The organism is Pseudomonas sp. JL23 (genome assembly GCF_056933585.1).
In genome coordinates this window covers 1,937,859-2,163,639 of sequence record NZ_CM167795.1, presented here as the reverse complement: position 1 = coordinate 2,163,639, position 225,781 = coordinate 1,937,859, and the positions used below count along the sequence as shown (strand labels likewise).

214 protein-coding genes and 4 pseudogenes (2 of these 218 only partly in view) are annotated in these 225,781 nt (G+C 60.1%); 50 read left to right on the top strand and 168 right to left on the bottom strand.

What is annotated here, in order from left to right; translation table 11 throughout:
- The 3 genes from AC1Z24_RS10175 to AC1Z24_RS10165 all read right to left on the bottom strand — a co-directional run.
- Positions 1-693, bottom strand: partial view of an SdiA-regulated domain-containing protein gene (locus AC1Z24_RS10175; RefSeq protein ID WP_483745527.1) — the 5' portion only. Its footprint begins 249 nt before the window's first position; the window shows 693 of its 942 coding nt (coding positions 1-693); the start codon lies at positions 691-693; its stop codon lies off the left edge, out of view.
- Positions 694-756: 63 nt separating this feature from the next.
- On the bottom strand, positions 757-2,211 hold the full coding sequence (locus tag AC1Z24_RS10170) for an MFS transporter (protein WP_483745526.1): 1,455 nt from the start codon (positions 2,209-2,211) through the stop codon (positions 757-759).
- 129 nt (positions 2,212-2,340) lie between these two features.
- A complete protein-coding gene (locus AC1Z24_RS10165) occupies positions 2,341-3,141 on the bottom strand; it encodes a DUF6630 family protein (protein WP_483745525.1) in 801 nt (266 codons plus the stop codon).
- Positions 3,142-3,292: 151 nt separating this feature from the next.
- On the opposite strand from AC1Z24_RS10165, the gene AC1Z24_RS10160 reads away from it, so the two are divergent.
- The gene (locus AC1Z24_RS10160; RefSeq protein ID WP_483745524.1) at positions 3,293-3,919 is read left to right on the top strand and encodes a dimethylsulfonioproprionate lyase family protein; all 627 of its coding nucleotides are present in this window, start codon (positions 3,293-3,295) and stop codon (positions 3,917-3,919) included.
- Positions 3,920-4,197: 278 nt separating this feature from the next.
- Complete coding sequence (locus tag AC1Z24_RS10155; RefSeq protein ID WP_483745523.1) at positions 4,198-4,899, top strand: DUF3053 domain-containing protein; 702 nt, start codon at positions 4,198-4,200, stop codon at positions 4,897-4,899.
- Positions 4,900-5,089: 190 nt separating this feature from the next.
- On the opposite strand, the gene AC1Z24_RS10150 is transcribed toward AC1Z24_RS10155, so the two are convergent.
- On the bottom strand, positions 5,090-6,016 hold the full coding sequence (locus AC1Z24_RS10150) for a Gfo/Idh/MocA family protein (RefSeq protein ID WP_483745522.1): 927 nt from the start codon (positions 6,014-6,016) through the stop codon (positions 5,090-5,092).
- A gap of 287 nt (positions 6,017-6,303) precedes the next feature.
- On the opposite strand from AC1Z24_RS10150, the gene AC1Z24_RS10145 reads away from it, so the two are divergent.
- Positions 6,304-7,695 (top strand): ATPase domain-containing protein, encoded by a 1,392-nt coding sequence (locus AC1Z24_RS10145; RefSeq protein WP_483746587.1) that lies wholly within the window; start codon positions 6,304-6,306, stop codon positions 7,693-7,695.
- 82 nt (positions 7,696-7,777) lie between these two features.
- On the top strand, positions 7,778-8,140 hold the full coding sequence (locus AC1Z24_RS10140) for a response regulator (protein ID WP_483745521.1): 363 nt from the start codon (positions 7,778-7,780) through the stop codon (positions 8,138-8,140).
- Between the two features lie 71 nt (positions 8,141-8,211).
- Here AC1Z24_RS10140 and AC1Z24_RS10135 read toward each other — a convergent pair whose 3' ends face one another.
- The 18 genes from AC1Z24_RS10135 to AC1Z24_RS10050 form a co-directional block, all read right to left on the bottom strand.
- Positions 8,212-9,312: an XAC2610-related protein gene (locus AC1Z24_RS10135; protein WP_483745520.1), complete on the bottom strand. Its 1,101-nt coding sequence runs from the start codon at positions 9,310-9,312 to the stop codon at positions 8,212-8,214.
- Positions 9,313-9,751: 439 nt separating this feature from the next.
- Entirely contained in the window at positions 9,752-9,997 is a 246-nt protein-coding gene (locus AC1Z24_RS10130; RefSeq protein ID WP_483745519.1) for a DUF2274 domain-containing protein, read from the bottom strand.
- Positions 9,994-11,274: a TraB/TrbI/VirB10 family type IV secretion system protein gene (locus AC1Z24_RS10125; RefSeq protein ID WP_483745518.1), complete on the bottom strand. Its 1,281-nt coding sequence runs from the start codon at positions 11,272-11,274 to the stop codon at positions 9,994-9,996. Before AC1Z24_RS10125 ends, AC1Z24_RS10130 begins: the two co-directional genes overlap by 4 nt.
- Before the next feature lie 2 nt (positions 11,275-11,276).
- Positions 11,277-12,266, bottom strand: a complete 990-nt coding sequence (trbG, locus tag AC1Z24_RS10120) for a P-type conjugative transfer protein TrbG (protein WP_483745517.1) — start codon at positions 12,264-12,266, stop codon at positions 11,277-11,279.
- The gene (trbF, locus tag AC1Z24_RS10115; protein ID WP_483745516.1) at positions 12,263-12,967 is read right to left on the bottom strand and encodes a conjugal transfer protein TrbF; all 705 of its coding nucleotides are present in this window, start codon (positions 12,965-12,967) and stop codon (positions 12,263-12,265) included. The genes trbG and trbF overlap by 4 nt, the downstream gene beginning before the upstream one ends.
- Positions 12,968-12,979: 12 nt before the next feature.
- Positions 12,980-14,368, bottom strand: coding sequence for a P-type conjugative transfer protein TrbL (trbL, locus tag AC1Z24_RS10110; RefSeq protein ID WP_483745515.1), 1,389 nt, complete (start codon positions 14,366-14,368; stop codon positions 12,980-12,982).
- On the bottom strand, positions 14,365-14,658 hold the full coding sequence (locus AC1Z24_RS10105; protein WP_483745514.1) for an EexN family lipoprotein: 294 nt from the start codon (positions 14,656-14,658) through the stop codon (positions 14,365-14,367). The genes trbL and AC1Z24_RS10105 overlap by 4 nt, the downstream gene beginning before the upstream one ends.
- Before the next feature lie 11 nt (positions 14,659-14,669).
- Positions 14,670-15,398 (bottom strand): P-type conjugative transfer protein TrbJ, encoded by a 729-nt coding sequence (gene trbJ, locus AC1Z24_RS10100; protein WP_483745513.1) that lies wholly within the window; start codon positions 15,396-15,398, stop codon positions 14,670-14,672.
- On the bottom strand, positions 15,395-17,845 hold the full coding sequence (gene trbE, locus AC1Z24_RS10095; protein WP_483745512.1) for a conjugal transfer protein TrbE: 2,451 nt from the start codon (positions 17,843-17,845) through the stop codon (positions 15,395-15,397). Before trbE ends, trbJ begins: the two co-directional genes overlap by 4 nt.
- A 15-nt stretch (positions 17,846-17,860) precedes the next feature.
- Positions 17,861-18,130 carry a VirB3 family type IV secretion system protein gene (locus AC1Z24_RS10090; protein WP_483745511.1) on the bottom strand — a complete coding sequence of 90 codons (270 nt, stop codon included), beginning with the start codon at positions 18,128-18,130 and terminating at the stop codon, positions 17,861-17,863.
- Positions 18,127-18,510, bottom strand: coding sequence for a TrbC/VirB2 family type IV secretion system protein (locus tag AC1Z24_RS10085; protein WP_483745510.1), 384 nt, complete (start codon positions 18,508-18,510; stop codon positions 18,127-18,129). Before AC1Z24_RS10085 ends, AC1Z24_RS10090 begins: the two co-directional genes overlap by 4 nt.
- Positions 18,507-19,544 carry a P-type conjugative transfer ATPase TrbB gene (gene trbB / locus AC1Z24_RS10080; RefSeq protein WP_483745509.1) on the bottom strand — a complete coding sequence of 346 codons (1,038 nt, stop codon included), beginning with the start codon at positions 19,542-19,544 and terminating at the stop codon, positions 18,507-18,509. The genes AC1Z24_RS10085 and trbB overlap by 4 nt, the downstream gene beginning before the upstream one ends.
- A complete protein-coding gene (locus AC1Z24_RS10075; RefSeq protein ID WP_483745508.1) occupies positions 19,541-20,005 on the bottom strand; it encodes a CopG family transcriptional regulator in 465 nt (154 codons plus the stop codon). Before AC1Z24_RS10075 ends, trbB begins: the two co-directional genes overlap by 4 nt.
- Positions 20,002-22,011, bottom strand: a complete 2,010-nt coding sequence (locus AC1Z24_RS10070) for a conjugal transfer protein TraG (RefSeq protein ID WP_483745507.1) — start codon at positions 22,009-22,011, stop codon at positions 20,002-20,004. The genes AC1Z24_RS10075 and AC1Z24_RS10070 overlap by 4 nt, the downstream gene beginning before the upstream one ends.
- 218 nt (positions 22,012-22,229) lie before the next feature.
- Positions 22,230-22,478, bottom strand: coding sequence for an EexN family lipoprotein (locus tag AC1Z24_RS10065; protein ID WP_483745506.1), 249 nt, complete (start codon positions 22,476-22,478; stop codon positions 22,230-22,232).
- Positions 22,475-23,419: a LysR family transcriptional regulator gene (locus tag AC1Z24_RS10060; protein WP_483745505.1), complete on the bottom strand. Its 945-nt coding sequence runs from the start codon at positions 23,417-23,419 to the stop codon at positions 22,475-22,477. The genes AC1Z24_RS10065 and AC1Z24_RS10060 overlap by 4 nt, the downstream gene beginning before the upstream one ends.
- Positions 23,420-23,562: 143 nt before the next feature.
- Positions 23,563-24,186: a DsbA family oxidoreductase gene (locus AC1Z24_RS10055; RefSeq protein ID WP_483745504.1), complete on the bottom strand. Its 624-nt coding sequence runs from the start codon at positions 24,184-24,186 to the stop codon at positions 23,563-23,565.
- A gap of 154 nt (positions 24,187-24,340) precedes the next feature.
- Positions 24,341-24,958, bottom strand: coding sequence for an FMN-dependent NADH-azoreductase (locus tag AC1Z24_RS10050; RefSeq protein WP_483745503.1), 618 nt, complete (start codon positions 24,956-24,958; stop codon positions 24,341-24,343).
- A 110-nt stretch (positions 24,959-25,068) separates the two neighbouring features.
- On the opposite strand from AC1Z24_RS10050, the gene AC1Z24_RS10045 reads away from it, so the two are divergent.
- Positions 25,069-25,461 (top strand): winged helix-turn-helix transcriptional regulator, encoded by a 393-nt coding sequence (locus tag AC1Z24_RS10045; protein ID WP_483745502.1) that lies wholly within the window; start codon positions 25,069-25,071, stop codon positions 25,459-25,461.
- A 50-nt stretch (positions 25,462-25,511) separates the two neighbouring features.
- Here the strand turns inward: AC1Z24_RS10045 and AC1Z24_RS10040 are convergent, their stop codons facing one another.
- Together AC1Z24_RS10040 and AC1Z24_RS10035 are read right to left on the bottom strand one after the other, a co-directional pair.
- Positions 25,512-26,147, bottom strand: a complete 636-nt coding sequence (locus AC1Z24_RS10040) for an NAD(P)-dependent oxidoreductase (protein WP_483745501.1) — start codon at positions 26,145-26,147, stop codon at positions 25,512-25,514.
- On the bottom strand, positions 26,144-26,485 hold the full coding sequence (locus tag AC1Z24_RS10035; protein ID WP_483745500.1) for an NAD(P)H-dependent oxidoreductase: 342 nt from the start codon (positions 26,483-26,485) through the stop codon (positions 26,144-26,146). The genes AC1Z24_RS10040 and AC1Z24_RS10035 overlap by 4 nt, the downstream gene beginning before the upstream one ends.
- A 110-nt stretch (positions 26,486-26,595) precedes the next feature.
- Between AC1Z24_RS10035 and AC1Z24_RS10030 the strand changes: the two genes are divergently transcribed.
- A complete protein-coding gene (locus tag AC1Z24_RS10030) occupies positions 26,596-26,988 on the top strand; it encodes a winged helix-turn-helix transcriptional regulator (RefSeq protein WP_483745499.1) in 393 nt (130 codons plus the stop codon).
- 147 nt (positions 26,989-27,135) lie between these two features.
- Positions 27,136-28,688, top strand: a protein-coding gene (locus AC1Z24_RS10025) for an IS3 family transposase (protein ID WP_483742055.1) whose coding sequence is annotated in 2 segments (ribosomal slippage) — positions 27,136-27,598 and positions 27,598-28,688 — 1,554 coding nt in all. Because the reading frame shifts where the segments join, the coding sequence is not laid out codon by codon here.
- Positions 28,689-28,770: 82 nt separating this feature from the next.
- Here AC1Z24_RS10025 and AC1Z24_RS10020 read toward each other — a convergent pair.
- Positions 28,771-29,934 carry an alpha/beta hydrolase gene (locus tag AC1Z24_RS10020; RefSeq protein WP_483745498.1) on the bottom strand — a complete coding sequence of 388 codons (1,164 nt, stop codon included), beginning with the start codon at positions 29,932-29,934 and terminating at the stop codon, positions 28,771-28,773.
- A 281-nt stretch (positions 29,935-30,215) separates the two neighbouring features.
- On the opposite strand from AC1Z24_RS10020, the gene AC1Z24_RS10015 reads away from it, so the two are divergent.
- Entirely contained in the window at positions 30,216-31,166 is a 951-nt protein-coding gene (locus AC1Z24_RS10015) for an AraC family transcriptional regulator (protein ID WP_483746586.1), read from the top strand.
- A 310-nt stretch (positions 31,167-31,476) separates the two neighbouring features.
- Here AC1Z24_RS10015 and AC1Z24_RS10010 read toward each other — a convergent pair whose 3' ends face one another.
- From AC1Z24_RS10010 to AC1Z24_RS10000, 3 genes are all read right to left on the bottom strand, one after another.
- Entirely contained in the window at positions 31,477-32,697 is a 1,221-nt protein-coding gene (locus AC1Z24_RS10010) for an MFS transporter (protein ID WP_483745497.1), read from the bottom strand.
- Entirely contained in the window at positions 32,694-33,662 is a 969-nt protein-coding gene (locus AC1Z24_RS10005; protein WP_483745496.1) for an NADP-dependent oxidoreductase, read from the bottom strand. The genes AC1Z24_RS10010 and AC1Z24_RS10005 overlap by 4 nt, the downstream gene beginning before the upstream one ends.
- Positions 33,663-33,878: 216 nt before the next feature.
- A complete protein-coding gene (locus AC1Z24_RS10000) occupies positions 33,879-34,913 on the bottom strand; it encodes an alpha/beta hydrolase (protein ID WP_483746585.1) in 1,035 nt (344 codons plus the stop codon).
- 344 nt (positions 34,914-35,257) lie between these two features.
- On the opposite strand from AC1Z24_RS10000, the gene AC1Z24_RS09995 reads away from it, so the two are divergent.
- Positions 35,258-36,226: a LysR family transcriptional regulator gene (locus tag AC1Z24_RS09995; protein WP_483745495.1), complete on the top strand. Its 969-nt coding sequence runs from the start codon at positions 35,258-35,260 to the stop codon at positions 36,224-36,226.
- Here AC1Z24_RS09995 and AC1Z24_RS09990 read toward each other — a convergent pair.
- From AC1Z24_RS09990 to AC1Z24_RS09950, 9 genes are all read right to left on the bottom strand, one after another.
- The gene (locus AC1Z24_RS09990) at positions 36,202-38,193 is read right to left on the bottom strand and encodes a relaxase/mobilization nuclease domain-containing protein (protein WP_483745494.1); all 1,992 of its coding nucleotides are present in this window, start codon (positions 38,191-38,193) and stop codon (positions 36,202-36,204) included. The genes AC1Z24_RS09995 and AC1Z24_RS09990 overlap by 25 nt on opposite strands.
- A gap of 448 nt (positions 38,194-38,641) precedes the next feature.
- A complete protein-coding gene (locus AC1Z24_RS09985; RefSeq protein WP_483745493.1) occupies positions 38,642-39,229 on the bottom strand; it encodes a S26 family signal peptidase in 588 nt (195 codons plus the stop codon).
- Positions 39,226-39,708: a DUF2840 domain-containing protein gene (locus AC1Z24_RS09980; RefSeq protein WP_483746584.1), complete on the bottom strand. Its 483-nt coding sequence runs from the start codon at positions 39,706-39,708 to the stop codon at positions 39,226-39,228. Before AC1Z24_RS09980 ends, AC1Z24_RS09985 begins: the two co-directional genes overlap by 4 nt.
- A 59-nt stretch (positions 39,709-39,767) precedes the next feature.
- Positions 39,768-40,019 (bottom strand): chromosome partitioning protein ParB, encoded by a 252-nt coding sequence (locus AC1Z24_RS09975; RefSeq protein WP_186711912.1) that lies wholly within the window; start codon positions 40,017-40,019, stop codon positions 39,768-39,770.
- Positions 40,016-40,654: a ParA family partition ATPase gene (parA, locus tag AC1Z24_RS09970; RefSeq protein ID WP_431588163.1), complete on the bottom strand. Its 639-nt coding sequence runs from the start codon at positions 40,652-40,654 to the stop codon at positions 40,016-40,018. Before parA ends, AC1Z24_RS09975 begins: the two co-directional genes overlap by 4 nt.
- Positions 40,655-40,943: 289 nt before the next feature.
- Positions 40,944-41,717: a replication initiator protein A gene (locus tag AC1Z24_RS09965; RefSeq protein WP_483746583.1), complete on the bottom strand. Its 774-nt coding sequence runs from the start codon at positions 41,715-41,717 to the stop codon at positions 40,944-40,946.
- A gap of 86 nt (positions 41,718-41,803) precedes the next feature.
- Positions 41,804-42,079 carry a helix-turn-helix transcriptional regulator gene (locus AC1Z24_RS09960; protein ID WP_483745492.1) on the bottom strand — a complete coding sequence of 92 codons (276 nt, stop codon included), beginning with the start codon at positions 42,077-42,079 and terminating at the stop codon, positions 41,804-41,806.
- Positions 42,080-42,204: 125 nt separating this feature from the next.
- Positions 42,205-42,960, bottom strand: coding sequence for a DUF2285 domain-containing protein (locus tag AC1Z24_RS09955; RefSeq protein WP_483745491.1), 756 nt, complete (start codon positions 42,958-42,960; stop codon positions 42,205-42,207).
- A gap of 364 nt (positions 42,961-43,324) precedes the next feature.
- Complete coding sequence (locus AC1Z24_RS09950; protein WP_483745490.1) at positions 43,325-43,675, bottom strand: DUF2958 domain-containing protein; 351 nt, start codon at positions 43,673-43,675, stop codon at positions 43,325-43,327.
- A 318-nt stretch (positions 43,676-43,993) separates the two neighbouring features.
- Here AC1Z24_RS09950 and AC1Z24_RS09945 point away from each other — a divergent pair, with 318 nt between their 5' ends.
- On the top strand, positions 43,994-44,287 hold the full coding sequence (locus tag AC1Z24_RS09945; protein ID WP_483745489.1) for a helix-turn-helix domain-containing protein: 294 nt from the start codon (positions 43,994-43,996) through the stop codon (positions 44,285-44,287).
- Between the two features lie 67 nt (positions 44,288-44,354).
- On the opposite strand, the gene AC1Z24_RS09940 is transcribed toward AC1Z24_RS09945, so the two are convergent.
- From AC1Z24_RS09940 to AC1Z24_RS09930, 3 genes are all read right to left on the bottom strand, one after another.
- Positions 44,355-44,669: a DUF736 domain-containing protein gene (locus AC1Z24_RS09940; RefSeq protein WP_483745488.1), complete on the bottom strand. Its 315-nt coding sequence runs from the start codon at positions 44,667-44,669 to the stop codon at positions 44,355-44,357.
- A 758-nt stretch (positions 44,670-45,427) separates the two neighbouring features.
- Positions 45,428-47,470, bottom strand: a complete 2,043-nt coding sequence (locus AC1Z24_RS09935) for a ParB/RepB/Spo0J family partition protein (RefSeq protein WP_483745487.1) — start codon at positions 47,468-47,470, stop codon at positions 45,428-45,430.
- 80 nt (positions 47,471-47,550) lie between these two features.
- On the bottom strand, positions 47,551-48,378 hold the full coding sequence (locus AC1Z24_RS09930; RefSeq protein WP_483745486.1) for a DUF932 domain-containing protein: 828 nt from the start codon (positions 48,376-48,378) through the stop codon (positions 47,551-47,553).
- 756 nt (positions 48,379-49,134) lie between these two features.
- On the opposite strand from AC1Z24_RS09930, the gene AC1Z24_RS09925 reads away from it, so the two are divergent.
- From AC1Z24_RS09925 to AC1Z24_RS09905, 5 genes are all read left to right on the top strand, one after another.
- Entirely contained in the window at positions 49,135-50,355 is a 1,221-nt protein-coding gene (locus AC1Z24_RS09925; protein ID WP_483745485.1) for an ABC-three component system protein, read from the top strand.
- Positions 50,352-50,840, top strand: coding sequence for a three component ABC system middle component (locus AC1Z24_RS09920; protein ID WP_483745484.1), 489 nt, complete (start codon positions 50,352-50,354; stop codon positions 50,838-50,840). Before AC1Z24_RS09925 ends, AC1Z24_RS09920 begins: the two co-directional genes overlap by 4 nt.
- Positions 50,837-52,798: a DUF3732 domain-containing protein gene (locus AC1Z24_RS09915; RefSeq protein ID WP_483745483.1), complete on the top strand. Its 1,962-nt coding sequence runs from the start codon at positions 50,837-50,839 to the stop codon at positions 52,796-52,798. The genes AC1Z24_RS09920 and AC1Z24_RS09915 overlap by 4 nt, the downstream gene beginning before the upstream one ends.
- Before the next feature lie 19 nt (positions 52,799-52,817).
- Positions 52,818-53,627, top strand: a complete 810-nt coding sequence (locus tag AC1Z24_RS09910) for an abortive infection family protein (protein WP_483745482.1) — start codon at positions 52,818-52,820, stop codon at positions 53,625-53,627.
- A gap of 254 nt (positions 53,628-53,881) precedes the next feature.
- On the top strand, positions 53,882-54,454 hold the full coding sequence (locus AC1Z24_RS09905) for a hypothetical protein (RefSeq protein ID WP_483745481.1): 573 nt from the start codon (positions 53,882-53,884) through the stop codon (positions 54,452-54,454).
- A 4-nt stretch (positions 54,455-54,458) separates the two neighbouring features.
- Here the strand turns inward: AC1Z24_RS09905 and AC1Z24_RS09900 are convergent, their stop codons facing one another.
- From AC1Z24_RS09900 to urtA, 13 genes are all read right to left on the bottom strand, one after another.
- Positions 54,459-56,330 (bottom strand): UvrD-helicase domain-containing protein, encoded by a 1,872-nt coding sequence (locus tag AC1Z24_RS09900; RefSeq protein ID WP_483745480.1) that lies wholly within the window; start codon positions 56,328-56,330, stop codon positions 54,459-54,461.
- Positions 56,327-58,693: an AAA family ATPase gene (locus tag AC1Z24_RS09895; RefSeq protein ID WP_483745479.1), complete on the bottom strand. Its 2,367-nt coding sequence runs from the start codon at positions 58,691-58,693 to the stop codon at positions 56,327-56,329. Before AC1Z24_RS09895 ends, AC1Z24_RS09900 begins: the two co-directional genes overlap by 4 nt.
- Positions 58,694-58,819: 126 nt before the next feature.
- A complete protein-coding gene (locus tag AC1Z24_RS09890; RefSeq protein WP_483745478.1) occupies positions 58,820-59,161 on the bottom strand; it encodes an addiction module antidote protein in 342 nt (113 codons plus the stop codon).
- Positions 59,158-59,481 carry a type II toxin-antitoxin system RelE/ParE family toxin gene (locus AC1Z24_RS09885; protein WP_483745477.1) on the bottom strand — a complete coding sequence of 108 codons (324 nt, stop codon included), beginning with the start codon at positions 59,479-59,481 and terminating at the stop codon, positions 59,158-59,160. The genes AC1Z24_RS09890 and AC1Z24_RS09885 overlap by 4 nt, the downstream gene beginning before the upstream one ends.
- Positions 59,482-59,532: 51 nt before the next feature.
- Positions 59,533-60,780: a tyrosine-type recombinase/integrase gene (locus AC1Z24_RS09880; protein ID WP_483745476.1), complete on the bottom strand. Its 1,248-nt coding sequence runs from the start codon at positions 60,778-60,780 to the stop codon at positions 59,533-59,535.
- A 221-nt stretch (positions 60,781-61,001) separates the two neighbouring features.
- A complete protein-coding gene (gvpU, locus tag AC1Z24_RS09875) occupies positions 61,002-61,472 on the bottom strand; it encodes a gas vesicle accessory protein GvpU (RefSeq protein WP_259100769.1) in 471 nt (156 codons plus the stop codon).
- Positions 61,473-61,576: 104 nt separating this feature from the next.
- Complete coding sequence (locus AC1Z24_RS09870; protein WP_483745475.1) at positions 61,577-61,924, bottom strand: FmdB family zinc ribbon protein; 348 nt, start codon at positions 61,922-61,924, stop codon at positions 61,577-61,579.
- 125 nt (positions 61,925-62,049) lie between these two features.
- The gene (fmdA, locus tag AC1Z24_RS09865; RefSeq protein ID WP_483745474.1) at positions 62,050-63,279 is read right to left on the bottom strand and encodes a formamidase; all 1,230 of its coding nucleotides are present in this window, start codon (positions 63,277-63,279) and stop codon (positions 62,050-62,052) included.
- Positions 63,280-63,428: 149 nt separating this feature from the next.
- Positions 63,429-64,118, bottom strand: a complete 690-nt coding sequence (urtE, locus tag AC1Z24_RS09860) for an urea ABC transporter ATP-binding subunit UrtE (RefSeq protein WP_483745473.1) — start codon at positions 64,116-64,118, stop codon at positions 63,429-63,431.
- Positions 64,119-64,136: 18 nt separating this feature from the next.
- Entirely contained in the window at positions 64,137-64,895 is a 759-nt protein-coding gene (gene urtD, locus AC1Z24_RS09855) for an urea ABC transporter ATP-binding protein UrtD (RefSeq protein ID WP_259100775.1), read from the bottom strand.
- Positions 64,892-66,058: an urea ABC transporter permease subunit UrtC gene (gene urtC / locus AC1Z24_RS09850; protein WP_483745472.1), complete on the bottom strand. Its 1,167-nt coding sequence runs from the start codon at positions 66,056-66,058 to the stop codon at positions 64,892-64,894. Before urtC ends, urtD begins: the two co-directional genes overlap by 4 nt.
- A gap of 10 nt (positions 66,059-66,068) precedes the next feature.
- Positions 66,069-66,986, bottom strand: a complete 918-nt coding sequence (gene urtB, locus AC1Z24_RS09845; protein ID WP_259100777.1) for an urea ABC transporter permease subunit UrtB — start codon at positions 66,984-66,986, stop codon at positions 66,069-66,071.
- Between the two features lie 156 nt (positions 66,987-67,142).
- Positions 67,143-68,387 carry an urea ABC transporter substrate-binding protein gene (gene urtA / locus AC1Z24_RS09840; RefSeq protein ID WP_259100778.1) on the bottom strand — a complete coding sequence of 415 codons (1,245 nt, stop codon included), beginning with the start codon at positions 68,385-68,387 and terminating at the stop codon, positions 67,143-67,145.
- Positions 68,388-68,741: 354 nt separating this feature from the next.
- Here urtA and AC1Z24_RS09835 point away from each other — a divergent pair, with 354 nt between their 5' ends.
- Complete coding sequence (locus AC1Z24_RS09835; RefSeq protein WP_483745471.1) at positions 68,742-72,131, top strand: hybrid sensor histidine kinase/response regulator; 3,390 nt, start codon at positions 68,742-68,744, stop codon at positions 72,129-72,131.
- Positions 72,106-72,792 carry a response regulator gene (locus AC1Z24_RS09830; RefSeq protein ID WP_483745470.1) on the top strand — a complete coding sequence of 229 codons (687 nt, stop codon included), beginning with the start codon at positions 72,106-72,108 and terminating at the stop codon, positions 72,790-72,792. The genes AC1Z24_RS09835 and AC1Z24_RS09830 overlap by 26 nt, the downstream gene beginning before the upstream one ends.
- Positions 72,793-72,868: 76 nt before the next feature.
- On the opposite strand, the gene AC1Z24_RS09825 is transcribed toward AC1Z24_RS09830, so the two are convergent.
- The 7 genes from AC1Z24_RS09825 to AC1Z24_RS09795 form a co-directional block, all read right to left on the bottom strand.
- The gene (locus tag AC1Z24_RS09825) at positions 72,869-73,810 is read right to left on the bottom strand and encodes a LysR family transcriptional regulator (protein ID WP_483745469.1); all 942 of its coding nucleotides are present in this window, start codon (positions 73,808-73,810) and stop codon (positions 72,869-72,871) included.
- A gap of 69 nt (positions 73,811-73,879) precedes the next feature.
- The gene (locus AC1Z24_RS09820) at positions 73,880-74,755 is read right to left on the bottom strand and encodes an aldose 1-epimerase (protein ID WP_483745468.1); all 876 of its coding nucleotides are present in this window, start codon (positions 74,753-74,755) and stop codon (positions 73,880-73,882) included.
- A gap of 148 nt (positions 74,756-74,903) precedes the next feature.
- Complete coding sequence (locus AC1Z24_RS09815) at positions 74,904-76,184, bottom strand: TRAP transporter large permease (RefSeq protein WP_483745467.1); 1,281 nt, start codon at positions 76,182-76,184, stop codon at positions 74,904-74,906.
- A complete protein-coding gene (locus AC1Z24_RS09810; protein WP_483745466.1) occupies positions 76,185-76,712 on the bottom strand; it encodes a TRAP transporter small permease in 528 nt (175 codons plus the stop codon).
- Between the two features lie 67 nt (positions 76,713-76,779).
- Complete coding sequence (locus tag AC1Z24_RS09805; protein ID WP_483745465.1) at positions 76,780-77,754, bottom strand: TRAP transporter substrate-binding protein; 975 nt, start codon at positions 77,752-77,754, stop codon at positions 76,780-76,782.
- A 355-nt stretch (positions 77,755-78,109) separates the two neighbouring features.
- A complete protein-coding gene (locus AC1Z24_RS09800; RefSeq protein ID WP_483745464.1) occupies positions 78,110-79,378 on the bottom strand; it encodes an OprD family porin in 1,269 nt (422 codons plus the stop codon).
- Positions 79,379-79,904: 526 nt separating this feature from the next.
- Entirely contained in the window at positions 79,905-81,023 is a 1,119-nt protein-coding gene (locus AC1Z24_RS09795) for an MBL fold metallo-hydrolase (RefSeq protein WP_483745463.1), read from the bottom strand.
- Positions 81,024-81,206: 183 nt separating this feature from the next.
- Here AC1Z24_RS09795 and AC1Z24_RS09790 point away from each other — a divergent pair, with 183 nt between their 5' ends.
- Entirely contained in the window at positions 81,207-81,821 is a 615-nt protein-coding gene (locus AC1Z24_RS09790) for a TetR/AcrR family transcriptional regulator (RefSeq protein ID WP_483745462.1), read from the top strand.
- A gap of 6 nt (positions 81,822-81,827) precedes the next feature.
- Here the strand turns inward: AC1Z24_RS09790 and AC1Z24_RS09785 are convergent, their stop codons facing one another.
- Entirely contained in the window at positions 81,828-82,508 is a 681-nt protein-coding gene (locus tag AC1Z24_RS09785; RefSeq protein ID WP_483745461.1) for a DJ-1/PfpI family protein, read from the bottom strand.
- A gap of 173 nt (positions 82,509-82,681) precedes the next feature.
- On the opposite strand from AC1Z24_RS09785, the gene AC1Z24_RS09780 reads away from it, so the two are divergent.
- The 4 genes from AC1Z24_RS09780 to AC1Z24_RS09765 all read left to right on the top strand — a co-directional run bounded on the left by AC1Z24_RS09780 (position 82,682) and on the right by AC1Z24_RS09765 (position 87,682).
- A complete protein-coding gene (locus AC1Z24_RS09780) occupies positions 82,682-83,653 on the top strand; it encodes a GlxA family transcriptional regulator (protein WP_483745460.1) in 972 nt (323 codons plus the stop codon).
- 357 nt (positions 83,654-84,010) lie between these two features.
- Positions 84,011-85,360 carry a GntT/GntP/DsdX family permease gene (locus tag AC1Z24_RS09775; RefSeq protein WP_483745459.1) on the top strand — a complete coding sequence of 450 codons (1,350 nt, stop codon included), beginning with the start codon at positions 84,011-84,013 and terminating at the stop codon, positions 85,358-85,360.
- Complete coding sequence (locus tag AC1Z24_RS09770) at positions 85,361-86,221, top strand: MurR/RpiR family transcriptional regulator (RefSeq protein ID WP_483745458.1); 861 nt, start codon at positions 85,361-85,363, stop codon at positions 86,219-86,221. It begins immediately after the preceding gene.
- A gap of 3 nt (positions 86,222-86,224) precedes the next feature.
- A complete protein-coding gene (locus AC1Z24_RS09765) occupies positions 86,225-87,682 on the top strand; it encodes an N-acyl-D-amino-acid deacylase family protein (RefSeq protein WP_483745457.1) in 1,458 nt (485 codons plus the stop codon).
- A 142-nt stretch (positions 87,683-87,824) separates the two neighbouring features.
- Here AC1Z24_RS09765 and fahA read toward each other — a convergent pair whose 3' ends face one another.
- Both fahA and hmgA read right to left on the bottom strand, forming a co-directional pair.
- Positions 87,825-89,120: a fumarylacetoacetase gene (fahA, locus tag AC1Z24_RS09760; RefSeq protein ID WP_483745456.1), complete on the bottom strand. Its 1,296-nt coding sequence runs from the start codon at positions 89,118-89,120 to the stop codon at positions 87,825-87,827.
- The gene (hmgA, locus tag AC1Z24_RS09755) at positions 89,117-90,433 is read right to left on the bottom strand and encodes a homogentisate 1,2-dioxygenase (RefSeq protein ID WP_483745455.1); all 1,317 of its coding nucleotides are present in this window, start codon (positions 90,431-90,433) and stop codon (positions 89,117-89,119) included. The genes fahA and hmgA overlap by 4 nt, the downstream gene beginning before the upstream one ends.
- Positions 90,434-90,558: 125 nt before the next feature.
- On the opposite strand from hmgA, the gene AC1Z24_RS09750 reads away from it, so the two are divergent.
- Complete coding sequence (locus AC1Z24_RS09750) at positions 90,559-91,341, top strand: IclR family transcriptional regulator (protein ID WP_483745454.1); 783 nt, start codon at positions 90,559-90,561, stop codon at positions 91,339-91,341.
- A 152-nt stretch (positions 91,342-91,493) separates the two neighbouring features.
- On the opposite strand, the gene hppD is transcribed toward AC1Z24_RS09750, so the two are convergent.
- Together hppD and maiA are read right to left on the bottom strand one after the other, a co-directional pair.
- Positions 91,494-92,570: a 4-hydroxyphenylpyruvate dioxygenase gene (gene hppD, locus AC1Z24_RS09745; protein ID WP_483745453.1), complete on the bottom strand. Its 1,077-nt coding sequence runs from the start codon at positions 92,568-92,570 to the stop codon at positions 91,494-91,496.
- Between the two features lie 144 nt (positions 92,571-92,714).
- Positions 92,715-93,350, bottom strand: coding sequence for a maleylacetoacetate isomerase (gene maiA, locus AC1Z24_RS09740; protein ID WP_483745452.1), 636 nt, complete (start codon positions 93,348-93,350; stop codon positions 92,715-92,717).
- Between the two features lie 227 nt (positions 93,351-93,577).
- Between maiA and glcD the strand changes: the two genes are divergently transcribed.
- From glcD to glcF, 3 genes are read left to right on the top strand one after another with little or no spacing between them, the layout of a single operon-like run.
- Positions 93,578-95,077 carry a glycolate oxidase subunit GlcD gene (glcD, locus tag AC1Z24_RS09735; protein WP_483745451.1) on the top strand — a complete coding sequence of 500 codons (1,500 nt, stop codon included), beginning with the start codon at positions 93,578-93,580 and terminating at the stop codon, positions 95,075-95,077.
- On the top strand, positions 95,077-96,129 hold the full coding sequence (gene glcE / locus AC1Z24_RS09730) for a glycolate oxidase subunit GlcE (protein ID WP_483745450.1): 1,053 nt from the start codon (positions 95,077-95,079) through the stop codon (positions 96,127-96,129). The genes glcD and glcE overlap by 1 nt, the downstream gene beginning before the upstream one ends.
- Positions 96,130-96,132: 3 nt before the next feature.
- Entirely contained in the window at positions 96,133-97,350 is a 1,218-nt protein-coding gene (glcF, locus tag AC1Z24_RS09725; protein WP_483745449.1) for a glycolate oxidase subunit GlcF, read from the top strand.
- 132 nt (positions 97,351-97,482) lie between these two features.
- On the opposite strand, the gene gntR is transcribed toward glcF, so the two are convergent.
- The gene (gntR, locus tag AC1Z24_RS09720; protein WP_483745448.1) at positions 97,483-98,499 is read right to left on the bottom strand and encodes an HTH-type transcriptional regulator GntR; all 1,017 of its coding nucleotides are present in this window, start codon (positions 98,497-98,499) and stop codon (positions 97,483-97,485) included.
- A gap of 261 nt (positions 98,500-98,760) precedes the next feature.
- Here gntR and AC1Z24_RS09715 point away from each other — a divergent pair, with 261 nt between their 5' ends.
- The 3 genes from AC1Z24_RS09715 (at position 98,761) to csrA (ending at position 101,544) form a co-directional block, all read left to right on the top strand.
- Positions 98,761-99,267, top strand: coding sequence for a gluconokinase (locus AC1Z24_RS09715; RefSeq protein ID WP_483746582.1), 507 nt, complete (start codon positions 98,761-98,763; stop codon positions 99,265-99,267).
- Positions 99,268-99,372: 105 nt separating this feature from the next.
- The gene (locus tag AC1Z24_RS09710; RefSeq protein WP_483745447.1) at positions 99,373-100,725 is read left to right on the top strand and encodes a GntP family permease; all 1,353 of its coding nucleotides are present in this window, start codon (positions 99,373-99,375) and stop codon (positions 100,723-100,725) included.
- 630 nt (positions 100,726-101,355) lie between these two features.
- Positions 101,356-101,544: a carbon storage regulator CsrA gene (csrA, locus tag AC1Z24_RS09705; protein ID WP_259105756.1), complete on the top strand. Its 189-nt coding sequence runs from the start codon at positions 101,356-101,358 to the stop codon at positions 101,542-101,544.
- A gap of 108 nt (positions 101,545-101,652) precedes the next feature.
- Here csrA and AC1Z24_RS09700 read toward each other — a convergent pair whose 3' ends face one another.
- The 3 genes from AC1Z24_RS09700 to AC1Z24_RS09690 form a co-directional block, all read right to left on the bottom strand.
- Complete coding sequence (locus tag AC1Z24_RS09700) at positions 101,653-101,892, bottom strand: DUF465 domain-containing protein (RefSeq protein ID WP_483745446.1); 240 nt, start codon at positions 101,890-101,892, stop codon at positions 101,653-101,655.
- 76 nt (positions 101,893-101,968) lie between these two features.
- Positions 101,969-102,907 (bottom strand): ketopantoate reductase family protein, encoded by a 939-nt coding sequence (locus AC1Z24_RS09695; protein WP_483745445.1) that lies wholly within the window; start codon positions 102,905-102,907, stop codon positions 101,969-101,971.
- A gap of 178 nt (positions 102,908-103,085) precedes the next feature.
- Entirely contained in the window at positions 103,086-104,501 is a 1,416-nt protein-coding gene (locus AC1Z24_RS09690; RefSeq protein ID WP_483745444.1) for a pyridine nucleotide-disulfide oxidoreductase, read from the bottom strand.
- An 87-nt stretch (positions 104,502-104,588) separates the two neighbouring features.
- Here AC1Z24_RS09690 and AC1Z24_RS09685 point away from each other — a divergent pair, with 87 nt between their 5' ends.
- On the top strand, positions 104,589-104,843 hold the full coding sequence (locus AC1Z24_RS09685) for a hypothetical protein (protein WP_483745443.1): 255 nt from the start codon (positions 104,589-104,591) through the stop codon (positions 104,841-104,843).
- A 216-nt stretch (positions 104,844-105,059) separates the two neighbouring features.
- Here AC1Z24_RS09685 and AC1Z24_RS09680 read toward each other — a convergent pair whose 3' ends face one another.
- Positions 105,060-106,586 carry an HAL/PAL/TAL family ammonia-lyase gene (locus AC1Z24_RS09680; RefSeq protein ID WP_483745442.1) on the bottom strand — a complete coding sequence of 509 codons (1,527 nt, stop codon included), beginning with the start codon at positions 106,584-106,586 and terminating at the stop codon, positions 105,060-105,062.
- 120 nt (positions 106,587-106,706) lie between these two features.
- Between AC1Z24_RS09680 and AC1Z24_RS09675 the strand changes: the two genes are divergently transcribed.
- Together AC1Z24_RS09675 and AC1Z24_RS09670 are read left to right on the top strand one after the other, a co-directional pair.
- Complete coding sequence (locus AC1Z24_RS09675; RefSeq protein WP_483745441.1) at positions 106,707-107,636, top strand: LysR substrate-binding domain-containing protein; 930 nt, start codon at positions 106,707-106,709, stop codon at positions 107,634-107,636.
- Positions 107,637-107,705: 69 nt separating this feature from the next.
- Positions 107,706-108,020, top strand: coding sequence for a hypothetical protein (locus AC1Z24_RS09670; protein ID WP_483745440.1), 315 nt, complete (start codon positions 107,706-107,708; stop codon positions 108,018-108,020).
- A gap of 176 nt (positions 108,021-108,196) precedes the next feature.
- On the opposite strand, the gene AC1Z24_RS09665 is transcribed toward AC1Z24_RS09670, so the two are convergent.
- The 3 genes from AC1Z24_RS09665 to AC1Z24_RS09655 form a co-directional block, all read right to left on the bottom strand.
- Entirely contained in the window at positions 108,197-108,466 is a 270-nt protein-coding gene (locus tag AC1Z24_RS09665; protein WP_483745439.1) for a DUF1652 domain-containing protein, read from the bottom strand.
- A gap of 387 nt (positions 108,467-108,853) precedes the next feature.
- Positions 108,854-109,339, bottom strand: coding sequence for a GNAT family N-acetyltransferase (locus tag AC1Z24_RS09660; protein ID WP_259105345.1), 486 nt, complete (start codon positions 109,337-109,339; stop codon positions 108,854-108,856).
- 234 nt (positions 109,340-109,573) lie between these two features.
- Positions 109,574-110,437, bottom strand: a complete 864-nt coding sequence (locus AC1Z24_RS09655) for a LysR family transcriptional regulator (protein ID WP_483745438.1) — start codon at positions 110,435-110,437, stop codon at positions 109,574-109,576.
- 98 nt (positions 110,438-110,535) lie between these two features.
- On the opposite strand from AC1Z24_RS09655, the gene AC1Z24_RS09650 reads away from it, so the two are divergent.
- Together AC1Z24_RS09650 and AC1Z24_RS09645 are read left to right on the top strand one after the other, a co-directional pair.
- Positions 110,536-111,264: an HAD family hydrolase gene (locus AC1Z24_RS09650; protein ID WP_483745437.1), complete on the top strand. Its 729-nt coding sequence runs from the start codon at positions 110,536-110,538 to the stop codon at positions 111,262-111,264.
- Positions 111,254-112,039, top strand: coding sequence for an aldolase (locus AC1Z24_RS09645; protein WP_483745436.1), 786 nt, complete (start codon positions 111,254-111,256; stop codon positions 112,037-112,039). The genes AC1Z24_RS09650 and AC1Z24_RS09645 overlap by 11 nt, the downstream gene beginning before the upstream one ends.
- Before the next feature lie 169 nt (positions 112,040-112,208).
- Here the strand turns inward: AC1Z24_RS09645 and dctM are convergent, their stop codons facing one another.
- From dctM to AC1Z24_RS09605, 8 genes are all read right to left on the bottom strand, one after another.
- Entirely contained in the window at positions 112,209-113,492 is a 1,284-nt protein-coding gene (dctM, locus tag AC1Z24_RS09640; protein WP_483745435.1) for a C4-dicarboxylate TRAP transporter large permease protein DctM, read from the bottom strand.
- Positions 113,492-114,124 carry a TRAP transporter small permease gene (locus AC1Z24_RS09635; protein ID WP_483745434.1) on the bottom strand — a complete coding sequence of 211 codons (633 nt, stop codon included), beginning with the start codon at positions 114,122-114,124 and terminating at the stop codon, positions 113,492-113,494. Before AC1Z24_RS09635 ends, dctM begins: the two co-directional genes overlap by 1 nt.
- An 88-nt stretch (positions 114,125-114,212) precedes the next feature.
- Positions 114,213-115,211 carry a TRAP transporter substrate-binding protein gene (locus AC1Z24_RS09630; RefSeq protein WP_483745433.1) on the bottom strand — a complete coding sequence of 333 codons (999 nt, stop codon included), beginning with the start codon at positions 115,209-115,211 and terminating at the stop codon, positions 114,213-114,215.
- A gap of 168 nt (positions 115,212-115,379) precedes the next feature.
- Entirely contained in the window at positions 115,380-116,204 is an 825-nt protein-coding gene (locus AC1Z24_RS09625) for an HpcH/HpaI aldolase/citrate lyase family protein (protein ID WP_483745432.1), read from the bottom strand.
- Between the two features lie 108 nt (positions 116,205-116,312).
- The gene (locus AC1Z24_RS09620) at positions 116,313-117,512 is read right to left on the bottom strand and encodes a CaiB/BaiF CoA transferase family protein (protein WP_483745431.1); all 1,200 of its coding nucleotides are present in this window, start codon (positions 117,510-117,512) and stop codon (positions 116,313-116,315) included.
- Between the two features lie 144 nt (positions 117,513-117,656).
- Complete coding sequence (locus AC1Z24_RS09615; protein ID WP_483745430.1) at positions 117,657-119,006, bottom strand: MmgE/PrpD family protein; 1,350 nt, start codon at positions 119,004-119,006, stop codon at positions 117,657-117,659.
- A 10-nt stretch (positions 119,007-119,016) separates the two neighbouring features.
- Positions 119,017-120,180, bottom strand: a complete 1,164-nt coding sequence (locus AC1Z24_RS09610; protein WP_483745429.1) for an acyl-CoA dehydrogenase family protein — start codon at positions 120,178-120,180, stop codon at positions 119,017-119,019.
- A 184-nt stretch (positions 120,181-120,364) separates the two neighbouring features.
- Positions 120,365-121,204: an HTD2 family dehydratase gene (locus AC1Z24_RS09605; RefSeq protein WP_483745428.1), complete on the bottom strand. Its 840-nt coding sequence runs from the start codon at positions 121,202-121,204 to the stop codon at positions 120,365-120,367.
- 144 nt (positions 121,205-121,348) lie between these two features.
- Between AC1Z24_RS09605 and AC1Z24_RS09600 the strand changes: the two genes are divergently transcribed.
- The gene (locus AC1Z24_RS09600) at positions 121,349-122,257 is read left to right on the top strand and encodes a LysR family transcriptional regulator (protein WP_483745427.1); all 909 of its coding nucleotides are present in this window, start codon (positions 121,349-121,351) and stop codon (positions 122,255-122,257) included.
- 103 nt (positions 122,258-122,360) lie between these two features.
- Complete coding sequence (locus tag AC1Z24_RS09595) at positions 122,361-123,305, top strand: alpha/beta hydrolase (RefSeq protein ID WP_483745426.1); 945 nt, start codon at positions 122,361-122,363, stop codon at positions 123,303-123,305.
- A gap of 3 nt (positions 123,306-123,308) precedes the next feature.
- On the opposite strand, the gene AC1Z24_RS09590 is transcribed toward AC1Z24_RS09595, so the two are convergent.
- Positions 123,309-124,040 carry a CatB-related O-acetyltransferase gene (locus tag AC1Z24_RS09590; protein WP_483745425.1) on the bottom strand — a complete coding sequence of 244 codons (732 nt, stop codon included), beginning with the start codon at positions 124,038-124,040 and terminating at the stop codon, positions 123,309-123,311.
- 567 nt (positions 124,041-124,607) lie between these two features.
- Between AC1Z24_RS09590 and AC1Z24_RS09585 the strand changes: the two genes are divergently transcribed.
- Positions 124,608-124,835: a hypothetical protein gene (locus AC1Z24_RS09585; protein WP_483745424.1), complete on the top strand. Its 228-nt coding sequence runs from the start codon at positions 124,608-124,610 to the stop codon at positions 124,833-124,835.
- Positions 124,836-124,921: 86 nt separating this feature from the next.
- On the opposite strand, the gene AC1Z24_RS09580 is transcribed toward AC1Z24_RS09585, so the two are convergent.
- From AC1Z24_RS09580 to AC1Z24_RS09570, 3 genes are all read right to left on the bottom strand, one after another.
- A complete protein-coding gene (locus tag AC1Z24_RS09580; RefSeq protein ID WP_259105365.1) occupies positions 124,922-125,872 on the bottom strand; it encodes a DUF979 domain-containing protein in 951 nt (316 codons plus the stop codon).
- Complete coding sequence (locus AC1Z24_RS09575; RefSeq protein WP_483745423.1) at positions 125,869-126,606, bottom strand: DUF969 domain-containing protein; 738 nt, start codon at positions 126,604-126,606, stop codon at positions 125,869-125,871. Before AC1Z24_RS09575 ends, AC1Z24_RS09580 begins: the two co-directional genes overlap by 4 nt.
- A gap of 222 nt (positions 126,607-126,828) precedes the next feature.
- Positions 126,829-128,064: an OprD family porin gene (locus tag AC1Z24_RS09570; protein WP_483745422.1), complete on the bottom strand. Its 1,236-nt coding sequence runs from the start codon at positions 128,062-128,064 to the stop codon at positions 126,829-126,831.
- 286 nt (positions 128,065-128,350) lie between these two features.
- Here AC1Z24_RS09570 and AC1Z24_RS09565 point away from each other — a divergent pair, with 286 nt between their 5' ends.
- The 3 genes and pseudogenes from AC1Z24_RS09565 (at position 128,351) to AC1Z24_RS09555 (ending at position 131,462) form a co-directional block, all read left to right on the top strand.
- Positions 128,351-129,280: a LysR family transcriptional regulator gene (locus tag AC1Z24_RS09565; protein WP_483745421.1), complete on the top strand. Its 930-nt coding sequence runs from the start codon at positions 128,351-128,353 to the stop codon at positions 129,278-129,280.
- Between the two features lie 292 nt (positions 129,281-129,572).
- Positions 129,573-130,559: pseudogene (locus tag AC1Z24_RS09560) on the top strand (cache domain-containing protein); the annotation flags it as partial.
- Between the two features lie 72 nt (positions 130,560-130,631).
- Positions 130,632-131,462 carry a methyl-accepting chemotaxis protein gene (locus AC1Z24_RS09555; protein ID WP_483746581.1) on the top strand — a complete coding sequence of 277 codons (831 nt, stop codon included), beginning with the start codon at positions 130,632-130,634 and terminating at the stop codon, positions 131,460-131,462.
- A 154-nt stretch (positions 131,463-131,616) separates the two neighbouring features.
- Here AC1Z24_RS09555 and AC1Z24_RS09550 read toward each other — a convergent pair whose 3' ends face one another.
- Complete coding sequence (locus tag AC1Z24_RS09550) at positions 131,617-132,501, bottom strand: LysR family transcriptional regulator (protein ID WP_483745420.1); 885 nt, start codon at positions 132,499-132,501, stop codon at positions 131,617-131,619.
- An 89-nt stretch (positions 132,502-132,590) separates the two neighbouring features.
- Between AC1Z24_RS09550 and AC1Z24_RS09545 the strand changes: the two genes are divergently transcribed.
- Complete coding sequence (locus AC1Z24_RS09545; protein ID WP_483745419.1) at positions 132,591-133,040, top strand: multidrug/biocide efflux PACE transporter; 450 nt, start codon at positions 132,591-132,593, stop codon at positions 133,038-133,040.
- Here the strand turns inward: AC1Z24_RS09545 and AC1Z24_RS09540 are convergent.
- On the bottom strand, positions 133,037-133,744 hold the full coding sequence (locus AC1Z24_RS09540; RefSeq protein WP_483745418.1) for an SDR family oxidoreductase: 708 nt from the start codon (positions 133,742-133,744) through the stop codon (positions 133,037-133,039). The genes AC1Z24_RS09545 and AC1Z24_RS09540 overlap by 4 nt on opposite strands.
- Before the next feature lie 126 nt (positions 133,745-133,870).
- Positions 133,871-134,092 (bottom strand): hypothetical protein, encoded by a 222-nt coding sequence (locus AC1Z24_RS09535; RefSeq protein WP_483745417.1) that lies wholly within the window; start codon positions 134,090-134,092, stop codon positions 133,871-133,873.
- Positions 134,093-134,231: 139 nt separating this feature from the next.
- Between AC1Z24_RS09535 and AC1Z24_RS09530 the strand changes: the two genes are divergently transcribed.
- The 4 genes from AC1Z24_RS09530 to AC1Z24_RS09515 all read left to right on the top strand — a co-directional run bounded on the left by AC1Z24_RS09530 (position 134,232) and on the right by AC1Z24_RS09515 (position 139,023).
- Positions 134,232-134,843 carry a TetR/AcrR family transcriptional regulator gene (locus tag AC1Z24_RS09530; protein ID WP_483745416.1) on the top strand — a complete coding sequence of 204 codons (612 nt, stop codon included), beginning with the start codon at positions 134,232-134,234 and terminating at the stop codon, positions 134,841-134,843.
- Between the two features lie 420 nt (positions 134,844-135,263).
- On the top strand, positions 135,264-136,895 hold the full coding sequence (locus tag AC1Z24_RS09525; protein ID WP_483745415.1) for a methyl-accepting chemotaxis protein: 1,632 nt from the start codon (positions 135,264-135,266) through the stop codon (positions 136,893-136,895).
- Positions 136,896-136,982: 87 nt separating this feature from the next.
- A complete protein-coding gene (locus AC1Z24_RS09520) occupies positions 136,983-137,816 on the top strand; it encodes an ion transporter (protein WP_483745414.1) in 834 nt (277 codons plus the stop codon).
- A 208-nt stretch (positions 137,817-138,024) separates the two neighbouring features.
- The gene (locus AC1Z24_RS09515; RefSeq protein WP_483745413.1) at positions 138,025-139,023 is read left to right on the top strand and encodes a sulfate ABC transporter substrate-binding protein; all 999 of its coding nucleotides are present in this window, start codon (positions 138,025-138,027) and stop codon (positions 139,021-139,023) included.
- 113 nt (positions 139,024-139,136) lie between these two features.
- Here AC1Z24_RS09515 and AC1Z24_RS09510 read toward each other — a convergent pair whose 3' ends face one another.
- A complete protein-coding gene (locus tag AC1Z24_RS09510) occupies positions 139,137-140,480 on the bottom strand; it encodes a delta-60 repeat domain-containing protein (protein ID WP_483745412.1) in 1,344 nt (447 codons plus the stop codon).
- A 334-nt stretch (positions 140,481-140,814) separates the two neighbouring features.
- Between AC1Z24_RS09510 and AC1Z24_RS09505 the strand changes: the two are divergent.
- Positions 140,815-141,102, top strand: a pseudogene (locus AC1Z24_RS09505) (sulfate ABC transporter substrate-binding protein); the annotation flags it as partial.
- Between the two features lie 102 nt (positions 141,103-141,204).
- On the opposite strand, the gene AC1Z24_RS09500 reads toward AC1Z24_RS09505, so the two are convergent.
- Together AC1Z24_RS09500 and AC1Z24_RS09495 are read right to left on the bottom strand one after the other, a co-directional pair.
- Complete coding sequence (locus tag AC1Z24_RS09500) at positions 141,205-142,011, bottom strand: NHL repeat-containing protein (protein ID WP_483745411.1); 807 nt, start codon at positions 142,009-142,011, stop codon at positions 141,205-141,207.
- A complete protein-coding gene (locus AC1Z24_RS09495; RefSeq protein WP_483745410.1) occupies positions 141,981-142,517 on the bottom strand; it encodes an NHL repeat-containing protein in 537 nt (178 codons plus the stop codon). Before AC1Z24_RS09495 ends, AC1Z24_RS09500 begins: the two co-directional genes overlap by 31 nt.
- Before the next feature lie 271 nt (positions 142,518-142,788).
- Here AC1Z24_RS09495 and AC1Z24_RS09490 point away from each other — a divergent pair.
- Positions 142,789-142,920, top strand: a pseudogene (locus tag AC1Z24_RS09490) (sulfate ABC transporter substrate-binding protein); the annotation flags it as partial.
- Between the two features lie 99 nt (positions 142,921-143,019).
- On the opposite strand, the gene AC1Z24_RS09485 reads toward AC1Z24_RS09490, so the two are convergent.
- The 11 genes from AC1Z24_RS09485 to ccmA form a co-directional block, all read right to left on the bottom strand.
- Complete coding sequence (locus AC1Z24_RS09485; protein ID WP_483745409.1) at positions 143,020-144,339, bottom strand: NHL repeat-containing protein; 1,320 nt, start codon at positions 144,337-144,339, stop codon at positions 143,020-143,022.
- Positions 144,340-144,648: 309 nt separating this feature from the next.
- Positions 144,649-145,035: a hypothetical protein gene (locus AC1Z24_RS09480; RefSeq protein ID WP_483745408.1), complete on the bottom strand. Its 387-nt coding sequence runs from the start codon at positions 145,033-145,035 to the stop codon at positions 144,649-144,651.
- A 119-nt stretch (positions 145,036-145,154) separates the two neighbouring features.
- Entirely contained in the window at positions 145,155-146,354 is a 1,200-nt protein-coding gene (gene ccmI, locus AC1Z24_RS09475; protein ID WP_483745407.1) for a c-type cytochrome biogenesis protein CcmI, read from the bottom strand.
- Positions 146,351-146,824 carry a cytochrome c-type biogenesis protein gene (locus tag AC1Z24_RS09470; RefSeq protein WP_409033958.1) on the bottom strand — a complete coding sequence of 158 codons (474 nt, stop codon included), beginning with the start codon at positions 146,822-146,824 and terminating at the stop codon, positions 146,351-146,353. The genes ccmI and AC1Z24_RS09470 overlap by 4 nt, the downstream gene beginning before the upstream one ends.
- Entirely contained in the window at positions 146,821-147,354 is a 534-nt protein-coding gene (locus AC1Z24_RS09465) for a DsbE family thiol:disulfide interchange protein (RefSeq protein WP_259105390.1), read from the bottom strand. Before AC1Z24_RS09465 ends, AC1Z24_RS09470 begins: the two co-directional genes overlap by 4 nt.
- Positions 147,351-149,324 (bottom strand): heme lyase CcmF/NrfE family subunit, encoded by a 1,974-nt coding sequence (locus AC1Z24_RS09460; protein WP_483745406.1) that lies wholly within the window; start codon positions 149,322-149,324, stop codon positions 147,351-147,353. Before AC1Z24_RS09460 ends, AC1Z24_RS09465 begins: the two co-directional genes overlap by 4 nt.
- A gap of 6 nt (positions 149,325-149,330) precedes the next feature.
- Positions 149,331-149,795 (bottom strand): cytochrome c maturation protein CcmE, encoded by a 465-nt coding sequence (ccmE, locus tag AC1Z24_RS09455; RefSeq protein WP_483745405.1) that lies wholly within the window; start codon positions 149,793-149,795, stop codon positions 149,331-149,333.
- On the bottom strand, positions 149,792-149,968 hold the full coding sequence (gene ccmD / locus AC1Z24_RS09450; protein ID WP_259105395.1) for a heme exporter protein CcmD: 177 nt from the start codon (positions 149,966-149,968) through the stop codon (positions 149,792-149,794). The genes ccmE and ccmD overlap by 4 nt, the downstream gene beginning before the upstream one ends.
- Entirely contained in the window at positions 149,965-150,774 is an 810-nt protein-coding gene (locus AC1Z24_RS09445; RefSeq protein ID WP_483745404.1) for a heme ABC transporter permease, read from the bottom strand. The genes ccmD and AC1Z24_RS09445 overlap by 4 nt, the downstream gene beginning before the upstream one ends.
- A 73-nt stretch (positions 150,775-150,847) precedes the next feature.
- Positions 150,848-151,519: a heme exporter protein CcmB gene (ccmB, locus tag AC1Z24_RS09440; protein WP_413303249.1), complete on the bottom strand. Its 672-nt coding sequence runs from the start codon at positions 151,517-151,519 to the stop codon at positions 150,848-150,850.
- Positions 151,516-152,157 carry a cytochrome c biogenesis heme-transporting ATPase CcmA gene (gene ccmA, locus AC1Z24_RS09435; protein WP_483745403.1) on the bottom strand — a complete coding sequence of 214 codons (642 nt, stop codon included), beginning with the start codon at positions 152,155-152,157 and terminating at the stop codon, positions 151,516-151,518. The genes ccmB and ccmA overlap by 4 nt, the downstream gene beginning before the upstream one ends.
- Positions 152,158-152,426: 269 nt before the next feature.
- On the opposite strand from ccmA, the gene fliK reads away from it, so the two are divergent.
- Both fliK and AC1Z24_RS09425 read left to right on the top strand, forming a co-directional pair.
- A complete protein-coding gene (gene fliK / locus AC1Z24_RS09430) occupies positions 152,427-154,106 on the top strand; it encodes a flagellar hook-length control protein FliK (protein ID WP_483745402.1) in 1,680 nt (559 codons plus the stop codon).
- Positions 154,106-154,429, top strand: a complete 324-nt coding sequence (locus tag AC1Z24_RS09425) for an EscU/YscU/HrcU family type III secretion system export apparatus switch protein (protein WP_483745401.1) — start codon at positions 154,106-154,108, stop codon at positions 154,427-154,429. Before fliK ends, AC1Z24_RS09425 begins: the two co-directional genes overlap by 1 nt.
- A gap of 106 nt (positions 154,430-154,535) precedes the next feature.
- Here the strand turns inward: AC1Z24_RS09425 and AC1Z24_RS09420 are convergent, their stop codons facing one another.
- The 65 genes and pseudogenes from AC1Z24_RS09420 to AC1Z24_RS09100 form a co-directional block, all read right to left on the bottom strand.
- Positions 154,536-154,937: a DUF2802 domain-containing protein gene (locus AC1Z24_RS09420; protein ID WP_483745400.1), complete on the bottom strand. Its 402-nt coding sequence runs from the start codon at positions 154,935-154,937 to the stop codon at positions 154,536-154,538.
- Entirely contained in the window at positions 154,938-155,417 is a 480-nt protein-coding gene (locus AC1Z24_RS09415; RefSeq protein ID WP_413303235.1) for a chemotaxis protein CheW, read from the bottom strand.
- Between the two features lie 57 nt (positions 155,418-155,474).
- Complete coding sequence (locus tag AC1Z24_RS09410) at positions 155,475-156,395, bottom strand: CheW domain-containing protein (protein ID WP_483746580.1); 921 nt, start codon at positions 156,393-156,395, stop codon at positions 155,475-155,477.
- 108 nt (positions 156,396-156,503) lie between these two features.
- Positions 156,504-157,295, bottom strand: coding sequence for a ParA family protein (locus tag AC1Z24_RS09405; RefSeq protein ID WP_483745399.1), 792 nt, complete (start codon positions 157,293-157,295; stop codon positions 156,504-156,506).
- 46 nt (positions 157,296-157,341) lie between these two features.
- Entirely contained in the window at positions 157,342-158,229 is an 888-nt protein-coding gene (gene motD, locus AC1Z24_RS09400) for a flagellar motor protein MotD (protein ID WP_483745398.1), read from the bottom strand.
- A gap of 5 nt (positions 158,230-158,234) precedes the next feature.
- Positions 158,235-158,975: a flagellar motor protein gene (locus tag AC1Z24_RS09395; RefSeq protein WP_259105409.1), complete on the bottom strand. Its 741-nt coding sequence runs from the start codon at positions 158,973-158,975 to the stop codon at positions 158,235-158,237.
- Entirely contained in the window at positions 158,975-160,144 is a 1,170-nt protein-coding gene (locus tag AC1Z24_RS09390) for a protein-glutamate methylesterase/protein-glutamine glutaminase (protein WP_483745397.1), read from the bottom strand. Before AC1Z24_RS09390 ends, AC1Z24_RS09395 begins: the two co-directional genes overlap by 1 nt.
- Before the next feature lie 53 nt (positions 160,145-160,197).
- Positions 160,198-162,495 carry a chemotaxis protein CheA gene (locus AC1Z24_RS09385; protein WP_483745396.1) on the bottom strand — a complete coding sequence of 766 codons (2,298 nt, stop codon included), beginning with the start codon at positions 162,493-162,495 and terminating at the stop codon, positions 160,198-160,200.
- Between the two features lie 33 nt (positions 162,496-162,528).
- On the bottom strand, positions 162,529-163,317 hold the full coding sequence (locus tag AC1Z24_RS09380; protein ID WP_483745395.1) for a protein phosphatase CheZ: 789 nt from the start codon (positions 163,315-163,317) through the stop codon (positions 162,529-162,531).
- Between the two features lie 19 nt (positions 163,318-163,336).
- On the bottom strand, positions 163,337-163,711 hold the full coding sequence (locus AC1Z24_RS09375; protein ID WP_259105415.1) for a chemotaxis response regulator CheY: 375 nt from the start codon (positions 163,709-163,711) through the stop codon (positions 163,337-163,339).
- Between the two features lie 256 nt (positions 163,712-163,967).
- Entirely contained in the window at positions 163,968-164,711 is a 744-nt protein-coding gene (gene fliA / locus AC1Z24_RS09370) for an RNA polymerase sigma factor FliA (protein ID WP_259105417.1), read from the bottom strand.
- The gene (gene fleN / locus AC1Z24_RS09365; protein ID WP_259105418.1) at positions 164,708-165,541 is read right to left on the bottom strand and encodes a flagellar synthesis regulator FleN; all 834 of its coding nucleotides are present in this window, start codon (positions 165,539-165,541) and stop codon (positions 164,708-164,710) included. Before fleN ends, fliA begins: the two co-directional genes overlap by 4 nt.
- A gap of 115 nt (positions 165,542-165,656) precedes the next feature.
- Positions 165,657-166,985 (bottom strand): flagellar biosynthesis GTPase FlhF, encoded by a 1,329-nt coding sequence (gene flhF / locus AC1Z24_RS09360; protein WP_483745394.1) that lies wholly within the window; start codon positions 166,983-166,985, stop codon positions 165,657-165,659.
- A gap of 11 nt (positions 166,986-166,996) precedes the next feature.
- Positions 166,997-169,126, bottom strand: a complete 2,130-nt coding sequence (gene flhA / locus AC1Z24_RS09355; RefSeq protein ID WP_483745393.1) for a flagellar biosynthesis protein FlhA — start codon at positions 169,124-169,126, stop codon at positions 166,997-166,999.
- 195 nt (positions 169,127-169,321) lie between these two features.
- Positions 169,322-170,458, bottom strand: coding sequence for a flagellar biosynthesis protein FlhB (gene flhB / locus AC1Z24_RS09350; RefSeq protein ID WP_483745392.1), 1,137 nt, complete (start codon positions 170,456-170,458; stop codon positions 169,322-169,324).
- A 1-nt stretch (position 170,459) separates the two neighbouring features.
- Positions 170,460-171,245, bottom strand: coding sequence for a flagellar biosynthetic protein FliR (gene fliR, locus AC1Z24_RS09345; RefSeq protein ID WP_483745391.1), 786 nt, complete (start codon positions 171,243-171,245; stop codon positions 170,460-170,462).
- A gap of 6 nt (positions 171,246-171,251) precedes the next feature.
- On the bottom strand, positions 171,252-171,521 hold the full coding sequence (fliQ, locus tag AC1Z24_RS09340) for a flagellar biosynthesis protein FliQ (RefSeq protein WP_259105430.1): 270 nt from the start codon (positions 171,519-171,521) through the stop codon (positions 171,252-171,254).
- Positions 171,522-171,693: 172 nt separating this feature from the next.
- Positions 171,694-172,452 carry a flagellar type III secretion system pore protein FliP gene (gene fliP / locus AC1Z24_RS09335; RefSeq protein WP_259105433.1) on the bottom strand — a complete coding sequence of 253 codons (759 nt, stop codon included), beginning with the start codon at positions 172,450-172,452 and terminating at the stop codon, positions 171,694-171,696.
- Positions 172,452-172,946, bottom strand: coding sequence for a flagellar biosynthetic protein FliO (fliO, locus tag AC1Z24_RS09330; RefSeq protein WP_483745390.1), 495 nt, complete (start codon positions 172,944-172,946; stop codon positions 172,452-172,454). Before fliO ends, fliP begins: the two co-directional genes overlap by 1 nt.
- Entirely contained in the window at positions 172,947-173,411 is a 465-nt protein-coding gene (fliN, locus tag AC1Z24_RS09325; RefSeq protein WP_483745389.1) for a flagellar motor switch protein FliN, read from the bottom strand. It lies immediately after the preceding gene.
- A 62-nt stretch (positions 173,412-173,473) separates the two neighbouring features.
- Entirely contained in the window at positions 173,474-174,442 is a 969-nt protein-coding gene (gene fliM, locus AC1Z24_RS09320) for a flagellar motor switch protein FliM (RefSeq protein ID WP_483745388.1), read from the bottom strand.
- Positions 174,443-174,451: 9 nt separating this feature from the next.
- Entirely contained in the window at positions 174,452-174,958 is a 507-nt protein-coding gene (gene fliL / locus AC1Z24_RS09315; RefSeq protein WP_259105441.1) for a flagellar basal body-associated protein FliL, read from the bottom strand.
- Between the two features lie 255 nt (positions 174,959-175,213).
- Entirely contained in the window at positions 175,214-176,701 is a 1,488-nt protein-coding gene (locus AC1Z24_RS09310; RefSeq protein ID WP_483745387.1) for a flagellar hook-length control protein FliK, read from the bottom strand.
- Positions 176,702-176,792: 91 nt separating this feature from the next.
- The gene (locus AC1Z24_RS09305; protein ID WP_483746579.1) at positions 176,793-177,107 is read right to left on the bottom strand and encodes an Hpt domain-containing protein; all 315 of its coding nucleotides are present in this window, start codon (positions 177,105-177,107) and stop codon (positions 176,793-176,795) included.
- Between the two features lie 81 nt (positions 177,108-177,188).
- Positions 177,189-178,895, bottom strand: a complete 1,707-nt coding sequence (locus AC1Z24_RS09300; RefSeq protein WP_483745386.1) for an ATP-binding SpoIIE family protein phosphatase — start codon at positions 178,893-178,895, stop codon at positions 177,189-177,191.
- Between the two features lie 3 nt (positions 178,896-178,898).
- The gene (locus tag AC1Z24_RS09295; RefSeq protein WP_483745385.1) at positions 178,899-179,201 is read right to left on the bottom strand and encodes an STAS domain-containing protein; all 303 of its coding nucleotides are present in this window, start codon (positions 179,199-179,201) and stop codon (positions 178,899-178,901) included.
- A gap of 213 nt (positions 179,202-179,414) precedes the next feature.
- On the bottom strand, positions 179,415-179,864 hold the full coding sequence (gene fliJ, locus AC1Z24_RS09290; protein WP_259105450.1) for a flagellar export protein FliJ: 450 nt from the start codon (positions 179,862-179,864) through the stop codon (positions 179,415-179,417).
- 6 nt (positions 179,865-179,870) lie between these two features.
- Positions 179,871-181,229, bottom strand: coding sequence for a flagellar protein export ATPase FliI (fliI, locus tag AC1Z24_RS09285; RefSeq protein WP_483745384.1), 1,359 nt, complete (start codon positions 181,227-181,229; stop codon positions 179,871-179,873).
- Positions 181,219-182,025 carry a flagellar assembly protein FliH gene (gene fliH / locus AC1Z24_RS09280; RefSeq protein ID WP_483745383.1) on the bottom strand — a complete coding sequence of 269 codons (807 nt, stop codon included), beginning with the start codon at positions 182,023-182,025 and terminating at the stop codon, positions 181,219-181,221. The genes fliI and fliH overlap by 11 nt, the downstream gene beginning before the upstream one ends.
- Positions 182,026-182,034: 9 nt before the next feature.
- A complete protein-coding gene (fliG, locus tag AC1Z24_RS09275) occupies positions 182,035-183,051 on the bottom strand; it encodes a flagellar motor switch protein FliG (protein WP_259105455.1) in 1,017 nt (338 codons plus the stop codon).
- Positions 183,044-184,837: a flagellar basal-body MS-ring/collar protein FliF gene (gene fliF / locus AC1Z24_RS09270; protein WP_483745382.1), complete on the bottom strand. Its 1,794-nt coding sequence runs from the start codon at positions 184,835-184,837 to the stop codon at positions 183,044-183,046. The genes fliG and fliF overlap by 8 nt, the downstream gene beginning before the upstream one ends.
- Positions 184,838-184,851: 14 nt before the next feature.
- A complete protein-coding gene (fliE, locus tag AC1Z24_RS09265; RefSeq protein WP_483745381.1) occupies positions 184,852-185,178 on the bottom strand; it encodes a flagellar hook-basal body complex protein FliE in 327 nt (108 codons plus the stop codon).
- 263 nt (positions 185,179-185,441) lie between these two features.
- Positions 185,442-186,854 (bottom strand): sigma-54-dependent transcriptional regulator, encoded by a 1,413-nt coding sequence (locus tag AC1Z24_RS09260; protein ID WP_483745380.1) that lies wholly within the window; start codon positions 186,852-186,854, stop codon positions 185,442-185,444.
- Complete coding sequence (locus tag AC1Z24_RS09255) at positions 186,854-188,065, bottom strand: sensor histidine kinase (protein ID WP_483745379.1); 1,212 nt, start codon at positions 188,063-188,065, stop codon at positions 186,854-186,856. Before AC1Z24_RS09255 ends, AC1Z24_RS09260 begins: the two co-directional genes overlap by 1 nt.
- A gap of 124 nt (positions 188,066-188,189) precedes the next feature.
- Complete coding sequence (gene fleQ, locus AC1Z24_RS09250) at positions 188,190-189,665, bottom strand: transcriptional regulator FleQ (RefSeq protein ID WP_259105462.1); 1,476 nt, start codon at positions 189,663-189,665, stop codon at positions 188,190-188,192.
- Between the two features lie 165 nt (positions 189,666-189,830).
- Positions 189,831-190,127 carry a flagellar protein FliT gene (gene fliT, locus AC1Z24_RS09245; RefSeq protein WP_259105463.1) on the bottom strand — a complete coding sequence of 99 codons (297 nt, stop codon included), beginning with the start codon at positions 190,125-190,127 and terminating at the stop codon, positions 189,831-189,833.
- Between the two features lie 10 nt (positions 190,128-190,137).
- Complete coding sequence (fliS, locus tag AC1Z24_RS09240) at positions 190,138-190,536, bottom strand: flagellar export chaperone FliS (RefSeq protein WP_259105465.1); 399 nt, start codon at positions 190,534-190,536, stop codon at positions 190,138-190,140.
- 157 nt (positions 190,537-190,693) lie between these two features.
- Positions 190,694-192,172, bottom strand: coding sequence for a flagellar filament capping protein FliD (gene fliD / locus AC1Z24_RS09235; protein ID WP_483745378.1), 1,479 nt, complete (start codon positions 192,170-192,172; stop codon positions 190,694-190,696).
- An 80-nt stretch (positions 192,173-192,252) separates the two neighbouring features.
- Positions 192,253-192,657 carry a flagellar protein FlaG gene (locus AC1Z24_RS09230; protein WP_483745377.1) on the bottom strand — a complete coding sequence of 135 codons (405 nt, stop codon included), beginning with the start codon at positions 192,655-192,657 and terminating at the stop codon, positions 192,253-192,255.
- 72 nt (positions 192,658-192,729) lie between these two features.
- The gene (locus tag AC1Z24_RS09225) at positions 192,730-193,578 is read right to left on the bottom strand and encodes a flagellin domain-containing protein (protein WP_259105470.1); all 849 of its coding nucleotides are present in this window, start codon (positions 193,576-193,578) and stop codon (positions 192,730-192,732) included.
- Positions 193,579-193,948: 370 nt separating this feature from the next.
- The gene (locus AC1Z24_RS09220; RefSeq protein ID WP_483745376.1) at positions 193,949-194,800 is read right to left on the bottom strand and encodes a flagellin domain-containing protein; all 852 of its coding nucleotides are present in this window, start codon (positions 194,798-194,800) and stop codon (positions 193,949-193,951) included.
- Positions 194,801-195,119: 319 nt separating this feature from the next.
- Positions 195,120-195,377 carry a hypothetical protein gene (locus AC1Z24_RS09215; protein WP_483745375.1) on the bottom strand — a complete coding sequence of 86 codons (258 nt, stop codon included), beginning with the start codon at positions 195,375-195,377 and terminating at the stop codon, positions 195,120-195,122.
- Entirely contained in the window at positions 195,374-196,669 is a 1,296-nt protein-coding gene (locus AC1Z24_RS09210; RefSeq protein WP_483745374.1) for a motility associated factor glycosyltransferase family protein, read from the bottom strand. The genes AC1Z24_RS09215 and AC1Z24_RS09210 overlap by 4 nt, the downstream gene beginning before the upstream one ends.
- Before the next feature lie 56 nt (positions 196,670-196,725).
- Entirely contained in the window at positions 196,726-197,652 is a 927-nt protein-coding gene (locus AC1Z24_RS09205) for a ketoacyl-ACP synthase III (RefSeq protein ID WP_483745373.1), read from the bottom strand.
- Positions 197,653-198,071: 419 nt separating this feature from the next.
- On the bottom strand, positions 198,072-199,124 hold the full coding sequence (pseI, locus tag AC1Z24_RS09200; protein WP_483745372.1) for a pseudaminic acid synthase: 1,053 nt from the start codon (positions 199,122-199,124) through the stop codon (positions 198,072-198,074).
- 36 nt (positions 199,125-199,160) lie between these two features.
- Positions 199,161-200,204: pseudogene (gene pseG / locus AC1Z24_RS09195) on the bottom strand (UDP-2,4-diacetamido-2,4,6-trideoxy-beta-L-altropyranose hydrolase); the annotation flags it as partial.
- Positions 200,201-200,911, bottom strand: coding sequence for a pseudaminic acid cytidylyltransferase (gene pseF, locus AC1Z24_RS09190; protein WP_483745371.1), 711 nt, complete (start codon positions 200,909-200,911; stop codon positions 200,201-200,203). The gene pseF and the pseudogene pseG, both read right to left, overlap by 4 nt.
- Before the next feature lie 2 nt (positions 200,912-200,913).
- On the bottom strand, positions 200,914-202,071 hold the full coding sequence (gene pseC / locus AC1Z24_RS09185; protein ID WP_483745370.1) for a UDP-4-amino-4,6-dideoxy-N-acetyl-beta-L-altrosamine transaminase: 1,158 nt from the start codon (positions 202,069-202,071) through the stop codon (positions 200,914-200,916).
- Positions 202,068-203,069, bottom strand: a complete 1,002-nt coding sequence (gene pseB / locus AC1Z24_RS09180; protein ID WP_483745369.1) for a UDP-N-acetylglucosamine 4,6-dehydratase (inverting) — start codon at positions 203,067-203,069, stop codon at positions 202,068-202,070. The genes pseC and pseB overlap by 4 nt, the downstream gene beginning before the upstream one ends.
- A gap of 28 nt (positions 203,070-203,097) precedes the next feature.
- Positions 203,098-206,025, bottom strand: coding sequence for a TIGR00180 family glycosyltransferase (locus tag AC1Z24_RS09175; RefSeq protein ID WP_483745368.1), 2,928 nt, complete (start codon positions 206,023-206,025; stop codon positions 203,098-203,100).
- Between the two features lie 68 nt (positions 206,026-206,093).
- Positions 206,094-206,828, bottom strand: coding sequence for a cephalosporin hydroxylase family protein (locus tag AC1Z24_RS09170; protein ID WP_259105489.1), 735 nt, complete (start codon positions 206,826-206,828; stop codon positions 206,094-206,096).
- An 18-nt stretch (positions 206,829-206,846) separates the two neighbouring features.
- Complete coding sequence (locus AC1Z24_RS09165; RefSeq protein ID WP_483745367.1) at positions 206,847-207,914, bottom strand: class I SAM-dependent methyltransferase; 1,068 nt, start codon at positions 207,912-207,914, stop codon at positions 206,847-206,849.
- A complete protein-coding gene (locus tag AC1Z24_RS09160; RefSeq protein WP_483745366.1) occupies positions 207,904-208,761 on the bottom strand; it encodes an NAD-dependent epimerase/dehydratase family protein in 858 nt (285 codons plus the stop codon). Before AC1Z24_RS09160 ends, AC1Z24_RS09165 begins: the two co-directional genes overlap by 11 nt.
- A gap of 127 nt (positions 208,762-208,888) precedes the next feature.
- Entirely contained in the window at positions 208,889-210,145 is a 1,257-nt protein-coding gene (locus AC1Z24_RS09155; RefSeq protein ID WP_483745365.1) for a methyltransferase domain-containing protein, read from the bottom strand.
- Positions 210,142-210,702, bottom strand: a complete 561-nt coding sequence (locus AC1Z24_RS09150) for a dTDP-4-dehydrorhamnose 3,5-epimerase family protein (protein WP_483745364.1) — start codon at positions 210,700-210,702, stop codon at positions 210,142-210,144. The genes AC1Z24_RS09155 and AC1Z24_RS09150 overlap by 4 nt, the downstream gene beginning before the upstream one ends.
- Positions 210,699-211,781: a CDP-glucose 4,6-dehydratase gene (gene rfbG / locus AC1Z24_RS09145; protein ID WP_483745363.1), complete on the bottom strand. Its 1,083-nt coding sequence runs from the start codon at positions 211,779-211,781 to the stop codon at positions 210,699-210,701. The genes AC1Z24_RS09150 and rfbG overlap by 4 nt, the downstream gene beginning before the upstream one ends.
- On the bottom strand, positions 211,763-212,536 hold the full coding sequence (gene rfbF / locus AC1Z24_RS09140) for a glucose-1-phosphate cytidylyltransferase (RefSeq protein ID WP_259105499.1): 774 nt from the start codon (positions 212,534-212,536) through the stop codon (positions 211,763-211,765). Before rfbF ends, rfbG begins: the two co-directional genes overlap by 19 nt.
- Before the next feature lie 288 nt (positions 212,537-212,824).
- Positions 212,825-216,403, bottom strand: coding sequence for a glycosyltransferase (locus AC1Z24_RS09135; protein WP_483745362.1), 3,579 nt, complete (start codon positions 216,401-216,403; stop codon positions 212,825-212,827).
- 102 nt (positions 216,404-216,505) lie between these two features.
- Positions 216,506-218,155, bottom strand: a complete 1,650-nt coding sequence (locus AC1Z24_RS09130; protein ID WP_483745361.1) for a flagellar hook-associated protein 3 — start codon at positions 218,153-218,155, stop codon at positions 216,506-216,508.
- Between the two features lie 12 nt (positions 218,156-218,167).
- Complete coding sequence (flgK, locus tag AC1Z24_RS09125) at positions 218,168-220,237, bottom strand: flagellar hook-associated protein FlgK (RefSeq protein ID WP_483745360.1); 2,070 nt, start codon at positions 220,235-220,237, stop codon at positions 218,168-218,170.
- A gap of 10 nt (positions 220,238-220,247) precedes the next feature.
- Positions 220,248-221,489, bottom strand: coding sequence for a flagellar assembly peptidoglycan hydrolase FlgJ (gene flgJ, locus AC1Z24_RS09120; RefSeq protein WP_483745359.1), 1,242 nt, complete (start codon positions 221,487-221,489; stop codon positions 220,248-220,250).
- A gap of 10 nt (positions 221,490-221,499) precedes the next feature.
- On the bottom strand, positions 221,500-222,609 hold the full coding sequence (locus AC1Z24_RS09115) for a flagellar basal body P-ring protein FlgI (RefSeq protein ID WP_259105509.1): 1,110 nt from the start codon (positions 222,607-222,609) through the stop codon (positions 221,500-221,502).
- A 13-nt stretch (positions 222,610-222,622) separates the two neighbouring features.
- On the bottom strand, positions 222,623-223,336 hold the full coding sequence (gene flgH, locus AC1Z24_RS09110; RefSeq protein WP_413303115.1) for a flagellar basal body L-ring protein FlgH: 714 nt from the start codon (positions 223,334-223,336) through the stop codon (positions 222,623-222,625).
- Positions 223,337-223,439: 103 nt separating this feature from the next.
- A complete protein-coding gene (flgG, locus tag AC1Z24_RS09105) occupies positions 223,440-224,228 on the bottom strand; it encodes a flagellar basal-body rod protein FlgG (RefSeq protein ID WP_259105512.1) in 789 nt (262 codons plus the stop codon).
- 47 nt (positions 224,229-224,275) lie between these two features.
- The gene (locus tag AC1Z24_RS09100; RefSeq protein WP_483745358.1) at positions 224,276-225,013 is read right to left on the bottom strand and encodes a flagellar basal body rod protein FlgF; all 738 of its coding nucleotides are present in this window, start codon (positions 225,011-225,013) and stop codon (positions 224,276-224,278) included.
- A 241-nt stretch (positions 225,014-225,254) separates the two neighbouring features.
- Between AC1Z24_RS09100 and AC1Z24_RS09095 the strand changes: the two genes are divergently transcribed.
- Positions 225,255-225,431: a hypothetical protein gene (locus AC1Z24_RS09095; RefSeq protein ID WP_483745357.1), complete on the top strand. Its 177-nt coding sequence runs from the start codon at positions 225,255-225,257 to the stop codon at positions 225,429-225,431.
- Between the two features lie 147 nt (positions 225,432-225,578).
- Here the strand turns inward: AC1Z24_RS09095 and AC1Z24_RS09090 are convergent, their stop codons facing one another.
- On the bottom strand, positions 225,579-225,781 hold the 3' end of the coding sequence (locus AC1Z24_RS09090; RefSeq protein WP_483745356.1) for a flagellar hook-basal body complex protein. 2,020 nt of this gene lie beyond the right edge of the window; 203 of the gene's 2,223 nt are visible here — the last part of the coding sequence; the start codon falls outside the window, past its right edge — the gene reads right to left on this strand; the stop codon is at positions 225,579-225,581.

Below are 225,781 nucleotides of genomic sequence, written 5' to 3'. Positions count from 1 at the left end.
ACGTTGATCGAAATCCAGGCTCGACAGGTCGGTCATGAACAGGTCTGCGTCACGACCGGGGTTCTGCACGATATGAATCTCGGGCGGCGCATCCCCCGTGGCGGGAAAGCCGCTGATTTCATAGATGGACATCGGCGACTGCTCGTTGGCGACGTACAGACGATTGCGCGCACGATCAAAGGCCAGCCCCTCGAAGCCACGGTTTCTACGGCCACCCAGGTCCAGCACCATCTGCCCTGCCGTTGCGCCATCCAGGGATGTCGTATGGTCGTCGATCTGCACTGACATCAAACGCTGATGGCGCTCGTCGCTGATCACGAAGGTGCCGGGCCGAATATATTCCACACCTTCAGGGTCGCCAAAGCCGACCAGGGCGATGCGCCGCAGAATCGTGCCGTCCAGTGACAGCTCTACCAGTTCGGAATGCTTGTTGGTTACGGTAAACAGGGTCTGGCGTTGCGGGTCGAAGGTAAGCGCCGACACGTCCGTCAGCCCTTCGATAGGCTTGCCCTGAATGACCGCACGATAGTCCGCCAGCCCCAGGGAATGTTCAGGCCCGCCGGTAAACGTCTGGTTCAGGTAGAACCAGGCCAGCTCGAAGAAACGCTGGGACTGGCCGATGAACGCCAATGTGATAACGAGTGCCGTGAATAACCCGATCAACAGGTAACGACCTTGGGACTTGAAGCGCATGAGGGTGGCTCGCGGGGATATCGAGCCAGTGTACAAGACCGTCGGTCGGCGACCCAGGCTGTGTCAGGCCTGTGACAACGGTCGCGCCACCTGCTCCAGTGACTGGCGCTCCGCCGCCACGCCCCAGATCGCCTGCACCACCGCCGCCAACATCATCAGAAATGCGCCGATCAGGTAGCCGACAAACAGGCTGCTGCGCTGCTGGCTCTGAATCAGTTCGCCAAACAACAGCGGCCCGATGATGCCGCCCAGGCCAGTGCCGAAGGCGTAGAACACAGCAATCGCCAGAGCGCGGATTTCCAGGGGGAAGGTCTCGGCCACGGTCAGGTAGGCCGAGCTGGCGGCGGCCGATGCGAAGAAAAAAATCACCATCCAGGCGATGGCCTGTTGCGTCACATCGAACCAGCCCTGCTCGAAGCAATAGCCGCTGATGCTCAGCAGCACGGCGGAGATCGCGTAGGTCAGGCTGATCATGATGCGTCGCCCGATCAGGTCGAACAAACGACCGAGCAGCAACGGCCCGCAGAAGTTACCCAATGCCAACGGCAACACGTACCAACCGACATGCTCGGCGGGTACCTGATAGAAATCAGTAAGGACCAGGGCGTAGGTGAAGAAGATGGCGTTATAGAAAAACGCCTGAGCGGTGAGCAATGTCATGCCGACCAACGCGCGGCGTCGGAAACTGACGAACAGGGTGTGGAAGACCTCGCCCAGTGGCGTATGGCTGCGCGCGTGCAGGCGCAGAGGCTCGCCAGTCACCGCAGGGACATCATGGCCCTGTTCGCGCAAACGTGTCTCGATGTCTTCGACAATGCGCCGCGCCTCGTCGGGTTGGCCGTGGATCAACAGCCAGCGCGGGCTCTCCGGCAGCCACAGACGCATGATCAGGATCACCAGGCCAAGCGCCGCACCGATACCGAAACACAGGCGCCAACCCAGGTCGCCGCCAACGGTCTGCGGGTCGAGCAGTATAATCGCCCCGCCCGCACCCAGGGCGGCGCCGAGCCAGAAGGTGCCGTTGATGGTCAGGTCGACCCAGCCGCGAAAACGCGCCGGGGTAAATTCCTGGATGGTCGAATTGATTGCTGTGTACTCACCGCCGATGCCCATGCCGGTGAGGAAACGAAACAACAGAAAGCTTTCCAGATTGAAGGAAAACGCCGTCGCCGCCGTAGCACCGACGTATAGCCAGAGGGTGATGAAGAACAACTTGCGCCGCCCGAGGCGGTCGGTCAACCAGCCGAAAAACAACGCGCCGAGTACCGCGCCAGCGATATACACGCCACCGGCAAGACCGATATCGAAGTTGCTCATCTGCAGGCCGGGGCTGCTTTTAAGCGCCCCGGACACGGAACCTGCCAGCGTTACCTCAAGACCATCGAGCAGCCAGGTAATGCCGAGGGCGAACACCAGCAAGCTATGAAACCGCCCCCAGGGCAGGCGGTCCAGGCGTGCCGGAAGATCGGTTTCGTACAACGTGCCGCGTTGCTGGCCGATATCTGTTTGCGCTTTCATCGTCGCCACCCCGTCATTGCCTGAGATACAGAGTGAGCGTGGGGTGAGGAGTTCAACCTGACTACCGCAGGGTCTTAGAGAAACCGGAACGACAAGGATGCATCGAGCGTGTCTCGCGGCGTACAAGGCTCAATATTTGTAGACGATCCCCAACTTGCCCATGAGTTCCAGCGCATTGGCCAGCCCCAGACCGTTCATGGGCAGGCAGGCAAAGGTCTGGTATTCATCGAAATGCGCGCCCAAGGCCAACAGCTTCAAATCATGAGCCTCCAGTTGCGCGTTGAAGTAGCGCAGCAGTGCCCGCTCCCAATCGCTGGCGCGGTTGACGGCGGCGATGGTCTTGTCGTCAGGTACAGGGATTTCGATACCCGACTGCCGCAGCGGTGCCAGGGCATTCACAGCCTCGACTCCATAGGACGGCCACTCCTTCCATTCGAATTGAGCCAACTGATGGGTCTCGGCCAGCGCTGCCGTGACCTGGGTCCAGGCCCAGTCCCTCTGTCCGGTAGCCGCCGGGATATTCTGAATCAGGGTCTGCGCCTGCGCTTCGTCGAACAGGCCATAGAACAGGTCGCTCAGGGTCTCGGCCAGATCGGGCTGCGGCCCCTGCTGCTGGGTGTCCAGGTCCCTGGAGAGACGCTGCCAAAGCCCCTCCAGCTCCGCCCAGTCCTCGTCATCCATTTCGTCATCGATCATCTGCGCCTTGTGGCCGCGGTTGTAGTTATCCAGCCGCATCTTGCGCACCTGAATTCCACCCTCGGCGATATCGACCGCGTAGGTGCAGTTGTCCATATAGTTGGTCTGGAACACGATGCGCTCGCAAAACACGTCATGCACGATGCTTTCTTCTTCATCGAAATACGCCGCGCCCTCGGGTTTGCCGTGAGCGTTGATGATGCGTTGAAACGACAACAGATCGATCGGGTTCATATGAGCGGCATCATGAGGATGAGAATACGCCTCTTACAGTAGCATCAGCCTTCGCTTTGACTCATATTCAGGCGTCTGCTCGAGTTCACAAATCCACAATCTCATTCCACGTTAATCTGCCGCACTGGCCAGGCTTTACTGGAGCTACTGCATGACTCAAGCAATCGATGATGAGCCTCTTCTGAGCAGTGCTTATGGCTTGCTCGCAGCGATTGGCTCGCAACTTTCACAGCATGGGCAGGCCAGTGGCATAGCGGCGCAAGACCTCGACTTGTGCCAACGGGCGCTATCTGAGGCGGTGCTTTCGATCGCCGGCGAAGCAGCACCCGGGGAGTCGTTGCCGATGGACTTTCACGGTGATCTGGCATCAGCGATCGATACCCTGGCGACCCACAGCCCGCAGAGTGCGACATTGATCGAGCACTTCCGCGCGCTACTGCCGGCCCTGCGCTGGCGTTCGCGGCAGGCCCAGCGCGATCAGGACAATCACTTCGTATCCCGGCACCGCAATTGCTGGCTGGTCGGCCCCGGCGCGCCCATCGACTGCACGACCATGACCCTGGGGCTTTCGCTGCTGCAGCCCCATGTGGCCTATCCCTTTCATCAACATCCGCCGACCGAGTTCTATTTGGTGCTGTCCCCGGGAGAATGGTTTCGGGAGGGCGCAGGATGGTGGACGCCGGGCATCAATGGCGTGGTATTCAACCCGGCAAACTGTCGGCATGCCATGAAGTCATTGGACAGGCCGCTTTGGGCGTTGTGGGGGTTGATCGGATAACCCCAGCAGGAGCTGCCGAAGGCTGCGAAAGCGATATAGCTGCAAGCACCGGTTCGCTGCCTTCGGCAGCTCCTACACAAAAGCTCATTGCAATTCATAGAGTTGCGATTTTTTGATTAAATCGATGGTTTGGCAAACAATCCGTTACAAAGCAGCCCGGCAGTGAACTGAAAAGCCATCACAGGGTCTGCTTATCTCAGCTCACGCTTTAAGCCTGCGCACCCTGGGCAGGGGCGATCTGTGCCTGTCGTTATCGTCGTACTCTGGAGATTACTTACATGAAGTTCATGATTCGCCCTCACCTGCTGCTGGTCTTGGCTCTTCCATTAGTACTGGCCGCATGCGGTAACAAGGAGCCGGAACAGCGCGCTGCCTTCTCGCAGTTTCTGCAGACCCGCATCATCGACAAACCTGGCGTACGGGTGCCCAAACTGACGCCGGAAGAAGCCAAGTCGTTCGGTGATTACGCCACTCAATACGCGGTCATTACTGACTTCAATACCGGTATGGATAACTCGGTGAAGCCCCTCAACGGCCTTATTCAAAAAGGTGCCGTGCGCTCGCTCAATGACGTGATCGCCCATCGCGACGACTTCAAGCAGATCCAGGCCGGCCTCAATGATATGGGCACGCAGCTCACCACAGAGCAGGCCAAGGCCGACGCCGCCCATGCCCAGCTCAAGCAGCCGGATGACCTGAAAGTGGTGTACGACAAGGCCTATGAGAAGACCGTGAGCCTGCCGGCCAACACCTTCAAGGAGATCCTGCCGCAGATCAACAGCACCTTCGATAGCAGCCTGAAAATTGCTGACTATGTGACTGCGCATAAAGACAAGATCGAGATCAATGGCGCAATCGTCAAAGTCAGCGATCCGAAAGTGCAAACCGAGTTGAACACGCTGCTGCAGGACCTCACCGTCCAGGCCAAGAATGTGCAGCAGGCACAAACGCGCCTGCAGACGGTCATGCTCGGTCGCTGATCGACGCTCATGAAAACGCCGGAACCCGTTTCCGGCGTTTTTTTTGAGTGCAGGTGGTGAATGCCCGGTGTTGCGGTGACCAGCATGTGTCAGGCGGTTTGCGCTCGAGATGCAATTGCGCAGGAGCAACTTCAGCCGCGAGATTGCCCTTCCGGCTTAAGCCAGTCCTGCAAAAGATGTGTTGCCACAATCAATCGTAAAACGCCTCAACCAACGTCCGGCTGCCGACAAAAAAACTGTCTGCCACCAGCCGCAGTGGTTGCAGGTCCAGGTCGCTGGCCTTGTCGCCAATCAACTGCTGAAAATGCCGGTACACCGCCGCGTATTCGCCCTCCTCCGACACCGCCTGAGCCACGCCGTCGATACTTAGCAGCGCACCGCCGTTGTCCAGACGCAGGACGCCTTCGGTACACCGAATCTCGATGCTCCAAAGCTCGTCATGGCCGTGGTCAAAATCGAACTCCGCACGCACATCGAGTTGCTGCGCGTCCGACATCTTGATGCTGGCGGCGATGGGCGACTGGCAGTTGTCCGGCACGCGCAGCTCGGCGGATTCGACGAATAGCGGCAGCGCCAACAGATGGGTGACGATGGACAAGGCATTGATGCCCGGATCGAAGACGCCCAGGCCACCGGGCTGCCAGATCCAGGTCTGGCCGGGGTGCCATTTGCGCACATCTTCCTTCCAGTCGATCTGCACGCTTTGCAGGGTGCGAGTGGCCAGCCAGCTTCGAGCGACTTCGATACCCGGTGCATAACGCGAATGCCAGGCAAACAGGCCGCTGACACCCTGCGCCTCAACCTGGCTGACCAAGGCCATCGCCTCGCCCAGGGTGGCGCACGGCGGTTTCTCTACCAATACGTGCTTACCGGCGGCCAGGGCCTGCTGTACCAGGGCGAAACGGCCTTGCGGCGGCGTGCAGAAGGCAATCGCATCAACCGCAGGGCCATTTGCCAGCAGCTCACCCAGGGACGTGAAGTTCTCCACCCCGGCGCAGGGCTGCCCCTGAGTGGCAACGGCTACCAGCTGGAACGCGGGGTTGGCGCGGATAGCGGGAACGTGTTGGTCCTGGGCGATCTTGCCGTAGCCCACCAGACCGAGACGAATCGGTTGCATCAATGTCTCCTGAGTTTTTTGTATTTATGTCGGGACATCAAACTAGACGTAAATCACTGGAAAGAGAAATAGCGCTTCCTGATTTTTTAAAATCCATCTGACGATAAAGGCGCAGATGGGTCGATAGTGCGGAACTTACTTGCCGTTAAACGCTCTGGTCTGGTGCATGCCTCAATCCTTGACGCCGCTTGGAAAACGCCGGTAAACCGGCAACAATACAAGGCCGTACCTTTTTGCGAAGAAGCTCGCACCTTTACACGCGCCGGTCAGCACCGGCAGAGGGCTTAATTTTGGATCAGCTCAAGCGCCTTCATAGTGGCATCGAAGGACTGGATACACTACTCAAAGGCGGACTCGTTGCTGGCGCCTCTTACATCATTCAAGGTCGTCCGGGATCAGGCAAAACCATTCTGGCGAATCAACTCGGTTTCAACCATGTAAAGAATGGTGGCCACGTTCTGTTCGCCACGCTGCTGGCCGAACCCCATGATCGTTTATTCGAATTCATGTCGACACTGAGCTTTTTCGACAAAAACGAAATTGGCGCAAAGATCCAGTTTGTCAGTGCCTTCGACACCCTGGAAAACGAAGGGCTGGACGAAGTCGTAAAGTTGCTGCGCCGAGAGATCAGCCGGCATAAATCCACGGTGATGATTCTTGACGGGTTGCTGAATGCGCGCTCGAAGGCAGAGTCACCGCTGGATACCAAGAAGTTCATCTCTGAGCTACAAGGCCACGCCGCTTTTGCCGGTTGTACCGTGCTTCTCTTGACCAGCTCGCAGCTTGATGACGGCAGCCCCGAGCACACCATGGTCGATGGCGTTATCGAGCTGGGTGAGGAGTCCATTGGCCCGCGCACGGTGCGCCGTATCAAACTGCGCAAGACCCGTGGCAGCGGTGCGATTTCCGGCATCCACGAGTTCGAGATCACCTCCAATGGCATCACCGTCTATCCCCGGATAGAAAGCGTGCACGTCCAGCCATCCCACGAAGATAACGAAGACATCACCCGCCTGAGCAGCGGTATCAAGACCCTGGATGGCTTGATCGGCGGTGGCTTGGCGGACTCGTCCATTACGCTGGTGTATGGGCCGTCGGGCGTGGGAAAAACCTGTTTTGGCCTGCAGTTCCTCAGCGCCTCCACCGTTGAAGAACCAGGTCTGCATTTCGGCTTTTATGAGTCGCCCCAAAGGCTGAGACTCAAAGCCAGTTTCATGGGCCATGATTTCAAGGCACTGGAGTCCAGCGGGGCGCTGCATCTGTCCTGGCACCCTTCTACCGCAGGGCTTATCGACAAGCTGGCATACGAACTGCTGGCGACGGTCGACCGCTATCAGATCAAGCGGGTGTTCATCGACAGCCTGGGTGGCATGACCCGCGTGGCGGCGGATAAAACCCGGGTACTGGATATGTTTACCGCGTTGATGGGTGAACTGCGCTCGCGTGGCGTTACCGTTATCGCGTCCTGGGAGATGGAAACCATTTTCGGCGGCAATATCGATGCCCCGGCACCGGATCTGTCCAGCCTTGTCGATAACCTGCTGCTGGTCCGGTTTGCCCGTGAAGGATCTGAACTTAAGCGACAGCTCTCCATTCTCAAGATACGAGACAGCGCATACGACCCTTCCCTTCTGGAGGTTGTCATTGGCGAATCCGGGCTAGACGTGAAAAAGGTCTGAAGATGTCATCGGTACCCAGGTCCACACCACCGTTACCGTGGTCATCGCCGGTTGTGAAAGTGCTCCCTCGAGCGAGCGCTTTATGACGACCGTATTGATAGTTGATGACGAGTATCTGATCGCCGATATTTTGAGCTTTGCGCTTGAAGAGGAGGGCTATCTCACTGTGACCGCCGGTAACCCGCTCAAGGCGCTGGAGATCATTGATCGTGAACGCCCCGACCTGATCATTACCGACTTCATGATGCCGAGCATGACCGGCGTAGAGTTCGCCGAAGCCGTCAGGCTGCGCCCCGGCCACAGCCGGACGGCCATGGTGCTGATGAGCGGTGCCCAGGCGCATATGGGCGTGGAACGCAGTGACCTGTTTATCGATGTGCTGCAAAAGCCTTTCGATATCGACGAGGTGATCCGCAAGGTGCGAGGCATCGTCAGCCCTGATTGATCCCAGTCTCGTAAATCTCATTTCAACTCAGATGCTTGCGCCATGCTTGATTAAGGCCAGCACGCTGACGCTTACTGCGCAATAGCTTTAAGTGCCGCAGCTACATCATTGAGCGAGCCCTGGGCTGGTTCCGGCAGCAATTTCAGCTCGGTCACCTTGCCACGTATCACCACCTGCATGCTTTTCGGCGCCCCCTTACTGTCGCCCAGGATGCGATAGGTGGTGTCGCCACGGACAAAACTCAGGGTGTGCCCGGCGCTGTCATAGTCGAACTGTTCGACATCGGACTCGGGGTAGACCAGGCTCACTTCGCTCTTGCCATCGACTGCGGCGTAATAGACCGAGTCGCTGGTTGCGGGAGTAAAAAGGACAATCTTCTTGCCCGACGGCGCCAGTTTGAACGCCAGCAGTATCTTGCGCTGCTCATCGTCCTCCCAGAGGGTGCGATTGGTTTCTACCATTTTGCCGTTTTTGTTCTGCGAGCGAGATTCCTCGATCAAACCTGAAGGTGAGGTCTGGTCGATCACGGTATGGGTTTCTTCATAGGGCTCACCGTTGCGGATACTGTAGGTGGCCATTTCATGCAGGCAGCAGCCATCCTTGGTCATGACGCTCAATTGCCGGGTCTTGGTGTCGATGCCGAACATCCCGCAATAGTTCTGGGCCAGATCGGTAAAGGAATCACTGTGGGTGAAGCCGTCTTTGCTGCCAATGAACACCTGAAAGGATGGGCCGTGATAGCAGCTGTTCTGGCCGTCCATCAGGGCCAGATCCTTGATGCCGTCGAAGTTGAAGTCCTCGTAGATCAGCACGCTTTGCTCGCCGTAGGGCAGCTCATGGACATTGGCCTTGACCTCATCGGTCTTGGGGTTGGTATCGAGCACCATTTCGTCAGACTGCACCTGGATCAACACCGCGCCGCTTTTCTGGTCGTAGACTTTGATGATGCCGGGGCGAAATACATCGTCGTCACTGGAGACTTCCAGGGTTGCCCGGTACTTGTCGGAAAACGTCTGCAGGCTGTAAGTAGTTTTGGCGGCCGCTTCGAACTTTGCCGAGTCCATTTCCCCGTAGGTATCAGGCTGCGGCGCGGCCGAGGCCAGCAACGGGAATATCACGCCGAACAGCACTGCGGTATGGCTCAATAGCCGTTTAATGATCGAACCTGGCACGACATAACTCCTGATTTTTTTTGCCCAGTATATTGATTTCTGATGTTCCCTTGTGGGACCGGCTTTAGCCGGGAAGGCGTCGGTATGATCGGTGCATTTTTATAGCCTGCGACATTGTCTTCCCGGCTAACGCCGGTCCCACATAGGTTGTGCGATCCAGCCCAATAAAAAATTGCCTGTGTCAAGCGTTTTAACTGAATGCAGGTCGCATCAGAAGGCTATACAGGACAACGAGTTAGACCGGATTGATGTTGCTTTCAGGGCTTCCGGCTTTACGGGCTAGGAGCCACATAGGAGCATCGCGGTAGAAAGCCTCATCGCGTCATGGCGGGCAGTAAAGCAACCGTCGAGGCATTATCTCATTCCCTCTTCGCCGCTGAAAGCGAACGCGCAGCCCTTGGGCTGCGCGTCGGTCACGCGGCCGATGGTCGATGTGTCGTCAGCCAGGTTTCGGGGGCGGGGCCTTGGCCCCGCCGCTTTTCCTGAATCCCCGATCTCCCGCCATGAACGCCTCAAGCATGTGAGGGATCAGTGTGGTTGTATCGACCACCTCGCCGTAGGTCTGCGCGTGCAGCGCGGCGTAGCGGTCGAGATCGGTCTTGAGGCTGGCCGGGCAAGCGAAGGTCAGCTTGACGCTCTCGGTTTTGGGTAACGGGCCCAGTCGCAGCTTGCGCGTCGTGCTCATCGTGAAGTCCCCCGGTTGAAGAACAACGGTTGGTAGGGCCGCAACACAAGGTCGCGGTTGACGATGATGCGCACCGGCAGGCCTGGCCGCTCTGTCAGTGTCGGCTGGATGTTGAGATTGCGCCGGGTCATCTCCTGTCCAGCCTGGTTCACGCTGTCCTGTAGGCTGTCGCGGCCGGCGATGATGACGCGATCGCCGCCTTGCCGATTCTCCGGCGCGGCTAGCTCGGCACCGACTCCCAGTAGCGTCGTCAGTGCCGCGCCAGCGAAGATGCGATCCCAATGCCAATCGACGCCGTCCTCCAGTCCTGCATAGCCGGCCGGGTCGGCGCCGGCCAGATTGTCCAGCGTCAGCGAGGACGTGTCCGGCAGAATGACCCTGTTCCACACCACCTGCACGCGGCTCTGCCCGTAAGCGACCTGACTGTTGTATTTGCCGAAGATTCGCGACCCCTGCGGTATCAGCAGATAACGGCCGGTCGCCGTGTCATAGACAGGCTCCGTCACTGTGCCGATCACGTCGCCCGGCAGGTCGGACTTGATGCCCGTTACGAGCGCTGCCGCGATCACCGTGCCAGCCATCACCTGGTACGGCGAAGTCGGCATTTGCAGATTGCCGGAATTACGTGTTTCCGTAGTTCCGGCTTTCTGGAACGCTTCCTTCTGTTCTTGCCGGTTCTGCACGGCGGTCGGGTCTGCGGGCTGGGCGGCCGTCGAGGCCGGGCCAGCGGCCTGCGGATCGAAGCCGGTCAAGCCCGATTTCGGGCCGGCAGCGGCCACCGGCGCACTAGCGGCGGCGCGTTGATTACTGGAGCGGAAGAATACCGATGATCCCGCTGCCGCTTCGGCTTCCTTGCGCCGTGCGTCACGCTCGGCGGCGCCCGGGTCTTGGCCGGGCGGCGAGTATTGGGCCACGGCCGGCTGCTGAGACTTTACGATGGCCGGCCCGAGGTCGCCGGGCAACGGCGGCCCCAGCTCTGGCACCTTGGGCGGCAGCTTGGAGTAATCGGCGGGAAGCTGGTCCAGTCCATCGGAGCGCGAGACGCGATCGACGTTGTAAAGCTCGGCAGGCTCATTGCCGCCGCGCCGATGCGTCGGCTGCAACGACCACATCGTGGCGCCCAGTACGGCTACGCCGAGGCCGCCGGTCAGCAGCGCCAGCGTTCGCCGATTCAAGCGCGTCACCGGGCGCGGCTGCGCCCGCAGCGCTACGTTCTCGGGCGCGACCTTCGGCGCAGCGTCGGGAATCGGTACATCCGGGGTTTCGTCCTGGCTCATGGTCATTTCCCCCGCGTGCCATCCGTGCGCTCGATGCGCACCACGTCGCCCTTGTCACCGCCCAGGCGCAGTTCGGCCGCGCCGAACAGCCGATCCACGATGTAGTACGGCGAACGGAAGCGGTAGTTCACGAGTTGCCCATCGCCCTGAGCGCCGATTACGAACAAGGGAGGTAGCTCGCCCTGGGCGATGCCCGGTGGAAACTGGATATAGACTTTCTCACCGTCGTCGAAAGCGCGTAGCGGTTTCCATGAAGGATTGCTGCCGCTGACCGCGTAGCGGAAGCGGATCTTCTCCAACGCCAGGCCGGTATCGACCGGCGCGGTCGCCTGCGCGGCCTGCGACTGGCGCTGCAAGGCCAACATTCGGTCTTTCGGGTAGTCCCAGGACACCGATGCCATCCACGCTTTTTCCGTCGAAGTCAGTTCCAGCAGGTATGTCCTGCGGTTCGTGGTGACGACCAGATTAGTCTTGAGGCCCGACCGGGTGGGCTTCACCAGCACGTTGACTCGCAGCTCGGCGCCGGCGCCGCTAGACGTATCGCCGACAATCCAGCGCACGGTATCTCCGGCGGCGACCGTCACCAGCTCCTCGCCCGGCTGGAGCGATACGACGGTGACGCGTCCCGGCGCGGCATAGACCTGGTACAGCGCGCCATCGGTGAAAGGCCACACCTGAATCGCGTTGACATAGCCCTCGCGGGTCGGGGCCATGCGCGCCTCGGCGTTGGCACGCGAGACGCGCACGGCCTCGTCAGCCGGCTCGGGCGTGGACTTGGCTTCGTCCACGTCAGGCAGAGGCTTCATCTGGGCCGGCATCGGCAGCACCTTCGGCACCTCAACCACTTCCACCGGCTTCGGCGGTTCTGGCAACGGTTGCGCCTGCACCGGCTCATCGAGCGAAATATGCGGCGGCGGCTTGCCCTGCGAGGCGCAGCCCGAGAGGGCTATCAAGGTCAGCACGAAAGCGTAAAAGCGGAAAGACTGGTTCATGGCTTGGCTCCTTCGGACGCATCGAGTTCGCGGCTCCACGACAAGCCATTGACGTAGATGCCCAGCGGGTTTTTGCGCAGGCGTTGCTCGGTGCGCGGGGTTTGCAGGACGATGGAAATTACGGCGTTCCAGCGTTGGGTGCCCGCCGGTGCGCCGTTGACGAAACGCTGCTCAGTCCAGCGCACGTTGAAAGACGAATCGCTGGCGCGAACGACGCTGGTGATTTGCACCGTCACCGACTCCTTGCCGACTCGTGCGAACGGGTCGTTCGTGTGCGCGTAGTCGTTGAGTACCGCTGCGCCGCGGTCAGTGGTGTAGTCGTAAGCATCCAGCCAGTTCTGCCGTACCACGATGGGATCAATCGACAGTGAACGAACCAGCGTGATGAAGTGCGCCAAGTGGTAGGCGACCTGAGCATCTGCTGGCCGGTACGGCGTGGCGACCTCGCCGATCGCGCGTACCTGTCCGGTCTTGTCTACTTCCACCACGTAGGGCGTGACGATGGACTGCGCCGAGCGCCAAACTAGGCCGCCCGCCATCAAGAGCGCCAGCGCGAGGCAACCGAAGGCCATCAGCCGCCAGTTCTGCGCCTGCACGCGGGTCGAGCCGATGCGCTCGTCCCATACCTGCGCGGCGGCTTGATACGGAGTGGCAGGTTGCGGCGTATCGGCGTAGCGCACCTGCGGTCGTTTGAATCGCATGGCTGGTTCTCCTCAAGAATCGGAATCGGTAAGGCTTGGCCCGCTACCCGAGCCGCCGCCGTCCCCGCCGCGCAGCGTGTGTGCGGCAGAGGTCGCAGCATGGGATATCTGCTGGCGGCGATGCAGCCGCTTGGCCCAGGCGGGTTGTTGTGTGTTAGCGCTATTCGCGGTGGCTTCGCCTGCGGCGGTCGGGCCTGACGCAGTAGCACTGGCCGCTGCGCTGCCACCACCGGACGCCGTGCCTGCGCTGTCCGAGCCGAAGGCGGCGGCTGCGCGCTGCCCGATCGAGCGCGCGCCAGCGGCGGCCTTCTGGCCGACCGCCTGCGCGCCGGTCTTGGCAACGTTGCCCAGGCCCGCCATCGCGCCTTTCGCGCCACCGCCGGCAGCGGCGGAACCGGCCTGAAACGCCGACCGTGCGCTGCCCGCGGTCGAGGCAGCGGCACGGGCGCCGCTGCCGATGGCGCTGGCGGCAGCTGGGACCATACGCGCTCCAGCCACTACAGCACTACCGACGCCGGTAGCGGCAGCGCCGACCGCGACGGCGGTTCCTGCGGCGCCCAAGGCGGCGCCAGCCATCGCGCCAGCACCGAGCTGCGGGCCGCCTGAAACGAGCCCGGTGGCGATGCCTGGCCCGAAGATGCCCAGCGCGAGCATTGCCAACGACGCCAGCATCACCACCAGCGCATGGTCTATGGAAGGCTCGCCCGGCGTGGTCGGGAACTCTGCGAACAACCCCGTACCGATGCCGACGATGACGGCCAGCACCAATACCTTGATACCCGACGACACGACGTTACCGAGCACTTTTTCAGCGAGGAACGCGGTCTTGTTCCAAAGCGCGAACGGCACCAACACGAAGCCGGCGAGCGTGGTCAGCTTGAACTCGATCAGCGTGACGAAGAGCTGCACCGCCAGCACGAAGAAGCAGAGGATGACGATGAACCAGGCGAGGAACATCACGACGATGGGTGCGATGTTGACGAACACTTCGGGAAAGCCTGCCATCTCGCTTATCTGTTGAAGGATCGGCGCCGCCGCGTCAATGCCGGACTTAGCGAGGTGTCCCGGTTGCAGGAACGTTGCCATGCTCACGGTCGAGCCGGACGCTGTCAGACCCAAGCCGGCGAACGAGCGGAACACGATGCTGGCCAGCATGTTGAAATTGCCGATGATGTAGGCGAAGGCACCGACGTAGAGCACCTTGCGAATGAGCTTCGCCATCACGTCGTCGCCCTGGCCGGTCGCATGGCCAAGCGCCCAATACAACCCGGCAAGCGTCATGTCGATCGCCACCAGCGTCGCGGTCAGGAACGCGACTTCACCGCGCAGCAGGCCGAAGCCAGAGTCGATGTAGGTAGAAAAAACGTTGAGGAAGTGGTCAATGATGGAAACGTCGTTCATGGCCGTTCCTCCGTCGGTGTGCTGGGGCCGTCGAAGCTGGCCGGGATCGGCGGCAGGTCAGCCAGCGTTTGGTATTCACCCGGCCCGGTCTGACCGGAGAGGAAACGGCGCAGATCGGCTTGGTCCACTCGCGCGCAGAAAACGTCGTCGTGTTCGCCACGGTGGCACTGCGCACGCAGCGCGTGCAGCCGCGCCGGATCAGCGGCCAGCGCATCGACCGACAATGCCTGTGGCCGGTTGCAGCCGGCCAGCAGGCACGCGAAGGCGAACAGGATGGGCGCGCGTTTCATGGCTATGCCCGTCAGTTGCCGTAGAAGCTGACCGACTGCGGCGTGTACGCCGTGCCGGTGCCGAGGAAGCGTCGCGTCACCTCACGGCCACGTTCGACAGCGGCGGCCTGACGTGCCAGTTCCAACGCCGCTGCGCGTCCCTGTGTGAGTTGGAGCTGCTGGCCCTGAATAGATTGCTTTGCCTGCAACGCCAGGAGCTGGTTGGTCGCTTGCATTGCTTGCAATGCGCCCGTCGCAGACTGGCTTTGACCGACAAGGTCTGTCAGTACGCTTTGGTCGTCGGTCACGTTCTGCGACACCTGCGCCTGCATCTGCATCGCGGTCTGCAAGCCGTTGAGCGTGTTCTGCCAACGCTGGTGCGCGTCCTGGTACATCTGATTGCCGCTCACGGTCGCGGCGTACTGCTGCGGGTACAACTGCGCGAACTGCTGATCCATGCTCTGCACCTGGAACGCCAGCCCCTGGGCTTGCGTGATGAGTTGCTGGGTGCTCGCCAGCGTCGAGCGCAGCCGGTTGACCACGTTGAACGGCAGGCTCGCCAGGTTGCGCCCCTGATTTATCAGCGACTGCGCCTGGTTTTGGAGTTGTTGAATCTGGTTGTTGATCTGCTCCAGCGTGCGAACCGCAGTCAGCGTGTTCTGCACGAGGTTGGTCGGATCGACGACGACCCACTGCGCGTGCGCAACTGGCATGACACCGATCAACGCGGCAACAGCGAGTGTGAGAAGGCGAATCTTCATGGCGAAACCTCCAGAGGTTGACGAGCAAGGAAAGACGCGGCGGATGGTGCGGACGGCAGCAGGTCGGCCGCCCAATCAAGGCCGCGATGACGCAGCCAGGCGCCGGCAAAGCCCGGTGCGCCGGCATCGGTAAGCACGCGATCGATGGCGCGCTGGTCCTGGGGCGTCGAGGCGCCCGCGAACGCGAGCGTGACCGCCCCCAAGTCGAGGTCGAACAGGCGATTTCCTACACGGGATTGGTAGTAGTAATCGCGCTTGGGCTGCGCGGTGGCGACGATCTCGATCTGGCGGCTGTTGAGGCCGAAGCCTTCGTAGATGGTGCGAATCTGCGGCTCGGTGGCTTGCGGGTTCGGCAGGAAAATGCGGCTCGCGCAACTCTCGATGATCGCGGGCGCGATGCTCGAATCCTTGATGTCCGCGAGCGACTGCGTGGCGAAGATGACGCTGACGTTCTTCTTGCGCAGCGTCTTGAGCCACTGGCGGATGCGGGCGGCGAATACCGGGTCGTCAAGGAACAGCCAGGATTCATCGAGGATCAGTAGGGTCGGGGCACCGTCGAACCGCTCATCGAAGCGCGCGAACAGGTAGCCCAGCACGGCCAGCACCGCAGCCTTGCTGTGCATCAGCTCCTCCATCTCGAAGCACTGCACGTCGGCCGTGCCGAGCCGGTCGTGATCGGCATCGAGCAGCTTGCCGTGCGCGCCGCCGAGCACATAGGGCGCGAGCGCCTGGCGCAGTGCGTTCGACTGCAACAGCACCGACAACCCCGTGAGCGTGCGCTGTTCGATCGGCGCGCCGGCGAGACTCCCGAGCGCCGACCAGATGGCCGCCTTCTCGTCGGGGCCGACAGCGACGCCTTCGTGCGTCAGGCGACCTTCGACCCACTCGGCGGCCCAGGTGCGATAGCCCTCCCGGTCGATACGCGCGAGCGGCTGGAAGGCGATCGCGCCATCAGCACCGAGGTCGTAGTATTCGCCGCCCAAGCCCAGCGCCGTCGCTCGCATGGAGCGACCCATGTCGAACGCGAAGATGCGCGAGCCGGGATAGCGGCGGAACTGCATAGCCAGCGTGGCGAGCAACACGGATTTGCCCATGCCCGTCGGACCGGCGATCAGCGTGTGGCCTACGTCGCCGATGTGCGTCACCAGCCGGAACGGCGTGGCGCCTTCGGTGCGGGTGACGATCAGTGGCGGGCCGTCGAGATGCTCGTTCTTCTCCGGGCCGGCCCACACCGCCGACAGCGGCATCAGGTGCGCGAGGTTCAGCGTTGAGACGATGGGCTGGCGCACATTGGCGTAAGCGTTGCCTGGCACCGACGACAGCCACGCCTCCACAGAGTTGAGAGTTTCTGGAATGGTCACGAACCCCCGGCCCTGGATGACACGCTCGACCCTGCGCAGCTTTTCGTCGGCTGTGTCGGCATCGCTATCGAGCACCGTCACGGTTGCGGTGACGAAGCCGAAGGCAACTTGATCGCTTCCCAGCTCCTGCATGGCGGCATCTGCATCGGCCGACTTGTTGCTGGCGTCGGTATCGACCAGCGGCGATTCCTGCTGGAAGATCGTTTCGCGCAGCAAAGCCAGAACATTCTTACGCTTGGCGAACCACTGCCTGCGCAAGCGGCCCAGCTCCTTCTCGGCCTCGACTTTGTCAAGGCAGAGAAAGCGCGTGCTCCAGCGGTAGGCGAAGCCCAGCCGATTGAGGTCGTCCAAAATCCCAGGCCAGGTCGAGGTCGGAAAACCGCGTACCGCGACGACGCGCAAGTGCTGGTCCCCCAGCATCGGCGCGAGGCCACCGATCAGCGGCATGTCGGCCAGCAGTGCATCAAGATGGAACGGCACATCCGGCACGCCGATGCGGTAGCGCCGCGTCGAGACGGTCGCGTGTAGGTAGGTCAGCGTTTCAGCGTCATCGAGCCATTCGATCTCCGGCATCACGCCATCGAGCAGGTCGAAGACGCGGCCCGTTTCCGCGACGAACGCGGTCATGCGTTCGCGCCAGTCCACGCCGGCGGTCGGCGTGTTCTCGTACAGCAGCTTGGCTGCGCGGGCGCGCGATTCCTCCGGCGGCAGGTATTGCAGCGTGAGGTGGTAGCCACTCTCGAAGTGGTGGCCGAATTCCTCGAACGTCGCGCGCCGCTCCTCGTCAACCAGCCACGACAACGGTTCAGGGAAATCGGAGTGCGGATAGTCCGCTGCCGGCCGGCGCTCGGCTTCGACGAACAGCGCCCAGCCGGCACCGAGCCGGCGCAGCGCGTTGTTCAGGCGTGCGGTCGTGGCGATCAGCTCGCCTTGCGTCGCACTATCGAGATCAGGGCCACGGAATCGCAGCGTGCGCTGGAAACTGCCGTCCTTGTTCAAGACGACACCCGGCGCGATTAGGCCGGCCCACGGCAGCCAGTCCGCGAGCAGCGCGGGACGACGGCGGTATTCAGCGAGGTTGAGCATCTTGGCGTCCTCCCGTCACACGTCCAACAGTGGCTTGTGCCGGAGGTGCCTGGCGAACACCTGCATGAACTGGGCATCCACGCGCGCGCCCCACACGGCAAGCGAATGACCAACGATCCAGAGTGCGACCCCGGGAATCCAGAGTTGCAGGCCCAGCCCGACAGCACCGGCCAGCGTGCCGATAGCAATGGCCACGGTGCGCGGCGCACCGCCCATCAAGATCGGCTCGGTCAGTGAGCGATGCAGCGGCACCTCGAAGCCTGGAAGATCATTGGCCGTGCTCATACAACCGCCCCGCCGGAGAAACTAAAGAACGACAGGAAGAAGCTCGATGCGGCGAACGCGATGGACAAGCCGAAAACGATCTGGATGAGCTTGCGAAAGCCTCCGCTGGTATCGCCGAAGGCTAGTGCCAGGCCGGTAGAAATGATGATGATGACGGCAATGATCTTTGAGACTGGCCCCTGGATGGAGTCGAGGATGGATTGCAGCGGCGTTTCCCAAGGCATCGACGAACCTGATGCCTTTGCCGTGCCGGCCATCATCAGCATGACGGCGGCGAGCAGCAGGCCGTGATGCGCGGGGCCTGCCAGGCGCCGCAGGCGCGCCAGGATTGAGGCCGGATTTACGGAAATACGGAAGGCTTGGGCGTGCATCTGTGTCATGGCAGTTCTCCAGGGTGGTTAGGGGACAGGGAAGAAAGCGGCAGCTCTGGAAGCGGTGGCTCCAGCGCATCCGCGAGGCGATAGCCGACGCCGTCGAAGCCAAGGACGCGGGCGATGCTTTCGATGCGGCGGTGCCGGCCACGGCCGGCGATGTGGATGACAACGTTGACGGCCTCGGCGACGAGCGCACGCGGCGGATTCACGGCCACTTCGAGAATCAGTTGCTCCACGCGCAGCAGCGCGCCCAGCGCAGAGCCGGCGTGGATGGTGGCGATGCCGCCTGGATGGCCGGTGCCCCACACCTTGATGAGATCCAGCGCCTCGCCGCCGCGCACCTCACCGACGATCACGCGGTCGGGGCGCAGCCGCATCGTGGCGCGCACCAGCTCGGTCATCGACACGACGCCGGCACGCGTGCGCAGCGGCACGTGGTCGCGTGCCGTGCATTGCAGTTCGATCGTGTCTTCGAGCACCAACACGCGGTCGCCCGTGGCGGCGATTTCCGCGAGCAAGGCATTGGCGAGCGTGGTCTTGCCGGTGCTTGTGCCGCCAGCGATCAAAATGTTCTGCCGCTCGCGCACTGCCCCGCGCAAGAACTCGGCTTGTTCGACCGTCATCATCCCGTCGGAGACATAGCGCTCCAGCGGGATGACGCCCACGGCGCGCTTGCGTAGCGCGAAGGCTGGCCCCGGCGCCGCTGGCGGCAGAATGCCCTCGAAGCGTTCGCCAGTTTCCGGTAACTCGGCGCTCAAAAGCGGCTGGCCGCGATGGACTTCTGCGCCGACATGCGCGGCGACCAAACGAATGATGCGTTCGCCGTCTTCCTCGGACAGATCCGCCCCCATCGGCGCGCGGCCAGAAGACAGGCGATCGACCCAGAGTGTGCGGTCGGGGTTGAGCATGATTTCCACCACATCCGGGTCTTCGAGCGCGGCGGCGATCAGCGGCCCCATCGCCGTGCGCAGCATGCGAATGCGCCGGTCGAGCGAGGTGGCGGCGGAGGACTGCCCGACAGTCGAGGGGATGGCGCTCATGAGGCACGCTCCTGGGCCTCGGCCACTGCCGCCGCCGCGTCCAAGTGAGCGGTGTCGGGATGCAGCTCCTCCACCACGTCGCGCACCAGACTGCGTCCGCGCATCAGGTGACGACCGAGTTGTTCGACGAACTGCTCGAAGCGCGCTTTGCCTTGCGCGCGCGCTGCGTCTTGATGGGCTTCAGGAACCGGTGTGCTGACCGTCAGGAAGTAGCGGACAAACAGCGCCAGCGTTTCGATCTCGATGTTCTGGTCGCGCTCCAGCCTCTCGAACTGGCGCGACAGTCGATCAAGGCGCTTGGCGATGGCCGCCTCACGCTGGTCGCCCGCGTCCGGCGACAGCCAGGACGCCAGCGCCGCCGCGACGACGGACGACTTGGACACGCCTTTCTTGGCGGCGAGCTCGTCGAGTCGCTTGGCGTGCTCGTGCGGAATGAACAGGTTGAGGCGGTATTGGCTCATAGCTCGATTCCGTCGTGTTGGTCGAGGGACGCCAACCGGGCCGTGCGCTGCATGGCCGGGTCGAGCTGGCGAGGAAGGGGTAGCGGCAAGTCGTCGTCGTCGAGCAGCGCCAGATCGTTGGTCGCTGGCTCCTGTTCGGGGAGGTATTCGGTGACCTCGGATAGCTCCGGCTGTCGGCGCGGCCCGCCGTCGTCGGCAGCGGCTGCGGCTGCGCTGTCGGTCAAGTCCACCGATGCGGTAGAAGCGGCAGGTACGACAGGGATAGCCAAGCCGCTCCAGTCGTCAGGACGGAGCGGCGGCGCATCGGAGTAGCGCCCGGCTGCGAGCGTGGGCGGCGGTAACACGCGCTGCTTGAAATTGGCGTCGGCGTAGTAGCGCAACTTCTTAGCCTTGATCGGCGCAAGGCTGGACACCATCACCACGGCGTCGTCCGGCGGGAGTTGCATCACTTCGCCGGGCGTGAGCAGCGGACGTGCTGTCTCCTGCCGCGACACCATCAAGTGGCCCAGCCAAGGTGCGAGCCGGTGGCCAGCATAGTTGCGTTGAGCACGCAGTTCGGTGGCCGTGCCGAGCGTTTCGGAGATGCGCTTGGCGGTGCGTTCGTCGTTTGTAGCGAACGTCACGCGCACATGGCAGTTATCGAGGATGGAATGGTTCTGCCCGTAGGCTTTGTCGATCTGGTTGAGCGACTGCGCGATGAGGAAGCTGCGGATGCCATAGCCGGCCATGAACGCCAGCGCCGTCTCGAAGAAGTCGAGCCGGCCCAGCGCTGGAAACTCGTCGAGCATCAACAGCAGCTTGTGGCGACGGGCGATGCCGTCGCTGCCATCAAGTGATTCGGTCAGGCGGCGGCCTATCTGGTTGAGGATCAGGCGCACTAGCGGCTTGGTGCGGCTGATGTCTGACGGGGGCACGACCAGATACAACGAGACGGGATGCTCGGATGCGATTAGATCGGCGATGCGCCAGTCGCAACGCGACGTGACCTCGGCAACCGTCGGATCGCGGTACAAGCCGAGGAACGACATGGCCGTGGACAGCACACCTGAACGCTCGTTGTCGCTCTTGTTGAGCACTTCGCGCGCGGCCGATGCGACAACGGGATGCGGCGTATCGCCGAGATGCCGGGTCGTCATCATCCGATGCAGCGTCAGCTCGAACGGGCACGCCGGATCGGACAGGAAGTTCGCGACGCCGCGCAGTGTCTTGTCGGTTCCTGCATAGAGCACATGCAGGATGGCGCCGACTAGGAGCGCGTGCGAAGTCTTCTCCCAATGGTTGCGGCGCTCCAGAGCACCTTCGGGATCAACAAGGATGTCGGCGATGTTTTGTACATCGCGCACCTCATGTGCGCCGCGCCGGACTTCCAGCAGCGGGTTGTAGGCCGCAGACTTCGGATCGGTGGGATTGAACAGCAAGCAGTGCGAGAAGCGAGAGCGCCATCCGGCGGTGATCTGCCAGTTCTCACCCTTGATGTCGTGAATGACGGCGGAGTCTGGCCAGCTCAACAGCGTGGGAACCACGAGGCCGACGCCCTTGCCGGATCGCGTCGGTGCGAAGGTCAGGACGTGCTCCGGGCCTTCGTGCCGCAGGTATTGGTCGTCATGCCGACCAAGGAAGACGCCTGCAGGCTGGGTTAGTCCCGCTTTTCGAATATCAGCGGCGTCGGCCCAGCGCGCCGAACCGTAGGTCGTCACCAGTTTCGATTGCCGCGAGCGCCACACGGACATAGCGATGGCGACCACGACAGCCACCAAGCCGCTGCCGCCCGCAATCGCGCCGCCGGTGTCGAAGACCCGGGGCGCATAGGCATCGAAGAAGAACCACCACTCGAACAACCGCCACGGGTGATAGACCGGCGTGCCAAAGAAATCGAACCAGGGCGAGCCTAGGCGTAGCTGATAACCCAAGGCTGCGGCCGTCCATTGTGTGGCGATCCACACACCGGCGATAACGATGCCGAAGACGACACTGACCTGCCCGAACAACACGCCTTGACCTTGCATCCTGGCCGCCTCTCTCCTGTGCAACAGGCGGCACAAAGGCGTGCCGCACACACGAGGATCGGGGGCAGATCAAGGACGGTCAAAGACCGTTATCAGGACAAAGGTCGACGAAAAAACATGATTGCGCGTAGGAGCGAATGGAAGGCGAACGCCGCAAGAGCGGGCGCATTGCAGCGTATCGAGCGAGAAATTAGAAATTCATGGTCATACACACATGATCAGAACTTAGGCTGCTCCTTCGGCGGCGTGTATGGCGTCTTGCCATCGCCGAAGAAGCGCCGATTTGTTGCCTCGGCCACTCGATTGCAAAGCTCATCACCCAGCTTCGCGCGATCTGTCTTGCATTGTTGGCGCAATTCCTTCAGTCGTTCGGGGTTGGCCGTAAGCGACTCCACCGTTTCGGGTGGCTGGGATTTTCCGCAGGCGGTCAGCGCCACGGCAATTATTAGCAACATGCTTTTGTTCATGACTCTGCGTCCTCCGAAAGATCTGACTGAGGCGGTGCGGAAGGTTTGTGTTCGCTAGGCGGTTCGACAGCACTGACTCTCTCAATGAAACGCGCCAGCGGCTGAGATGTCTCGCCGTCCAGACGCAGCAGATAGGTTGTTAGAATAGGTGCACGGCCGGCCAGCGGACGAGGCACCACGCCCGGTTCGCGGCTGGCAGCTATCTGCGAGGCGCCAGCTAGCCCTAAGGCGAAACCCGCCGATACCAAAGCCATCATTAGGTCGATAGTCGTGACTCGTTCGACAATTAGTGGCTCTTTTTCTACCCGTCGCAGCGCACGATCTATCTGGCGAGCATGCCCCTCAAAGGCCAGAGTATCCCCAAGTACCAACGGATAGTGCAGCACTTCCTCCAAGGGAATACGTTTGTATTTCAAGAGTGGATGGCGAGCAGGCACCGCTACCATTAGCGGATCATCCCAAACGGGTTCCGCGATAATTCCATCGCCAACCTCGTCCGATTGCGCAAACCCTACGTCGTACAAATCGTCATGCAATCCCTTGATTTGCAGCGCAAGCGGAATTTCAGTCAAACGAATTTCGATATCCGGGTCTTGCTCGCGGCACAACGCCAAAAAAGAAGAAAAGCGAGACGGTGTGACCCCATCCGATAAAGCCACCCGCAACTGTCCGTGAAATCCGTTAGCTGCAGACTGCACGCTATCGCGTGCTTGCTGCAACACCGTAAAGACACGCAGGACATGTTCCATGAAAAGCGTTCCCGCCCGCGTCAATCGTGTGCTGCGTGTGGTCCGCACAAAAAGCTGCACGCCCAGCTCTTCTTCAAGCTCTTTAATGGCACGCGATAACGGCGACTGTTCAATATGCAGTTTTTCAGCCGCACGAGCAAAATGCAGCTCGTTGGCGACAGCGAGAAAACAGCGGAGGTGACGTAAGTCCATTCATGTCTGTCCTTATGATCCACTCCATATGCATTGCAGCATAGAGTGGGTTAACAAATATCCCGAATCAATAGCCGAATTTGAAAAAGAAGGAGTTTGCGACTCGTCAGATTATTAATTCACAAAAGAGTGTCATTAACGCTCTAGATCGACTTACTTATGGCTTCAGCGATTTCCTCCTCATCACGACCACCATTTATCGAGATCACATTGCCGAAGACGAAGTGAGGAACCGACCTGATGCCCGCGCCGGAAGCCTTGGCTACTTCCTGCTGTACCGCTATACGCATTTCCGGGTCAGATGCAATTGCAATAGCTTTATCACGAGTGAAGCCGAATACGACGGCGATGTCTGCAAGCACGCTAACATCTGCAATATTGCTCGCAGCGAGGAAGTAAGCCTCGGTAATGGCTACAGCGAGCTCATGTTGCGTACCGAGATCACGCGCGGCAAGTATTAACGCGTGTGCCGCCTGCGTGGGATATGTATAAAGCTGACGGCTCAGGTCTAGAGCCAATCCGGACTTACGTGCCTCGGCTTCGGGGCGTGCAAATGCTTGGCTGACGTCAGCAATCCCATATCGCTTGAATAGCAAATCCGGCAGATACAACCCGTCGGCGGGCATATCCGGTACTAAAAGAACCGGATGGTGACGAATTTTAACTTTGAGGTCTGAAAATCGTTCTTTCAGGACCTTGTCGAGACGATATTGGCCCACTATGCACCAAGGGCAAGTAATCTCTGTGTACAGATCTATATTCAACATCTCGCTTCTCCTATTCTTGATCCGAAGACAGATTCGAAAGGATCGACAATCCGAGATCTCGCTTTTTCCACCCGCCAAACCACTTGGCCAGGGATGCCCTTAAGCCACTACCAGCACCGAGTAGTGCGACCGTCTTCTTGTGCGTTGTCATGATTTAAGCCACCTTCTTCAGGATTGAACGCACAGTCAATTCCGCGCCGGCGATCGCGGCATTCGCCACTTCCGAGTCGAGCACAACCCCTTCGACACGAACCAACTCAACATCACTCAACCCGATGAACCCAAGCAGGTGCAAAAGATAAGGCGTCTGGAAATCAAGCGGCGCGGCGGGGCCCTCGGAAAATATGCCTCCGGCTGTGGTCACGAGGTAGATCTTCTTCCCGGATACCAACCCCTTTGGCCCGGCGCCACCATAGCTAAACGTAATTCCGGGCCAAGTGACATGATCGACCCAAGCTTTCAGCTGTGAAGACAGGCCAAAGTTGATCATTCCAGATCCGATAACTATCACCTCGGAAGCAAGCAACTCGTCTACGAGAGTTTGGGCGATCGCCACCGCCTCGGCTTGTTCAGGAGTACGCGCCGTTGGCGGCACCATACGTCCCTGGATGTAGTCGGAAGAGATGTGCGGCAGTGGATCGGCCGCGAGGTCGCGCACCGTTAGAGCGCCGCCGAGCCGGTCATGAAGTCCCTGCGCAATTTCAGTTGCAAGGCGGGTCGATAGGCTTTCTGCCCCTCGTGGGCTGGAGGTAATCAGCAGGATATGGTTCATCAATACTCCTTGGTGTATTTTAGAAACAAAGGACTGGATTGCGCTTTTAGTTCCTAAAACATACTCAGGATGGTATGGTTACTGTCTAAATTCCACAAGAAGGCACATGAATGTCATCCAGTCACACAAATGTTCCCGATGCACCACCGGAGGCCAACGATGGTGGCTGTCGCGCTACGCGTGAAATCTTGAGTCGCATCGGCGACAAGTGGAGCTTGTATGTGCTGGCGATGTTGTCCTCTGGCACAAAACGCTTCAGTGAATTGAAGCGCGGCGTGGATGGCATTTCTCAACGAATGCTGACCCTGACGCTAAGAGGCTTAGAGCGCGATGGCATAGTTACCAGGACGGTTTTTCCTACCATTCCTCCCCGCGTGGATTACGAGCTCACTCCATTGGGAACGACTCTGCTAGGGCCGGTGATGGGCCTAATGCACTGGGCAAATGACAATCAGCTCGCTATCAGCCGTGCGCAAATACTCTTTGATGCAAGAGTATCTTGAAGAAGCAAAGCAACTTCCGTGTCGCGCACGAGACGACGACACGGGTGAGTTCAGTTTGATATGACCGGAGCGCGGCGCCTCCATTGATCATCTCTGAGTTGGTCGATCAGGAACTCCGCCAGCACTTCGCGTGACAGAGAAAAAAGCCGTAGTCCAGGTGTCCCCAGCGGCCCCGCAACAGGCGGCCCGACGTACGGCTTGTCAGAGAGCATCGGTAGCCGCACGATGGTCCAGTCCAGACGGCTGAAGCTGATCGTCTCGGCAAAGCCGACGATATCCCTATAGGCGGGTGCCACCAGCAATCGGATCATCGATACGGCCAGCCAGAATGACAGAACGAATTTGTCGTCTTTCTGCTGGAACGCAGGTGTCGCCGTTGCCACCAGGCGACGGACGCCATGTCGCTCCATGGCGCTGACGATCATTTTAAATCCATCCGTCAGTGGCGTTCCGCTCGCGCCCTTGGTGGGGCCTAGCACGCTCAAGACCGCGTCCTGCCCCGCGATGGCAGTGTCGATTGCTGTGGCGTCATTGAGTTCGCCTTGGACGATCTTAAGGCGTGCATCAATGATGCCGAGCTTGGCCGGATTCCGAGCGTAGACAGTTACGTCATGCCCGTGCTTGAGCGCTGAACGGACCGTTAGCAGTCCGGCGGCGCCTGTCGCGCCAAAGATCAGAACCTTCATGCCGCGATCCTTGCTTCGCTCATCGTCGCCTGTTCGATGGCCATTGCAAGGCCATCTTCGCCGCGTCCGACACTCATGAGCACCGACTCATTGAATATGACCGGCGTTGGGGCCATCGCCACCGCCTTGGCTTGTTCAGGAGTGCCGGCCGTGGGCGGCGCCATACGTCCCTGGATGTAGTCGGAAGAGATGTGCGGCAGTGGATCGGCCGCGAGGTCACGCACCGTTAGAGCGCCGCCGAGCCGGTCATGAAGTCCCTGCGCAATTTCAGTTGCAAGGCGGGTCGATAGGCTTTCTGCCCCTCGTGGGCTGGAGGTAATCAGCAGGATATGGTTCATCAATACTCCTTGGTGTATTTTAGAAACAAAGGACTGGATTGCGCTTTTAGTTCCTAAAACATACTCAGGATGGTATGGTTACTGTCTAAATTCCACAAGAAGGCACATGAATGTCATCCAGTCACACAAATGTTCCCGATGCACCACCGGAGGCCAACGATGGTGGCTGTCGCGCTACGCGTGAAATCTTGAGTCGCATCGGCGACAAGTGGAGCTTGTATGTGCTGGCGATGTTGTCCTCTGGCACAAAACGCTTCAGTGAATTGAAGCGCGGCGTGGATGGCATTTCTCAACGAATGCTGACCCTGACGCTAAGAGGCTTAGAGCGCGATGGCATAGTTACCAGGACGGTTTTTCCTACCATTCCTCCCCGCGTGGATTACGAGCTCACTCCATTGGGAACGACTCTGCTAGGGCCGGTGATGGGCCTAATGCACTGGGCAAATGACAATCAGCTCGCTATCAGCCGTGCGCAAATACTCTTTGATGCAAGAGCATCTTGAAGAAGCAAAGCGACTTCGCGTGATGAGTCCGCTGCGAAGCCAAACAACGTTGCGCCGCTTCGGCGGCGCAGGCGGGCCCCCGGTGTCAGGATAGTTGTCGCCTCTGCGAATTCTTAAACGCATTCCGGGGGCGGCAAGAGTATGGTCATGTCTTTCTACTCACCCGAACGAAAAGCATCACTGCTGAGAATGATGCTCCCGCCCCTGAGTCTCTCTGTAAAAGAGGTCTCACGGCGTGAGGGGTGCAGCGATGTTTCTCTCTATCAATGGCGCAAACAAGCTGCGGCGCAAGGAACTCAATTGTCCGAAACCAAGCAACCGTCGGAGAATTGGTCAGCCGAATCCAAACTGACGGTGATCATCGAAACATCGCCCCTGTCTGAGCTGGAGCTGGGCGAGTACTGCCGTCGCAAGGGAATTTTTCCCGAGCAAATTGCGGCCTGGCGTAACGCGTTTATCACCAACAGCTCTAATCAGCCGACCGCTAAAAAAGCAGAGGTTGGACAAGCGCGCGAGGATAAAAATCGTATCCGTGTTCTGGAGCGTGAGTTGCGACGTAAAGACGCGGCGCTGGCTGAAACAGCAGCCTTGTTGGTACTGCGAAAAAAGCTCAATGCCTACTGGGGGAACGACGACGAGGACAGCTGACCTTGTTGCCAGAACGGTATTTACTCGTGAGTTGGCTCAATGAAGCCATTACCGCGGGCGCCCGAAGGGCGCCTGCTTGTCAGGAAGTCGGCATTTCCCTGAGAACTTTGCAGCGCTGGAGCTTGCCGCTGGAAGTCCTTGCCGATGGGCGCACCACGACGCTCAGGCCAACACCCCGTAATGCACTCAGCGAGCTGGAGCGCCAAGGTATCGTGACGCTGTGCAGCAGCAAGGCTTATGCGCATCTGCCACCGAGCCAGATCGTGCCGCAGCTGGCTGATGAGGGACGCTATCTGGCCTCGGAAGCTACTTTTTACCGGGTGTTGCACACAGCAGGTCAGCAACAGCATCGCTCGCGCGCCAAACGTCCACAGCACCGTGCAACCCCCACGACGTATGCAGCAACATCGGCCAATCAGGTGTGGTCATGGGACATCACCTACTTACCCTCGCCGGTTCGCGGGCAGTTTTACTACCTCTACCTGATTGAGGATATTTACAGCCGCAAAGCCGTGGGCTGGGAGGTCTACGAAGCAGAAAGCGGGGAAAAGGCAGCAGCGTTACTGCAACGAAGCGTGACCCAGGAGCAGTGCTGGCGCCAACCGTTGGTGCTGCACTCGGATAATGGAGCGCCCATGAAGTCGGTGACGCTTCTGTCCAAAATGCACGATTTGGGAATAACACCTTCGCGGGGACGGCCACGCGTCAGCAACGACAACCCCTATTCGGAGTCGCTGTTCAGGACGTTGAAATATTGTCCGCAATGGCCCGTGAATGGGTTTGGAGGCCTGGACGAGGCGCGTACCTGGGTCAGAGACTTCATGACTTGGTACAACACAGTGCATCGCCATAGCCGAATCCGCTTCGTCACACCGACCCAACGGCATGACGGCAAGGACAAGGAAATACTTGCCCGCCGTCATGATGTTTACCGACTCGCCCGAGAGAAAAAGCCTGAACGATGGTCCGCTGAAACACGCAATTGGAGTCCGATCGGAACGGTCTATCTAAATCCTGAAAGGGAGCTCAGCGTGATCGTGAAAGTGGCATAGCAACACCGCCGACGCGACAACTACCTTGAAAAACGCCGCGGGCGAGGCCGCCATCCCCTCGTATTTTCTGACGGGTAAATCCTCAGACGGCAAGATGCCTATCGAAGAACGCAGTCAGTTTGTCCCACGGGATCAAGTCCACTCTATGGTACAAATCCACGTGCCCAGCACCAGGAACGAGGAAAAACTCCTTGGGTTCGGCCGCATTGGCAAAGGCTTCCTCGCTGAAATATCGCGAATGGGCCTGCTCGCCCACGACGATTAGCACTGGTCGTGGTGAAATCCAGTTGACATGCTCCGAAGGTCGGAAATGCATGAGAGGAGCGTTGCTCGTCAGCGAAATGTAGGCCTGGCGAGGATGGTGGCCGAGCGGCGTCGAATAGTATTCGTAAAATTCGCGCAGGATCGGGTGCGCATCAGCGGGGAGCACCTTGGGCAATACATTGAACGGCTCGATGGAGTCACCAGCAAACTCCTTCCAGCGCTGCTCTGCTACTCGTTCGAGCATTGCTCGTCGACCGACTTCGTCCATTGAGTGCAGTAGGCCATCACGACGCTCGCCGCCAACGTCGTACATCGTGACAGCGGCGATCGCCCTGATCCGGGGGTCGATTTGCGCGGCCGCCAGCGAGAACCCGCCACTTGCGCAGACGCCAATCACGCCAATACGCTGTCGATCCACAAATGCTTGGCTGCCAAGAAAATCGACACCGGCACTGAAGTCCTCTACGAATGCCTCCGGCGAGCAAATTGCACGGGGATGTCCACCGCTTTCGCCGTTATAGGAAGCGTCGTGCGCCAACGTCACAAAGCCACGCTCGGCGAGAGTTTGAGCATATAGGCCAGACGCCTGCTCCTTGACCGCGCTGAGTGGGTGTCCGACGATCAGTGCCGGGTGCTTGCGACTCGGGTCCATTCCCTTGGGCGTGTACAAGTCAGCAACCAGTTTAATGCCAAGTCTGTTGATGTAAGAGACCTTGCGTTGATCGACTTTGTCACTCTTCGGGAAAATTTTGTCCCAACCAGAGTCAGCCGGTGAAGCGGAATTATTGCTCATAGATTTTTCCTTTGAAGTTTGTGCGAACGCGTTAGAGCCAATCATTGAAACGGTGCCAAAGGCAGCCATGGCACCGCCAGTCAAACGCAGAAAAGTTCTGCGCGAAGCCCCGGCAACTGCACTGCCGTCCAACTCGGCCTCGCTGGAGGTCCCTTCTTTTTTTGGCTCTGACGTGGTGAAAGGATTCATCTGCATCTCCATAGAACGGATAAGTGGGCCTTGTGTACGAGAACCTGTCCCAATACCCCAAGTCGTCAGCGACAAGACAGCCAAGCCAGTTCTCTGAGGCATCCCTGTGGGTTCAGCAATCTGCGTCACTGGTTTGTGTAGAGTATTATTTCTCAACTAGCTTACTTCCAGGTATGCTGATTCGACCGATTTATTGCCTGATCCTCCAGAATCTTGGAATTTCTCGCATTTCCTGTCTCGGCGTGGGCTATCCTGAAGAGATTGAAAACAAGGACATCGGTATGCTTGCACTAGATGGATATGAATACCCCCGTCATGAACATATCCGTGCACTACGCGCAAGGATCATCGACGCCATCGGACGGTGGACTGAGGGAAAAGAACATTGCCCAACGGCAGTTGAAAACCTTGTTTTATTCCGGCGCGAATCAGTGACTCCACCTTGCTCCTGCGAGGTTGAACCCAGTGTTGTGCTTGTCGTTCAGGGCGCCAAGCAACTACTAGTTGGTGAACATGCTTATGCCTACAATCCCGAGTCGTTCCTTATTAACTCACTCGACATACCCGCTAACTCGCAGGTTCTCGAAGCGAGTACAGACAAGCCTTGTCTTGGCCTTGGTCTCAAGCTCGACCTGAGGGTGATGGGGGAGCTGATCGCCCAAGGCAATCTACAGCCACCCCGTCAGCGCACCTCGGCGGGTAGTTCCGCGCTTGGCGACTTGACTCCGGTTTTACTGGAACCATTTACTCGCCTTATCGCGTTGCTGGACGATCCCAAAGCGATACCGGTGATGGCGCCGCTCATTGAGCGAGAGATTCATTACCGCTTGCTCACAAGCGACCACACGGGACGCATATGGCAAATTGCGTCGGTAGGAAGCCAGAGCCAGCGGATCGCAAAGGCGATTGAATGGCTGAGGTCAAACTATGCTAGGCCACTGCGCGTCGAGGATCTTGCGGCGAAGGTGCAAATGAGCACTTCGAACTTACATCACCATTTTCGCCTGCTAACTTCAATGAGCCCACTGCAGTATCTGAAGTGGTTGCGCTTGCACCAAGCCAGGCACTTGATGATGAATCAGCACATGAATGCCGCAGGTGCCGCTTTTGAAGTGGGCTACGAAAGCACCTCGCAGTTCAGCCGGGAGTACAGTCGCCTTTTCGGCGTATCGCCTAAGCGGGACGTCGTTGCGTTGCGCCTCGAAGCTAATCGTGCTGGCGTTCGGCAGTAGATTTGAGTCATCGCCGTCGTTGCGGTCGCAACGTGCCAATGCTTGTGTCTCAGTGTCTCATGGGTACGATCCAATATCGCCGGAACGAATCTCAGCGATCAGTTCGCCTTCGGACTAAGTGCAACCGCAGCTAGCTATTACGCTCAGGTTCTGGCCTAACTGGTGGTTATGCTATGCGAAGCTGAACTGACACCCGGCTGGAAGGTGGTTTTGCCGAGCGAGGCTGAGGTCGGAGCCGACGGTTGTTGAGTGTGTCGATGCGCGCAGTGCCAGTGAGGATTCAGCGGGGCTCTTGGTGGAAGTCTGACTGCTAGGGCGGATAAACAGCCCCTACATCGGAGCTAGTCGAATGTTTTCCTGCAGCGTGCGCCGTCAGCAGTGCGAAAATCGCTGCGACGACAAGCAGGGCAGCGCTCACAGCAAAAGTGGCCTGATAACCGCTCAAATCAAACAACACGCCACCAATAGTCGCTCCAAGCGTGATAGCCAGTTGGATTGTCGCCACCATCAAGCCGCCGCCGGCTTCCGCATCCTGCGGCAACGTTCTTGCCAACCATGTCCACCAGCCTACGGGCGCCGCAGTTGCTACCAGCCCCCAAATGCCCAGTAGCAGGGTGGTCACGGTCACCGATTCTCCGAATGAAATGAGTGCTACAGCTAATCCTGCCATTAGCAGTGGAGTGAAAGTCAGCGTCCGGTAAAGGCCGTGCTTTAAGACGCCCCCGATTAAGGTTGTTCCAATGAAACCGGCTACGCCGATGACGAGCAGAACCAGCGAAAGCTTAGAGATGCTCACATGCGTCACGGTTTCGAGGAATGGGCGTAAATAGGTGAACAGCGCAAACTGCCCCATAAAAAAGAGGCTAACTGCCGCTATGCCCAACGCGACAAGGGATTGCTTCATCAGCTTAAAAGGATTGCCGGAACCCGACCTGCACCTAGTCTTCATTTCCGGAAGGCTCATCAGCATCCAGACAAATGCGACTGCAGCGACAGGAACAGTGATAAAGAACGCGCCTCTCCAACCGATGATTGCGCCAAGAAAACTTCCCAAGGGTGCCGCCACAACAGTCGCTAATGCATTTCCACCATTTACGATTGCCAGCGCGCGCGGAACGTAATGATCCTGCACGAGCCGCATGGCCGTCGCTGCTGACATCGACCAGAAACCACCGATGGCAACTCCGATCAACGCCCGTCCGATCATGAACACCATATAGTTGGGTGCAACCGCCACGACGGCTCCGGAAGCGATCATCAGCAGCGTCAATCCCAAGAGCAGCACTTTTCGGTCGAGCCGTCCGGCCAGTGACGAAATGAAGAGGCTAGTAAGCAATGCAAACGCACCGGAAACCGAAATTGCCTGCCCGGCTTGACCTTCGCTGATGTGTAGGTCGGTTGCGATCGGCGTGAGTAGGCTGACAGGCATGAACTCCGACGCCACCAGGGCAAAGGCTGCGAGCGACATCGCAAAGACTGCCCCCCATGCCTGCCGGGTCGCTCGTGGATCAGGCTGAGTGGCGTTGGTCATCGACGGTCCTCCAGGCCTTCGAAGTCCAAAACGACGCGGCCACGCAGGCCGCCCTCGGCGAAACGCCGGTGGGCGGCCGCGGCCTCGGTTGCCGGGAACGTCGCGGCCACCCGCATGGGCAAAAGGCCGCTGGATACCTGCTGGCCGATTTGGGCGAGTGCGGAGTGGTCAGTGATGCGTTCGCGTACGTTCACGAACACCGTCTGAATGCCGTTCGCGATGGCGGCATCGTTTCGAGGTCGCAGTGTGATGATCGTTCCGTTGTTGCGAATGGCGGGAATGATCTGGTCATATAAGCCTGCGGCATCGACGACGGCATCTACTCCCTCCGGAAAGGCTGACCGAACCAGTGCAGCAACATCGTCTCCGCGCGCGACGACAACAATGGCGCCCGCAGAGCGCAGGAAGACATCATCCTCCGGCCCGGCGATAGCCACTACGCGCAGATCTCCGGCCGCAGCCAACGCAACCGTGTAGGCGCCGACCGCACCTGCAGCTCCTGTCACCACTAGTGTTGAACCCGATGGCAAGTCCAAGGTATCCAGAGCATTACGGGCAGTGAGCGCGTTCATCAGGAACGACGCGGCGGTAGTAAAGGTCGTGCCCACTGGAATTGGAATGACAGATGCCGCAGGCAGGCAAACGTATTGGCTGTAACCGCCGTAGCTGCCAAAGTTATCCACCACGCCCACCACATCCTGACCGACGGCGATGGCAAGCTGCGGCTCGATGCCTTCGCCAACTTCGTCGATGGTGCCGGCGATGTCCATGCCAGGAACGAATGGCGGCTGCGCACCCGCGAACCAACCCTGAAGGGAACCATCGCGCACCATGACATCGACGGGATTGATCCCGGCCGCACGCACTTTCACACGGACTTGGCCTTGGGCCGGATGCGGTTCGGGAAGCTCCACCAAATGCAGAACTTCGGGGCCGCCGTAGTTGTTCAATCCCACTGCAAACATGCCTGTGTTACTCCATTTTAAGTAGCGAAGCGAGATCGCTACGAGCAATTGGTTCCTGCGATGCACCCCTTCTAAGCCAAGAACAGTTTCACTCTTGGGACAGGAATTTTCGGCCACACCTGATGCAGTACGTATTACCATCGGATGGTCAGAAATACACATATGATGAATTTTCGCACCGTCCACGTCGTGGCGAAGAACGGTACCAAGTCGAAGCTACGTGAGGTGGGCCTGGAAGAACGTGGTGATGTTATCGAACGGAATTTTGTTCATCTGGTCGTATAGATCGACGTGATCCGCATTCGACACAATCAGCAATTCCTTTGGCTCAGAAGCTGCCTTGTAGACGTCTTCTGAGTAATAGCGAGAGTGGGCATTTTCTCCTGCCACTAGCATGATCGGACGAGGAGAAATCATCTCTATGCGAGCGTACATCGGAAAGCTGAAGAACGACGCTGGGGTCGTCGCAGTCCACGCCGTGGTGGAGTTAATGCTTCGAGAGTGGAAGCCACGAGGCGTTCGGTAGTAGTCAAAAAAGGCGGCCAGAACCGGGTTCGGATCGGCAGGAAGGTTTTCTGGAAGGATACGCTGCCCCTTTACGACGTTGCCGTTTTCGTCAAAGGGAACCTCGTGATAGCCCAGCGCGTATTGGCCGCTCGCTGCATCCACCCAACGCTGCTGGCTTATGTAGTCGATGACCTTATGGCGCTGCTCCAGGGTATAGCCGTCTTTGTAGCTGCGGCTGATGCTACGTGACATGTCGTACATGGACGCAGTAACCACTGCTTTGATGCGAGAGTCGCTGGTAGCAGCGGTCAACGCCATGCCGGCAAGTCCACAGATGCCGATGGCACCAATACGTGTCCGGTCAACACGGGGTTGGAGGCCAATGAAATCCACTGCGGCGCTGAAATCTTCGGTATTGATGTCTGGCGACCCTACATTGCGAGGTTCGCCGCCGCTCTCGCCGGTATAAGAGGGATCGAAAGCAAGGGTGACAAATCCGCGTTGCGCCATTGTTTGCGCATAGAGGCCCGACGACTGTTCCTTCACTGCGCCAAAAGGGCCGCTAACGATGATCGCTGGCAATTTTCCACTGGTTTTTTTGGGTAGGTAGAGATCGGCAACCAAGGTAATACCATAACGATTTTTGAACCTGACTTTTTGGTGCTCTACCTTCTCGCTTAGGGCGAAGGTCTTATCCCACGTACCACTGATTGATGTCTGAGACTGCGCGAAGGCTTTATCCATCGAAAGCGCTCCGATACTTATAGCTGCGAGGCCAGTACCCGTGAATTTGAGAACTTCGCGGCGGCCAAAATCAGGGGGATCTTGTCGAGCTACGGCGTCGCTCATTTCGTTGTCGATGTTCATCGTGACTTCTCCATTTGAACTGTGTTGAGGCGAGTTAGATGCGACTTGCATCGCGTCGGCGACATGCCGACGATCGACTCAAGGACTCACGACGGAAAGGCCAAATTCCTGCATACCGACCTCACTGTTAAGCATTATGTTGGAATCTGCTAGAATTTATTAGCTACTTAATTCTTAACGAGTCTATTAGTATCACTAATCAATTACCAAGCGGACGTGTCATGCCAAGACTCACCCCGAGATACAATCTCAACGACCTTATGGCCTTCGTAACCGTTGCTCGTGAGGGCAGCTTCACTCGGGCCGCCGCCAAATTGGGGGTGACTCAGTCAGCACTGAGCCAAGCCGTTTCTGGGCTGGAAGCTCGTCTCAAGATTAGGCTGCTTACACGTACCACTCGCAGCGTGTCGCCTACCGGCGCAGGGGAGCGCCTGATGAAGACGATCGGCCATCGTTTCGACGATATTGAAGACGAACTAGATGCTCTGACTGAGGCGCTCGACAAGCCTGCGGGGACCGTGCGTATCACCTGTGGCGATCACATTCTCCGTACAACACTGCTGCCAAAGCTCACGCCATTGCTGCATCAGTATCCCGACATCACAATAGAATTCGACATCAATTATGGGTTCAGCGATATCGTGGCAAACCGCTTCGATGCCGGCGTGCGTTTTAGCGAAACTGTCGATAAAGACATGATCGCAATCCCCATTAGCCCTGATATAAGGATGGCAGCGGTTGCCTCACCCAAATATTTCTCCCAGAACCCTAAACCAAAAACACCGAGGGACTTGGTCAACCACCGTTGCATCAATATCCGGTTCCCAACTCACAGCAGTCTGGATATTTGGGAGTTTGAGCGCCGTGGCCGGAAGTTGAAAATCCGCGTCGTCGGCCCGACCATCTTCAATACAACATCGCATATCCCCGACGCTGCTGTTGCCGGATTAGGCATTGCCTACCTGCCCGAAGAGGAGTTCTCACCACACCTCGAAGATGGGCGCTTGATACGTGTACTCGAAGATTGGTGCCCTTCGTTCTCTGGATATCACCTTTATTACCCAAGCCGTCGGCAACCATCGCCGGCGTTCTCATTGGTTGTAGGAGCATTACGCATGGGTAGTCCTCAGGGTTTTTACGCTAGTAAGGGCTCGCCAAAAGTAAGTCAGGTGGGCGAGATTCCTCTCTGACGTCCTATTTCCCAGGACACACTTCCCCCTCGCAGCGTTGCGGCGAGCGGCTGCCCCAACCGCTGCTCGATCACCGGCCTCCACGGCACCAGGCTGAATCCCATGCCGTCATCGAGCATCGCATATCGTCCGCTGGCAAGCATGACCGAGCGCCGGTAGATGCCAGCTACGCGCTGTCCATCCGTCGTGGGCCGATGCTCCAGGCCGGTGTCGGCGGCAATATCTTTCGCGGCCTTCGCCAGTTCCCGGGTGCGTAGCTTGTCCAGCAGGTTGCGGGCGAGGACCACGCGTTGCCCGCGTCGTTCGGCCAGCCCATGCTCGGCCAGGAAGTCGGCACGCTGCTGTATCGCCTGCTTCGCGTCGCCACCAAACCCCAGATCGCCCAATCCGCGGCCACCGCCGATCAGTTGCTGGTCAAGCCAGGTGGCCCCAATAACGCGTGCCTGCCGCTCAATCGGCAGATGCGATTTCAGTTCCACCGCCACGCCTCCCAAACGTTGCGCATCGTACTGGCGGCCACGCTCGGCCAGGTCGTCCGGCACCTTCCATAGACCTTCGGCCACGCGCTCTACGATGCCGGCGCGGCGCAGGGCTTCAAGCCGGCGAACGTGGGTATCAACGACTTCCTGCGGGGCGCGTCCGGACTTGGCCCGGCCTTGCTCGATCGCCAAGTGATGATCGATGCGGTACAAGCCATCGCTTGCCAGCACGGCGATGTTCTTGTCGGCCGCCCGTACCTCGGCGGAACCGCGTATCTCCACCACCGAGCCTGCGGGATAGTTCGCCGGCTCGTCGCGGGCGTTGAGTGCGACGTAATGGGCCTTGCCATCCACGCCGTCGATGACCAGATAGCTACGGTCGCGCAGCTCGTCGGCCAGCCCCTTCGCGGCGACGCGGCCGATGATGGTGCGTCCGTCGTCGCCCGGCTCGAATACCGCCAGCTCACGCTGCTGGCCCCGCATGGCGCGCTGCATGGTGCGAATGATGTCGCCACGCTCGCCCAGGGCGCGCAAGGTCTTTTCTGCATCGACATGAACGACCCAGGTGCCGGGCTGCATCTCGTCGGCCAAGCCCAGACGCTGCAAGCGCTGCAGGCGACCGATCAGCAGCAGGCGCTGGCGTTGCAGTCGGGGTTCGTTGAAGCGTTCGATCCGCACCCGGCCGTCTTCGCTGGCCTCGCGTTGCAGCGTGCGGTCGAGACTCGTCCACCGCTCTTGCTCCACCTCGCGCCGCAAGGTCTGCTGGATCTCCAGTTCCGTACGCGGCCCCAGCCACTCCGTCGCCAATTCGGCGGCGCGATGGCGGAAGCCGTGGGCGATGTAGTCGCCCGCGATGATGAGGTCTTTGCCCAGGTCGTCGCGCCCGCGCACGATCAGGTGGGTGTGCGGGTTATCGGTGTTCCAGTGATCGACCGCCACCCAGTCCAGCCGTGTACCCAGGTCGGCTTCCATGCGGCCCATCAAGTGCCGGGTGTAGGTGCGCAGGTCATCCAGTTCGGCCCCGTCCTCCGGGGAAACGATGAAGCGGAAATGGTGTCGATCGTCCTGGCAACGTTCCTTGAAGGTATCCAGGTCGGCTTCGTTGGCCTGCGCCCCATAGGCACGGCCCGGTTCACCATCGCGGCCGGCGCCGTCACGTTCGATGTAGCGCAGGTGCTTGGCGAGGGACTGCGGGCTGGCGTTGCGCTGATTGACAAGCAGGGTCTTGATGGTCACGCGCCGCGACAAGGGTGTCAGCTTCTCTCCCGCGAAGCGCGCCGCCGTGTGGCCGCGACCAAGTCGCGAGCCGGGCCGCTGGCCTGCGCGTGCGCCGCCACTGCCTGCGGAATGGCGCATTGAGGACTTGCCGCCGCTAGCCTTGCCCGCCTGCTTGAGCACCTTGGAAACGAAGCTCTGTCCCTTGCCCTTGCCCCGGTTCTTCGGCGCGCTTGGGCGCACGCGGAAGTCGTCGTCGCGGCGGTCGGTCATGGCTGCGATCTCTGCAAGCTATGGCGTGTTCTGTCGTGCGAAGCACGCGGATATGTCTGCATTGGCGCGGGCCTCGCGCCGCACGCGGCACGGCGGCGAAACCGCTCCGTGCCGCGCCACCCCCACGTGCAGACTGGCTTTCGACGCGGCCCGGTGCCGCGTCCTTTTGTCTTGCCTTCCGCCTTTGCCCTTCGCTTTCGCTCCGGGCCTCGGCGTCCCGGCTGTGCTGCGCTGCCCGCAGCCAGCCCGGCGGCGAACGCGGTCACGGCCACAGGCCGGGCGCGTTCGAGGCAAGACGCCTGCACATGGGATGGCGGCTCCTTATGTTGGGCGAAGTGCGGCGCAGATGCGCTCGCACCACACGCGCGACCGCACGGTGACGACCAGCGGAACAACATGCGCGATGGCACGATGAAATGCAGCGGAACGTGCAGCGAATCGGCGGCCATCATGGACGTGTCTCCAGCCAGACCGGATGTGCAACACCGATCACGGTGGATACAGCAATCGGCCCGAAGTAGCGGCTGTCGAATGACGCCGGGTTGGTCACGCTCAACAGGAACAGTTCGCCAGGTTCTAGGCGGCGGCATTGCTGCCAGGATGGCAGCGAGCGGCCCAGACGGTCGGCTGGCAGCACGGCAGCCGCAGGCACGCCGTCGATGCGAACGATACCTGACGCGACGCACACCTCCTGCGGTGACACGGCGCCCACTCGCTTGAGCAACGGCACGCGCACCGGCAGGTAGCCGCGCTGCGCAGCGAGTGCGGCCGCTTCGGCCGGCAGTGGGACAAGCACGATGCTATCCACGGACAACGGACGTGGCAGCGAGGCGGCCCGACGGCCGAACGGTTCGATGCGATACCAGCCGACCGCCACACTGTCGGACGGGTTGTAGGTCAGACGCGGTAGCGGCGACACGAACGCGGCCCAGGCCAGCGCAGCGAGGCCGGCAGCGGCGAAGCCCGTCAGCACGATGCGAGCGCGCAGGCGCGAACGAGGATGCGGTGCGATGTTGGATGTGGAAAGCGTCGTCATGGCAATGCCCTCCCGGCCAGCCAGGCCGCATGTCGCTCGGCGGTGTATTCGGGTAGCGGCAAGCGCGCAGCGAGCCGGTTGCCGAGCGTGCGCCAGTACGCGGGTGACACGTCGGCTGGCGCAATGCCCAGCGCCTCGATGGCGTCGAGCTGCGCAAACACAGCGCGGACGGCGGGTTCGCCTTCGGCGTGCAGCAGCAACCGCGCGCCGGGCAGCACGCCGGGGATGCGCTGCGCCGCATCTAGCGACGTGCAAGCCTGCATCACCATGAGTTCCCAACGGATCGTGCCGTAGTCATTGGCCTGCCACCGGATGCGACAAAACACGGCCCCCGACAAGAACACCGCGACACGGCGCCACTGGTCAAGCCGGACGATGCGTGACGGTTCTCCGAAGCGCAGATAGAGGTCAATGCGCCGCTCGACGTAGGCGAGCGATACGCGGGTCAACGGTACGGTGCCGGCCCGTCTGGCGAGCATCGCGAGCGAAGGCGGATTTGTGTTGGTTGTGGCAGCCGTGGCCGCCGAAGGTTGTACGTTCATTGGGAGTTCTCCGGAAACTCGCGTTCCAGCAGTGCGCGCAGTAGTTCGGCCACCGTCACGCCACGCGTGAAGGCAGACACCTTGATGCGCGCGCGCATGGCGGGCGTGATGTCGAGGGTCAGGCGCGCGGTGTAGAGGTCGCCCTTTTGCAAAGCATCGGCGTCACCCTGGCGAATCCACGCCTCGGCGTGGGGATTCGCCGGCGGACGTGCGCCGATGCCGATGCGTTTGCCGCGCGTATTCGTCATGTCGGCCACCGCAGCAGTTCATCGGTGAGCGCGGCGATCTCGCGCGCGGCGGCGCTGTCAGGTGCCGTCTCGCGTGCGAGCCGGCCGGCGGCCACGCTGTCGGCAAACACGATGCGCTGATGCACTTCCGAACGCAGCGCCGGCAGCGGCTGTTCGGCCAGCGACTGCCGCGCCTCCCGGCCGATGATGGTGGTGCTGACGCGCCGGTTGATGACGAAGGCCGCGCGCAGCGCAGGTCGGAACACTTGCGCTTCGCGGATCAACGCCACCATCTCGGCACTGGCCCACAGGTCGTAAGGACTGGGCTGCACCGGGATCAGCACACGCTCGGCCGCCAGCAGCGCGGAGCGCGCCAAGGCGGCGATACGAGGCGGCCCGTCGATGATGACGTGATCGGCCCGCCTGGCGAGTTCTGGGGCCTCCTGGTGCAGCGTCTCGCGTGCCAGGCCGACGGCACTGAATAGCCTGGGCAGACCTTGCTGACTTCTGCGCTGTGTCCAATCCAGCGATGAACCCTGCGGATCGGCATCCAGCAGGATGACCGTTTGTCCGCGCATCGCCAGCTCACCGGCAATGTGCGTGGCGAGCGTGGTCTTGCCTACGCCACCTTTCTGATTGAGCAAGGCAACGATCATGGCGCGGCCCTCCGATCAGGAAAGCCAGCCTGCTTTTGCCCTGAAAACCGGGGTTGTTTTTGCTTTCGGGGTTGCTGTGTTTTTTTCCTTTCGGCAGTTGTCCACCGAAACGGCGCGCTTCTACTAAAAGTTAGAGAATTTAAGTTAGGTAAGTTAAGGGGCGTCGAAACCCGCGCCGTTATTGGCTTTGCAGGCGATTCGTACTCCTGATAGCACGATAGGCGTACTCCCGATAGCACGATACCCGTTACTCCTGATAGCACGAGCCCGTCCACAGGTTGTCCCGCAGTTATCCCCGTGCCGTGAACGGCACGGGCCGGAAGGTCAATAGCTCCGTCCGATCGCCCGGCATCCGTTCGATGCCCAGGACGTAGCCCGGCAGCGATTGCCGCGCCACCAAAGCGCGCAAGTCGTAAGCGAAGTCCGAAAACCGCGTGCTGCTGCCAGACTTGCGATACAGGTGTCGGAAGTCGAACTGCCAGCCAGCCTCCTGTCGGCCGCCATGCTTGCGCACCAGTCGGTACAGCCATCGCTCGATGCCACCCGTGAGCCGGAAGTACGCCGGGTCGATGGTGAGCACCAGCGCCGCGTCGAGTACGCCCGCGTAAAACCAGTCCGGCAGAATTAGTTCGATGCCCAGCGGCGTGCCGCGGGCGTCCGCCAACTCTTTCCACTCGTTGATCCAAGAGAAGCGATGCAGCCGCCGCCCCGTCGTTTCGCGAATGGACGTGGCCACCGTGGTCGATTGCAAGCGATCCAGCGCAGCCTTGAGGCGCTGGTAGTCGCGCAGCGACGTTCCGCGCCCGATGAAGCGCAGGATCTCGTAGGGCGTTGCGTGCATCAGGCGCGATGGGCGAATGCCCGCATCGCGCGCTTCCACGATTTGCGATGCCGCCCAGATCAGGATGTCCGCATCCCAGATCGTGGCGATGCCGTGCTCCTGGGTGCCCTCCACGCGTATCGTGACGTTGCCGCTGCGGAAGTCGATCGGCGCCGTGCGCCGCGATTTCGCCAGCGAGAAAAACGGGAACGCCATCAGGTCCTGGCTGTCGCGCGGCGCCATGTCGCCCGGCAAGGCGCGGAACAGATCGAGCTGTTCCCGCTCCCGCGGTGCGTTGGACAGGGCGATGGCCACCGGCGAGCCACCGATCAGCGCGCACGGCTGTCGGCCGAGTGGTGCTCGGCGTATTCCGGGGCGGACGTGGTTTCGTAGCTGCGCTGGTCGGCCCAGGCATCGAGGTCGGCCACCGCGTACATGACGCGCCGGCCGAACTTGCGGAACTTCGGCCCGTTGCCGATCACGCGCTGTTTTTCCAGCGTGCGCGGCGAGAGGCGCAGGTAGTCGGCGGCCTCGTCGTTGGTGAGATAGCGTTGGGGCTGCGCGGGCGTGGCAGCGGAGGCAGGTCGCAAGGGAGCGGGTCGCATGGTGAGAACCTCCATCGGTCAGGAACGCCCGGCCACACAACGCGACCGGATGGAGGCAGTCTCAAGAAAGAGGTGCGGAGCGCAGAGGGTCGTTTTGCCGTGAAGGCAAAGCGACCCTCCCGAAGTCATTCGAGCTGTGCCAGACGGCGGTAGCCGCCGCGCATCAGCGATTGACCACGCTGCACGAGGCGGCGCACGCGCGAACGCAGGCCACCGTCGGCGTACCAGCCGCCGGCTACGGCTTCGTCGCCGAACAGCCCAGCGGCTGTTTCGCGCAAGGACGCGCCCGCCAAGATCGCGTCGAGTGCCTGGAGCGTGTGCAGCTCCAGCAGCGCGGCGGGCGTGGGCCGGGAGCGGGCTGCTGCCGCAAGCGCGGTTTCCGCGACTGCGGCCAGGGTGTTCAGTTCGGCCACCATCGTGCGGTAGCGCCCGCAGGGCGCAGCACATGCACGGACGGCATGGAGATAGGCCATGCCATCGGCCAGGCCCGGTGCCAGTGCGAGTCGCACGCAGCAGCCGGGCCAGCGTGCCACCAGCACCAAGCGCTTGCCGTCGTGGATCAGATGCTTGTGGCCCGGGATGCGCCAGAATTCGAATGCGTCGGCATCGGGTGGCGGGTCGGCGTCCGGGTAGAGCTGAAGCACGGCGTCATGGTCGGGGAACCAGGCTGGATGCGCGTCGCGCGCATCCAGAGACGGGTCTTCCAGCAGGCGCAGGCCCCAGGCGTGTGCCGCTTCCGGCCGATGGCGACGGCGCAGCCAGTCGCGCCGGTAGTCGGGATGGCGGCGTAGATACTCCCAAGCCAGCGCGAGGCCGTCGAGGTGCAGCACGTAAAGATACGCGGCAGTTGGATACCAGAAATCGGCGCTTCGATCAGCCATGACGCGACCTCCTGTTAGACAGGAACGTCGCCAGACCTCGGGCGCGAATAGCTACGGCATCAAGACATCAAAGCGCCATCAGGAATGGCGTAACTTAAGCTGTAGAGAGAGTGTCAAGACCGATTAGCTCCGAAACCTTGCTCGGGTCGTCCGAGTGCGACGGCCGCGCATCCCGGAAATGGGGCGCGGCACTGACACCGTGCCGCAGCCCGCGACACACATCATGTCTTTCTAGGTCAGGTCGCACCCTCTTGGTGCAAGAGTGCCGATTCAGACCCCAGCCGTCTTGAGTCAGACTGAGAAAGACACAATGCGCTGCAACGGCCTGTGTCTGGATGGCCCGCCGCAGGGAGCCGGTGGTTCGTCAGTCGGGGATCGAACCATCGCGCTGCGCCAGCCAGGCATATTCCGATGACGGCCGCGTGGCGCGAAAATACAGGTCCCGCAGGACGGGTCGCTGCTGCGGCCCGACGATGCCCGCCAGGTCGGACAGCTTGACCGTCCCGAGTGACGGCATACCGATGCCGAGGTCGATCAGCCCCCACGCGGTATCGCCATCGGCTGGGTCGAGTGCGGCCAGCAGCCAGGTCGCATGCGCATCCGGCGTGAACAGTCGCACTACCGGCAACGGGTCGATGCTCTGGCCGGCGGCGCGCGCCGCGCCGTTGGCCATCAGCCGGGCGCGTTCGTCGGTGGTGGTGAACGGCTGGGTCATGGGCGGGAATCCCACGTATCTGCGAACGCACAAACACGCTTTTCCGGCGAAGCACGGAACCGCCAAGCCGGATATGCGCTTTCGTGCGCAAGCACGGATGCGCAAGCTCTCGAATCCGTACATGCACAGAAACGCAGACGCGGAATTGTGGATGACAGGAAAGGCACGAATGCGGCTCCTCGGTTCTGGCGAAATCCTCAGATGCGGATTTCCTTAAAGGCACAAATACGGAAAACAACAACACCAATTGAACACTATAGATTGTAGCCCTATAGGGCGCAATGGGTTGTCATCTTGGTTTTATAGGGAAAACCATTGGTGGCGGCTAAAAACTCATTGGCAACGGCAATACGGACGATCAGAAAAGCGCGCGGTTTAAGCCAAGAAGCGTTTTCTGACGTGTCGAGCCGCACCTATATGAGTTCACTGGAACGCGACCTGAAAAGCCCGACCCTGCACAAATTGACCGAGCTGTGCGAGGTCATGGAAGTGCATCCGCTCACGCTGCTGACGCTGGCCTATGCCGGCGACAGCCCGCAAAAGGCCGATCAGCTTCTGGCGCAGGTGCGCCAAGAGCTGGAGGCAATCTTGAAGAAGCGCGACGCGCCGTAGGCGCGCGCGGTTGCTGCGACTAGCAGCACTGCGCCCCGCCGCAATGGGCGGGGCGCAGTGGCGGCCGTCAGGCCGCTTGAGGCTTGCTGCGCGACCAGATCAGGTCGTGCGTGCCGTCCTCGCCTTCGATCAGGCGGGCATAGACCGTTGCCGGGAACGAAGGGTCGTCGAGGGTCACGGACAGGTAATCCCGCCCGGCTTCGCTGGTCTTCTTCCACGCCGCGCCGATGTCGTGGCTTGATGCCTGCAGGCGGAAGTCGGGGGCGTTCTCGTTGTTGCCCTTGTCGTTGGGAACCAGCTTGACCTTGACGCTGAGCGTCAGGGTGCGGAGCGTGCCGGTGAAGCCGTCTTTGTCTGCGGTGAAGGTGCCGATGTTAGCCATGATGATTTTCCTTTCGGGTTGAACAAGATCGCGCCAGTGCGTCCTTGTTGTGATCCGGTCGGCGGGGGATGGGCGCGTCGCACCGCGCAGCGGTCGCAACATCGTGGAGAACCTGGAAGCGCAAAGAATTTGTCCCGCGAGGAAGCCGCGCAGCGGCGGGGAAATTGTTTGCGCTGGAAGGTTGCGGCCATGAAGCCCAAGGCGCAGCCGTGCCCTCGCCAGGATTCACAACAAACCAAGGACGTACAGGCCGACCGCTCCCGAAAGGAGACATGGCCGACTCGACATCCCCGCGTGATGGCTTCACCGGCTTGTGCCCTGATGCGGCAAGCCCAACATCCCAGCGACAAGGCGGGAGCGCCCCTGCCGCAGCTTGCGGCCCCGTGCTTGAGGCGTGGTGTGGAAGTTCCATAAGCAAGGCCGGGCGCGTGTGTCGGTGAACCGTCCTTCGCGACGTACAGGCGACGAACCGCCAGCGTCGTGGACGGCACGCTTTTGCGCAACCTGCCGCAGCAAGTCGGGGCGTAGCCCCACATGCTCCGCTCATTGTGGCGGGGCGTCATCGGAACCTTGCCCGCGTCAGCGGGCACCGATCGCCGTACCGCGCGCGAGGCACTTGTGCGCCCGCCACGTCGCCGCCTGGTCGAAGGCGGCGACGTGGCGGTTTTGCTTTGGATATTGAAACCGGGTGCGGCAGACATGCCGCGCCCGGATCGAGTGAAAGCCCCGGCGCAGTGCGCCGGGGTGATGCGGCTACCTCATGCGGCCAGCGCGTGCGCTTCCACCTCGTCGTCGGCATCTTCCGGCGCATCCCCGTCCTGCGCGCCTTCATGCGGCTCCGTGTCGTGTCCGCTCTTGAACACGGCGGGCATCCAGCCCGTACCATCGGCCAGCCGTTCCGCTTCGCTGGCAATGTCGGCCTTCTTCAACTTCGCCAGCCGGGTAGCGTGCGACGGCGCGAACTCGCCCACGGCTTCCAGAATCGCGACCTTCGGCAGATGCTGGAAATAACCGTCTGCGGTGGGCTTCCACCATGCGGCCATATCCAGCCCCACGGCCTGCGCCAGTTCCGCGCCCGGCTGGTGCGCCGTGGCGCGGGGCGTCACCACGTCCACGGTCGCCGCCACGCATACCGCCAGCAACCGCACCAGTTCGCCTTGCTCCATCGCCAGCAGCGCGGCGAACAGTTCGGCGCTGTCCTGCGGCAACGCTTCGCCCGCGACTTGCTGCAACTCGCGTAGGGCCACGGCGGCGGGCGAATCGGGCCAGTCCGGGGCCATGCCTTCCAGCCGGTCTTGCACTTTCAGGCTCACGCCTAGCGGCAGGTCGTGGCCGTAGTGGCTGTCCTGCAAGACGGTCTGCACCAGCCCATGCACCAGCGCGGCCAGGGTGACTTGCGGATGCCGGGCGACTTCGATTTGCAGTGCCGCCGTGCGATGGGCGCTCAACCGCTGCGCCAGCCGGTCGGACAGGCTCGCGGCCTTGGGCTGCTCGGCGTCCTCGCGGTCGTCGTCGCTCCCGGCTTCGCCTTCCGCGCTGCCGAAACCCTGCCGCAAGCGTTCCAGCGTGCGCAGCGCCTTGGCCTCTGCTTCGCGCAGCAGTCCGCGATGAATCACGGCTTCGCCGCTGCGGTCGAGGGTGACGATGGCACCGGCCACGGCGCGCACGTCCGGGGCGTAGCCTTGCAAGGCATCCTCCACGGCTTGCAGTTCCCCGGCCACCTGTTCGCGGCGCGGTTCCAGCGCCTCGGTCTTGTCCTCGTCCTCGGCGTCGTAGGCTTCTTCCAGTTCGGCGTCGATCTTGTCGATGCGGGTTTGCAGCGAGGCAATGCGGCGGGCTTCGCGGGCACTCGGTTCGCGGCGCTGGCGCGGTGCGTTCTGGAACGCCTGCCGCTCGGCGTAGCTCATGTGCGGCACGGCTTCCACCCACGCCCAACCCTCGGCGCGCACGTCCCCGGCCACCGCATCCAGCTTGCCGCGCACCAGCGTTTCCAGCAGCGCGGCGTCTGTCAGGTAGGTTCCGGCATCGCCTTCCGCGAACAGGTCGCGGCGGATGCCGCCGCCTGCCGTGGTGTAGGCGTCCATCCCGATGAAATGCACCAGCGGATGCGTAGCTTCGATTTCGCGCTCGGTCAGGCGTTCGCGCAGCGCGGACGCGCCACGCTGCCATTCGGGCGCACCGTAGAACGCGGCTTCCTGCGCGGCGTGGTCGTCGGTGATGGTCAGGGCCATCAACTGTTCCAGCGTCACGCCACCGGCCCGATAGTCGGCCATCAGGCGCGGCGAGACGTTGGCCAACTTCAAGCGGCGTTGCACCACCAGCGGGGACACGCCGAAGTCTGCGGCAATGTCTTCGATAGGACGGCCTTCCTTGACCAGCGCGGCGAACGCCTCGAACTGATCGGCGGGGTGCATCTGCTCGCGCAGCAGGTTTTCGGCAAGGCTCACGGTGCGCGCTGAGGCATCGGGCACCAGCAGGCACGGCACTTCGTAGTCGGCCGCGATGCGCCTCTTCTTCGCCAGCAACTTCAAGGCGGTAAGACGGCGATCACCGGCCACCACTTCGTACCGCTCGCCATCGGCGGCAAGGATAACGACGAGGTTTTGCAGCAGGCCGATGCGGGAAACGCTCGCGGCCAGTTCGGGGATGGACAGGCGCGGGGTCGTGCGCGCGTTGCGCTTGGAGCGGCGCGACAGCAACTGCGAGAGCGGAACCAGAATCAGGTTCTTGGTCGGGTCGGCCACTTCCAGCGGCGCGGCGGCTTCGATGGCGTGGGTTTCGGTTTGAGTAACGGCGTTCATGGTGAAAACTCCTATCGATGAAGGGATGCAGCAATGAAAGAAGCGGCAAGGGCTGCTGCCTGCCCCTGCCGCGTGGGGATTCAGGCTTTCAACTGGCGCATGCCATCGGCCAGCAGCCAAAGCGCGCGGTTCAGTCGGATGTTTTGGTCGATGCCCTGCACCGGACGGGTCTGCTGGCGGCGTCCGTTGGTGCTGCGCCCGCGCAGGCCGCCCTGGGTCAGGTTTTCTTGTGTACGGTTGAACACGCTCCACAAGTCCGGGCGGCGGTCGTCGAAGCGGCGCGGCATCAGGATTTGCGATTCCGTGATGGGTGCGGGTTTGTCGGGGTCGTCGTACTTGAGGGCCAGCGCGGCACGGGCGAACACTTCGGATTCACCATCGTTCAAGGTGATGGCGTGCATGGCATCGCGGGATTCCTTCACCCGGTCAAAGCCGCTCAACACTTCGTAAGCGCCTTCGATGACGTGTCCGGCGACGTCGCCTTTATGGGGCACGCGCACATCGGCTACGGTGTCACCGAATACCAATCCGTTCTGGCAGACAAAGCGCAGCAGGCCAGCCAGTAATTGATAGCTGCTGGTGCCGTCGTGTGAGTTCAGTAGGACGATTTCATTGGCTTCCGCATCGTTGATCTGGTTGGCATGGCGCAGCCGGATCATGTGCTTGGTGAAGTCGCGGCGGTCTTCGTTGCGCACGCGGGTCTGCGCCACCATGAAAGGCTGGAAGCCCTCTTTGCGAAGCTCCGTCAGCACGGCGGCGGTGGGGATATAGCTGTAGCGGTCGGAACGGCTTTCGTGCGGGGCATCCGCGAAGATGGACGGAGCCACACGGCGGATTTGGTCGTCGGACAGCGGGTAGTCGCTGCGCAGCGTCGGGGAATGGGAAGCGAAACGGGATGCGAGTTGCATGATTGGTTCTCCTGACAAAGAAGGGTTGGCTGTTCAAACCGCACACCGGATTCCAAGATTCGGAGCCCAGCCTTTCGGCTGTTCGGTGCGGTCGGCACGAAGAACCCGGTTGGCCTCGTTGCCACCGTCTTTCCTGAGTTCATCGCCCGCGACGGTCAGGAGCGCGCGGACGGGGGCCGTCAAGGAGACAAGCGCAGGGTTGGTGCGGCCCGCAGGCGTAGCCGAGGACACGGCCCTGCGCGCCTTGACGGCACACGGCCGCGGGCTACAGTCGCGAGCAAGGTGATGAGGTCAGGAAAGATGGCTGGACAGGCAACGGCCGTTCCTTTGTGCCGACCGCACGCAAGCGAAGCGCGCAGGCCCGCAGCTGGAAGCCGGGCCGTAGGCGTCAGCGATGGAAGCCCGAAGGGGCAAGACTCGCGCAGCGAGGCTCGATGCGAAGCACGACAGCGCGCCCGGCCATGTTTTTGCGGGCCGGGGACGCCCACCCCCAGAATGAACTAGCTTATAAGACACACCCGTCTTCGGGCTTACCCGATAAAAGGGGCGGCGAACCGATTTCGTTCAAATTGTTTGAAGCGATTTGTTACTATTCTGGGATAATTAGTCACTAAAACGGCGGTTCGCAGCCAAAACTCCGGGGGGACAAATGGAAATCTCGTTAGCCGATATTGAATCGCTGTTGCGGGCGCCGTTTCTATTCGGTGCAAGAAACGCGGCATTCTGGTTGCAGAAAATCGATGCAAGGACTTGAGCATGGAAGAGCCTTCCACCGATCAGTATTCAGCTGGCGAGCAAGGTCTCGGATATATCTATCAGCCACGCTTCGCCTTACTCAAACTCTTGCAGCTCCCCGAAAGCACGTCCGTCTTGATTGAGAAGGACGACGATCTTGATTTCATCGACAAGGACGGTGTCAAAACGCTGGCCTCCCTCAAGCACAAGGGAGTCGGTGATCGCTTGACAGACCTGTCCACAGACTTCTGGAAGTCTGTGCGAATCTGGCTGGCTCGCTATAACCGTGATGGCCGAAGCGAGGCCAATCTTCGCTTCTTTCTATTTTCGACGGGCACTGTTTCAGATACCTCGTTCTTACGACGCTTTCTGCTTGAACCACCGGCGGAAGACGACGCGGCGTCATTGTCTCAGACTGCAGCCGATGTTCTCGCCAAATCCGAGTCGAAACTCATCGGTGAAATAGCGGCCGAGTTCCATAAACTCAGTGATGATGAGAAGGATGATTTTCTCTCACGCATCGTGATATTTGATGGCGGGCCGCGCATCCAGGATGTGCCTTCACTTATCAAAGATCAGCATATGCGCAGCATTCGGCGTGACAACCGGGACGCTATCTTCGAGCGCCTAGAAGGATGGTGGAATGACACCATCGTCAACCTGTTGGTCGGAAAGCGCACTGATGCAATCTTTGGCTATGAGATCTCGGACAAACTTTCCGCGTTTGCCGAGGAGTACAAATCAGACAACCTCCCGATCACATTCAGAGGCAAGGTACCCACTGGAGAAATCGATGCGGACAACGATCCACGCCTTTTCGTTGTGCAACTGCGAGAAATCGGTATCGCCTCCAACCGTATCCGCAATGCCATTTTGGACTATTACAGGGCGTTCGAGCAGCGGTCCTCCTGGGCTCGCGAAAGCCTCCTGATTTCAGGAGAAATGGAAGAGTATGAAGACCGCCTCGTTGATGAGTGGAGCCGCTACCGAGACGTTGTCTTCGAAGAACTCGATGAGGAAAGTGCCGACGCGGTTCTCCTGGATGCGGGAAAAGCGCTGTATCGATGGGTTGACTTAGAGAGTGGCGACAGCAGTGCGCTTCGCATTCGGGAACGTGTGACGGAGCCCTATGTTGTTCGGGGAGGATTTCATATTCTTGCGAACAACCGACCACTTCCGAGGGTTTATTGGCATCCTCGTTTCCTCAATCGTGTCGGCCAGTTATTGGGGGCCGCGGAATGAAACGATGGGATCAACGGCCATTCGAAGTCAGAAATCTTTTCAATCCCGCTTTCTGCGGCCTGGTGTTGTTCAGAGCGCTGCAAGGCTATGAAGAGGAGAACCCGGATGGCATGCCGTTCTCTCTTGCGCTGTTGGTCCTGCCGTTGTGTTTGCAAAAAGACTCTCGTGAAGTGATTGCGGGCAGTTCCCGTAGCTATCTTCTGAAGACCGTCGAAAAAAACCCTCAGTTGCTGGTTGGTTTCGCTGAACGCGTCAGTGACCTGCTGCCATTTGCCCTCGAAGCTTTTGGCGTACTGATGGAACGGGGATGCTTTGTCGTATCGCAGGATGGTCGGTTGAAAACCGTGGCGAAACGTGTTCGAAAATCCGTAACAGGAACCGACGAATCCGTCTCCTGCCAGCGCGTCGCACGCATCGTTGGAAAAGAATTTGCCCGCATCGCAGACCGCGTGACGGTGTACACGACCTTTGGGATACGTCCATGAAAATCAAGTCGATCCATATCTACAGTCACGACGGCCAGCGCCGAGATGTGCAGTTCAAGGTGGACGGCTTGAACGTGATCACCGGTCGCTCCTCCACCGGCAAATCGGCGCTCTCCGAGATCATCGAATACTGTATGGGGCGCTCGACCTTCAATGTTCCGGAGGGCATCATTCGCGATAAGGTTGCATGGTTCGCTGTGATCTATCAGTTCCCTCAAGAACAAATATTGATCGCAAAGCCCACGCCAACCGCCGGCGGTACAAGCTGTAGCACCGCAATGCAGCGAAGGGGAAGTCAACTGATAGCCCCTGACTTCCAGGACCTGGTGGTTAACACTGATGACGATGCGGTGGTAGCCCTGCTATCGCGGTTGCTTGGCATCCCGGAGAACCGCACGGATGTCGCGATGGAACATAGCCGAGAGAGCTATGACGCCAACGTCAAGCACACGTACTACTACCTGTTTCAGAAGCAAGGCATTGTCGCCAACAAGGATCAACTTTTCTATCGCCAGAATGAAGGGTTTCAGCCACAAGCGATCCGCGACACGCTGCCGATTCTCCTTGGTATCTCATCCAACGATCGGTACGAGCTGGAAGCCAAGCTGCGCGCGGCACAACGAGGGCTAAAGCTAAACGCGAAGCTCCTCGAACAGGCACGTGATGCCATTGATACATCCCAGCAGAAGGGTATCGGTCTTTTCTCGGAGGCCAAGGCGGTTGGCATCATTGCGCCGGAGAGTCAACAAGCTGGGGCGGATGGCGTGATTGATGCCTTGCGCACTGCCCTGCAATGGAAGCCGGCCTCGGTACCAGAGGATGATGGTTACAGAATATCCCGGCTTGAGGAGGAGATTGGCCAGCTACGAAAGGATCGGCGCGAGGTCCAATCCAAGATCGATGCTGCCCGTCAGTTTTCTAAGCAGGCCGGCGGTTTTGAAAGTGAAGCGCTGGAGCAAAAAGACCGGCTCGCGTCCATCAAGGCGCTTCCTAAGAATCCGGAGACGGGTGAATGGCAGTGGCCATTCTGCGAAGCGAATCTGGCTCTGGAGTCTCCTGTCGCGAAAATGCTCCTCAACGAGTTGGCGACACTCGACGAGGAAATGAGCATCGTCGCTGGTCAACGCCCAAAATTGGAGGCATATCTGGCGGAACAGGATGAAAAGGTGCGAGAGGTTGTAGACGCGATAAAGAGCAAGGAAGCGGAGCTTTCCGCAGCGATCGCCGCGAATGAAGTTATTGCACAAATGGGGACGCGCAATAATGCGGCGGCGCGGGTTGTTGGTCGCATCAGCCTGTTCCTGGAGAATCTAGTGCCCAATGCGGAATTGGCCGCGCGCGCGGCAGAGCACCGCCGCCTGAAGTTCAAGGTTGAGGAACTGGAGAAGAAGGTCGGTGCCGACGACAGCCACGACCGGCTGACTTCGATTTTAAATAACATCTCGGCGCAGGTGTCACGATACATACAGACCTTCGAGGCAGAGTTCAGCGCCTTCCCCGCACGACTCGACCTAAATCATCTCACCATCGTTTTCGACCGTCCGGATCGTCCCGTTCCCATGAGCCGAACGGGTGGCGGTGAGAACCATCTGGCCTACCACCTCTCAGCATTGTTGGCGCTGCACCTTTTCGCCTCGCAAAATAACTGCCCGATGCCTCAGTTCCTTCTCATCGATCAACCGACCCAAGTCTATTTCCCATCGGAAAAGGTCTATCAAGAAGCGGATGGAACCGTCCAGAAGACAGAAGCAGACGCCGACCTGGCAGCTGTCCGTCGATTGTTCGAACTGCTGCTGAATTTCACGAAGAAGGATGTCCCGGGCTTCCAACTCATCGTGACTGAACACGCTAATCTTCGAGATCAATGGTTCCAAGATGCTTTGGTTGAGCAGCCATGGACTAAGCCGCCAGCACTAGTGCCGGAAGACTGGCCGTTGATGTCTCGGTCATCGTCGTGATCAGAAAGACGGAAGAACCATGACCAGCAAGATTCCGAACTCCGTGATTGGTGCCGTATCTTCTGTTCTTGCCGAGTATTACTTCAGCCATTCAACACTGAATTCTTTGTTCATGGAGAGTGGGGCTCCGGGGGACGTGCCCGAAGGAAACTGCGAAATGAAGTGCAGTCGTTGGCTTAGTCGCTGCAACGATGATTCCACCGTCGATCCCATGCAAGTGCTCGGCCAGGTCATCCAGAAGTTCATGGACCTGGAGCCCGACGACTGGAACCAGAAGATTGGCCCTGGGCAAGAGCGCATCCGGGCCAGTTTGGCTAAGAACCAGTTGACCTATCAGATGAACGGGTTCATCACTCTAGCAGGAGCGAGCCCGGCCGCAAAGTCACTCGCAGATTTTTTCAAGGCTGGCGACTTTTCGTCTATCGAGGCAGAGTTCGAGCGTGCCATCTCGCAAGTTGATCGCGATCCACATGCCGCGATCACTGCGGCGAGCGCCATTATCGAAGCATTGTGCAAGACGTATATCGAGACGCATGGGCTAGAGATGCCTTCGAAGCAGACGATCGGCCCCCTTTGGAAGGTCGTGCAACTGCATCTTGGCCTCAATATCGATCCTACGTTGCAGGACGATCAGAAGCGGATATTGCAAGGCCTCGCGTCGATTGTGGATGGCGTCGGCGCCTACCGAACACATATCGGTTCGGCACATGGCCGCGGCATCGAGCCGCCCAGAATCGTGGTCTCTGACGCACGGTTGGCCGTCCATGCATCGCACACTATTGTGATTTTTGTGATGGAGCGCTGGCTCGGCGCGATTCGGAGTGCTTGAATCGCGTGCGGCTATGTCTACTGGGCTGGGAATTCGGTGGTTCAGAAGTGCAATACACCGGGCCCGGCGGGTGCCTCTGGCAGCCGCATACGGCTCGCATGCAATGCCGCCAACAAGATCTTGAGGTCGAGTTGGCCGTGGCTCGGAACGAGACGTGGCGCTTGACCGCGAAACAGACGGGGACGTGCGAATTTCAACAATATTGAACGGACTATCACTACGCTTCGTTGCCATCGACGCGGTAAGAAGATGCCATGACCGACAAAGCAGAACTCAGAATTGCCTGTATCGGCTGGGGCTCCTTGATTGGAAGCCCTGGATGCCTGATGACCCTTGGATCGTGGATCAACGACGGACCGCTGTTGCCTGTCGAGTTCGCACGCGAATCCGGCGACGGACACATTACGCTCGTCATTTGTCCAACAGCAGCGCGGGTTCCGAGTCGGTGGATACTCTTGAACCAACCTGACGTGCAGTCGGCAATGAGAAACCTTGGATATCGCGAATACCCAAAGGCAACACCGAAGTGGATCAGCGAGTCGATCGGTTTTTGGGACCGAGAGAGCGATACTCAATATGGCATGGAATCGGAAGCCATCGCTGCGTGGGGTTTGGCTCAGGGGCTTGATGGAGTGGTCTGGACCAATTTGCCGTGTGGCTTCAAAGCCGGCCGCGGTGTGCTGCCGTCCATCGACGATGTGCTTGCACATTTGCGCAGACTCGACGAGACGGCTCTAAGAAAAGCCGAGAACTACGTTCGGAACGCGCCTGCCGAAGTTGATACGATCTATCGGCGGCAACTGGTAGAGCATTTCGGCTGGGGATGATTCTTCAGTTCGGAACGCCGACCACGACCTCTTCCGGCTCGAACCACTTTTCTCTCAGAACGAATTGACGAACTCGATCCGGCTGCGTCGAATAGGCCACTAACGCCAAGCTGCCTTCAGTTCGGCTGCACGTGACATAGAACAACCGCCGTGTGGATTCAACCGAGGTATCACCCGCGTCCTTCCCACCAAAGAGCTTCTCATAGCTAAACAGGAAGCCTCGGGCTTCGGCGTCGTCCATGATGACCATGACCCTCGGAAATTCCAGCCCCTTGACGCCTTGGTGCGTGTCGAAATGCGCCTTGCCGGAAACATAGGCGGCATAGGGCTCGATCTGTGAAAAAGGCGCCGCGAGAAATTTTTCAATCGCTGCTGCTCTTTCGGTCTGCCGATCGACGGCCTCATCTTCGCCGTCTTCCTGTATGGCATCCAGCGATACGTCGCGGTCAACATTTGGTCGGAGGGCGTCAGGCACGGCGAACAATCCACTGGACGCCACGTTGCGCAACACCTCGCCAAAATTCGGCTCGGCGCCGGCATGCCATAGTGACATCAGGCTGTTGATCGCTTCTTGCGCGTGCCGCAATTGCGTCGGTTGGTCCTCGGTGGCCCGAAGCTTGTCACCACTGAGGAGTGGAGACAGCGTTCGGACGATACGTGCGACAGCGAATCGATCATTGCGCCGCTGTGCGACCACCAGTGGTAGAAGTTGCTCGGAGAAGAAGCGCACAAGAGATAAGCTGCCGTCCAGAAGGCCCGTTCGGAAGCCCTCCACATCGTGGAGGGGAACGAACATCTCCAGGAATCCCATTCGCCGCGCTGCCATCCGATGCTCAAGGGTCAGGCTCTTGTAGGTCTCGGCGCTTTTCCATCCATCGTCCGCCGTAAGCATCGCCATGTGCGCTGCTACCGCCCGCTCGGCGGCGGGCTTGTCGGCAGTGTCACTGGGCACGACAAAGAGCCGGAGCAAGCCTTCGACACTGTCGGTACGGTGAACTTGCTCCTGGCCGTCAACAGACTTCCGAATCTGGTTGATCAGGCGGATTACGCGCTTAGGGCAGCGATGATTTAAGCGCTTCCCAGGCTTGGCCCAGTCACTCGGCAAGCTTTGCCCCAGTCCTTCTTTGCCATCACTGTAGATCCTCTGCATCATGTCCCCGAGCAGGCCGAGCGCGAAACTAGCCTTATGGTTGGACTGAACTGTGAACAAGGCATCGATCAGAAGTTTGTTGGTGTCTTGGCTCTCGTCGATCAGCAGGATTGGATAGCGCCCGACCAGGATGCTCTGCATCGCCGGCTTGGTCTGCAAGAAGGCGGCCGATATCTTGATGACTTCGCTATGGTTGAGCGCATCCCGACCCCGGTTGTCCCCTGAGGGGCTGTAGACGAAGCGGCGAACGGTATCCAAATTAGCGAGCCGGTTGCCCTTGGATACCATCTTGCTGATGCGCTCTGCCGACGCCTTGGTCCCGCTACGGCCTTTAGCCTCGAGTGCGTTTAGTTCTGCGATTTCCACGGCAAGATTTGTCCGCAGCCACACGCGGATATCGTGGTTCAAACCACTGATAAGAGACCAGGCAAAGCTGTGGATCGTCGAGACCGCAATGGTTTGGTCGAATTCCAAGCGGCGATTGATCTCGTCACACGCGGCATTGGTGTACGTAATGACCCCGACCCGCTGGCCACGGAACCGAAGCGTCTCCCCGTACGCCCGTCGTACATGATCGAGCGCCCTGACCAGTGAGCGTGTCTTGCCGGAACCCGCGCCAGCGAATAGGAAGAAACTTCGAGGCGCTGCAAGATCAAGGCACGCCGCAATCTCCTCATCGGCAGGATTGTCCAAATCGTTGTCTGTCGCATCCATGGCCGCTGTCATGCAGCCACCTTAGTCTTGCCAATGACATCCTGTTCCTTGCGCTTCAACTGAGCTGTGAGCCACGCAAGACCTTCATGAATATAGGCGGGTACTTTTAGCGTTTCGATCTTGTCGCTGTACAAAAGGTCGAGTGCGAATTCAGCTTTATTCCCCGACTTCAAGGCTGAGTGAACGGCCCCTGCTAAAGCATCCAGGTCTGCGCTATTCGCCAGGGCATCCCGAAATTTCGCAATGAGCCCATGGCCGGCCAGGTCGGCGAACAGGGCCGAATTCTCGTAGAGGAGTGCATCCTCGAAGGTATTTGCCAGTGCCTCGGCCGGAGGCTTCGATTTGAAGCCCAGCTTGATCGGTTGCTGATAGGCCACTCGTATCGCGTATCCGCTCGGATCTTCCTTGACAAGGTCAGCGTCGGTTTTGTCGAGCAGGCCATCCAGCGAGTCCTCGGCGGGAATCCACGACTTCAGTGTTTCATTCCGCGCCTTTTGGCCGCTGTTGCGCTTTGGCGGCAAGGCTGCACCCGACGTGCCATCTTTCGCATCGATGTCGGTCACGATCAACGTGGTGAGTCCAAGATGCTCAAGCAGCGGCTTGAGTCGGTGCGCATGGCTTCCGCCGATCTCCAGCCAGGTTATGTAGCAACGCCGCAGATACTCATAGTCGGGACGTTCGCGAACGAGATGCGGCACCAGGATTCGTTCTGCCGGCCCTTCGACCAGCACCGCGCCGTCCGCGAAGAACAGATCACAGTGTGTGGCTTTGAGATAGCGAGTGACGAACTGCTCGGTTGGGAGGGTCCCGCCAAAAACTTCCGAAAGGTTGACTACAGACGCAACCGGCACTGCACCCGCTTCGGCAGGCGCAGGTAGCCTGCGGAAGTACCGCAGGGAAGCGAATTCACATTCATGCGCGAGATGGCTGGAATGGGTGCTGACAACCAGTTGGGTTTTCAGAGCAGGAGCGTCGCCTAGTTGGGGATGTTTTCGGAGTACGGCATACGCCTGCTTGATGAACACTTGCTGCACCTGGGCATGCAAGTGTGCTTCCGGCTCTTCGACGAGCACAAGGTGAAGAGGAGGGACAAAACCGTCTTCAGCGGTGACGGAACTGCCGGCCTTGCCGACGCGCATCCACCTATCACGGAAGCTCATCAACCCGAACACCATCGAAACAAGGTTCTGGTATCCCAGGCCATTCGAGTCCTCCGGCAAGCGATGCCCCTTCGTCGGCTCGGCCAAATGCGTTGGCACTTCGTACTGAACAGCTGAGCCGTGGTTCAGGCTATCCGTTGGCTTGATCCGGGTAGTAATCGTCAGCTTCGGGTCTGTGACGCCTGGATAGCCAATGTGCTCTAGTTCCTTCAATGCAGCGGCAAAGCCCTCGGTGAGACGTGCTTCGAAGGCGGCTTCGGCCTCGTGGAGCGCCTGTAGTGCTTGCAGGTCACTGGGTTCCGGCTTGTCGTATGGGTCTAGGTGCTGCTGGTAGTACGAGCGCAGTTGCGCGGAGAGTTTTTTTCCGCCGCGCGACTCCTGCGGATCGAACTTGGAATCGTCCTCACCGGAAGTTCGCGTGGTACTGGCATGCCCGAAACCCCGTTGCGCACTGATCTCATCCACGCAGATCAGTGCCTTGAATGGATCTCCGTCGATCGGGTCGCTGTCGGGGGATAGCACCTGGGGCGTTGCCAAGCCTCCTTGTGGAGCTTTGAGTTCCGCCGGGTCCAGAAGGTAGGCGCGTACCATGAACAAGCCGCGCAATCGGCGGCCGAGGAAGTCCATCATGGATTGCGGCCAAAGCGAGAAGGTAAAGGTGGACACGGCTGGCGACACCGATGCCGTTTCGACGACCACGCCGGCACCATCTTCCGATTCCACGACAGCGGGGGCGGCGATGACGGCAAGCGGCTGTGCAAGCAGTTCGGCGATTGCCATTCTGGCCTTCAGGTACTCTCGTTGCAACGCTTCGCCATCCTTCGGTTCAAGGCGAAGGCGGACGCCGAGATGTCCTCCTGCCCAGTCCAACGTAGGAAGCAATTTCTGGACATAGTGCAGTTCGTTGTTCTGGACGTTCAGCCACACATCCAGGAACGGGAGAAGATCGCTCCAGTTGAGCGCAAGGGGCGGTTCACCGTTCTTGACGGCGGTTTCCCACTCTGCTGCCGATGCATTGATCTTCGTCCAATGCGAAAGGGTCAGGTCATTAACGTTGAACTCGGACGGTTCCACGAGGAATCGTCGAAGCGCGACCATTGCGGAAGTTTTCCCGCTGTTGTTGGCGCCGACGAAAACGGTCTTCTGTTCCGAGAAGTCTATGCGTACTGCCTTGAGTTTCCGGAAGTTGCCTACCTCAACGTGCTGGATGTGCATCTTCTCGTCCCCTTTTCTTAGTTATTAGTGGCGCGGTAGGAAGGACAAATCTGGCACCACCGCTGTCTGAATTATTTTGGCATTGGCAATGAACTACTCGTGGGCCGTTCGGACTTCTGAGTCAGATCAGTTGTATGCGGATACCGGCTCAGCCGGCGCAACAGACAACCGCATGCCAACGGCATGCAAAACCGCCAGTAAGGTTTTGAGCGTCGGGTTGCCTGTCGGTGACAGCGCCCGATAGAGCGCTTCACGGGTGATACCCGCCTCTTGGGCGACGGTTGCCAGTCCGCCGTAAGCCTCGGCCACGTCGCGCAGAGCGAGCAAGCCGACCGCGCGATGTTCCGCACTGTCCAGTTCTTCCAATGCGGATTTCAGGTACTCCACCGCAAAGCCTCGATCAGCACGCAACTCGGCAATGGTGGCTTCGTTATGGGAGACCGAGGCGGCATGTTTGCGATTGCTCATTTATTTCTCCGTTTCCAATCCAACCAGTATTCTTTGGCCCGTTGGATGTCCGCATCCTGCGAGCGCTTGTCGCCGCCACATAGCAGGATGACCAGCGTCGCGCCGTGCCGGCCGATGTACACGCGGTAGCCGGGGCCGATGTCCTCGCGTAGTTCCAGGACACCTTCGCCGACCGGCTTGATGTCGCCAAAGATGCCCAAGGACACCCGCCGGAAACGGATTTCCAGCTTTGCCCGGGCCCGCGCATCCCGCAGATCGACCAACCAGTCGGACAGCGGCACGGCACCATCCACGCGTTGATATCGCCGGACTTCAACCATGGCTCATGGCCTCATTGTAACTTATAAATTACAAACATAAAAACGAACTCCTCATGATGCAAGCCTGGTCGATATTGCCGGGCTGGTGGCTTGCGACGAGTCATACGGAGACTTCTTGCCGCGCTGCGCCTCCACCACGTTCTTGCGCCGATTCGCCACCAATTCGGCTGCTTGCCGCACCGGGCCATCCTCGATATGAACGTAGCGCATGAACATCACCACGGTCTTGTGCGCCGTCAGCGCCATGCCGACCTTGACTGGGATGCCCGAATTGGCAATGTCGGTCGCCGAGCGGTGGCGGATGCCATGCGTGCCCACATGCGCCGCATCCGCCGCCTTGAGGGCGCGGCTCCAACCGCCGTAATACTCGCCCGTGGTCAGGTGCTTTCCCGGGTGGCGCGGCGACGGCAGCACGTAGGGATTGCCTTCCAGCCGAGGTGCCGTCGAAAGCAATCGATAGGCTTCCTCGCTCATGGGCTTGGACATGCCGCCGGTCTTGCTGTCGGGCCAGACGACGCGCCGGTTCGCCAGATCGACCCAGTCCCATTCAAGCGTGACGATTTCGGAGCGGCGACCGGCGAACTCGAATTGCAGCCGGATCGCCAGAGGGATGACGTAGTTTTCCAAGGCCTCGGCTTCGATGTGGTCGAGCCGCCGGAACAGCTTGCCCATGTCCTCGTCGCTGATGAGGTGGGTGGACTTGCCGGCAGGGAACATCGGGACATGGCGGCAAGGATTGGTGCCGTCAGGCCGATAGCCCCACACCTCGGCCATATTGAACATCTTGCGCAAGACGCTGAAGACCTTGTTCGCCTCGGTCTGCTTGTACGAGAGTTTTTCCATCAGCCCCGCGATGTCGGGCCGCTTCAAGTCATGGACTTTCTTGCGGCCCAGCAGCGGGATGATGTTGCGGTCAATGACGCCTTGGTAGCCGACCTGCGTGCTGGGCTTGTTGCGCTTCTTGGAGTAGTCCTCCATGAACTTCTTGCACAGCTCCGCGACGGTGGGGGCCTGACGCGCCTCGGCCTTCTCTGTGGCAGGATCACCGCCCCGGCGAACCTGGGCCAACCACTCCTGCGCCAGAGACCGCGCTTGTTCGACGGTCAGTTCCCCGTACAGCCCCAGCGAAGGCTTGCGGCGCTCGCCAGCGTTCGTGCGGTACTGAAGCATGAACACCTTGCGGCCCGCTGGGGTAATCTTGCATAGGAAGCCGGGCACCAGCGTATCCCGGAGTTCGACGGCCTGCGCCTGGGGTTGTGCCGCATCGACAGCGGACTTAGTGAGTTTGATCTTAGCCATGATGACTCCTCGGAAAGACCTGGATTCCAAGAGCCGGATAGGAGCCGGGCGGTCGGAAGTCAGGTCAGGTTTCGGAAAGCACCGGCATATGTTGAACTCGCCTAAGCCATTGATAAACCTGCTGTATCGGGCTGCGGCGTAGTCCAGCGAATTTCGGTGCTGGAGTCATCGTGAAATAAAAAAGCCCCGGCAATGGCCAGGGCTTCGCGTTTTTCAACTCATCACTGCCTGACGATACGGCCAATGGTAAAGCCGTCCACCGCCGCAATCCGCCCGCGCCACAGGGTGCCGGCTTCGCAGATCGGGTCCTGGTTGGTCGAGTAGGTCTTGCAGTCTTTCAAGTGGATAAAGTGGAACGCCGGGGTATCTTCCGCCGACTCGCCGGGCCTGAAGGACAGGATCATTTCCTTCATCGAGGCATCGGTGCCGTTATGGAACTTGCCGAACGGCGCGGAAATATCCTCGGCCAGTTGTTCGAAGTAAGCATCGTGGGAAATCAGATGACCGGACACCAGGTTGCCACCCACCGACAGGGTGATACCCATTTCAACCTTGGTGTTGGCGACAAATTTCACAAGCCACTGCAACAACCAGTCAATCTGCTTGCCTTGCCATTTGAACTGGGCGATCACGTCATCGTGATTCTGGCCGGGCAACGGTTGTGATTGTTGTACTTGATCTTCATCTGCCATTTTCAAAGCTCCTTGCCATGCAAAGTAATGAGCCCAAGCCAAACATCGGACCGGACGAATACCAACCATAGCCGCTGCTCATGACTATCGCGAGTCGATCTGTCTCAGTGGCTTATCATCCAGGGTCTTCCGGCCGTCTTGCCTTTGAGGGCATGGGGGTTGGTTTTGCTGGGCGCCACGGCCTTGCTCGGCCCGCAACAGCTGCACCCGCCGGGGTGGCGTTTGCTGTCCTGATATTCGGCGACGGTCTTGGGCGCGTTGGCGCTGCGCTCATTGGTTTCGATGGCCCGGCGTTTATTCCCTGAGACAGTGCTCAGGCCCGGCGCCGAGAGGATCACGCGCATGCTCGAAGCACCACATTCGGGGCAGGCACAGGCCAGACCGCTTTCGGCCATGGGACGCAGGGCGGTGAAATCGCCGCAGCTGGGGCAGTCGTATTCGTACATGGGCATGGAAAGGCTCCTGACTGTAAGCGCTTGGATGTTGCTTTTGTAGGACCGGCCGGGCGGCGCTCCGCTTTAGCCGGGAGATCGCCCTCCCGGCTAAAGCCGGTCCTACAGGATGGCGCGGTGGTGCGTTACAAATCGTAGGCAATCGGCAGATCAACCAACCCGTCAATGAACCTGGTCGGGCCATTGGCGTTGGGGTTGATGTCAAACTGGAAGATCTCGGTAGGCAGCCACAGGGTCGCGCAGGCGTTGGGGATGTCCACCACGCCGCTGATATGCCCCTGCACTGGTGCCGAGCCGAGCAGCGCGTAGCCCTGGGCCGGTGAGTAGCCGAACTTGGTCAGGTAGTTGATCGCGTTCAGGCAGGCCTGGCGATAGGCGATGTTGACGTCCAGGTAGTGCTGCTTGCCCTGCTCGTCCACCGAGATACCTTCGAAGATCAGGTATTTGTTGTAGTTGGGCACGATGGGGCTGGGCTTGAACACCGGGTTCTTGATGCCGTACTTGGCCATGCCGCCCTTGATCAATTCGACGCGCATATGCACCCAGCCGGCCATTTCGATGGCGCCGCAGAAGGTGATTTCACCGTCGCCCTGGCTGAAGTGCAGGTCACCCACCGAGAGCCCGGCGCCGTCGACATAGACCGGGAAGAACACCTTGGAGCCCCGTGACAAATCCTTGATATCGCAGTTGCCGCCATGCTCGCGCGGCGGCACGGTGCGTGCACCCGTGGCTGCGGCCATGTCCCGGGCAGGGCCCTTGAGCTTACCCAGGTGCGCGGTCTTGGCATGGGGCGGATTGGCCAGAGGCGGCACGCGGGTCGGGTCGGTGTCGATCAGTTCCTGTTCGCGCTTGTTCCACTCGGCGAGCATCTTGTGATCCGGCAGGCAGCCGATCAGCCCAGGGTGAATCAACCCGGCGAATTCGACGCCGGGAATGTGCCGGGAACTGGTCATCATGCCCTTGAAGTCCCAGATGGCTTTCTGTGCCGACGGGAAATGATCGGTCAGGAAGCCGCCACCGTTCTGTTTAGAGAAGAAACCGTTGAAGCCCCACTGGGAGTCGGCACGGGCGCCGATATCCAGCAGGTCCACCACCAGCAGGTCACCCGGCTCGGCGCCATGCACGCCGACCGGGCCGGACAGGTAATGCACGGTGGACAGATCGACGTCACGCACATCGCTGGCGTCGTCATTATTCTTGATGGCGCCGGCGGTCCAGTCGTAGGTTTCCAGAATGAAGTCGTCCCCCGGTTTGACCCAGCAAGCCATGGGGATATCCGGGTGCCAGCGGTTGTGGATCTGCTCGTTTTCAGTGACCGGCTGGTTGAGGTCGACTTTGATCAGGGTTTCGGTCATGGCGTTGCTCCTTGAGGTTGAGGTTCAAACCGACGGGTTTTGGGTGACCCCTTCGCGGGCAAGCCTCGCTCCCACAGACCCCATACTTTGTGGGAGCGAGGCTTGCCCGCGAAGAGGCCAGCACAGACAACAAAGTTTCAACTTGCTCGTTAAACCGAGAGATACCGACTGATCGTCGCTTCATCGACATTGGCCCGGGTCTCTTCGACGACGAAGCGGCCCTTCTCGATGACCAGGAAGCGGTCGGCGATGTCCAGGGTGAAAGACAGCACCTGCTCCGAGACGACGATGGTCAGGTTGCGCAGGTTGCGGATCTCTTTGAGGGTGCGGGCGATGTCCTTGATGATCGACGGCTGGATGCCTTCAGTGGGCTCGTCCAGCAGCAGCACCTTGGGGTTGGTCGCCAGGGCGCGGGCAATCGCCAGTTGTTGCTGCTGGCCGCCGGAGAGGTTGCCGCCACGGCGACCGCGCATGTCGTAGAGCACCGGGAACAACGCGTAAAGGTCTTCAGGCACAATGCCCCGGGCCGATGCCGGCAGGCCGGTCTGGATATTTTCCAGCACGCTCATGGCCGGGAAAATCATTCGCCCTTGAGGTACATAGGCCATGCCGTGCTCGACCCGGGAGTGGGTCTCCATAGCCGAGACGTCCACGCCTTCGACCTTCACCTGCCCGGCCCACTGCGGCAAGATGCCCATCAGGCTCTTGAACAGAGTGGTCTTGCCCATGCCGTTGCGGCCCATGACCGCGACTATCTCGCGTTTCTCGACGCTCAGGTCCAGGCCATGGAGGATCTGGCTCTGGCCGTAGCCGCAGGCCAGTTGACTGATAGTGAACATGCCGTGCTCCTTGATGGCTCAGTGGCCCAGATAGACTTCGATGACTTTCGGGTTTTTCTGCACCGACTCCATGCTGCCTTCGGCCAGGACCTTGCCTTGATGCAGCACGGTGACCTTGTGGGCGATGCTCTTGACGAATTCCATGTCGTGTTCGATGACCAGCACCGAGCGGCCCTGGCTGATACGATTGAGCAGGTCGGCGGTCTGCGCCCGCTCGCTGACGCTCATGCCCGCCACCGGTTCGTCGAGCATCAGCAGTTCCGGGTCCTGCATGAGCAGCATGCCGATCTCCAGCCACTGCTTCTGGCCGTGGGAAAGCAGCCCGGCCTGCTGTTGCAACAGCTCGCCGAGAAAGATATCCGCCGCCACTTCCTCGACCCTGGCCACCACTTGCGCGGTGCGCTGAAAGAACAGCGCGCCGAATACGGTGCGGCCCTTGGGGAAGGACATTTCCAGGTTCTCGAACACCGTGAGGTTGTCGTAGATGGACGGGGTCTGGAACTTGCGCCCTACCCCGGCGCGGACGATGTCGTACTCGCGCATGCCGGTCAGCTCGCGACCGTCGAACTGAATGCTGCCGCTGGTGGCGCGGGTCTTGCCGCAGATCAGGTCAAGTACCGTGGTCTTGCCTGCGCCGTTGGGGCCGATCACTACCCGCACTTCGTTGCGGTCGATATACAGGTTGAGGGAGTCGACCGCCTTGAAGCCGTCGAACGACACGGTCAGGCCCTCGATGGCCAATACCGGTTTGTTCATCTGGAAGCCGACGGCGCTCATGGTTGAGTCTCCAGGGCAGGTGCCACTGGCTTGGCAGCCTCGGCAGATTTAGTCGGCAGCGGCGCCGGGGGCGTCCTGGATTTGCTGATCTGCGCCAGCCATTTACGCCCGTGGCTTTCCCACAGACCGGCCAGGCCGTTGGGGAAGTACATGACCACGGCGATGAACAGCCCGCCCATCAGGTACAGCCATAGTTCCGGGAAGGATTCGGAGAAGTAGGTCTTGCCGTAGTTGACCAGCAGCGAGCCCCACACCGCACCGAGCAGCGACATGCGCCCGCCTACGGCGGCAAAGATCACCATCTCGATGGACGGCACGATGCCGACGAAGGACGGCGACATGAAACCCACCTGCAAGGCGAACATCGCCCCGCCAATGGCCGAGAAACCGGCGGCCACGCAATAGACAAAGATCTTGAAACTGGCCACGTCATAGCCGGAGAAGCGCACCCGCTCTTCCTTGTCGCGCATGGCCATCAGCAGGCGACCGAGCTTGGAAGCGAGGATGAATTTGCCGATGAGGATGCAGCCGAACAGCAGGACCGCATTGATGAAATACAGCACCAGCTTGGCGCTATCAGTGCGGATGTCCCAGCCGAGCAGGGTCTTGAGGTCGGTGATGCCGTTGACCCCGCCAGTCAGGCCTTGCTGGCCGATGATCAGCACGGTGAGGATCAGCGCGATAGCCTGGGTGACGATGGAGAAATACACATCACCCACCCGGCGCTTGAACATCGCCACGCCAATTACCAGGGCCATGATCACCGGCACCGCGACCACCGCAAACACGGTGAAGGTGAAGCTGTGAAAGGGAATCCACAGGCCGGGCAGCTCGGTGATCTGGTTCCAGTCCATGAAGTCCGGGATGCCGGGGGTCGACTGGATCTTGGTGCTTTGCGGGTCCGAGGCTTCGAGTTTGAGAAACATCGCCATGCAGTAACCGCCCAGGCCGAAGAACACGCCCTGGCCAAGGCTGAGAATGCCGCCATAGCCCCAGCACAGCACCAGGCCCACAGCGACGAAGGCGTAGGTCAGGTATTTGCCAACCATGTTCAGGCGAAAGGCGTCGAGCAACAGCGGGAACACCACAAAGATCAGCGCCGCGAGCACCGCAAGGCCAATCACGCCCTGCCGACCGCCGAGGAGTTTGTTTAACGCATTCATCTGCCTGCTCCTATTTACGAACTTTGCTTGCGAACAACCCTTGCGGGCGCATCAGCAGGATCAGGACCACGGTGGACAGGGTCAGCACCTTGGCCATGGAGCCACTCATGAAGAACTCCGAGATCGACTGGGTCTGGGCGATGGCAAAGGCCGAGGCAATGGTGCCGAGCAGGCTTTGCGCGCCACCGAAGACCACCACCAGGAAGGTGTCGACGATGTACAGGGAGCCGGCGGTCGGGCCGGTGGAGCCGATGGTGGTGAAGGCCGCACCGGCGACACCGGCGACACCGCAGCCGAGGGCGAAGGTCATGCGGTCGACCTTGCGGGTATTGATCCCCACGGCGCGACTCATCACCCGGTTCTGCACCGTGGCGCGCACATGCAAGCCCCAGCGAGTGCGGTAGAGCATCAGGAAAATGGTCGCGGTGAGCAGCACCGTCAGGCCCATGACGAACAGGCCGTTGCGCGGGATCTCGATGGTGTCGCTGACATTCACCGCGCCCATCAGCCATTCCGGCGGCGTGGCACTGACCTCACGGGCACCGAAGATCGAGCGGAAGGCCTGCTGCATGAACAGCGACAGGCCCCAGGTTGCCAACAGGGTGTCCAGGGGGCGGTGATACAGGCGACTGATCATCGCCCACTCCACCACCCAGCCGATGGCACCGGCCACCACGAACGACAGCGCGATGGCGAAGAAAAAGTAGTAGGGCTGCATCGACGGCATGAAGTGCAGGGTCAGGCTGGACAGGATGTAGGTGGTGTAGGCGCCGATGGTGAGGAACTCACCGTGGGCCATATTGATCACACCCATCTGCCCGAAAATAATCGCCAGTCCCAGGGCCATCAACAGCAGCACGCAGAACACGGAAAGCCCGTTGAACCCCTGCATGGCCGCGATGGCGCCAAATTCCGATAGCCATTGCATGGTGGGCCCCCTTCGAGAACGATATGAATTTGAAAATGGTGGTTGGGGGCTTAGCTGCAAGCTGCAAGCTTCGAGCTTCGAGCAGAAGCGGACTTACGTTGCTCTTGCTTCTGCTTGCAGCTCGCAGCTCATAGCTCGCAGCTGCCGCACAGCGGCCTATTGATAACCTTTGGGAAACGGATTCGGCTCAATCAGATCCGACTCGTAAACCACCTTGAACTGGCCGTTGGGCAGGACTTCGCCGATGCGGGTCTTGCTCCACAGGTGATGGTTTTCGTGGATCTTCACGTAGCCTTCCGGCGCGGTCTTCAGTTCGATGCCTGGGGATGCAGCGACCACTTTGTCGACGTCGAAGCTGCCGGCTTTCTCGACGGCGGCTTTCCACAGCCATGGCCCGAGGTAGGCGGCCTGGGTCACGTCGCCCATCACCGAATCCTTGCCGTACTTGGCCTTGAAGGCTTCGACGAAGGCTTTGTTGTTGGGGTTGTCCAGGCTCTGGAAGTACTTCATGGAGGCGTAGAAGCCGGCCATGTTTTCGCCGCCGATGCCCAACAGTTCATCCTCGGTTACCGACAGCGTCAGCAGGTTCTGCTTCTCGGCAGTAACGCCGGCGGCTTTCAGCTGTTTGTAGAAGGCGACGTTGGAGCCACCGACCACGGCGGCGAAGACCACGTCAGGCTTTTTCAGCTTGACCTTGTTGATCAGCGAACCGAATTGCGTGTTGCCCAGCGGGTAGTAGTCCTCCCCGACCACAGTGCCGTGCAGGACATTTTCGATGTGCTTGCGGGCGATCTTCATCGAGGTGCGCGGCCAGATGTAGTCCGAGCCGATCAGGTAGAAGGACTTGGCACCCTTGGTCTTGGCGATCCAGTCGAGGCTGGCGAGGATCTGCTGGGTAGCTTCCTGGCCGGTATAAATCACGTTTTTCGACTGCTCCAGGCCTTCATAGAAGGTCGGGTAGTAGAGCAGGCCGTTTTCCTTCTCGAACACTGGCAGCACCGCTTTGCGCGAGGCCGAGGTCCAGCAGCCGAACACGGTGGCAACCTTGTCGCCGACCAGCAGCTTCTTGGCTTTCTCCGCGAAGGTCGGCCAGTCCGAAGCGCCGTCTTCCTGGATCACCTTGATCTGCCGGCCGAGGATACCGCCCGAGGCGTTGATCTGATCGATGGCCAGGCGTTCGGCCTGAATCGAACCGGTCTCGGAAATCGCCATGGTGCCGGTGGCCGAGTGCAACTGGCCGACCGTCACTTCGGTGGGGGTTACTGCCAGCCCGGTGGTGTTGGCGTCATCGGCCATGGTCACCTGGCTGAACACTCCGGCAGCAATCAGCGAGAGCGCAGCCGCGCCCAACGCCAGCCGCCGAGGGAACAAACGTTTCGCGCCCGTCAGTCGTAAATCCATGTTGCCGCTCCTGTGCTTGTGGTTCGCCGCAACCAAGCCGGTCAAGGCCCGGTTGCGAGGTTGGAGCAAGCATGGGGGCGACCCGCAAAAGCGGGTATACGCACCATGACGTAGCGGCGTACGTCATTTGACGTAGGGTCGGGAACTTTCGGCTTTGGCATCATCGCGCAGGCATTGCTATGTGGGAGCGTGGCTTGCCCGCGAAAGCAATGTGTCAGGCAATAGAGATTGATCGGATGTACCGGCCTCTCGCGGGCAAGCCACGCCCAACACCCAACACCCAACACCCAACACCCAATAAATCATCGGGCACGAACCTTGCTGCTCGATCCCACTCCATCAGGAATCACCCACGTGCGACCTTCCGGCTCTCAACGCATCGTCAAGGTGCGCCGTGATTACAACAGCCTGGTCGCCGACGAGACCATGGAGGACTACGCCCTGCGGTTTACCCCCAAGTCGTTTCGCAAATGGTCGGAATTCCGTATCGCCAATACCGCCGTGGGCGCGGTGTCGTTTCTGGCGCTGGAGGCCATCGGCGGCGCGCTGGTGATGAGTTACGGTTTCACCAATACGCTGTGGGCGATCATTGCCATGATGGCGGTGATCTTCCTCACCGGTCTGCCGATCAGCTACTACGCCGCGCGCTATGGCGTGGACATGGACCTGCTGACCCGTGGCGCGGGCTTCGGCTATATCGGCTCGACCATCACCTCGCTGATCTACGCCAGCTTCACCTTCCTGTTCTTCGCCCTGGAAGCGGCAATCATGGCCCTGGCCCTGGAGCTGTATTTCCATATCCCCCTGGCCCTGGCCTATGTCATCTGCTCGATCATCGTCATCCCGCTGGTGGCCTACGGCATCACCCTGATCAGCCGCCTGCAGATGTGGTCGCAACCGCTGTGGCTGACCCTGTTGATCGTGCCGTACGTGTTCGTGATCTGGAAAAATCCCAGTGCCTTCGGTGATTTCCCCAGTTTTTCCGGGCGCGAAGGCGAAGGCGGCACTTTTAACCTGCTGTTCTTTGGTGCGGCGTTCAGCGTCGCCCTGTCCCTGGTCACGCAGATCGGCGAACAGGTCGACTACCTGCGCTTCCTCCCCGAAAAGACCCGGCGCAACCGCCGCCGCTGGTGGACCGCCCTGCTCATGGCCGGGCCCGGCTGGGTCATACCCGGTGGCCTGAAGATCATGGCCGGGGCCTTCCTGGCCTTTCTCGCCCTGCAACATGAAGTGCCCATCGAGCGCGCTGCCGAGCCGACCCAGATGTACCTGGTGGCCTTCCGTTATGTGTTCGCCTCGCCGGAGTGGGCGCTGGCAGCCATGGTCCTGTTCGTGATCATTTCCCAGATCAAGATCAACCTGACCAACGCCTACGCCGGGTCCCTGGCCTGGTCGAACTTCTTTGCCCGGGTCACCCACAGCCATCCGGGACGCGTCGTGTGGCTGGTGTTCAACGTCGCCATCGCCCTGATTCTCATGGAGCTGGGGGTGTTCGACGCCATCGAGCAAGTGCTGGGCCTGTACGCCAACGTTGCCATTGCCTGGATCGGCACTCTGGTCGCCGATCTGGTGATCAACAAGCCTCTGGGCCTGTCGCCAAAACATATCGAGTTCAAGCGCGCGCACCTGTACGACATCAACCCGGTGGGCGTCGGCGCCATGGCGGTGGCCTCATTGCTGTCCATCTGTGCCCACTTCGGTGCATTCGGCGCCCTCGCCCAGGCCGCACCGCCACTGATTTCCCTGTGCACCGCGCTGGTGGTGGCGCCGTTGATCGCCTGGCTGACCAAAGGCCGCTACTACATTGCCCGCACCAGTGCGCCGGAGTTGCTGTACCCCACCGGGCCGCATAGCACTTTGCACTGCGGCCTGTGCAGCAACGCCTTCGAGACCCCGGACATGGCGTGGTGCCCGGCCTATGGCTCGCCGATCTGTTCGTTGTGCTGCTCCCTGGATGCCCGTTGCGCCGACCAGTGCAAAAGCCGCGCGCGGCTGTCCATGCAGTTCGAGGACCTGGTCAGCCGCCTGTTACCGCACCTGCCGCGCAAGTACCTGCATACCCGCCTGGCGCAATATCTGGGCTTGATGAGCATGCTGGTGCTGATGCTTTCCGGGGCCTTGGCGCTGATTTACAGCCAGGTTGCCCATGGCCTGATCGACCAGTCGCCGCAGGTTCATCACACCCTGCAACTGGCCTTTCTCAAGGCGTTTTTCACCCTCTGCGTGTTCGCCGGGATCCTCGCCTGGTGGGTCATCCTGACCCGTGAAAGCCGCCGCGTGGCCCTGGAGGAATCCGAGCGCCAGACGGTGCTGCTGATGCAGGAAATCGACGCCCACTTCAAGACCGACCAGGCTCTGCAACAGGCCAAGGAAGCCTCGGAGGCGGCCAATGCTGCCAAGAGCCGCTATGTCACCGGGCTGTCCCACGAACTGCGCACGCCGCTCAATAGCATTCTCGGCTTTACCCAGATCCTGCAACGCGACGCCGCCACCCCGGCGCGGCATCAGGATTCCCTGGCCACCATCATGCGCAGCAGCTCGCACTTGCTGTCCTTGATCGATGGTCTGCTCGACGTCGCCAAGATCGAAGCCGGCAAGCTGCGTCTGGAGCCTTCGGAAATTCTCTTTCAGGAATTCCTCCACGACCTGGAGCAGATGTTCGCCCCCACTGCGCGGGAGAAAGGCCTGGGCTTTCGCCTGGATCTGCTCGGGCGCATGCCGGCGGTGGTGCGCGGCGACGAAAAGCGGGTGCGGCAGATCCTCATCAATCTGCTGGGCAACGCGGTGAATTTCACCGACAGCGGCGAGGTTTGCCTGCGGGTCAGCTATCGCCGGGAAACGGCGATATTCGACATTATCGACACCGGTATCGGCATCGCCCCGGAGCAGATCGAACGGATCTTTCAGCCGTTCGAACGGGGGGGCCTGGTGCGCCAGGACAACGGCGTCGGCCTGGGCCTGACCATCACCCGCATGCTCACTTCGCTGATGGGCGGCGCACTGTCGGTGACCAGTCAACCCGACGAAGGCACACGCTTTCAGGTGCGGCTGTTTCTCTCGGAAGTCCGGGTGCCCAAGGCGGTGATCCATGTCGAGCATGACGTGATCGGCTACGACGGCCGCAAGCGCCTGATTCTGGTGGTGGATGACCATATCGAGCATCGGCGGATCATCAGCGGCATGCTCGCCCCCCTGGGCTTTGATATTGCAGAAGCGGCCAATGGTCAGGAGGCCATCCGCCAAGTCTCGCTGCTGCATCCGGACCTGATTCTCATGGACCTGTCGATGCCGGACATGGACGGTTGGGAAACCAGTCGCCTGATCCGCCGCAATGCCCTGTCCCTGGCGCCGATCATCATTCTCTCGGCCAATGCCAACCCGTTCAGCGACGGCCTGCCCCCGGTCTGCAACGACTACCTGGCCAAGCCCGTGCATGTGCCGCAGCTGCTCGAACGTATCCAGCAGCACCTGCATCTGAGCTGGCGCCATCAACTGCGCCCTGCCCCGCAGGTCAAGGCGCCCTGGCACCTGCCGCCGCGCCAGGATCTGGAAGACCTCTACGAACTCTGCGGCCTGGGCTATGTGCGCGGGATCCAGCACAAACTCGACGCCATCGAACGCGACAGCAGCGCCAGCGCCGGTTTCGTCGCCGACCTGCGCCAACTTGCCAAGGGCTTTCGCCTGGATGAACTCAGCCTGCAACTCAAGGAGGCCCTCAATGGACACCCAGACTCAACCTGCTGATAACGGCGTGATCCTGATCGTCGACGACACCCCGGATAACCTGGCGCTGCTTTCCGATGCCCTCGACGAAGCGGGCTACATGGTGCTGGTGGCATTGGACGGCAACAGTGCGCTGAACCGCATTCAGCGCCGCCGCCCCGACCTGATCCTGCTTGACGCGCTGATGCCGGGGCTGGACGGTTTCGAGACCTGCCGACGGATCAAGGCCCAACCCGAGACGGCGAATATACCGGTGCTGTTCATGACCGCGCTAACCGACAGCGAGCATGTGGTCAAAGGCTTCGAAGCCGGGGCCATCGACTACGTGACCAAGCCCATCCAGTGCAATGAAGTGCTGGCCCGGGTCGCCTCACACCTGCGCACCGCGCGTATCCTGCAGGCCGCGCGTCAGGCCTCGCAGTCCGTGAGCCTGGGCTTCGACGACAAACCCGCCTACGGCAAGCTGTCGAGCCGCTTCCAACTCACCGAACGGGAAATCGAAGTGCTGCGCTGGGTGTCCTGCGGCAAGACCAACAAGGACATCGGCGACATCCTGCAGTTGAGCCCGCGCACGGTGAACAAGCATCTGGAGCATATCTACATCAAGCTGGGCGTTGAAACGCGCACTGCGGCTACGTCAGTGGCATTGGCAGCGATGACGGAACGGGTACAGAGCTGCTGACACACCCATATCCCACAGAAAATCGCACTATTTCAGATAGTCAGGATGTTTTTGATAAGCTGCCATCCACCTAACTCTAAATAAGCCCCTGCTCGGCACACACCTTGATCACCTGCTCACGAAACCAGCCATTGGCATCGTCGCTGTCGGCATGTTCACTCCAGACCATGTCCAGAGTGAAACCCGGCAGGTCCACCGGCAGCTCGCACACCGCCAGCCACGGTTCGTTACCGAGCAGTGTCTGAATGCGTCGTGGCAGGGTCAGGATCAGGTCGGTATCAGGGAGCATCTGCAGGGCCGCTGCATAGCTGTTGGCCCGGGCCACCACCTGGCGTTCCTGACCGTGTTTCTGCAGCCAGGTGTCGACCAGATTGGTATCGGAGGTCCAGGGCACTGGGTAGACATGAGGTCGGGAGACAAAGGTAGCGACATCGATGGCCGGTTTGTGCGACGCCGTCTTGCGATCCATCACGCAGACCAGATCGTCCTCCAGCAGCACCTGGCTCGACAGCCCCGTAGGGATATCCTGGAAGTCTGGGCCAAAACACAGGGCCAGGTCCAGGTAGTCATCGCGCAGGCCACCTACCGGAAGCTGCTTCTCCAGGGTGCGCACTTCCACGGTCACATCGAAGCCTGAACCAATGAAATTGCGCATCAGGTGCGGCAGAACCAGCAGCTCGAAGTATTCCGGGGCGTAGACGGTGAACATGGTCTGGCGCTGCACCGGGTCGAACATGCGCAGGCCGGACTCACAGGATTCGATATGGTGCAGGATCGACTGCACATGACTGCGCATGGCCGTGGCCTTGCGCGTCGGGCGCATGCCGTTGCGCGTGCAGATGAATAGCTCATCCTGAAAATGCATGCGCAGTTTCTTCAGGCAGTGGTTGGCCACTGAAGGGTTCAGATGCAGGGCATCACAAGCCAGGGTCAGGTTGCGTTGCTCGAAGACCGCAGCAAACACAAGGAAGTCCTGCACATCCAGCTTTCTCAAAGCATTCGCATTATTGTTTTGCATGAGAGTCGCCTCATGGACACGGCAGCCGAAAACCGGCAAGTCCGCTCCCACGATAACATCAAAATGCAATCACGCCAGTCTCAGATAAGTCAGGCTCCACTCCAGGCTGGCCTGCTGCCCCTGCGCCAACAAGCGCAGGCCCGGCCGGCCCGACAAATGGTGGGCATTGACCGGATGACTGACCGGTTCGAAACAGAAGAAGTCCTTGCCCTGCGGGCAGAACAGCATGAAGCAGTCGCTGCCACGGGCTTGGCCGTGTAGCTGATAACCGGCGTCGGTCTGGGTGATCAGGCACTCACCATCCCACTCGGTAAAGGCGTTATCCACGCTGTCCGGTAGCGGGTTGCTGTGCTGCAAGTCCCACTCGGACGGTATTTCGCTCAGGCGCTCCGACAGCCCGTCACCGTCACACAACCACACGCCCCCGGCCCGTACCTGCAGGCGGGTCTGTTGGGTGCGCGGCAGATAAGGGTGCAGACCCAGACCGTACCAGGCAGAGCCTTCACCCAGATGGGTGACCTGCAAACTGATGCGCAGCGCCCCGCCCTCCAGCTCGAAACGCTGACGCGCCCGATAGGGGAATGGCTGGGTAGACTCCAGCTCAAGGGTGGCGCTCAAACGGTCCTGCTCGACCAGTGTCCAGGCTTGCTGCCAGGCGCTGCCATGGATCGGCAGCGGATCGCCCGGACTGTTCGCGGGCAATGCCAGCCAACCATCGGGCTGCTGGAAACCGCCCCGACCAATGCGGTTGGACCAGGGCAGCAACGGATAACAGGCCAGCCGTCGGGGCGAGCGTTCGGCCCGGTCGCCCTCGCTGCTGTGACGCAACAACCAGTGACCGCCCTCCAGGGCCAGCCAGTTGACGATACTGCCGCCGGTTTCAGGAGAGAGGGTCAGGCGGGTGATGCTGTTTTCCAGGGTAATGATCGGGGGTAGACGAGGCATGGATGAGATTTTCCTAAACAGCATGGAGATCGTTGGAGCGAGGCTTGCCCGCGAAGAGGCCGTTACACCCGACCTATATTTCGAGATAGAAACAACGCCTTCGCGGGCAAGCCTCGCTCCTACAAAGTCAGACTCATCAAGATAACGATCACAAAACCAGATGCGGCAACCACAGCGAAATTGCCGGAATATAGGTCACCAGCATCAGCACAATGAACAGCACGCCATAGAACGGCAGCAGCGCCTTGACCGTCGCTTCGATACTGACCTTGCCCACCGCCGAGCCGACGAACAGCACCGCGCCCACCGGCGGCGTGATCAGGCCGATGCCCAGGTTGACCAGCATGATCATGCCGAACTGCACCGGGTCGACGCCGATGCCGAGGATCACCGGCATCAGGATCGGCGTCAGGATCAGGATCAGCGGCGCCATGTCCATCACAGTACCCAGCAGCAACAACATGACGTTGATGCACATGAGAATCACGTAACGGTTGTCCGACAGGGTCAGGAACATCGTGGTGATTTTCGCCGGGATCTCCATCAGGGTCATGATGTAGCCGAAGCTGGAGGCAAAGCCGATCAACAGCATGACGATGGAAATGGTCCGCACCGTGCGGTGCATCAGCTTGGGCAGCTCGCGCCATTTGTAGTCGCGGTAGATGAACATGGTCACGAAGAATGACCAGAGTACAGCGATCGCCGCCGACTCGGTGGCGGTGAAAATCCCCGAGAGAATGCCGCCGAGAATGATGACCATGGCCATCATGCCCCACAGGGCTTCGCCGCAGATTTTCAGCGCCTGCTTGAGCGGAATCACTTCACCCTTGGGGTAGTTGCGCTTCCTGGCGAAGATCAGACACAGCACCATCAGGCAGGCGCTCATCAACAGGCCCGGAACAATCCCGGCCATGAACAGCGAGGCAATCGATACGGTGCCCCCCGCTGCCAGGGAGTACAGCACCGAGTTATGACTGGGCGGTGTCAGCAAGGCCTGCACCGAACCGCTGACCGTCACCGCCGTGGAGAAATCCCGGGGATAACCGTTGCGCTCCATCTCCGGAATAAGCACCGAGCCTACGGACGCCGTGTCTGCCACGGACGAGCCGGAAATCGCCCCGAAAAAGGTCGAGGCCATGATATTGACCAGGGACAGGCCGCCACGGACAAAACCCACCAGCACCCCGGCAAACGCCACCAGACGCCGGGACATGCCGCCCTCGGCCATGATCGCCCCGGCCAGAACGAAGAACGGGATCGCCAACAGGGAGAACTTGTTCACGCCCCCGGCGACCTGAATCATCATCGCCGAGAACGGAATGTCGATCCACCAGGCGCCGATCAGCGCAGACATGCCCAGGGCAAAGGCCACCGGTACGCCGATGAGGATCAGCGCGATAAAACTGCCCAACAGGATGAATGCATCCATTTATGCCGCCCCTTCGCTTTCTTCTACCAGGTCGAAACGCACGACCCGGCGATTGCTTTGGTCGCCCAGAAAGAGTTTTTCCAGGACGAAGATCAAAGTCAGGAAACCACCCACGGGAATCGGCAGGTAAGTGACACCGACGCGCAACGCGGGCAGCGAGCCAAGGAACTGATTCCAGGTGGCGGCGCACAGCTTGATGCCCCAGATCGTCATGAACAGGCAGATGATCGCCATGAATATTTGCGTCAGGATGCTGACCCAATGCCGGACGGACGGCTGCATACGATCGGTGAGCATGGCCACCGCCATGTGCGCACCGGCGCGGTAGCTGGCGGCGGCGCCGATAAAGGTAAACACCATCATCAGCAGAATCGCCGTGGGCTCCGGCCAGCCGGAGCCGGAGCCCAGTACGTAACGAGCAAAGATGCCCCAGGGGATGATCAGCGAGATAGTCAGGACCGCCAGACCGGCGACCCAGATACAAGCCATGTAGATCTTGTCGTTGAGGCGTAGCAGCGTGTTTTTCATCAGGCTTCACCGTGAGAAGCACGCCGGGCGCGGGGCCGGGCGTGCAGAGGCGTCAGGGGAGACAGGCTTACTGAACGGCGTCGATGCGCTTGATCAGCTCGGCGAACTGCGCGCCGTATTTGTCCCGCACCGGCTGGGTGGCATCGAAGAAGGGTTTCTTGTCCACCGTGATGAATTCCACGCCGGCGGCCTTGAGCTTCTCTTCGGCACTGGCCGACTTGGCGTCCCACAGGATGCGCTCTTCCATCTGCGCATCACGGGCGGCCTTTTTCACCAACGCCTGCTCTTCGGGTTTGAGCTTGTCCCAAGTGGTTTTGGACATGACCACCGGTTCCGGCAGGATCAGGTGCCCGGTCAGGGTGTAGTACTTGGCGTTCTGGTAGTGGTTGTGTTCGAGCAGGGTTGGCGGGTTATTCTCGGCGCCATCGATCACCCCGGTCTGCAGGGCGCTGAAGATTTCCCCGGTGTCCATGGCGATGCCGTTGCCGCCCATGTCATTGATGGTGTCGATAAACAGAGGGTTGCCCTGAACGCGGATTTTCATGCCCTTGAGATCGGCCAGGGAGCGCACCGGCTTCTTGGTGTACAGGTTGCGCGTGCCGCCGTCCATCCAGGCCAGGGCGACCATTTTCGTATCGGAGTTGGTGATCTTGTCGAGGATCTCCTGACCTATCTCGCCGTCGATGATCTTGCGCATATGGGCCTGGTCACGGAACACGAACGGCATATTGAACACGTTCACTTCCGGCACCACCGGTCCTACTACCCCAAGGCTGACCCGAGCCATCTGGATGGCACCCAGTTGCACCTGCTCGATCACCTCTTTCTCGGAGCCGAGCACGCCGCCGGCGAACATCTTGAAACTGATATCGCCCTTGCTCTCTTTCTCCAGGACTTTGCCCATATTGCTTTCGGCGACCACGGTGGGGTAACCGGCGGGATGAATTTCGGCGAACTTGATCTTGGTCTCGGCCTGAGCCGACGCCGCCAGGCACATGGCGAGGGGAAGTGCAGCGACGAGGAAGGTGCGTTTGAAGTCCATGGATATCTCCGGTGTTGTTATTTTTATGTGTCATCCGTTGTCGTATGACATCAGAGGATTATTGACGGACAGGCAAGTTTGTCAACGTGGCATGTATTGACCTGACTCACTTGATTGATCAGGGTTGCAGCCAAGGCCAATAACGCTCTTATCAAGATTGATCGTCTTAATCCTGTTACAACCGCCAAGTTTCGGAAATAATTAGTTACATAACATTATCCCATGCAACTACCTGAGTCATGAAATCCTGTGGGACCGGCTTTAGCCGGGAAGGGGACGGGATAGTAGATGACTTTTATGTCAGCACCCATTGCCTTCCCGGCTGAAGCCGGTCCCACATAGTCAGCAAGCAGGCTTAAAGCAACGAAATCGGATAACTGATAAAGATCCGGTTCTCGTCAAACTCGTTGGTGCTGAAGTCCCGACGCATGCTGGAGTTGCGCCAGCGCAGGCTGAGGTTCTTGAACGTACCGCTCTGGAACACGTAGGCCAGTTCCGACTCGCGCCCCCATTCCTTGCCGTCGGTGATGGTGCCGGTGTGCACGTTGTCGCCGCTGATGTAGCGGTTCATCAGGGTCAGGCCGGGCACACCGAACACCGCGAAGTCGAAGTCATGGCGCAGTTGCCAGGAGCGTTCCTGGGCGTTGTCGTAGCTGGCGTTGTAGCTGTCGTTGGCCAAGGTTCCGCCGCTGGTGCCGTTGACCCGCATCCACGCGCTGTCGCCGGTCAGGCGTTGCAGGCCGACGTAGAAGGTGCTGCCACCGTACTTGGCCGAAAGCAGCGCATAGCGGGTCTTGTTGTCCATTTCCCCGGCCAGTTTGCGGCCGTCTTCCTTGCCGATGAAGTAGCCCAGGTTGGCGCCCAGAGTCCAGTCGCCGAAGGTCTGTTTATGCAGCAGGTTGAGGAATTCCTGTTGGTAGATATCTTCCAGCTGCGAGTACCAGACGCCAACCTGAGTGCGCTTGTCGTTGAAGCTGTATTCACCGCCGCCGAAGTTGAAACGGTCCGAGGTGAAGGCGCCTTTGCCGTTCATCGACATGTCTTCCATGCTCGCGTCGTTGCGCGGGCTGTTGCCACGAAACTGACCGCCGTAGACCGTCAGGTTGGCGATCTCCTTGGAGGTGATCTGCCCGCCACGGAAGGTCTGCGGCAGGGAACGGCCGTCATCCGAACGCAGAATCGGCAGCACCGGCATCCATTCGCCGACCTTCAGTTCGGTGTTGGAGACCTTGGCCTTGAGCGCCACGCCCAGGCGACCGAAGTTGTCCGCCGGGCGCCCGTCATCGTGAATCGGCAGCAACTGCGTGCCCCCGGTGCCCTTGCCGCCATCGAGCTTTTGCGAATACAGCCCCAGCACATCGACACCGAAACCGACCCAGCCCTGAGTGAAACCGGACTTGGCGTCGAGAATGAAGTTCTGCGTCCATTCCTCGGCGTAGTTCTGCGGCGCCCGGCTCGACGGGTAGGCGGGATTGGTGAAGTTGCGGTTGAAGTAGGCGTTGCGCAGGTTAAGCGTGGCTTTGCTGTCTTCCAGAAAGCCTTCGGCCTGGCTCAACATAGGCATGAACAAGGCCATGCCGCTGGCCCCCAGAAGAACCAGTGAACGAGTATTGGGAGTTGTCATTATTGTTGTGCTCCTTTTTTAGACAAAGCGAACCCTGCTGTCGTTATTAATAAGCGACAGGCAATAGAAGTATCTTGAGTGCCCTGTAATTCAGGGCGCTAAAACTACCGATCGAACTAACCGAAGGCAGAATCGCAGGCACATAACTGCCATGAATAATGCTTGATCCGCCAGGGGGATAGAGAGGAAATAAAACGAGAAAGAGGACTACCTGGGAGAGAAGGTGCAATGCAGATGTCGGACTCAAGGGTCATAATGACATTCCCTGTTATTTTATTTTTATTGTTGTCATACGTCGTCGTACAACATTTTCAGGGATTATTGACAGCTATTGGCCTGCTGTCAAACAGGGAAAAACGGCAAATGCCTCTTTGGCGATGAATGACCACGATAGCAAGCTTGCTACTTAAATTGACCGTGACGCTAATGCAACCAAGCAAGGCGTCTAGATCGGGCAATGGCGAACGAAACACCCTCAACCTCAAGGCAAAAAAAACCCGCCTGGCCATGGCGGGTTTTTTTCCGGTTATGCGTGTCGCCCTTCCCTGCGCATCCGCCAGCGACGGCAGCCGTGGTCGGATGTCTCGTTGGCGGGGGCCAGTTCCAGCACATCCTCGGCCTGCTGATCCACGCCCTTCCACCAGGTCTCGCCCTGATTGGGAAATTGCAGGTAGAACGGCATGCCCATCATCGGTGTGGTCACGGCAATATTCTTCTCCCAGGCCAGGGCCAGGATGCGGTCGAAGGGTTCGTGCCAGGTGTGCATGGACAGGTCGAAGGTGCCGTTGTGGATCGGCAGCAGCCAGCGGCCACGTAAGTCGATATGCGCCTGCAGGGTTTCTTCCGGCTGCATATGCACATTGGGCCACTCGACGTTGTAGGCACCGGTTTCCATCAGCGTCAGATCAAACGGCCCGTACTGCTCGCCGATACGCTTGAAGCCGTCGAAATAACCGGTGTCGCCGCTGAAGAAAATCCGCTGGTTGCCATTGAGCATGACCCAGGATGCCCAGAGTGTCTGGTTGCCATCACTGAGGCTGCGCCCGGAAAAGTGTTGCGATGGCGTAGCGACAAAACGCATGCCGCCAATCTCCGCCGATTGCCACCAGTCCAGCTGCGAGACCTTCTCGGCCGGCACGCCCCATTCGATCAGGGTATCGCCCACGCCCAGCGGCGCGAGGAAGTGCTCGGTCTTGGCCTCCAGGGCCTTGATCGCCATGTGGTCGAGGTGGTCGTAATGGTTGTGCGAAAGGATCACCGCCTTGATCGGCGGCAACTCTTCAATGCTGATGGGCGGCTGATGGAAACGCTGCGGCCCGGCCCACTGTACCGGCGAGGCGCGCTCGGCGAACACCGGGTCGGTCAGCCAGAACTGGCCGCGCAGCTTGAGCAGTACGGTGGAATGACCGAGGCGATACACGGTGTTGTCCGGCGCCGCCAGCAACTGCTGGCGCGACAGCGGTTGGACCGGGATCTTGCCCGCTGGACGGGTGTGTTTGGGTTTGTTGAAGGTCATGTCCCAGAAGATGCCCAAGGTTCTGAGCAAGCCCGACGGGCTCATCGGCACAGGGTTGCGATAGCGCCCGTTCTGTTGTTGCAGGGTGGGCAATTGAGGGGCGTCGGGGGTGCGTTTTATCGTGGCCATGCGCTGCGGACTCCTGGGTGCCTGCACTTCAAATCGCCGGTCGAGTTTCGCTCGTTGCCGACCTGAAGAAATGTAACAATGCATTACACTACACAGTGTAGTTTTTATAGCTTGCATCATCGCCGTCAGCAAGTAAACTGCTGAGTGTAATTTTTCTCGAAACGCATGTTTGAAGCTGAGCCTATGAAAGCCCCGGAACGCCTCACCGACCGTAAACGCGAAGCCATCGTCCAGGCGGCCATTGCCGAATTCCGTAGCAATGGCTTTGAAATCACCAGCATGGACAAAGTCGCTGCTACCGCCGGGGTCTCCAAACGTACCGTCTATAACCACTTCCCGAGCAAGGAAGAACTGTTCGCTGAAATCCTCATGCGCCTGTGGTCCCTGGCCGATGAACAGAACGAGATTGCCTACCAGCCCGCAGAATCCCTGCGCAGCCAGTTGCGCGCCAAGCTTCGGGTCAAGATGAACACCCTCAGCGACAGCAATTTCCTTGATCTGGCCCGAGTGGCCATCGGCGCGACTATCCATTCCCCCGACCGCGCCCAGGTGTGGGTCAATCGCCTGAACCAGCGCGAAGAACGCTTCACCACCTGGGTTCAGGATGCGCAGAAAGACGGCCGCTTCAAGCCGGTGGACCCCAGCTTTGCCGCCCATCAATTGCACGCCCTGCTCAAGGCCTTCTCGTTCTGGCCTCAGGTCACACTGAATGAGCCGACGCTGTCCGAGGCCCGTCAGGACGAAGTACTGGAAGCGACCCTGGACATGTTCCTGGGTTGGTACGAAATCCCCAGGTAAACAGCCTTACCCCTGCCGCGCCAACCAGCGCTCGACGATGGCCTGACGGTTGGCCAGAACCGCAGCCCCACGTTGCCGGGTGCTTTGCAGCACGTCGGCCGGAGCCGTTGACGGACGCCCAGCGTTGAAAGGCGGCTGCGGGGCGTACTCCAGATGCAGTTGCACCACCTGCGCCAGGTGATCATCCAGTAGCTCGGCGAGCAGGGTCAGGGCAAAGTCGATACCCGCCGTCACCCCGCCGCCCGTCATCATATTGCCGTCCCGCACCACTCGCTCATGCACCACGGTCGCGCCAAAGGCTTGCAGCAGTTCCTGCGAAGCCCAGTGCGTGGTCGCCCGCCGCCCGTGCATCAACCCCGCCGCTCCGAGTACCAGAGCCCCGGTGCAGACCGAGGTGATGTAGCGCACGGTCTTTGCCTGCTGCTGGACGAACGCAAGCGTTTGCGGGTCTTCAAGCAAGGGATCGACGCCCAGGCCACCGGGGATGCAGATCACATCCAGCGGTGGGCAATCGGCGAAGGTGCAGGTTGGCAGCAGGGTCAGGCCGGTACTGGAGACGATGGGCTCGAGGGTTTTCCACAAAAGGTGCACTTTGATATCGGGCACGCTGGCGAAAACCTCGTAGGGACCGGTCAGGTCCAGTTGCTGGACGTTGGGGAAGACCAATAGGCCGATATTGATAGTCATAAGTACCTCTCGGATTGGAATGGGATTTGTCGCAAGAGCCGCTTCAGCCGCAGGATCGCCCTCCCGGCTAAAGCCGGTCCCACAGGGCTCTTGTGGACAACCAAACTCTATCCTGCGAGGATTTGGCGGATACGCCACAAGACCCACATTTCACGCCAAAGCGAATCACCGCCATGTCCCGAGTCGTCTATCTGCTGGCCTACCCCAACGTGCAACTGCTGGATATTTCCGGCCCTTTGCAGGTGCTGGCCTCGGCCAATCTGCGGGCACAGGAGCTTGGCCTGGATACGCCCTATCTGACCCAGGTAGTCGCCGCCCAGGCCGAAGGGGTGGTGTCGTCGGCGGGTCTGGGCTTGCAGACTGCGCCCCTGCCCGGCCCGGAACGGCCTTGCGATACCTTGCTGGTAGCCGGTGGCCGGGGTGTCGAGGCGGCTGTCGCCGACAGCCGGTTGCAGCAGTGGCTGCTCGAACATGCCCGTCAGGCACGACGCGTCGCGTCGGTGTGTACCGGCGCATTCCTGCTGGCGGCCACCGGCCTGCTTGACGGGCGTCGAGTGGTCACGCACTGGAATAGCTGTGAACTATTGGCCCAACGGCATCCGACGCTGGACGTCGAGCCGGACCCGATCTTTATCAATGATGGTCGTTTCTGGACTTCGGCCGGGGTCACCGCCGGGATTGACCTGGCCCTGGCCCTGGTCGAAGCGGATCTGGGCCACGCCCTGGCCCTGGCGGTGGCACGGGACCTGGTGGTGTTTCTCAAGCGGCCGGGAGGCCAGGCGCAATTCAGCATGGCGTTGTCGCAGCAACTCAACGCCCGGCAGAACGACGACCGTTTTGCCGAACTGCATGCCTGGATCCTGGAAAACCTCGCCGGGGATCTGTCCGTGACCACCCTCGCCGCCCAGGCCGGCATGAGCGAGCGCAGCTTTGTCCGTCACTACCACGCCCAGACCGGCAATACTCCGGCCCGCGCCGTCGAACAACTAAGGGTCGAAGCCGCGCGACGCCTGCTCGCCGACAGCCATCAGCCCCTCAAGCGCATCGCCGCGCGCTGCGGTTTCGGCAGCGAAGAAACCCTGCGCCGCTGTTTTTTGCGTAGCGTGGCGGTGACGCCCCAGGCGTATCGGGAGCGGTTCCAATAGCAAAACGGGGTTTGTGGGACCGGCTTTAGCCGGGAAGAGGCCGGTGAATTCATAACGTCTCTCTCAGGGCCGAAATAATGCTTTCCCGGCTAAAGCCGGTCCCACATAGCTTTTCACCAAAAGAAACTTACTTTCATAAATTGATTTTTATTTTGCATTTCGTGTAATTTGCTTTCATCACGAAAACAGAGATAAAAACAATGCACGCCTGTTATCGCCCTTGCTTCACCCACACCCCATATCAGCAAGTCTTAGCGACACCTCTGCCGAGATTTACCCGAATCGCCTCTGCACCGATGGGCTGAACCCCGTCTGCGTCGAGTCTTTGGTCCTTCACTCTCTGCAAGGAATCGCCCCATGCCGCCCTCCGCTGGTTTTTCGCTGCTGGCCTACGCCGCCATCGCGATCATCGCCCTGATCGTGTTGATTGCCCGTTATCGTCTCAATCCGTTCATTGTCATCACCCTGGTCTCCGTCGGCCTGGCGCTGGTCGCCGGGATGCCTGCCAGTGGCGTGGTCGCCTCCTATGAAACCGGCGTCGGCAAGACCCTGGGGCATATCGCCCTGGTGGTGGCGCTGGGCACCATGCTCGGCAAGATGATGGCCGAATCCGGCGGTGCCGAGCAGGTGGCGCGCACACTCATTAACCGCTTCGGTCAGCGCAACGCGCATTGGGCCATGGTCTGCATTGCCTTTCTGGTCGGTCTGCCGCTGTTTTTCGAAGTCGGTTTCGTGTTGCTGGTGCCGATTGCCTTTACCGTGGCGCGACGCGTTGGCGTGTCGATCCTGATGGTCGGCCTGCCCATGGTCGCCGGTCTGTCGGTGGTGCATGCGCTGGTGCCGCCACACCCTGCGGCCATGCTGGCGGTACAGGCCTATCAGGCTTCAGTGGGGCAGACGCTGTTCTACGCGATCCTGATCGGTATCCCTACGGCGATCATTGCCGGGCCCATCTACGCGAAATTCATCGTGCCGCGTATTCAACTGCCCGACGAAAACCCGTTGGCCAAGCAGTTTCTTGATCGCGAACCGCGTCAGCAGCTACCCAGCTTCGGCCTGACCATGGCGACCATTCTGTTGCCAGTGGTGCTGATGCTGCTGGGTGGCTGGGCTAATCTGATCAGCACACCGGGCACCGCGTTCAACAGCTTCCTGCTGTTCATCGGCAACTCGGTGATCGCCCTGCTGCTGGCCACCTTGTTAAGCTTCTGGACGCTGGGGATTGCCCAAGGCTTCAATCGCAACTCGATCCTGAAATTCACCAACGAATGCCTGGCCCCCACCGCCAGCATCACCCTGTTGGTCGGCGCCGGTGGCGGGTTGAACAGGATTCTGGTCGACAGCGGGGTGACCAACGAAATTGTCAGCCTGGCCCAGGACTTTCATCTGTCGCCCTTGTTCATGGGCTGGCTGTTCGCCGCGCTGATGCGTGTCGCCACGGGTTCTGCCACCGTGGCGATGACCACTGCCTCGGGGATTGTTGCGCCGGTCGCCATGGGCCTTGGCTATCCCCACCCGGAGCTATTGGTATTAGCGACAGGCGCCGGCTCGGTGATTTTTTCCCACGTCAACGACGGTGGTTTCTGGCTTATCAAGGAGTACTTCAATATGACCGTGGCACAGACCTTCAAGACCTGGACGGTGCTGGAAACCCTGATTTCAGTGGTGGCCTTCGCCCTCACCCTGGGCCTGGCGCAGGTGCTCTGAGTGGACATCCTTTACCAGATCCGCGCACGCCAGGACTCGTTCAGCGCCGGGGAAAGCCGGATTGCCCGGCTGATCCTCAGCGACGTGGCCTTCGCCGCCAGTGCCAGCCTCGACGATCTGGCCAGCCGCGCCGAAGTCAGCAGTGCGACCCTGTCGCGGTTTGCCCGCAGCATCGGCTGTCGTGACCTGCGCGATCTGCGCCTGCAACTTGCCCAGGCCAGCAGCGTTGGTAGCCGCTTTCTGCATCCGGAACAGGCACCCGAGCAGTCGGCGTTTTTCCGTCAGATCGTCGGCGATGTCGAAGCCACCTTGCGTCAGCACCTGGCCGGTTTTGACGAGACGCGTTTCGCGGCCGCGGCCGCCATCGTGCGTGATGCGCGGATGATCCACGCCTTCGGCATGGGCGGCTGTTCCAGCCTGTGCAGCGAGGAATTGCAGACTCGCCTGGTGCGCCTGGGCTATCCCATCGCGGCCTGCCGCGACCCGGTAATGATGCGTCTGATCGCCGCCACTCTGGGCCCGGAGCACAGCCTGGTGGTCTGCTCCCTGACCGGCCTGACCCCGGAACTGCTGGAAGCTGTAACCCTGGCCAAGAGCTATGGCGCCAGGGTCCTCGCCATCACCCAGGCCGACTCTCCCCTGGGGCAACTGGCCGACGTGGTGCTGGCGTTGCAGATCGTCGAAACCAATTTCATCTATAAACCCACGGCGGCGCGTTACGGCATGCTGCTGACCATCGACGTGCTGGCCACGGAACTGGCGCTGCTGGCCCCCGAGGACAATCAGGAGCGGCTGCGGCGCATCAAGCTGGCCCTCGATGACTATCGCGGCGGTGACGACAGCCTGCCGCTTGGAGACTGAACCATGCTTTATGACCTGATCATTCGCGACGCACTGGTGATCGATGGCAGCGACACGCCGGGCTTTCACGCCGACGTGGCGATTCATGACGGCCGCATCCAGCGCATCGGCAGCCTCGACGATGCGTCGGCAACCGAGGAAGTCAACGCGGCGGGCCGGGTCCTGGCGCCGGGCTTTATCGATGTGCACACCCATGACGACACGGTGGTGATCCGCCAGCCCGACATGCTCGCCAAGATCAGCCAGGGCGTAACCACGGTGATCGTCGGCAACTGCGGCATCAGCGCCTCGCCGGTCAGCCTCAAGGGTGCGCCGCCGGACCCGATGAACCTGCTCGGCGCGCAACAGCATTTTGTCTACCCGCGCTTTCGTGACTATCGCGATGCCGTCGACGAGGCGCGCCCGGCAGTGAATGTCGCGGCGCTGGTGGGCCATACCGCCCTGCGCAACAATCATCTGGATGACCTGTTGCGCAGTGCCAGCCCTGACGAAATTGCCGCCATGCGCGAGCAACTGCGCGACAGCCTGAAAGAGGGTGCCCTGGGCCTGTCCACCGGGCTGGCCTACGCCTCGGCCTTCTCTGCCGAGACCACGGAGGTGGCGCAACTGGCCGAAGAACTGGGCGCCTTCGGGGCCGTCTACACCACCCACCTGCGCAGCGAGTTCGAGCCGGTGCTGGACGCCATGGATGAAGCCTTCGGCATTGGTCGCCATGCCAGGGCACCAGTGATCATTTCCCACCTCAAATGTGCCGGTGCCGGTAACTGGGGCCGTAGCCCGCAATTGCTCGCGTCTCTGGAAAAGGCCGCGCAGAGTCACCCGGTGGGTTGCGATTGCTACCCCTACGCCGCCAGCTCCTCGACCCTGGACCTCAAGCAAGTCACCGATGCCTTCCGCATCACCATCACTTGGTCGACTCCGCATCCTGAACAGAGCGGCCGCGATCTGCAGGAAATCGCCGCCGACTGGCAACTGCCCCTGATCGACGCCGCGCGCCAACTGCAACCGGCCGGCGCGGTGTACTACGGCATGGACGAACAGGACGTCGAACGCATCCTCAGCCATCCTCTGAGCATGATCGGCTCCGATGGTCTGCCGGAAGATCCGTTTCCCCATCCCCGGCTATGGGGCGCGTTTCCACGGGTCCTGGGACACTTCAGTCGGGACAAGGGCCTGTTCCCCCTGCACCGCGCCGTGCACAAGATGACCGGCCTGTCGGCAGCCCGCTTCGGCCTGCATGAGCGGGGGCTGATTCGTGAGGGTTTCCATGCCGACCTGGTGCTGTTCGACGCCGAACGGGTGATCGATATCGCCGACTTCAAACAGCCCAAGCGTGCAGCGGCAGGGATTGAGGCGGTGTGGGTCAATGGCCACCTGAGCTATGCCGATGGCCAGGCCCGGGGCGAGCGGCAAGGGCGGTTTCTGCCCCGGTCGGGGTCGTTGCGCGAGGGGTTTGGCTAAGGAGGGTCATCGTCGAATGATGACTTGTGGGACCGGCTTCAGCCGGGAAGACAATAGGAAAGCCGATAGAGGTGTATCGCCCATACCTGCCTCTTCCCGGCTGAAGCCGGTCCCACATCAGTCCTGTGCCCGTATCAATTGATCAACCGACAATCCGCCCGCGACACTCACCAAACCCAATGGAGACCTGCCCATCGCCCTTGCAGCGCGCGCGCAGGATCACTTCGTCACCATGCTCCAGAAAGCGTCGGCTTTCGCCGCTGGCCAGTTCGACCACCTGTTTGCCGCCTTCGGTCATCTCCAGCAGGCTGCCATGCTGCCCCGCTTGCGGGCCTGACAGGGTACCAGTACCGAACAAGTCGCCCGGTTGCAGCACGCAGCCATTGACGCTGTGATGGGCCACCAGTTGCGCCGCCGTCCAATACATATTCAGCGTATTGCTCAAGGACAGGCGCTGTGGCGGCAGGTCCTTCGCGCGCATCTGTTCGGTCTGCAGCAGCACTTCCAGCTCGATATCCAGCGCCCCGCCCTCCTGGTCTGCCGCATCAAAGAGGTAAGGCAGCGGCTGCGGGTCACCGTCCGGACGCGGCGGCTGCGCGCGACGAAACGGCGCCAGTGCCTCGGGAGTCACCACCCAGGCCGACAGCGTCGTGGCGAAACTCTTCGATAGAAACGGCCCCAGCGGCTGGTACTCCCAGGCTTGCAGGTCCCGGGCCGACCAGTCGTTGAGCAGGCAGAAACCGGCGATATGGCTGGCCGCCTCGCCGATCACGATAGGCTGGCCATCGGGGTTGCCGGGACCGATCCACACGCCCATTTCCAGCTCGTAGTCCAAGCGCTTGCAGGGGCCGAAATCCGGCACTTCCCGGCCCGGCGCCAGGGTCTGGCCAAAGGGGCGTTTCACCTCAGTGCCACTTGGGCGCAGGGTCGAGGCGCGACCGTGATAGCCGATAGGCACGTACTTGTAGTTGGGCAGCAGGGGATTGTCCGGGCGGAACAGCTTGCCGACATTGGTAGCGTGATGGATGCCGACGTAGAAGTCGGTGTAGTCGCCGACCTGCGCGGGCAGGTGCAGGCGGCATTCGTCCATGGGATGCAGTAGACCTGGGCTCAGGGCCAGCAAGCGCTCGAAGTGCGGGCTGGCCTCGTCGAACAGCGCCAGCAATTCCCGGCGCAAAGCCTGGCGGTGTGCCGCGCCGAGTGCAAAGAAGCCGTTGAGATGATCGGCGCCCGCAGCTTCGGCTGCGGTACGTGCTTCATCGGTAAACAGATCATGGGCCAGGGCCGCTTGCAGATCGAAGATCATCTCGCCGATTGCCACCCCGCCCCTTGGGCCAAGGTCGCCCCGGCTGAACACGCCATGGGGCAGGTTCTGCAGCGGAAAGTCGGGATGGCCGTTGGCCGAAGCCACCCAGCTGCGCGGAAAAATCTGACTCATAACGCGGATTCCTTGAAAGTTCTCGCCATGCCATTCCAGCAGGCATCGTAGTCGGTTTGCAGTTGCCCGCAGCTCAGGGCGTGGCGGCTGGGACGCAGCACCTTGCCGGTCTCGAACATGAAGGCCATGGTCTGCTCGATCTTGTGCGGCGCCAGTTCCACCGCCATGGCCTTTTCTGCCGTGGCGTTGTCCGGGCCATGGGCACTCATGCAGTTGTGCAGCGAGGCGCCACCGGGCATGAAGCCCTCGGCCTTGGCGTCGTAGGCGCCGTCGATCAGGCCCATGAATTCGTTCATCAGGTTGCGGTGGAACCAGGGCGGGCGGAAGGTGTTTTCCGCCACCATCCAGCGCGGCGGGAAGATCACGAAGTCGACGTTGGCCTGACCATGAACGGCGCCGGGTGAGGTCAGCACGGTAAAAATCGACGGATCAGGATGATCGTAGCTGACCGTGCCGAGGGTGTTGAACCGGCGCAGGTCGTACTTGTAGGGCACGTTATTGCCGTGCCAGGCCACCACGTCAAAGGGCGAATGCTCGAGGCGGGTTTCCCACAGCTCACCGAGAAATTTCTGTACCAGCATCACCGGTTCCGCGCGGTTCTCGAAGCAGGCAACCGGCGCCAGGAAATCCCGGGGATTGGCCAGGCCATTGCTGCCGATGGGCCCCAGATCCGGCAAACGCAGGGCGCAGCCATGGTTTTCGCAGACATAGCCCCTGGCCGTGGCATCGAGCAACTGGATGCTGAATTTCAGGCCGCGGGGCAGCACGGCAATTTCCTGCGGGGCGATATCCAGTAGGCCCAGCTCGGTGATGATCCTCAGGCGCCCCAGCTGCGGCACGATCAGCCACTCACCATCGGCGTTGAAAAACGCCCGTTGCATCGAGGCATTGGCCCGATACACATAGACGCTGACGCCATCGGCCTGATCCGCCGCCGAGGTAGCCGCCAGGGCGAGCAGGCCATCGACAAAATCCGTGGGTTCGGCGGGAATATCGAAGGCGTTCCAGCGCAGCCGATTGGGCGTGATCGGCCCCTGCTCCATCCCGACGATCTGCCGGTCCAAGGGTTGATACTGCGGGTGCGCGGCTGACGGTGTGATGCGATACAGCCAGGTGCGCCGCGCTTCGCTGCGCGGCACGGTGAAGGCGGTGCCGGAAAACTGCTCGGCATACAGCCCAAGCGGATGACGCTGTGGCGAGTTCTGGCCCTGGGGCAAGGCACCGGCAAGGGCCTCGCTGCTGAACTGATTACCGAAGCCGCTCTGGTAACTGATTTGGGCATTCGGCGAGTCGCTGGATAGATGACAGAACATCTCGACCTCTTGTTATTTTCCAGATGAAATTGCATTTACCGTAAACAGATTACGAATAACGTAATTTGAGTTTGAAAGCGGGTCAAGCTATAAAGCAGCCTTTCCAGACCGGCGCACCGTTCTTCATGACCGACGACATCGCTCTCTCCCCTGGCCCGCGCCAGCAAAAGGTTCAGTCCGCCGAGGTCGGCGTAGGCATTCTCAAAGCGCTGGCGGAACTTGCGCCCTCGACCTCGCTGTCGAAACTGGCCGAGCACGTCGACATGCCCGCGAGCAAGGTGCACCGCTATCTGCAGGCGTTGATCGCCAGCGGTTTCGCCGAGCAGGACGCGGTGACCAATCATTACGGGCTGGGCCGCGAGGCGTTGTATGTCGGCCTGGCCGCACTGGGCCATCTGGACGTGCTGAAAATCACCGCTCCGCACCTGGCCGCCCTGCGCGACGAACTCAATGAAACCTGCTTCCTGGCGGTGTGGGGCAACAAGGGGCCGACCGTGGTCTATGTCGAGCCGTCCAGCGGTGCCGTCACTCTGGTGACCCAGGTCGGTTCGGTATTGCCGCTGTTGGGCTCATCCACCGGGCTGGTGTTCGACACCTTCCTCGGCGCCCACGAGACGGGCGGCCTGCGCGACATCGAGTCGGCTGTGCTGACAGCTACGCAACTCAAGGACATCGAGCAGCACCGCGAGGATATCCGCACAAACGGCGTGCATCAGATTCACGGACTGCTGATGGCCGGAGTCAATGCCGTGTCGTCGCCGCTGTTCAGCATGGGCCGCAAGCTGGCCGGGGTGATTACGGTAGTGGGCTCGGCGTCGGTATTTACCGACGCTCGCCAGAACGATGCCGCCCAGCGATTGCGGGCGACGGCGCAGGTGATCAGTGCGCGGATGGGTGGCACCCAGTAAACACAGGCCCACGGTGGGACCGGCTTCAGCCGGGAAGACAATGCGCCAGGCAATGCAAATGTATCGATCCTGCCTGAGCCTTCCCGGCTAAAGCCGGTCCCACAGAAACCCGCTTCATCTAAAGAGGTGTGTGGTGGCTGAAAGGGTTGGCTTTAATCCGCCGCCAACACCCCACGCCGCACCTGATCCCGTTCGATGGATTCGAACAGCGCCTTGAAATTACCCTCGCCAAAACCGTCATCGCCCTTGCGCTGGATAAATTCGAAGAACACCGGCCCCATCAGGGTTTCCGAGAAAATCTGCAGAAGCAGCCGACGTTCGCCGCTGTCAGATGAGCCGTCAAGCAGGATGCCGCGGCTTTTAAGTTCCGCCTCCGGCTCACCGTGGTTGGGCAGGCGGCCTTCGAGCATTTCGTAATAGGTTTCCGGCGGCGCGGTCATGAAGCGCATGCCCATGCCCTTGAGGGCGTCCCAGCTCTTGATCAGGTCGTCGGTGAAGAAGGCCACGTGCTGGATGCCTTCGCCGTTGAACTGCATGAGGAACTCCTCGATCTGCCCCGCGCCCTTGGACGACTCCTCGTTCAACGGGATGCGGATCATGCCGTCCGGCGCAGTCATGGCCTTGGAGGTCAGGCCGGTGTATTCGCCCTTGATATCGAAGTAGCGAATCTCGCGGAAGTTGAACAGCTTCTCGTAGAAGTTCGCCCAATAGGCCATGCGGCCGCGATAGACGTTATGGGTCAGGTGATCGATGAATTTCAGGCCCGCACCGACCGGATGACGGTCAACGCCTTCGATGAAATTGAAATCGATATCGTAGATCGAGGTGCCTTCACCAAAGCGGTCGATCAGGTACAGCGGCGCGCCGCCAATGCCCTTGATCGCCGGCAGGCGCAGTTCCATCGGCCCAGTGGCGATTTCGATCGGTTGTGCACCCAGCTCCAGCGCCCGGTTGTAGGCTTTTTGCGAGTCCTTGACGCGGAATGCCATGCCGCATACCGAAGGACCGTGCTCGGCGGCAAAGTAGGACGCGATGCTGTGGGGTTCGTTATTGAGGATGATATTGATCGCGCCCTGGCGATACAGGCTGACGTTCTTGGAACGGTGGGTCGCAACCTTGGTAAAGCCCATTATTTCGAATACGGGCTCAAGGGTATTGGGGGTCGGCGAGGCGAATTCGATGAACTCGAAACCCATCAGGCCCATCGGGTTTTCGTATAGATCAGCCATGGTCTGGCTCCTTGCAGGAAAGTGGGAAAGCGCGGTGGCGAAACTCACATTCCTGCGGGCGGCGCACAGGGAATCCCTCGCACGCTGCGGGCGAGGAAATCACCGAAGATCAGTTGCAGACCAAAACTTTTCATAAGACAGAGACTACGCCGGCTTGTCGGATTGTGCATCCGGATGGGCTTGCTGGAAGGCAAGGTGGTCCGCAGCCAATTGCTCGACCCGCAGGATGCGCGGATAGCCGCTCAGTTCGACATTGAAACGGCGGGCCGCATACAACTGGGGCAACAGATAAACGTCAGCGACACTGGGCGACGCACCAAAACACCAGCTGTCATCACCGATCAGTTGCTCGACGGCATTGAAGCCTTCGCGGATCCAGTGAGCAATCCAGGCGGTCACTTCGGTTTCGTCATGGCCCATGCCGCGCAGGCGATTGAGCACCGCGACATTGTGCAGGGGATGGATATCACAACCGATCAGCGCCGCCACCGCACGCTGGGACGCCCGCACGATCAGGTCGGACGACAGCAGGGCCACTTCGGGGTAACGCTCTTCCAGGTATTCGATGATCGCCGGTGACTGGGTGATCACCCTGCCCGCCTCGGTGCGCAGGCTCGGCACCCGAGCCTGAGGATTGATCGCCCGGTATTCGGGCTTGAGCTGTTCGCCGCCGTCACGAAGCAGATTGACCGGGATCGCCTGGTAGTCGAGGCCTTTGAGGGCCAAAGCGATGCGCACGCGATAACTGGAGGTTGAGCGGTAATAGGTGAAGAGGTCCATGGATCGTGCCTGCTTGAGCGCTTGTTGTTTTTATCGTAAACCGTTTACGCAATACGTAAGTTGCGGGATTGGCTGGGCGGTGTCAAGCAACACACAGTCCTTTGAATGGGTGATATCTGTGGGACCGGCTTTAGCCGGAAGGCGTATTCCCGGCTAAAGCCGGTCCCACAGGATTAGGGCCAGCTATGCTGCACCCCATAAGAACAACACAGGGTCAGCCGCCCGCGATGAATATTCTCTACGACGAACAACTGGACGGCGTACTGCCGGACGTCGATAAACAGCAGCTCCTTGATGACCTGCGTCAGCATCTGCCCGCCCTGGAAATTCTCGCCAGCCCAGAGGAACTGCGGCCTTACGAATGCGACGGCCTGTCCGCCTATCGCACCACGCCCATGCTGGTGGCCCTGCCCCGGCATATGGAAGAAGTGCAGGTGCTGCTCAGGCTTTGTCATCAGCGTCGAGTGCCAGTGGTGGCTCGCGGCGCTGGCACGGGGTTGTCCGGCGGCGCTCTGCCGCTGGAGAAAGGCGTGCTGCTGGTCATGGCACGTTTCAATCAGATCCTGCATATCGACCCGGACGCGCGCCTGGCACGGGTCCAGCCGGGCGTGCGCAACCTGGCAATTTCCCAGGCCGCTGCGCCCTACGGCCTGTATTACGCGCCGGACCCGTCGTCGCAGATCGCCTGCTCCATTGGCGGCAATGTCGCGGAAAATGCCGGTGGCGTGCACTGCCTCAAGTACGGCCTGACCGTGCACAACCTGCTCAAGGTCGACGTTCTCACCATCGAAGGCGAGCACCTGAGCCTGGGCTCCGACGCGCTGGACAGCCCCGGCTTCGACCTGCTGGCGCTGTTCACCGGCTCCGAAGGCCTGCTCGGCATCATCACCGAAGTCACGGTCAAGCTGCTGCCCAAGCCCCAGGTCGCCAAGGTGTTGCTGGCGGCTTTCGACAACGTGGAAAACGCCGGGCGCGCGGTGGCCGAGATCATTGCCGCCGGGATCATTCCGGGCGGCCTGGAAATGATGGACAACCTGGCGATTCGCGCCGCCGAAGACTTTATCCACGCCGGTTACCCGGTCGATGCCGAGGCCATCCTGTTATGTGAGCTCGATGGCGTCGAAGCCGATGTGCACGCCGATTGTGAGCGGGTGCGCGCAGTACTGACCGAGGCCGGAGCGACCGAGTTGCGCCAGGCCAGGGACGAGGCCGAGCGCGTGCGCTTCTGGGCCGGGCGCAAGAATGCCTTCCCGGCAGTCGGGCGCCTGTCGCCGGATTATTACTGCATGGACGGCAGCATCCCGCGCCGGGCCTTGCCGACGGTGCTCAATGGCATTGCCGAGCTGGGTCGGGAATACGGCCTGCGCGTGGCCAATGTGTTCCATGCCGGTGACGGCAATATGCATCCGCTGATCCTGTTCGATGCCAACCAGCCTGGCGAGCTGGAGCGCGCCGAAGCCCTGGGCGGCAAGATCCTCGAACTGTGCGTCGCGGTCGGCGGCAGTATCAGCGGCGAACACGGTATTGGACGGGAGAAGATCAATCAGATGTGCGCCCAGTTCAACAGCGACGAGTTGACCCTGTTCCATGCGGTCAAGGCCGCCTTCGACCCCCTCGGCCTGCTAAACCCCGGCAAGAACATCCCGACCCTGCACCGCTGCGCCGAATTCGGCGCCATGCATATCCATCAGGGCCAGTTGCCCTTCCCGGAACTGGAGCGTTTCTGATGACCGACTTCGACGCCAGCCAGCAGCTCTTGCAGCAGGTCAGTGACGCCCTGGAAAACGCCACGCCCCTGCGCATCCAGGGCGGTAACAGCAAGGCATTTCTTGGCCGTGAGGTCGCTGGCGAAGTGCTGGATACCCGTAGCCATCGCGGCATTGTCAGTTATGAGCCGAGCGAGCTGGTGATCACCGCACGGGCCGGTACGCCGTTAAGCGAACTGTGCGCAGTGCTCGATGCCGCCGGGCAAATGCTGCCGTGTGAGCCGCCGACCTTCAGTGACGCCACCGTGGGCGGCATGGTCGCAGCCGGGTTGAGCGGCCCACGGCGGCCCTGGGCCGGGTCGGTGCGGGATTTCGTCCTGGGTACGCGGGTCATTACCGGCCTGGGCAAACACCTGCACTTCGGCGGCCAGGTGATGAAAAACGTCGCCGGATACGACCTGTCGCGCCTGCTCACCGGCAGCTTTGGCTGCCTGGGCCTGTTGACCGAAGTCTCGCTCAAGGTCCTGCCCAAGCCGCGGTTGTGCAGCAGCGTCGCCCTGGAAATGGACGGGGCTCAGGCCTTGGCCCGCTTGCGGGAATGGGGGCGCCAACCGCTGCCGATCAGTGCCGCCAGCCATGACGGCAAACTGTTGCGCCTGCGTCTGGAAGGCGGCGAAGGCTCGGTGGCTGCGGCCCATGAACGCCTCGGCGGCGAGCTTATCGACCCGGCCTACTGGCAGGATTTGAATGAACAGCGCCTGGAGTTTTTCGGCGATGGCCTGCCGCTCTGGCGCCTGTCACTGCCCCAGGCTATTGGCATGCTGGAGCTGCCCGGAGCACAACTGATCGATTGGGGTGGTGCCCAACGCTGGCTGAAGTCTACTGCCGACGGCTCCACCATTCAGGCCCTTGCCGCCGCTGCGGGCGGGCATGCCACCTGCTACAGCCATGGCTTGCACGACAGCCCCTTCCAGCCCCTGCCGCCCGCACTGTTGCACTATCAGCGCCAGCTCAAGGCTCGGCTCGATCCACACGGCCTGTTCAATCCGGGCCGTATGTACGCGGAGATCTGAACCATGCAGACCAACCTGAGCGACCTCGCCCACCAACTGCCGCGCGCCGAAGAGGCCGAGCGTATCCTGCGCAGTTGCGTGCACTGCGGCTTCTGCAACGCCACTTGCCCGACTTATCAGTTGCTCGGTGATGAACTGGACGGCCCGCGCGGGCGCATCTACCTGATCAAGCAAGTGCTCGAGGGCCAGCCTGCCACTGCGGCCACCCAGCTGCATCTGGACCGCTGCCTGAGCTGTCGCAATTGCGAGACCACCTGCCCGTCCGGCGTCGATTATCACAACCTGCTGGATATCGGTCGGGCGGCCATGGAGAGCGCAGTCCCCCGGCCTCTGGGCCAACGCCTGTTGCGCAGTGGCTTGCGGGTCCTATTGCCCAATCCGGCGCTGTTCAAGCCCTTGAGTCGTCTGGGCCAGGCGCTGCGCCCGCTGCTGCCCGAGCGTTTGCGCGATGAACTGCCCGTTGTGATAACGAAGGCCAAACCCCGGCCCGCGCCGCGTCATGCCCGTCGGGTTTTGCTCCTCGAAGGTTGCGTGCAGGCGGCGCTGTCACCCAATACCAACGCGGCGACGGCCCGGGTGCTGGATCGCCTGGGCATCAGCGTCACGCCGGTCCGCGAAGCCGGTTGCTGCGGTGCTCTGGACTATCACCTCAATGCGCAACAGGCCGGCCTCGACCGCGCCCGTCGCACCATCGATGCCTGGTGGCCGCATATCGAGAGCAGCGCTGTCGAGGCCATTATCCAGACCGCCAGCGGCTGCGGGGCCTTTATCAAGGACTACGGTCATTTGTTTGAGGCCGACCCGGCCTATGCCGCCAAAGCCGCCCGTATCAGCGCACTGAGCAAGGATCTGGTGGAAGTGCTGCGCGATGAGCCATTGGAAGACCTCACTGCTCGTGGCGAACTGCGATTGGCCGTGCACTGCCCCTGCACCTTGCAGCACGCGCAGAAGCTTGGCGGCGCTGTCGAGCAGGTGCTGACCCGACTGGGTTTCAACCTGACCGAGGTGCCCGACAGCCATCTATGCTGCGGTTCGGCGGGAACTTACTCGATTACCCAACCGCAGCTCTCCCGACAATTGCGCGATAACAAAATGAATGCGCTGGAGGGTGGCCGGCCCGAGATCATTGCGACCGCCAATATCGGCTGCCAGACCCACCTGGGCGGGGCCGGACGCACGCCGGTGCGGCATTGGATCGAGTTGGTTGAGGAGGCGCTTTGAGTTCACGCGGGGCAAAAACACCTGTGGGACCGGCTTTAGCCGGGAAAGCGACGGCATGACCGGCATAGCTTTATCGCCTCAATGAACGCTACCCGGCTAAACCCGGTCCCACCAAACCCGCTCCTATCCGCTTTACGAGCTCTCGCGAACCACCAGCTCAAACCCCAGATCCACTTCCGACTCCTGAGGCACACCATCGATCAGCCCGAGCAGCAGTTGCGCAGCACGCTGGCCGACTTCTTCACGCGGCGTGCGGATGGAGGTCAGGCGCGGGATCATGTGGGCAGAGCCTGGCAAATCGTTGAAGCCCACCAGGGACACCTGCCGAGGAATCGCAATACCCCGGCGTAACGCCTCAAGAGACGCGCCCTGGGCCAGGTCGTCGTTACAGAAGAACACCCCGTCGACGTCAGGATGCTGCTCTAGCAGGCGGGCGAACAACTCTCCGCCCAGGCCGATAGAGGAAGGCTGCGGCACCATCACTTCCAGTGCCGGGTCATAAAGCCCTACCGCCTGTAATACCTCGCGAAAACCGTTTCCGCGTCGTATCACCCGGGGATCGAGCTGGGCCGCAACATAGGCCAGACGCCGACGGCCACTGTCGAGCAGATGACGAGCAGCCTGGGCACCGGCCTGCTCCTGGGAGAAACCAACGCAATAGGCGCCCCGCGCCGGGTCCAGTTCCATCATATGCACGCAGGGAATACCGCTGGCGGCGAGCAACTGACGCAAAGCGGGGGTGTGATCAAACCCGGTCAGCAACAGGCCTCGGGGTCTATTGACCAGATGGTTGCGCAGCAGATTCTCTTCTTCTACCGGCGAGTAGTGGTAGTTACCGATGACCACTTCCAGGCCGCGAGTGCGCAGCACATTCTGGATCGCCTCAAGGGTCTCGATAAACAGTTGGTTGGACAACGATGGCACCAGCACCACTACGGTCTGGCTATGGGACGAAGCCAGGGCTCGCGCCGCCGGGTTGGCGACGTAGCCCAGACTAAGTGCAGCCGCGCGCACTTTCTCGACCAGCTCCGGCGCCACCGTGGTGACGCCACGTAAGGCACGCGATGCAGTAATAGGAGAAACAGCCGCAAGCCGCGCTACTTCATTGAGCGTCGGACGGCCGGTAGAACGGGAACCCATGCGAGTCATGCATATCCAACTAGAGTAAAGAGCAGCATTGTACTTGCCAAAACAGGCTAATGAACTCTAAGGTAGCGCTGTCTTATGGACCATGACAACGATTTTGACCGGCTTGGTGACAATCCGGAGTCGTGCAAGGACGTACCAAAACAATGACAACGACTGGAACGGCTTGGGCTGATCTTGCTGCCATGCAGTGAAGACAGCGCTGTCTCCAGAGAGGTGCAAACTGTGACAACTTCCAAGACTGCTATACCCGCCCTGGTTGTGATGGGCGTTGCCGGCTGCGGTAAAAGCGTTGTCGGCGCAGCCATTGCCAAGCACACCGGTGGCCGCCTGATCGAAGGCGACGCCTTTCACCCGCAGGCCAACATCGACAAGATGAGCGCCGGCATCCCCCTTGATGACGAAGACCGCTCCGGCTGGCTCGACACCCTGGGTGAAGAACTGGCCAAGGCCGTGGCCAATGGCGAACTGCCGATCCTGACCTGCTCCGCCCTGAAGAAAATCTACCGTGACCGCCTGCGCGCTGCCGTACCGGGTCTGGGTTTTGTCTTCCTGGAACTGACCAAGGAACTGGCCATCGATCGCATTCAGCATCGTCCTGGTCATTTCATGCCCGCCAGCCTGGTGGACAGCCAGTTTGCTACGCTGCAACCGCCCAATGGGGAGCCCAATACCCTTGTGGTCAAAGTCGATGCAAAAGTGTCCATCGAGACCCTGGGCGTGCAGGCGGCCGATTGGTGGAAAGAGTCCCAAGTGGCAAGCGCCTCATAGTTTTAAAGGCGTGAGCGGCAAAGACAGCGCTGTCTTTGGCATGTGACACAGGCAGCGCTGAGCAACAGCTCCATAAAAAACATAAAGACAACTGGAGACACACCCATGTTCGGTATGACCCATGAGACGTACCTGCTGGTCGACGCACTAGTGACCGTTATCGGTCTGGTGCTGCTGATCACCAACTTCAAGGTCCACCCTTTTGTAGCACTGACTATCGCTGCCGGCTTTCTTGGCCTGACCTCGGGCATGCCCGTGGAAAAAGTCATGAAGTCGTTCCAGGACGGCTTCGGCGGTGTCCTCGGTTTCGTCGGCATCATCCTTGGCCTGGGCACCATGCTCGGCAAACTGATGGCTGACTCGGGCGGCGCTGACCAGATCGCCCAGACCCTGATCCGCACCTTCGGTAAAGACAAGGTGCATTGGGCCATGATGCTCTCGGCCTTCCTGGTCGGGATTCCGCTGTTCTTCGAGATCGGTTTTGTCCTGCTGATCCCGTTGGTGTTCATCGTTGCCCGGCGCACTGGCGTGTCCATCGTCAAGATCGGCATCCCGCTGCTGGCCGGCCTGTCTGCAGTACACGGCCTGGTGCCACCGCACCCGGGTCCGCTGCTGGCCATTGGCATCTTCGGCGCTGATATCGGCAAGACCATTTTCTACGGCCTGATCGTCGCGCTGCCGACAGCCATGATTGCCGGTCCGATCTTCGGTAAGTGGATTGCCAAATACATTCCCGGTACACCCTCCCAGGAACTGATGGACCAGATCGCCAAGGAATCGAGCACCGAGAACCTGCCTGGTTTCGGTATCACCCTGGTGACCATCCTGCTGCCCGTGTTCCTGATGCTGCTCAAGACCGCATCGGACGTGGTCCTGCCTGCCGACAATACCTTCCGCATCTGGATGGACCTGATCGGCCACCCTATCGCGGCCCTGCTGTTCGCCCTGCTGCTGGCTTTCTACACCTTCGGCGCCGCCCGCGGCTTCGATCGCACCAAGATCATCAAGCTGCTGGACCAAAGCCTGTCGCCGGTTGCAGCCATCGTGCTGATCGTCGGTGCCGGCGGTGGCTTCAAGCAAATGCTGGTGGACAGCGGCGTAGGTAACGTCATTGGGCATATGGCGGTACAGGCGCAGATCAACCCGATCCTGCTGGCCTGGCTGGTAGCAGCGGTGATTCGCGTGGCAACCGGTTCGGCGACCGTGGCCACCATTACCGGTGCCGGTATCGTCGCCCCTGTGGTCGGCCTGATTCCCGGGGTCAACCGCGAGCTGCTGGTATTGGCGACCGGTGCAGGCTCCCTGATCCTGTCCCACGTCAACGACGCCGGTTTCTGGCTGGTCAAGCAGTACTTCAACATGACCGTGACCGAAACCTTCAAGACCTGGACCGTGATGGAAACCATCCTGTCCGTGGTCGGCATCATCTTCATCATGCTGCTGTCGACGGTGGTCTGACGCTCCAGCAAATACATGATTTGTAGGAGCTGCCGCGGGCTGCGAATGGGTACCGCACCGCTTCGCAGCCTTCGGCAGCTCCTACAGGTTCAACCAACCACCAGATCAAGGCCATCGCGTTTACCGCCTCATAGCACTCCCCTCGCTTTATGGGACATCTCCTACAGTCCCGCGCAACAAATCCCCCATAAAGGTTAAGAAAATTTCACCAATCAAAAGGTGCTTTTCCTACGCATTTTTTCGCTTTTTTTATCTATTGAATGGCAAGGTTCAGGCAAAACCACGAAATCTCGCATACGCTGAGAGTCAATGGATGATGTCCGCATGCCAGCGTCCGCCTCCCCTGCCACGTCAACCCGTGTCAAAGGCCGTTTTTTCAGCGCTGAAACAGATGACTTTGGACATGCGCCAGTAAATACGGGCATTTGCGCTACAAAACAGGCAGAATTGGCACCGCCGTCAAGCCGATGACGCAAATCTCGGTGACAGGGAAATGACAAGGGAATTTAATTAACCGCAGTAGCGTCATACTGATGGACGCATTTGGATGCAGTCGGCAACAATCACCACGTAAAGGCAAACGCCAGCCTCTTGGTAGAGGCATTTCAAGAGGCCATCAAGGAAAAGATTATGTTGATACTCACCCGCAAAGTAGGCGAAAGCATAAACATTGGTGACGAGATCACCGTCACGATTCTTGGCGTTCAAGGTCTTCAGGTACGCCTGGGAATCAATGCCCCGAAAAATGTTTCCGTGCATCGGGAAGAAATCTACAAGCGGATCCAGGCGGAACTCGCCCCTCAGCAAGACCCACAATGAATTTATAGCGTCACACGGCTTTTCGATGCCGACCTGCCACTTGCCCGTGGCGGGTCGCGGCCAGACGGCATCCAGTGGATGCCGTTTTTTTTCGCCCGCAGAACGACGTCAGGCCTGTTGCATGTGCTGCATGATGCCGTCCTTGATACGCAGACGCTTCTCCTTGAGCCTGTTCAACTGCTCGTCGCTGACACTGCCTGCCGCTCCAGCCTCGGCTTTAAGGACTCCGGCATCAATTTCGTCGTAGTCGACCAACAGCTGATTGAGTTTCTTGTCAGCCTTGCTGCGCTCTGCAACCTGTTCCCGGGTAAATCCCAAGTCCTTGAATAAATCGTGCTTGACCGGCATAGCTGGGCACCTCTCATAGGGACGTTGATAACGTTCTAAGCCTAGCAGCTGTAATTGCCGCCAAACCTGCCCGCGATCAATGCCCCTCGCGCAGACGCCGTGCCTCGTAGGACCTGAGCTGCAGACAGACAAAATCCAATACGCTCAAGGCCGTTGCAGGCAGGCCCAGAGCAGCACGACGCTCGATCAAATCGCCCAGCACATGTTCAACCTCGATGGGCGCACCGCGCTCAATATCGCGCAGCATCGACGCAGTCATTTTCGAGCCAGGTGTCGTCAGCATCGTCAGAAAACGCTGACGCACTTCAGGTCGCAGGGCATGACCGGCCGCATCGGCAATCCCGGCACATTCGTTGAGCAGGCGGATAACCGTCGCCTCGCCTCCCGCCGCCAGGACATCGCCGATACTGGCGCGCATGGACCCGGTAATACCCGCGCCGGTGGCGATGAAACACCACTTTTCCCACATTTCCTGAACGATACGCAGGCTCAGGCTGGCATCGAAACCAGCGTCGGCCAGGGCCTCGGCCACTCGCAGGATGCGTGGAGTCGTGGCGCCATCCAGCTCGCCGAAGGACAACTGATTGGTATCGTTAAGGTGCAGGATTGCCCCGGACGCATCACGATCAAGAGAAATCAGGCACTGGCCACCCAGCACGTTGCGGCGGTCGAATCGCTCGCTCAGGCGTTCGATATGCCCCATGCCGTTAAGCAATGGCAGGATCAGGGTCTCGGGACAGACCGCCGCTGCGAACGACTCCATGGCCGCGTCCAGGTCATAGGATTTGCAACTAAGCACAATCAGGTCATAGACGCCGCCCAGCATCTCAGTCAGCACATGGGGCGGTGACGGGTAGAGGATATTGCCCAGTGGGCTGCGCACGACCAACCCGTCTCGGTCGAGTTCTTCGGCACGCCCGGCGCGCACCAGAAAAGTCACATCACGCCCCGCCTCCAGCAGCCGCCCACCAAAATAGCCACCAATGGCCCCTGCACCCACGATCAGAATTCGCATTGCATCTCCCTCCAGTCAGCCCATAAACGTTGCAGACCCACGCCGAGCATAGTCAAAGCCCGGCACGCCAATAGAATTACGATCATCATTGAAAATAAACCGCCCGCTGTCGAGGGCAAAAAAAATCCCGGACAGCCAAAGGCCGCCGGGAAAAAGGCAAGCAAGCCCTGGAGGGGAATCAGGTCTTGATGCCACCGAAGCCGGGGAACAGGAACGGCAGGCCGTTTTCCAGGCGTTCGACCAGATTGGGCACGGCTACATCGACCTCTCTGGACTTATAACGCAGGCGCTCAAGAACGGCCTCGATCACCGCACGACTGGCATCGTGGTGGAACTGCCAGACGCCGTAGATACGGCCGTCAAACGATGCTTCGCTACCCAACAGCGGATCCACTCCCAGACCGGCACCCAGGCCGAACAGATGAAGGCCGTGCAGACGCAGGCCGTGCTCATCAATCGGGCAGCCACTGGGATCGGAATCCAGCCCGCCCTTCGCCTCGCGCAGGCTGATCATGGAACCATCGCGGCGCATCAAGACCGGCAGGCGCGGTTGATAGCCGGAGCATTGCACCACCATGCAGGAGTCGGCCAAGGCCTGTTGCACAGCCTCCCGGTCCTCACGAGTAGACAGCAGACGCACGCTTACCCCGGTATTGCCGACCCGCCCGCGTTCCACCGCCGCTCGCCCCACATCCCGGGCGCGATAACGCAGACCGCCGGAGCGATTGATCCGCCCCGTCACCGGGCAGACATCCTGCTGCGGATTGAACACGTAGCCCGTCTGACGTGCCTCTTCGGCACTTTCATAGAACAGGCGGATGGGCGAGCGATGCACCAGATTGAGGGTCTTGAGCCCGGCAAATTCCAGGGCATCAGCAAGGTTTTCCAGCATCGAGAATGCACTGTGGGAGCCGCCGACCAGGGTAATGCCCTTGTCACTGGCCAGAGCGTCGGCGAACTGCTGGCGCAGTTGCACCGAATTCATCCGCAACAGCCGGTCGGCACTGTGGATGCTTGCCGAGGGCGGAACATACAAACCTTGATCGGCCAGACCGTCGAGCAAATGTTGCGGGTCCTGGCGGCCACCGAGATTGAGCACCAGAGTGCGGCTGCGAATACAGTGAAGTTGCCCTTCGTGCTCGACCCATACCTCATAACCCTCGCTGTCAGCCACCACCTGGGTAATGGTGCTGCTGTGCCACAGCTTGATCCCGTAGTGATTGACGATATGTTCGAGAAACAGGCTTGAAGCCTCAGTCAGCAGTTGGCCAATATCGGGTAGCGGCAGCGCGCTTTGTGCCTGATAGCGGACGCGCCAGTAAGCCAGCGCGCCCTCCAATGGCTCGAAAATCTCCCGCAATGCCGGGTGGCGCAGGCAGTCGAGAAAGACATCGCCCACTGAGTTGGCGGTGATCCGGTAATCCCCAAGGCAACCCGCGCCAGGCGTCGGGCTGCTGTCAACAATGATCAGGCCATCGCGTGCCAGTGCCTCCAATGTCCCGCTTTTCAGGGCATTGAACAGCAACCCCATACCCGCTGGCCCTGCGCCGCCGACCACGCAGCCACACTCGATTCCCATGGATTCTTTAAACATGATGAAACTCCCTAATTTTGGATCGACAAACGGAGACCGTCCGACGTCAATCTGGAAAGTCCATCAAGCAGGAAACGCACAAGTGCAATGAAAAGCAGGCAAGGCCAGCCACCGGCAACGCTACCGCCCGGCGTGAACATGGAGTTGAGGGATGAAACGAAGGTGATGAAACGCTGGGGCGGATACAGGCTCACCGATGACGCGGATGGCGTCGCCCCACTGCTGCGGGAAGCCGGACAGGAAGTAGTCAACCAAAAAACTAAAACAGATAATTTCAAAAAGTCGGGAAAGTGTCAAATTCAGGCATTACACTTAATTACTCGTGTCAGAATAAATAACTAGCTGTTTTAAAACGAAAAATAATTTTGACGCCAGGCGAAAAAACAATCGATCCGGGAATTATATTTTTTTATATCGAATCTTCTCTGAAGGCCATCGCACAGTCGCACTGCGAGCACGAACTTGTGGGAGCGTGGCTTGCCCGCGAAACGCTCGACGCGGTGTGTCAGGGGCACCGCATTATCGTTCTTCGCGGGCAAGCCACGCTCCCACTCCGGCTTACGCCACCAACTGCAATCGCCCCACATCAGCAATTGCCTGTGGCGTCTGCTGTTGAATAAACCGCGCCGCATCAGCCATATCCCGACCCAATGGACGGTCATCGGCGTAGCGCGCAATCTCCTCGCGCAGGCGTAGATACAAGGCGGTGGTGCGGGGTGCAGCGGGAAGTTCGGAGTCCAGCAGGTCATAGCTCTGGCAAGCCGCGAGCAGTTCGATGCCGAGAATCATCTGCAGATTCTCGGCAATCGTCTGGGCCTTGAGCACGGCCGGGGTCGCGTGGCACAGGGTGTCTTCCTGCAGGCCCGAGGTAATGCCACCATCGAGGCTGGCAGGCGCCGCCAGACGACGGTTCTGCGCCACCAGGGAAACCGCCGTGTACTGCGCGATCATAAACCCCGACTCCACACCACTGGCCCCTGCCAGGAAAGCCGGCAGATTATTGACCAGCGGGTTGACCATACGATCAAGCCGGCGCTCAGAAATCGATGCCAGCTCGGCCAGGGCAATCCCCAACTGATCCATCGCCAGGCCCATGGCCGCACCCACCGCATGGGCCTCGGAGTAGATCTGCGGATCGTCGGGCGTACCGCAAATCAACGGATTGTCGGTGACGCAGGTCAGCTCGCGCTCGACCACCGCCGCCACCTGCTCATGACTGTCACGTACCGCGCCGTGGACATGGGGAATGCTGCGCAGACTCAAGGCATCCTGGGTCTGCCGCCCACTGGCGGCGGCGAGAATGGCCGAGCCGTCGAGCCAGGCGGTCAGGTCATGGGCGACCTTGAGCAAGCCCTTGGAGGGGCGCAACGCCATGGGCACCGGATCGAAGGCGCGCAACTGGCAGCGCTGGGTTTCGAAGCTCATGGCCGAGATCGCATCGGCCCAGTCCATCAGCCGCTCGGCCTGATCCAGCAACAGGCAGGCCATGCCGGTGACGCAAGGCGTGCCATTGACCAGACACAGCCCTTCCTTGGCCTCCAGCACCAGTGGCGTCAGCCCCAGTCGCTGCAGGGCCGCTGCCGCCGACAGGCACTCGCCGTCGAGCAGGCACTCGCCGTGACCAATCAGCGTCAGGCTGATATGGGCCATATGACTCAGATAACCCACCGACCCCTGCCCCGGCACCACGGGCGTGCAACCGCTGTTGAGCAGCGTGATCAGGCGCTCCACCACCGCCAGGCGCAGGCCGGAATAGCCATGGGCGAAATTGTTTATCGCAGCCGCCATCACCGCCCGGGTCTGGGCCACGCTCAGGGGTTGACCAACGCCCACCGCATGACTCATCAGAATATTGTGCGACAACGCACTCTGCAGCGCGGGAGGCACCACGGTATTGGCCAGGGCGCCGACCCCGGTATTGACGCCATAGGCGCGGATATTCTTCTCCACCACCGAACGGACGATGGCATGGGCAGCCTCGATGCGCTCCCGGGCAGCCGGGGACAATTCCAGCACGGCCTGGGCGCTGGCAATACTGACGACCTGGGCCCGTGAAAGCGATTGTTCGAGGATGACGCGATTCATTGCCGGAACTCCTGAAGGTGCAGTGCGCCGATCCATGCGCACAGCGGCATAGGTCGACAGATGCGATTACGTTAAGCTGCGCTGACACTTGCGTAAACGCGGTAATTTCTCATGCGATCCATGATTGAAACGCATACATTGGATAATCCCGACTTCCCCCGTCGGCGCCTGCCCCTGTTGGCCCTGGAAGTGTTCGCCAGCGCCGCCCGCTGCGGCACGTTCAGCCGTGCTGCCAAGGAGCTGTTCGTCACCCAGAGCGCGGTCAGTCGACAGATCCAGCAACTGGAAGAACACTTGGGCGTGATCCTGTTCATCCGCCACAAGACCGGTTTGCGCCTGACCCCGGAAGCGGAAGCCTTGTTACCGGTAGTGGATGAAGCCTTCGGCCGCGTGGTCCAGGCCTGCAACAGCCTGCGCAGCGCCGGCCAGGTATTGACCCTGCGCATGCCACCGACCATTGCCACTCGCTGGTTTTTGCCGCTGCTGCCGGACTGGCGCAGTGTGATGCCGGATGTCGACGTGCGGGTAACCACCTATGACTCCTGGGAGCCGCACTTCGAAGACACCGACGTCGATGCCGCGATCATTCAGGGCCGTGGCGACTGGAAAAACCTCGAAGCCATCGCCCTGATGCCCGAGCGCCTGACCCCGGTGTGCTCGCCGGAAATCGCCCGTCGCCTGCATCACCCCGAAGACCTCAGGAGCCTGGCGCTGCTGCACTGCATTCCACTGCACGGCTGGAGCCGCTGGCTGGAAAGCGCCGGGGTCAAGGGCATCGCCGCCCATCGCGGGCAACGCTTCGATACCCTCGAACTGGCCTTGTCTGCGGCGACTCGCGGCCAGGGCGTGGCCCTCGGTGATATCAACCTGATTCGCGAAAGCCTCAACGATGGCGTACTGATAGCACCGTTCGACATCGAACTCCGTCAGGGCATGGCGTATTACCTGGTCTACCCGCCGCAACGGGCGCAGTTGCCGAAAATTCGCGCACTGCGCGAGTGGCTGACCGGCGCACTGGAACCGACCGTTCGTAGCGATGGATCGAACTAAAGAGACAGCCATTGCCTCCATGTTCCGTAACCAGTGAAAAACCGGTAAATGGAAACCGAGGCAATCCAAATGAATGTAGAAAAAGATGCCCGCAGTGGCATCGCCGAAATCGATTATTCGCGCGACACCCTGTTCGGACCAATCCCCATGCAGGCCACTTGCCGGGTCAGGCTGGTCAATGTCGAGCGCGATGGCGAAGAATTACGCGAATTGACCATTCTCGGTGATCTGCCGGATGGCTTGGGCAAGTCCATGGTCATTCGCGTTGCACTGGAAGGTCGGATTGAGGCAGGGCCTATCGATCGTCAGGATTCGTTAAGTGGCGCCGAGCGCCATGAGTTCAAGATATTGTTCAAAAACGAACGCAAACGCTCAATGCATTGAGTTGTTCCATTATCGTTTCGACACAATTACACATAGTTTCGGGCAGCGGCCAAGTTGTCCGATAACTGTTGTTTAATCGTTATGTTTAATTAGAACTATATACGAACAAAAACGAATAACCGCAGCCTCCCTAGTCTTCGACTCGAAAAGCGGCGGTTATGTAGTCAGCAAAGGGCTCAACGACGTGCGTTGGCCCGCAAGGCGCTGTGTTGGGTATGGGCCAGGTCATAGCGCAGCTCCGCTACCAGTTCAGAGATATCCCGGCTGGTATTGAGCCTGTCGAGGGAGATGCCAGTGACCAGCAATTCGCCCTGATCGCCTTGCGGATCAAGGATTTGCACGCTCATTGAGTTGTCTGCAGCGATATTGCAGGTACAGCGTAAGGGCAGAAAAGCCTGCTCGATGATACTGCGCAGTTCGAGCGGGGAAAGTCGATAAGCAATCATTGCCATGTTCTCCTGAAATCTTGTAAAGCAGCCGCGCACAACTCGCCAGCCTCTGGCTGAACCTTGTTATAGCTAAGACGAGAGTGCATAAATAATCCGTCAAAGAAATACCGCCGACGAGCCGACTAATTAACGAACTAAGAAACTTATACCCCAGCCCCTGTCAACTCGCAACTTCCACCCAAAAAGAATAACGATCATAACTAAGGAGAGGAAGGTCAAAAAAAACCGGCAGAATCGATTCACCGCACGGTTAATCCGCAATAACAACGGGAATACTCGTTGTTTCACGCAGAGAAACAACCCGCCGCACAGACCTGCGACCCGACGTCACACCCTGCACAGCGGACAGCATACGAGCTGCTTTCCTGACAAAACGGTCAGCGTCTAGACGGCTTCCGGGCGCTTGAGACGCAAATGAATCAGCGCCACCCGCGCACCGCGTTTGTCGCGCTTCTCTTCCACGGCAAACGGCTTGAAGCCCAGGCGCGGATAAAACAGCAGGCCCGGCACATTGTGGTTGTAGCAGGATGCGGTCAGCTCCTTGGCTTCATGCTTGTCGAACGCCAGGTCAGTCATACAACCGATCAAGTAGCCGCCCACGCCCTTGCCGCGAGCTTCGGGGGCAATGATCACGTTGCCCAGGGAACAGCGGCCACGAAAATGCGCCAGGGAAAAGTTCGCATAACCGACCACTTCGCCATTGAGCTCGACTACCGTGGAGTCGGAACGCTCCTCCAGTGCATCGTTCAATTGCACTGCCGTCAGCGGCCATGTCGCCCGGGGGAACATATAAAACAGCTCATCGGCGTTCTGCGGCAAGGCACATACAGCGGGGATGTCTTTTTCTTCCAGGGGACGGTGCAGGAACATGGGGCAGGATCCTCGTAGATAAGCGCCTAGTGTCCTGTCTTCGAAATAAGCTGTTCACTTTTGACGGCGTCTGTTGTCGCCAGGCGGCGTTGCGGCTCCTCGCCCGACAACAACGGCCATTCGTCAAAAGAGAACGTATTTCGAAGACAGGACACTAGACACTATATGCGAAGCGATGGATCCCGTATTGCCTACTGTCAAAATAATCTCGTTGTGCCCATGACTCCCGGCAAGTCATTGAGCCGACAGGGTCTGCTGCAGATATTCCGTCAACTTGCGTGCCGGCTCCGATAACAGGCGACTGGCCGATATCAGCGCCAGCTCGCTGGGCGGCACGGCGGCAAAACCTTCGTCAGGGCGCAACAGGCGATGGCTCGGCAGCACCGCCGAAGTGGGTAGCAGGGCGATCCCCAGATTGGCCGAGACCGCCGCCTGAATGCCGACCAGACTCTGGCTGGCAAAGGCCACGCGCCAGGTGCGCCCCGCCGCTTCCAAGGCGTGGATGATGCGGTTGCGGTAGATACAGCCCTGGGGAAATACGGCCAGTGGCACCGGATCGGCGATCATCTGCATGTCAGGCCCGGCGACCCAGCTCAGTTGCTCGGGCCAACTCGCCAGAGACGGCACCTGCCCGGCTTCGGGCCTGACGTCGCGCTTGACCAGGGCCAGATCGATATCCCGTGCTTCCAACTGCGCGTGCAGGTCAACGCTCAGGCCGTTCAATGTATCCAGCCGCACCTTAGGGTACTGCCGGGCGAAGCCGGCCAGCAGCCCCATCAGCCGCTGCACGTCGAAATCCTCGGGCACTCCGAGCTTGACCACGCCAGTGGCCTGGCCGCTCTGCATGACGTTATGGGCCTCCATGGCCAGGCCTACCAGCCGCCTTGCGTATCCGATCAGGCGTTCGCCGTCTTCGGTGAGCTGAATATGCTTACTGGCGCGCTGACGCAGCAACAACGGGCGGTCGAGCTGTTCTTCCAGCTTGCGAATCTGCTGGCTGACCGTGGATTGGGTGCGGTTGACCCGCTCGCCCCCCTTGGTAAAGCCGCCCGCGTCGACCACGCTGACAAAAGTCTTCAACAGTTCGAGATCGAACATAACATTCACCAATCGAATTATTTTTCTATAATAATTTAATTTTACGATTAATCATATCCTGCCTAGATTGGTCCTGTACTCACTCACAGGACACCGTCATGACCCCCTCCACCCGCCCGCTCTGGCTGACCTTCGACTGCTACGGCACCCTGATCCAGTGGGACGAAGGCCTGCTGGCCCAGGTCCGCGCCCTGCTTGCCCGCAAGAATCGCAGCGAACTGGACCCCGACGCCTTCATCCAGGTCTACGACGAACACGAGCACCGCCTCGAGCAGACGCCGCCGCACCGCTCCTTCGCCGAGATTTCCCGGCTGTCGATGCAACTGACCCTCGAAGGCCTTGACCTGCCCTATGAGCCCCGCGATGCCGATGATCTGACACGACATATCAGCCAGATGCAGCCTTTCCCGGAAGTGGTCGGCACCCTCGCCTGGCTCAAGGCCCAGGGTTTCATGCTGTGCATCGTTTCAAACACCGACGACGACATCATTGTCGGTAACGTGGCCCAGCTCGGCGGTTATGTAGATCGGGTCATCACCGCGCAGCAGGCCGGGGCCTACAAACCCGATCATCGTCTGTTCGAGCACGCCCACCGTGAATTGGGCATCAGCCAGGACCAAGCCTTGCATATCTGCGCCAGCCCGCATCTGGACCTGACCGTGGCCCGGGACATGGGTTTTCGCTGCGTCTGGATCGACCGCGGCACTCGGCGCCAACCGCTGCCCGATTACCGCCCGGATGCAGTGCTGAGCGACCTGGGCAAAGTGCCTGACCTGCTGCGCGCCCAAGGCTGGATCGATGAGGAGCGCGACCGCCATGGCGCATGATTCCGGGCTGCTGCGCAGCACCAGTCGTTATTACGGCGATCTCGATACGGCGGCGATCCAGACTGCCCGCATCGACTTGGCCGCCTGCCTGCGCATGGCGGCGCGCCTGGGCTTGAGCGAGGGTATCTGCAATCATTTTTCTGCCGTGGTGCCGGGGCATCCCGAGCTGTTCCTGGTCAATCCCTACGGCCTGGCCTTTGAAGAGGCCACCGCTTCCAGCCTGCTGATCTGCGATATCCACGGGCAACTGGTCAGCGGCGACGACAAGCCCGAAGCCACGGCCTTCTACATCCATGCCCGCCTGCACCGGCACCGGCCCACCGCGATGGCGGCATTCCATACTCATATGCCCAACGCCACCGCCCTGGCCATGCTCACTGGCGAGCCGTTGCTCTGGGCCGGCCAGACCGCACTGAAGTTCTATAGGCGCATAGCCGTGGACGAGCACTTCAACGGCCTGGCGCTGGATGAATCCGAAGGCGACCGGATTGCCGCTGCCATGGGGCAGGCCGATATCCTGTTTCTGCAGAATCACGGGGTGATGGTCACGGCACCGAGTATCGCCATGGCCTGGGATGACCTGTACTACCTGGAGCGTGCCGCCGAAGTGCAGCTCAAGGCCATGAGCAGCGGCAGACCGCTGAAGCCGGTGGCGCAAGGCATCGCCGAACGCACGGCGCGGCAGATGCGCTACGGCGAAGCCGAAAGCGCGCAACTGCATCTGGAGAGTGTGAAGCGGATATTGGCCAGGACCGAGCCGGATTTTCGTAGCTGACAGGTTTGTGGTAGCGAGGCTTGCCCGCGAACGACGCAACGCGTTTTATCTGCTGGACCTCGTCGACCGATTCGCGGGCAAGCCTCGCTCCAACAGGCCTGCGTCCATAAAAAAGGCCCCTGGGGAGCATATCCACAGGGGCCAAGGGAATTGCAGAACAACTTAAAGGCTAAGGCATCCCCAACCAGTTCGGCAGCGCCAGGGAAATCATCGGCACGTAGGTGACGAGGATCAGGAACGCCAGCAGGATGCACAGCCAAGGCATCGCCGCGCGGATGGTCTGGCCCAGGGTCAGGCCGGTGACCGCCGAGGTCACGAACAGGTTCAGGCCCACCGGTGGGTGCACCAGGCCGATCTCCATGTTCACCACCATGACGATGCCCAGATGGATCGGGTCGATGCCCAGCTTGGTGGCGATCGGGAAGAAGATCGGCGCCAGAATCAGCACGATGGCCGACGGCTCCATGAAACTGCCCGCCACCAACAGCACGACGTTGACCATGATCAGGAAGCCGATTGGCGTCAGGCCGCCGCTGATCACCCAACTGGTGATCTGTTGCGGGATCTGCTCGGTGGTCAGCACATGGGCAAAAAGCATGGCGTTGGCGATGATGAACATCAGCATGATCGACAGGCGCCCGGACTCGAGCAGCACTTTCGGACAGTCACTGAGGCGCATGTCCTTGTACACGAACAGCGCGACAAAGGCCGAGTACACCGCCGCCACCGCCGCCGCTTCCGTCGGAGTGAACATGCCGCTGTAGATACCGCCGAGAATGATCACCAGCAGCAACAGGCCCCAGAACGCCCGGCGTGCCGTGGTCAGCCACTGACGGAAGGACACCCGTGGCTGGGCCGGCAGTTTCTTGATCCGGGCGACGATGTAGATCACCACCATCAAAATCACGCCGAGTAGCAGGCCCGGCACCACACCGGCAATGAACAGCTTGCCCACCGAGGTTTCGGTCGCGGCCGAGTACACCACCATCACAATCGACGGCGGAATGAGAATGCCCAAAGTCCCGGCGTTACAGATAATCCCGGCACCGAACTCCTTTGGATAACCGGAGCGCACCATGCCTGCGACGGCAATCGAACCCACCGCCGCCACCGTGGCCGGCGAAGAACCGGACAGCGCCGCGAACAGCATACAGGCCAGCACCGCCGCAATCGCCAGGCCGCCGCGGATATGTCCGACACAAGCGTTGGCAAAATCAATCAGCCGTTGCGCCACGCCACCCGTGGTCATGAAGGCCCCGGACAGCAGGAAGAACGGAATCGCCAGGAAGGTGTAGCTATCCGATGTTTCGAACAACTTGATCGCCAGTGAACTCAAGGAGTCATGGCTGAACAGCAGGATCGACACCGCGCCGGACAGGCCCAGGGAGATCGCAATGGGTACGCCCAAAAACATGAAAACGAACAGCAACAGGAACAGACAGATGACCGTCATCAGTGATGCTCCTCACCAGGGTTGGCCAGTTTTGTGGCTTCGGCGGCCTCATCGGCCAGGCCCAGGCCGGTCTGCCGGTGGGTCCAGATGCGATAGAGAATTTCCAGGTAACGAATGAACACCAGGGCAAAGCCCAGGGGCACGATCACCGTGATGTGGGCGACCTGAATGCCGAATTTATCCAGGTCCTCGGCCCCGATATGGGCAATGAACAGGGCCGAGACCCACTTGTAGCTCGCCATCAGAATCAGCCCGGCATAAGCCATGCAGCACAGGCAGGCGAGGATCGCCAGCCAGCGTTGTACCGGCTTGCTGAAACGCTTGACCAGGGCATCCACGCCCAGGTGGCCAGCGGTACGCACGCCGTAGGAAATGCCAAAGAAAATCAGCCAGCCAAACAGCGCCTTGGTCAGCGCCACGCTCCAGGTCATGCCCTGGGCATAGCCCATGGTGTGATCGCCGAGGTAAGCAAAGAAATCGCTGCTGAACGCCCACTTGTCACTCAGGGTGTAGAACAACGTGTAAATGTTATTGAGCGCCACGTAGACAAATGTCACCAGCGTCATGGCAGCCAGCAGAAAGGCGATAAAACCCTCCTCCAGATGCTCCCAGACTCGCGTCAGCGATTGCATAGAAAGTTCTCCGAACGTAGAGACAGTAGCCACCCGGGGACCGGGCGGCCACACAGCATCAGGGCCTGTTACAGCGGTATCAGGCGGCTTACTGAGCCTTGTTCGAATCTTGTGCAGCCTTGATCAAGTCAGGGCCGATTTCCGCAGCGAACTGGTCCACCACCGACTTGGTCGCTTCGCGCCACTTGGCCCGTTGCTCAGGCGTGAGCGTCACGACTTCGCTGGTCTTGGAGTCGATGATTTTCTGCTTGGCAGTCTGATTCAGGGCTTCGGCCTGTTTGTTCACTTCCACGGTGACCTGGTCCATGATCTTTTGCAGCTCGCTGCGCACATCCGCAGGCAGGCCGTTCCAGAAGGTGGAGTTGGTGATGACCATGTAGTCGATCAGGCCGTGGTTGGACTCAGTGAAGAACGGCTGCACCTCGTTGACCTTCTGGCTCTCATAGTTCGACCAGGTGTTCTCGGTACCGTTGACGGTGCCGGTCTGCAGGCCCTGGTAAACCTCGGCGAAGCTCATCTTGCGAGGGTTGGCGTGCAAGGCCACGAACTGCGCTTCCAGCACGCTGGAGGCTTGTACGCGGAACTTCAGGCCGCGAGCGTCTTTAGGCTCGACCATCTTTTTGTTGGCCGACAGCTGCTTCAGACCGTTGTGCCAGTAGGCCAGGCCATGAATGCCCTTGTCGTCCATGGAACTGAGCAAGGCTTTGCCCTGCGGCCCGTTCTGGAAACGATCGACCGCTGCCAGATCATCAAACAGGAATGGCAAATCGAAGATCTGGGTTTTCTTGGTGTACTGCTCGAACTTGGCCAGGGATGGCGCCAGCATCTGTACGTTGCCGGTCAGCAGTGCTTCCATTTCCTTGCCATCGCCGAACAGCGACGAGTTCGGATAGACCTCAACCTTGACCTTGTCTTTCAGCGCGGGGTCTGCGGCGACCATTTTCTGGAACAGCAGCGCGCCCTGACCTTTCGGAGTGTTCTCCGCAACGACGTGGGCAAACTTGATGACGATAGGGTCGGCGCAGGCCATCCCGGCGAACGTTGTGAATGCAGCTGCGCAGAACAGCGCCTTGGTCAGCTTCAACATTGATTTCACCTTGTTATTGTTGTCAGCGATTCGACCTCTTAGGGCCGTTGTTGAGAAGCAGTTGTAGCCTTTTGCTAGCTCTACCATGCCTAACATGGCGTGTTTGTAGAATTAGCTTTTATGTAAGCCAGCGTTCGGCCTGGCTGAACGCTGGTCACTGCGCAAGCGTCAGGCAGCAACCAAGGCTAGCAGACGCTGGGCACGAAGCAGCACCGGAGCATCAACCATCTGCCCGTCAAGCTGAAAAGCCCCTGCCCCGCTGGCTGCGGCACTGGCCTGAACCACTCGCTGCGCCCATGCCAGCATCTCTGCGGTCGGGGCCAGGGCCTCATGGATCACTGGCACCTGCCTGGGATGGATGCACAGCGCGCCGCCAAAGCCCATGTCGTAGGCGTGGCGCACCGAAGCGGCCAGGCCATCTGGATCGCCAATGGCCGGATAGACGCCGTCCAGTGGTGGCAGCAGATTGGCGCTGCGTGAATGCAGTTGCACGGCCATGCGTGATTGATCGAGGACGAACTGCGCCGCAGCGGTGCCGTTGTTCAGATTCATGTCCAGGGCCAGGTCGAGGCCGCCGAAGGACAGACGTTCGACGCCTGGCGCATGGGCAATTTCGGCCAGGGCGAGCAGGCCCCTGGCACTCTCGACAATCGGCCAGATCGGCCTGCCGGTGGCATGGACGGCGGCGACATGGGCGGCGCTTTCCACCTTGGGCAGCAGCACCCCGACCACCCCCTTATGAGCCTTGCAGAAGGCCAGGTCGGCGGTATGTTCGGCGTGCTCAGGTGCATTGACCCGAACCCACACACCGGCTGCGGGATGGGCCTGCAGGAAGGCCGCAAGATTGTCCCGGGCCTGGCGCTTGAGCGGCTCTTCGACGGCATCTTCGAAATCGACGATCACCGCGTCGGCACCGGCCGCCAACGCCTTGGCAAACCGTTCGGGCCGACTGCCCGGCACAAACAGCGCGCTGCGGACGATGGATGGAGACATGCTGGTTTTCCTCGTTTCAAACTATGGAGTCTTTATCTCTGTAGCAGCGGCTTTAGCCGCAAGGACGCCCTCCCGGCTAAAGCCGATCCTACGGAAATATCGTAAGATTCAAACCACCCCGGTCGTCGCCAACCGCGCTTGGTCTTCACTGGAAAAACCCAACTCCGCCAGGATGCTCGCCGTGTGTTGCCCCAGCGCCGGGACGGCGTCCATGCGCGGGGTAAAGGCGGCGTTGCGGCCCGGTGGCAACAGCGACGGCAATTTGCCCGCCGGGCTGTCCACTTCACGCCAGCCGTCGCGGGCCTTGAGCTGCGGATGGTTCCACACGCTCTGCATATCGTTGACCCGGGCATTGGCGATCTGCGCGTCTTCAAGACGCGCGACCACTTCGTCCACGCTCAGGGCGGCAAAGCCGTCGACGATGATCTGGCGCAGCACTTCGCGGTTTTCCGAGCGCTTGAAGTTGGCGCTGAAACGCTCGTCCGTGGCCAGGGCCGGGTCGAGCAGGACCTTCTCGCAGAACAGCGCCCATTCGCGTTCGTTCTGCAAACCGAGCATCACCGTGTTGCCGCCGCCAGTGGGGAACGGCCCGTACGGGTAGATGGTCGAGTGCGATGCGCCAGCCCGTGGCGGGGGCGGAGCGCCGTTATAGGCGTAGTACATCGGATAACCCATCCACTCGGCCAGGCTTTCCAGCATGCTCACGTCGATGCGGCTGCCGACCCCGGTCTTGCCGCGCAGCAACAACGCCGAGAGCACACCGGTATAGGCATACATGCCCGCGGCGATATCGGCGATGGAGCAACCGGCCTTGGCCATTTCGTCTTCACCGGGGCCGCCGGTCACCGACAGAAAGCCGCCCTCGCTCTGAATCAGCAGGTCGTAGGCTTTCTTCTTTTCATAAGGCCCGCCCTCGCCGTAACCGGAGATATCGCAGACGATCAGTTTGGGGAAACGCTCATGCAGCGCCTCGAACGACAGGCCCATGCGTGCGGCGGCGCCGGGTGCGAGGTTCTGCACCAGGACGTCGGCCTGGCCGAGCAGGGACTCGAGAATGCCCCCCGCCTCGTCCTGTTTCAGGTCCAGGGTCAGGCTTTCCTTAGAGCGGTTGGTCCAGACAAAGTGCGAAGCCAGGCCATCGACGCGCTGGTCGTAGCCACGGGCAAAGTCACCGCTGCCAGGGCGCTCGATCTTGATCACCCGCGCGCCCATATCCGCCAGCTGCCGAGTGCAGAACGGCGCGGCGATGGCGTGCTCAAGACTGACCACGGTAATGCCGTCCAGGGGACGGGGATTGGTTTGAGTCATGTTTGTTTACCTCTCACGTTGTGGGAGCGAGGCTTGCCCGCGAAGGCGATTTATCAAACGATACATTTGTATTGCCTGAACCGGCCTCTTCGCGGGCAAGCCTTGCTCCTACAGATTTGGTCTGTGGTGTGATGGCGATTGTCTTTAGATCAAATCCGCCAGGCTGCGCGCATCGCGCAGCGACCAGACCCTGGCAATCAGCTCACGCCCCTGCTCAGCCGTACGCGCGCCGGAGAACGCCAGCAGACGCTGGAATTTGTCTTCCAGTTCAGGCCGCAACAGGGTGTTGCCCGGATCGCCTTTAGGCTCGTCGATGGCAGCACTGAGCACGCGGCCATCGGTGGTGGTGACGATTACTCGGCCCAGCCAGCGCGACGGGTAGGCGCCGTCGACTTCCTCGTCCAGCTCCATGCTGACCTTCTCGCGGAAGGCGGCAACCCGAGGATCGGTCAGGGCCAGGTCGCGGAATTCGATCAGTTGCGCGCTGCCATGCACGGCAATCAGGCCCAGCACAGCGCCCATGGAAAACTTGGCCTGGTGCACGGTGGTCGGCACGACAACGCGGCCCAGCACATCGATAGCGCCCTGATGCACACGGGTGACGACCTTGGCGATCTGCTCATGGCCCAGGCTTTCGCGCTGCATCAGGTGCAGCAGCGCATCGGCGGCCGGGTGGGTGTGGCGGCACGAGGCGTGGAACTTGAACGAGGTTTCCGGCAATGCCCAGCGGCTGCCCAGACGATCCGACAGCTTGCTCGGGTCGGCGTCAGTGGACATGCCGGCGGCCATACCCTGATCACCTTCAAGAATATTGCGCGCACCGGTCAGGCCGTCTTCGGTCATATAGGCCGCGAGCAGGCCATCGGCGGCGGCCTTGGCGGTGTGCAACTGCTTGGAGTCGGCGGCATCACGCAGAAATTCCCACAGCCCGGCGGCCTGGGTCCCGGCGTTGCCCAGCAGATGGGTGAACTGCTCGCGATTGAAGCCCAGCAGCTTGCCCACGGCCACAGCCGCAGCGAGGGTGCCGACGGTGGCGGTGGTGTGGAAAATCCGGTAGTGGGAACGGCCCATGAACTCGCCGATGCGAATCCCGGCTTCGTAACCGGCCACCGACGCCAGCAGCAGGTCCTTGCCGGACTTGCCCAGATCCTGGGCTGCTGCCAGCACCGCCGAGAACACCACGGTGGCCGGGTGCAGCACGGAGCTGTTGTGCAGGTCGTCCTGTTCGACCAGATGCGACGAGGCGCCGTTGACGAAGGCGGCAAAGTAGGCAGAAGTGCCACGACCATTGACCACGATCTTCGCTGCGCCTTCCACCGGGCCCATGCGCCGGGCGTAACGCTCGAACAGCGGGATCGGGTGGGCGCCCTGACTGGCCAGGGCCGAGCCCAGCCAGTCGAGGAACAGGTCTTCGGTGCGATCCAGCACGGGGCCGGGGATCTGCTCGTAAGTCAGGTCAGCGAGGAACGCGACCAGCGCTTGGGTATGGCTCATGTGCGTGTCCTCAGAAGCTGCGTGGCAGTTCGAGCAGATGCTCGGCGACGTAGGAAAGAATCAGGTTGGTGGAGATCGGCGCCACTTGGTACAGGCGGGTCTCGCGGAATTTGCGCTCGACGTCGTATTCGCAGGCAAAGCCAAAACCGCCGTGGGTCTGCAGGCAGGCATTGGCCGCTTCCCAGGACGCCTTGGCCGCCAGGTACTTGGCCATGTTGGCGCTGGCCCCGGCATTCTTGCCGTTGTCGTATTCCTCACAGGCGCGCCAGCGCATCAGGTCGGCGGCCTCGATTTCGATATGGGCTTCGGCAATCGGGAACTGCACGCCCTGGTTCTGCCCGATGGGGCGGCCAAAGACCACGCGGTCGCGGGCATAGGCGGCGGACTTCTCGGTAAACCAGCGACCGTCACCGATGCACTCGGCGGCGATCAGGGTACGTTCGGCATTGAGGCCATCAAGGATGTAACGGAAACCCTTGCCCTCTTCGCCAATCAGGCTGTCGGCGGGCAGCTCCAGGTTGTCGAAGAACAGCTCGTTGGTCTCGTGATTGACCATATTGGCGATGGGTTGCACGGTCAGGCCGTTGCCGATGGCGGCGCGCAGGTCGACGAGGAAAATCGACATGCCTTCGGATTTCTTCTGCACTTCGGCCAGTGGCGTGGTGCGGGCCAGCAGGATCATCAGGTCCGAGTGCTGGATGCGCGAGATCCATACCTTCTGCCCGTTGATGATGTACTTGTCGCCCTGCTTGACCGCAGTGGTCTTGATCTTGGTGGTGTCGGTGCCGGTGGTCGGCTCGGTCACGCCCATGGACTGCAGGCGCAGTTCGCCGCTGGCCAGTTTCGGCAGGTAGTAGCGCTTCTGCTCTTCACTGCCATGACGCAGCAGGGTGAACATGTTGTACATCTGCCCGTGTACGGTGCCGGAGTTGCCGCCGCAGGCGTTGACTTCTTCAAGGATCACCGAGGCTTCGGTCAGGCCCAGGCCCGAGCCGCCGTACTCTTCCGGGATCATTGCCGACAGCCAGCCGGCGTCGGTCATAGCCTTGACAAAGGTCTCCGGGAAACCTTTTTCTTCGTCGATCTTGCGCCAGTAGGCGGCGTCAAACTCAGCGCAGAGGGCACGTACACCTTCGCGGATGGCATTCAGGTCTTCGTTTTCGTAGGGGTTCATCGTGTGTCCTCAGATACATCATGGCCTGCCATCACTGGGGCCATGGGGCGGTGTAGGTCGCTTTGCACAGGACTGTGGGACCGGCTTTAGCCGGGAAGGCGGCATTTGTTCCACTGACGCTTTCCCGGCTAAAGCCGGTCCCACAAATTCCCATCCAGATAAAAAAATTTGAGTCTTCTCGGTCTCAGTCGAACTGAACTTCTGCGCTTTGCGCCACGCCCGCTTCATTACCGGCCCACAGCTGCGCCTTGCCCGCTTCCAGCACCTGGCCGCCGACCACGAAGGGCGTCGGCACGGTCAACGGACGTACGCCGCGATAAGCGAAATGACGGACCTTGGCCTGCGGATTGGCGCGAATGAAGGCACGCAGATTAAGGGTGGCGATCATCGGCCCGTGCACCACCAGCCCGGCGTAGCCCTCGACCTCGGTCACGTAGGGGTAGTCGTAATGAATGCGGTGGCCGTTGAAGGTCACGGCGGAGTAGCGGAACAGCAGGGTCGGCGTCGGCGTGACGCTTTCGCTCCAGTCACCGGCAGGCGGCGCATCACCGCTGTTGAGCTTGGGGGGGTTGGGTTCGCGGTAGACGATGTCCTGCTCTTCACGCACGCAGAGTTCGCCGTTTTGCGAATAGTCGTGGCGCACCGTGACGAACAGCAGCGAGCCGGTGCGACCGTGCTTTTCTTCGATATGCAGGATGGTCGACAGGCGGTGGGCATCGGCACCGGCCTTGAGCGGCGCGATGAATTCGACGCGGCCACCGGCCCACATGCGATTGCGATTGTCGGCAGGAGGCAGGAAGCCGCCACGGGCCGGATGGCCGTCAGTGCCGAGCAGGGATTCGAACACCGGTTCCTGAAAGAAGCACCACTGCCACAGCGGCGGCAGGGCCTCGCCATCAGCCGGGACAGGCTCACCGAAGGTCGCGGCAATGCGCTTGACCAGGTTGTGGCTCAGGTGGTCCCGGGCCTCTTCGGTGCGTCCAATCCAGGCACTGTAATCCGTGGGCGAAGCGGTAGCGCTCATGCAGATAACCTCTTTGGCGGTTTTGTTATGAGGCCATCATGCGGCGGGTTTGGCATTCTGAGAATTTACATTTGTGTAATCCGGCGTTCATGTATGCTGAACGCCGCTAGCGTTAAAAATTCCAAAAACAAAGAGACCTCCGGCATGCATTTCGATCTGGCAGACCTGCGCCTGTTTATCCACATTGGCGAATCGCCGAGCCTGACCCAGGGCGCCCGCCGCGCGTTCCTTTCCCCCGCCGCCGCCAGTGCGCGGATCAAGGCCCTGGAAGGCCAGCTCGACACCCGCCTGTTGTACCGCGACAGCCGCGGCGTCGAACTGACCCCGGCCGGGCAGCAGTTGCTCAAGCATGCGCGGTTGATCATGCGCCAGGTCGATTACCTGAAAAGCGAGTTCACCCATTACGGCACCGACTCGGCCGGGCATATCCGCATCTTCGCCAACACCACGGCGGTCACCGAATTCCTTCCTGAAGTGCTGGCGGGCTTCCTGGCCAAACGCCCCGGCGTGACCGTGGACCTGCAAGAACGACTGTCCCGGGATATCGTCCGTGGCGTACTGGATGGCAGCACCGACATGGGCATCATCGCCGGGCCGGTCGAGGCGGCTGGCTTGCAAGTCATGCACTTCAGCACCGACCGCTTGGTGCTGACCGTGCCGACCGGCCATGAACTGGCGCAATTCGATCAGGTCACCCTCAAGCAGACCCTGGCCTACCAGCATATCGGCCTGCACGAAGGCAGCACCCTGCTCAGCTTCCTGCGCGACCATGTCGAACGCATCGGCGAGCAGTTGTCGCTGCGGATTCAGGTCTCCAGTTTCGAGGCGATCTGTCGCATGGTAGAGGCCGGCGTGGGCATCGGTATCATTCCCGAATCGGCGGCGATCCGGCACAGCCGCACCATGGAACTGGTGACCATCCAGCTTGACGAAAGCTGGGCAGTGCGTGAACGCAGCATTCTCGTGCGCGAACTCGATGCGCTGCCGGGGACGGTCAGGGCGTTGATTGCGACGTTGATGCCACAGGACAGCAGCCCAGCCGAAGTGCAATGAGGCCTGTCCCACAAATGGCGTTTATCCGGAGATTACAAAGCCCGCTGGAAAATCTGGCAGACTGCACCGCATCTGTCTGTCCCGCTGCGCGGAAGTCTCGCCCATGCCCACTGTCTTTTTTTCACGCCTGAAAACCCGCTGGCTGCGCTGGACCTGCCTGGCCCTGCTCATCGTCGGCCTGCCCGTGGGCTGCGTGGCCTTGCAGCATGAGGAACGCAAACTGGTGTTCGGCATCGAACCCGGCGATGCCAGCTGGTACAGCGGCCTGCCCAAGGGTGTACAGGAGTTCGAGCTCAAGGCGTCGGACTTCGGCACCCAGCAGAACATTCACGCCTGGTGGTGGCCGTCGACGCGCCAGGACGCCCCGGCCATCCTCTACCTGCATGGCGCGCGCTGGAACCTCACCGGCCAGTTGTTTCGTATCGAGCAACTGCGCGCCCTGGGCTTTTCGGTATTGGCCATCGACTATCGCGGTTTTGGCCAGAGCAAGGGGCCGCTGCCATCGGAAAGCAGCGTCTACGAAGATGCCCGGGTGGCCTGGGAGCGCCTGAAAACCCTGCAACCGGACCCGCGTCGGCGCCTGATCTACGGGCATTCCCTGGGCGGCGCAGTGGCCGTGGACCTGGCCGCCGAACTGGGCCGCGATGCCCAACGGGCTCACGAACCGGTGCAGGCACGAGGGCTGATTATCGAATCGACCTTCACGACGTTAGCCGAAGTCGCCACCGCGGTTGCCAGCAAGAAAACCTCGCTGCCGGTGCGCTGGCTGCTGTCGCAGAAATTCGACAGCGTCGACAAGATCGCCGATATCCATATGCCGGTGCTGATCGTCCACGGTACTGGCGATCAATACGTGCCGTCGCGTTTCAGCAAGACGCTGTACGAAGCCGCGCGGGAGCCGAAAAGCCTGCTGTTGGTGCCCGGCGCGACCCATAACAACAGCATGAACCTCGGCCGTCAGGCTTACAGCCAGGCCATTCGTACCCTGCTCGACCCGCCAGCGCGCACCGCCACCCAACAGACAGCAGATCAAGCGAACGCAGGTTAAGGCTTACCCGGCGGGGATCTGGCGGGCGGCAAAGGGGCGGCTATTGATCACCACCTTGCCCGGATGGCTGTCGGCGGCCACTTCTTTATTCAGTTGCGCCAACATTGCCTGGGGCTCTTCGATGGGCAACTGCGCCAGGCGTTGCGCGGGCAGGTTCCACCACTGGCTGGCCAATAATCCGTCGATCACTTCTGGATCGAAGCGATAACGCACGACTTTGGCGGGTGAGCCAACGGCGATGGCATAGGGCGGGATGTCCTTGTTGACCAGGGACTGCGCGCCGATCACCGCGCCGGTGCCGATGGTCACGCCTTCGAGAATCAACACATCCATGCCGATCCACACATCATGGCCGATCACCGTCTGCTGGACGCCATCATGATGCGGGGCAATCCCGCCCAGTTTCTGCCGCAGGCTGACCAGGCCGCTGTGAGACGTCAACCAACTCAACGGGTGGGACTTGCGGTCCTGGCCGATGATCACGTCCTTGGCGATGGAGCAATAGCGGCCGATGCTGGCAACGTCATGCAACTCGGTGCCACTGACGATATCGGTGTAGGCGCCGATACTCAGCTTGCGCGACATGATCTTGACCTGATGCAACTTGACCCCGTACTCCAGCGTCAGCTCGGTATCGCGGCGCAGGCCCTTGATCCCACTGTCCAGGCGGCACTGATTCAGCGCGAGCGCTTTTTTCAGCTTGCGATCCAGCAGCGCTCGCTTGAGGAAATTCATTGGCAGATTCCACAGAGATTGACGACGCGGTAGCAGGCGCCACGCCGTCCTACATAAGATCAGGAATCATCTCACAATGATGGCAAATACCAAAAAGGCAAAACCGGGTGGTCATCCGGCTGCATGAGTTGGAATAAGACAGGTGGGAGCGGATTTATCCGCGAAGGCGCCTTATCAAGCGATACAGGTGTGTCGGATGTACTGGTCCCTTCGCGGATGAATCCGCCCACATGGCCAGTGATGCATAAGAAAATCGCAGGGCATTTCCCTTTCTTCTGAGTGAAATTTCCGAGAAAATCCCAAGCGCTTGCACCTGCCTATTGAGGTGTCTAGGCTGCGTCGGTCGCTGCATTCAGCGACCGGGTTTAGTAGCCCGTCCCAATAGGTGCACAGTGCCTTTACCGCCCGGCAACCCGCTTCAGGGTTGCCGTCGGCGTTATGGTGACCGTGCGCAGGGCGCCTTCGGGTGCGCCGGTTTCCTATTGGCCGGTCTACTAACCTGTGCACGGCCGCCACCCATCGTTTAGTAGCGATCAGTGACGGCTCTATTTCTCAATAGGAGCAATCATGTTCAGGATCACCGAAAATCCCCCTGCCCCGCTGCAAACCCTCTTCGCCAACGCCGACCAGCGCATTCGCCTGGCCCGCAATCTTCTGGAATGTCTGGAAGGTGCCGACGCCTGCGACAAACCCCATCTGACCCATGCCGCGCGGCTGCTACTGGATGACGGGTGTGAGGTGATGGCCGCGATGGAGAAGCAGGTTTCAGACAGGGCTGACAGCGCCATCGCCTGATTTGGAATGATGGTTTTCATTGTGGGACCGGCTTTAGCCGGGAATACGCCTTCCCGGCTAAAGCCGGTCCCACAGCGAAACGAGCTCTACATCAGGCAATACAACAACACGATATTGACCACCAGCATCGCCAGCGCCGTCGGCACCTGGGCCTTGATCACCGCGTACTTGTCGGGCAATTCCAGCAGCGCCGCCGGGACGATATTGTAGTTGGCCGCCATGGGCGTCATCAGCGTGCCGCAGTAGCCGGAGAACATGCCGATGGCCGCCATCACCGCCGGGTTGGCGCCGAATACGCCGACCAGGACCGGTACGCCGATGCCGCCGGTCATCACCGGGAAAGCGGCGAAGCCGTTGCCCATGACGATGGTGAACAAGGCCATGCCGAGCACGTAGACAGCGACCGCCACCAGGCGCCAGTCCATATTGATGTAGTGGGTCGCCAAGTGCGCGACGGCTTTGCCGACGCCGGCATCGTTGAACATCAGGCCGAGCATGGCGAGCATCTGCGGCAGTACCAGGGCCCAGCCCAGGGCTTCGGTCAGGCGCCGGGATTCGCGCATGGCCTGTACCGGCGTGTCGCGGGTCAGCCAGCAGGCCAGGGCCAGGGCGATCAGGCTGCCGATACCCAGGGACACGAAGGTGCTGTTGGCCGGGTCGAGCAAGGCGACGTCGCCGAACTTGACCTTACTCAGGAACACCGCGCCAAACACGGTGACCAACGGAATCGCCAATGCCGGGATAAACAGCTTGTTCTTCAGGCGTCCGGCACTGGCACGACGGGCCGCATCCGGCAGGTCGTCGTGCTTGCCGAAGCCGACACCGCCAAATCCGGCGATAACCGCCATCACCAGCACACCGGCACCCACCACATCGGCAGGCAGGCGCTCGCCGATCAGGAAGGCCACGGCAAACAGCCCCCAGAACAACCCGGCGCTCCAGCGCTTGGGGTTGCTGGCATCGAGCAGGGTCATGACCGACGTGATGGCCAGGACGATCCCGGCCAACCAGTACAGGTATTGGATCGAGATAATCATTGGGCGCTCTCCTGGGCGGTGGCGATCGGCGTGGCGGCTTGCGGCAGGGCCTTGAGTTCGCGGTTCAGGCGCTGGTCGAAGCGATACAGGCGGATGGAATGGATGATGAACACGCTGATCGCCGTGGGAATGCCCCACACCGCGATATGCATGGGTTCGACATCGATCCCGGCACCGAGCAGGAAGGTGTGCATCAGGGCAATGGCGCCGAAGGCAACAAAGATGTCCTCACCGAAGAACAGACCGATATTGTCGGTGGCCGCACACAGGGCCAGCAGCTTGATGCGGATGGCTTCCGGCAGCTTGCCGAAACGCGATTCCGCTGCGCCTTCGGCCATGGGCGCGAGCAGTGGACGAACCATCTGCGGGTGCCCGCCGAGACTGGTCAGGCCCAGGGCTGCGGTGGTCTCGCGGACGAACAGGTAGGCAATCAACAGCCGCCCGGCGGTGGCACCGGTGAAACGCGCGATCCAGTTCTGCGCATGCAGACGCAGGCCGTGGCGCTCCAGCAGGCCGATCACGGCCAGGGGCAGGAGGATGATCAGGGGCAAGGTACGGGTCTTGATGAACCCGGCGCCGATGGTGCTGAGGATGGTGTCCAACGGCATGCTCGCGGCGAACCCGGTAGCGACTGCCGCCAGGGCGACCACCAGCATCGGGTTGAAGCGCAGGACAAAACCCAGAACGATAACCAGCACGCCCAGCAGCGGCCAGAGATTGATAGCGGTTTGCATAGGTAACGTCTCTTCGTTGTCAGCCTTGCGGGCTGGAAAAACGGCGGAAAACACATCGAGTGTCATCCCGGCTGACCGTTGTCACAGCAGGGATTGGGCCACTCTGGTCAAACACGGCCACATCAACTGAATAACGCATTTTTCTGTGGGACCGGCTTCAGCCGGGAATACGCCTTCCCGGCTGAAGCCGGTCCCACCGAGCGTTCGCTGTGCCACGAGTTGTTACCAAAGCGGCAGCGTGTAGCTGACAATCAGGCGGTTTTCGTCAAGGTCGTTACCGAAGTTGGAGCGCACGGTCGCGTTACGCCATTTGACCCCCAGGTTCTTCAGGGCGCCGCTCTGGATCACGTAACCGATGTCCATGTTGCGTTCCCATTCCTTGCCTTCGCCGCCAGCGGCACGCTGTACGTTGTCGCCGGAGACGTAGCGGGTCATGAAGGTCAGGCCGGGGATGCCCAGGGAGGCGAAGTCGTAGTCGTAGCGGGCCTGCCAGGAACGTTCATGGATGTTGGCGAAGTCGCCGATCTGGATAAAGTTGACCAGATACGGATCGCTGCCGGTGATGTAGGGGAACGGGTCACTGCCGCTCATGCGCTGGTAACCGGCGCCGAACGAGTGAGCGTTGAATTTGTAGGTGACCATGGCGCCCATGGCACGGTTGTCGAGATCGCGGAAGTTGCCGTCTTCCGAGCTTTTCGAGTAACGCAGGTCGGTCTTCAGACTCTGCCCGGCACCCAGGGGCAGGACATGCACCAAACCGCCGTAATACTGGTCGTAGACGTTTTCCAGTTGGGCGTAACGCGCGCTCAGCGTCAGTTGCGGCGTGATCTGGTAGTCGCCGCCGCCAAAGTTGAAGTCGTTGCTCAGGCCGCCGATGCGGTTGGCGGTCATTTCAGTGAAGTCGGTGGAACTGTTGGCCTTGATCCGGTCGATATGACCGCCGATGAACTTGAAGTTGGTCAGGTCCTGAGAAGTGACCAGGCCGCCGCGGAAGGTCTGCGGCAACAGGCGGGTATCGTTGGACGACACCACCGGATCGCGGAAGAACAGCGTGCCGACTTTCAGTTCAGTCTTGGAGATCTTGGCCTTGGCGGTCAGGCCCAGCTTGGCGTAGTCATCCTGGGAACCGCCGGAAGACAGATCCGCAGGCAACAGGCCGGTGCCTGCCGTACCCGAACCGGAGTCGAGCTTGAGGCCGACCATGCCCAGGGCGTCCAGGCCGAAACCGACGGTGCCGGCGGTGTAGCCCGATTGCAGGCGCAGCAGGAAGCCCTGTGCCCACTCTTCAGCCTTGTCCCGGGCGCCGCTCTGGCGGAAGTCACGGTTGAAGTAGAAGTTGCGCGCTTCCAGTTCGCCTTTGCTGTCGGCGAGAAAATCCGCCTGGGCCTGCAGGCCGTAGCCCAATGTGCTGGTACCCAGTGCAAGCGCACAGAAAACCTTGAGTTTTTGGTCGTACATTTACAGCCTCCCCTTGAGCGCACAGCGGCGTTGGGCCGTCTGCTGGCAGAGCGCATTTGTTATTGAAATGGCGCGGCACAAGGAGCCGTCACCCCGAAGGCCTGTCCCCATCAACAATCGCTGTGGGGGTGACCTCTCTCGTCGGGGCCAATCTTTCGGCAAGCTGGCGTTTTGCGTCCAACGGGAAAAAACCGCTATGCCTCATAAGAATTTCTTTTCACTGTCTGGCATATAACCTGCAATTTCCTATGGATATGCATGGGCCTTTTGAAGCAGGAATCCCCCGTTGAACCTTAAATTTCTGGAAACATTCGTCTGGGTCGCGCGCCTGAAAAGCTTCCGGCTGACGGCGGAAAAACTCTTCAGCACCCAGGCGTCGATTTCCAGCCGTATCGCCGCCCTGGAGGACGAAATGGGCGTGCGCCTGTTCGTGCGCGACTCCAAGGGTGTGTCCCTGACACCCGAGGGGCAGCGGGTGCTGGAGTACGCCGAACACATGATGGATACGATGCAAAGCATGAAGGCGGCGATCAAGGATCCACGCCAGGTGCGCGGGCGGATACGCATCGGGGCAATGGATACGGTCATACACACTTGGCTCAGCCCGTTGGTAACACGCTTGATGAAGTGTTACCCGCTACTGGAGATCGAGCTGACCGCCGACACCGCCAGCAACCTCTGTGCGCAGCTGGAAAAGGGTTACCAGGACATCATTTTCCAGACCGACATGTTGCGCTTCGACAGCGTGCGCAATGCCGTGCTGATCCGCTATCCGATGCACTGGGTGGTGCCGACCGGCTCACCGTACGACCGTACTTACGAGTCACTGGAAGAGCTGTCCCAGGAGCGCATCGTCACTTTCTCGCGCAACTCGCGACCCCATCAGGACATCCTCAACCTGCTGCACAATGCCAATATCATCAACCCGCGAATCAACTGCGTGAACTCGGCCTCGGCCATCACCCGCCTGGTACGGGACGGCTTCGGCATCGGCGCCATGCCCGCGCAACTGGTGCGCGGTGAACTGGCCCAGGGTGCACTGACCCTGCTCAACGACATCGCCCTGCCCTCGGTGATGGACATCGTCGCCAGCTGGCGCAGTGGCGCGGGGATGGAGTTGGTGGAAGATATCGTCAGCCTGACCCGGGAAGTGGTCGAGGAATTCCACGCCGAATCACCGCGCGGGGCAGTGCCTTATGTGTTGGATGTGCTCTAGGGAAAACGCAGGCCTGCTGTTGCGTTGGAGCGAGGCTTGCCCGCGAAGCGATGTTTAAGGCACAGATAGGTATCGAACCGTCGGACCTCTTCGCGGGCAAGCCACGCTCCCACATAAAGCTCACCAGCCGCACCTGATTGGCGCACCTTATAGATAGAAGCAGCACTCCCGCGCCCCATCACTGCCCACAAAAAAAACCAATGCCCGCCCCGTCTTTTTTCTCGTTCGACAAAGCCCGGCGCCTCATTAAACCTGCAAGTCGGGTTTGCCAGCATTGATCACGGGAGGCGTCATGCGCATGTCACTAAAATTCGGCCACAAGATTCTGTTCGGCGCCTGCCTGATCGTAGTCGTGGTGTTTCTATCCTTTGCCCTGTTCAACGACTATCGCCAGAGCACCAGTACCCGCGAGGCGCTACAACGCAACTTGCAGGGAATGGGCAAAGTGTTGGGCATCAATATCGAGAGCTGGCTGTCGGGGCGGATTCTGTTGTTGCAGGGCGTGGCCGAAAGCATGACCGCTGAGCCAACGCCGGAGAACATTGCGCGCCTGCTGGAGCAGGACATCGTCACCTCAACCTTTGTTGCCAGCTATGTCGGCCTGGCTGACGGGCGCTTTGTCATTCGCCCGCAGCGGGTCATGCCCGATGGCTTCGATGCCCGCCAGCGCCCCTGGTACAAGGAGGCCGCCCAGAGCCTCAAGCCGGCGTTGACCGAACCCTATATCGGCGCAGGCACGGATTATCTGGTGATGACCGAGGCGGTGCCGATCAACGCCAAGGGCCAGGTCGCCGGGGTGTTGGGCGCCAACCTGAGCCTGGAGCAACTGGCCAGGATCATCAACGCCGTAGACCTCAACGGTATCGGCTATGCGTTCCTGGTCAGTGCCGACGGCAAGATTCTGGTGCACCCGGACAAGACCCTGGTGACCAAGACCCTGGCCCAGGCCTTCCCCAATGGCGCTCCGACGATCAGCAGCGACTTCAGCGAAGTCGAGGAAAACGGCGCCACCCGCATCATCACCTTCACGCCGATCGGTGGGCTGCCATCGGTGAAGTGGTCGATCGGTCTGTCCGTGGATAAAGACAAAGCCTACGCCGCGCTGCATGAATTCCGTCGCTCGGCGCTGATAGCAACTATCGTCGCCGTGCTGGTCACCCTGGCCTTGCTCGGCCTGCTGATTCAGGCGCTGCTGCGCCCGCTGCACAGCATGGGCAAGGCCATGGAATCCATTGCCGAAGGTGAAGGCGATCTGACTCAACGCCTGAACAGCCAGTCCAGAGATGAGTTCGGCGTACTGGCCCAATCCTTCAACCGTTTTGTCGAGCGCATCCAGCAGTCCATCGGCCAGGTGCTGACTTCCAGCAGCCAGGTGACCGCCCTCGCCACCCGCGTCAGCCAGGCGTCGCACTCGTCACTGGACAGCTCCGACGCCCAGGCCGCCCTGACCCATAACGTCGCCACGGCAATCAATCAGTTGGGCGCCGCCGCCCAGGAAATCGCCCAGAACGCCGCCCATGCCTCGCACCGCGCCGCCGATGCCCGGGAGCAGACCGAGCATGGTCGGCAAGTGGTCGAGCGCAGCCTGCTGGCGATGTCGCAGCTGTCATCCCAGGTGATCAGCACCCGCCAGGACATCGAGAGTCTCAACGACAAGACCCTGCGCATCGGCCGTATCCTCGATGTGATCAAGGGGATTTCCGACCAGACCAATCTGCTGGCCCTCAACGCCGCCATCGAAGCAGCAAGGGCCGGGGACGCCGGACGCGGCTTTGCCGTGGTCTCCGATGAAGTACGCAGCCTGGCCCAGCGCACCCAACAGTCGGCCAATGAAATCCAGAGCATGATCGAGGAATTGCAGGTCGGTGCCAGCAGTGCGGTCACCGCCATGCTCGCCAGCCAGCGCCACAGCGATGACAACGTCAAGACCGCGCACCTGGCCGGGGAACGCCTGAACAGCGTGCTGGCAGGGATCGGCGAGATGAACGAGATCAACGTCTCCATGGCCGCAGCAACGGAAGAACAGACCTCAGTGGTGGATAACCTGGACCGGGATATCAGCCATATCACCGACCTGAACCAGGCCATGGTCGGCAACCTCAAGTCGACGTTGCAGGCGTGTACCGAACTGGAAGATCAGTCGAAGCGGTTGCAGCAACTGGTCAATACCTTCCGTATCTAAAACTTGGACCTCACACTTTACGCTCCCCCTGTGGGACCGGCTTTAGCCGGGAAAGGGCCGGTACAGGCACAACATCTTCGGTGTCAGAGCCATTGCCTTCCCGGCTGAAGCCGGTCCCACAAAACCCCAATTCAAGCCAGGATAGTCGCCAACATCACTCCCCTCTATGCCGAATAAAGGTATCCAGCAACCAGGTTCCCGCCGGCCCCAGGCTGCGCTGGCGAGACCAGATCACGTCCACCGCCGAGCTGCGCGGCCAGCCGGGGACGTCGAGTTCCTTAAGCCGCCCGCCCGCATACCCCGAGACCAGCCAGCGCGGCAAAGCCGACCAGCCGAAGCCGAACGCTGCCATATCCATCAACAACAGATAATTGGGCGCCGACCAGCTGCGATGGCCGCTGGTGGGCAGGTCGTCGGTGGGCACCCCCTGGTCGACCAGAGTATTCAGGCGCAGGGCGCGATAACCCGCCAGTTTCTGATAATCCACCGCTACTTCCGCCGCCAGAGGATGTTTATGACCGACGAACAGGCCGAAGTCTGCGCGCTCAGAAATGGTCGCGTACCCCACTTCCGGCGGATAACTGGCCTGGGCCGACAGCAGCCCCAGGGAAGCGCGCCCCGACTGGATCAGGTTGATCGCATCGCCGTGCTCGGCAAACACACATTCCAGCTCCAGCTCGGGAAAGCGCTCGTCCAGTTCGCTCATGCGCGCTTCGAAGTCGGTAAAGGGGTTGGCATCGGACAGCACCAGGGTCAGGCGCGGCTCCATGCCCTCGGCCAGACGCCCGGCGGCGCGGCGCAGTTTGTCCGAGGCAGCCAGCACATCCTCGATACGACCGAGCATCGCCCTGCCCGCTTCGGTCAGCACCGGGTGCCGGGCGGATCGATCGAAAAGCTCCAGGCCCAGATCGATTTCCAGGCGGGCAATGGCTTCGCTGACGGTGGACTGGCTCTTGCCCAGACGCCGCGCCGCCGCGCTGAAAGAACCCAGGGCAACGGTCTGGGCAAACGCCTCAAGCGCTTCGGGGGAGTAATTCATATATCGGTTTTTCCGATGGAGACTATTTTCACTGTAACGCAAGGACCGATGACAATGCAGGCCTGTTTCGCACCAAGAGAAAACCTGTCATGCCTGCCAAGGGGAAATCCCTCAAAGAACGCGCCTTCCATGCCCTGCTGTTCGAGATCATCGGCGTGCTGCTGTTCGCGCCATTGCTCGCCTGGCTCATGGACCATTCATTAAGCCGCATGGGCGCCATGACGGTGATGGTGTCAACTGCTGCCATGCTCTGGAATATGCTGTTCAACAGCCTGTTCGACCGCTTGCGGGCGCGGCTGCAACTGGCCATGTCCATGGGCCTGCGCGTGCTGCATGCCTTGGCGTTCGAGGGGGTATTGGTGCTGGTGGTGGTGCCGCTGGCGGCGTGGTGGCTGTCGATCAGCCTGTGGGATGCGCTGTTGCTGGATATCGGCCTGCTGTTGCTGTTCTTGCCTTATACGCTGATGTTCAACTGGCTCTACGACACCCTGCGTGAGCGCCTGGCGCCCGCAGGGGGCGCCAAGACAGCCGAGCGTTAAGCGGATTCAGGCAGGAACAGGTACGGCGAGTGCGCCAGACCGGCCTGGAGCTGTTTGGTGCCTTCGTCGGCGAACACTTCTTCCTTGCCCGCTTCCAGGGCGTCGAGGGTTTCAATGGCCACGGACTGCGGGGAAACCTTCGGCGCATCGAGGCCGTGGGTCAGGTCGGTATCGACGAAGCCCACATGCAGACCCAGCACCTGGATGGCTTTCTCGCGAATGTCCATGCGCAGGGCGTTGGTGAAACTCCAGGCGGCTGACTTGCTCGCACAATAGGCAGTGAGGATCGGCAGCGATACCCAGGTCGCGTTGGACAACACATTGACAATGGCCCCGCCGCCATTGGCCTCCAGCACCGGAACAAAGCCCTGGCTCATGCGGATCACGCCGTAGTAGTTGGTTTCGAAGAAGCGCCGTGAATCCTCGATCACCGCCGCATCCAGGGAGTTCTCCCGGACGCCGGCGATACCGGCGTTATTGACCAGCAGCGTGACATCGCCGCACTGGGCAACGGCTGCGGCTACCGAGGCGTCGTCGGTCACGTCGAGCTTGACCGCTACCACGCCCGGAATGTCGACGCTCTCAGGGTTACGTACGCCGGCATAGACCTTTTTTGCCCCACGGGCGAGCAGCTCCTGGGCGAAGGCCAGGCCGATACCGCGGTTGGCGCCGGTGACGAAAGCGATGGAGTCTTTGACTTGCATGATGTTGCCCCTGCTGGAATGGGTGGCGAATAGGTTGGCGACCAATTGGATTATGATCGTAATCTTATAGGATAATGCCGGGTCCGCCCGCGAATCGCAAGGGGGTTTATCGGGTTACGACAAGAGTTACCGGTCTTCCCAGGGCAAAGGCTTGCCCGCCCGGACTTGAGCGTTGATCGAGCGCAGCAGGTCCAGGGGATCACGATCAGTGCGCGCGTGGCTCTGCTCATCGACCCAGGTCGCGACCTGGCGCCGGTCCAGGCCGGGGCGCAGATGGAGGATCTCCACCAGTTGCCGCTCACATTGCTGGGCGTAGGCCACTACGCTGGAAAACAAAGGGCTGTTCATATAGGCGGGGGTCCTCGTCGTTCGTCCACCAGCGACATCAATATGCCAGTAGCGGCGCGCGGGTGCACCTGCCTTGAGCGGCGCTGGAAGCCGGTGCTACCATTCGCAACCGCCGGGCCGGCAAGGAATCAACGGGTTTATGAGCAGTATTCGCGAGCGCAACAAAGAGCTGATCCTGCGCGCAGCCAGCGAGGAATTTGCCGACAAAGGCTTCGCTGCCAGCAAGACCAGCGATATCGCGATCAAGGCCGGGCTGCCCAAGCCCAACGTCTATTACTACTTCAAGTCCAAGGAAAACCTTTATCGCGAGGTGCTGGAAAGCATCATCGAACCGATTCTGCGCGCCTCCACACCGTTCAATCGCGACGGCGTCCCGGCCGAGGTCCTGAGCGCCTATATCCGCTCCAAGATCCGCATTTCCCGCGACCTGCCCTTTGCCTCCAAGGTCTTCGCCAGCGAAATCATGCACGGCGCACCGCACCTGACGCCTGAGCAGGTGCAGCAGCTCAACGGCCAGGCCAAGCACAATATCGACTGCATCCAGGCCTGGATCGACAGCGGCCAGATCGCCCCCATTGACCCTCATCACCTGATGTTCAGCATCTGGGCCGCGACCCAGACCTACGCCGACTTCGACTGGCAGATCTCCAGCGTCACCGGCAAGGACAAGCTCGACGACAGCGACTACGAAGCCGCGACCCAGACCATCATCCGGCTGGTGCTCAAGGGGTGTGAGCTGGATCATTCCTGATACTGCACATGACTGTGGGACCGGCTTCAGCCGGGAAGAGGCCAGCACGACGATACCTCTTCGTCGTTCGGACCCAGGTCTTCCCGGCTAAAGCCGGTCCCACACTCCGAGACATTCACGCACCCATAAAAAAACCCGCCGAAGCGGGTTTTGGTGTGACCATCCAACATCCTGTCGGCTGCCGTCCTGACAATGGTCGATCGTCCTTGATCCCGCAGCGCTTCCTTGGCTGCGGTTGTTGGATCCAATCTTACCGCTATCCGAAAAAATGGCAATAGCGCGAAACACCCTCTCGTCGTGTAAGACTTTAGCCATATACGCCTACGCTCTAGAAAGAAAAATCTCACATCACTCTCAGATTTGTAGTGTGATAGCCGAAAGCCTTTAAAGCCCCAATAAAAACACTACGAGGCCGCGATCATGACCATGCGCAACTTCTCCATCAGCCGTCGTCTGTGGCTGATTCTCATCGTATCGTTGCTGATGCTGTTCACCCTCGCCGCCGTGATGCTCAAGCAGGTGCATACCGACCTTTATGAGGCCAAGGCGCAGAAAACCATGCACTTGGTGCAGGCGGCCAGCGGGGTTCTCGACTACTACAACGGCCTGGAAAAGGCTGGCACCCTGACTCGTGAACAGGCCCAGCAACAGGCTCTGAGCGTGATTCGCGGGCTGCGTTACAACCAGACCGACTATTTCTGGATCAACGATCTGCGCCCGGTGATGATCATGCACCCGGTCAACGCCAAGCTCGAAGGCCAGGATCTTTCCGCCATCCGCGACCCGGATGGTTTCGCGGTATTCAATGAAATCGCCGCCGTGGCCAAGAGCAAGGGCGCCGGCCCGGTCAACTATCGCTGGCCCAAGCCCGGCGCCAGCGAACCGGTGCAGAAGACTTCCTACGTACAATTGTTCGCGCCCTGGGGCTGGATCCTCGGCTCGGGCGTGTATGTCGATGACGTGGTCGCCGAGTTCCGCCAACAGATGATGTATGCCGCGCTGGTCAGTGCGGTGATCATGCTGTTCATGGGCCTGTTGGTGGTAATGATCGCCCGCAGCATCGTCAAGCCGTTGCAGGTCACGGTGGGCGCCATGGCCAATATCGCCAGCGGCGAGAGCGATCTGACCCGTGCCCTGGACACCCACGGCAGCGACGAAGTCAGCCAGTTGGCCAGACACTTCAACGACTTCACCGCCAAGCTGCGCGGGGTCATCAACCAGTTGCAACAATCAGCGACCAGCCTCGGCCAGGCCTCCAGCGCCATGGGCAATGATTCCGCCCAGGCCCTGAGCCGCAGTCAGCAGCAGTCCCAGCAAATGGATCTGGTGGCCACCGCCGTCAACGAAGTGACCTATGGCGTGCAGGACGTGGCGAAAAACGCCGAGCATGCCGCCAAGGAAATGCGCGATGCCGAAGCCCAGGCCAATCAGGGCCAGGTCAATATCGACAGCAGCCTGCGCCAGATCGACCACCTGTCCGGCACCATCGAGCAGGCCGTGGAAGTGATCCGCACCCTGTCCAGCGAAAGCACCCAGATCGGCGGCGTCCTTGAAGTGATCAGCTCGATTGCCGAACAGACCAACCTGTTGGCCCTCAACGCTGCCATCGAGGCGGCCCGGGCCGGTGAGCAAGGCCGCGGCTTTGCCGTGGTCGCCGACGAAGTCCGCCTGCTGGCCCAGCGCACACAGAAGTCCACGGCGGAAATCCAGGGCATGATCGAGCGCCTGCAGACCCACTCCAACGCAGCAGTGAAAGTCATCGGCGACAGCAGCCGTTCCTCGCAACTGACCATCGAACAAGCCAACCTGGCCGGGCAAAGCCTGGGCTCGATCATCCAGGTCCTGCGCAACCTCAACAGCCTCAATACGTCTATCGCCAGTGCGACCCTGGAGCAGTCCCATGTGGTCGAGGACATCAATCAGAACGTGACCCAGGCCGCCCAGCTGTCGCAAAGCACCGCCCTGGCCGCCGAGCAGTCCAGCACCGCAAGCCTGCACCTCAAGGACCTCAGCGAGCAATTGAACAGCCTGCTGCGCCAGTTCAAGGTCTGAGTTCACTTCCCCCAGGCCGGGCCTCAGGGTTGCGTTGGCAAGCGCAATCCCTCAGGCTCGGGCCCTCTTCACTGGGGACATAACTTCATGGACAACAACCTCAGTCGGCGCGAGCAACTGCGCATCGTCATTTTCCAGACCGACACCCCTGCCGGACGACGCTTTGACCAGGCGTTGCTGGTCATCATCCTGTGCAGCCTGTTTGTCGTCATTATCGACAGCATCGAGTCGGTCCATCGTAACTACGCCGACCAACTGGCCTGGATCGAATGGGGCTTTACGGCAGTATTCGCTATCGAATACGCCCTGCGCCTGTACTGCTCGCCCAGGCCTCTGCAATACGCCTTCAGCTTCTATGGCCTGGTCGACCTGCTGGCCATCGTGCCGGGCATCCTCGCCATCTATTACAGCGACGCCCAATACCTGCTGATCGTGCGCATCATCCGCATGCTGCGTATCTTTCGGGTACTCAAGCTTGGGCCTTACTTGAAACAGGCCAATTACCTGCTGTCAGCCCTGCGCGGCAGTAAGCAGAAAATCATCGTCTTTCTGGTCTCGGTCTCGACCCTGGTGGTGGTGTTCGGCACCCTGATGTACGTGATCGAAGGCCCTGAACACGGCTTTACCAGTATTCCCATGGGCATCTACTGGGCCATCGTCACCCTGACCACCGTGGGCTTCGGCGATATCGTGCCCAAGACCACTCTGGGGCAAATGCTCTCGTCTCTGGTGATGATCACCGGCTACTCGATCATCGCCGTACCCACCGGCATCTTCACCGCCGAACTGGCCAATGCCATGCGCGGCGACCAGTTGCAACGCGACTGCCCGGTCTGTACCAAAAACAGCCATGAACATGACGCCGCATTCTGCTCGCGCTGCGGGAATGCGCTGTTCCCGGGGCCGGCAAAGAAAGCATAAGCAAATACGCTTTTAATCTTTAAAGGCCTATTACAGTCCGGCTATAGTCGCGGCATTCGGCTATCACCCGCACAATTGTTCTGTGGGACCGGCTTTAGCCGGGAATATGTCTTCCCGGCTAAAGCCGGTCCCACAGGATGTCTGTGTTTGCTGCTCTATGGCGCAGCACCCATAAAAATATTCAACTCTCCAACCAAAGGAATGCGCAGTGAAAAAACTCTTCGCCGCCTCGCTACTGGCCGCAGGCATCGCCCTGAGCAGCGCCGCCATGGCTGCCCCTACCCTGCTTAACGTCTCCTACGACGTGATGCGCGACTTCTACAAGGACTACAACGCCGCCTTCCAGAAACACTGGGAAGTCGAGCACAAGGAAAACGTCGCGGTCCAGATGTCGTTTGGCGGTTCGAGCAAGCAAGCGCGCTCGGTGATCGACGGTCTGCCGGCTGATGTCATCACCATGAACATGGCCACCGATATCAACGCCCTGGCCGACAACGGCAAGCTGGTGCCGGACAACTGGGTTACGCGCCTGCCGAACAACAGCGCGCCATTCACCTCGGCCACCGTATTTATCGTGCGCAAGGGCAACCCGAAAGCCTTGAAAGACTGGTCCGACCTGGTCAAGGACGGCGTTGAAGTGGTAGTGCCAAACCCGAAAACCTCGGGCAACGGCCGCTACACCTACCTGTCCGCATGGGGCTACACCCTGAAGAATGGCGGTGACGAAGCGGCGGCGAAGAAATTCGTCGGCGAACTGTTCAAGCACGTTCCGGTACTGGATACCGGCGGCCGCGGCGCAACCACGACCTTCATGACCAACCATATCGGCGACGTGCTGATCACCTTCGAAAACGAAGCTGAAATGATCGCCCGCGAGTTCGGCCGCGATCAGTTCGAAGTGGTCTACCCAAGCGTTTCCGCCGAAGCCGAGCCGCCGGTCTCTGTGGTCGATACCGTGGTCGACAAGAAAGGCAGCCGTATTCTGGCCGAAGACTACCTGAAGTACCTCTGGTCTCCTGAAGGTCAGGAAATCGCTGCGAAGAACTACCTGCGCCCACGCGACCCGGCCGTTCTGGCGAAATACACCGACCGCTTCCCGAAAGTTGACTTCCTCTCGGTAGAGAAAACCTTCGGCGACTGGCGTACGGTGCAGAAGACCCACTTTGTCGATGGCGGGGTGTTTGATCAGATTTATCCGGGGAAGTGATTTAATCGATAAAAAACAAGACGGTAATCTGTTGATATTCAGATTGCCGTCTTGCCATGGGTGAGATTAAAATAAAAGCGCGTCTACGTTAATGTCCATGCACAGCAAATCGCTCAGGCTCTAACAATCATAATGATCGCGGCGCTTCGATTTTCACCTAATACCACAATTGATTGTTTTCCTAGCATGATGAATCCGAGCCGATTTCCACCTCCTTTATAGCTCTCAGCGAGCCATCCCTGCCCCGCAAAAGACGTATCTCTCGAGCCATCAAAATTAAATCGCGCTACCAGCATGTCGTGCGACACCGAAGTGTCAGCATAGGTAATACATTGTCCTGCGACCACAATCTTATTATCCGAACTGACTGCTACCGCAGACAGGAAATCGACGTTATGGCCGATCACATCGAAGATGACTGGCTTACCCGCATTGAATGAATACGCATCGGCACCACTTTGATCGAGATAAGAAATCTGCGAATAAATATTTAGAGGAGCATCTGATTCAACCAAAGTGAGCGTCGCCACACAAGCAAGAGAAAAATCGGGCCCTTGTGCTACCGCCTCGCATCGAACACTTGTTTTATTTGAAACGCCTTCCGGAAATTCAAGTATCAAGTGGCCCTGATCGCCGAACGTGTTGTCAAGGTCCCCCTCGGGCGAACATCTGCAAATCCAGCCTTGCACCGTTAAAACATCGGGGGAAATGACAAGATAGGCCGAACCACACACTACAATTCTACCATCGGACAGTTCGGCGATTGTGCTCGCCTGCAGTGCTCTCACTTCCTCGTGAGGGGGTGATATTTCTGCTACCCCGTTCTGACCAAAGGCTCCATCCAGGCTGCCATTCGATGTGAACTTCGCTATAGCGAGTAAATTCTCACCCTTTGGAGAAGTAAATTCGTCGCAGTATATAAGTGCACCCGAGGGCAGCGAAAGCAGATGTCCGGTTGATGCCAAGCGTGAATTCTGCGAGTCATCTTGTTCAATATTCGTATAAGTGACAGGCTCTGTATCCCCTGAAAACTCCCGCAGGCGATGTACAACGGTTCCGCCATCTCCGAAAGTCTGATCCAGATGACCATTGGTATCAAACTTTACTAACCCCGCCACTGCCCGGCGGGGACCAGGGTCATGAGCTATCAGAACAACACTACCCTCTTCTTGCACCACCATACTCTGAGTCCCTAGACCCAAGATATCGAAAAAATCGACTGTCGCAAACCCCAAATCTCCATAATTTTTATCGAGGTTATTGTTCGCATCCAGACGGGTAACTACGGCCCTGTAGAGAGGAGGCTTATGCCCTTCTATGGCACCCGAAAAAGCCACATACAACCTACCCTTTGAGTCCCGAGCCATACCGTACACAGCATTAACAGCGCGTTCATATGGCACTTCCAATATCTTTATAATCTGCCCCGATGCGCTTTTTCCATCAGACGAACTCATGATAAAACTCCTTTTAAAAAACACTATCACATGCGCACAGCTCACTCCTACACGCAAACTAATGAACAATCCCATCACAATAATAGCCCCTGAATAACTTCAGGAAAACCTCCCTTAAGATCAATTCTCGATAACCCACAACCGGCTTAAGCCGAACATCACTTAAAATTCGAAAGTAGATTCAATAGAAGTTAAATGGCGGCGAATCAATTGCCGTGGTATATCAACTTCACAATAGCCTGTAGCCGCCGGTCGTGTAAAGAAAGGGCTGGTAGCAACCCAGACTAACTACGGTAATGAGTACTACACCTACCTCTCTGCTCGGTGATATATCGCCGAAGCCGAGCCACCGGTCTCTGTGGTCGATACCGTGGTTGACAAGAAAGGCAGCCGTGCTCTGGCCGAAGACTACCTGAAGTACCTCTGGTCATCAGAAGGTCAGGAAATCGCTGCGAAGAACTACCTGCGCCCACGCGACCCGGCCGTGCTGGCGAAATACACCGACCGCTTCCCGAAAGTTGACTTCCTCTCGGTAGAGAAAACCTTTGGCGACTGGCGTACGGTGCAGAAGACCCACTTTGTTGATGGTGGGGTGTTTGATCAGATTTATCCGGGGAAGTGATATAGCAGCAGGCCGTTCAAAACGGCAGCCGGATAAGGTTGCCGTTTTTTATGGGATCAACGAACCGTGAAAATCCACACTGAATAACAGATTACCGACCAATTAATTAGCAACCACCATCACCACTATACTCCGCCCACCGCCGTAATAACCCGATGCAACAATTGTCCGCTCGTCCAGCACCATTGAACTAAGTTCTTCTAAAACGGAAGGTCTGGGCGGCGAAACGACCCAACCGCTTCCTGCAAAAGAAGTATCTCTCGAGCCATCGGCATTGAATCGCGCCACAAGGAAACTTTTCCCTGCCTCTTGCTCTGTCGATAATTCAGCGCCACCAGCCGCTACAATTTTACAAGTGGTTAGACTCTCGCCCTGCACGGCAATAGCATTGAATTTATCAGAAGAGTGGCCGAGCACGCTAAACAAGACAGGTTTGCCATTATTGAAAGATTTAATCGCCTCCCCGTTCTTATCAAGGTAGACAATCAATGCGCCTACTCCTGTTAGCCCACATGCACAGGCGAGGGAAAAATCCGGCCCCTCCGCTATCCGTCTACATACAACCCCAAATAGGCCCAACTCTTCCGAAGAGTTAATCAAAACACTGCCATCCACACCAAATGTGCTATCAACCACCCCAGCTTTGGAGTATTTCACTACCAAACCCACACGTATCGAATTAACGGTATCATCCAAGTACCCACCGAGAACAATATCACCATCAGAAAGCGCCGTGACAGAAGAAATACTCAGTGAGTGGCCTGTCGGCGGGATATATACTGCAATGCCATCGCTACCGAAACTTGTATCCAGCTTCCCATCCGGCATAAACTTCGCAATTAATCCTTTATTAGCAACAGGTGCAACGCCATAAAAAATTACGCCATAAGCCAAAGAGGTAAATTGCATACTAGAAGCCATTCCCTGGCTTGTTGATTGATCATCTTCGATATCCACCTGACTGGCAGTGCCGACACTCTCTTGATCAGCATCCAGATGATGTATAACCACCCCCCCTCTCCAAAATCTTCATCCTGACTACCATCGGGTTTAAACCGTGTTAATGCGACCGTTGTCCAGCTGTAAAGGTACCTGGCCAAGACAGTAACGCTACCATCCGGCTGTACCGCCATACCCAGTAAGGGGGCGCCATCTTTAAATACATCTCCCAGCGGCACTTGAGCGAACCCGCCAGTACCATAGCTTAGATCGAGCCTATAATCCCTACCCAAACGGGCGACCACGACGAACCTCACCGTCGTGGTTGGCAACGTTGAATTATCGTCAGCTGCAAAAGCAACATACAGCATCCCATCAGTATGCCGAACCACCTGATTATTTGGGAGCTGAGCGGGAAATTTGAAAGGCAGTTCAAATATATTCCTAATAACACCACCTGCTTCATTGCGCTTCATATCCTATTCCTCATGTGCCAGTATAATTACGACTCGAACAACCACCCGATCAATTTAATCCTAGCAATAGAAATGCTTTTGATCAAAGAACACAACGACTAGACCTATATTTATTGGAGATATAGCCAATCCTGTTTAAATCCAAAACACAACAAAGAAACAGCATAAAAAACAGATCACCCATAGCGAAAAATGCTGAGTACCAGCGGCGTGCGTATTATTAAACCTCCCCTATACTGGACAGATCAGCCGGTCTTTAGCACTTCGAGGGGCCAAGTTCAGCGACCGTTTCCAGAACGTCGACTTCCTCTCAATAGAGAAAACCTTTGGCGACTGGCGCACGGTGCAGAAGACCCACCTTGTTGATGGCGGGGTGTTTGATCAGATTTATCCGGGGAAATAGCCCAAAGCAGCATTACATTCGAGGCGGCAGTCTCTAAGTTTTGCCTCCCTGAAGTTTACTCCATAGAACAGTGCGCTGCGAGAATATCCCGCCACCTACCTAACTATTGATGACAACTACTAAACCTTTACCTAAATGTTGATCGTAACCCAGTGCGGTGATTGAGTGCTTATCCATAATCATGTTTACGAGCAACCCGGCAGGAGAATCGGTCCATCCCGTATTATTAAAGGAAGTGTCTCTTGCCCCATCGGAATTGAAACGTGCTACCAGGCACCCACTTTCTGGCCGGTCACCTGCGTGCCAATCACCCACTGCCACAATCTTACTATCGAGTTTATTATCACCTCGCACTACAACATCTTTAAAACGATCCAGACGGTGACCTACCACACTAAACAAAACAGGGTCACTCTTATTAAATGAGGGTACGGGCACGCCACGCTCATCAAGATAGGTAATGAGTGTTGGCATAGTAAGCGGCTCGCTCACAATCACATTTAACGCACAGACAATTGATGACTCAGGCCCCTCTGAAATACTTTCAACCCTGAAATAACCTAATCCCACACCTGAGACGCTATCAGGAGGTGCAATCAATAAAAATCCATCAGTACCAAATGTCTCATCGACCTCCCCGTCCTGAGAGTAGCGTGCAACCAGACCAAAATACCGGCTGGAGAAGACGTCATAGAAACCACCACTGACAAATATCCTGCCGTCAGCGAACTCCCTGACGGCCTCCAAAATCAAAGAATTTCTATTAGAGTTTGGCGCTTCGACCATGGCGATACCATCATCACCAAACCTCATGTCCAGATTTCCATCGGGTGTAAACCGAGCGATGAACTCCTTGCCTTGCGTAGCACGCCCAATGTAAAGAAGCGCATTGGAAGCGAGTGAGATCAACTGCGAATTTGAACTCGAACTCTGGGCGTTAAGTTTGTCGTCCTCGACACTCGCTTGATCCATGCCATCCACTTTTAAGGCGTTGACGTCCAAACGATGCACAATGATCCCCGCATCACCGAACTGCTCATCCAGATTGCCATTGGAGGTAAACTTCGCAAGCACGACCAGAAACTGATCAAGTCCACGCCCCAGCACAATAACACTTCCATCTTCCTGCACCGCCATCGCCTGAGCCATAATACTGGATCGAAGATGATTACCCAGATTGACCTGCGCAAATCCCCGCACACCAAAACCGAGATCGGGCCTATTATCTCGCCCCAAACGCGCAATCACCGCGAGATCACGGGGCGTCTTTGAATCAACCATCTCGTCAGATACAAATGCCGCATATAACGCACCATCGGAGCCCCGAACCAACTGAGAGACAGAGTAGACAATTGACTTGAAAGGCAGCTCTACTACTTCTTTAATTGGCGCATACTTAGCTTCACTATTCTTGCCCATGATAAAAATCCTCTTAAAAAACCAACCCACCCACGACCCACCTCTAAAGTATAGCAACACCCCCCGCCTTCCGAGATCCGAAAAAAGCGCGCCTTGATATTTATTCCCTATTAAAAAACGAGGCTTATTCCTTTTACTCGGCTGGCAAATACTTATAAAGTGCTTTAATTGCCAGCAGCTTTAAGAATCAGTCAAGTTATCTAAAATCGATAAAAGCGAAATTTATAAGTGGCGTTTAGTCTGTCCATCAAAAGATTTTTCAATAGAAGTGTCGGGGCATTATGATGGCCCAATATCCAGCGTCCCCATTCAATTCCCGAACTGACGACTCAACCCCGGTGGCACGCCGTGCCCGTCGGTGGCTTGCCACGGGCCGTCGGGGCTCAGGGCCCAGGTCCAGCCGTTGTCCCAGCGGTAGTAGGTACGCTGGCGGTAGAAGGTGTTGCTCGCATTATCCAGTACGTGCACGCCCAGGCGCTCGTCCCAGTGGCTATGGCCGCCAGGAGGGGGGGCGAAGTGGCTGGAAGTTTTCTGCGGGGCTGCGGGGGTTTGTGGCGTGGTGCCGCGTGGGGTGTTGGGCTGGGAGGACGGCAAGCTCGGGATCGGCTGCTCGCTGCGTGGCGCCTGGGGCTGTACCGCACAGGCACTTAATCCCATAACCATGGCCAACAAACTGATACGGGCGGTGCGGTACATGGTGGATTCTCTTGTCGTCGGATTGATAAGGCTCTTTTCAAACCACAGCGCAACTCTGTGGGACCGGCTTTAGCCGGGAAGGCCTATTCCCGGCTAAAGCCGGTCCCACAGGATTCGGGTTATTGATCCGGGCTATCGATGGTCAATGTCTGGAGGGCGGTCACGCTGCTGGCCAACGGCTTGCTGCGCCCTACCCACTCACCGGCAGTCGGTTGCCCCGCGCGGGATACTCGCGCCAAAAGTTGGACTTCAGGAAAGTTCGACAGTTTCAGTTGCGGCATCATTGCATCGGCATCGCCCAGTTCGACGTCCACTGGCAGGTCGGCCACGGTGACGCGCTTGACGGCCAGCGGCGCTGGAGGGCCGGACACGGCGCGGGCAAAGATGAATACGCTGTCTCCCGGCGCGACTTTGGCCTTGAGTTCCGGGGCCAGATCAACGCGGACCTTGATCAGAGCTGTCTTGGCCGCAACGGGCGCCGCTACCTTGCCGCCACTGGCAGTCAGCCGTTCGCCAGCACGGTCGATACCGCCCTGCAGCGCCGAGCGCGATGGATCATTGGCCGGCAGTACGGCGAGCAGGCGAGTCCAGTAATCCACTGCCTGTTGGTATCGCTCGCTCTCGAAGGCGGCGATACCGAGCAGACCGAGGCTGGTGACTTCCCGTGGGTCGGCCTTGAGCGCTTCATCGGTAAGGGCCTGGACTTGAGCCGTGAATTTCTTGTCGGCGGCGAAATACAGCGCCTGTGCCCATTGCCCGAGCAGTTCAGGCTGACGCCCGGCCAGGGCCACGGCACGCTCGAACATCGCCGCGCCATCGGCCGGGCGGTCTTGAGCCATATAGGTGCGGGCGAGGAAGTAGACACTTTCAGCAGAATCCGGCTGCGCCTTGACCGCCCGCTCCAGGCGCTGGGTCATTTCGCCGATGGACGCCGGCGGCCGGGCGAATTCACGGGTCAGCTCGACCTTGTCGCTGGCGCCGAAATGCAGGTACAGGCCAAAGCCCAGCACGGGCACCAACACGGCTGCCAGCAGCGGCAGCGGCTTGCCCAGGCGCGAACTGCGGGCAGTCTCGGCGCCTTCGGTATCGGCCAACAGTTCACGGGCCGCTTCGGCACGCCCGCTTTCCAGCTGCGCCTCGGTCAGTACACCTTCAGCCTGTTGGCCTTGCAGCTCGGCGATACGCTCCTGATACAGGGCGACGTTAAGGGCGGTGCGATCTTCCTCGCGTTGGGCACGACGGCCACGCAGGACAGGGATCAACAGGAAACTCAGGGCCACCAGCAACAGCAGGCCGGCGGCCAGCCAGAAATCAGTCATTCGCGATTTTTATCCAACAGATGGGCGAGGCGCTCGCGCTCCTCGTCAGAAAGAACGTCAACATCCCTGCGGCCTTGGCTGCGGCGCCGTGCGACGATCATGGCAATCACCAGCACGCCGCCGAGCAGCAGCCCGGCCGGTCCAAACCACAATAGCCAGGTACGGGCGCTCAGGGCCGGTTTATAGCGAACGAAATCGCCATAGCGGTCGACCATGAAATCGATGATCTGCTGATTGCTCTGGCCTTCGCCGAGCATGCGGTAGATCTCGCGGCGCAAGTCAGCGGCAATCGGCGCATTGGAGTCGGCGATGTCCTGGTTCTGGCACTTGGGGCAGCGCAGCTCCTTGGTCAGCTCGGCGTAACGGGCGCGTTCGGCCTCATCACGGAAGGTGTAGGCATCGATGGCAGCGTGGGCCAACGTGACAAGCCCGAGGCTCAGGACGGCAGCGGTCAACAGGCGCTTGATCATTTCGCTTCATCCACCAGGGCCTGATAGCGGCTGGCCAATTGTTCGCGCCAGACCGTGTCGTCGATCACGCCGACATGTTTGTAGCGGATGATGCCCTTGCTATCGATCAGAAAGGTTTCCGGTGCGCCGTAGACCCCCAGATTGAGGCCCAGGCTGCCGTCTTCGTCACGGATGTTGAGCAGATACGGGTCATGGAACTCCTTGAGCCACTTCAAGGCGTCGGCGTTGACGTCCTTATAGTTGACGCCATAGATCACCACACCCTGCTGAGCCAGCCGGTTGAGCACCGGGTGCTCGGCGCGACAGGCCACGCACCAGGTGCCCCAGACATTGACCAGTGCCGGTTTACCCAGCAGGTCGGCGCGGGTCATGAGCTTGTCGCTCTGCACGGCAGGCAGGGAGAACTCGGGGAACGGCTTGTCGATCAGCGCCGATGGCAACTCGGCGGGGTCAAGATACAGGCCGCGATAAAGAAACAACGCCACGCCAAGAAACAGCGCCAGTGGCAACAGCATGATCCAGCGCTTCATGCCACAACCTCCGCCAGGCCCAGAGCTTCACGAACCTTGCTCTTGACCTTGACCCGATAACGCCGGTCCATAGCCGCGAGCAGCCCGCCCAGCGCGGTGATCAGGCCACCGAACCAGATCCAGCGCACGAACGGCTTGACGTGCACCCGCACCGCCCAGGCGCCGTTATCCAGAGGCTCACCCATGGCCACATAAAGGTCGCGGGTGAAACCGCCGTCGATACCAGCCTCGGTCATCATCGATTGTTGGACGCTGTACAAACGCTTTTCCGGATGCAGTACGGTGACCGGTTGACCATCACGCATCACACGAATGGTGCCGCGATCCGAAGTGAAGTTGGGGCCTTGATAATGCTTGGCGCCTTCAAAGACGAACCTATAGCCGCCCAGCTCGGTGGAGTCGCCGGGGGCCAGGCGCAAATCGCGCTCGGCGCTGTGCTGGCTGGACAGGACCACACCCAGAGCGCACACCGCGATACCGATATGCGCCAGCTGCATGCCCCAGTAGCTGCGGGTCAGGCCGCGCATGCCCTTGAACAGGCCCTTGTGGCGGGTCTTGTCGAGCAGGTCGCGGATGCCGGCCAGCAGCACCCAGGCAGCCAGGGCACAGGTCGCCAGCACCGCCCACTGGAAATCGCCGAGGGCAAAACCGGCGATGGCAGCGAGCACGGCTGTGCCGACCAGTACCGGGGCGAGCATGCTGGCCAGCCATTTGACCGGGGTGTCTTTCCAGCGCACCAGTACGCCTACTGCCATGACCAGCATCAGCAGCGCCATCAACGGTACGAACAGAGCGTTGAAGTACGGTGGACCGACCGACATCTTCGCCCCGCTCATGGCGTCCAGCACCATGGGGTAGAGGGTGCCGAGCAGGATCATCGATGCGGCGACTACCAGAATCAGGTTATTGCCCAGCAGCAGGGTTTCCCGCGACCACAGGCCAAAGCCGACATGACTCTTCACCACCGGGGCGCGCAGGGCGAACAGGGTCAGGGAGCCGCCGACCACGAACAGCAGGAAGATCAGGATAAACACGCCGCGGGCCGGATCGGACGCGAAGGCATGCACCGAAGTCAGCACGCCGGAGCGCACGAGGAAGGTGCCGAGCAGGCTCAGAGAGAACGCGGCAATCGCCAACAACACCGTCCAGCTCTTGAACACGCCGCGTTTTTCCGTGACCGCCAGGGAGTGGATCAGCGCCGTACCCACCAGCCAGGGCATGAACGAGGCGTTTTCCACCGGGTCCCAGAACCACCAGCCACCCCAGCCAAGTTCGTAGTAGGCCCACCAGGAGCCCAGGGTGATACCCACGCCGAGGAACGACCAGGCAACGATGGTCCAGGGCCGCGACCAGCGCGCCCAGGCGGCGTCGAGGCGGCCGCCGAGCAAGGCGGCAATGGCGAAAGCGAAGGCCACGGAGAAACCGACATAACCCATGTACAGCATCGGTGGATGCACGATCAGGCCGATGTCCTGCAATAACGGGTTGAGGTCGCGACCGTCGGCCGGGATCTGCGGCAGGATGCGGCTGAACGGATTGGAAGTAACGATCAGAAACAGCAGGAAGCCAACGCTGATCATGCCCATTACCGCCAGTACCCGCGCCAGCATGACCTGAGGCAGTTGCCGGGAGAATACCGAGACGGCGAAGGTCCAGCCGCCGAGAATCAGCGCCCACAGCAACAGAGAGCCTTCATGGGCGCCCCACACTGCGCTGAACTTGAAGTACCAGGGCAAATGGCTGTTGGAGTTCTCTGCAACATAGGCGACGGAGAAGTCATCGTTCATGAACGACCAGGTCAGGCAGCCGAAGGCAAATACCAGAAAGGCAAATTGGCCCCAGGCCGCTGGCTGGGCCAGGCCCATCCATTGCCGGTCACCGCGCCAGGCGCCCCACAGGGGTACGCTGGCCTGTACCATGGCAAAGCACAGCGCCAGAATCATGGCCAGGTGGCCGAGTTCAGGAATCATCGTTCTTTACCCTTGTTTCGCAGGTGTGGTGGAGTCCGGGCCAGCCTGGCCGCTTTCCTTCAGGGCCTTGGTCACTTCAGGGGGCATGTACTTCTCGTCATGCTTGGCCAGCACTTCATCGGCAACGACAACGCCATCACTGTTGAGCTTGCCCAGAGCGACGATGCCCTGCCCTTCACGGAACAGATCCGGGAGGATGCCGCGATAGGTGATGGTCACCGACTTGTTGAAGTCCGTGACCACGAACCGAACATCCAGGGAATCAGCGGAGCGTTTCAGCGAGCCTTTCTCCACCATGCCACCGGCACGGATGCGCGTGTCGTGGGGCGCTTCGCCCGAGGCGATCTGGGTCGGGGTGTAGAACAGGTTGATGTTTTCCTTCAGCGCACTGAGGGCCAGGGTGGCGGCAATACCGACCCCGGCGAGGATCGCGACGATGATCAACAGGCGCTTCTTGCGCAACGGATTCACTTACGGTTCTCCCAGCGCAGACGTCGCGCTTCTTGTTGCAGGTAACGCCGACGGGCCAGCAACGGCAACGCCACATTGAGGATCAGCACGGCGACACAGATGCCGTAGGCCGACCAGACAAACAGAGCATGATGCCCCATCGCCAGAAAATCGCTGAATGAAACAAAACTCACAATGGCTCCCCTTGATCTGCCGGGTGGCCGAGGCTTTTGCGCACTTCAGCCTTGACCCAACTGGCCCGCGCCTCACGCTTGAGCACTTCCAGGCGCATGCGCAACAGCAGTACCGCGCCAAAAAAACAGTAGAACCCCAGCACTGTGAACAGCAGCGGCAGCCACATTTCAGCGGGCATCGCCGGTTTTTCCGTGAGGCTGAACGTGGCGCCCTGATGCAGGGTGTTCCACCATTCAACCGAATACTTGATGATCGGTATATTGACCACACCGACAATAGCCAGCACTGCGCAGGCCTTGGCCGCACTGTCACGGTTGGTAATGGCGTTACCCAGAGCGATCAGACCGAAGTACAGGAACAGCAGGATCAGCATCGAGGTCAGGCGCGCGTCCCAGACCCACCAGGCGCCCCACGTCGGCTTGCCCCAGATGGCACCGGTGATCAGGGCCACAGCGGTCATCCAGGCGCCGATGGGGGCTGCGCATTGCAGGGCGACGTCGGCCAGTTTCATCTTCCAGACCAGCCCGACCACACCGCACACCGCCAGCATCACGTAGCAGGACTGCGCCAGCATGGCCGCCGGGACATGGATATAGATGATGCGGAAGCTGTTGCCCTGCTGGTAATCCGGCGGCGCGAAGGCCAGGCCCCAGACGATACCGATACCGAGCAGCAACAAGGCGGCGACACTCAGCCACGGCAGCAGCCGGCCGCTGATGCCATAGAACCATTTCGGCGAGCCCAGTTTGTGGAACCAGGCCCAGCTGATGCCGCGCTTGACGCTGCTATTCACACTGCCTTTCATCAGATTGCCTTTCATCACGGATGCAGGGTTCGGTAAGAGGCCCGACTATGCGGCGCGCTCCTCAAAACCTCAATTATTCACCGACGCTGATCTTCAGGCCGGCGGCTATCGCAAAGGGTGCCAGGGTCACCGCCAGGGCGGTCAGACTGCCCAGCCACAACAGGTAACCGGTGGCAGGCATGCCCATCAGGGCCGCCTGCAACGCGCCGCTGCCCAGGATCAACACCGGGATATACAGCGGCAAAATCAACAGCGCGAGTAACAGACCTCCGCGCTTCAAACCAACCGTCAGTGCCGCGCCCACGGCGCCTAGCAGGCTGAGAATCGGTGTACCCAGCAACAATGAGGCCAGCAATACCGGCAGACATTGCGCCGGGAGGCCCAGCATCAGGGCCAGCAGCGGTGCCAGCAGCACCAGGGCCAGCCCGGAAAAAACCCAGTGTGCCAGTACCTTGGCCAATACCAGAAGTGCCAGAGGGTGCGGCGAAAGGACCCACTGTTCCAGAGAGCCGTCCTCGAAATCACTGCGAAACAGCCCGTCCAGCGAGAGCAGCACCGACAACAAAGCCGCCACCCACACCAGCCCCGGCGACAGGGTTTGCAACAATTGCGTCTCGGGGCCTACCGCCAGGGGAAACAGTGCAATCACAATTGCAAAGAACACCAGGGGGTTGGCAAGCTCGGCCGGACGACGAAACAGCAAACGTGCCTCGCGGGCGACGAGCAGAGTAAAGACATGACTCATACGGCCCACTGTCCCAGGTCAATGTCCCGATAACCTGTCGGCATACGGGTAAGGGTATGGTGAGTGGTCAGCACGACCATGCCGCCCTGCTCACAATGTTCGGCCAGATGCGCTTCCAGTTGCGCCACGCCCTGCTTGTCCAGAGCAGTAAAGGGCTCATCGAGAATCCACAGCGCCGGGCTGTCCAGATACAGGCGGGCCAGGGCCACCCGCCGATGCTGCCCTGCGGACAGGGTGTGGCATGGCAGATCCTCGAAACCGCGCAGCCCTACCGCTTCCAGCGCCTGCTCTATCGCAGCGGCATCGGCTGGACGGTGCAAGGCACAGAGCCAGGTGAGATTCTCGGTCGGGGTCAACAACTCCTTGATCCCGGCAGCATGACCGATCCACAGCAGTTGCCGGGCCAGCTCGGCGCGCTGCTCGATCAACGGCCGGCCATTGAGCAGGATTTCACCTGCACTGGGCTGCATCAACCCGCACAACAAGCGCAACAGGCTGGTCTTGCCGCTGCCGTTGGGACCGCTGATCTGCAACATGTCGCCGGGAACGATCTGCAGCTCGAGGTTCTCGAACAGCATGCGCCAGTCGCGCTCGCACGCCAGGGCGGTTGCTTGCAGCAGGGGAAGAGGACGGCTCATCGGGGGGTCCTGGAATGGGCTTTTATCAAACACAGCTATCTGATTGGGATGAGATCTGTGGGACCGGCTTCAGCCGGGAAAGCGCATTCCCGGCTAAAGCCGGTCCCACAATGTGTTCTACAGGCATGTGGCAAAACGAAGGGGAACTCAAGTCCCCCTTGAAATGGCCGTTATAGAGGTGCAGCTTGATTGCCTGCCGGCTTCTTCGAGGGCCGGAATTATACATGTCTCTCCTCATCGCAAGAGGGCAATTTCCAGGGTCGCAATTAATGCCAGCTGATATTCCCAGTCTTTCCCAAGCCTCTGCCGCCATGGCCCTGGCGCGCGCCGGTGTTTCCGCAGGGCAGATATTCCAGCTCCTGCAACCGATGAAAAACCTGGTTGCGCCGGGGGAAGCCGTGACCGCGGAAGTGGTCAACCTCAAGCAGACCGGGGACCAGACCTACCAGTTGCTGCTCAAACTGATCCAGGGCAACGGCACCCAGAGCATGGTCCCGGTGACCAGCACTCTGCCGCTGACACCCGGCACCAGCCTGACTGTCACCCAAGCATCGGCCAATACGCTGAGTCTGTCCTTGCAGCAGATCAATAATGCGCTCAATAGCGTGCTGACGCGCCTGGACACACAGAAACTCCCGGTCGGGACCCTGCTCCAGGCCAAGGTCCTGACCAGCCAAGTGGTGACCGACACTCTGGCCCAGCTCAGTGGCCAGCCTGCGGCTCAGCCGAGTTCTACAGCGCAGAATGCGCAGACCGCCGCCCTGTATCGCTCAATCGTGGTTTTGCTCAACACTGCCCAGGCCGGAACCACCCTGAGCATCGAAAGCCCGCGGCCGTTGCCCATCGGCAGCCTGCTCAACGCGCAGGTCCAAGGTAGCCAGAGCCTGAATTTCGTGCCCCTGAGCACGGGTCTGGATCAGCTTGCGGCCACCCAGCAACTGGCCACCCAGCAAGGGCGCCAGGGCTCACTGGACGTACTGATCAATGCTCTGCAGACCCTGCAGAACAACGCAGCAGCCAGCGCCCCGGCGAGTCTCACCGGCAGCGCCCCGCCGAATGCACTGCCCGCAGCGGTGCAGGACAGCATCGACCAGTTACTGGCAGATCTGCCGGATATTCAGCAGATGACCACAGCCAAGGGCGTCGCTCAGGCAATCAGTGCCAGCGGCACCTTCATGGAGGCCAAGCTGCTGGCCGGCACCGACCCGATGCAGTCGCCGGACTTGAAGGCCAACCTGAGCCGGCTGATCGCACAGATCCTGCCAGGCCTGCCGGACAACACCAGTTACGACGCCGTCGCCGCCTCAAACATGCTGGCGCGGATGATGCCTGCGGTGATCCGCAGCGCCCTCGGCACCCTGGGCCAGGTAGCCGAACGCCCGCAAATGATCAACTTCCCCCTGCCTTCGCGCTCGGTTATCGCGGGCGAAAAGGATGATCTGGAGATGTTGCTCAAGCTCGCAGCGGCCGCCGTTTCACGCCTGCAGAGTCACCAACTGGGCGGGCTGGAACAGACCCGCACCCACGCCGACGGCACCCAGACCAGCACCTGGCAGATGGAAATCCCCATGCGTAACGGTCAGGACGTCGTGCCGTTGCAGGTCCGTATGCAGCGCGATGACGTGCCGGAGCAGGAACAGAAGCCGGACGGAGAAGGTAATGAGAACCGCGATACCCGTGAGAAGCTGTGGAAGATTGAACTGGCGTTCGACCTCGACCCTCTGGGGCCCTTGCAGGTGCAGGCACAATTGCTGCGCGGCAGCCTGTCGACCCAGATGTGGGCCGAGCGCTCTGACGCGGCGGATCTGATCTCCCGGGAGCTGGGCTATCTGCGCGAACGCCTGATCGCCTCGGGCCTGACGGTGGGTGAACTGGCCTGCAGCCAGGGCAAACCGGCCCATGGCCCCAGGACCAAACTTGAAAAGCGCTGGATTGACGAGACCGCCTGATGAGCAGCAGCGACACAACCCCTCGCCAGGCCATTGCCCTGACCTATGACGGCGTCCAGGCCCCGACTCTGTCGGCCAAGGGCGACGATCAACTGGCCGAAGCCATCCTGGCCATTGCCCGGGAAGCCGAAGTGCCGATCTATGAGAATGCCGAGCTGGTCAAGCTGCTGGCGCGCATGGAGCTGGGCGACAGCATTCCCGAGCCGCTCTATCGCACCATCGCCGAAATCATTGCCTTTGCCTGGCACCTGAGAGGCAAGTTCCCTGAAGGCCGTGACCCGAATGCGCCGCCGATTGAGCGGGATATCACGCCGAAGGCGTGAGGGTCAGGACTGTAGACCTGTAGAACACCTGTGGGACCGGCTTTAGCCGGGAATACGCCTTCCCGGCTAAAGCCGGTCCCACAGGTTGTCCCACGAATCCGGCGTGTTACTCCGTCGTATTCCGATGCAACTTGCTCATCAGCTCGGCTTCGGCCTGAGTCAGGCCACAGGCCTGAGTCAGTTCGTCGACGCTGGCGCCCATGCCGACCAGGCGCGCGGCCTGAGCAAAGGACAAGGAAGAAGGGTCGCGCTGTTCAAGCGCAGTCAGCTTGTCGGGCAAGGGTGCAACCGTCGCCCGTAACTCGTGCAGATCCTGCCCCATGCGTATCGTGCCATTCTGGAAATTGTCCACGCGACGGGCCAATTCACGATAACGCTGGTCACGCAGGGCATCGCGCTCGTCACGCTCGTTGTCGAGCTTACGCTGCCGCTTGCCCTGGGACAGGAACATCACCAGCGTCGCGATCCAAAGCACAGCCAGGATCGCGACGACTACCTCGAGAATCAATCAGATGTTCTCCAGCTCGGACCACTCTTCTTCGGTCATCATTTTGTCCAGCTCGACCAGAATCAGCAGCTCGCCGTTCTTGTTGCAGACGCCCTGGATGAACTTGGCCGATTCGTCGTTGCCCACGTTTGGCGCAGTTTCGACTTCCGACTGACGCAAGTAAACCACTTCGGCAACGCTGTCGACCAGGATACCGACGACCTGCTTGTCAGCCTCGATGATGACGATACGGGTGTTGTCGCTGACTTCCACCGGCGGCAGGCCGAAGCGCTGACGGGTGTCGATCACGGTAACGACGTTACCGCGCAGGTTGATGATGCCCAGCACGTAGCTTGGCGCACCCGGAACCGGCGCGATTTCGGTATAGCGCAGCACTTCCTGAACCTGCATCACATTGATGCCATACGACTCGTTGTCCAGGCGGAAGGTCACCCACTGCAGAATGGGATCTTCGGAACCTTGTGCAGACGACTTCTTCATACCCCTTACCCCTTACGTTCGTGCTGTGCAGGCGACGCGGTTAACGCCGTCCCATGATTATTTGATCTTGTGCATCTGCTTGACCGCTCCACTGGCAATCAACTCTGCCAACTCGGCAACATCCAGCAGCGCGCACATATGTTCGATCACTGTACCGGCCAGCCATGGCCTTTGGCCACGATGACCGCGCCATTTGATTTCTTCCGGGTCCAGACGCAGCGAGCGACTGACCTGATGTACCGCCAGCCCCCACTCGTAACCCTGGACCGATATCACATACTGCAAGCCCTGGCGGAAATCGTCGCGATAACGATCCGGCATGATCCAGCGCGCCGTATCCAGCACTTTCAGGTTGCCCGCCTGGCTCGGCAGAATCCCGAGGAACCAGTCCGGCTGCCCGAACAAAGGCGTCAATTCGTGGCCGGCCAAGGGATAAATCGACCCCAGGCAAACCAGCGGCACCGCCAGGGTCAACCCGGCGACGTCAAACAACAGGCACTCGAACGGCTCGGACGCCCACTCAGGGCGCTCGCTGCCGGTCGCCGGAGGTGGCGGCGGTATCCGCTGCATCTGCGTCGGCAGGTGCACTTCCACTACCGGCTCGACCAGCGCCACAGTCGGCGTGACCACAGCTTCGGCAACCTTCACCGGTACCGCCAGCGGCATATCGAGCCGTACTGCGGGCTTGACCTTGACCTCGACCGGCGTCGCCACCGGCACCGCGACAGCCACAGGAGCAGGTGCCGCTACGGCAACGGCGACAGGACTGACCACTGGCGCCAGCATGCGCGCGTCGTGGGCCATCTCTTCCCGTACCGCAGCCTCGAACTCATCGAAGCCATCGGGCTCGACCAATTGCGTTTCGACGACGGCCAAATCTTCGGTCGCGTCCTGAAGCAGGGCATCCAGATAGGATTGCAGCGCCAATTGCGGGCGCGTAGCCGTATCGACAGGACGTTCCGTTGGGCGCTGATTCATGACAGTACCCGCCAAAGATTGCAGCCACTTGCTGACGTTATCGGCTGCATCGACACCTGACTTGAATGTCTGCACGCAACGTCAGGTAATAAAGTTCTCAGGTCCACGTCAAGCCACCTGCGCTGCGGCGAGTTGTTCAGAGAGCAAATGCTTGAGCAAGGCCCGGTAAGCCAGGACGCCGCGACTCTTGTTATCGAACTGCGACGGCGTGACCCCATTGCGGCTGGCATCGCGCAAACGGGTATCGACCGGGATATAGGCTTTCCAGACATGCTCGGGAAAACTGTCGCGCAACAGCTTGAGGGTGCTCATGGACGCTTGCGTACGCCGATCGAACAGGGTCGGGACGATGGTGTAGGGCAACGGTTGCTTACGCGAACGGTTGATCATGGCCAGGGTGTTGACCATGCGCTCCAGACCTTTGACGGCAAGGAACTCGGTCTGCACCGGAATGACCAATTGTTGACTCGCCGCCAGGGCGTTGACCATCAGGACACCCAGTAACGGCGGGCTGTCGATGATGGCGTAATCGAAATCCTGCCATAGCTGCGCCAGGCTTTTGGCTATTACCAGGCCGAGACCACCCTGCCCCGGCGTCTGACGCTCCAGGGTCGCCAGAGCGGTGCTCGATGGCAGCAGGGAGATACGCTCGTCACTGGTAGGCAGCAGCAATTGCCCCGGCAAATCCTGGGGCACTATGCCCTTGTGCAGGAACAGGTCAAAAGCACTGTGTTCCAACGTATCCGGGTTGTGCCCGAAATAACTGGTCATGGAGCCATGCGGATCGAGATCGACAACGACCACGCGCTTGCCCGCCTCTGCCAGCAGGCCCGCTAACGCGATGGAGGATGTGGTCTTGCCCACTCCGCCTTTTTGATTGGCTACTGCCCAGACTCTCATTTTGCTTTTTCCTCCCGCCATGGCCATCGCCAAAACGAGAAACGACCTATGGGGCGGGTGACGGAGAATTGACGGTCCTGTTCGGTATCGTCGGCTTGAGTGGCGTCGGTGCAGTTTGTGTGCCAGCACGCTTCAACGCCGCATCCGGCTGTGCGTTGGCCGCGCCGGTACCGGTCAGGCTACGACGAACTTCAAGATTACGCGAGATCACCAGTACGACCCGGCGGTTGCGGCCACGCCCTTCCGCAGTGGCATTGGAGGCCACCGGCTGGAACTCGCCATAGCCCACTGAAGCCATGCGTGCGGGGTTGATCCCTTCCATTGCGAGGATCCTGACAATACTGGCCGAGCGCGCCGAAGAGAGCTCCCAGTTCGTCGGGTACTGCGAAGTATTGATCGGTTGATCGTCAGTGAAACCCTCGACGTGGATCGGGTTGTCGAAAGGTTTAACGATCTTCGCCACTTTCTCGATGATAGTGAATGCGTTGTCGCTGGGCATGGCATTGCCACTGCCGAACAGCAGGCTCGAATTCAGTTCGATCTCGATCCACAGCTCGTTGCCACGCACGGTGAGCTGGTTGGACTTGATCAGGTCGCCGAAGGCATCGCGTACATCGTTGGCGATCGATTGCAGCGGATCGGACGACTTCTGGCCGATCCCGGCGTCAGTTTGCTCACTGTCCTTGACCAGGGGTTCGGCAGGTTTGACGGTGTGGGGGCGATTGTCACCGATAGGGATCGGCTTGGTGCTTTTCTCGGCATCGTTGAAAACCCCGACCAGCGCCTCGGAGAGAATCTTGTATTTGCCTTCATTGAGGGACGAAATCGAGTACATCACCACAAAAAAAGCAAACAGCAGGGTGATGAAGTCCGCGTAGGACACCAGCCAGCGTTCGTGATTCTCATGTTCTTCGGGCGGACGACGTCTGGCCATGAGCCCTACTCCATGAAGCCTTGCAGCTTGAGTTCGATGGAGCGAGGGTTTTCACCTTCGGCGATGGACAGCAGGCCTTCCAGGAGCATCTCGCGGTAGCGCGACTGGCGCATGGCGATGGACTTGAGCTTGTTGGCAATGGGCAACAGGATCAGGTTGGCCGAGGCCACGCCGTAGATGGTGGCAACGAAGGCCACGGCGATGCCGCTACCCAGCTGGCTCGGATCGGCCAGGTTGCCCATCACATGGATAAGACCCATGACCGCACCGATGATGCCCACGGTCGGCGCATAGCCGCCCATGCTCTCGAAGACTTTGGCCGCATGGATATCGCGGGTTTCCTGGGTGATGAAATCCACTTCCAGGATGCTGCGGATCGCTTCGGGCTCGGCGCCATCGACCAACAGTTGCAGGCCTTTGCGGGCATAGTCGTCTGGCTCGGTGTCGGCAACCGACTCCAGGCCCAGCAACCCTTCCTTGCGCGCGGTCATGCTCCAGTTGATCACACGGTCGATACCGGCCGGCAAATCGATGCGTGGCGGAAACAGAATCCACAGCAGGATCTGCACGGCGCGCTTGAACGAGCTCAGTGGTGTCTGCAACAGCGAGGCCGCCAGGGTCCCGCCGAGGACGATCAGGGCAGCCGGACCATTAAGCAGAGCGCCAACATGTCCACCCTCCAGAAAGTTGCCACCGACAATCGCCACGAACGCCAGGATGAGGCCAATCAGGCTGAGTACATCCATCAGATACAGGCCTCGACCAAGTGCTTACCGATTTCGTCCAGGCTGTACACCGCGTCGGCCAGGTCCGCTTTGACGATGGCCATGGGCATGCCGTAGATCACGCAGCTGGCTTCATCCTGAGCCCAGATATGGCTGCCGCCCTGCTTGAGCAGACGCGCGCCTTCACGGCCGTCAGCGCCCATGCCGGTGAGAACCACCGCCAGCACTTTGTCGCCGTAGGATTTCGCCGCCGAGCCAAACGTGATGTCCACGCACGGTTTGTAGTTCAGCCGCTCGTCACCGGGCAGGATTTTGATCGTGCCGCGAGCATCGACCATCATCTGCTTGCCGCCAGGTGCCAGCAACGCCAGGCCGGGACGCAGGACGTCACCATCCTCGGCTTCCTTGACGCTGATGCTGCACAGCTTGTCCAGGCGCTCGGCAAAGGCCTTGGTAAAGGCGGCGGGCATGTGCTGGATCAGTACGATAGGCGCCGGAAAACTGGCAGGCAGTTGAGTCAGAACCCGTTGCAGCGCCACCGGACCGCCGGTGGAAGTACCGATAGCCACCAGCTTGTAGGCCTTGCGCTTGGGCGCAGGCGAAGACGGCGCATGGTGCGCGGCAGGTGCAGGGTGATGGGCATGGCTGTGGCTGCCGGAGGCAGCGGGAGCCGGAGCCGCCGAACGCGACGGGATAGTACGGGCCGGGGCTGGCGCTGCTGTTCTGGCGGCCGGCGCGGCCGCTGCAGGTGCTGCAGCCGGAGCCGGAGCGTTGAAGCCACTGAAACGACGATTACTGCGCGAAATGCTGTGAACCTTCTCGCACAGCAGCTGCTTGACCTTCTCGGGGTTGCGCGAGATGTCTTCGAAATTCTTCGGCAGGAAATCCACCGCACCGGCATCCAGGGCATCCAGCGTGACACGGGCACCCTCGTGGGTCAGCGAGGAGAACATCAACACCGGGGTGGGACTGCGTTGCATGATGTGACGCACAGCGGTAATGCCGTCCATCATCGGCATTTCGTAGTCCATTGTGATCACATCCGGCTTTAGCGACAGCGCTTGCTCGATCGCTTCCTTGCCATTGGTCGCCGTACCGACGACCTGGATGTTGGGGTCCGACGAGAGAATTTCCGTAACACGGCGGCGGAAAAAACCGGAATCATCCACCACCAGGACCTTGACTGCCATAAACACTCCAAAGGGCGCCACGGGCAGCACTCAGGCCGCCCGCGCTCCCAGAATCAAATACGCCGTGCGGCGTAACGCTTGAGCATGCTCGGTACATCGAGGATCAAGGCAATACGGCCATCACCGGTAATGGTGGCGCCCGACATACCCGGCGTACCTTGCAGCATCTTGCCCAGCGGTTTGATTACCACTTCTTCCTGGCCGACCAATTGATCGACGACAAAGCCGATGCGTTGCGTGCCGACCGAGAGGATCACCACATGGCCTTCGTGCTGTTCCTCGTACGCCGCCGAGCTGATCAGCCAGCGCTTGAGGTAGAACAGTGGCAACGCCTTGTCGCGCACGATCACCACTTCCTGACCGTCGACGACGTTGGTAGTGGACAGGTCCAGATGGAAGATTTCGTTGACGTTGACCAGTGGGAAAGCAAACGCCTGGTTGCCCAGCATGACCATCAGCGTCGGCATGATCGCCAGGGTCAGCGGCACCTTGATGACGATCTTCGAGCCCTGGCCCTTGGTCGAGTAGATGTTGATAGAGCCGTTGAGCTGGGCAATCTTGGTTTTCACCACGTCCATGCCCACGCCCCGTCCGGAGACGTCGGAAATCTCGGTCTTGGTCGAGAAACCCGGAGCAAAGATCAGGTTGTAGCAGTCGCTGTCGCTCAGGCGATCAGCTGCATCCTTGTCCATCACACCGCGCTTGACCGCAATGGCACGCAATACCGCCGGGTCCATGCCCTTGCCGTCGTCGGAGATCGACAGGAGGATATGGTCACCCTCCTGCTCCGCCGACAGTACGACCTTGCCGCCCCGTGGCTTGCCCGAGGCTTCGCGTTCTTCCGGAGTTTCGACACCGTGGTCGACCGCGTTGCGCACCAAGTGGACCAGTGGGTCGGCCAGGGCCTCGACGAGGTTTTTGTCCAGGTCGGTCTCTTCGCCGACCAGTTCCAGGTTGATTTCTTTCTTCAACTGCCGGGCCAGGTCGCGAACCAGTCGCGGGAAGCGCCCGAAAACCTTTTTGATCGGCTGCATGCGGGTTTTCATCACCGCGGTCTGCAGGTCAGCCGTTACCACGTCAAGGTTGGACACCGCCTTGGACATGGCTTCGTCGCCGCTGTTGAGCCCCAGACGCACCAGGCGGTTACGCACCAGTACCAGCTCGCCGACCATGTTCATGATTTCGTCGAGACGGGCTGTATCAACCCGTACCGTGGTCTCGGCTTCCGTCGCCGGTTTTTCTGGTGGCGGAGCCGCAGCAGCGGCAGGCGCGCGGGCAGGTGCTGGAGCTGCAGCAGGTGCGGCAGCCTTGGCCGGTTCTGCCTTGGCAGCGGCTGCTGGCGAGGCGGCCGGAGCCGGTTTGGCAGCAGGAGCGGCTGCAGCGGCGGCCGGCTTGGCCACCGCTGCTGGCGCGGCTACCGCAGCAGGCTCGAACTTGCCCTTGCCGTGCAGTTCGTCGAGCAGGTTTTCGAATTCATGGTCAGTGATTTCATCACTGGCCTTGCCGCCAGCAGCAGGGGCAGTCGCAGCGGGTGCGGCGGCGACTACGGGTGGTGCTGGCGCTGCGGCATCAAAGGAACCCTTGCCGTGCAGCTGATCAAGCAAGGCTTCGAATTCTTCGTCGGTAATATCACCCGACTCGGGGGCACCGGCAGCCGGTGCTGCAGGCTTGGCTGCAACCGGGGCGGCAGACACCGCATCCGGGGCGAACTGGCCCTTGCCGTGCAACTGGTCGAGCAGGGATTCGAATTCGCTGTCGGTGATCTCGTCACTGCCAGCCGCAGCCGGAGCCGCCGCTACAGGCGCGGCAGGAGCTGCCGCTGCAGCCTTGGCCGCATCGAGAGAGTCGAGCAGTTGCTCGAATTCATGATCGGTAATTTCGTCGGAAGCAGCCTCGACGGGAGCCTCTTCAACCACTGGCGCCGCCGCAACCGGTTCCGGTTCTGCAGCAACGTCCGCCGAAGCCGGTTCCGCCAGGCGAGCCAGGGCAGCCAGCAGCTCAGGGGTGGCAGGCGTGACGTCCGTGCGCTCACGCACCTGACTGAACATGCCGTTCACCGCATCGAGTGCCTCAAGGACCACGTCCATCAATTCCGAGTCGACGCGACGCTCACCCTTGCGCAGGATGTCGAAGACGTTCTCGGCGATGTGGCAGCACTCCACCAGCTCATGGAGCTGGAGGAAGCCGGCGCCCCCTTTTACAGTGTGAAAACCGCGAAAAATTGCATTGAGCAGGTCTGCGTCATCCGGTCGGCTTTCCAGCTCGACCAATTGTTCAGACAACTGCTCCAGAATCTCGCCGGCCTCTACCAGAAAATCCTGAAGGATCTCTTCATCGGCGCCGAAGCTCATTGGGGTGCTCCCTAAAATTAACCGTCAACAGACCTAGAAGCCCAGGCTCGATAGCAGATCGTCTACATCGTCCTGTCCCGATACAACGTCTTCACGCTTATCGGCATGAATCTGCGGACCTTCACCCTGGGACAGATGTTTTTCTGGATCATTTTCTGCGCGGATCGCTTCTTCGTCGTGTTGTATGCCCGCGAAACGATCGACCTGACTGGCCATCAGCACCAGTTTGAGCAAGTTGCTTTCAACTTCCGTGACCAACTGCGTGACCCGTTTGATCACCTGACCGGTGAGGTCCTGGTAATCCTGGGCCAGCAGAATGTCATTGAGATGAGCGGCGACCAGTGTTGTTTCCTTCTCGCTGCGCGACAGAAAACCGTCCACTTTGCGTGCCAACTCGCGAAACTCTTCGGCACCGACTTCCCGGCGCATGAAGCGTCCCCAGTCCTTGCTCAATTCCTTGGCATCGCTGCTGAGGCCATGCATCAGCGGTGTGCTTTGCTCCACCAGATCCATGGTGCGATTGGCCGCGCCTTCCGTCAGCCGAACAACATATGACAGGCGTTCGGTGGCATCAGTGATCTGAGACACTTCCTCGGCTTGCGGCATGTGCGGGTCAATCTGAAAATTGACAATCGCACTGTGCAGCTCACGGGTCAGTTTGCCGACTTCCTGATACAGGCCGCGGTCTCGGGTCTGGTTAAGCTCATGGATAAGTTGCACGGCGTCGCCGAACCGGCCTTTTTCAAGGCTGCTCACCAACTCCTTAGCATGTTTCTTCAGGGTCGACTCGAAGTCGCCCATTGACGAATCTTTGTGCTCCATAGCGCCCTCGCGGCCTACATCAGCTATTTACGCGCTCAAAGATTTTTTCGATCTTTTCTTTCAGCACCTGAGCAGTAAACGGCTTGACCACATAACCGTTCACACCGGCCTGTGCGGCCTCGATAATCTGTTCCCGCTTGGCTTCGGCAGTGACCATCAACACCGGCAAGTGACGCAGGCGTTCATCGGCACGCACCTGGCGCAGCAGATCGATACCGGACATGCCAGGCATGTTCCAGTCGGTCACGAGAAAGTCAAAGGCGCCACTTTGCAGCATCGGCAGGGCTGTTACCCCATCGTCTGCTTCAGACGTGTTGGTGAACCCCAGATCACGCAACAGGTTTTTAATGATCCGCCGCATCGTTGAAAAGTCATCAACGATGAGGATTTTCATGTTCTTGTCCAATTCGACCTCCAAGCAGTCTTTAACGCATTCAGTACCTGAACGCGCTGTTAAATCTAATACCGGCACAGCTCACCGGCTGCACTAAACGACGACGGGCTTGGCAAATAACAGGTGTCGAGCCCAAGGGCAACTACATTTGAAGGTCCCCCGCGACCCACTCCTGTCTTTCTATCTTCTTACCACGCAACGCTTTGCACAGCCGACCCACAGATTCGACGACACCCAAGGCCTCGCCAGAGATCTGTCAGCGCGCTCGCCACTCCCCCAAACGCCCTCGCAAACGAGCTGCGCACTGACTGTGTAACTGGCTGACACGCGATTCGCTGACCCCCAGAACCTCACCGATTTCCTTGAGGTTCAGCTCCTCGTCATAGTACAGCGCCAACACCAGCCGCTCACGCTCCGGCAAGTTGGCAATTGCGTCTGCCAACGCGGCCTGGAAACGCTCGTCTTCCAGATCGCGCGACGGTTCAAGTGATCCACTTGCGCCGTCCTCGTGCAGCCCCTCATGTTCACCGCCGTCCTGTAACAGGTCGTCGAAACTGAACAGGCGACTGCCCAAGGTATCATTCAAAATCCCGTAATAATCATCGAGACTCAATTGGAGTTCGGCAGCAACCTCGTGATCTTTAGCGTCACGACCGGTTTTCGCTTCAATTGAGCGAATTGCGTCACTGACCATGCGTGTATTTCGGTGTACCGAGCGCGGTGCCCAGTCCCCTTTGCGCACTTCGTCGAGCATGGCACCACGGATGCGAATGCCCGCATACGTCTCGAAACTGGCACCCTTGGTGGAGTCGTACTTGGTCGACACTTCCAGCAGGCCGATCATGCCGGCCTGGATCAGGTCCTCGACCTGAACGCTGGCAGGCAGACGGGCCAGCAAGTGATAGGCAATACGCTTGACCAGAGGGGCATAGCGCTCGATCAGCTCATACTGCGAATCCTTGGATGCCTTGCTGTACATACGATAGCCACTCGCTGTCATTGAACCGGTCCCGCGCTGGTCTGATGGACAAGGCGTTCGACGAAGAACTCCAGGTGCCCACGAGGGTTGGCGGGCAACGGCCAGGTATCGACCTTCTGGGCAATGGCCTTGAACGCCAGTGCACATTTGGAGCGCGGGAAAGCCTCATAAACGGCGCGCTGCTTCTGCACAGCCTTGCGCACACATTCATCGTAGGGCACGGCACCGACATATTGCAGGGCTACGTCAAGAAAACGGTCAGTCACCTTGGTCAGCTTGGCAAACAGGTTGCGCCCTTCCTGTGGGCTCTGAGCCATGTTGGCCAGGACCCGGAAACGATTCATGCCGTAGTCGCGATTGAGTAGCTTGATCAGGGCGTAGGCATCGGTGATGGACGTGGGCTCGTCACACACCACCAGCAGTACTTCCTGAGCTGCGCGCACGAAGCTGACCACCGATTCGCCGATCCCGGCGGCGGTGTCGATCACCAGCACGTCCAGGTTGTCGCCGATATCGCTGAACGCCTGGATCAGGCCGGCATGTTGCGCTGGCGACAGGTGAACCATGCTCTGAGTGCCGGAGGCGGCCGGCACGATGCGAATGCCGCCCGGACCCTGCAAGAGCACGTCGCGCAGCTCACAACGGCCTTCGATGACATCGGCAAGCGTACGTTTGGGCGTCAGGCCCAGCAGTACATCGACGTTCGCCAGGCCAAGGTCGGCATCCAGCAACATGACGCGCCGGCCGAGCTCAGCCAAGGCCAGTGAAAGGTTCACTGACACGTTAGTCTTACCGACGCCACCCTTGCCGCCGGTCACCGCGATCACCTGTACGGGATGCATGCTGCCCATGTTATCTCTTTACCTTGTCTTGCTTAGACCGAAGCCACATTGCGGGCTGCACGTTCAACGAAGAACAGTGCCTGGCAGACCATCGATGCAGATACATTCCTGTGTATTGCCTCACTCAGCCCACTCTCTTGCTGGGGTTGTGATACAGATCGGCAAACATGTCAGCCATCGCTTCCTCGCTAGGCTCTTCCTGCATCTGCACATTCACCGCACGGGTCACCAACTGGTGCCGACGGGGCAGATGCAGATCGTCTGGTATACGCGGCCCATCGGTAAGATAGGCCACGGGAAGTTCGTGACTGATCGCAAGGCTCAGCACTTCGCCAAGGCTTGCGGTCTCGTCGAGTTTGGTCAGGATGCAACCGGCCAGGCCACAGCGCTTGTAGCTGTGATAGGCGGCGGTCAGCACCTGCTTCTGGCTGGTAGTGGCCAGGACCAGATAATTGCGTGCCTTGATGCCGCGACCGGCCAGGCTTTCCAGTTGCAGACGCAGGGCCGGGTCGCTGGCCTGCAGGCCGGCGGTATCGATCAGCACCACGCGCTTGCGCAGCAGCGGCTCCAGCGCCTGAGCCAGGGACTGGCCCGGATCGACGTGGGTCACCGGCACATTGAGAATGCGGCCCAGGGTCTTGAGCTGCTCCTGGGCGCCGATACGGAAACTGTCCATGCTCACCAGAGCGATGTTCTGCGCGCCGTACTTGAGCACGTAACGCGCCGCCAGCTTGGCCAGCGTAGTGGTCTTGCCCATGCCGGCAGGACCGACCATGGCAATCACGCCCGCCTCTTCCAGAGGTTCGATTTCCGGCACCACGATCATCCGCGCCAAATGCGCCAGCAGCAGGCGCCAGGCCTGACGCGGCTCATCGACATCCGGAATCATCGCCAGCAGGTCGCGCGACAACGGGCCGGACAGGCCGATACGTTGCAGGCGGCGCCACAGGTTGGCCTGCTGCGGGCGGCTGCCCTGCAACTGGGTCCAGGCCAGAGAGCCGAGCTGGACTTCCAGCAGCTCGCGCAGGCCATTGAGTTCGGAACGCATGGATTCGTAGGCGCGCTGGCCACTGGCCGGTTGCGCAGCAGCAGGCGCGCTGGAATAGGTAAGCGGACGTGGCGGCTCTTCGAGGGTCGGCTCGATATGGGTATCTGTGGCATCCAGCGGCAGCCCGGCGAACAACTGGCGGTTAGTCGCACCGACTTCACCCCGATTGCTCAGCTCGGCCTGGGCGGTAACGATGCGCGACTGCGTCTTGCGCAGTTCGTCTTCGAGCTCAATGTTCGGCACACGCGGCGCCAGCGCCGAGAGTTTGTAATCCAGCGCGGCAGTCAGCTCGACACCGCCAGCAATACGCCGGTTGCCGATGATGGCCGCTTCAGCGCCCAGCTCATCACGAACCAGTTTCATGGCCTGACGCATATCGGCGGCGAAAAATCGCTTAACTTGCATGACTCACTACCTCAGCCGTTGGGCCCGACAGTCGCTACGATGGTGACTTGCTTGTTGTCCGGAATTTCCTGGTACGCCAGAACGTGCATGTTCGGTACGGCCAGTCGGCCAAAACGCGAGAGCATTGCACGGACGGGACCTGCGACCAGCAGAATCACCGGCTGACCCTGCATTTCCTGGCGCTGGGCAGCTTCGATCAGTGAACGCTGGAGCTTTTCAGCCATGCTCGGCTCAAGAAGAACGCCTTCTTCCTGACCCTGACCAGCCTTCTGCAAACTATTGAGCAATATTTGTTCCAACCTTGGTTCCAGCGTGATGACAGGCAGCTCCGGCTCAGTCCCCACAATGCTTTGCACGATTGCGCGACTCAGACCGACCCGCACTGCCGCCACCAAAGCGGCGGTATCTTGACTCCGCGCCGCGTTGTTGGCGATGGCCTCGGCGATGCTGCGGATGTCCCGTACCGGCACCTGCTCGGACAGCAGCGCCTGCAAGACCTTGAGCAACGCTGATAGCGAGAGGATCCCCGGCACCAGCTCTTCAGCCAGCTTCGGCGAGCTCTTGGACAGCAATTGCATCAGTTGCTGCACCTCCTCATGGCCGATCAACTCATGAGAATGCTTGTAGAGAATCTGGTTCAAGTGCGTGGCGACCACGGTACTGGCGTCCACCACCGTGTAGCCGAGGGACTGCGCCTGAGGCCGCTGGCTGATTTCGATCCACACCGCTTCCAGGCCGAATGCCGGATCCTTGGCAGTGATGCCATTGAGCGTGCCGAAAACCTGGCCTGGATTGATCGCCAGCTCGCGCTCCGGGTAGATCTCGGCTTCGGCCAGGGTCACACCCATCAGCGTCAGGCGATAGGCGCTGGGCGCCAGATCGAGGTTGTCGCGGATGTGCACGGTAGGCATGAGAAAGCCCAGCTCCTGGGACAGCTTCTTGCGCACGCCCTTGATCCGCGCCAGCAATTGCCCGCCCTGATTGCGATCCACCAAAGGAATCAGGCGGTAGCCCACTTCCAGGCCGATCATGTCGATCGGCGTCACGTCATCCCAGCCCAGTTCCTTGGAGTCCTGGACCCGGGTCGGCGATGGCAGCAGTTCCTGTTGACGCTGAACCTCGGCCAACGCCTGAACCTTGACCAAATTCTGACGACGCCACAGCAGGTAGGCACCGCCCAGCGCCAACATACCCATGCCGAGGAAAGAGAAGTGCGGCATGCCGGGCACCAGACCCATGACAATGATCAGGCCCGCAGCCACCACCAACGCCTTGGGCGTGGAGAACATCTGACGACCGATCAGCTTGCCCATTTCTTCCGAACCGGAAGCTCGGGTCACCATGATCGCCGCAGCGGTGGACAACAGCAGTGATGGCAATTGCGCCACCAAACCGTCACCGATGGTCAACAACGCGTAGACCCTGGCCGCATCCGCGAAGCTCATGCCGTGCTGGAAGATACCGACCAGCATGCCGCCGATCAGGTTGATGAACAGAATCAGCAGACCGGCGATGGCGTCACCGCGCACGAATTTGCTGGCACCGTCCATGGAACCGTAGAACTCGGCCTCCTGCCCGACTTCAAGACGTCGTGCCTTGGCCTGGGCCTGATCGATCAGACCGGCATTGAGGTCGGCGTCGATTGCCATTTGCTTGCCCGGCATCGCGTCAAGGGTAAAGCGCGCGCTTACCTCGGAGATGCGCCCGGCACCCTTGGTGACCACGACAAAGTTGATGATCATCAGGATCGCGAAGACGACACCACCGACCACATAGTTGCCGCCGATCACCACCTCACCAAACGCCTGAATCACCTTACCGGCTGCGGCGTGACCATCCTGGCCGTGGAGCATGACCACCCGGGTGGACGCCACGTTCAGGGCCAGGCGCAACAGTGTCGCGACCAGCAGAATGGTGGGGAACACCGAGAAATCCAGTGGCCGTAATGCGTATACGCAGACCAGCAGGACAACGATGGACAGGGCGATGTTGAAGGTGAAGAACACGTCGAGCAAAAACGGCGGTATCGGCAACATCATCATTGCCAGCATGACCAACAGCAACAACGGTACGCCAAGCTGACCCTTGCCCAGGCCAGCCAGATTGCTGCGTGCGCTACTGATTAATTGAGAGCGATCCACCGATTCGTACCTGCGTGCTAAATCAAAAACTTGACGCTAGAAGCGACCTGATCAAGTCATTGCAAGAAGCTGTCCAACTATGCAGGAGAAGGCTGTAGGAAATATCCGCGATCCAAACATACAACCGTAGGACCGGCTTTAGCCGGGAGGGCGATCTCGCGGCTAAAGCCGCTACTACGGGCGAAGATCGTTCAATCAGACGTCGCGCTGTAGATCCGGCGGGATGCTGATATCGCCCAGCGGCGTTGGGCGCTTGCCGCGACCGGCGTGGAATTGACGGATCTGATAGACATAGGCCAGCACCTGCGCCACAGCCAGATACAAACCTGCCGGAATTTCCTGATCCAGCTCGGTGCTGTAATAAATCGAACGCGCCAAAGCCGGCGACTCAAGAATCAGGACTTGATGCTGGGCCCCGATTTCACGGATTTTCAGGGCGATGAAGTCCGTACCCTTGGCCAGCAGCATTGGCGCACCCCCCTTCTCCGGGTCGTATTTAAGCGCCACGGCAAAGTGGGTCGGGTTGGTAATGATCACGTCGGCATCGGGGATCGACGAGAGCATGCGGCGCTGGGACAGCTCCTGCTGCAACTGGCGAATACGTTGCTTGACCTCGGGACGACCGTCGCTGTCCTTGTGCTCATCACGAATTTCCTGCTTGGTCATCAGCAGTTTCTTGTGCCCTTCATAGATCTGGAACGGCACATCCACCGCAGCAATGATGATCAACCCGCAGGCCATCCACAAAGCGCTCCAACCCACCACTTGCAGGCAATGAATGATGGCCTGTTCAAGCGGTTCATACCCGATGGCCATCAAGTCTTTCTGATCCTTGCGCAGGACCACCACCGCGACCGCAAGAATGATGCAGAACTTGGCCGTGGACTTGAGCAGCTCGATCAAGGCATTGACCGAGACCATGCGCTTGAGCCCCGGCAAGGGGTTCATGCGGGCAAAGTTGGGCGCCAGCGCCGAAGTGGAAAACAGCCAACCGCCGAGCAGGATCGGGCCGATCAGGGCCGCCAGCACCATGGTCAGCATGAACGGCTGCATGGCTATCAGCGCCTCCTTGACCGCCGCCAGGAGGAAGCGGGTCATGTAGGTGTGGTCCATGATCATTTCGCGACTGATGGTGAAACTGGTGCGCATCACCGTCATGAACATTTGCGCAATACCCGCGCCAAACACCAGCAGGCCCCAGGTCCCGGCAATCATCAACACCAGATTGCTCAGCTCCTTGGAGCGAACGATTTCACCTTTTTCACGGGAGTCCCTGACCCGTTTGTCCGTGGGGTCCTCTGTCTTGTCCTGGCCATTCTCGTTCTCGGCCATATCAGCGGGCTCCGACCATGCTTCGCAGGTACTGCAAGGCATCGACGGCCAGCGGCCGGTATTGATTGAGAATTTCCGCCATGCTGAGCCACAGGATCAGCATGCCGAGGACCAGGATCAGCGGGAAGCCAATGGAGAAGATATTCAACTGCGGTGCGGCCTTGGTCATCACCCCGAAGGCGATGTTGACGATCAGCAGCGCGGTGATTGCCGGCAACACCAGCATCAGGCTGGCGCCCAACACCCAACTCAGGCGCATGACCAGTTCCCAGATGTTGCCGGCATCGAAGGCCTGACCCACCGGCAGCGTGGTGAAGCTTTCCACCAGCACCTCAAACACCACCAGATGGCCGTTCATACCCAGAAACACCAGCGTCACCATCATGGTGAAGAACTGCCCGATCACCGCCACCGAAACGCCGTTGGTGGGGTCGACCATGGAAGCGAAGCCCATACCCATCTGAATCGCCACCACCTGCCCGGCGATCACAAATGCCTGAAAGAACAGTTGCAGAGACAGCCCCATGGCCGCGCCGATGATGATCTGCTCACCGACCAGCAGCAGCGCACTCAGGTCCAGCGCCTGAACCGGTGGCATGGGCGGGAGGCTGGGAGCGATGGCGACGGTGATCGCCAGCGCGGCGTACATGCGCACCCGGCGCGGCACCAGGGTTGTACCGAAAATCGGCATGGTGCTGAGCAAGGCCAGAATGCGGAACAACGGCAACAGGAAGGCGGCGACCCAGGTACTGATCTGGGTATCGGTCAACGCCAGGACGGAGGGCATGAATGATCAGCCGATCACGTTCGGAATGCTGCCGTACAACGACAGGATGTATTCCATGAACATTTTCAGCAGCCACGGACCGATAACGATCAGGGTGATCAGCATCACCAACAGGCGCGGCAGGAAGCTCAAGGTCTGTTCGTTGATCTGGGTTGCGGCCTGAAAGATCGCCACCAACAGCCCGACCAGCAGGCTCGGCACCACCAGGATCGCGACCAGCATGGTGGTCAGCCATAGGGCCTGACGGAAAATATCGACGGCAACTTCCGGAGTCATGGGGCCACCCTCTTACCAAAACCAACATGATTATCTGAATAAAGGAGGTTTTTCGCAGGAGCTGCCGAAGGCTGCGATAAGGTCCCCAGGCCCTTCCTCGGATTAGCGCCGGGCGCGCTGCACACGCCATCGCAGCCTTCGGCAGCTCCTACTGGGCCGAGGCCAAGCTCAATCATGGCGACACACCACCAAAACTACTGGCCAGGGTGCCGATGATCAGCGCCCAGCCATCGATCAGCACGAACAGCATGATCTTGAACGGCAGGGAAATAATCAGTGGCGACAGCATCATCATACCCATGGCCATCAGCACACTGGCGACTACAAGGTCGATGACCAGGAACGGAATGAAGATCATGAAACCGATCTGGAACGCGGTCTTGAGTTCGGAAATCACAAAGGCCGGCACCAGGATATTCAGCGGCGCCTGATCCGGCGTGGCGATATCAGTGCGCTTGGACAGGCGCATGAACAGCTCGAGGTCGCTGGTGCGGGTCTGCGCCAGCATGAAGTCCTTGATCGGCACCTGGGCCTTCACAAAGGCGTCCTGGGCGGTCATTTTCTCAGCCAGATACGGCTGCAAGGCGTCCTGATTAACCCGATCGAACACCGGCCCCATGATGAACAGTGTCAGGAACAGCGCCATGCCGGTCATGATCTGGTTGGACGGCGTCTGTTGCAGGCCCAGGGCCTGACGCAGAATCGAAAAGACGATGATGATCCGGGTAAAACTGGTCATCAGCATGACGAACGCTGGAATAAAGCTCAGCGCGGTCATGATCAGCAGAATCTGCAGGCTGACCGAGTACTCCTGCTGGCCATTGGCACCGGTGGCCAGGGTAATCGCCGGGATCGACAACAAGTCGGGCCCGGCGGCAAAGGCCGCAGGCGCCGCCAGGACCAGCAACAGCAGCAATAGAATGCGCGACATCACTTCTTGTCGTCCTTTTGATCCTTGCCCAGCAGCTCCATCAGGCGCTGGGCGAATTCCTGCGTCGCAGGCTGCTTCACCGGAGCCGTCACCGACTCCTTGAGCACATGCAGCGGCGTGATCCGACCCGGAGTGATACCCAGCAGAATCTGCTCGCTACCGACCTGGACCAGCACCAGGCGATCCCGCGGGCCAATGGCCCGGGAACTGAGCAGCTCGATAAGCTGCCCATTGGCCGGACCGACCCGCTGGACCCGACGCATCGCCCAGGCCAGCAGGAAAATCAGGCCGATTACCAGCAGCAGCCCAAGGACCATCTGTGTCAACTGACCGCCCAACCCAGTACTCATGGCCGCAGCCGACGGCACCACTGCGGGCGCAGCCACAGGCGCTGCTGCAACCGCAGCGGGCGTCGAGGTCACAGGCTCCGTTGCGCCTGCCAATACCGGCAGGCTCAGGGACAGGGCCAAAAGCACACCCAGGAAACGCCTCACTCAGCGCAACTTCTTGATACGTTCACTCGGGCTGATCACGTCCGTCAGGCGAATACCGAACTTTTCGTTGACCACCACCACCTCGCCATGGGCGATCAGGGTGCCGTTGACCAGTACGTCCAGCGGCTCGCCCGCCAGGCGGTCCAGCTCGATGACCGAGCCCTGGTTGAGCTGCAACAGGTTACGGATGTTGATGTCGGTGCTGCCCACTTCCATGGAGATCGACACCGGAATGTCGAGAATCACATCCAGGTTGGGACCATCCAGGGTAACCGGGTTGTTGTTTTTCGGCACACCGCCGAACTCTTCCATCGTCATGCGACTGGAGGAAGAGTGGCCTTCATCAGCTGCCAGCAGTGCGTCGATATCTGCCTGGCCACCTTCACCGGACTCACCCAGTGCAGCTGCCCATTCATCAGCCAACGCCTGATCTTCTGCAGACGTGATTTCGTTTTCATCAGCCATCGGTTGTCCTCGGCAAGCATTAATTCATGGTCATAGCAAAATAACGGTACAGGCCCAAAGGCTCAGCGCCGCTCTATCGGTTCTATTACCTGCAAGGCCAGGTTGCCTTTGTGCGAGCCCAGCTTGACCTTGAATGACGGCACGCCATTGGCGCGCATCACCAGGTGTTCAGGCAGCTCCACGGGAATCACATCGCCAGGCTGCATGTGCAGAATGTCGCGCAGCAACAACTGGCGACGTGCGACTACAGCACTGAGCGGCACGGAAACATCCAGCACGTCTTCCTTGAGCGCCTTGACCCAGCGCTCGTCCTGATCGTCCAGGTCCGACTGGAAACCGGCGTCGAGCATCTCGCGCACCGGCTCGATCATCGAGTACGGCATGGTCACATGCAGATCACCGCCACCACCGTCGAGCTCAATATGGAAAGTCGAGACCACCACCGCCTCGCTCGGCCCGACAATGTTAGCCATGGCCGGGTTCACTTCCGAGTTGATGTACTCGAAGTGCACTTCCATGATCGCCTGCCAGGCTTCCTTGAGGTCGATGAACGCCTGATCCAGCACCATGCGTACGACGCGCAGCTCGGTAGGGGTGAATTCACGTCCCTCGATCTTGGCGTGACGACCGTCACCGCCGAAGAAGTTGTCCACCAGCTTGAATACCAGCTTGGCGTCAAGGATGAACAGAGCCGTACCGCGCAGCGGCTTGAGCTTGACCAGGTTGAGACTGGTCGGCACGTACAGTGAGTGAATGTACTCGCCGAATTTCATTACCTGTACGCCGCCCACCGCCACGTCCGCCGAACGGCGCAGCAGGTTGAACATGCTGATGCGGGTATATCGGGCGAAACGCTCGTTGATCATTTCCAGGGTCGGCATGCGCCCCCGGACAATCCGGTCCTGGCTGGTCAGGTCGTAACTTTTGATGCTGCCAGGCTCGGCAGCGCTCTCGGTCTGGACCAGCCCGTCATCGACGCCGTGTAAAAGGGCGTCGATTTCATCCTGGGACAGCAGGTCTTGCACGGCCATGTCGTGGTCCTACTGCAATACGAAGTTAGTGAACAGCAACTGCTCGATGACAGTCTTGCCGAGTTCTTTCTGGGCCACTTCCTGCACACTGGCGGTGGCTTTCTGACGCAGCATTTCCTGGCCGATCGGTGTCGACAGCTGCTCGAACGGCAGCCCCGCGAACAGCATGACCAGGTTATTGCGAATGACCGGCATATGCACTTTCAGCGCTTCAAGGTCTGCGGCATTGCGCGCCAGCATGGTGATGCTCACCTGCATGTAGCGGGTGCGCCCACCTGAACTGAAGTTGACCACGAAGGCCGGTGTCAGCGCCTCGAACACCGCCGGGTGCTTGGCGTTGGCCTCGGCGGCGGCAACGGCGGCAGGGTCTGGCTTGCTGTCAGCCTTGTGCACAAAGTACCAGGTCGCACCTACCGACAAGCCTATGGCCAGCAGCAAGGCGACTACGGCGACGATGATGAGCTTGAGTTTGCCTTTGGATGCGGGGTCTTTAACTGCTGCTTCGCTCTTCGCCATGCCAATAATCCGTCACTATTCGAGGGGTTCGCTGATGCGTGACAGAGGGGCAGCAAGTGTTATGCCAGAGTTGGACAAACCAGAAGATGGGATATCGGGATCAAGCACGCAGAGCCAATGCGAAAACCAATGTGGGACCGGCTTCAGCCGGGAAAACGTCATTTCAGGCAATAAAGATGTACCTGAACGGAAAACGCATTCCCGGCTGAAGCCGGTCCCACACAAGCCGGTTTCAAAAAATTTGTTTCAACGGTATCAGGCGTAGTAATCCACTTCACTGGTGCCAATGACCCGCGTCGCCGGCTGACTCAATGGAATCGCCGCATCGGCAATGGCACTGTCATCAGACGAGCCGTCGCCCGAGCCACCGGTACGACTGCCCGAACCGGAGCGCTGGGCGTTGGCGGCCTGCTCTTCCTGAGCCTGCTGTTGCTGGGACTGTTGGCGCGACTGGTCCGCGACGCTGACGTCGACCTGACCCAGGCCTTGCTGGTTGAACGACTCACGCAACTTGCCCATCTGGCTTTCCAGGGCTTCACGAACACCCACATGAGCGCTCATGAAAGTCACTTGAGTCTGCTGGTCCTGAGCCATGTTGACGCGGATATCCAGGCGACCCAGTTCAGCAGGCTCCAGTTGAATCTGCGCCGACTTGAGGTTCTGACTCGACAGATACATGACTCGATCCACAACACCTTCACTCCAGCCGCTCTGGTGCATGGCCAGCGGCTGATTGATCAGCGGTGCAGCAGAGGCGGCAACTGGCACCTTGGCCTGTTGCGCCGCCTGGCTCATGGCTGCCAGGCGATCAGCGAAATTATCCACGCGCGTGTCGGTCGCCGCAGCCTGACCATCCTTGAGGCCGCCATCAATGACACCGCCGAAGGATTTGTCGCTGCTCTCCGTGCTGCTCTTCTGCACCGGCAACTGGTCAGCCAGAGCCGTCAGGTTATTGGCGACGTTCTGCGAAGGATCGACGTTGCCGGTATCAGCCGGGGTCTTGCCGGTCTTGGCCGTCGTGTTGGTCAATTGCGCAGTCTGGGTTGTGGACTGGGCTTTGGCATTGGCGTTCTCTAATGCCAGCTGTACGGCCGACAGTCCTTCAAGCGGGTCGGCATACGGATCGAACGGTTTTTCGCCAGCAGGCGGCGTGACCTGGGCAACCGGTGTCGGCGTAGTCGCCTGCGACACAGTGGTTGCCGTTGCAGCTGCGGCAGTAGCGGCCGAGGCATCAACCACCGGCTTGGGCGTCACATCCACCACCGGCTCGGTCGGCGGCTGGGCAGCAGCCTGGGCAGCCAGTGCCAGCAAGGCCGGATCCTGGGTCGGATCAACCACCGGCAACGTCGGGTCGGGTGCCGCATCGGTCAACAAAGAAGGATCGACGGGCGCGGGGCTGCTGTCGTCGCTTTTCTGATCGGAACTTGCCACCGGCGTGACAGGCAAGGTATTGCCGCTATCGGCAACCGTCGACTGCGTGGACGCCGTCTTGTCGTCACTGGCAGGCTTGTCCTTGTCGGCCACAGCCTTGCTCTTCTCGGCCGGTGCCTTGTCACGCACGGCCTTGCTCGGCGTGTCACGCTCGTCTGTCGACTTGACCTTGGCCTGCTTGGAATAGACGTCGGAGAAGCTGGAAGCATTGTCCTTGCTGGTTTCTACAGCCTTGCTCGACTGGATGGCCGAGGCCGCCTTGGTCGTGGCAGTAGCATTGGTCTGAAGAAGAGCATTGGGGGCAAGTGGCATGTTGATCTCCGCATGAGCAGCTGGTTACCGGAACTAACAGCAAAGTCCGGGCCAGTTTCAGATATCAGAGAATTAAAGGCCGGATAAACACTCAGGACTGCGCAGTCAGCAGTTGTCGCTCGGCATCGAACAGCCGCTTCACCGTCGCGTATTCAGTGGCGATACTGCCGATCAGTTCGTCGAGACCGGCAACCTCGTGATGGCGAGCCCGCTCTTCCAGCTGGTGGCACAACTCGGACAGGCGCAAGGCCCCCATGTTACTGCTGCTGCCCTTGAAGCTGTGGGCGGTCATGCTCAACGCCTGCAAATCCATGTCGGGACCGCTGGCAGATTGGCGCAGCAGCGAAACACGCTGCTCGGCATCACGGACAAATACGTCGAGCAACGTGACGTACTCCCCCTCCATGACTTCCTGCAAAGTGCTGAGCACGTTGTAATCCAGATGAATGATCGACACTTGTTCACTCCTTGATCAAGAATCCGGGGATTATGCCACCGCCCCCCAGACAAACTCCACACAGGCGGTACGCCCGTCCATGGACCAGTGCGAGCAATCACTCAGCTCGCGAACCAGGCGCAGACCACGCCCGTACAACTCATCGGCAACCGGTGCCCGCGCCAGCAGGTGTTCGGTATCGAACCCCGCCCCGCTGTCCTCCACCCGGATCCTCAGGCAGCCACCCTCGCCAAGGGCAGACACATCAAGATGCAGGCGAATAAACCCGCTGTCCAATTGCGCCAAGCGACTGTCGCGCTCCTGATAATAGCGAGCGAAACCGGCGCAATCGCGCTTGCACGCAGAGTCGAGCCCCAGCACGCCATGCTCCAGGGCATTGCTGTACAACTCGCTCAGCACACTGAATAACTCGCTGCTGCGTGCCCGCAGGCCGCGCACTTCCAGCAATAGCTGAAGCAGCCTGGGCAAGGGATTGAACCGACGCAGGGTCGAACCGCGAAACTCGAAGGTCAGCGCCCAGTCCAGCGGGCTGAACTGACCATCGTCATGCTGAGCATGGCGCTGCTCTTGCGCAGAAGGCAGGGTCAATGAGCCGATTTCCACCATGCTGACATCATCGCGCGCCTTACCGCCAAACGCGCTGAGCGCTTGTTGAATCTCATCAATCAGCAGATGCGGCTCGCGATTGGCGTCGAACACCTCATGCAGTCGCTGCTCGCCAAACAGTCGCTCGTGCTGATCACGGGTCTCGAGCACGCCATCAGACAACAGAAACAAGCGGTCCCCGGCCTGGAACGGATGGACCTCGGTTGCCACATCGAACGTCTCGGCGCCAAGAACGCCGAGGGGCAGATGCCGGGAAGCCAGCGGTATCCGCCCTCCCCCGGCCGCCGGCAACAGGTAACCATCAGGCAGGCCGCCGTTCCATACCTCGACCTGACACAAACGAAAATCCACAGATACCAATGTGGCGCAGCAGAACATGTCCACCGGCAGGATGCGCTTGAGCTTGGCGTTCATCTCGCGCAGGGTTTCCGCCAACCCGTAGCCCTTGCCGGTCATGCCATAGAACACCTCGGCCAGGGGCATTGCGCCAACGGCCGCCGGCAGCCCATGGCCGGTGAAATCCCCCAGCAACACATGCATGTCGCCCGCAGGCGTATAGGCGGCCAACAACAGATCACCGTTGAACAACGCATAGGGCGATTGCAGGTAGCGGATATTCGCGGCATCCAGGCAGCCGGCATGGGCGACCTGATCAAACACCGCCTTGGCTACGCGCTGCTCGTTGAGCAGATACTCGTGGTGGCGGGAGATCAGGTCACGCTGCTGCAGCACGGTTTCCTGCAACAGGCGCAGACGGTTCATCGCGTTGATCTTCGCCGCCAGCACCACCGGGCTATAGGGCTTGGCGATAAAGTCGTCACCACCGGCATCAAGGCAACGGGCCAGAGCCTCACTTGAGGTCAGCGAAGTCAGGAAAATGATCGGCACCAGCGACTCGCCAGCCTTCTGCTTGATACGCCGGGCCGCTTCGAAGCCGTCCATCACCGGCATCAGCGCATCCATCAGGACCATGTGCGGGCGCTCGGACTCGAACATCGCCACCGCTTCGGCCCCGTTACCTGCGCTGAGCACGCGATGCCCCTGGCGATGCACGATGGTCGACAATAGCAGGCGGTCGCTGGCGTTATCGTCAGCAATGAGAATGCACAGAGCCCCCGATGAACTCTGCATGGATCAACCTATATGAAAGAGTTTCGAGAAATTGGAGATGGTCAGGATCTTGCGCACATCGCCGCTGCAATTGACCAGGCGGATTCGTGCATGCTCACCACCGGCGTGGTCGCGCAACAGCAACAGCATGCCCAAGGCCGAGCTGTCGAGAAAGTTCACGGCCCCCAGGTCAACGATATAGCACTGCTCAGGCCCCAGTGATTCGTAGGCATTGCGAAAATCGTGATGGGCCTTGAAGTCGAAAGATCCCTCGATAAAGATCGTCAGCTCCTGAGCATCAGAAGACAGCAGGGAAGTAACCGGCATCGAAAGTATTCCTGAAATGAATGACCGTCGCCTGAGGAAGGTGTAGCACTGTACTCAGGCGCCAGCAAATGTGATGCTCTTGCGCATGACCCATGTGGGACCTGCTTTAGCCGGGAAGGCGCCCGCATGATCGACACATCTTCATTACCCAGGCTATTGTCTTCCCGGCTAAAGCCGGTCCCACAGTCATCCGACGCCGAAACCAACTGTCGATCAGAACGGCGAATGCCGCGGCAAACGCTGGGACAGTTCGTCCAGCAGCTTCTGCTCACGCTTGTCTTCCAGGGCACGGGCTTCGTCTATGTAGCGCTGCACCAGTTTGCGCAGCCCCTCGACACGGGCATAACACTGCTGCCAGGCATCCCGGGCCTTGTCCAGGTTGGCCTGGTGCCAGGCCAGGCTCTGTTTCTGCTGGCCAACGGCAGTTTCGAGCTGATTGAGAAAGCGTTGGTAATTCATCAGCCATTCCCCGGATACACCTTCCGAGCCTTTGCTGATCCACTGCAACTGGTAGTCATAGCGAAAGCGTTCCAGCTCGCCCAGTTTTCCTTCGGCAACCCGCACCTGGCCCTGGAAATGCCCCAGGCGCTGGGCAGCGGTGCGCTCGGCGGATTCCGCCATTTCAACGACCGGCGCCAAACGTGTTGCGCGACTCTGAGCCATGATTTATCAACCGCCCGGTGCGGGGCCGAATACGGCGGCCAGCTGCGTACGACTGGTTTCCAGGCTTTCGTTGTCATTGAGACCCTGACGCTGATAACGAACCAGCGCCGGATGCAGGGAAATCGCCGTATCGGTTTCGCGGTCGCCACCGGCGACATAGGCACCGACACTGATCAGGTCGCGAGCCTGCTGATAGCGCGACCACAACTGTTTGAAATACTGCGCTCGGGCCATATGGTCAGCGTCGACCACTGCAGGCATGACCCGACTGATGGACGCTTCGATATCGATAGCTGGGTAATGCCCCTCTTCGGCCAGGCGCCGCGACAGCACGATGTGGCCGTCGAGCACACCCCGCGCCGAGTCGGCAATCGGATCCTGCTGATCGTCGCCCTCGGAAAGCACTGTATAGAAAGCAGTGATTGACCCACCCCCGGCCTCGGCATTACCGGCGCGCTCCACCAGCTTGGGCAGGCGGGCGAACACCGATGGCGGATAACCCTTGGTTGCCGGTGGCTCACCAATGGCCAGGGCGATTTCCCGCTGGGCCTGGGCGAAACGGGTCAGGGAATCCATCAATAACAGGACATTCTTGCCCTTGTCGCGGAAATATTCGGCAATACGCGTGCAATACATCGCGGCGCGCAAACGCATCAAAGGCGCATCATCGGCAGGGGACGCCACCACCACCGAACGCTTGAGACCTTCCTCGCCAAGAATATGCTCGATGAACTCCTTCACCTCGCGGCCCCGCTCGCCGATCAGGCCGACGACAATAATGTCGGCTTCGGTAAAGCGGGTCATCATCCCCAGCAGCACACTCTTACCCACGCCAGTACCGGCGAACAGGCCCAGACGCTGACCGCGGCCCACCGTCAATAATCCGTTGATGCAGCGAATCCCTACATCCAGCGGTTGGCTGATGGGGTTGCGCTTGAGCGGGTTGATCTGCGGGCCGTCCATCGGCACCCAGTCTTCAGCCTTGAACTGGCCGCGCCCATCCAGGGGACGACCGGCGCCATCAAGAACGCGACCGAGCATCGACATGCCCATGGGCAGGCGCCCGGTATCGGCCAGCGGCACGACTCGCGCACCAGGCGCGATACCGGCGACGCTGCCCACCGGCATCAGGAACACCTTGCCGCCGGAAAAGCCCATGACTTCGGCTTCGACTTCCACCGGATGATGACTGTCGTCGTTGATGACCACACAACGGCTGCCCATGGCGGCCCGCAAGCCTTCGGCTTCCAGGGTCAGGCCGACCATGCGCAACAGGCGCCCTTCCACCACCGGCTGGGCAGGCAGGGAAATGGCTTCGGCGTAGGAGCCGAAACGTTTGCCGAAACTGGTGCGATCAAGTTGCATCGTTGGCCTCTGTGGCCGCTTTTGTCTGCACGTCGGTAACGGGGGCCTCAAGATTGACATGCACATCGGCCGGCGCCGGGTGCATGGCCTGCTCCAGCTGCTGATCATGCAAACGGATAAACGCCTGGGCGATGCGTGTCTCGATACTGGCATCAATGCGGCTATGCTCGGTTTCGATCCGGCAGCCGCCCGGCAGCAAGGTATCGTCCTCGAGAATCCGCCAGTTTTCCTCATGCCGCTCGCGCAAGGCCTTGGCCAGCAGGAAGTCCTGAGGATTGACGAAGATGCGGATGTTATTGGCGCCCATGGGCAGCAATTTCAGAGCATCACGCAAGACGTGGGCGATCTGCTGCGAGTCGGTCTGCAGTTCACGCTGAATCACTTGCCGGGCAATATGCTCGACCAGGCCGATGATGTGCTTTTCGATCTGCGCGTCCTGCCCGGCAATGGGCTCGAGCAGGTGCGTCATCAGCTCTTCCAGGCTGGCGATCTTGGCCGCCAGGGCCACTTCGGCTTCCTGACGAACCTTGAGCTGGGTGCTGTGGAAGCCTTCTTTCTCGCCCGTGGCAAAGCCTTCGTTCCAGGCGTCCTGGCGAATGCTCTCCAACTCTTCGAGGGTCAGTGGCTGGACTTCCTCCAGCGGCACTTCCTCGCTTTCGATCGGTTCTTCAACAACCGGTTCGGGCTCGGGCTCAGGCTCCGGGACATGCGGGTCGAAACTGGGCAAGGACCATACGTCCAGACCAATAAGGTCCTTGGCCCGGATCAGCTCGCTGGCCGGTTCTTTCTTGGACATGCTGGATCCTTAGATCATTTCCTCGCCGCCTTTGCCGCCGAGAACGATCTCCCCGGCCTCGGCCATACGGCGAGCAATGGTGAGGATTTCTTTCTGTGCGGTTTCCACGTCGCTGACTCGCACCGGACCTTTTGCCTCCAGGTCGTCGCGCAGCAGCTCGGCGGCACGCTTGGACATGTTCTTGAAGATTTTTTCCTTGATCGCTTCGTCCGAACCCTTGAGGGCAAGGACCAGCACGTCCGAGGACACTTCGCGCAACAGTGCCTGGATACCGCGGTCGTCGACATCGGCCAGGTTGTTGAACACGAACATGAGGTCTTCGATCTGTACCGACAGGTCCTCGTCGATCTCGCGGATCGAGTCCATAAGGGTGCCTTCGACGGAGCTGTCGAGGAAGTTCATGATATCGGCAGCCCGCTTGATACCGCCCAGCGTGGTACGGGACGTATTGGCGTTGCCGGAGAATTGCTTCTCGAGAATCTGGTTCAGCTCTTTGAGTGCCGCGGGTTGCACGGTATTGAGCGAGGACACGCGCAGGATGATATCCAGGCGCACCTTGTGATCGAAATGACCGAGTACTTCACCGGCCTGGTCCGGGTCCAGGTAAGCCACAACGATGGCCTGGATCTGCGGGTGCTCGTAGCGGATAACGTCGGCGACCGCCCGTGGCTCCATCCATTTCAGACTGTCCAGACCGCTGGTGTTGCCACCCAGCAGGATGCGGTCGATCAGGCCATTGGCCTTGTCTTCGCCCAGGGCCTGGGTGAGCATTTTGCGGATATAGCCGTCGGAACCGACGCCCAGGCTGGTCTGATCGCCGACGATGTCGACGAACTCGCTCATCACCTCTTCGACCTGCTCACGATGCACGTTGCGCATCTGGGCCATGGCCACGCCGACCTTCTGGACCTCCTTGGGCCCCATGTGACGCAGCACCTGGGCCGCATCGGTTTCACCCAGCGACAGCAGCAGCACGGCGGCCTTGTCGACTTTGGTCAGCTTGGTTACGAGCGCACGATCATTCATCTGCGTTAATCCACTCTTTCACGACCTGGGCCACACGACCCGGATCTTCGGCCACCAGACTCTTGATTGCGTTCAGCTGTGCGTCATAACCCTCGCTAGGGCTAGGCAGCAGAATACTTTGCGGACCACCCAGGCTGACCCGGTCGTTGGACAACTCGCCGTCGTGGCCGATGCCGCCCATGCCGCCGCCCAGCTCGGAATCGCCGAAACCATCGAGGTTCTTGCTCTTCGGATTGGTGATGTTGTTCAGCACCGGACGCAGTACACCGAAGACCAGGATCAGGATGAAGATGACGCCCATGGCCTGTTTGACGATGTCCCAGAACCAGGGTTGCGAGTAGAACGGAATATCCGGGATCACTTCGCCACGTTCGGTGGAGAACGGCACGTTGACTACGCTGACGCTGTCGCCGCGGCTGGCGTCGAAACCGACGGCGTCCTGCACCAGACGGGTAAAGCGCGCCAATTGATCGGCAGTCCATGGCGAGCGGGTGGTTTCACCGTTGGCCGCATTGATCTTGACCTGGTCATCCACCACTACCGCAACCGACAGACGCGTCAGACGACCCTGCTGCTGCTTGGTGTGGCTGATGGAACGGTCCAGCTCGAAGTTCTTGGTCGACTGCACACGCTTGTCAGCGGGGTATGGCGCCAGAGCGGGCTGGCCGGTGGCCGGATCCATGATCTGCTGACCATTGGCATCAACCAGTGGCTGACCCGGAGCAATGGCCGGCGCTGCACCACCTGCTGCACCACCGGTAGTCTGTGGTGCGGTAGCCGGACCTGGAGGCTGGTTGCTCAGGGCACCCGGTACGCCTTGCGGGCCGGAACTGGCCGAGCGCTGCTCATTGACCGACTGCTCGCTGCGCAGGGCAGGCTGATCGGGGTTGAAGCTTTCGGCAGTCGATTCGACGGCACTGAAATCGACGTCGGCCGACACTTCAGCCTTGTAGCGGTCATTGCCCAGCACCGGCTGCAGGATGTTCTGCACACGCTGAGTGAGCATGCCTTCCATGCGGCGGGTGTAGTCGAACTGCTTGCCGGCCATGGTCAATTCGTTGTTTTCGCCCAGGTCGGAGAGCAAGGTGCCCTTCTGATCGACCACGGTGATCTGCGATTTGCTCAGCTCGGGCACACTGGTGGCGACCAGGTTGACGATGGCCATGACCTGGCTCGGCTCCAGAGAGCGACCGGCATAGAGCTCAACCAGAATCGAAGCGCTTGGCTTGCGTTCGTCACGCACGAATACCGAGCTTTTCGGAATAGCCAGGTGCACTCGTGCAGCCTTGATGTTGTTCAGGCTGGAAATAGTGCGCGCCAGTTCACCTTCGAGGCCGCGACGATAGCGGGTGGCTTCCATGAACTGGCTGGTACCCAGGCCCTGGTCCTTGTCGAGGATTTCAAAGCCGACGTTGCCGTCGTTCTGGGAAATACCGGCACCGGCAAGCTTGATGCGCGCGCGGCCGAGGTCCTCGGACTTGACCAGCAAAGCGCCGGAGTTGGGTTCGATCGTGTAGGGAATATCCGCCTGGGCCAGGGTGTCAATGACCTGCTTGGCATCCATCCCGGTCATGCTGCCATAAAGCGGCTTGTAATCAGGCTGCTGCGACCAGAGGACCACGGCAAAGCCAATCGCCACGCTCGCTGCCAGACCGACCATAAGGCCGACCTGACGCAACATGGTCATCTCGGAGAGATTTTCCAGAAACGCCATGCCGAACAACGGCGGCTTGCTGGATGGGGCGCCGGACTTGGCCGGTACGCTATCGGCGATTGCATCTGCCATGACTCAATACGTCCTTAAACCGGCATCTGCATGATGTCTTGGTAAGCCTGAACCAGCTTGTTACGCACTTGGGTCAAGGCCTGAAAGGAAACGGCGGCTTTCTGCGACGAGATCATCACGTCGGTCAGGTCGACACCGGTCTTGCCGATTTCGAAGGCGTTGGCCAACTGGTTGGACGCCTGTTGCGTGTCGTTGACCTTGTTCACGGCCTGACCAAGCATGTCGGCAAAGCTGCTGCCACCCACGTTTTGCGCTTCGGTAGTCTTGGGTGCAGACATCGCTTCCATTTGCATGGAACGCATATCCAACATCAAGCGATTAAATTCAACACCTTGGCTCATGGACGTATCTCTCGTTAAGGCCGCAATTTTTTGACACCGATCAAGCGGTCACTAAAGTCATAGCAACAAGAGTGCCAGCTAAATAAAGGCAAAAGGCCATCTTTGAACTTAAAACCGTTATCGCGGTATGACTGACCGCACGACAACCCGAGCGTCTCGATGCATCGCGCCACACCCCTGTAAATCCGGGGTCTGCAGCGCAGGCAAAATTTTCTGTAGCCCTTCCCTGCAATGTACGCGGGGCAAACTCTATCGGATGCACATTACGTCGCGAATAAATAAGCTTCTACATCCATGCCCGCGTCGCGCATCTGTGCCAGCTTGTAGCGCAACGTACGGGGGCTGATTCCCAGGCGCTCGGCGGCTTCCTTACGGCGGCCGCGCTCAGCGCGCAGGGTATCGATGATCATCTGGAATTCGCGCCGACGCAGATCGTCACCCAGGCCGCCCGCCGATTCACCGGCACCGATCTCCACAGGCAAGCTATCGGCCACCACCGCCACAGGCTGAGGAACCATCGCGGATTTCGGCAATGGCGCGCAGGTAACCGGCCCTGCCAGACAGAAGTCTTCAGCCTGAATAACCCCGCCCTGCTGCAAAATCAGCGCTCGCTGCACAGCATTGTCCAACTCCCGCACGTTACCCGGCCAAGCGTAACCCACCAGACACGCCTGAGCATCGGCCGATAGTCGTACCGGCGCATGTTTCATTTTATTGACGTGTTTGGTCAACAATCGCTCGGCCAGTGGCAGGATGTCGGCAGTTCGTTGACGCAGAGGCTGCCAGGCCAGCGGAAAGACAGAAAGGCGATAGTACAGATCCTCACGGAAACGCCCTGCCGCCACTTCACCGGCCAGATCACGGTTGGTCGTCGCCAGTACGCGGATATCCAGGTTGATCGGTTTACGCGCGCCCACCCGCTCCACTTCCCGCTCCTGCAGCACGCGCAGCAGCTTGGCTTGCAGGCCCATGGGCATTTCGGAAATCTCGTCGAGCAGGATGGTACCGCCGTCAGCCTGTTCGAACTTGCCCGCCTGGGCGGCAATGGCGCCGGTGAACGAACCCTTCTCATGACCGAACAGAGTCGCTTCGAGCATGTTGTCGGGAATCGCCGCGCAATTGATGGCAATGAAAGGTTTGCTGGCACGGGGCGAGTTCTGATGAATGAAACGCGCCAGTACCTCCTTGCCGGTGCCCGACTCGCCGGAAATCAGCACCGTCGAATCGCTTTTCGCTACCCGACTGGCCAGATTGAGCAACTGCGCACTGGCGGGCTCGACCGCAATCGGCCCTTCACTTTTATCCACAGGCCCGAGAAACCCAAGGGCATGCCGCGCCACCAGGGCCACAAGCGCCTTGGGTTCGAATGGTTTGACCAGATAATCGGCAGCGCCCTGGCGCATGGCATCTACGGCACGATCCACTGCGCCATGAGCGGTCATCAGCAGCACCGGCAATTGCGGATAGCGGCTGCGCAAAGCGCTCAGCAGCTGATGGCCATCCATGCCCGGCATATTGACGTCGCTGAGCACCAGGCTGAACGGTTCGTCGGCAGCCGCACTCAAGGCTTCTTCCGCCGAACCTACTGCGTGATAGTCATGACCGGCCAGTTCCAGGGTTTCCCCCAACGCCTCGCGCAGCGCCCGATCATCCTCGACCAGCAATACCTTGATCATTAGTAGGTGCCTATCGCGCTGACCGGGATCAGTGGCAAGGTCACAATGGCGCACGTACCGCGCCCCGGACGCGAGCGGTACTGAACGATGCCCTGATGGGCACGGGTCACGGCCATCACCACCGCCAGCCCCAGGCCGGTACCGGTGGTCTTGGTGGTAAAGAACGGCTCGCCAATGCGCGCCAGGGCGGCGGCATCAATACCACTGCCGTTATCACTGACGCACAGTCGTAGCATGTTGCCGCGGCTATAAGCGTGAACCTTCAGGCGCGCAGGCGCACTGCTGGCCTGAATGGCGTTTTCGATCAGATTGAGCAACGCGCCGACCAAGGTGTCGCGATTACACAGCACCTCGCCGTCGTGGCTGTCGCACTGCCAGCGCACCTGGACATCCTGCACATGGGTCTGTGCTGCCGTCTGCAAGGCCTGAAACAGCGCGTCAGGTGGCAGGCGGTCGGTCAGCGGCAGCTCGCCACGGGCGAACACCAGCATGTCGCGCACCTGGTGCTCCAGCTCATGCAGGCGCTCCTTGAGGCGCCCGGCAAAACGCTGTTGCGTGGCCGCAGGCAATTCCTGCTCCAGCAGGTGGCTGGCGTAGATCAGCGCCGCCGACAGCGGCGTGCGAATCTGATGCGCCAGAGACGCAACCATGCGCCCCAGGGAGGACAGACGCTCATGACGCGCGAGCTGATCCTGCAAATGGCGGGTTTCCGTCAAGTCGTTGAGTAATACCAACTGGCCCGGCTCGGCATCCAGGGAACGGGTGGCGATGGACAGACGACGACCATCCTTGAGGGAGACTTCATGACCGTCATCCTCACGAGGCGCGAAGCAGCGGCTGATCACTTGGCGCCACAGCTCACCGATCAACGGCTGGCCCAGCAGGTCGACCGCCGCCGGATTGGCCTCGCGGACCATGCCCGAGCCGTCGATCACGATCACCCCGCCCGGCAACAGATCCAGCAGGTTCTGCAGTTGATAAGCCAGCCGCTCTTTTTCCGCCAACTCCTCCATGCGCTGGGCACTGACCACCGCCAGCTCACCCTTGAGCTCGGTCACCCGGGCTTCCAGCAGGCTGTAGGAATCAGTCAGTTGCGCAGACATCTGATTAAACAGCAGGAAGGCCTGCTCAAGCCCTTGCCGACTCTCCAGCTCAGGGGAGGACTGAGTGGCACCGGTAAGATCGGATGACGACTGGGCGGCCTGGGACATAAATAATCTCTCGCGTGGCGAACCGTCATTAAACGGTATGTTCAGGTAGAGACTTAGCAATCCCCGTGCCGAAAAAAAACCCCTGAAAATTCAGAGGTTTGATTTTTTACCGCGAGCCCAGGCGTCAATCATCCGCCTGTTCGTCACCTTCACGTCGGCTCATGCCGTACTTGCGCATCTTCTCCACCAGGGTGGTACGACGGATGCGCAGGCGTTCGGCGGCGCGGGCAACAATGCCATTGGCATCGTCCAGCGCCTGCTGAATCAGCCCTTGCTCAAGGCCACCCAGGTAGTCCTTGAGGTCCAGACCTTCCGGCGGCAGCATCGCCCCGGTGGCGAAGTTCGGCGTATGGCCGTTGATTGCCACGCGCTCTTCCAGATCGCTGCGCAGGCTGTCGACCATCTGCTCGTCTTCATCATCGACATAGCGGAATTTCTTCGGCAGCTCGGCCACACCAATCACGCCATAGGGATGCATGATCGCCATGCGCTCCACCAGGTTGGCCAACTCACGGACGTTGCCCGGCCAGCCGTGGCGGCACAAGGACATGATCGCTGCCGAATTGAAACGGATCGAGCCGCGCTTCTCGTGTTCCATGCGCGAAATCAGCTCGTTCATCAGCAGCGGGATATCTTCCACGCGCTCACGCAACGGCGCCATTTCAATCGGGAACACATTGAGGCGGTAATACAGATCTTCACGGAAACTGCCCGTTTCGATCATGACCTCGAGATTCTTGTGGGTCGCCGCGATGATTCGTACGTCGACGCTCTGGGTCTTGTTGCTGCCCACGCGTTCGAAGGTGCGCTCCTGCAACACGCGCAGCAACTTGACCTGCATGGGCAGCGGCATGTCGCCGATTTCATCGAGGAACAGGGTGCCGCCGTTGGCCAGCTCGAAGCGGCCGGCACGACTGGTGATGGCACCGGTGAACGCACCCTTCTCGTGACCGAACAGCTCGCTTTCGAGCAGCTCGGCCGGGATGGCACCGCAGTTCACTGGAACGAAGGGCGCGTCACGGCGCTTGGAGTGATAGTGCAGGTTGCGCGCCACCACTTCCTTGCCGGTCCCGGATTCGCCGAGGATCAATACACTGGCGTCGGTGTCGGCGACTTGCTGCATCATCTGCCGGACGTGCTGAATCGCCCGGCTGGTGCCGACCAGACTGCGAAACAGGTTCGGTTCACGATGGCGGCCACGCTCGCGGGCCTGATCGTACATTTCGCGATAAACCTGGGCGCGGTGCAGGGCATCCAGCAATTTGCTGTAGCTCGGCGGCATTTCCAGGGTAGCCAGGACGCGGCGGCGCAGGTCTTCGGGAAGGTCGACGGAAGAATTTTCGCCCATTAGCAAAACAGGAAGGAACTCATCCCATGCAGCGATGGTCTTAAGCAGTCCTTGAAGGCTGCCCGGCGCGTTAACGCTGCCGACCAGTACGCAAAGGACTTCGCGGGTAGACGCCAAGGAACCGACAACCTGCTGCCAGTCTTGACTGGAACAGGACAAATTTTCTTCGCCAAGAAAATTCAGAATGACCGCCAGATCGCGGCGGCGCTGGCTATCGTCATCGATCAGCAGAATCTTGATTTCACGCCACATGCAATAGCAACTTCCCTAGTCAACTCAATGCCCATTGAGATGGGCAAGCTTGGCAATCCGGCCAAAATGGCTCTGGGACGCCAGAAAATAGTAACACCACTAGTTAAGTTATAAAACCACGCACAGTCAAATTTATGGCGCAGATCTTTTCGATTATCTTTATTATTAACCGAACAGATGGTAAACCTTGGCTGCATTCTGCGCGTTGCGCACTTGAGCCATTTCATCGGCAACCGCTTGACGCTCACCGGTGGCAACGTCGATCAATTGACGATAAACCCCCAGTAACTCCTCCAGATTGCTGCGAAGTTCCGGCTCGTTCTGGGCGCCCTCGCTGATCACATCATCAACACAGGCACGACAGGCCAGATCAAGTTTGACGATCGCCTCCCAATCGCGCTCAGCCAGTGCATCCACCAGCGCCTCACGGGTTTCTTCGATACGCTTGAGCGCAGCACTCATGACTCTCTCCTCAGACCGCTGGCGGCGCCTGGTCCGCAATGGCATCCCAGCCTTCCTTGACGGTGGTCAACAGGCTGCTGACTTCATCAAGGATGCGCGGGTCGCTTTTGATATTGGCTTCAGCCAAGCGCTGCATCATGTAAACGTACAGGTTATCGACACGGGCCAGAGTCGCTGCCTGGTTTTCCATGTCCAGACCTTCACGCAGGCCACCGACAATGCCAATGGCCTTGCCAATCAGGACACCCTTGGTAGGAATGTCCTTGCGCTGGATGGCGCCCTTGGCCTGGGCGATACGGTCAAGACCCGCCTCCATCAGCATCTGCACCAGACGGTGCGGGCTGGCTTCCGAGGTCTGAGCATGATTGTTGACTTTCTGGTATTGCCGAAGGGCTAACATCGGGTTCATGTTCTACCTCATTAAACTGCAAAAATTCATGTAACCACTGTGTCGCATAACCAGTGTATCGACGCAACACAAGAAAACTTTAGCCCGTCTCATAAAGCCAAAAACCCGGCACGCGATGGGCGCTGCCGGGTTTTTTTTGCCGCCAGACAGAAAAAGCTTAGCTTGCACTCTGCTGTGCGTTCAACGACGAGAAGAACGAGGTGATGCTGGTGTTGGTGGCTTTCAACTGCCCTACTACCAAGTCCATCGCGTTGTACTTGGCCGTCAGACTGGCAGTCAGGTTAGTGGTCAGCAGATCCAGAGAAAGCTTCTGCTTGTCCACGTCATCCTGCTGCTTGTTCAGCTGGGTGGTACGTGTATCAAGGATACCGCCCGTCTGGGTGTACGGTGTGAGAACCGCAGTCATACGCTTGGACAGACCCGCGGTAGTGTCGCTGAATAACTGCTGAATCTGACCGCCCAGGTTCTTGCTCATCGCCGCCGTGAACTTGGCGCTGTCAATGCTCAAGGTACCATCACCCTGAGCCGTGTTGACGCCCAGTTGCGACAATACCGAAAGCGCGCTGCCAGGACCCGGGCTGACCAACTGCTGACGCAGATCGGACAGCAGGTTGCGAGGCATCGAGTCGCCGGTATAGGCCGCTGCAACGGTCAGTTGACCCGTTGTCGGATCAGTAGTCGCCGTGGTCAGGCTGTTAATGGTCTTGACCAGAGCGTTGTAGGAGTCGACAAAGGACTGCAGTGACGTTTGCAGGCCGCTGGTGTTGCTGGCGACAGTGATGGTCGAATCAGCGCCGCTAAAAGTGCTGACGCCAGTATCCTTATCAGTAGTCTGCGTTCCCGCTGACAACAAATTGAACGACAAGCCACCAATCGCTGTATCGATGGTATTGCTCTTGCTGGTGATGGGCAGGCCATCGACGGTCAGCGCAGCATCGGTCGCAGCAGCACCGATAATACCCGCGCTGCTGGCCGAAGTCGGATCAAGCTTGCTCCCCGCCGCAATGGTGAAGCCGGCGATATCACTGCTGGTAGTGATATCCGAGCCAGCACCTGTAATCGGGTTGCCGGTCTTGGTGTCAACGCCACTGAATACCAGGCGAGAACCGTTGGAATCGGTCACCACGTTGGCACTGATGCCGCTGGTGTTGGACTTGGCGTTGATCTGGTCGCGCACCGACTGCAGGGTCGCATTCGCGCCAACTGTAAAGCTTGTGGAAATGCCATTTTGAGTGACAGTGAGGTTGCCACTCGGAATAGCACTCGTCGCGCCGCCGGAGAAAGCAGCAGTGCCGACTTTGGAAGCGGTGGCCAGCGAGTTGACGTGGATCTTGAATGTACCGGCAACTGCAGTGTTGCTGGCAGTCGCGGTCAGCGTACTGGTGTTGCTCGACGTCGCCGCATAGGCGTTGAACGCACCCTTGGTGACATCACCAAGATTGGTCAATGTAGTCTGGAAGGTGGTCAGGGCGCTTTTCAGCGTCGCTGCCGCAGAAATCTTGGTGCTGATCTGCGTGGTGGTTTTGCTGATCTGATCAGTCTTGGCCTGGGTTTGTGCCGTCACCAACACCTTGACGATGTCGCCAATGTTAAGACCAGAACCTAAACCGGTAGTAGACGTAATTGGGCTTGCCATGTGGATCTCCTTTCAGTTTTCGTCGATCTTTTGACAACAGCAATGATCAAAAGATACAAGGTGCATCTTTCACGCCAGTTTCAAGCCTTGGCTTCAAATAACAGACTGTGCGCATTTTGCAGACTGTCTGCGATTTTCAGCGCTTCAGCCGATGGAAGCTGTCGAACCACCTCACCGGTGTCGCTGGCAATGACCTTGACGACGACCTTTCCGGACTGCTCGTCGATTGAAAACTCGAGGTTGCGCTGGATCGATTTGACGAACTTGTCGATTTCCTGCACGGCGGCCTTCAATTTTTCTGCGCTTTGCTGTGCTTCTTTCTTCGAGTCATTACTTGCCGACGAATCCGTAGACGACTGGGCAACAGGTGCCGGGGCCGATACCGCAGAGGATGCGACTTGAGGTGTCGCGACCGGTTGCTCTGTTGCTGCTGGAACCGGCTTTACGACTGGGTAAGACAAGTTCAGATTGGTACTCATGTCCATATCCACTACCTCGCAAAGTAAAAAAGCAGGAGAGCATGCAAGCACACTCCCCCGCTAAAACTCATTCCGAAATTACTGAAGCAGTTTCAGTACAGCGGAAGGCAGTTGGTTAGCTTGGGCCAGGACGGAAGTCGAAGCCTGTTGCAGAGTTTGTTGCTTGGTCAGGTTAGCAGTTTCCGCTGCGAAGTCGGTGTCTTGGATACGGCCCAGTGCAGCAGTGGCGTTCTCGTTGACGTTTTGCAGGTTGGAAATGGTGCTGGTCAGACGGTTTTGCGAAGCACCCAGGTTTGCGCGAGTGGCGTTGATCGCTGCCAGAGCGGCGTCAATTGCGGTGATCGCGTTGTCGATGTTGGTGCTTGCAGTAGCGCTGGTACCGGTGATCGATACGGAGCTCGAAGCAACCGACAGGCTGGCGGCGTCGAATTTGCTGCTCAGAACCAGGTCAATGTGGTTAGCCGAACCGGTGTTCGAACCAACTTGCAGAGTCATGGTACCGGCCGAACCGTCCAGCAGGTTTTTGCCGTTGAGGTTGGTCGAAGCCGAGATACGAGTCAATTCGTCAGACATTTGACCGAATTCAGCGTTCAGAGCGGTACGGTCTGCAGTGCCGTTAGTGTCGTTTCGCGACTGTACTGCCAGTTCACGCATACGTTGCAGAATGTTGGTCGATTCTTGCAGAGCGCCTTCAGCGGTCTGAGCCATCGAGATACCGTCGTTGGCGTTTTTGATGGCTACTGTCTGGCCGCGGATCTGAGCGGTTTCACGGGTAGCGATCTGCAGGCCGGCTGCGTCGTCTTTTGCGCTGTTGATTTTCAGACCGGAAGACAGACGGGTCATGGAGGTCGACAGTGCGTCGGATGCTTTGCCCAGGTTTTTCTGAACGGCCAGGGAAGCAACGTTAGTGTTTACGCCTAAAGACATGATGAATTCCTCATTGGTTGGGTGCTGCGGCTATCCGGCCCTGGCAACCGCCGGGTTGGCCTAGAGAACCTTCGTAATAGTTATCGTCGGGAGTGCGGGGACCTTGAGGGCTTTTTTCAAAAATTTTGCCATCACCGCGACATCCCGACATTTGTCGGCCTCGCCATCGCCCGTTCTCCTTTACTTTTCAACCAGTTGGCAGCCTGTGCCGGTTGAATGCCAATGAGGTTTTGTAGGAGCTGCCGAAGGCTGCGAACGAACGTTGCGGGGTAAACCGCCATCGCAGCCTTCGGCAGCTCCTACAGTAAATCATCGAAAGCGCAGACCGAGGCTAGTGTTCCTATATAAAAGCCTCGGTCGCTCCTTCTATCTATTGCAGCAGCTTCAACACCGCCGCCGGCAACTGATTGGCCTGGGCCAGCACCGCCGTCGACGCTTGTTGCAGGGTTTGCTGCTTGGTCAGTTCTGCTGTTTCGGCAGCGAAGTCGACATCCTGAATACGTCCCAGAGCCGCTCCGGCATTTTCGTTCATGTTCTGCAGGTTCGAAATGGTGCTGGAGAGGCGGTTAGTAACGGCTCCCAGTTCGGCCCGGCTCGCGTTGATCTGCGTAATCGCCGCATCAAGAGCGGTGAGAGCATTATCAATGTTGGCGTGAGCATCAGCGTTGGTTGCGCCACTGAGCGAAGCAACGGTGCTGGCAATACCCAGGCTGGTTGCATCGAATTGCTTGTCCAGGGTCAAGGAGACGCGATTGACTTCCCCGACGTTGGCGCCCACCTGAAACTCCATGATCCCGGCCGAGCCATCCAGCAGATTCTTGCCCCCGAGATTGGTATAACCGGCGATCCGGGTCAGCTCATCGCTCTTCTGCGCAAAATCCTGATTAAGTGAAAGACGTTGCTCCTCCCCGTTATCGTCGTTGCGTGCCTGCAGAGCCAGACCACGCATGTGCTGGACAATTTCGCTGACCTGCCTGAGCGCGCCTTCTGCCGTGTTCGCCATTGATATAGCGTTATTGGCGTTTCTGATTGCGATACTTTGCCCGCGCACCTGGCTATCCATCCGCGTGGCAATTTGCATTCCAGCTGCATCATCCTTCGCGCTATTGATGCGTAATCCGGAAGATAAGCGAGCCATGGAAGTCGACAACGCGTCACTGGCGCGATTCAAGTTCTTTTGCACAGTCAAAGAAGCAATATTGGTATTAACAGTCATAGCCATTGGAAAGTCCCTCGTTATGGAAACGGCCGGCTTTCAAAACGGGGCGAAGTCCATTTTACCCGAAAGCCTACAGTCCATTTATCGACTTGTTTTTCAATGACTTAACGGAACTGATTCACATAAACCGCACATAACACAATTGCCACCACGACAAGTGCCGGGTATAAAAACAACTTCTCCTTTTGATTTTAAAAGGCTTTTTTAACACTCATTTTTTTCAAAAAAAATGGCCGAGAAAATTAATTCTCGACCACTTTCTTAACTTTCCTACAGACACTTTGTAGGCATTTTCCAAAAGCAAATACGGAAAATTCTCTATTTATCCCCGCAAACACTCCACCCACTCATATTCCATATAATCCGCCAACGCCAGCCAGTCCTGCCGCTGCTGACACTCCAGCATCCGCTCCAGCAGTTGCGTCCCGTACTCCCATTCGGCAGCCGGGCGCTCAGCCAACATTGGCATCGCACGCTCAAAAAGCTCGACCATTTCCAGCGCCGCCTCGATATCCCGCCCCAGGCGAAATAGCTGAGCGCATTGCCGGGCGGCCGTCACAAGGGAAGGCAGGTCAGTCATACCGGGGTCCACTCAGGGTCGAAGCCAGCGCCTGAGATCAAGGCGCCGTCGCGGCTGGTGTTGAAGAATTCCACTTCCGGGTGCAGGGCTATATAGCGTTCGAGTTCGATCAGGTAGCTGCGGAAATTCAATTGAGTGCGTACGCGCTTTCCCCGTCCGTCCAAAAGCCAATGGCGGGATTGATGCAACTGCGGGCCCAGAGCCCCGTCGCTCCAGCCGGTGTGGGTCTTGTCGTTGGGGAAGGCGAAATCCGCACCAAACAGGGTGATGCGTCCAGCGCCCATGCGCACCGCCAGATCGATGGCCGGATGGATCACGCTGCCGCCCACATAGAGCTGGCCCTTGGGCACTTGCTCACGAACACTTTGGTACAGCGGGCTGTATGAATAACCGGCATACCGGGGGCCTTTCCAGGCGCCCAGCAGCGTCGCGTCGATCCGCGGCATATACACCAGTGAGACATGCTGCGAATCATATACGGGAAGATGCCAGTGGGTGATCCGGTGATCGATGCTGACGACGATATCCGGCGCGATGCCGCTGTTTAGCAGGGGCACATAGGCCGTATCGACGCAGATGAACAGCGGTCGTTCAGGCAATCCTCGAGTCTCGAGCAGCCGTGGCAGATGCTGGGCCAGACTCGGCCCCGTGGCGATCACGAAGACCTCCCTGCCCGGCTGACTGCCAAACAGGTCGGCGACATCGGCATCCTGGCGCAGCAAATCCATACCCTGGGCCAATTGCTCAAGGATCTGCGGATCTTCGGCAGAGAAATCGCGATTGGTAAAGGTCAGGTGAATCTCGCTGATCAGCCGATCACGAATCCGCGCATTGAAATCGTCGGCCAGGACCAGTTCGGCAGGCAGGGCGAAGAACGGCAGGCTGATTTCCCGGTGGTCACCCGCATAGGACAACTCGACCCGAGGGTCGCTCAGCCAGTCGTCCTGCTCGAGCAATTGCAGAACCAGGGTGAAAACCGCGCCATTGAGCACATAGACATGCAAACGCTGCAGCGTGGCTGAAGAAAGGGCTATGCGTTGCAGATCACCCAGGCCGCAGCCGTACAGATGCAGTACCGGGCTGTCGGGCGGCAAGCTGTCGGCCTGCAACTGCGCTTCCTTGATGCGGTCATGGCGGCTGGTCAGCTGGATGCCATTAATGCTCAGGGTCGAGCCCTGGCCATTGACCAATTGCGCGTCCAGCACGTCCGGGTCTTCGGCCAGCAGACGCTGCAACAGGTCTGGCCAGCGTTGTTCCAGTACGGCGATATTGCGCTGAAAAATCTCACTCATAGACACACTCAAAGCAAAACGGCGACATCACTGTCGCCGTTTCAGATCGTTCAGGATCACTGACGATAAATGATTGCCGACCCCCAAGACAATCCGACGCCGAAGCCACTGAGGGCAACGCGCTTCCAACTGCTGTTGTCCAGATGCTTTTCCAGCAGCAGCGGAATGCTCGACGAGACGGTATTGCCGGTCTCGAGCATGTCCTTGACGAACTTCTCAGGCTCACCCTCGAAGCGCCGCGCCACGGCATCGACAATCGCCGCACTGCCCTGGTGGATGCAGAACGCATCGATATCGGCGCTTTGCAGCCCCGAGTCGTCGAGCAGTTCGTGCAGATGCGCCGGGACCTTGATCAGGGCGAAGTTGAATACCTGGCGACCGTTCATGAAGAACACGCCGTCATTGACCTTCAGGTGCGGCGCACCGGAACCGTCGGTGCCGAACTTGGCCTTGCCCAGTTGCCAGACCGCGTCTTCGCCCATCCAGGTGGCGGTGGCTGCATCACCGAAAAGCATGGTGGTGTTGCGGTCTTCCGGGTCGACGATTTTCGAATACGGGTCAGCAGTGACCAGCAGGCCATTTTTCAGCCCTGCCGCTTCCATGAAGCCCTTGATCGCATACAACCCGTAGACATAACCGGAGCAACCCAGAGAAATATCGAACGCCGCAACGTGAGTCGGCAGGCCCAGTTTGTCCTGGACGATGGCCGAGGTATGCGGCAGACCGTCTTCGTCACCGTTCTGGGTGATGACGATCAGCGCATCGATGGATTCGCGCTTGAGTTGCGGATTGGCGGCGAACAAAGCGTTGACCGCCTCGACGCACAAATCGGAAGTTTCCTGGGTTTGATCCTTGCGCGGCAGAAAAGCGGAGCCGATCTTGCCGAGAATGAACTCATCATCCTTGCCGAATTTGGCGCCCTGCGCGTAGTTGTCAATGCCGGCCGTGGGCACATAACTCGCTATGCTTTTTATGCCAATCATCATGGCTTCCCAATATAAAAAATCTTGAATATCACCGCTCTGAGATTGAGAGGCATTGCGAATCAGATGGCTGCGGGACTGCCGGAATGACTTCAAAACGTCATGAATTCAGCCAAGCGTCGACCTCGCCCGCGAGCACGATACAGTGAAGATGCCCTTCGTGACTCATAGGTCACTAAGTTTTATACGCTTTTCACGAATCGGCTGACAATGGTAGGAGGCCAGATCCTACGCAAAGGTGATGGATGACCTATGCAGGAGGGGCATGCACGCACTCCGTAGGAGCTGCCGAAGGCTGCGAAGGGTGTACCTGACCCGCCGCGTAAATCCGTAGGAGAGGCTTTAGCCGCGAAAAAGCCCTCCCGGCTAAAGCCGGTCCTACAGGAAGTCATTCCAGCTCAAAGCCTTGTGTTTTCCGTTCAGCCAATCACATCCCAACCCAACGCCGTCCCCCGCTTGATGGCCTGCCGTGCCGCGCGTCCTATAACCGCATCGATATGCTTGGGCGCCAGCCCCAGGCCAGGGCGAATGGCGCGGACATTATCCTTGCTGAACACCTCGCCCTCGGCCATATCCCGCACCACATAGAGCGAGCGCCGATATTGCAGAGAGTTGCGTTCGGCTTGCGTGGCGCCGTATTGCACATGCCCCAGGCCCTGCCAGGCACGCTCGGTTTCCATGACCAGACTGGCCATTTCCGCCGGTTCCAGAGAGAAACTGGCATCGACGCCACCGTCGGCACGATCAAGGGTGAAGTGCTTTTCGATGACCGTGGCGCCCATGGCCACCGCCGCCACCGAGACGCCCACGCCCATGGTGTGATCCGACAGCCCGACCTCGCAGCCAAACAGCTCGCGCAAATGGGGAATGGTGCGGATATGACTGTTCTGTGGCGTCGCCGGGTAGGTGCTGGTGCATTTGAGCAACACCAGATCGGTACAGCCCGCCTCCCGCGCCGCCCGCACGCTTTCGTCGAGTTCGGCAATGCTCGCCATGCCGGTGGAGATGATCATCGGCTTACCGGTGGCGGCCACGCGCCGTATCAGGGGCAAATCGGTGTTTTCAAAACTGGCGATCTTGTAGGCCGGCACATCGAGGCTCTCGAGAAAATCGACGGCGCTTTCATCGAAAGGCGTGGAAAACCCCAGCATCCCAAGTTCCTTCGCCCGAGCAAAGATAGGTGCATGCCATTCCCACGGCGTATGGGCTTTTTCATACAGCGCGTAGAGCGACGAACCGGCCCACAGGTTATTGGGGTCCTTGATGAAGAACTCGCCCTCGTCGATATCCAGGGTCATGGTGTCGGCGGTGTAGGTCTGCAGCTTCAAGGCGTGGGCGCCAGCCCTGGCAGCCGCTTCGACGATGCGCAGCGCCTGATCCAGAGACTGGTTGTGATTGCCGCTCATTTCCGCGATGACAAACGGCGCCGCGTCGGGACCGATCAAACGTGAACCTATCTTGAAACTGCTCATTGCGCTGTACTCGGTGAAGATTCAGGGGCGCGCCAGCAGGGCTTCGGCGACGCGTTGGGCGCCACGGCCATCGACCAGTTGCCGGGACTGGCGGGCAAAGCTGTGGCGCAACCAGGGATTATCCACCAACAGGCCGATGGCTTGCTGGAAGCGTTCGACACTGACCTGCTGGCTGGTGCCCAAATACAAGTGCATGCCCGCCTCGGCCAACAGCTCGGCATTACGCTGCTGATTGGCGGCTACGGCGACACAGATGGTCGGCAGGCCGAAGGCGGCGCGCTCCCAGGTAGTGCCACCACCGGCACCGATAAACAGGTCGGCCTCGGCCATCAAGGGGGCAAAATCGCTGACGTGGGTTTGCAGGCGCCAATTGGAGCGACCTTCGGCCAACGCCTGCATGGTGGCCCAGGCCGGGTTGCCGAGCCCGGCGATGAAATCCACCTCCAGGCGCGGAAAATTGATCATCGCTTCCATGACTTCGTAGGTCTGGCCGACGGCATCGAAGCCGCCGAAATTAACAATGACTCGTCGCACGCTGGGCTTGATCGCCACCGGCTCGCACTGGAACGCCTCGCGCATCAGCGCGTAGTGCGGACCCAGCAGGGTACGGCAGCGCGTGTCGATCCAGGGCGCATAGGCCTGGGCGGTACCGGAAAAGTTCTGGTCCAGCAGCAGATCCACTGCATGGCGGCGGTTCGCCAGATCGTCGACGGCCATCAACTTGGGCGCAAAACACCGGGCCAGGGTTTGCCAATGGGCATCCAGGGCATAGTGATCGACGATCAGCCAGTCGAAGGCCGCTTCGGCAGCCAATGCCGTCACCATGGCGTCGATATCGGCCTGCCATGGCAGCAACTTCTCGATATCGGCCTCGGGTGTTTCATCGGGATAATGCCCCGGCAGACCATAAGCGCTAAAACCCTGTTCCCGCAGCCGCTCAAGCAGATGTCCCGGCAGCTCACGACAGGCGAACACCACCTCGGCGCCCTGGCTACGCAAGGTATTGGCCAGGGTCAGGCAGCGGGTGATGTGGCCGCTGCCGATAGCCAGTGAGGCGTCCGCCCGGACCAGTACTCTCATCCGTGCAACTCGCCGCTGGCCAACAGGGCCGCGTACAGGTATTCGGCGCGCAGCCAGTCTTCCTCAGTGTCGATGTCCTGCACCAGATGCCGGGGCAGGATGATCGGCACGCCCTGGGGCGAAAACACCGGGTCGCCACGCAGCCAGGCAGCGCTGCGTCCCCAGTAGAACTGCCCGGCATCCTGATAGGCCTGGGGCAGGTCCTGGGAGCGTACGGCACTGAACTCGGGATACATCGGCTCCACGCCACCGGAAGGTTCCAGCATCAGCGCCCGCTGCACCGGGAAGGCAAAGGTGCACACAGAGAAGGCAAAGGACTTGTCGAGGGCGCCCTCAATCGCTTGCAAACCCTGGCGCAGATAACGCGGACGCAACAGCGGCGCCGTAGCGTAGAGGCAACAGGCGAAGTCGAAGGTCATGCCTTGCTCGGCCAACGCCTGTACGGCATGGCGAATCACCGGACTGGTGCCGGTATGGTGATCGGACAGCTCGGCGGGGCGGATGAACGGCACATCGGCGCCATGGGCCAGAGCGACTTCGGCTATCTCCGGATCATCGGTACTGACCACAATCCGCTCAAATACGCCGCTGTCGAGGGCCGCGCGGATCGACCAGACGATCATCGGCGCGCCGTTGAAGCTTTTAAGATTCTTGCGCGGTATGCGCTGGCTGCCCCCACGGGCAGGAATGATCGCGACGGCGCTCATGGTTACCTCACTAGCTGTTGCAGCTGCCTGATTACAATGTCCTGTTCGGCTTCGCTCATTGCCGGATAAAGCGGCAGGGTCAGCGCTTGCCCGTAATAGCGCTCGGCCTCGGGGAAGTCGCCGGGAGCAAAACCCAGAGCGCGATAATACGGCTGTAGATGCACAGGAATGTAATGCAGGTTTACCCCAACACCAGCTTCTCGCAGTGCTTCGAACACTTCGCGATGGCTTTTGCCGATGCGTTCGGTCTGCAAACGCACCACGTATAAGTGCCAGGCGGACTCGGCTTCGACCTGGGCCGCAGGCAATTGCAGGGGCAGCCCGGCGAGCAGGCTGTGGTAGCGTGCCGCCAGTTGCCGACGACGCTCGACGAAAGCTTCAAGCTTGCCAAGCTGGGACAGCCCCAGCGCGGCCTGCATATCGGTCATGCGGTAATTGAAACCCAACTCGACCTGTTGGTAGTACCACGGCCCATGACTGGCTTCGTCCATCTGCGCCGGGTCGCGCGTCATGCCGTGACTGCGCAGGCGCCGCAGGCGTTCGGCCAGTTCGGGGCGATTGGTCAGGACCATGCCGCCTTCGCCGGTGGTGATGATCTTCACCGGGTGAAAACTGAATACCGTCATCGCCGCATAGTCGCCACAGCCCACCGGACGCCCGGCATAGCGGGCACCCACGGCGTGGGAAGCGTCTTCAATGACGAGAAAACCGTAGCGCTCGGCCAGGGTGGCAATGGCGCGCATGTCGCAGCTTTGGCCGCTGAAGGCCACCGGGATCAGTACCTTGGGCAGACGCCCCCGTTGCTCGGCTTGTTCCAGCTTGCGCGCCAGAGCCTGGACATCAAGGTTCCAGGTCAGCGGATCAATATCGACAAAATCGACACTGGCCCCACAAAAGCGCGCGCAGTTGGCCGACGCAAGAAAGGTATTGGGGCTGGTCCACAGCCAGTCACCCGGCCCCAGACCGGCCGCCAGACAAGCGATGTGCAGCGCCGCCGTGGCATTGCATACCGCCACGCCATAAGCCGCTTCGCAACGCCCGGCCACCGCCGCTTCAAAACGTTCCAGAGCCGGCCCCTGGGTCAGCCAGTCCGATTCGAGCACCTGCACAACGGCGTCGATATCCGCCTGATCGAGACTCTGCCGACCATACGGAATCATGGCTTGATATCAGCGTGCAGGGCGGCGATCTGCTCGACCGTGAGGAAATGCGGATTGGTGTCGGAACGGTACTCGAACTCGTCCGCCACCGCCCTGCCCTGCTCGCCCAGCCCGTCGAGGCTGAAATCAGCGTCGACGTTATTGAAGCGGATCGACGGCACGATGGTGTAGTGATCGGCGAATTCCAGGGTCATCCGTGCATCGTCCAGCGGCACCATCAGCTCATGCAGTTTCTCGCCGGGACGGATGCCGACCAGCTTGTGCGGCAGGTCGGCGGCCATGGCCTGGGCCAGGTCGACGATACGAATGGACGGGATCTTCGGCACGAACACTTCACCGCCCTGCATCCGCGCAAAGCTCTTCATGACGAAGTCCACGCCGTGTTCCAGGGTGATCCAGAAGCGCGTCATGCGCACATCGGTAATCGGCAACTCGCTGGCGCCTTCAGCAATCAGCTTGTTGAAAAACGGCACGATGGAGCCCCGCGAGCCCGCCACGTTGCCGTAGCGCACCACGGCAAAACGGGTGGCCTGATCACCGGCGATATTATTGGCGGCGACAAACAGCTTGTCGGACAGCAGCTTGGTCGCGCCATACAGGTTGATCGGGCTGGCGGCCTTGTCGGTGGACAAGGCAATCACGCCCTTGACGCCATTGGCGATGGCCGCGGCAATGATGTTTTCCGCGCCATTGACGTTGGTGCGGATGAACTCCGTGGGGTTGTACTCAGCCGCCGGCACATGCTTGAGCGCCGCGGCATGGACCACGTAGTCGATGCCGCGCATGCCCTGATGCAGACGCTCGGCATCGCGCACGTCGCCCAGGAAGAAACGCATGCAGGGTTCATTGAACTCCTGCTGCATCTCGTACTGCTTGAGCTCGTCCCGGGAAAACACCACGACCCGCTTGGGCTGGTAGCGCTCAAGCAGGATACGGATGAATTTGCGCCCGAACGAACCGGTGCCGCCTGAAATGAAAATCGATTTGCCGTTGAACATCCCTTGAATCCTTTGACCGAGAACGGCCTTAAGCGAGCAACTGTGCCCAGTCGAGACGGTTGTCGCGATCCAGAGTGAAGCCCTTGCCGGTCAGGGCCAGGTTCTTGTTGTAGGCCAGGTCGTGATCAAACGCCCCTGCCCACTTCTCACGCAGCGCTGCCAATGCCTGCGGGGCCTCGGGCAGATGGCCGGGGTGAATGACCTGGACCTTGGGCGTCCACACCGTCAGGAAGCCAAGCTGGCCGACTTTAAGGCACAGGTCGACATCGCTGTAGCCGCCGACAAAGCCTTCGTCCAGACCTTCAACCGCGTCGAACAACGACTTGCGCACCATCAGGCAAACGCCGGAAACCGCCGAATAATTCTGTTCAACCAACAAGCGGTTCATGTAACCCGCCGCGTCCCTGGCCGCGCCAACGAACGCCGAGCCGACACCCTCGCGCATACCGAGGATCAGGCCGGCCTGGGTCGTGACACCGTAGCCATCGATCAGCTTGCCGCCGACCACGCCGACTTCCGGACGCTGGGCCTGGTTAAGCAGCAGTTCGAGCCAGTTGGCATTGACCACTTCGCCTTCGTTCTCCAGCAGCACCAGGTATTCGCCCTGAGCATGGGCACAGGCCAGGTTCTGCAGGGCAACGCCGCTGAGGGCCTGTGCACTGCGGATCACCCGCACGCGGCCGCCCTGGCGCTCCAGCGCTTCCAGCCATTGGCTGGCCTCGGCAGACTGCTCGGGATTGGCCGCGACCAGTACCTCATGACGCGAATAACGGGTGCGCAGTTGCACGCCGGTCAGACAGCGCTGCAGCAATTCCAGATCGTCGTCCAGATGCAGAATGATCGACACCAGCGGGCGTTCGGTGTGGCGATAATCCACATGCCAGGTGCCCGGAACACCGGCGCTGACCTGGGCGCGATAGCCTCGGCCAGTCAGATGCCGCAGCAGGGCCTGGCGTTCGTCGGCGTTTTCTTCTTCCAGGCTCTGGGCCTGACAGATCAGCAGCGGCTCGTCCATGTGGGCCAGCCACGACAGGCCGCCCTTCTCGATGATGCGCAGCAGCAGTTCGAATTCCATCGCCTGCTTGAATTCGGCGGAGTAACCACCGGCATCGAGCAACACGTCACGACGAATCAGCCAATGGCGGGCCATCAAGCCCGGCGCACTTTGCAGCAGATCAAGGTTGAAGCCAGGGCGCAACACGTCACGCAACGCGCCGTTTTCCTGACGCTGAATCTCGTCCGCCGCCACCGCACGGCACTCCGGCGCGCCAAGCAGTTCCAGGCTGGCACGCAACAGACCGGCCTTGGTGAACTGATCACCGGCCTCGACCAGCAGCATCCAGTCGCTGGTGGACTGGCGCACGACCTGATTGAGCTTGTCGATGTAGTTGGCCGGGGTGACCCGGATAAAGTGCAGGGTGTTCTGCGCCGTGGTCAGGGCCAGCGGCTCGCCGGTGGTGAATACGACGATCTTGAACGACTTGCAGTAGCCTTCGACAAGACTGTCCAGGGTGGCCTGCAATTTGTCGATATCGTGGTCCAGATCCTGAATCAGGATGCCGAACTGCAGCTTGTCCGCGCGCTCGGCCATGGCAAGGCTGATGGATTGCAGTTGCTGCGGATCGGGGGAGCGAGTTTCCAGCCAGCTCAGCAAACGCCCGGACGTCGTCGTCGGGAAGCCTGCGCTTTCCAAAAGCTTAGGGACTTCCTGCAACTGTTCGGACCAGCCGGCCAGTTCTTCGACCAGGTGCTCTTCCTCAGTGTGCTCCAGGCGTTTGGCCAGGCTGTCGACCACCTGTTGATCAAAGGGGTTCTGGTCAAAGGCCTGCCACAGACGACTGACGATGGTTTCATCGGTGTCGTTATCATGCAGGCGCAACAGCTCGACCTGGCGAACCCAGACGCCTTCGAGTTCTTCGAGCTGCAGGCGGCCGGCCGGCATCGCATGCACGAGGAATTCCATGGCCGTCAGTTGATCGAAAAAGGTCTGGTTGTAAAACGGCATCTCGACATACTGCCGAGGGCCGAACTTGCGGGTCGGGCCGTTAAGCGGATTGGTCCAGGTCGAATCCCAGAGGTATTCCACGGTCAGGCCGACGCGGTTCTGCAGGGACTCCAGCATGACCGCGAAGCTTTCCATGGCAAAGGCCTTGGCCTGCTCAGCGTCCAGGCCCTTGATCGCGGTCGGCTGCTCGGCCAGCCACTCGGCGAATCGCTCGCGTTCGACCACTGAAGCATTATCGGTATGGCCCAGCACTGTCATCACGTCAGTGTTGTGCTCCGAACCGCCGATATTCAGCTCTCGCAATACATACGGAATCGGCAGGATCCGCGCCTTGCCGTTGGCCAGCATGAAGTAGGCGTGACCGATTTCGTTCCACTCGAAACGGGTGGCGGGAGGCAGCGAGGAGAACCACTGTAATTGCAGCGAGGTCTTGGTTACCGCATAGAACGGCGGGACGTACTGACTCATGAAATCCAGTACGCGCTCCTGGGGCACAGGCGAGGAGTAATCTTCCTGAACCTGCTTGTCACGCCGGTAGTAACCCACTCGATTGCCGTGAGCCACGTACATCAGGCAGTAGCCGTGGCAGATGCTGTAGTCCGGGTTGCGGCCAAGGAAGTCCACCGATTCGGTCAGGGCATCGAATTGCAGGAAGTCATCGTCGGCGGCGAACACCATGTACGGCGTAGTGATCTGGCTCAGGCCGTAGGTGATCTTGTCCTGAACGGCCGAGTAGGTGAACTGCGGCACATGGCGATAATCGACCCCAGGGTACAGGTCAATGTTTTCCACCGGCGCAAGCGAAGAATCCAGCACCATCAACGTGCAAGGGTAAGCGCTGTAGTAATGGATGGCCCGACGCAGGAAGGCCGACCGATTGTGGCTCAACAGCACAATGGTCAGGCGCTCGCGCAGATATGTCGCGTGTTCAGAATCGTAATTGCCTTGCATAACTTTCCCCACAACCGTTCGAATCGGCCCTTATCCGGCCAGACCTGTCTTTTGACTAAACCGACTGCTTATTTGACCCGGCGCAGGTAGCCATCCGGGGCGACCGTGATCAGCAGTTTGTTCTGCATCTCGTAGTCGATTTCAAAGCTGTCGTCTTCCTTGAGGAACTGCCAGACCGCAGTCTTGGGATTGTCGCCATGGCCCCACGGGCGATCCGGGAAGGCGTCGGCCGGCATGTCTTCGACGATGGTGTCCATGACCACGCAGTAGCTGTCGGCGGACACCAGCGGCGAGTACAGGCGCAGTTCTTCGAGAACGTGATCGTGGGTGTGGTTGGAGTCCAGCACGACGATGACTTTCTTGCCGGCGGCAATTTCCCGCACCTGCTCGACAGTCGCCAGATCGATACTGGAGCCTTCAATCATGCGGATACGCTTGCTCATCGGGTGCGACTCGATGGCCTCGCGGTTGTGCGGGCGAATATCGCGATCGATACCCAGCACTTCGCCGTGGCCTTGCAACTCCAGCAACGAGGCGTAGTAGATGATCGAACCGCCATGGGCGATACCGCACTCGATTACCAGGTCTGGCTTGAGGCGCCAGATCAATTCCTGCATGGCCAGCATGTCCTGGGGCAGCTGGATGATCGGGCGGCCCATCCAGGAATAGTGGTAGGTGTATTTGTGCCGGGCCGACTCGTTATAGAAATCCCGGGCCAGGCCTTGCAGCTTCTGATCCGCGCCCTGGGCTGCGATCTCTGCTTTGCATTCAGCCTCGAACTGCTGGGCTACTGTCTTGTTCATTTTTCTGCCTCGACGAAATTAGAAAGAATGGGTGTCCACAGCGTGATAGCTGTAGCGGCCGTCCGACATGCGCTTGATCTCTTCCAGGTAACGGGAGTTCATCACAAACAGGTTGGCACCTTCGGGCAGCGTCAGCCGCGCCTCTTCGGGCGAGGACACGCGCAGGCCGCTCAGGGGCAGGTAACGCCCCTGCTTGGCCGGGTTGATATCGATCACCTGATCCACCGCGACACCGGCGCGCTGGAGGAACAACGAATAGATCACGCCCTTGGACGCCGCGCCCCAGATGGCCGAGCCACGCGCAGGCGCCGCCTGAATGATCTGCATGGCGTGCTCGATGCTGTGCAGGAAATCCGTCGGCATCAGCACCCGAGGGCCGGGCTCGAGCGGCGCTTGACGCAGACTGCCGAGGTCAGCGACCACATACAGGTACTGCCCGCCAAACAGATGCCCGGCTTCCAGCACAGTGCCGAACAGGCGGCGGAAGTCTTCGACGCGGAAATAATTCACATGCTCGTAGAACACGTCGAACCACACGCGGTTTTCCAGAATCCAGTCCAGGCACGGCACTTCGATATAAATCAGCCCGCCCTGATTGGCTGCGGCAATCTCAGCGAGGAACGACAGCGGATCACGGATGTGCTCCAGCACATGACGCATGATCACCGCGTCGGCGGTCAGCCCCGAGTCGCGGGTGAACGGCGCCTTGATCACGTCCGGGCTGTCGCCCTCGTAGGCCGGGTCGATGCCGACAATGTCGTAGCCATGGTCACGCAGTTGTTCAAGGAAATAGCCCTTGCCGCAGCCGACTTCGATCAGGCTGCGACCAGTGAAATGTTTGGCCACCACGCCTTCGACGGCTTCCAGATGCGCCTTGAAGGCCGGGGACAGCGCCTGTTCGTTCTGATAATCGCTGTCATAACTGAGCAAATGCGGATCGAACGCCTGGTTATGCACCAGGCCGCTGTGCTCGTCCTGAACCAGCAGCATATCGCCACTGGCCGAAGCCCTGGCTGTCGCAGCGTCGGCGAATGTACGGTTCTGCAAGACCGGCAGGCCCGCGGCGCGGTACAGCTCATAAGCCATGGTCGGCTCCCAGCAACTGATTGAGTAGCGTCGCATCGCCCCAGAACGCCAGGGGCTCATGCACGGAATAAGGATAGTGGCCGAGATTGAGATCAATGGCGCCGCCGCGCTGGCGGATGTGCCCCTCGACCAGTGCGCGTACCGATACCGGCCGACCGCTGCAACAGTTGATCACGCCGTCGAACGTCGGCTGCCGAATCAACCCGGCCAGACGCGCGGCGGCGTCTTCAATGGCAAGGTAGTCACGCAGCTGCTCACCCGCCGACATGTTGAACGATTCGTCTGCGGCATCGATGGCCCGGTCGAGAGCTGCCAGCAGGCTGTTGGGATTCTGTCCCTGGCCATGCAGGTAAAACAGCCGCGCCCATTGCAGGGTGAACGGCGTCTGCTTCTGCAGGGCCTGGAGAAACAGACGCAGAGTGTTCTTCGCCAACCCGTAGGGATTAGCCGGCAAAACCGCCATGGACTCGTTCAGGCAACCATCCTGCATGCCGTACTCGAAACAGGTACCGGTGACCAATACCTGGCCGACACCCGCCTCGACCGCCGCCTTGATAAAGGCATAGTCGGCCGGCAGGTTGTGCTCGAAATGGAACAGCCCCTGATAGTTCGGCAGACCGGGCCAGGCCAGGTGAGCGAGCACATCGATCCCGTCGACCAAGGCGCTGATATCCAGCCCGGCCTTGTGGATATCGGCGGCGATAAATTCCACATCATCGAACCACGGCATGTGCCGGGCTGTTTCGACATTGCGCGCGACCGCACGCACCTTGCAGCCCTGCTTGAGCAAGGCCGAGACCAGATGGCGGCCGACGAAGCCGGTGGCGCCGGTGACGAGCACGTTCATTGAGCGCCTCGCAGCACAAGTTGTGGGAGCGTGGCTTGCCCGCGAAGAACGGTAACGCGGTATACCTGGCTGGCCGCGCAAACCAATTCGCGGGCAAGCCACGCTCCCACAGAACAGGAGTGTGCCGTCATAGCAGCGTCAACTCAGGAACAGCAATCACAAAACGCCCGCCCCAGCTGCGTAACTGCGCCTGTTGCTCACTGACTTCATGCAGCAAGTTCCACGGCAGGACCAGCAGGTAATCCGGTTTTTCTTCGGCGATGCGCTCGGGCGAAACCACGGGAATCCGGCTGCCCGGCAAGAACTTGCCCTGCTTGTGCGGGTTGGCGTCGGCGACCCAGGCCAACAGGTCAGGCTTGACCCCGGCATAGTTGAGCAGGGTATTGCCCTTGGCCGCCGCGCCGTAACCGGCGACGCGCTTGCCGTCGGCCTTGGCCTGCAGCAGGAAGCTCAACAGTTGGTGCTTGATGCGCTCGGCAGCAGGCGCCAGCGTGGCGTAGAACGCCGTCGTCATGACCCCGGCCTCACGCTCTTCATCGAGCAACGCCTGCACAGCGGCTTGTACCGGACGGCTCTGGTCATGTAGACCCAAGCCGTCAAGGCGCAACGGCTCGACGCGCTGGACAAACACCCGCAGCGATCCGCCATGGGTCGACAGGCGACTGACGTCGAAGACTTCCAGGCCATTGCGCTCGCACAAGGTCTTCACTGCGGTCAACGACAGGTAGGAATAGTGCTCGTGGTACAGGGTATCGAACTGATGATCGGCCATCAGCGACAACAGGTGCGGAAACTCGAAGGTCGCTACGCCCGCAGGCTTGAGCAACGTCGCGAAGCCCCGCAGGAAATCGTTGATATCCGGGACATGGGCGAGCACGTTATTGGCCGCCATCAGGTCGGCAGACCAACCGTCACTGACCAGGCTTTCGGCCGCTTTACGGCCAAAGAATACTTCGCGAATCTCCAGACCCTTGTCCCGCGCCGCCGCTGCCGTACTGCGGGTCGGCTCAATGCCCAGGCATGGAATATTGCGCGCGGCCACGTATTGCAGCAGGTAGCCGTCGTTGGCAGCGATTTCCACCACACGGCTGTCGGCACCGAGGCCGAAGCGCTCAACCATTTCGTCGACATAACGCTCGGCATGGGTCAGCCAGGAGCTGGAATAGGAACTGAAATACGCATAGTCGGCGTCGAACAGGCTTTCGGCGCTGGTGTAGTCCTCGGTCTGCACCAGCCAGCACTGCTCGCAGACGCCGACTTTCAGCGGCACCCACTGCTCGGCCTGGCTCAGTTGTTCGGCACGCAGATAGGCATTGGAGGGCGGCGAAGTGCCCAGGTCGATCAGGGGCAACGTCAGATGGGCGCCACAACCTCGGCAATTCATACACGCACTCCAGCAAAATTCGCGTCCAGCAGCGGATGACCAGCATCGCGCGCCGACAAATTCTTGACGGCCAGCGGCCATTCTATGGCCAGCCGTGGGTCCAGGGCTGACAGACCGCCCTCATGCTCCGGCGCATAGTCGGCGCTATGCAGGTAGAGCAACTCGGCATCGTCGGTCAGGGTCTGGAAACCATGGGCAAAACCGGCGGGTAGTAACAGACTCCGACCGTCCCCGGCTTCCAGGCGTTCAGCGTGCCAGCACAGGAAGGTCGGCGAATCAGGGTTCAGATCCACCGCCACATCCCATACCGCGCCGCGCAGGCAGGTGATCAGCTTGGCCTCCGGCTGGGCAGCGGTCTGGTAATGCAGACCGCGGACACTGCCCTGTTCACGGGTCACCGAATGATTGATCTGGCGGATATGAAAATCACGGCCGAACGCGCTCAGGCTGCCCTCGCAGAACAACCGCGAGAACTGCCCGCGCGCGTCGGCGTGGCGCTTGTGCTGCAGGCTGAACAAGCCGGGTAACGGCAACGCCTGCAAGTGCAGGTCACTCATGAATGCTCCCGGTACAGGTCCAGTTGCTCCAGGGTGAAGGCGCGCATGTCTTGTCCGGCCTGCCAGGCCAGATGCCAGTCCAGGGTGTGACGCAGGCAGTCCTGCAGCGACCAGCGTGGCTGCCAGTCAAGACGCTGACGGGCGCGGCTGCTGTCCAGGCGTAACAGCCCGGCTTCGTGCAGATCACTGCTTTCGACCTTGAGGCCCGGCGCGTCCGGCCAGCGCTCGGCGAGTGTCGAGACCACCTGGCCGACGCTGCACATGTCGTTGTCACCGGGGCCGAAGTTCCAGGCGCCGGCATAGTCCGGACCGTGCTCATAGAGCGCCGCAGCCAACTGCAGGTAACCAGCCAACGGCTCCAGCGCATGCTGCCAGGGGCGCACGGCCTGTGGATAACGCAAGGTCACCGGCTCACCTGCGGACCAGGCCTTGAGCACGTCGGGAATCAAGCGCTCCGGGGCGAAGTCACCGCCGCCCAGCACATTGCCCGCCCGCGCCGTGGCCAGGGCCAGGCCATGCTCGGCGTACTTGTCAGCCGGAAAGAATGACGCCGCATAAGATTGTGCCAACAGCTCGCAACAGGCCTTGCTGCTGCTGTAAGGGTCGTGACCGCCAAGGGGTTCGTTTTCACGGTACGGCCACAACCATTCCTGATTGGCGTAAACCTTGTCGGTGGTCACCAGTACACACGCACGTACACCGCCGACCTGACGAATCGCTTCGAGCAGGTTGAGGGTGCCCATGACGTTACTGGAATAGGTACCCAACGGATCGCGATAACCTTCGCGCACCAATGGCTGGGCCGCCAGGTGCAGGACGATTTCCGGCTGCGCTTCGGCGATCAGCTCGAGCAAGGCGCCGAGGTCGCGCAGGTCACCGCGTTGATCGTCGATGCCCTCCTCGACCCGGGCCAGTTCATACAAATTCGGCTCGGTATTCGGTGCCAGGGCAAAGCCGGTCACCTGAGCACCCAGGCTTTGCAGCCAGAGCGTCAACCAACTGCCCTTGAAGCCGGTATGGCCGGTCAGCAGGACGCGCTTGCCCTGCCAGAACGCGGCGGTCAGTCCCATTGTTTCCATGGGGCCTCCCCTTTCTGCCAGAGGTCTTCCAGGTAATTCTTATCACGCAGGGTGTCCATGGGGTGCCAGAAACCCTCGTGCTGGAAGGCCCGCAGCTGATCCTGCTCGGCGAGCTTGATCAGCGGACTGGCTTCCCAGGTGGTGCTGTCGTCGTCGATCAGTGGCAGCACTTCGGGCGACAGAACAAAGAAGCCGCCGTTGATCCAGCCACCGTCGCCACGGGGTTTTTCAGTGAAACCCAGCACCCGGTCACCGTCACGATCCAGCGCACCGTAGCGCCCCGGCGGCTGTACCGCCGTGACGGTGGCATGTTTGCCGTGCTGCAAATGGAAATTGACCAGGGCACTGATATTCAAGTCAGAGACGCCATCGCCGTAGGTAAAGCAGAAGGCTTCTTCGTTTTCCAGATAGCGCCGCGCACGCAGCAGGCGGCCACCGGTCATGGTTTCTTCACCGGTGTCGATCAGGGTGACGCGCCAGGGTTCGCTGTAGTTCTGGTGTACGTCCATGCGGTTGTTGCGCATGTCGAACGTCACGTCGGAGGTGTGCAGGAAATAGTTGGCGAAGAAGTCCTTGATGGCATAACCCTTGTAGCCCAGGCAGATCACGAAATCATGGATACCGTGAGCCGAGTACTGCTTCATGATGTGCCAGAGAATTGGCTTGCCGCCAATTTCGATCATGGGCTTGGGTTTGAGATGCGACTCTTCGCTGATGCGAGTACCGAGACCACCCGCGAGAATGACTACCTTCATCTGGTTCCCTTCTTGTTCCACAGCACCCAGCCAACTCCATGTCGAGCAGCACACGCCGGAAAAACGGCACGGCACTCGCCAGTGCGCGACGGAAATGCACGATTTATGGCGATCTTTGGGGAACTTGCAGGAAACGCGCCAGCTCGGATTGCCCGAACCTTGAGATCAATACGCACGACAGGCGCAAATGAATTGTGGGAGCGGATTCATTCGCGAATGAATTGGCTCCCACAGTTCGCCCCCATCAGATGTTTCTGCGGGACAGAGATGATTAATCCGCAGCCCTGATCAGTCTTCCAGCCACCCATGCACCCAGTGGTGCAGATTGTCGCCCCGCAGCATGAAGTCGCGATGCACAGCCTCACGCAGTTGGTCACCCATGCGATAGCTGGCCTCGGGATCGGCCAGGTGCATTCGAATGGCCTGAATCCATTCCTCGGTACTGTTGGTCATGACCCGCGTGCACGGCAGGAAGTCCTGATAGGCCCGGGTATTGGTACAGACCACCGGAAAGCCGCAGGCACCGTATTCCAGCAGGCGCAGGTTGCTCTTGCAGTCATTGAAGAGGTGGAATTCCAGCGGGGCCACGGCCAGATCGAGGTTCAGGCTGGCCAGTTTCGCCGGGTAGCTGGCCAGGGGAATCGAGCCATGAAATTCATGGACATACGGCCGTAGCTTGTCCGGACACATGCCGAAGAACACCCACTCGACTTCGTCGGCCAGCTCGCGCACTACGTCAGCAATGATCTCCAGGTCGCCGGTGTGGCTGGTGCCGCCACCCCAGCCGACCCGGGGCTTTTTCGCCATACGCCGCTTGCCGCGCAGGTGCTCCCACATTTTCGGCGCAAGCATATTGGGAACTACACGGATGTCGTGGTGCATCGATGACAGCGCATCACCCAGCGCCGGCGTCGACACGACCACGCGATCGCACAGCGCGATGGCTTCTCGCATGTATTTGCCCGTTTCAGGAGGCATGCCACGGGCGTGGGCATTCTTCTTCGGCACGTCGATCACGTAGTCGTCCAGCTCATAGATGCGCCGGGCATTGGAATAACGCTTGAGGGATTCGACCTCGCCGACAGAGCCATCACCATAACGGCCCTGAAACACGACAACGTCAGGAGAATGACGCTCGATCTCATGCAGCGGCGGCAGCTCGTAAGTAATCCGGCCAACGATGCGGCCTACCGCTTCCAGCTCGATAAAAGGCTGCACCACGCGATAGTGGCCGATGGCCGAGGTATTGATCGGCAGGGCCAGGACAAAGGGCAACGAATGCTGGGTGAACGGGCTCCAGCCGTTGCGCAGGCCCGGCTCCAGATTGAAACTGCTGCCGGTGAGCTTGAGGTTGGTGTTGTAGGCCGGGTCCCGGGCGATGATCGGCATCCAGCGTTCATAAACGGCTTTCTGCTCCTCGACCTGGCGCTGATAACGAGCCAGATCATCCTCGGGCGTCGGACGTGCACCGATGACCATCTGCGCATAAGGGGTCCAGACCACCAGATGACCACTGCGGCGGATTCGCAGGCACAGGTCCACGCCCCACAGCACTTCGCTGAACCCCTCGTCCATCCCACCCAATTGCTCGAACAGTGGCTTATGCACGATCAGGCAGTCAGTGCCCACGGCGCTCAGGTCATGGTCGATCTGCAAGCGCTGCATGTAGCCATCGGCCCGTGCCGACTCGCCGAAAAAGTGCAAACCGGCCGGCCCCTGCAGCCCAAGGGTCATGCCAGCGTGAATGACCACGCCATCGGGGTTGAACCATTTGCCTGAAACCGCGCCGACCTCGGCACGCTGGGCATGGTTGAGCAAGGCGTCCAGCCACTGGGGCTGGGTGATCACGGCATACGGCGTGAGCATGAGCAGGTACTCACCGCGTGCCTGCTGCGCGCCCAGGTTGTAGAGCTGTGCGGCGTTGTCAGACGCCGGGGTGTAGATGACCCGCACCTTGTCGCCACCCACCTGGGCCATGCCTTCGAGCCAGGCGCAGGCATCGGCCGACGTGCTGCCGCTGTCGATGATCAGGATTTCGTAGTGACTGTAGGCGGTTTTCTCCAGCAGCAGTTCGACACAACGCTGCAGCGCTGCGAGCTGGTCCTTGTGCTGGATCAGGATCGACACCAGCGGCCGCGCCGCGTGCTGATAGTCGATGCGGTTGATCAGCGGCAGCGTGCCGCGCTGCATGTGGAATTCGATACCGCTGCGCTGCAAGTGATTGCCGACGATCTCGGCATTGAGCTCTGGCAGTTCAGGCTGCGCCAGCCATTGCAGGAAGCTGAATTGCGATGACACCAGGACTTCCGCGACCCGCTCGACCACATCGGTATCGGCCCGTTCGATCATCCGCCACAACGCGTCATGAGCCGCCAGAGTCGTATGCTCCAAGGCAAAGCCGCCGGCAGCCAGGAACGGTTCGCGGCGCAGCGCCATGATCCGGCCGATATAGGGGTAACTGCGCAGGAAGTCGAGGTTGAAGTCCGGCTTGAATACCGGCTGGGACGACTCGCCATCGAGCAAGGCATCTTCGTCGCTGTACAAACACTGCAGTTGCGGGCTGTTGACGATACGGTCGGCCAGAACCAGCAGCGCCGTGTCGATCAGACGGTCGCCGGCGCGCAACAGGTAGAACCAGTCCGCACCGTCGAGCTGCGGCAGGATGCCATTGATCTGCGCCAGGCCATCGTCCTGCAGGGGCAGGCTGAAAATATGTCCGTCGAGCCCGCCTTCGGTACAGGTGGCCGAGAGCACCAGAATCAGTTCAGGCGGATAGTGTTGCGCCGCCAGGCTGTCCAGGGTGATGTTCAAGGCCGCATTGGCGTTGCCGTCATTGATGATGATCGGCACAATTTTCGGCTGGCTCGGCCAACTGGCCAGGGTGTCCGGCAAGAGTTTGAGCTGCACCGCGCTCATGCTGCGACACTCCAGCCATTGGGCATAGACCTCGGCGAAGCTGTCGCTGGACGTGCCCACCCGCATCGGGATGAGGGCCTGGCGATTACCCAGGTTGCGGTTCAGCGCCAGCTCTTGCCAATCGCGTGCGCCGCCCCCGGCGTTATCCAGGGTGACAAAACGCGCCCAGCCCTTGGCCGGTGCGTCCTCGCCACTGCGTGCCTTGAGCATTTCGACCAACAGGTCGAGCTCGTCAGGCACCAGTACACGCGCTTCCTGAAGGTGGCTGAGGCGCTCGGCATGAACCCGCTCGGCGCTGAGGATGGTATTGAGCATCGCCACGTTGCCCCGGCGCAGCAGGCAAACATACAGCGCAAGGTCGATCATTGCGGTGAAGCCGGGCGTGGCCTGGATCAGCGCCGGCAGGAAGTCCTGCACATCGGCACGACGCAATAGCCCGCTGCTCAGGCCGCCCAGGACGTTGAACGGAAAGCCCTCGAACAACGACAGCAGGTCATCGCCCTTGAAGATCCCGGCGGTATACAACAGTGGTGTGTTTTCCAGACGCTGAGGCAACTGGATATCTTCAGCGTCCCAGATAAAACGCTGGGCAAACGCCATGGTGACATCGGGATGCTCGATCAGCAGCTCAGCCTGCATTTTGACGCAGGCCGGAAACAGCAGATCGTCATCACAGAGAAACTTGATGTACTCGCCCGAAGCCTCGTTCAGGCAAGCCAGCAGGTTGCCGGTAAAGCCCAGGCGCCGGGGGTTGCGCACATAACGCAAAGGCACATCGCAGCCAACCGTAAGCCGCTCGACGATGTCCTGGATCTCATCGCCCCGGCTGTCATCGCAGACAATCACTTCAATATTGGGATAGCTCTGCACAATGGCGCTGTGCAGCGCTTTCTGGAAAAAGCGGGAGTTATAGGCGGGGATGACGATGCTGACGAGAGGCACTGAATTCACGGCGGGGACTCACGAGCGGCGGGCACTCACTCAAACGAGTGAGCCCCCCTTAACCGCTGAAAAAGAAAACGGTCGATGCTCGGTCAAACCAGGCAACGCCTGTTACAGCTTGCTGAACAGGTTCAGCGACGACATGCGGGTAAACACCAGTTGCGAGGCGGTCAGCATGGTTTGCTGCAGGGTCAGGCGGGCAATCGACTCCACCGGATCGGCGTTGACGATAGCGGCCTGCTCCAGAGAGTTGTTGCTCGACAGCGAATCGTTGGTCGTGCCCTGGTCGGTGGCAGCGTTCTGCCGCGCACCACCTGCTGAAATGGTCGAACCGAGCTGTTCGCTGGCACTCTTGACGTTGCCCAGGGCCGAGTCCATGGCAGCACGCAGCGCCTGGGTAGCCGTCACGTTACCGTCTGCCGGAGTCCTCAGTGCCTTGACCGCCGCGCCCAGGGTGTTGAGCACGTTCTGGGTCTGGGTGGTGTTGGCCTGTACCGAGAACTGATCGGTGCCCCGCGGGGTGCCGGCCAGGGTAAAGGTCACGCCTGCCGCGGTGGCGGTAGGCGGCGTACCTGTGATGGTCCCGGTGCCCACTGGCGTGGCGCCGGCCACATAAGGCGCGGCATACAGGCTGAAGGTGGTGCTCGGGTCGGTCGCCAGGGCCGGAGGCGCAGGCGAATCGAAACGCAGCACCGCGCCACCACCGGCCGGGAAGGCGTTGTTGTAGGCAGTCTGGTTAGTTACGGCAACCTGGGAAACCACCGTGGTGCTCGGGTTACCGGCGCTGCGAGTGGTCGACACGCTGCTCGGCGTCAGGCTCAGGCTGAAGGAATGCGGCGCAACCGGCGGGATCGCGCTCGGATCACCGGCCAAGGCCAGACTTTCAGCCGCCGGGCTGGCCTTGTCGGCATCGGTCAGGTTGATGTTCAGGTTCAGTTCCAGACCACGGAAAGTGATGGTCTGGTTGCTGGCGTTGGCAGGGTTGAAGGCACCGCCCTGGCTGGCTTCGGTGGTCACGTCATTGCCGCTGGCATCGACGATCTTCAGCTGGCTGCCGCTGGTAAACGTGATTTCATAAGGCTGACCTTGGGAAAAAGTCGCCTGATAGGCCGTAGCATTGGTCACGATACCGCCGGACAGCACAGCCTTGCCGTCATTGGCACCGCTGCCGGTCCAGGTGGTGGCCGTACGGGTGGTGTTGACCGCCTGTTCAAAGGCATCCCAACCGGTGGAGTTGCTCGCCAGGGAGATGCCATCGCCTACCGACAGCTTGATCTGGGTCTGGTCGCCCTGATAGCTGTAGGTGCCATCAGCGCCCATGATGTAGGGCGGCGTCTTGGCCTTGGAGCCGGAGAAAATATAGTCCCCATTGGAGTCCTGACTGTTCATCAGGCCCAGTACGGTCGCCTGGATCTGCGCCAGTTCATCGGCATTGGCTTTACGGTCGGCGTCAGTCTTGGCACCGGTGCTGGCGTCGATAATCAGCTCCTGGGCGCGTTGCAGGGAATCCTGGATCCCCTTCATTGCCGTTTCCGCCTGGGTGGCGTTCTGATTGATCGTGTCGATATTGGTCTTGTACTGGCTCAGCAGCGCATTCTGCTGGGTCAGTTGCAGGGAGCGGGCCGCACCGACCGGATCATCCGCCGCCGTGTTGAGTTTGACCTGGCTCGACACTTCCTGGTTGGTGGCGATGACGTTGGCGTAGTTGCGCTGATAGTTGGCAGCGCTGACTTCGTAAAACTGAGCAGTTGAGATACGCATGTCTACGACTCCTTACAGGCTGTTGATCAGCGTGCTGAAAATGGTTTGGGCGGCCTTGATGATCTGCGACGAGGCGGTGTAGTACTGCTGGTACTTGACCAGGTTGGCCGCTTCTTCATCGAGGGACACGCCCGACACGCCGTCACGCGCTGCCTTGGCGCTGGCAACCACGGCGGTGGTCGCCGTGACATCGCTCTTGCCCTGGGCAGCCTTGGAACCGGTACTGGATACCAGCGCACCATAGGCGCCGGACATGCTGTTGCCCGTGCCGGCCGCGCCGATGTTGACCGTGGATTTGGTTTGCAGCGCCAGCACAGCGCTGGAGTTACGGTTGTCGGCCGAGCCGGCGGCGGTCAGGCCGATGGTAAAGGTGTCGTTGGCAGTCGGCGAGCCGGTCACCGTGGTGCTGATGGACAGGGTCTGCTTGGCACTGGCCGAATCGGTGTAGCCCAGGTCGAAGGTCAGGGTGTTGCTCTGACCCGGAACGATGGTGCCGGTAATGGCGACCGCAGGCGTGGCGTTGTTCATGACCGCGTTGCCCTTGGCGTCCAGCAGGCTGTAGGGCTGGGTACCGTCGGCGGCGACCGCACCGAACACCACACGCATCGGCGTTGCGCCCTTGAGAGCGTTCTGCAGGTCGGTGGTGGCGGTAGGGTTGTAGATATTGGCCTGGGTGTTGACCACCGGCTGGGTAAACCCTGAATTACCCTGGTTGGCACCGCTGGTCGAACCGGTCAATGGCGCCGCAGCCGCAATGTCCTTGGGATCAGTCATGATCGTGGTGAGACCGGCCGCCGCATTGCGGGTCGGCGTCACCTTGAAGGTGTCGCCCGCCTGCAACGGCGTCGCCGATGGCGTCTGCAGGGCGAGCTGGAAGCCGTCGAAGGATTTCGGCGGGTTATCGCTGATCTTGCCGGTACCGACCAGCGCACCATTGGGCAGCGAGCGCACGGTGTAGTTGTCGGAGTCGGAGAACACCACCGAGTAGTCACTGGCGGTCAGTTTGCTGGTGTCGCTGATCTTCACATCCAGGTTGCTGGAACCCGCCGTGTTGCCGACCTTGCCGATGCTGCGCTGGCTGGTCATGCTCGGATCGTTGATGCTCTTGAACAGGGCGGTGCCGAAGTCACCGTTGGCATCGATACCCTGCTGCAACTGGCTGTTGACTGTATCGGACAGCGCCAGGGCTACCTGGCCCAGCTGGTTGACCGCAGGCGTCAGCACGTCGCTGCGATAACGCAAGAGGCCGCCCATGCTGCCGCCACTGACCACCGAACTGACATCCGTGGTGTTACCGGCGCCGTAGCTGATCTTCACGGCGAACTGGGTCGGATCGTCAGTGCTCGGGCCGGTGCTCATCTGGAAGGATGTAGTACCACTGACCAGAGACTGGCCGTTGCCGACATAAACGTCGTAGTTACCGTTGTTTTCCACCACCTTGGCGCCAACCAGTTCGTTGAGCGAACGTACCGCTTCGTTACGCGCATCGAGCAGGCTGTTGGGGTTGGTGCCGCCGGCCGACGATGCAGTGATCTGCTTGTTCAGGCTGGCAATGGACGCGGCGATGGAGTTGATCTGGTTGACCTGGTCGGTCAACTGAGTGTTGATGGTCGAATTCTGATCGCTCAATTGCGAAGACATCGAATTCAAACGCGCGGTCAGGGCCTGAGACGTGGTCAGGAACTGCGAACGGGCGTTGCTATCGGTGGCCGACTTCCCGACCGCCTGCATCTGGCTGAAGAAGGTCGCCAGCGTATTGGCGATACCGGTACTGGTATCGGACAACAGGCTGTCGGTCTTGCTGGCCTGGGCCGAGTACGCTGTCGCGTCGGCACCCAGAGCCGTGGTCGATTGCAATTGGCTGTCCAGGTAGCTGTTGTAGATGCGTCGCACATCAGACAGCGTGGTGCCGGTACCGATGTAGCCGATACCAATACCGATGTTCTGCTGCGCAGAGGCAGTCGTCATCACCTGCTGACGCGAGTAACCCGCGGTATCCACGTTCGCCGTGTTGTTACCGATGGTGTTGATCGCCGCACTACTGGCAGTCAGCCCTGAGAGCCCAATTGAAATCAGTGACATGATTCAAGCCTTATAAAGTCGTGGAAGAGCCCGGTGCTGCTGCGTAGTTCTGGTAACTCTTCATCTGCTTGGCAATTTGCGAAATCTTGCTGGCGTAGTCCGGATCGGTCGCGTAGCCAGCCTTCTGCAACTCTTTTACAAACTGTTCTGGGTTATCGGCCGCTTTCACCACACCTTGATAGCGATTGTTGTTTTGCAACAGGCTTACGAGGTCGTGGAAGCTGTCGGCATAGGTGGTGTACGAGCGGAAGTCCGCTGTTTCTTTGACCATCTTGCCGTCGCGGAATTCGCTGGTAATGGCGCGCGCCTCGGGGCCTTTCCAGCTGCCCTGGGCCTTGATGCCGAACAGGTTGTGGCTGCTGCTGCCATCCTGGGCGCGCATGATCGATTTGCCCCAACCGGTTTCCAGCGCCGCCTGGGCGACCAGTACCGTCGGGTCGACGCCAATCCGCGCAGCCGCGTCCTTGGCCAGGGGCAGCATGGTTGCCACGAATTCGTCGTGATTGCTGAACGCGCTCTTGGCCGGTGCCAAAGGCGGCTGGGCAATGGTGCGCTCGTAACGTTTGTCGGTGCCGGCCAGGGTCGGGTCCGAAGTCCAGTCGCCATTTCTGCGCGCAGGCATATTGATGCGGTTTGCCTGCACATTGGCACGGGCCGCCTGATCGACGATCTCGCCCGTGCTCGGCACGATTCCGGCCAACAGGCGATCGGTCAGCGAGCTTGGCAGCGACAGACGGCGGGCGTTGAGCGCCGCCATATCGTTGCGTGGCACGCCGGACGCCGCCGCGGCCTGATCCGCCGCCGAAGAGCGGGTCGCCCACAGCGGACGTTGATAAATACCGGTAGCCAGGCCCGTCTTCGGTGCCGTGGTCTGGGTTTCGCCAGCGGCATCGCTTGGCGCTGCGGGCGCGGTCTGGACACCCTTGGTCTTGGACAACTGGCGCATCAGCACGTCTTGCAGGCCGATACCGTTACCCCGCGTCGACAGGGTCACCGCCAGTTGCTGGTCGTACATTTCCTGATACTGGCGCGACTCCGAGGTATTCAGCGGATTGTCCTTGGCCAGCACTTCGTTGGCTGAACGCATGGCCTTGAGCATCTGGCTGACGAACAGTGACTCGAATTCCTGGGCAACCTTCTTCAGGTTGCCTTCGCTGTCCCGATCGCCGTTCTTCAGCGCCGCCAGGCGATTGAGGTCGGTGTACGCCCCCGAATCGACCGGGGAAGTCACGCTGTTTTTAGGCATATCCATGGACGCGTCCTCAGATCACGATCAGGTCGGCTTGCAATGCGCCGGCCTGCTTGAGGGCTTCGAGGATCGCCATCAGGTCGCCGGGCGCTGCGCCCACCTGGTTTACCGCACGGACGATCTCATCCAGGGTAGTGCCAGGACCGAACTTGAACATTGGATGCAGTTCCTGCTGGGCGTTGATCTTCGAGCGCGGCACAACAGCGGTCTGACCACCGGACAAGGCACCCGGCTGGCTGACAATCGGATCTTCGGTAATGGTCACGGTCAGGCTGCCGTGGGTGACGGCGGCCGGCGAAACCTTGACGTTCTGGCCGATCACGATGGTGCCGGTACGGGAGTTGATGATGACCTTGGCCGCCGTCTGGCCCGGATCGATCTCCAGGTTTTCCAGGATCGACAGGTAGTCGACGCGCTGACCCGGATCCAGCGGCGCAGTGACGCGCACCGAACCGCCGTCCAGCGCCTGGGCAACGCCAGGGCCGAGCATGTCGTTGACCTTGTCGACGATGCGCTTGGCCGTGGTGAAGTCGAAGCGATTAAGGTTAAGGGTCAGGCTGTTGCCCTGATTGAAACCGCTCGGTACCGCACGCTCAACCGAAGCACCGCCGGGAATGCGGCCCGACGACGGTACGTTGACGGTGATCTTGGAGCCATCACGGCCCTCGGCATCGAAGCCGCCCACCACCAGGTTGCCCTGGGCGATGGCGTAGACGTTGCCGTCGACACCTTTCATCGGCGTCATCAAGAGGCTGCCGCCGCGCAGGCTTTTCGAGTTACCAATGGACGAAACGGTAATGTCGACCATCTGACCTGGCTTGGCGAACGGCGGCAGGTCGGCATAGACCGCCACGGCCGCGACGTTCTTCAACTGCACGGTGCCGGAACCGGCCGGCACCTTGATGCCGAACTGCGCCAGCATGTTGTTGAAGGTCTGCAGAGTGAATGGCGTCTGGGTCGTCTGGTCACCGGTACCATTGAGGCCTACCACCAGACCGTAGCCAATCAGCTGGTTGGTGCGCACGCCGGAAATGCTGGCGATATCCTTCAGCCGTTCGGCGTGAACACCGAAGGCTGTGGACAACAGCAAGGCGGCCGCTATCAGTTGCTTGAGCTTGATCATGTTTATCCCGCTATCAGAAAGGGAACAACGGGCTGAGGAAGAACCGATCGAACCACCCCGGCTGGCTGGAATCGGCGAACGACCCAGTACCTGAATACGTAATGCGCGCATCGGCGACGCGAGTCGACGAGACGGTGTTATCGGTAGCGATGTCATCGGCGCGGATCAGGCCGGCAATACGCACCAGCTCCGCCCCGGTATTGAGCGTCATCCACTTCTCACCACGCACGGCCAGGATGCCGTTGGGCATCACATCGGCGACCGTCACGGTAACCGAACCGGTCAGGCTGTTGCTCTGGGCCGCCTTGCCGTCACCTTTGGTGGTACGGGCGCCGTTGTAACCGACGCCCAGACTCAGGTCACCGCCCCCCAAAGGGTTATTGGTGGTGGCGCTGGTGCCGAACAGCGAGGTCAAGCCAATGCTGTTGCTGCTGTTCTTGGTCAGGCCGTTACTCGCAGCCTTGCTTGCAGCCGTATTCTCGGACAGGGTGATGGTGATGATGTCACCGACCCGGTAAGCCTTGCGGTCGCCATAGAGGTTCTGTTCGAAACCGGCCTGATAGATCGAACCGTTGTTCGCGGCGGCTGGCAGTGGCGTGCGGGGCAACACCGGCGAGTAAAACGGGTCATTTGGCTTTGGATCAGGCGCAACGCATCCTGCGAGCAGAGCGATTCCACAGAGAGGAGCCACCAACAGGGAAAGCCGTACAACAGGACGCCGTTTCATGACACTCGAACCTCGCGGTGTAGCAGACGCCCGACGGGCGCCGTGTGTGATCAGTTGTAGCGACAGCCGCAGCGCCTTGACCAGGCGCCTGACTGTCAGGTCGTTACAGGTTTTGCGTAATGTTTTGCAGCATCTGGTCTGCGGTGGAGATCACCTTGGAGTTCATCTCGTAGGCACGCTGAGTGGTGATCATGTTGACCAGCTCTTCAACGGTGCTGACGTTGGAGTTTTCCAGGGTGTTCTGCAGCGTGGTGCCCAGACCGTTCAGACCCGGAGTACCGACCTGCGGGGCGCCGCTGGAAGCGGTTTCCAGGAACAGGTTGCCACCATTGGCCTGCAGGCCGGCCGGGTTGATGAAGTCGGCGGTCTGGATGTTACCGATGATCTGTGGCGTTGCCGGGTTGGCAGCGGTGGTGATCGACACGGTGCCGTCCTGACCTACGGTAAAGGTCTGGGAGTTCTGCGGTACGACGATCGCAGGCTCAAGGGCATAACCGTTGGCGGTCACGATCTGGCCGTTGCTGTCCAGGTGGAAAGTACCGTCACGGCTGTAGGCAATGGTGCCGTCCGGTTGACGAACCTGGAAGAAACCACGGCCATTGACGGCCAGGTCCAACGGGTTATTGGTGGTTTGCAGGCTGCCGGCGGTGAAGTTCTTCTGCGTGCCGACAATGCGCACACCGGTACCCAGTTGCAGACCGGACGGCAGTTCGCTGTCCTGGGTCGACTGGGCGCCTGGCTGACGTTTGATCTGATACAGCAAGTCCTGGAACTCGGCGCGATCGCTTTTGAAACCGGTGGTGGACACGTTTGCCAGGTTGTTGGAGATGGTCGTCAGGTTGGTGTCCTGAGCGGCCAGACCGGTTTTGGCAACGTAAAGTGCTGGAAGCATTCTGTCTCTCCTCAGGCGCCTGATTATCGACGCCGACTGTCAATGGTTTAGCTCTGCAAGACGCGCGCCATAGATTGATCGTTGTCTTCGGCGGTTTTCATCATCTTGACGGACAATTCGAAATTCTTGGACAAGGTCATCACTGCGGTCATCTCTTCAACGGCGTTAACGTTGCTCGCCTGAAGGAAGCCGGACTCGACCTGAACGTTGGCATCGACGGCAGGCGCCGAGCCATCCTTGGTGTGCATCAGGCCATCGGGGCCCTTTTCCATGTTCTTGACATCGGGATTGACCAGCTTGAGGCGGTCGATCTGAGCCATGACCTGCGGACTTTCACCCAAGGAGCGGACACTGATCGTGCCGTCGGCACCGATCTCGATCTGCTGCTGGGGCGGCACGGCAATCGGCCCGCCATTGCCCAAGACCGGCAAACCATTGCCAGCCCGCAACACGCCAAGGCTGTCGATGTTCATACCGGCGGAGCGGGTATAGGCTTCTTTGCCGTCAGGTGTCTGCACGGCAATCCAGCCATCGCCCTTGACGGCAACGTCAAGTTCCCGACCGGTCTGGACCATGGCACCGCCGGAGAAGTCGGTACCGGGACGTTCGCTCATGGCATAGGCGCGCGAAGGATTGACCTCGCCGAAAACCGGCATCGAGCGAGCCTGCTCCAGGTCGCGCATGAAGCCATTGGTCGAGACGTTTGCCAGGTTGTTGGCATGGGCCTTTTGCGCAACGGCGTTTTCAGACGCCCCGCTCATCGCCACGTAAATCAACTTGTCCACAGTAGTCCTCCTCCGACAGACGCTTGCCGCCTGTAGCTGTTCTATACAGGGCAAAGCAATATTTGAACCAACTTGTCGAGCTTGATACAAAAGCTTCAATCCCCAGCATTGACGGGCTCGCGCCGTCGCCTGAAAAAACCGCGCGCAAAACCCGCTCGCAGGAGCGCCAAAAAAACTGCATGGCGATGCCGGACCGATACTTGCAGGGACTCATGGCAGATAACCGCTTTCAGGAACGTCAATGTCTCGCCTTATTGCCCTTCTCAGCCTGAGCCTTGCCCTGGGCACCGCCATTGCCGCACCGGCCTATTACTACCGCTGGCAGGGCGACAGCCGGATTGTCTGCGCCCAGACCAGCCCGGGGCCGGGCTGGACCCGCTTGCACGGGGCGTTCGTCAAATCGGATTGCTCGGTTTAGGCGTAGATAGCGCAGACGGTTGGCGGGTTCTGCCTGTGGGACCGGCTTCTGCCGGGAAAGCGTAGGCATGAACGATGCTTTTCCAGCGCCTGTCATTGTGTCTTCCCGGCTGAAGCCGGTCCCACAAGGCCATTTACAACCCCGTAACTAGACCGACTGAAGCAAGGTCTGCATCACCGTCGCCTCGGTCGACACCGCCTTGGAGTTGGCCTGGAACGCCATCTGCGCCTGGATCAGCTCGATCAATTGCCCCGGCAAGTCGACATTGGAGCCCTCCAGTGACCCCGCTACCACACCGCCCAGCATCCCCGACTTGGGCGTATCAGTGGTGGCAGCGCCCGAGGCGTAGG

What these genes read in the sequence shown, in the direction of transcription:
- AC1Z24_RS09775 (WP_483745459.1), top strand. Translation starts at nt 84,011, where the DNA reads ATGCCGCCCTCCGCTGGTTTTTCGCTGCTGGCCTACGCCGCCATCGCG.
- AC1Z24_RS09885 (WP_483745477.1), bottom strand. Translation starts at nt 59,481, where the DNA reads ATGGTTGAAGTCCGGCGATATCAACGCGTGGATGGTGCCGTGCCGCTG.
- fliH (WP_483745383.1), bottom strand. Translation starts at nt 182,025, where the DNA reads ATGTCCAAGAAAGAACCGGCCAGCGAGCTGATCCGGGCCAAGGACCTT.
- AC1Z24_RS09975 (WP_186711912.1), bottom strand. Translation starts at nt 40,019, where the DNA reads ATGACGAATACGCGCGGCAAACGCATCGGCATCGGCGCACGTCCGCCG.
- AC1Z24_RS09310 (WP_483745387.1), bottom strand. Translation starts at nt 176,701, where the DNA reads ATGCCACTTGCCCCCAATGCTCTTCTTCAGACCAATGCTACTGCCACG.
- urtE (WP_483745473.1), bottom strand. Translation starts at nt 64,118, where the DNA reads ATGTTCACTATCAGTCAACTGGCCTGCGGCTACGGCCAGAGCCAGATC.
- parA (WP_431588163.1), bottom strand. Translation starts at nt 40,654, where the DNA reads ATGATCGTTGCCTTGCTCAATCAGAAAGGTGGCGTAGGCAAGACCACG.
- AC1Z24_RS09600 (WP_483745427.1), top strand. Translation starts at nt 121,349, where the DNA reads ATGCATTTCGATCTGGCAGACCTGCGCCTGTTTATCCACATTGGCGAA.
- AC1Z24_RS10155 (WP_483745523.1), top strand. Translation starts at nt 4,198, where the DNA reads ATGAAGTTCATGATTCGCCCTCACCTGCTGCTGGTCTTGGCTCTTCCA.
- AC1Z24_RS09980 (WP_483746584.1), bottom strand. Translation starts at nt 39,708, where the DNA reads ATGCTCGCCAGACGGGCCGGCACCGTACCGTTGACCCGCGTATCGCTC.
- AC1Z24_RS09710 (WP_483745447.1), top strand. Translation starts at nt 99,373, where the DNA reads ATGTTCGGTATGACCCATGAGACGTACCTGCTGGTCGACGCACTAGTG.
- fleQ (WP_259105462.1), bottom strand. Translation starts at nt 189,665, where the DNA reads ATGTGGCGTGAAATCAAGATTCTGCTGATCGATGACGATAGCCAGCGC.
- AC1Z24_RS09685 (WP_483745443.1), top strand. Translation starts at nt 104,589, where the DNA reads ATGAAAAGCAGGCAAGGCCAGCCACCGGCAACGCTACCGCCCGGCGTG.
- AC1Z24_RS09810 (WP_483745466.1), bottom strand. Translation starts at nt 76,712, where the DNA reads ATGAAAAACACGCTGCTACGCCTCAACGACAAGATCTACATGGCTTGT.
- trbB (WP_483745509.1), bottom strand. Translation starts at nt 19,544, where the DNA reads ATGAGCGCCATCCCCTCGACTGTCGGGCAGTCCTCCGCCGCCACCTCG.
- urtA (WP_259100778.1), bottom strand. Translation starts at nt 68,387, where the DNA reads ATGGATTTACGACTGACGGGCGCGAAACGTTTGTTCCCTCGGCGGCTG.
- rfbF (WP_259105499.1), bottom strand. Translation starts at nt 212,536, where the DNA reads ATGAAGGTAGTCATTCTCGCGGGTGGTCTCGGTACTCGCATCAGCGAA.
- AC1Z24_RS09415 (WP_413303235.1), bottom strand. Translation starts at nt 155,417, where the DNA reads ATGAAGAAGTCGTCTGCACAAGGTTCCGAAGATCCCATTCTGCAGTGG.
- AC1Z24_RS09480 (WP_483745408.1), bottom strand. Translation starts at nt 145,035, where the DNA reads ATGTACCGCACCGCCCGTATCAGTTTGTTGGCCATGGTTATGGGATTA.
- fliJ (WP_259105450.1), bottom strand. Translation starts at nt 179,864, where the DNA reads ATGGCTCAGAGTCGCGCAACACGTTTGGCGCCGGTCGTTGAAATGGCG.
- AC1Z24_RS09930 (WP_483745486.1), bottom strand. Translation starts at nt 48,378, where the DNA reads ATGCAACTCGCATCCCGTTTCGCTTCCCATTCCCCGACGCTGCGCAGC.
- AC1Z24_RS09570 (WP_483745422.1), bottom strand. Translation starts at nt 128,064, where the DNA reads ATGTACGACCAAAAACTCAAGGTTTTCTGTGCGCTTGCACTGGGTACC.
- fahA (WP_483745456.1), bottom strand. Translation starts at nt 89,120, where the DNA reads ATGAGTCAGATTTTTCCGCGCAGCTGGGTGGCTTCGGCCAACGGCCAT.
- AC1Z24_RS09595 (WP_483745426.1), top strand. Translation starts at nt 122,361, where the DNA reads ATGCCCACTGTCTTTTTTTCACGCCTGAAAACCCGCTGGCTGCGCTGG.
- AC1Z24_RS10050 (WP_483745503.1), bottom strand. Translation starts at nt 24,958, where the DNA reads ATGAACCATATCCTGCTGATTACCTCCAGCCCACGAGGGGCAGAAAGC.
- fleN (WP_259105418.1), bottom strand. Translation starts at nt 165,541, where the DNA reads ATGGGCAGCATGCATCCCGTACAGGTGATCGCGGTGACCGGCGGCAAG.
- AC1Z24_RS09950 (WP_483745490.1), bottom strand. Translation starts at nt 43,675, where the DNA reads ATGACCCAGCCGTTCACCACCACCGACGAACGCGCCCGGCTGATGGCC.
- AC1Z24_RS09175 (WP_483745368.1), bottom strand. Translation starts at nt 206,025, where the DNA reads ATGCAAGGCAATTACGATTCTGAACACGCGACATATCTGCGCGAGCGC.
- AC1Z24_RS09530 (WP_483745416.1), top strand. Translation starts at nt 134,232, where the DNA reads ATGAGCAGTATTCGCGAGCGCAACAAAGAGCTGATCCTGCGCGCAGCC.
- AC1Z24_RS10160 (WP_483745524.1), top strand. Translation starts at nt 3,293, where the DNA reads ATGACTCAAGCAATCGATGATGAGCCTCTTCTGAGCAGTGCTTATGGC.
- pseC (WP_483745370.1), bottom strand. Translation starts at nt 202,071, where the DNA reads ATGATTCCGTATGGTCGGCAGAGTCTCGATCAGGCGGATATCGACGCC.
- AC1Z24_RS09540 (WP_483745418.1), bottom strand. Translation starts at nt 133,744, where the DNA reads ATGCAAGTCAAAGACTCCATCGCTTTCGTCACCGGCGCCAACCGCGGT.
- AC1Z24_RS09220 (WP_483745376.1), bottom strand. Translation starts at nt 194,800, where the DNA reads ATGGCTATGACTGTTAATACCAATATTGCTTCTTTGACTGTGCAAAAG.
- AC1Z24_RS09895 (WP_483745479.1), bottom strand. Translation starts at nt 58,693, where the DNA reads ATGCACATCCAGCACGTTGAGGTAGGCAACTTCCGGAAACTCAAGGCA.
- AC1Z24_RS09385 (WP_483745396.1), bottom strand. Translation starts at nt 162,495, where the DNA reads ATGAGCTTCGGCGCCGATGAAGAGATCCTTCAGGATTTTCTGGTAGAG.
- AC1Z24_RS09795 (WP_483745463.1), bottom strand. Translation starts at nt 81,023, where the DNA reads ATGGCCACGATAAAACGCACCCCCGACGCCCCTCAATTGCCCACCCTG.
- flgK (WP_483745360.1), bottom strand. Translation starts at nt 220,237, where the DNA reads ATGTCACTGATTTCAATTGGGCTCTCAGGGCTGACTGCCAGTAGTGCG.
- AC1Z24_RS09615 (WP_483745430.1), bottom strand. Translation starts at nt 119,006, where the DNA reads ATGAGCCATACCCAAGCGCTGGTCGCGTTCCTCGCTGACCTGACTTAC.
- flgJ (WP_483745359.1), bottom strand. Translation starts at nt 221,489, where the DNA reads ATGGATATGCCTAAAAACAGCGTGACTTCCCCGGTCGATTCGGGGGCG.
- AC1Z24_RS09130 (WP_483745361.1), bottom strand. Translation starts at nt 218,155, where the DNA reads ATGCGTATCTCAACTGCTCAGTTTTACGAAGTCAGCGCTGCCAACTAT.
- AC1Z24_RS10010 (WP_483745497.1), bottom strand. Translation starts at nt 32,697, where the DNA reads ATGACCAACGCCACTCAGCCTGATCCACGAGCGACCCGGCAGGCATGG.
- AC1Z24_RS09635 (WP_483745434.1), bottom strand. Translation starts at nt 114,124, where the DNA reads ATGCAATCGCTGACGCGAGTCTGGGAGCATCTGGAGGAGGGTTTTATC.
- fliD (WP_483745378.1), bottom strand. Translation starts at nt 192,172, where the DNA reads ATGGCAAGCCCAATTACGTCTACTACCGGTTTAGGTTCTGGTCTTAAC.
- AC1Z24_RS09750 (WP_483745454.1), top strand. Translation starts at nt 90,559, where the DNA reads ATGACCGACGACATCGCTCTCTCCCCTGGCCCGCGCCAGCAAAAGGTT.
- pseI (WP_483745372.1), bottom strand. Translation starts at nt 199,124, where the DNA reads ATGAGCAGTTTCAAGATAGGTTCACGTTTGATCGGTCCCGACGCGGCG.
- fliR (WP_483745391.1), bottom strand. Translation starts at nt 171,245, where the DNA reads ATGCCCTCCGTCCTGGCGTTGACCGATACCCAGATCAGTACCTGGGTC.
- AC1Z24_RS09150 (WP_483745364.1), bottom strand. Translation starts at nt 210,702, where the DNA reads ATGAGTGACCTGCACTTGCAGGCGTTGCCGTTACCCGGCTTGTTCAGC.
- AC1Z24_RS09260 (WP_483745380.1), bottom strand. Translation starts at nt 186,854, where the DNA reads ATGATCAAGGTATTGCTGGTCGAGGATGATCGGGCGCTGCGCGAGGCG.
- AC1Z24_RS10075 (WP_483745508.1), bottom strand. Translation starts at nt 20,005, where the DNA reads ATGAGCCAATACCGCCTCAACCTGTTCATTCCGCACGAGCACGCCAAG.
- AC1Z24_RS09785 (WP_483745461.1), bottom strand. Translation starts at nt 82,508, where the DNA reads ATGACTATCAATATCGGCCTATTGGTCTTCCCCAACGTCCAGCAACTG.
- AC1Z24_RS09825 (WP_483745469.1), bottom strand. Translation starts at nt 73,810, where the DNA reads ATGCAAAACAATAATGCGAATGCTTTGAGAAAGCTGGATGTGCAGGAC.
- AC1Z24_RS10065 (WP_483745506.1), bottom strand. Translation starts at nt 22,478, where the DNA reads ATGAACAAAAGCATGTTGCTAATAATTGCCGTGGCGCTGACCGCCTGC.
- fliN (WP_483745389.1), bottom strand. Translation starts at nt 173,411, where the DNA reads ATGGCTGATGAAAACGAAATCACGTCTGCAGAAGATCAGGCGTTGGCT.
- pseF (WP_483745371.1), bottom strand. Translation starts at nt 200,911, where the DNA reads ATGAGCGCCGTCGCGATCATTCCTGCCCGTGGGGGCAGCCAGCGCATA.
- ccmB (WP_413303249.1), bottom strand. Translation starts at nt 151,519, where the DNA reads ATGAGTCATGTCTTTACTCTGCTCGTCGCCCGCGAGGCACGTTTGCTG.
- fliA (WP_259105417.1), bottom strand. Translation starts at nt 164,711, where the DNA reads ATGACAGCGAGTGGCTATCGTATGTACAGCAAGGCATCCAAGGATTCG.
- urtB (WP_259100777.1), bottom strand. Translation starts at nt 66,986, where the DNA reads ATGCAATGGCTATCGGAATTTGGCGCCATCGCGGCCATGCAGGGGTTC.
- AC1Z24_RS09960 (WP_483745492.1), bottom strand. Translation starts at nt 42,079, where the DNA reads ATGCGACCCGCTCCCTTGCGACCTGCCTCCGCTGCCACGCCCGCGCAG.
- AC1Z24_RS09910 (WP_483745482.1), top strand. Translation starts at nt 52,818, where the DNA reads ATGACCAGCAAGATTCCGAACTCCGTGATTGGTGCCGTATCTTCTGTT.
- AC1Z24_RS09985 (WP_483745493.1), bottom strand. Translation starts at nt 39,229, where the DNA reads ATGACGACGCTTTCCACATCCAACATCGCACCGCATCCTCGTTCGCGC.
- trbF (WP_483745516.1), bottom strand. Translation starts at nt 12,967, where the DNA reads ATGCGATTCAAACGACCGCAGGTGCGCTACGCCGATACGCCGCAACCT.
- AC1Z24_RS09905 (WP_483745481.1), top strand. Translation starts at nt 53,882, where the DNA reads ATGACCGACAAAGCAGAACTCAGAATTGCCTGTATCGGCTGGGGCTCC.
- trbG (WP_483745517.1), bottom strand. Translation starts at nt 12,266, where the DNA reads ATGAACCAGTCTTTCCGCTTTTACGCTTTCGTGCTGACCTTGATAGCC.
- AC1Z24_RS09510 (WP_483745412.1), bottom strand. Translation starts at nt 140,480, where the DNA reads ATGAGTTCGTCTGATGGAAAAAGCGCATCGGGGCAGATTATAAAGATA.
- fliM (WP_483745388.1), bottom strand. Translation starts at nt 174,442, where the DNA reads ATGGCCGTGCAAGACCTGCTGTCCCAGGATGAAATCGACGCCCTTTTA.
- AC1Z24_RS09790 (WP_483745462.1), top strand. Translation starts at nt 81,207, where the DNA reads ATGAAAGCCCCGGAACGCCTCACCGACCGTAAACGCGAAGCCATCGTC.
- AC1Z24_RS09230 (WP_483745377.1), bottom strand. Translation starts at nt 192,657, where the DNA reads ATGGACATGAGTACCAATCTGAACTTGTCTTACCCAGTCGTAAAGCCG.
- AC1Z24_RS09990 (WP_483745494.1), bottom strand. Translation starts at nt 38,193, where the DNA reads ATGACCGACCGCCGCGACGACGACTTCCGCGTGCGCCCAAGCGCGCCG.
- fliQ (WP_259105430.1), bottom strand. Translation starts at nt 171,521, where the DNA reads ATGACTCCGGAAGTTGCCGTCGATATTTTCCGTCAGGCCCTATGGCTG.
- motD (WP_483745398.1), bottom strand. Translation starts at nt 158,229, where the DNA reads ATGGCCAGACGTCGTCCGCCCGAAGAACATGAGAATCACGAACGCTGG.
- glcD (WP_483745451.1), top strand. Translation starts at nt 93,578, where the DNA reads ATGAATATTCTCTACGACGAACAACTGGACGGCGTACTGCCGGACGTC.
- AC1Z24_RS09305 (WP_483746579.1), bottom strand. Translation starts at nt 177,107, where the DNA reads ATGGAGGGGGAGTACGTCACGTTGCTCGACGTATTTGTCCGTGATGCC.
- AC1Z24_RS09535 (WP_483745417.1), bottom strand. Translation starts at nt 134,092, where the DNA reads ATGAACAGCCCTTTGTTTTCCAGCGTAGTGGCCTACGCCCAGCAATGT.
- AC1Z24_RS09715 (WP_483746582.1), top strand. Translation starts at nt 98,761, where the DNA reads ATGGGCGTTGCCGGCTGCGGTAAAAGCGTTGTCGGCGCAGCCATTGCC.
- AC1Z24_RS09680 (WP_483745442.1), bottom strand. Translation starts at nt 106,586, where the DNA reads ATGAATCGCGTCATCCTCGAACAATCGCTTTCACGGGCCCAGGTCGTC.
- trbE (WP_483745512.1), bottom strand. Translation starts at nt 17,845, where the DNA reads ATGCTCAACCTCGCTGAATACCGCCGTCGTCCCGCGCTGCTCGCGGAC.
- AC1Z24_RS09585 (WP_483745424.1), top strand. Translation starts at nt 124,608, where the DNA reads ATGTTCAGGATCACCGAAAATCCCCCTGCCCCGCTGCAAACCCTCTTC.
- AC1Z24_RS09935 (WP_483745487.1), bottom strand. Translation starts at nt 47,470, where the DNA reads ATGAACGCCGTTACTCAAACCGAAACCCACGCCATCGAAGCCGCCGCG.
- AC1Z24_RS09630 (WP_483745433.1), bottom strand. Translation starts at nt 115,211, where the DNA reads ATGTTGAAGCTGACCAAGGCGCTGTTCTGCGCAGCTGCATTCACAACG.
- AC1Z24_RS09485 (WP_483745409.1), bottom strand. Translation starts at nt 144,339, where the DNA reads ATGGGCAAGAATAGTGAAGCTAAGTATGCGCCAATTAAAGAAGTAGTA.
- AC1Z24_RS09300 (WP_483745386.1), bottom strand. Translation starts at nt 178,895, where the DNA reads ATGCAGAGTTCATCGGGGGCTCTGTGCATTCTCATTGCTGACGATAAC.
- dctM (WP_483745435.1), bottom strand. Translation starts at nt 113,492, where the DNA reads ATGACGGTCATCTGTCTGTTCCTGTTGCTGTTCGTTTTCATGTTTTTG.
- AC1Z24_RS09800 (WP_483745464.1), bottom strand. Translation starts at nt 79,378, where the DNA reads ATGACAACTCCCAATACTCGTTCACTGGTTCTTCTGGGGGCCAGCGGC.
- fliI (WP_483745384.1), bottom strand. Translation starts at nt 181,229, where the DNA reads ATGCAACTTGATCGCACCAGTTTCGGCAAACGTTTCGGCTCCTACGCC.
- AC1Z24_RS09215 (WP_483745375.1), bottom strand. Translation starts at nt 195,377, where the DNA reads ATGACTGACCTGCCTTCCCTTGTGACGGCCGCCCGGCAATGCGCTCAG.
- AC1Z24_RS09700 (WP_483745446.1), bottom strand. Translation starts at nt 101,892, where the DNA reads ATGCCGGTCAAGCACGATTTATTCAAGGACTTGGGATTTACCCGGGAA.
- AC1Z24_RS09545 (WP_483745419.1), top strand. Translation starts at nt 132,591, where the DNA reads ATGCCTGCCAAGGGGAAATCCCTCAAAGAACGCGCCTTCCATGCCCTG.
- AC1Z24_RS09610 (WP_483745429.1), bottom strand. Translation starts at nt 120,180, where the DNA reads ATGAACCCCTACGAAAACGAAGACCTGAATGCCATCCGCGAAGGTGTA.
- maiA (WP_483745452.1), bottom strand. Translation starts at nt 93,350, where the DNA reads ATGGACCTCTTCACCTATTACCGCTCAACCTCCAGTTATCGCGTGCGC.
- AC1Z24_RS09940 (WP_483745488.1), bottom strand. Translation starts at nt 44,669, where the DNA reads ATGGCTAACATCGGCACCTTCACCGCAGACAAAGACGGCTTCACCGGC.
- AC1Z24_RS09900 (WP_483745480.1), bottom strand. Translation starts at nt 56,330, where the DNA reads ATGACAGCGGCCATGGATGCGACAGACAACGATTTGGACAATCCTGCC.
- AC1Z24_RS09410 (WP_483746580.1), bottom strand. Translation starts at nt 156,395, where the DNA reads ATGAATCAGCGCCCAACGGAACGTCCTGTCGATACGGCTACGCGCCCG.
- AC1Z24_RS09815 (WP_483745467.1), bottom strand. Translation starts at nt 76,184, where the DNA reads ATGGATGCATTCATCCTGTTGGGCAGTTTTATCGCGCTGATCCTCATC.
- AC1Z24_RS09620 (WP_483745431.1), bottom strand. Translation starts at nt 117,512, where the DNA reads ATGACTCAAACCAATCCCCGTCCCCTGGACGGCATTACCGTGGTCAGT.
- AC1Z24_RS10000 (WP_483746585.1), bottom strand. Translation starts at nt 34,913, where the DNA reads ATGGATAAAGCCTTCGCGCAGTCTCAGACATCAATCAGTGGTACGTGG.
- hppD (WP_483745453.1), bottom strand. Translation starts at nt 92,570, where the DNA reads ATGGCTGATCTATACGAAAACCCGATGGGCCTGATGGGTTTCGAGTTC.
- AC1Z24_RS09425 (WP_483745401.1), top strand. Translation starts at nt 154,106, where the DNA reads ATGAGCAGCAGCGACACAACCCCTCGCCAGGCCATTGCCCTGACCTAT.
- AC1Z24_RS09675 (WP_483745441.1), top strand. Translation starts at nt 106,707, where the DNA reads ATGATTGAAACGCATACATTGGATAATCCCGACTTCCCCCGTCGGCGC.
- AC1Z24_RS10045 (WP_483745502.1), top strand. Translation starts at nt 25,069, where the DNA reads ATGTCATCCAGTCACACAAATGTTCCCGATGCACCACCGGAGGCCAAC.
- AC1Z24_RS09665 (WP_483745439.1), bottom strand. Translation starts at nt 108,466, where the DNA reads ATGATTGCTTATCGACTTTCCCCGCTCGAACTGCGCAGTATCATCGAG.
- AC1Z24_RS09465 (WP_259105390.1), bottom strand. Translation starts at nt 147,354, where the DNA reads ATGAAGCGCTGGATCATGCTGTTGCCACTGGCGCTGTTTCTTGGCGTG.
- AC1Z24_RS09170 (WP_259105489.1), bottom strand. Translation starts at nt 206,828, where the DNA reads ATGAACAAGACAGTAGCCCAGCAGTTCGAGGCTGAATGCAAAGCAGAG.
- fliL (WP_259105441.1), bottom strand. Translation starts at nt 174,958, where the DNA reads ATGGCGAAGAGCGAAGCAGCAGTTAAAGACCCCGCATCCAAAGGCAAA.
- AC1Z24_RS09155 (WP_483745365.1), bottom strand. Translation starts at nt 210,145, where the DNA reads ATGAATTGCCGAGGTTGTGGCGCCCATCTGACGTTGCCCCTGATCGAC.
- AC1Z24_RS09605 (WP_483745428.1), bottom strand. Translation starts at nt 121,204, where the DNA reads ATGAGCGCTACCGCTTCGCCCACGGATTACAGTGCCTGGATTGGACGC.
- AC1Z24_RS10105 (WP_483745514.1), bottom strand. Translation starts at nt 14,658, where the DNA reads ATGAAACGCGCGCCCATCCTGTTCGCCTTCGCGTGCCTGCTGGCCGGC.
- AC1Z24_RS09580 (WP_259105365.1), bottom strand. Translation starts at nt 125,872, where the DNA reads ATGATTATCTCGATCCAATACCTGTACTGGTTGGCCGGGATCGTCCTG.
- AC1Z24_RS09655 (WP_483745438.1), bottom strand. Translation starts at nt 110,437, where the DNA reads ATGTTCGATCTCGAACTGTTGAAGACTTTTGTCAGCGTGGTCGACGCG.
- flhB (WP_483745392.1), bottom strand. Translation starts at nt 170,458, where the DNA reads ATGGCCGAGAACGAGAATGGCCAGGACAAGACAGAGGACCCCACGGAC.
- csrA (WP_259105756.1), top strand. Translation starts at nt 101,356, where the DNA reads ATGTTGATACTCACCCGCAAAGTAGGCGAAAGCATAAACATTGGTGAC.
- AC1Z24_RS09255 (WP_483745379.1), bottom strand. Translation starts at nt 188,065, where the DNA reads ATGTCCCAGGCCGCCCAGTCGTCATCCGATCTTACCGGTGCCACTCAG.
- AC1Z24_RS09380 (WP_483745395.1), bottom strand. Translation starts at nt 163,317, where the DNA reads ATGGAGCACAAAGATTCGTCAATGGGCGACTTCGAGTCGACCCTGAAG.
- fliF (WP_483745382.1), bottom strand. Translation starts at nt 184,837, where the DNA reads ATGGCAGATGCAATCGCCGATAGCGTACCGGCCAAGTCCGGCGCCCCA.
- AC1Z24_RS09765 (WP_483745457.1), top strand. Translation starts at nt 86,225, where the DNA reads ATGCTTTATGACCTGATCATTCGCGACGCACTGGTGATCGATGGCAGC.
- glcE (WP_483745450.1), top strand. Translation starts at nt 95,077, where the DNA reads ATGACCGACTTCGACGCCAGCCAGCAGCTCTTGCAGCAGGTCAGTGAC.
- AC1Z24_RS09690 (WP_483745444.1), bottom strand. Translation starts at nt 104,501, where the DNA reads ATGTTTAAAGAATCCATGGGAATCGAGTGTGGCTGCGTGGTCGGCGGC.
- AC1Z24_RS09890 (WP_483745478.1), bottom strand. Translation starts at nt 59,161, where the DNA reads ATGAGCAATCGCAAACATGCCGCCTCGGTCTCCCATAACGAAGCCACC.
- AC1Z24_RS09550 (WP_483745420.1), bottom strand. Translation starts at nt 132,501, where the DNA reads ATGAATTACTCCCCCGAAGCGCTTGAGGCGTTTGCCCAGACCGTTGCC.
- AC1Z24_RS10140 (WP_483745521.1), top strand. Translation starts at nt 7,778, where the DNA reads ATGACGACCGTATTGATAGTTGATGACGAGTATCTGATCGCCGATATT.
- fliE (WP_483745381.1), bottom strand. Translation starts at nt 185,178, where the DNA reads ATGAGCCAAGGTGTTGAATTTAATCGCTTGATGTTGGATATGCGTTCC.
- AC1Z24_RS09210 (WP_483745374.1), bottom strand. Translation starts at nt 196,669, where the DNA reads ATGAGTGAGATTTTTCAGCGCAATATCGCCGTACTGGAACAACGCTGG.
- fliG (WP_259105455.1), bottom strand. Translation starts at nt 183,051, where the DNA reads ATGAATGATCGTGCGCTCGTAACCAAGCTGACCAAAGTCGACAAGGCC.
- AC1Z24_RS09160 (WP_483745366.1), bottom strand. Translation starts at nt 208,761, where the DNA reads ATGAACGTGCTCGTCACCGGCGCCACCGGCTTCGTCGGCCGCCATCTG.
- hmgA (WP_483745455.1), bottom strand. Translation starts at nt 90,433, where the DNA reads ATGTTCTGTCATCTATCCAGCGACTCGCCGAATGCCCAAATCAGTTAC.
- AC1Z24_RS09405 (WP_483745399.1), bottom strand. Translation starts at nt 157,295, where the DNA reads ATGAGAGTCTGGGCAGTAGCCAATCAAAAAGGCGGAGTGGGCAAGACC.
- AC1Z24_RS09650 (WP_483745437.1), top strand. Translation starts at nt 110,536, where the DNA reads ATGACCCCCTCCACCCGCCCGCTCTGGCTGACCTTCGACTGCTACGGC.
- AC1Z24_RS09495 (WP_483745410.1), bottom strand. Translation starts at nt 142,517, where the DNA reads ATGAAGCGCAATGAAGCAGGTGGTGTTATTAGGAATATATTTGAACTG.
- AC1Z24_RS10085 (WP_483745510.1), bottom strand. Translation starts at nt 18,510, where the DNA reads ATGACACAGATGCACGCCCAAGCCTTCCGTATTTCCGTAAATCCGGCC.
- flgG (WP_259105512.1), bottom strand. Translation starts at nt 224,228, where the DNA reads ATGCTTCCAGCACTTTACGTTGCCAAAACCGGTCTGGCCGCTCAGGAC.
- AC1Z24_RS09500 (WP_483745411.1), bottom strand. Translation starts at nt 142,011, where the DNA reads ATGCAATTTACCTCTTTGGCTTATGGCGTAATTTTTTATGGCGTTGCA.
- AC1Z24_RS09660 (WP_259105345.1), bottom strand. Translation starts at nt 109,339, where the DNA reads ATGTTCCTGCACCGTCCCCTGGAAGAAAAAGACATCCCCGCTGTATGT.
- gntR (WP_483745448.1), bottom strand. Translation starts at nt 98,499, where the DNA reads ATGACTCGCATGGGTTCCCGTTCTACCGGCCGTCCGACGCTCAATGAA.
- AC1Z24_RS09225 (WP_259105470.1), bottom strand. Translation starts at nt 193,578, where the DNA reads ATGTCTTTAGGCGTAAACACTAACGTTGCTTCCCTGGCCGTTCAGAAA.
- AC1Z24_RS10020 (WP_483745498.1), bottom strand. Translation starts at nt 29,934, where the DNA reads ATGAATCCTTTCACCACGTCAGAGCCAAAAAAAGAAGGGACCTCCAGC.
- AC1Z24_RS09955 (WP_483745491.1), bottom strand. Translation starts at nt 42,960, where the DNA reads ATGGCTGATCGAAGCGCCGATTTCTGGTATCCAACTGCCGCGTATCTT.
- fliT (WP_259105463.1), bottom strand. Translation starts at nt 190,127, where the DNA reads ATGAGTGCTGCGCTCAAGCGTATCGAAGAAACCCGTGAGGCGCTGGTG.
- trbJ (WP_483745513.1), bottom strand. Translation starts at nt 15,398, where the DNA reads ATGAAGATTCGCCTTCTCACACTCGCTGTTGCCGCGTTGATCGGTGTC.
- AC1Z24_RS09295 (WP_483745385.1), bottom strand. Translation starts at nt 179,201, where the DNA reads ATGCCGGTTACTTCCCTGCTGTCTTCTGATGCTCAGGAGCTGACGATC.
- ccmA (WP_483745403.1), bottom strand. Translation starts at nt 152,157, where the DNA reads ATGAGCCGTCCTCTTCCCCTGCTGCAAGCAACCGCCCTGGCGTGCGAG.
- AC1Z24_RS10125 (WP_483745518.1), bottom strand. Translation starts at nt 11,274, where the DNA reads ATGAGCCAGGACGAAACCCCGGATGTACCGATTCCCGACGCTGCGCCG.
- AC1Z24_RS09830 (WP_483745470.1), top strand. Translation starts at nt 72,106, where the DNA reads ATGGACACCCAGACTCAACCTGCTGATAACGGCGTGATCCTGATCGTC.
- urtC (WP_483745472.1), bottom strand. Translation starts at nt 66,058, where the DNA reads ATGAATGCGTTAAACAAACTCCTCGGCGGTCGGCAGGGCGTGATTGGC.
- AC1Z24_RS09915 (WP_483745483.1), top strand. Translation starts at nt 50,837, where the DNA reads ATGAAAATCAAGTCGATCCATATCTACAGTCACGACGGCCAGCGCCGA.
- AC1Z24_RS09920 (WP_483745484.1), top strand. Translation starts at nt 50,352, where the DNA reads ATGAAACGATGGGATCAACGGCCATTCGAAGTCAGAAATCTTTTCAAT.
- AC1Z24_RS10055 (WP_483745504.1), bottom strand. Translation starts at nt 24,186, where the DNA reads ATGTTGAATATAGATCTGTACACAGAGATTACTTGCCCTTGGTGCATA.
- AC1Z24_RS09625 (WP_483745432.1), bottom strand. Translation starts at nt 116,204, where the DNA reads ATGTCTCCATCCATCGTCCGCAGCGCGCTGTTTGTGCCGGGCAGTCGG.
- AC1Z24_RS09115 (WP_259105509.1), bottom strand. Translation starts at nt 222,609, where the DNA reads ATGATCAAGCTCAAGCAACTGATAGCGGCCGCCTTGCTGTTGTCCACA.
- AC1Z24_RS09470 (WP_409033958.1), bottom strand. Translation starts at nt 146,824, where the DNA reads ATGATCAAGCGCCTGTTGACCGCTGCCGTCCTGAGCCTCGGGCTTGTC.
- AC1Z24_RS09645 (WP_483745436.1), top strand. Translation starts at nt 111,254, where the DNA reads ATGGCGCATGATTCCGGGCTGCTGCGCAGCACCAGTCGTTATTACGGC.
- AC1Z24_RS09780 (WP_483745460.1), top strand. Translation starts at nt 82,682, where the DNA reads ATGTCCCGAGTCGTCTATCTGCTGGCCTACCCCAACGTGCAACTGCTG.
- AC1Z24_RS10130 (WP_483745519.1), bottom strand. Translation starts at nt 9,997, where the DNA reads ATGAGCACGACGCGCAAGCTGCGACTGGGCCCGTTACCCAAAACCGAG.
- AC1Z24_RS09575 (WP_483745423.1), bottom strand. Translation starts at nt 126,606, where the DNA reads ATGCAAACCGCTATCAATCTCTGGCCGCTGCTGGGCGTGCTGGTTATC.
- AC1Z24_RS10030 (WP_483745499.1), top strand. Translation starts at nt 26,596, where the DNA reads ATGTCATCCAGTCACACAAATGTTCCCGATGCACCACCGGAGGCCAAC.
- AC1Z24_RS09965 (WP_483746583.1), bottom strand. Translation starts at nt 41,717, where the DNA reads ATGGCGCCGCGCGACAGCCAGGACCTGATGGCGTTCCCGTTTTTCTCG.
- AC1Z24_RS09460 (WP_483745406.1), bottom strand. Translation starts at nt 149,324, where the DNA reads ATGATTCCTGAACTCGGCCACCTGGCCATGATTCTGGCGCTGTGCTTT.
- AC1Z24_RS10090 (WP_483745511.1), bottom strand. Translation starts at nt 18,130, where the DNA reads ATGAGCACGGCCAATGATCTTCCAGGCTTCGAGGTGCCGCTGCATCGC.
- pseB (WP_483745369.1), bottom strand. Translation starts at nt 203,069, where the DNA reads ATGTTCAACGGCAAATCGATTTTCATTTCAGGCGGCACCGGTTCGTTC.
- AC1Z24_RS10015 (WP_483746586.1), top strand. Translation starts at nt 30,216, where the DNA reads ATGCTTGCACTAGATGGATATGAATACCCCCGTCATGAACATATCCGT.
- AC1Z24_RS09670 (WP_483745440.1), top strand. Translation starts at nt 107,706, where the DNA reads ATGAATGTAGAAAAAGATGCCCGCAGTGGCATCGCCGAAATCGATTAT.
- AC1Z24_RS09880 (WP_483745476.1), bottom strand. Translation starts at nt 60,780, where the DNA reads ATGGCTAAGATCAAACTCACTAAGTCCGCTGTCGATGCGGCACAACCC.
- flgH (WP_413303115.1), bottom strand. Translation starts at nt 223,336, where the DNA reads ATGAAACGGCGTCCTGTTGTACGGCTTTCCCTGTTGGTGGCTCCTCTC.
- flhF (WP_483745394.1), bottom strand. Translation starts at nt 166,985, where the DNA reads ATGCAAGTTAAGCGATTTTTCGCCGCCGATATGCGTCAGGCCATGAAA.
- fliP (WP_259105433.1), bottom strand. Translation starts at nt 172,452, where the DNA reads ATGTCGCGCATTCTATTGCTGCTGTTGCTGGTCCTGGCGGCGCCTGCG.
- fmdA (WP_483745474.1), bottom strand. Translation starts at nt 63,279, where the DNA reads ATGACCGAAACCCTGATCAAAGTCGACCTCAACCAGCCGGTCACTGAA.
- AC1Z24_RS09395 (WP_259105409.1), bottom strand. Translation starts at nt 158,975, where the DNA reads ATGGATGTACTCAGCCTGATTGGCCTCATCCTGGCGTTCGTGGCGATT.
- AC1Z24_RS10060 (WP_483745505.1), bottom strand. Translation starts at nt 23,419, where the DNA reads ATGGACTTACGTCACCTCCGCTGTTTTCTCGCTGTCGCCAACGAGCTG.
- AC1Z24_RS09390 (WP_483745397.1), bottom strand. Translation starts at nt 160,144, where the DNA reads ATGGCAGTCAAGGTCCTGGTGGTGGATGATTCCGGTTTTTTCCGCCGC.
- AC1Z24_RS10070 (WP_483745507.1), bottom strand. Translation starts at nt 22,011, where the DNA reads ATGCAAGGTCAAGGCGTGTTGTTCGGGCAGGTCAGTGTCGTCTTCGGC.
- glcF (WP_483745449.1), top strand. Translation starts at nt 96,133, where the DNA reads ATGCAGACCAACCTGAGCGACCTCGCCCACCAACTGCCGCGCGCCGAA.
- AC1Z24_RS10150 (WP_483745522.1), bottom strand. Translation starts at nt 6,016, where the DNA reads ATGCAACCGATTCGTCTCGGTCTGGTGGGCTACGGCAAGATCGCCCAG.
- fliK (WP_483745402.1), top strand. Translation starts at nt 152,427, where the DNA reads ATGCCAGCTGATATTCCCAGTCTTTCCCAAGCCTCTGCCGCCATGGCC.
- AC1Z24_RS09520 (WP_483745414.1), top strand. Translation starts at nt 136,983, where the DNA reads ATGGACAACAACCTCAGTCGGCGCGAGCAACTGCGCATCGTCATTTTC.
- AC1Z24_RS10035 (WP_483745500.1), bottom strand. Translation starts at nt 26,485, where the DNA reads ATGAACCATATCCTGCTGATTACCTCCAGCCCACGAGGGGCAGAAAGC.
- trbL (WP_483745515.1), bottom strand. Translation starts at nt 14,368, where the DNA reads ATGAACGACGTTTCCATCATTGACCACTTCCTCAACGTTTTTTCTACC.
- AC1Z24_RS10005 (WP_483745496.1), bottom strand. Translation starts at nt 33,662, where the DNA reads ATGTTTGCAGTGGGATTGAACAACTACGGCGGCCCCGAAGTTCTGCAT.
- AC1Z24_RS10040 (WP_483745501.1), bottom strand. Translation starts at nt 26,147, where the DNA reads ATGAAGGTTCTGATCTTTGGCGCGACAGGCGCCGCCGGACTGCTAACG.
- AC1Z24_RS09805 (WP_483745465.1), bottom strand. Translation starts at nt 77,754, where the DNA reads ATGGACTTCAAACGCACCTTCCTCGTCGCTGCACTTCCCCTCGCCATG.
- urtD (WP_259100775.1), bottom strand. Translation starts at nt 64,895, where the DNA reads ATGAGCGCCGTCGGCTTCCAGATGAACAAACCGGTATTGGCCATCGAG.
- AC1Z24_RS09165 (WP_483745367.1), bottom strand. Translation starts at nt 207,914, where the DNA reads ATGGCTTATGAGCTGTACCGCGCCGCGGGCCTGCCGGTCTTGCAGAAC.
- AC1Z24_RS09590 (WP_483745425.1), bottom strand. Translation starts at nt 124,040, where the DNA reads ATGAATTTCCTCAAGCGAGCGCTGCTGGATCGCAAGCTGAAAAAAGCG.
- AC1Z24_RS09820 (WP_483745468.1), bottom strand. Translation starts at nt 74,755, where the DNA reads ATGCCTCGTCTACCCCCGATCATTACCCTGGAAAACAGCATCACCCGC.
- AC1Z24_RS09445 (WP_483745404.1), bottom strand. Translation starts at nt 150,774, where the DNA reads ATGAAAGGCAGTGTGAATAGCAGCGTCAAGCGCGGCATCAGCTGGGCC.
- AC1Z24_RS09205 (WP_483745373.1), bottom strand. Translation starts at nt 197,652, where the DNA reads ATGATTGGCATAAAAAGCATAGCGAGTTATGTGCCCACGGCCGGCATT.
- AC1Z24_RS09995 (WP_483745495.1), top strand. Translation starts at nt 35,258, where the DNA reads ATGCCAAGACTCACCCCGAGATACAATCTCAACGACCTTATGGCCTTC.
- fliS (WP_259105465.1), bottom strand. Translation starts at nt 190,536, where the DNA reads ATGAACCCGATGTTAGCCCTTCGGCAATACCAGAAAGTCAACAATCAT.
- AC1Z24_RS09870 (WP_483745475.1), bottom strand. Translation starts at nt 61,924, where the DNA reads ATGCCCATGTACGAATACGACTGCCCCAGCTGCGGCGATTTCACCGCC.
- AC1Z24_RS09695 (WP_483745445.1), bottom strand. Translation starts at nt 102,907, where the DNA reads ATGCGAATTCTGATCGTGGGTGCAGGGGCCATTGGTGGCTATTTTGGT.
- ccmI (WP_483745407.1), bottom strand. Translation starts at nt 146,354, where the DNA reads ATGACTGATTTCTGGCTGGCCGCCGGCCTGCTGTTGCTGGTGGCCCTG.
- AC1Z24_RS09095 (WP_483745357.1), top strand. Translation starts at nt 225,255, where the DNA reads ATGTCTCGCCTTATTGCCCTTCTCAGCCTGAGCCTTGCCCTGGGCACC.
- rfbG (WP_483745363.1), bottom strand. Translation starts at nt 211,781, where the DNA reads ATGGAAACAATGGGACTGACCGCCGCGTTCTGGCAGGGCAAGCGCGTC.
- AC1Z24_RS10170 (WP_483745526.1), bottom strand. Translation starts at nt 2,211, where the DNA reads ATGAAAGCGCAAACAGATATCGGCCAGCAACGCGGCACGTTGTACGAA.
- AC1Z24_RS09525 (WP_483745415.1), top strand. Translation starts at nt 135,264, where the DNA reads ATGACCATGCGCAACTTCTCCATCAGCCGTCGTCTGTGGCTGATTCTC.
- gvpU (WP_259100769.1), bottom strand. Translation starts at nt 61,472, where the DNA reads ATGGCAGATGAAGATCAAGTACAACAATCACAACCGTTGCCCGGCCAG.
- AC1Z24_RS09925 (WP_483745485.1), top strand. Translation starts at nt 49,135, where the DNA reads ATGGAAGAGCCTTCCACCGATCAGTATTCAGCTGGCGAGCAAGGTCTC.
- AC1Z24_RS10165 (WP_483745525.1), bottom strand. Translation starts at nt 3,141, where the DNA reads ATGAACCCGATCGATCTGTTGTCGTTTCAACGCATCATCAACGCTCAC.
- AC1Z24_RS09375 (WP_259105415.1), bottom strand. Translation starts at nt 163,711, where the DNA reads ATGAAAATCCTCATCGTTGATGACTTTTCAACGATGCGGCGGATCATT.